The 177,636-nt window shown below is 61.8% G+C and carries 176 protein-coding genes, 2 tRNA genes, 1 pseudogene and 1 riboswitch (1 of these 180 cut by a window edge); of the genes and pseudogenes, 79 read left to right on the top strand and 100 right to left on the bottom strand.

From position 1 onward, the window contains the following. Both CHEJ32_RS0110230 and CHEJ32_RS0110225 read left to right on the top strand, forming a co-directional pair. Positions 1–385 (top strand): FAD-dependent oxidoreductase (locus CHEJ32_RS0110230; protein ID WP_028033798.1); only part of this gene is annotated, 385 nt, incomplete at its 5' end. Between the two features lie 60 nt (positions 386–445). Next, positions 446–1,762 (top strand): D-serine ammonia-lyase, encoded by a 1,317-nt coding sequence (locus tag CHEJ32_RS0110225; protein WP_028033797.1) that lies wholly within the window; start codon positions 446–448, stop codon positions 1,760–1,762. 47 nt (positions 1,763–1,809) lie between these two features. On the opposite strand, the gene CHEJ32_RS0110220 is transcribed toward CHEJ32_RS0110225, so the two are convergent. From CHEJ32_RS0110220 to CHEJ32_RS0110210, 3 genes are all read right to left on the bottom strand, one after another. Then, positions 1,810–2,904 carry a 5-(carboxyamino)imidazole ribonucleotide synthase gene (locus CHEJ32_RS0110220; RefSeq protein ID WP_028033796.1) on the bottom strand — a complete coding sequence of 365 codons (1,095 nt, stop codon included), beginning with the start codon at positions 2,902–2,904 and terminating at the stop codon, positions 1,810–1,812. After that, a complete protein-coding gene (purE, locus tag CHEJ32_RS0110215; RefSeq protein WP_028033795.1) occupies positions 2,901–3,398 on the bottom strand; it encodes a 5-(carboxyamino)imidazole ribonucleotide mutase in 498 nt (165 codons plus the stop codon). Before purE ends, CHEJ32_RS0110220 begins: the two co-directional genes overlap by 4 nt. 64 nt (positions 3,399–3,462) lie before the next feature. Continuing rightward, positions 3,463–3,666 carry a YdcH family protein gene (locus tag CHEJ32_RS0110210; RefSeq protein WP_028033794.1) on the bottom strand — a complete coding sequence of 68 codons (204 nt, stop codon included), beginning with the start codon at positions 3,664–3,666 and terminating at the stop codon, positions 3,463–3,465. A 226-nt stretch (positions 3,667–3,892) separates the two neighbouring features. Between CHEJ32_RS0110210 and CHEJ32_RS0110205 the strand changes: the two genes are divergently transcribed. After that, positions 3,893–4,072, top strand: coding sequence for a YdcH family protein (locus CHEJ32_RS0110205; RefSeq protein ID WP_028033793.1), 180 nt, complete (start codon positions 3,893–3,895; stop codon positions 4,070–4,072). 108 nt (positions 4,073–4,180) lie between these two features. Here the strand turns inward: CHEJ32_RS0110205 and CHEJ32_RS24360 are convergent, their stop codons facing one another. Together CHEJ32_RS24360 and CHEJ32_RS0110195 are read right to left on the bottom strand one after the other, a co-directional pair. Continuing rightward, entirely contained in the window at positions 4,181–5,470 is a 1,290-nt protein-coding gene (locus tag CHEJ32_RS24360) for an MFS transporter (protein ID WP_034658167.1), read from the bottom strand. Positions 5,471–5,530: 60 nt separating this feature from the next. Beyond that, entirely contained in the window at positions 5,531–5,716 is a 186-nt protein-coding gene (locus CHEJ32_RS0110195) for a DUF1192 domain-containing protein (protein ID WP_156936667.1), read from the bottom strand. A 144-nt stretch (positions 5,717–5,860) separates the two neighbouring features. On the opposite strand from CHEJ32_RS0110195, the gene CHEJ32_RS0110190 reads away from it, so the two are divergent. From CHEJ32_RS0110190 to CHEJ32_RS26200, 7 genes are all read left to right on the top strand, one after another. Continuing rightward, positions 5,861–6,841 (top strand): NAD(P)H-quinone oxidoreductase, encoded by a 981-nt coding sequence (locus CHEJ32_RS0110190; RefSeq protein ID WP_028033791.1) that lies wholly within the window; start codon positions 5,861–5,863, stop codon positions 6,839–6,841. Positions 6,842–6,885: 44 nt separating this feature from the next. Beyond that, positions 6,886–7,536, top strand: coding sequence for a thiamine diphosphokinase (locus CHEJ32_RS0110185; RefSeq protein WP_028033790.1), 651 nt, complete (start codon positions 6,886–6,888; stop codon positions 7,534–7,536). 2 nt (positions 7,537–7,538) lie between these two features. Then, positions 7,539–9,353, top strand: a complete 1,815-nt coding sequence (locus tag CHEJ32_RS0110180; RefSeq protein ID WP_028033789.1) for an ABC-F family ATP-binding cassette domain-containing protein — start codon at positions 7,539–7,541, stop codon at positions 9,351–9,353. A gap of 87 nt (positions 9,354–9,440) precedes the next feature. Next, positions 9,441–10,262 carry a DUF2066 domain-containing protein gene (locus tag CHEJ32_RS24355; RefSeq protein ID WP_051469577.1) on the top strand — a complete coding sequence of 274 codons (822 nt, stop codon included), beginning with the start codon at positions 9,441–9,443 and terminating at the stop codon, positions 10,260–10,262. A gap of 74 nt (positions 10,263–10,336) precedes the next feature. Next, entirely contained in the window at positions 10,337–11,278 is a 942-nt protein-coding gene (locus tag CHEJ32_RS0110170) for a tyrosine recombinase XerC (protein ID WP_028033788.1), read from the top strand. Then, entirely contained in the window at positions 11,253–12,371 is a 1,119-nt protein-coding gene (locus CHEJ32_RS0110165; protein WP_245261055.1) for a TraB/GumN family protein, read from the top strand. The genes CHEJ32_RS0110170 and CHEJ32_RS0110165 overlap by 26 nt, the downstream gene beginning before the upstream one ends. Before the next feature lie 78 nt (positions 12,372–12,449). Further along, positions 12,450–12,896 carry a hypothetical protein gene (locus CHEJ32_RS26200; RefSeq protein ID WP_051469576.1) on the top strand — a complete coding sequence of 149 codons (447 nt, stop codon included), beginning with the start codon at positions 12,450–12,452 and terminating at the stop codon, positions 12,894–12,896. 122 nt (positions 12,897–13,018) lie between these two features. Here the strand turns inward: CHEJ32_RS26200 and lpdA are convergent, their stop codons facing one another. The 8 genes from lpdA to CHEJ32_RS0110115 form a co-directional block, all read right to left on the bottom strand. Further along, complete coding sequence (gene lpdA / locus CHEJ32_RS0110150) at positions 13,019–14,431, bottom strand: dihydrolipoyl dehydrogenase (protein WP_028033786.1); 1,413 nt, start codon at positions 14,429–14,431, stop codon at positions 13,019–13,021. 38 nt (positions 14,432–14,469) lie between these two features. After that, positions 14,470–15,750, bottom strand: coding sequence for a 2-oxoglutarate dehydrogenase complex dihydrolipoyllysine-residue succinyltransferase (gene odhB, locus CHEJ32_RS0110145; protein WP_028033785.1), 1,281 nt, complete (start codon positions 15,748–15,750; stop codon positions 14,470–14,472). Between the two features lie 35 nt (positions 15,751–15,785). Then, on the bottom strand, positions 15,786–18,773 hold the full coding sequence (locus CHEJ32_RS0110140; RefSeq protein WP_028033784.1) for a 2-oxoglutarate dehydrogenase E1 component: 2,988 nt from the start codon (positions 18,771–18,773) through the stop codon (positions 15,786–15,788). A gap of 115 nt (positions 18,774–18,888) precedes the next feature. After that, positions 18,889–19,797 (bottom strand): succinate--CoA ligase subunit alpha, encoded by a 909-nt coding sequence (sucD, locus tag CHEJ32_RS0110135; protein WP_028033783.1) that lies wholly within the window; start codon positions 19,795–19,797, stop codon positions 18,889–18,891. A gap of 103 nt (positions 19,798–19,900) precedes the next feature. Further along, positions 19,901–21,091 carry an ADP-forming succinate--CoA ligase subunit beta gene (gene sucC, locus CHEJ32_RS0110130; protein ID WP_028033782.1) on the bottom strand — a complete coding sequence of 397 codons (1,191 nt, stop codon included), beginning with the start codon at positions 21,089–21,091 and terminating at the stop codon, positions 19,901–19,903. Between the two features lie 13 nt (positions 21,092–21,104). After that, positions 21,105–22,070 carry a malate dehydrogenase gene (gene mdh, locus CHEJ32_RS0110125; RefSeq protein ID WP_028033781.1) on the bottom strand — a complete coding sequence of 322 codons (966 nt, stop codon included), beginning with the start codon at positions 22,068–22,070 and terminating at the stop codon, positions 21,105–21,107. Between the two features lie 192 nt (positions 22,071–22,262). After that, complete coding sequence (zapE, locus tag CHEJ32_RS0110120; RefSeq protein ID WP_028033780.1) at positions 22,263–23,432, bottom strand: cell division protein ZapE; 1,170 nt, start codon at positions 23,430–23,432, stop codon at positions 22,263–22,265. 56 nt (positions 23,433–23,488) lie between these two features. Continuing rightward, positions 23,489–24,025 (bottom strand): protease inhibitor Inh/omp19 family protein, encoded by a 537-nt coding sequence (locus CHEJ32_RS0110115; protein WP_028033779.1) that lies wholly within the window; start codon positions 24,023–24,025, stop codon positions 23,489–23,491. A gap of 178 nt (positions 24,026–24,203) precedes the next feature. Here CHEJ32_RS0110115 and CHEJ32_RS26705 point away from each other — a divergent pair, with 178 nt between their 5' ends. From CHEJ32_RS26705 to CHEJ32_RS0110090, 5 genes are all read left to right on the top strand, one after another. After that, entirely contained in the window at positions 24,204–24,365 is a 162-nt protein-coding gene (locus tag CHEJ32_RS26705) for a DUF1328 domain-containing protein (RefSeq protein ID WP_028033778.1), read from the top strand. Between the two features lie 78 nt (positions 24,366–24,443). Next, a complete protein-coding gene (dapF, locus tag CHEJ32_RS0110105) occupies positions 24,444–25,325 on the top strand; it encodes a diaminopimelate epimerase (protein ID WP_028033777.1) in 882 nt (293 codons plus the stop codon). Beyond that, positions 25,325–26,605, top strand: coding sequence for a tRNA (N(6)-L-threonylcarbamoyladenosine(37)-C(2))-methylthiotransferase MtaB (mtaB, locus tag CHEJ32_RS0110100; protein ID WP_028033776.1), 1,281 nt, complete (start codon positions 25,325–25,327; stop codon positions 26,603–26,605). The genes dapF and mtaB overlap by 1 nt, the downstream gene beginning before the upstream one ends. A 15-nt stretch (positions 26,606–26,620) precedes the next feature. Continuing rightward, positions 26,621–28,150 carry a signal recognition particle-docking protein FtsY gene (gene ftsY, locus CHEJ32_RS0110095; RefSeq protein WP_028033775.1) on the top strand — a complete coding sequence of 510 codons (1,530 nt, stop codon included), beginning with the start codon at positions 26,621–26,623 and terminating at the stop codon, positions 28,148–28,150. A gap of 57 nt (positions 28,151–28,207) precedes the next feature. Next, entirely contained in the window at positions 28,208–28,804 is a 597-nt protein-coding gene (locus tag CHEJ32_RS0110090) for a septation protein A (protein WP_051469582.1), read from the top strand. A 41-nt stretch (positions 28,805–28,845) separates the two neighbouring features. On the opposite strand, the gene CHEJ32_RS0110085 is transcribed toward CHEJ32_RS0110090, so the two are convergent. The 5 genes from CHEJ32_RS0110085 to CHEJ32_RS27110 all read right to left on the bottom strand — a co-directional run bounded on the left by CHEJ32_RS0110085 (position 28,846) and on the right by CHEJ32_RS27110 (position 32,945). After that, the gene (locus tag CHEJ32_RS0110085) at positions 28,846–30,555 is read right to left on the bottom strand and encodes a SulP family inorganic anion transporter (protein ID WP_028033773.1); all 1,710 of its coding nucleotides are present in this window, start codon (positions 30,553–30,555) and stop codon (positions 28,846–28,848) included. Positions 30,556–30,701: 146 nt separating this feature from the next. Next, positions 30,702–30,968, bottom strand: a complete 267-nt coding sequence (locus CHEJ32_RS0110080) for a helix-turn-helix domain-containing protein (protein WP_028033772.1) — start codon at positions 30,966–30,968, stop codon at positions 30,702–30,704. 99 nt (positions 30,969–31,067) lie between these two features. After that, complete coding sequence (locus CHEJ32_RS0110075; RefSeq protein WP_028033771.1) at positions 31,068–31,475, bottom strand: DUF1761 domain-containing protein; 408 nt, start codon at positions 31,473–31,475, stop codon at positions 31,068–31,070. Positions 31,476–31,606: 131 nt separating this feature from the next. Then, the gene (locus CHEJ32_RS0110070) at positions 31,607–32,641 is read right to left on the bottom strand and encodes an aspartate-semialdehyde dehydrogenase (RefSeq protein WP_028033770.1); all 1,035 of its coding nucleotides are present in this window, start codon (positions 32,639–32,641) and stop codon (positions 31,607–31,609) included. Between the two features lie 109 nt (positions 32,642–32,750). Then, a complete protein-coding gene (locus CHEJ32_RS27110) occupies positions 32,751–32,945 on the bottom strand; it encodes a hypothetical protein (protein ID WP_156936664.1) in 195 nt (64 codons plus the stop codon). A gap of 77 nt (positions 32,946–33,022) precedes the next feature. Between CHEJ32_RS27110 and CHEJ32_RS0110060 the strand changes: the two genes are divergently transcribed. Continuing rightward, positions 33,023–33,412: a DUF6152 family protein gene (locus CHEJ32_RS0110060; protein WP_028033769.1), complete on the top strand. Its 390-nt coding sequence runs from the start codon at positions 33,023–33,025 to the stop codon at positions 33,410–33,412. A gap of 22 nt (positions 33,413–33,434) precedes the next feature. After that, the gene (locus CHEJ32_RS0110055) at positions 33,435–33,896 is read left to right on the top strand and encodes a hypothetical protein (protein WP_028033768.1); all 462 of its coding nucleotides are present in this window, start codon (positions 33,435–33,437) and stop codon (positions 33,894–33,896) included. 230 nt (positions 33,897–34,126) lie between these two features. On the opposite strand, the gene leuB is transcribed toward CHEJ32_RS0110055, so the two are convergent. The 8 genes and pseudogenes from leuB to CHEJ32_RS0110015 all read right to left on the bottom strand — a co-directional run bounded on the left by leuB (position 34,127) and on the right by CHEJ32_RS0110015 (position 43,889). Beyond that, positions 34,127–35,239, bottom strand: coding sequence for a 3-isopropylmalate dehydrogenase (leuB, locus tag CHEJ32_RS0110050; RefSeq protein ID WP_028033767.1), 1,113 nt, complete (start codon positions 35,237–35,239; stop codon positions 34,127–34,129). Between the two features lie 115 nt (positions 35,240–35,354). Continuing rightward, the gene (locus tag CHEJ32_RS0110045) at positions 35,355–36,209 is read right to left on the bottom strand and encodes an RNA polymerase factor sigma-32 (protein WP_028033766.1); all 855 of its coding nucleotides are present in this window, start codon (positions 36,207–36,209) and stop codon (positions 35,355–35,357) included. A 212-nt stretch (positions 36,210–36,421) separates the two neighbouring features. After that, positions 36,422–36,994 (bottom strand): CarD family transcriptional regulator, encoded by a 573-nt coding sequence (locus CHEJ32_RS0110040; RefSeq protein ID WP_028033765.1) that lies wholly within the window; start codon positions 36,992–36,994, stop codon positions 36,422–36,424. Between the two features lie 345 nt (positions 36,995–37,339). Continuing rightward, positions 37,340–37,678, bottom strand: a complete 339-nt coding sequence (gene fdxA / locus CHEJ32_RS0110035; protein WP_028033764.1) for a ferredoxin FdxA — start codon at positions 37,676–37,678, stop codon at positions 37,340–37,342. A 204-nt stretch (positions 37,679–37,882) separates the two neighbouring features. Next, positions 37,883–38,146: pseudogene (locus tag CHEJ32_RS24345) on the bottom strand (RNA-binding S4 domain-containing protein); the annotation flags it as partial. Between the two features lie 6 nt (positions 38,147–38,152). Further along, positions 38,153–41,245: a helicase-related protein gene (locus CHEJ32_RS0110025; RefSeq protein ID WP_028033763.1), complete on the bottom strand. Its 3,093-nt coding sequence runs from the start codon at positions 41,243–41,245 to the stop codon at positions 38,153–38,155. A gap of 578 nt (positions 41,246–41,823) precedes the next feature. Further along, complete coding sequence (gene phbB / locus CHEJ32_RS0110020) at positions 41,824–42,546, bottom strand: acetoacetyl-CoA reductase (protein ID WP_028033762.1); 723 nt, start codon at positions 42,544–42,546, stop codon at positions 41,824–41,826. A 161-nt stretch (positions 42,547–42,707) separates the two neighbouring features. Continuing rightward, on the bottom strand, positions 42,708–43,889 hold the full coding sequence (locus tag CHEJ32_RS0110015; RefSeq protein WP_028033761.1) for an acetyl-CoA C-acetyltransferase: 1,182 nt from the start codon (positions 43,887–43,889) through the stop codon (positions 42,708–42,710). 297 nt (positions 43,890–44,186) lie between these two features. Between CHEJ32_RS0110015 and phaR the strand changes: the two genes are divergently transcribed. Beyond that, entirely contained in the window at positions 44,187–44,801 is a 615-nt protein-coding gene (gene phaR / locus CHEJ32_RS0110010) for a polyhydroxyalkanoate synthesis repressor PhaR (RefSeq protein ID WP_028033760.1), read from the top strand. Positions 44,802–44,804: 3 nt separating this feature from the next. Here the strand turns inward: phaR and CHEJ32_RS0110005 are convergent, their stop codons facing one another. Then, the gene (locus tag CHEJ32_RS0110005) at positions 44,805–45,095 is read right to left on the bottom strand and encodes a YggT family protein (protein ID WP_028033759.1); all 291 of its coding nucleotides are present in this window, start codon (positions 45,093–45,095) and stop codon (positions 44,805–44,807) included. A 118-nt stretch (positions 45,096–45,213) separates the two neighbouring features. Between CHEJ32_RS0110005 and CHEJ32_RS0110000 the strand changes: the two genes are divergently transcribed. After that, a tRNA-Ala gene (locus CHEJ32_RS0110000) sits at positions 45,214–45,289 on the top strand. Between the two features lie 151 nt (positions 45,290–45,440). Here the strand turns inward: CHEJ32_RS0110000 and CHEJ32_RS0109995 are convergent. Next, positions 45,441–45,683 (bottom strand): DUF2188 domain-containing protein, encoded by a 243-nt coding sequence (locus tag CHEJ32_RS0109995; protein WP_028033758.1) that lies wholly within the window; start codon positions 45,681–45,683, stop codon positions 45,441–45,443. A 217-nt stretch (positions 45,684–45,900) separates the two neighbouring features. Between CHEJ32_RS0109995 and CHEJ32_RS0109985 the strand changes: the two genes are divergently transcribed. Both CHEJ32_RS0109985 and CHEJ32_RS24340 read left to right on the top strand, forming a co-directional pair. Next, complete coding sequence (locus tag CHEJ32_RS0109985) at positions 45,901–47,142, top strand: MFS transporter (protein ID WP_028033757.1); 1,242 nt, start codon at positions 45,901–45,903, stop codon at positions 47,140–47,142. 769 nt (positions 47,143–47,911) lie between these two features. Beyond that, positions 47,912–50,758 (top strand): autotransporter outer membrane beta-barrel domain-containing protein, encoded by a 2,847-nt coding sequence (locus CHEJ32_RS24340; RefSeq protein ID WP_051469575.1) that lies wholly within the window; start codon positions 47,912–47,914, stop codon positions 50,756–50,758. A 75-nt stretch (positions 50,759–50,833) separates the two neighbouring features. Here CHEJ32_RS24340 and CHEJ32_RS0109975 read toward each other — a convergent pair whose 3' ends face one another. Next, a complete protein-coding gene (locus CHEJ32_RS0109975) occupies positions 50,834–51,097 on the bottom strand; it encodes a DUF2312 domain-containing protein (protein ID WP_028033756.1) in 264 nt (87 codons plus the stop codon). Between the two features lie 228 nt (positions 51,098–51,325). Between CHEJ32_RS0109975 and CHEJ32_RS0109970 the strand changes: the two genes are divergently transcribed. Together CHEJ32_RS0109970 and typA are read left to right on the top strand one after the other, a co-directional pair. Continuing rightward, positions 51,326–52,210 carry an MBL fold metallo-hydrolase gene (locus CHEJ32_RS0109970; RefSeq protein WP_028033755.1) on the top strand — a complete coding sequence of 295 codons (885 nt, stop codon included), beginning with the start codon at positions 51,326–51,328 and terminating at the stop codon, positions 52,208–52,210. A 147-nt stretch (positions 52,211–52,357) separates the two neighbouring features. Beyond that, positions 52,358–54,181 (top strand): translational GTPase TypA, encoded by a 1,824-nt coding sequence (gene typA / locus CHEJ32_RS0109965; RefSeq protein ID WP_028033754.1) that lies wholly within the window; start codon positions 52,358–52,360, stop codon positions 54,179–54,181. Between the two features lie 92 nt (positions 54,182–54,273). Here typA and CHEJ32_RS0109960 read toward each other — a convergent pair whose 3' ends face one another. The 5 genes from CHEJ32_RS0109960 to ccmA all read right to left on the bottom strand — a co-directional run bounded on the left by CHEJ32_RS0109960 (position 54,274) and on the right by ccmA (position 57,154). Further along, the gene (locus CHEJ32_RS0109960) at positions 54,274–54,852 is read right to left on the bottom strand and encodes a DsbE family thiol:disulfide interchange protein (protein WP_028033753.1); all 579 of its coding nucleotides are present in this window, start codon (positions 54,850–54,852) and stop codon (positions 54,274–54,276) included. Continuing rightward, a complete protein-coding gene (gene ccmD, locus CHEJ32_RS0109955) occupies positions 54,849–55,010 on the bottom strand; it encodes a heme exporter protein CcmD (RefSeq protein ID WP_028033752.1) in 162 nt (53 codons plus the stop codon). Before ccmD ends, CHEJ32_RS0109960 begins: the two co-directional genes overlap by 4 nt. Then, positions 55,007–55,777 carry a heme ABC transporter permease gene (locus CHEJ32_RS0109950; RefSeq protein WP_028033751.1) on the bottom strand — a complete coding sequence of 257 codons (771 nt, stop codon included), beginning with the start codon at positions 55,775–55,777 and terminating at the stop codon, positions 55,007–55,009. The genes ccmD and CHEJ32_RS0109950 overlap by 4 nt, the downstream gene beginning before the upstream one ends. Positions 55,778–55,883: 106 nt before the next feature. Next, positions 55,884–56,549 (bottom strand): heme exporter protein CcmB, encoded by a 666-nt coding sequence (gene ccmB, locus CHEJ32_RS0109945; RefSeq protein WP_028033750.1) that lies wholly within the window; start codon positions 56,547–56,549, stop codon positions 55,884–55,886. Further along, entirely contained in the window at positions 56,549–57,154 is a 606-nt protein-coding gene (gene ccmA, locus CHEJ32_RS0109940) for a heme ABC exporter ATP-binding protein CcmA (protein WP_028033749.1), read from the bottom strand. Before ccmA ends, ccmB begins: the two co-directional genes overlap by 1 nt. Positions 57,155–57,428: 274 nt before the next feature. Between ccmA and acnA the strand changes: the two genes are divergently transcribed. From acnA to CHEJ32_RS0109925, 3 genes are all read left to right on the top strand, one after another. Beyond that, positions 57,429–60,119, top strand: coding sequence for an aconitate hydratase AcnA (gene acnA, locus CHEJ32_RS0109935; protein WP_028033748.1), 2,691 nt, complete (start codon positions 57,429–57,431; stop codon positions 60,117–60,119). A 195-nt stretch (positions 60,120–60,314) separates the two neighbouring features. Further along, positions 60,315–61,070, top strand: a complete 756-nt coding sequence (locus CHEJ32_RS0109930; protein WP_028033747.1) for a thioredoxin family protein — start codon at positions 60,315–60,317, stop codon at positions 61,068–61,070. Positions 61,071–61,430: 360 nt separating this feature from the next. After that, the gene (locus tag CHEJ32_RS0109925) at positions 61,431–61,817 is read left to right on the top strand and encodes a DUF2794 domain-containing protein (protein WP_028033746.1); all 387 of its coding nucleotides are present in this window, start codon (positions 61,431–61,433) and stop codon (positions 61,815–61,817) included. Between the two features lie 49 nt (positions 61,818–61,866). Here the strand turns inward: CHEJ32_RS0109925 and CHEJ32_RS0109920 are convergent, their stop codons facing one another. The 4 genes from CHEJ32_RS0109920 to CHEJ32_RS0109905 all read right to left on the bottom strand — a co-directional run bounded on the left by CHEJ32_RS0109920 (position 61,867) and on the right by CHEJ32_RS0109905 (position 66,779). Beyond that, entirely contained in the window at positions 61,867–62,436 is a 570-nt protein-coding gene (locus tag CHEJ32_RS0109920) for a GNAT family N-acetyltransferase (protein WP_028033745.1), read from the bottom strand. A gap of 105 nt (positions 62,437–62,541) precedes the next feature. After that, on the bottom strand, positions 62,542–63,321 hold the full coding sequence (locus CHEJ32_RS0109915) for a Bax inhibitor-1/YccA family protein (RefSeq protein ID WP_028033744.1): 780 nt from the start codon (positions 63,319–63,321) through the stop codon (positions 62,542–62,544). A gap of 156 nt (positions 63,322–63,477) precedes the next feature. Then, positions 63,478–65,976 (bottom strand): ABC transporter permease, encoded by a 2,499-nt coding sequence (locus CHEJ32_RS0109910; protein ID WP_051469581.1) that lies wholly within the window; start codon positions 65,974–65,976, stop codon positions 63,478–63,480. A gap of 107 nt (positions 65,977–66,083) precedes the next feature. Continuing rightward, positions 66,084–66,779: an ABC transporter ATP-binding protein gene (locus CHEJ32_RS0109905; RefSeq protein WP_028033742.1), complete on the bottom strand. Its 696-nt coding sequence runs from the start codon at positions 66,777–66,779 to the stop codon at positions 66,084–66,086. A 63-nt stretch (positions 66,780–66,842) separates the two neighbouring features. Between CHEJ32_RS0109905 and CHEJ32_RS0109900 the strand changes: the two genes are divergently transcribed. Further along, positions 66,843–67,523 (top strand): arylesterase, encoded by a 681-nt coding sequence (locus tag CHEJ32_RS0109900; RefSeq protein ID WP_084032749.1) that lies wholly within the window; start codon positions 66,843–66,845, stop codon positions 67,521–67,523. Positions 67,524–67,604: 81 nt separating this feature from the next. Then, the gene (gene thpR / locus CHEJ32_RS0109895) at positions 67,605–68,204 is read left to right on the top strand and encodes an RNA 2',3'-cyclic phosphodiesterase (RefSeq protein ID WP_028033740.1); all 600 of its coding nucleotides are present in this window, start codon (positions 67,605–67,607) and stop codon (positions 68,202–68,204) included. Here thpR and CHEJ32_RS26700 read toward each other — a convergent pair. Next, positions 68,105–68,626: a low molecular weight protein-tyrosine-phosphatase gene (locus tag CHEJ32_RS26700; RefSeq protein ID WP_084032748.1), complete on the bottom strand. Its 522-nt coding sequence runs from the start codon at positions 68,624–68,626 to the stop codon at positions 68,105–68,107. The genes thpR and CHEJ32_RS26700 overlap by 100 nt on opposite strands. 47 nt (positions 68,627–68,673) lie before the next feature. Between CHEJ32_RS26700 and CHEJ32_RS0109885 the strand changes: the two genes are divergently transcribed. From CHEJ32_RS0109885 to CHEJ32_RS0109870, 4 genes are all read left to right on the top strand, one after another. After that, the gene (locus CHEJ32_RS0109885) at positions 68,674–68,970 is read left to right on the top strand and encodes a 4a-hydroxytetrahydrobiopterin dehydratase (protein ID WP_028033738.1); all 297 of its coding nucleotides are present in this window, start codon (positions 68,674–68,676) and stop codon (positions 68,968–68,970) included. 66 nt (positions 68,971–69,036) lie between these two features. Further along, positions 69,037–69,411, top strand: coding sequence for a YkvA family protein (locus CHEJ32_RS0109880; protein WP_028033737.1), 375 nt, complete (start codon positions 69,037–69,039; stop codon positions 69,409–69,411). Between the two features lie 226 nt (positions 69,412–69,637). Continuing rightward, entirely contained in the window at positions 69,638–70,138 is a 501-nt protein-coding gene (locus tag CHEJ32_RS0109875; RefSeq protein ID WP_028033736.1) for an invasion associated locus B family protein, read from the top strand. Between the two features lie 143 nt (positions 70,139–70,281). Then, complete coding sequence (locus tag CHEJ32_RS0109870) at positions 70,282–71,508, top strand: argininosuccinate synthase (protein WP_028033735.1); 1,227 nt, start codon at positions 70,282–70,284, stop codon at positions 71,506–71,508. 65 nt (positions 71,509–71,573) lie between these two features. Here the strand turns inward: CHEJ32_RS0109870 and CHEJ32_RS0109865 are convergent, their stop codons facing one another. Then, positions 71,574–72,389 (bottom strand): lytic transglycosylase domain-containing protein, encoded by an 816-nt coding sequence (locus CHEJ32_RS0109865; protein WP_028033734.1) that lies wholly within the window; start codon positions 72,387–72,389, stop codon positions 71,574–71,576. A 147-nt stretch (positions 72,390–72,536) separates the two neighbouring features. Here CHEJ32_RS0109865 and CHEJ32_RS0109860 point away from each other — a divergent pair, with 147 nt between their 5' ends. The 5 genes from CHEJ32_RS0109860 to CHEJ32_RS0109840 all read left to right on the top strand — a co-directional run bounded on the left by CHEJ32_RS0109860 (position 72,537) and on the right by CHEJ32_RS0109840 (position 77,052). Next, complete coding sequence (locus CHEJ32_RS0109860) at positions 72,537–73,214, top strand: DUF1236 domain-containing protein (protein ID WP_028033733.1); 678 nt, start codon at positions 72,537–72,539, stop codon at positions 73,212–73,214. 277 nt (positions 73,215–73,491) lie between these two features. Beyond that, the gene (gene ffh, locus CHEJ32_RS0109855) at positions 73,492–75,045 is read left to right on the top strand and encodes a signal recognition particle protein (protein ID WP_028033732.1); all 1,554 of its coding nucleotides are present in this window, start codon (positions 73,492–73,494) and stop codon (positions 75,043–75,045) included. 13 nt (positions 75,046–75,058) lie between these two features. Beyond that, positions 75,059–75,388 carry a chorismate mutase gene (locus tag CHEJ32_RS0109850; RefSeq protein WP_028033731.1) on the top strand — a complete coding sequence of 110 codons (330 nt, stop codon included), beginning with the start codon at positions 75,059–75,061 and terminating at the stop codon, positions 75,386–75,388. Between the two features lie 142 nt (positions 75,389–75,530). Beyond that, positions 75,531–75,923, top strand: coding sequence for a 30S ribosomal protein S16 (gene rpsP, locus CHEJ32_RS0109845; protein ID WP_028033730.1), 393 nt, complete (start codon positions 75,531–75,533; stop codon positions 75,921–75,923). 133 nt (positions 75,924–76,056) lie between these two features. After that, positions 76,057–77,052, top strand: coding sequence for a glycerophosphodiester phosphodiesterase family protein (locus CHEJ32_RS0109840; protein ID WP_028033729.1), 996 nt, complete (start codon positions 76,057–76,059; stop codon positions 77,050–77,052). Here the strand turns inward: CHEJ32_RS0109840 and ispG are convergent. Then, the gene (gene ispG, locus CHEJ32_RS0109835) at positions 77,028–78,293 is read right to left on the bottom strand and encodes a flavodoxin-dependent (E)-4-hydroxy-3-methylbut-2-enyl-diphosphate synthase (protein WP_028033728.1); all 1,266 of its coding nucleotides are present in this window, start codon (positions 78,291–78,293) and stop codon (positions 77,028–77,030) included. The two genes, CHEJ32_RS0109840 and ispG, sit on opposite strands and share 25 nt — an antisense overlap. A gap of 216 nt (positions 78,294–78,509) precedes the next feature. Here ispG and CHEJ32_RS0109830 point away from each other — a divergent pair, with 216 nt between their 5' ends. Next, positions 78,510–78,818: a hypothetical protein gene (locus tag CHEJ32_RS0109830; RefSeq protein WP_034658162.1), complete on the top strand. Its 309-nt coding sequence runs from the start codon at positions 78,510–78,512 to the stop codon at positions 78,816–78,818. Between the two features lie 64 nt (positions 78,819–78,882). Further along, on the top strand, positions 78,883–79,662 hold the full coding sequence (locus CHEJ32_RS0109825) for a 3-hydroxybutyrate dehydrogenase (protein WP_028033726.1): 780 nt from the start codon (positions 78,883–78,885) through the stop codon (positions 79,660–79,662). A gap of 12 nt (positions 79,663–79,674) precedes the next feature. Here CHEJ32_RS0109825 and CHEJ32_RS0109820 read toward each other — a convergent pair whose 3' ends face one another. Beyond that, complete coding sequence (locus CHEJ32_RS0109820) at positions 79,675–80,283, bottom strand: TetR/AcrR family transcriptional regulator (protein ID WP_051469574.1); 609 nt, start codon at positions 80,281–80,283, stop codon at positions 79,675–79,677. 289 nt (positions 80,284–80,572) lie between these two features. On the opposite strand from CHEJ32_RS0109820, the gene CHEJ32_RS0109815 reads away from it, so the two are divergent. The 3 genes from CHEJ32_RS0109815 to CHEJ32_RS26695 all read left to right on the top strand — a co-directional run bounded on the left by CHEJ32_RS0109815 (position 80,573) and on the right by CHEJ32_RS26695 (position 85,124). Further along, the gene (locus tag CHEJ32_RS0109815) at positions 80,573–81,706 is read left to right on the top strand and encodes an efflux RND transporter periplasmic adaptor subunit (protein ID WP_028033724.1); all 1,134 of its coding nucleotides are present in this window, start codon (positions 80,573–80,575) and stop codon (positions 81,704–81,706) included. Positions 81,707–81,710: 4 nt separating this feature from the next. Then, positions 81,711–84,884, top strand: coding sequence for an efflux RND transporter permease subunit (locus tag CHEJ32_RS0109810; RefSeq protein ID WP_028033723.1), 3,174 nt, complete (start codon positions 81,711–81,713; stop codon positions 84,882–84,884). An 81-nt stretch (positions 84,885–84,965) separates the two neighbouring features. Further along, positions 84,966–85,124: a DUF3309 domain-containing protein gene (locus tag CHEJ32_RS26695; protein WP_034658160.1), complete on the top strand. Its 159-nt coding sequence runs from the start codon at positions 84,966–84,968 to the stop codon at positions 85,122–85,124. 49 nt (positions 85,125–85,173) lie between these two features. Here the strand turns inward: CHEJ32_RS26695 and CHEJ32_RS0109800 are convergent, their stop codons facing one another. The 9 genes from CHEJ32_RS0109800 to CHEJ32_RS0109760 all read right to left on the bottom strand — a co-directional run bounded on the left by CHEJ32_RS0109800 (position 85,174) and on the right by CHEJ32_RS0109760 (position 97,496). Further along, positions 85,174–86,349: an MFS transporter gene (locus CHEJ32_RS0109800; RefSeq protein WP_028033722.1), complete on the bottom strand. Its 1,176-nt coding sequence runs from the start codon at positions 86,347–86,349 to the stop codon at positions 85,174–85,176. A gap of 67 nt (positions 86,350–86,416) precedes the next feature. After that, positions 86,417–89,893 carry a pyruvate carboxylase gene (pyc, locus tag CHEJ32_RS0109795; RefSeq protein ID WP_028033721.1) on the bottom strand — a complete coding sequence of 1,159 codons (3,477 nt, stop codon included), beginning with the start codon at positions 89,891–89,893 and terminating at the stop codon, positions 86,417–86,419. Positions 89,894–90,083: 190 nt separating this feature from the next. Further along, complete coding sequence (locus tag CHEJ32_RS0109790; protein WP_028033720.1) at positions 90,084–91,184, bottom strand: branched-chain amino acid ABC transporter substrate-binding protein; 1,101 nt, start codon at positions 91,182–91,184, stop codon at positions 90,084–90,086. 155 nt (positions 91,185–91,339) lie between these two features. Beyond that, positions 91,340–91,693 (bottom strand): DUF6867 family protein, encoded by a 354-nt coding sequence (locus CHEJ32_RS0109785; protein ID WP_028033719.1) that lies wholly within the window; start codon positions 91,691–91,693, stop codon positions 91,340–91,342. Continuing rightward, on the bottom strand, positions 91,693–92,427 hold the full coding sequence (locus CHEJ32_RS0109780) for an ABC transporter ATP-binding protein (protein ID WP_028033718.1): 735 nt from the start codon (positions 92,425–92,427) through the stop codon (positions 91,693–91,695). The genes CHEJ32_RS0109785 and CHEJ32_RS0109780 overlap by 1 nt, the downstream gene beginning before the upstream one ends. Continuing rightward, complete coding sequence (locus CHEJ32_RS0109775) at positions 92,424–93,491, bottom strand: ABC transporter ATP-binding protein (protein ID WP_028033717.1); 1,068 nt, start codon at positions 93,489–93,491, stop codon at positions 92,424–92,426. Before CHEJ32_RS0109775 ends, CHEJ32_RS0109780 begins: the two co-directional genes overlap by 4 nt. After that, on the bottom strand, positions 93,491–94,942 hold the full coding sequence (gene livM / locus CHEJ32_RS0109770; RefSeq protein ID WP_028033716.1) for a high-affinity branched-chain amino acid ABC transporter permease LivM: 1,452 nt from the start codon (positions 94,940–94,942) through the stop codon (positions 93,491–93,493). Before livM ends, CHEJ32_RS0109775 begins: the two co-directional genes overlap by 1 nt. Next, positions 94,942–95,871: a branched-chain amino acid ABC transporter permease gene (locus tag CHEJ32_RS0109765; RefSeq protein WP_028033715.1), complete on the bottom strand. Its 930-nt coding sequence runs from the start codon at positions 95,869–95,871 to the stop codon at positions 94,942–94,944. The genes livM and CHEJ32_RS0109765 overlap by 1 nt, the downstream gene beginning before the upstream one ends. Positions 95,872–96,227: 356 nt before the next feature. After that, positions 96,228–97,496: an FAD-binding oxidoreductase gene (locus CHEJ32_RS0109760; RefSeq protein WP_034658159.1), complete on the bottom strand. Its 1,269-nt coding sequence runs from the start codon at positions 97,494–97,496 to the stop codon at positions 96,228–96,230. A gap of 289 nt (positions 97,497–97,785) precedes the next feature. Here CHEJ32_RS0109760 and CHEJ32_RS0109755 point away from each other — a divergent pair, with 289 nt between their 5' ends. Beyond that, the gene (locus CHEJ32_RS0109755; RefSeq protein ID WP_028033713.1) at positions 97,786–98,445 is read left to right on the top strand and encodes a GntR family transcriptional regulator; all 660 of its coding nucleotides are present in this window, start codon (positions 97,786–97,788) and stop codon (positions 98,443–98,445) included. Between the two features lie 5 nt (positions 98,446–98,450). On the opposite strand, the gene CHEJ32_RS24330 is transcribed toward CHEJ32_RS0109755, so the two are convergent. Beyond that, positions 98,451–98,771: a hypothetical protein gene (locus CHEJ32_RS24330; RefSeq protein ID WP_034658158.1), complete on the bottom strand. Its 321-nt coding sequence runs from the start codon at positions 98,769–98,771 to the stop codon at positions 98,451–98,453. Between the two features lie 365 nt (positions 98,772–99,136). Then, positions 99,137–100,633 (bottom strand): CoA-acylating methylmalonate-semialdehyde dehydrogenase, encoded by a 1,497-nt coding sequence (locus CHEJ32_RS0109745; protein ID WP_028033712.1) that lies wholly within the window; start codon positions 100,631–100,633, stop codon positions 99,137–99,139. A 141-nt stretch (positions 100,634–100,774) separates the two neighbouring features. Here CHEJ32_RS0109745 and CHEJ32_RS0109740 point away from each other — a divergent pair, with 141 nt between their 5' ends. After that, complete coding sequence (locus tag CHEJ32_RS0109740; RefSeq protein WP_028033711.1) at positions 100,775–101,656, top strand: LysR family transcriptional regulator; 882 nt, start codon at positions 100,775–100,777, stop codon at positions 101,654–101,656. On the opposite strand, the gene holA is transcribed toward CHEJ32_RS0109740, so the two are convergent. Genes holA through CHEJ32_RS0109715 form a run of 5 tightly spaced genes read right to left on the bottom strand, consistent with a single transcriptional unit; the run spans position 101,657 to position 106,638 of the window. Next, positions 101,657–102,694, bottom strand: a complete 1,038-nt coding sequence (gene holA / locus CHEJ32_RS0109735) for a DNA polymerase III subunit delta (protein ID WP_028033710.1) — start codon at positions 102,692–102,694, stop codon at positions 101,657–101,659. Positions 102,695–102,703: 9 nt separating this feature from the next. Then, positions 102,704–103,675 (bottom strand): NAD(+) diphosphatase, encoded by a 972-nt coding sequence (nudC, locus tag CHEJ32_RS0109730; protein ID WP_028033709.1) that lies wholly within the window; start codon positions 103,673–103,675, stop codon positions 102,704–102,706. A 2-nt stretch (positions 103,676–103,677) separates the two neighbouring features. Beyond that, the gene (locus tag CHEJ32_RS0109725) at positions 103,678–105,195 is read right to left on the bottom strand and encodes a tripartite tricarboxylate transporter permease (protein WP_028033708.1); all 1,518 of its coding nucleotides are present in this window, start codon (positions 105,193–105,195) and stop codon (positions 103,678–103,680) included. Positions 105,196–105,211: 16 nt separating this feature from the next. Continuing rightward, a complete protein-coding gene (locus CHEJ32_RS0109720) occupies positions 105,212–105,697 on the bottom strand; it encodes a tripartite tricarboxylate transporter TctB family protein (RefSeq protein WP_028033707.1) in 486 nt (161 codons plus the stop codon). Further along, positions 105,694–106,638, bottom strand: a complete 945-nt coding sequence (locus CHEJ32_RS0109715) for a tripartite tricarboxylate transporter substrate binding protein (RefSeq protein ID WP_028033706.1) — start codon at positions 106,636–106,638, stop codon at positions 105,694–105,696. Before CHEJ32_RS0109715 ends, CHEJ32_RS0109720 begins: the two co-directional genes overlap by 4 nt. Positions 106,639–106,880: 242 nt before the next feature. Here CHEJ32_RS0109715 and CHEJ32_RS26690 point away from each other — a divergent pair, with 242 nt between their 5' ends. Beyond that, entirely contained in the window at positions 106,881–107,282 is a 402-nt protein-coding gene (locus tag CHEJ32_RS26690; protein WP_084032747.1) for a four-helix bundle copper-binding protein, read from the top strand. A 36-nt stretch (positions 107,283–107,318) separates the two neighbouring features. On the opposite strand, the gene CHEJ32_RS24325 is transcribed toward CHEJ32_RS26690, so the two are convergent. Beyond that, entirely contained in the window at positions 107,319–107,888 is a 570-nt protein-coding gene (locus CHEJ32_RS24325; protein ID WP_051469573.1) for a hypothetical protein, read from the bottom strand. A 275-nt stretch (positions 107,889–108,163) separates the two neighbouring features. On the opposite strand from CHEJ32_RS24325, the gene CHEJ32_RS0109700 reads away from it, so the two are divergent. The 3 genes from CHEJ32_RS0109700 to CHEJ32_RS24320 all read left to right on the top strand — a co-directional run bounded on the left by CHEJ32_RS0109700 (position 108,164) and on the right by CHEJ32_RS24320 (position 110,296). Beyond that, positions 108,164–108,355, top strand: coding sequence for a hypothetical protein (locus CHEJ32_RS0109700; protein ID WP_028033703.1), 192 nt, complete (start codon positions 108,164–108,166; stop codon positions 108,353–108,355). A 267-nt stretch (positions 108,356–108,622) separates the two neighbouring features. Further along, positions 108,623–109,045, top strand: coding sequence for a DUF983 domain-containing protein (locus tag CHEJ32_RS0109695; RefSeq protein WP_028033702.1), 423 nt, complete (start codon positions 108,623–108,625; stop codon positions 109,043–109,045). 108 nt (positions 109,046–109,153) lie between these two features. Further along, positions 109,154–110,296, top strand: coding sequence for an AI-2E family transporter (locus CHEJ32_RS24320; RefSeq protein ID WP_034658157.1), 1,143 nt, complete (start codon positions 109,154–109,156; stop codon positions 110,294–110,296). Here CHEJ32_RS24320 and ngg read toward each other — a convergent pair. Both ngg and CHEJ32_RS0109680 read right to left on the bottom strand, forming a co-directional pair. Then, complete coding sequence (gene ngg / locus CHEJ32_RS0109685) at positions 110,293–112,077, bottom strand: N-acetylglutaminylglutamine synthetase (RefSeq protein WP_028033701.1); 1,785 nt, start codon at positions 112,075–112,077, stop codon at positions 110,293–110,295. The genes CHEJ32_RS24320 and ngg overlap by 4 nt on opposite strands. Positions 112,078–112,080: 3 nt before the next feature. Then, on the bottom strand, positions 112,081–113,856 hold the full coding sequence (locus tag CHEJ32_RS0109680) for an N-acetylglutaminylglutamine amidotransferase (RefSeq protein ID WP_028033700.1): 1,776 nt from the start codon (positions 113,854–113,856) through the stop codon (positions 112,081–112,083). Positions 113,857–113,955: 99 nt separating this feature from the next. Here CHEJ32_RS0109680 and CHEJ32_RS0109675 point away from each other — a divergent pair, with 99 nt between their 5' ends. Next, positions 113,956–114,468: a MarR family winged helix-turn-helix transcriptional regulator gene (locus tag CHEJ32_RS0109675; protein ID WP_051469572.1), complete on the top strand. Its 513-nt coding sequence runs from the start codon at positions 113,956–113,958 to the stop codon at positions 114,466–114,468. Here the strand turns inward: CHEJ32_RS0109675 and CHEJ32_RS0109670 are convergent. Continuing rightward, positions 114,462–114,668: a DUF1737 domain-containing protein gene (locus tag CHEJ32_RS0109670; protein WP_028033698.1), complete on the bottom strand. Its 207-nt coding sequence runs from the start codon at positions 114,666–114,668 to the stop codon at positions 114,462–114,464. The genes CHEJ32_RS0109675 and CHEJ32_RS0109670 overlap by 7 nt on opposite strands. After that, a complete protein-coding gene (locus CHEJ32_RS0109665) occupies positions 114,665–115,546 on the bottom strand; it encodes a CoA ester lyase (RefSeq protein WP_028033697.1) in 882 nt (293 codons plus the stop codon). The genes CHEJ32_RS0109670 and CHEJ32_RS0109665 overlap by 4 nt, the downstream gene beginning before the upstream one ends. A 104-nt stretch (positions 115,547–115,650) precedes the next feature. Here CHEJ32_RS0109665 and leuD point away from each other — a divergent pair, with 104 nt between their 5' ends. Together leuD and CHEJ32_RS0109655 are read left to right on the top strand one after the other, a co-directional pair. Continuing rightward, positions 115,651–116,256, top strand: coding sequence for a 3-isopropylmalate dehydratase small subunit (leuD, locus tag CHEJ32_RS0109660; RefSeq protein WP_028033696.1), 606 nt, complete (start codon positions 115,651–115,653; stop codon positions 116,254–116,256). Between the two features lie 11 nt (positions 116,257–116,267). Further along, positions 116,268–116,651, top strand: coding sequence for a RidA family protein (locus CHEJ32_RS0109655; RefSeq protein WP_028033695.1), 384 nt, complete (start codon positions 116,268–116,270; stop codon positions 116,649–116,651). Positions 116,652–116,673: 22 nt separating this feature from the next. On the opposite strand, the gene CHEJ32_RS0109650 is transcribed toward CHEJ32_RS0109655, so the two are convergent. From CHEJ32_RS0109650 to CHEJ32_RS0109635, 4 genes are all read right to left on the bottom strand, one after another. Continuing rightward, entirely contained in the window at positions 116,674–116,883 is a 210-nt protein-coding gene (locus CHEJ32_RS0109650; RefSeq protein ID WP_028033694.1) for a Trm112 family protein, read from the bottom strand. Positions 116,884–116,914: 31 nt separating this feature from the next. Next, positions 116,915–117,586 (bottom strand): LON peptidase substrate-binding domain-containing protein, encoded by a 672-nt coding sequence (locus tag CHEJ32_RS0109645; RefSeq protein ID WP_028033693.1) that lies wholly within the window; start codon positions 117,584–117,586, stop codon positions 116,915–116,917. A gap of 61 nt (positions 117,587–117,647) precedes the next feature. After that, positions 117,648–118,637 carry a thioredoxin gene (gene trxA / locus CHEJ32_RS0109640; protein WP_028033692.1) on the bottom strand — a complete coding sequence of 330 codons (990 nt, stop codon included), beginning with the start codon at positions 118,635–118,637 and terminating at the stop codon, positions 117,648–117,650. Positions 118,638–118,718: 81 nt separating this feature from the next. After that, positions 118,719–119,216 carry a prolyl-tRNA synthetase associated domain-containing protein gene (locus CHEJ32_RS0109635; RefSeq protein ID WP_028033691.1) on the bottom strand — a complete coding sequence of 166 codons (498 nt, stop codon included), beginning with the start codon at positions 119,214–119,216 and terminating at the stop codon, positions 118,719–118,721. Positions 119,217–119,402: 186 nt separating this feature from the next. On the opposite strand from CHEJ32_RS0109635, the gene CHEJ32_RS0109630 reads away from it, so the two are divergent. Both CHEJ32_RS0109630 and CHEJ32_RS0109625 read left to right on the top strand, forming a co-directional pair. Beyond that, positions 119,403–119,477: transfer RNA gene (locus CHEJ32_RS0109630), tRNA-Gly, on the top strand. Positions 119,478–119,754: 277 nt separating this feature from the next. Further along, entirely contained in the window at positions 119,755–120,171 is a 417-nt protein-coding gene (locus CHEJ32_RS0109625) for a DUF6481 family protein (RefSeq protein ID WP_028033690.1), read from the top strand. A 269-nt stretch (positions 120,172–120,440) separates the two neighbouring features. Here the strand turns inward: CHEJ32_RS0109625 and CHEJ32_RS0109620 are convergent, their stop codons facing one another. From CHEJ32_RS0109620 to ykgO, 3 genes are all read right to left on the bottom strand, one after another. Further along, positions 120,441–120,887 carry a metallopeptidase family protein gene (locus CHEJ32_RS0109620; protein ID WP_028033689.1) on the bottom strand — a complete coding sequence of 149 codons (447 nt, stop codon included), beginning with the start codon at positions 120,885–120,887 and terminating at the stop codon, positions 120,441–120,443. 194 nt (positions 120,888–121,081) lie between these two features. Further along, positions 121,082–121,669, bottom strand: a complete 588-nt coding sequence (locus tag CHEJ32_RS0109615) for a tetratricopeptide repeat protein (RefSeq protein ID WP_028033688.1) — start codon at positions 121,667–121,669, stop codon at positions 121,082–121,084. A 71-nt stretch (positions 121,670–121,740) separates the two neighbouring features. Next, positions 121,741–121,866: a type B 50S ribosomal protein L36 gene (gene ykgO, locus CHEJ32_RS0109610; RefSeq protein WP_028033687.1), complete on the bottom strand. Its 126-nt coding sequence runs from the start codon at positions 121,864–121,866 to the stop codon at positions 121,741–121,743. 217 nt (positions 121,867–122,083) lie between these two features. After that, positions 122,084–122,185: riboswitch (TPP riboswitch) on the top strand. A gap of 32 nt (positions 122,186–122,217) precedes the next feature. On the opposite strand from ykgO, the gene thiB reads away from it, so the two are divergent. The 4 genes from thiB (at position 122,218) to CHEJ32_RS0109590 (ending at position 127,234) form a co-directional block, all read left to right on the top strand. Beyond that, on the top strand, positions 122,218–123,216 hold the full coding sequence (gene thiB, locus CHEJ32_RS0109605; RefSeq protein ID WP_028033686.1) for a thiamine ABC transporter substrate binding subunit: 999 nt from the start codon (positions 122,218–122,220) through the stop codon (positions 123,214–123,216). Next, the gene (gene thiP, locus CHEJ32_RS0109600; RefSeq protein ID WP_028033685.1) at positions 123,192–124,844 is read left to right on the top strand and encodes a thiamine/thiamine pyrophosphate ABC transporter permease; all 1,653 of its coding nucleotides are present in this window, start codon (positions 123,192–123,194) and stop codon (positions 124,842–124,844) included. Before thiB ends, thiP begins: the two co-directional genes overlap by 25 nt. Continuing rightward, the gene (gene thiQ, locus CHEJ32_RS0109595; protein WP_028033684.1) at positions 124,828–125,568 is read left to right on the top strand and encodes a thiamine ABC transporter ATP-binding protein; all 741 of its coding nucleotides are present in this window, start codon (positions 124,828–124,830) and stop codon (positions 125,566–125,568) included. The genes thiP and thiQ overlap by 17 nt, the downstream gene beginning before the upstream one ends. 223 nt (positions 125,569–125,791) lie before the next feature. Then, positions 125,792–127,234 (top strand): M48 family metalloprotease, encoded by a 1,443-nt coding sequence (locus CHEJ32_RS0109590; RefSeq protein ID WP_028033683.1) that lies wholly within the window; start codon positions 125,792–125,794, stop codon positions 127,232–127,234. Between the two features lie 379 nt (positions 127,235–127,613). Here CHEJ32_RS0109590 and CHEJ32_RS24315 read toward each other — a convergent pair whose 3' ends face one another. From CHEJ32_RS24315 to CHEJ32_RS0109565, 5 genes are all read right to left on the bottom strand, one after another. Then, entirely contained in the window at positions 127,614–130,994 is a 3,381-nt protein-coding gene (locus tag CHEJ32_RS24315; protein WP_034658155.1) for an error-prone DNA polymerase, read from the bottom strand. Continuing rightward, positions 130,991–132,472, bottom strand: coding sequence for a DNA polymerase Y family protein (locus CHEJ32_RS0109580; protein ID WP_245261052.1), 1,482 nt, complete (start codon positions 132,470–132,472; stop codon positions 130,991–130,993). The genes CHEJ32_RS24315 and CHEJ32_RS0109580 overlap by 4 nt, the downstream gene beginning before the upstream one ends. Then, the gene (locus CHEJ32_RS24310) at positions 132,444–133,427 is read right to left on the bottom strand and encodes an ImuA family protein (protein WP_245261050.1); all 984 of its coding nucleotides are present in this window, start codon (positions 133,425–133,427) and stop codon (positions 132,444–132,446) included. The genes CHEJ32_RS0109580 and CHEJ32_RS24310 overlap by 29 nt, the downstream gene beginning before the upstream one ends. A 258-nt stretch (positions 133,428–133,685) precedes the next feature. Beyond that, positions 133,686–135,122: a pyruvate kinase gene (gene pyk / locus CHEJ32_RS0109570; RefSeq protein WP_028033681.1), complete on the bottom strand. Its 1,437-nt coding sequence runs from the start codon at positions 135,120–135,122 to the stop codon at positions 133,686–133,688. Next, positions 135,119–135,595 carry a DUF1036 domain-containing protein gene (locus CHEJ32_RS0109565; RefSeq protein WP_084032751.1) on the bottom strand — a complete coding sequence of 159 codons (477 nt, stop codon included), beginning with the start codon at positions 135,593–135,595 and terminating at the stop codon, positions 135,119–135,121. Before CHEJ32_RS0109565 ends, pyk begins: the two co-directional genes overlap by 4 nt. Positions 135,596–135,750: 155 nt before the next feature. Between CHEJ32_RS0109565 and CHEJ32_RS0109560 the strand changes: the two genes are divergently transcribed. Together CHEJ32_RS0109560 and CHEJ32_RS0109555 are read left to right on the top strand one after the other, a co-directional pair. After that, a complete protein-coding gene (locus CHEJ32_RS0109560) occupies positions 135,751–136,548 on the top strand; it encodes an N-formylglutamate amidohydrolase (protein ID WP_028033679.1) in 798 nt (265 codons plus the stop codon). An 8-nt stretch (positions 136,549–136,556) separates the two neighbouring features. Continuing rightward, positions 136,557–136,841 carry a DUF1244 domain-containing protein gene (locus tag CHEJ32_RS0109555; RefSeq protein WP_028033678.1) on the top strand — a complete coding sequence of 95 codons (285 nt, stop codon included), beginning with the start codon at positions 136,557–136,559 and terminating at the stop codon, positions 136,839–136,841. 23 nt (positions 136,842–136,864) lie between these two features. Here the strand turns inward: CHEJ32_RS0109555 and CHEJ32_RS0109550 are convergent, their stop codons facing one another. The 4 genes from CHEJ32_RS0109550 to CHEJ32_RS0109535 form a co-directional block, all read right to left on the bottom strand. Continuing rightward, positions 136,865–137,164, bottom strand: a complete 300-nt coding sequence (locus CHEJ32_RS0109550) for a hypothetical protein (protein ID WP_028033677.1) — start codon at positions 137,162–137,164, stop codon at positions 136,865–136,867. 65 nt (positions 137,165–137,229) lie between these two features. Continuing rightward, on the bottom strand, positions 137,230–138,069 hold the full coding sequence (locus CHEJ32_RS0109545) for a hypothetical protein (RefSeq protein ID WP_051469571.1): 840 nt from the start codon (positions 138,067–138,069) through the stop codon (positions 137,230–137,232). After that, entirely contained in the window at positions 138,066–139,361 is a 1,296-nt protein-coding gene (locus CHEJ32_RS0109540; RefSeq protein ID WP_028033675.1) for a hypothetical protein, read from the bottom strand. Before CHEJ32_RS0109540 ends, CHEJ32_RS0109545 begins: the two co-directional genes overlap by 4 nt. Before the next feature lie 48 nt (positions 139,362–139,409). Then, positions 139,410–139,730 (bottom strand): hypothetical protein, encoded by a 321-nt coding sequence (locus tag CHEJ32_RS0109535; RefSeq protein ID WP_245261049.1) that lies wholly within the window; start codon positions 139,728–139,730, stop codon positions 139,410–139,412. Between the two features lie 180 nt (positions 139,731–139,910). Here CHEJ32_RS0109535 and CHEJ32_RS0109530 point away from each other — a divergent pair, with 180 nt between their 5' ends. The 7 genes from CHEJ32_RS0109530 to msrA all read left to right on the top strand — a co-directional run bounded on the left by CHEJ32_RS0109530 (position 139,911) and on the right by msrA (position 145,199). Further along, positions 139,911–140,372: a GNAT family N-acetyltransferase gene (locus CHEJ32_RS0109530; RefSeq protein WP_028033673.1), complete on the top strand. Its 462-nt coding sequence runs from the start codon at positions 139,911–139,913 to the stop codon at positions 140,370–140,372. An 85-nt stretch (positions 140,373–140,457) separates the two neighbouring features. Further along, the gene (locus CHEJ32_RS0109525; RefSeq protein WP_028033672.1) at positions 140,458–140,862 is read left to right on the top strand and encodes a DoxX family protein; all 405 of its coding nucleotides are present in this window, start codon (positions 140,458–140,460) and stop codon (positions 140,860–140,862) included. 171 nt (positions 140,863–141,033) lie between these two features. Continuing rightward, positions 141,034–141,438: a succinate dehydrogenase, cytochrome b556 subunit gene (sdhC, locus tag CHEJ32_RS0109520; RefSeq protein ID WP_028033671.1), complete on the top strand. Its 405-nt coding sequence runs from the start codon at positions 141,034–141,036 to the stop codon at positions 141,436–141,438. Position 141,439: 1 nt separating this feature from the next. Further along, positions 141,440–141,823: a succinate dehydrogenase, hydrophobic membrane anchor protein gene (gene sdhD, locus CHEJ32_RS0109515; protein WP_028033670.1), complete on the top strand. Its 384-nt coding sequence runs from the start codon at positions 141,440–141,442 to the stop codon at positions 141,821–141,823. Positions 141,824–141,830: 7 nt separating this feature from the next. After that, a complete protein-coding gene (gene sdhA / locus CHEJ32_RS0109510) occupies positions 141,831–143,666 on the top strand; it encodes a succinate dehydrogenase flavoprotein subunit (RefSeq protein WP_028033669.1) in 1,836 nt (611 codons plus the stop codon). 12 nt (positions 143,667–143,678) lie between these two features. After that, positions 143,679–144,458, top strand: coding sequence for a succinate dehydrogenase iron-sulfur subunit (locus tag CHEJ32_RS0109505; RefSeq protein WP_028033668.1), 780 nt, complete (start codon positions 143,679–143,681; stop codon positions 144,456–144,458). 99 nt (positions 144,459–144,557) lie between these two features. Continuing rightward, positions 144,558–145,199 (top strand): peptide-methionine (S)-S-oxide reductase MsrA, encoded by a 642-nt coding sequence (gene msrA, locus CHEJ32_RS0109500; protein WP_028033667.1) that lies wholly within the window; start codon positions 144,558–144,560, stop codon positions 145,197–145,199. 4 nt (positions 145,200–145,203) lie between these two features. On the opposite strand, the gene CHEJ32_RS0109495 is transcribed toward msrA, so the two are convergent. The 3 genes from CHEJ32_RS0109495 to CHEJ32_RS24305 all read right to left on the bottom strand — a co-directional run bounded on the left by CHEJ32_RS0109495 (position 145,204) and on the right by CHEJ32_RS24305 (position 148,168). Further along, positions 145,204–146,316: an amino acid dehydrogenase gene (locus tag CHEJ32_RS0109495; protein WP_028033666.1), complete on the bottom strand. Its 1,113-nt coding sequence runs from the start codon at positions 146,314–146,316 to the stop codon at positions 145,204–145,206. 136 nt (positions 146,317–146,452) lie between these two features. Continuing rightward, positions 146,453–146,893 (bottom strand): OsmC family protein, encoded by a 441-nt coding sequence (locus CHEJ32_RS0109490; protein WP_028033665.1) that lies wholly within the window; start codon positions 146,891–146,893, stop codon positions 146,453–146,455. A gap of 27 nt (positions 146,894–146,920) precedes the next feature. Further along, a complete protein-coding gene (locus CHEJ32_RS24305) occupies positions 146,921–148,168 on the bottom strand; it encodes a ubiquinone biosynthesis hydroxylase (protein ID WP_034658153.1) in 1,248 nt (415 codons plus the stop codon). 86 nt (positions 148,169–148,254) lie between these two features. On the opposite strand from CHEJ32_RS24305, the gene tesB reads away from it, so the two are divergent. From tesB to CHEJ32_RS0109430, 8 genes are all read left to right on the top strand, one after another. Then, positions 148,255–149,121 carry an acyl-CoA thioesterase II gene (tesB, locus tag CHEJ32_RS0109465; protein WP_028033662.1) on the top strand — a complete coding sequence of 289 codons (867 nt, stop codon included), beginning with the start codon at positions 148,255–148,257 and terminating at the stop codon, positions 149,119–149,121. 209 nt (positions 149,122–149,330) lie between these two features. Continuing rightward, positions 149,331–149,669: a P-II family nitrogen regulator gene (locus CHEJ32_RS0109460; RefSeq protein WP_028033661.1), complete on the top strand. Its 339-nt coding sequence runs from the start codon at positions 149,331–149,333 to the stop codon at positions 149,667–149,669. 30 nt (positions 149,670–149,699) lie between these two features. Next, on the top strand, positions 149,700–151,064 hold the full coding sequence (locus tag CHEJ32_RS0109455) for an ammonium transporter (protein ID WP_051469570.1): 1,365 nt from the start codon (positions 149,700–149,702) through the stop codon (positions 151,062–151,064). A 271-nt stretch (positions 151,065–151,335) separates the two neighbouring features. Beyond that, complete coding sequence (locus CHEJ32_RS0109450; RefSeq protein ID WP_028033659.1) at positions 151,336–153,849, top strand: DNA translocase FtsK; 2,514 nt, start codon at positions 151,336–151,338, stop codon at positions 153,847–153,849. A gap of 88 nt (positions 153,850–153,937) precedes the next feature. Further along, a complete protein-coding gene (locus CHEJ32_RS0109445; RefSeq protein ID WP_028033658.1) occupies positions 153,938–154,588 on the top strand; it encodes an outer membrane lipoprotein carrier protein LolA in 651 nt (216 codons plus the stop codon). 108 nt (positions 154,589–154,696) lie between these two features. Then, positions 154,697–155,494 carry an exodeoxyribonuclease III gene (locus CHEJ32_RS0109440; protein ID WP_034658151.1) on the top strand — a complete coding sequence of 266 codons (798 nt, stop codon included), beginning with the start codon at positions 154,697–154,699 and terminating at the stop codon, positions 155,492–155,494. Next, positions 155,478–155,816: a DUF167 family protein gene (locus tag CHEJ32_RS0109435; protein WP_051469569.1), complete on the top strand. Its 339-nt coding sequence runs from the start codon at positions 155,478–155,480 to the stop codon at positions 155,814–155,816. The genes CHEJ32_RS0109440 and CHEJ32_RS0109435 overlap by 17 nt, the downstream gene beginning before the upstream one ends. A gap of 124 nt (positions 155,817–155,940) precedes the next feature. Next, positions 155,941–156,537: a hypothetical protein gene (locus CHEJ32_RS0109430; RefSeq protein ID WP_028033655.1), complete on the top strand. Its 597-nt coding sequence runs from the start codon at positions 155,941–155,943 to the stop codon at positions 156,535–156,537. Between the two features lie 8 nt (positions 156,538–156,545). Here CHEJ32_RS0109430 and ppa read toward each other — a convergent pair whose 3' ends face one another. The 5 genes from ppa to CHEJ32_RS0109405 all read right to left on the bottom strand — a co-directional run bounded on the left by ppa (position 156,546) and on the right by CHEJ32_RS0109405 (position 159,879). Continuing rightward, complete coding sequence (gene ppa, locus CHEJ32_RS0109425; RefSeq protein WP_028033654.1) at positions 156,546–157,082, bottom strand: inorganic diphosphatase; 537 nt, start codon at positions 157,080–157,082, stop codon at positions 156,546–156,548. Between the two features lie 115 nt (positions 157,083–157,197). Continuing rightward, the gene (locus CHEJ32_RS0109420; protein WP_028033653.1) at positions 157,198–157,704 is read right to left on the bottom strand and encodes a GNAT family N-acetyltransferase; all 507 of its coding nucleotides are present in this window, start codon (positions 157,702–157,704) and stop codon (positions 157,198–157,200) included. Between the two features lie 75 nt (positions 157,705–157,779). Further along, positions 157,780–158,421 (bottom strand): TPM domain-containing protein, encoded by a 642-nt coding sequence (locus CHEJ32_RS0109415; protein WP_028033652.1) that lies wholly within the window; start codon positions 158,419–158,421, stop codon positions 157,780–157,782. Then, positions 158,421–159,242, bottom strand: a complete 822-nt coding sequence (locus CHEJ32_RS0109410; RefSeq protein WP_028033651.1) for a YgcG family protein — start codon at positions 159,240–159,242, stop codon at positions 158,421–158,423. Before CHEJ32_RS0109410 ends, CHEJ32_RS0109415 begins: the two co-directional genes overlap by 1 nt. Positions 159,243–159,255: 13 nt before the next feature. Further along, complete coding sequence (locus CHEJ32_RS0109405) at positions 159,256–159,879, bottom strand: LemA family protein (RefSeq protein WP_028033650.1); 624 nt, start codon at positions 159,877–159,879, stop codon at positions 159,256–159,258. An 87-nt stretch (positions 159,880–159,966) separates the two neighbouring features. On the opposite strand from CHEJ32_RS0109405, the gene CHEJ32_RS0109400 reads away from it, so the two are divergent. The 3 genes from CHEJ32_RS0109400 to CHEJ32_RS0109390 are packed head-to-tail and all read left to right on the top strand — an operon-like array spanning position 159,967 to position 161,808. Beyond that, positions 159,967–160,218, top strand: coding sequence for a hypothetical protein (locus CHEJ32_RS0109400; protein ID WP_028033649.1), 252 nt, complete (start codon positions 159,967–159,969; stop codon positions 160,216–160,218). Further along, a complete protein-coding gene (gene pdxY / locus CHEJ32_RS0109395; protein ID WP_051469568.1) occupies positions 160,215–161,108 on the top strand; it encodes a pyridoxal kinase PdxY in 894 nt (297 codons plus the stop codon). The genes CHEJ32_RS0109400 and pdxY overlap by 4 nt, the downstream gene beginning before the upstream one ends. 55 nt (positions 161,109–161,163) lie before the next feature. Continuing rightward, the gene (locus tag CHEJ32_RS0109390) at positions 161,164–161,808 is read left to right on the top strand and encodes a carbonic anhydrase (RefSeq protein ID WP_028033647.1); all 645 of its coding nucleotides are present in this window, start codon (positions 161,164–161,166) and stop codon (positions 161,806–161,808) included. On the opposite strand, the gene CHEJ32_RS0109385 is transcribed toward CHEJ32_RS0109390, so the two are convergent. The 10 genes from CHEJ32_RS0109385 to CHEJ32_RS0109340 all read right to left on the bottom strand — a co-directional run bounded on the left by CHEJ32_RS0109385 (position 161,800) and on the right by CHEJ32_RS0109340 (position 172,294). Further along, a complete protein-coding gene (locus tag CHEJ32_RS0109385) occupies positions 161,800–163,053 on the bottom strand; it encodes a multidrug effflux MFS transporter (RefSeq protein ID WP_028033646.1) in 1,254 nt (417 codons plus the stop codon). The genes CHEJ32_RS0109390 and CHEJ32_RS0109385 overlap by 9 nt on opposite strands. Positions 163,054–163,057: 4 nt before the next feature. Continuing rightward, the gene (locus CHEJ32_RS0109380) at positions 163,058–163,516 is read right to left on the bottom strand and encodes a MarR family winged helix-turn-helix transcriptional regulator (protein ID WP_028033645.1); all 459 of its coding nucleotides are present in this window, start codon (positions 163,514–163,516) and stop codon (positions 163,058–163,060) included. Between the two features lie 132 nt (positions 163,517–163,648). Beyond that, the gene (locus tag CHEJ32_RS0109375) at positions 163,649–164,167 is read right to left on the bottom strand and encodes a superoxide dismutase family protein (RefSeq protein WP_028033644.1); all 519 of its coding nucleotides are present in this window, start codon (positions 164,165–164,167) and stop codon (positions 163,649–163,651) included. Positions 164,168–164,385: 218 nt separating this feature from the next. Continuing rightward, the gene (locus CHEJ32_RS0109370) at positions 164,386–164,793 is read right to left on the bottom strand and encodes a F0F1 ATP synthase subunit epsilon (protein WP_028033643.1); all 408 of its coding nucleotides are present in this window, start codon (positions 164,791–164,793) and stop codon (positions 164,386–164,388) included. Positions 164,794–164,859: 66 nt separating this feature from the next. Continuing rightward, positions 164,860–166,419 carry a F0F1 ATP synthase subunit beta gene (gene atpD, locus CHEJ32_RS0109365; protein ID WP_028033642.1) on the bottom strand — a complete coding sequence of 520 codons (1,560 nt, stop codon included), beginning with the start codon at positions 166,417–166,419 and terminating at the stop codon, positions 164,860–164,862. Between the two features lie 20 nt (positions 166,420–166,439). After that, complete coding sequence (locus tag CHEJ32_RS0109360; RefSeq protein ID WP_028033641.1) at positions 166,440–167,312, bottom strand: F0F1 ATP synthase subunit gamma; 873 nt, start codon at positions 167,310–167,312, stop codon at positions 166,440–166,442. Between the two features lie 14 nt (positions 167,313–167,326). Continuing rightward, positions 167,327–168,856: a F0F1 ATP synthase subunit alpha gene (gene atpA / locus CHEJ32_RS0109355; RefSeq protein ID WP_028033640.1), complete on the bottom strand. Its 1,530-nt coding sequence runs from the start codon at positions 168,854–168,856 to the stop codon at positions 167,327–167,329. Beyond that, entirely contained in the window at positions 168,856–169,398 is a 543-nt protein-coding gene (locus CHEJ32_RS0109350) for a F0F1 ATP synthase subunit delta (RefSeq protein WP_371179797.1), read from the bottom strand. The genes atpA and CHEJ32_RS0109350 overlap by 1 nt, the downstream gene beginning before the upstream one ends. A gap of 268 nt (positions 169,399–169,666) precedes the next feature. Further along, complete coding sequence (locus CHEJ32_RS24300) at positions 169,667–170,035, bottom strand: hypothetical protein (RefSeq protein ID WP_034658149.1); 369 nt, start codon at positions 170,033–170,035, stop codon at positions 169,667–169,669. Positions 170,036–170,110: 75 nt separating this feature from the next. Continuing rightward, positions 170,111–172,294: a primosomal protein N' gene (locus tag CHEJ32_RS0109340; RefSeq protein WP_028033638.1), complete on the bottom strand. Its 2,184-nt coding sequence runs from the start codon at positions 172,292–172,294 to the stop codon at positions 170,111–170,113. Positions 172,295–172,388: 94 nt separating this feature from the next. On the opposite strand from CHEJ32_RS0109340, the gene fsa reads away from it, so the two are divergent. Beyond that, entirely contained in the window at positions 172,389–173,042 is a 654-nt protein-coding gene (gene fsa / locus CHEJ32_RS0109335; RefSeq protein WP_028033637.1) for a fructose-6-phosphate aldolase, read from the top strand. Positions 173,043–173,081: 39 nt separating this feature from the next. Here fsa and CHEJ32_RS0109330 read toward each other — a convergent pair whose 3' ends face one another. The 3 genes from CHEJ32_RS0109330 to leuS form a co-directional block, all read right to left on the bottom strand. Continuing rightward, complete coding sequence (locus CHEJ32_RS0109330; protein WP_028033636.1) at positions 173,082–173,996, bottom strand: GNAT family N-acetyltransferase; 915 nt, start codon at positions 173,994–173,996, stop codon at positions 173,082–173,084. Positions 173,997–174,131: 135 nt separating this feature from the next. Continuing rightward, the gene (lptE, locus tag CHEJ32_RS0109325) at positions 174,132–174,668 is read right to left on the bottom strand and encodes an LPS assembly lipoprotein LptE (protein ID WP_245261047.1); all 537 of its coding nucleotides are present in this window, start codon (positions 174,666–174,668) and stop codon (positions 174,132–174,134) included. A gap of 16 nt (positions 174,669–174,684) precedes the next feature. Beyond that, positions 174,685–177,300: a leucine--tRNA ligase gene (gene leuS, locus CHEJ32_RS0109320; RefSeq protein ID WP_028033634.1), complete on the bottom strand. Its 2,616-nt coding sequence runs from the start codon at positions 177,298–177,300 to the stop codon at positions 174,685–174,687. A gap of 130 nt (positions 177,301–177,430) precedes the next feature. Between leuS and CHEJ32_RS0109315 the strand changes: the two genes are divergently transcribed. Then, positions 177,431–177,636 carry the 5' end (the start) of a YggS family pyridoxal phosphate-dependent enzyme gene (locus CHEJ32_RS0109315; protein ID WP_028033633.1) on the top strand. The gene runs 472 nt beyond the window's last position, so only the first 206 of its 678 coding nucleotides appear in the window; the start codon lies at positions 177,431–177,433; the stop codon falls past the right edge of the window.

Genomic DNA, 177,636 nt, shown 5'->3' with positions numbered 1-177,636 from the left:
GGAATCGACCGTCATGGACGAAACCTACAAGATCGCGATCACCCGGCTCGGCGACCGCATCCGCGTCGGCGGCATGGCGGAGATTTCCGGCTACACCAACGATCTGGGCCTGGCGCGGCGGCGCACGCTGGAGCATTCCGTCATGGATCTCTTTCCCGGCGGNGATGCCGCAAAGGCCTCCTTCTGGTCGGGGCTGAGACCGATGACGCCGGACGGGACGCCGGTCATCGGCCCGACGAAAATCGAAGGCCTCTTCCTCAACACCGGCCATGGCACGCTCGGATGGACGATGAGCGCCGGCTCGGCGCGCCTCATCAGCGATCTCGTCAGCGGCCGCAAACCCGACATCGATGCGACGGATCTCGCCATCGCAAGATATGTTTGAAGGGAGAAGCCGCATGATTCGGTTATTTTCGAAGGAGGGCGCTGACGGCGTGTTGTCCACATGACCATTCAGTTGCCAGACATTCCGGCCCGCGCCGATGTGCTCGCTGCCCGTCCTACGCTTTGGACGAACCCCGCCTATCGTCCGGGCGCAGTCGAGGATCCCGCGCTGCCGGTGCGTGCGGCTCAAGTTCTCGAGGCGCAGCAGAATTGGGAAAGGTTCGCCCCGCTCCTCGAAATTTGCTTTCCCGAGTTGAAGGCCAGCGGCGGCCGGATCCGCTCCGAACTGATCGAATTGCAAGGCCTGTCCGCAGCTCTCGGTTATGGCGGAGAAGAGTTCGGCCGTCAGTTCATCAAGGCTGACGGGGACCTCCCGGTCGCAGGATCGATCAAGGCACGTGGCGGTGTGTATGAGGTCTTCGTCTTCGCCGAGCAATTGGCAAGAAAGGAAGGTCTTCTCAAGCAAGGCGATGACATAAGACGTTTGGCGGAAGATGATGCACGTGCCCTGTTCTCGCGTCACACGATCGCGGTGGGAAGCACCGGCAATCTTGGCTTAAGCGTCGGCGTGGCAGCCCGCGCCCTGGGCTTTAAGGCGACGGTGCATATGTCATCGGATGCGAAGACCTGGAAGGTCGACCGCCTGACGCGGCTGGGAGTAGACGTCGTCAAGCACCAGGCCGATTACACGACCGCCGTCGAGAATGCGCGGCTTGCCGCCGAGCAGGACCCGTCGATCTATTTCGTCGACGACGAACAATCGCAGCACCTGTTTTTCGGCTATAGCGCCGCCGCCCTGGAACTAAAGGAACAGCTGCGCGCTCGCGGGGTCCAGGTCGATGCAGAGCACCCCCTGTTCCTCTATCTGCCCTGCGGAATAGGTGGCGCTCCGGGCGGCGTCACTTTTGGCGCCAAGACCGTGTTCGGCGACAATGTTCATTGCTTCTTTGTCGAACCTGTCCAATCCCCTTGTGCGCTCGTGCATATGATGAGCGGTTCGGAAGAACTGGTTTCCGTGTACGATGTCGGTCTTACCAACAAGACGGAGGCCGACGGCATGGCTGTCGCGCGCATGTCCGCCTTCGTGGCAACCGTTATGCGCAACATGCTCGCTGGCGTTTTCACCGTTTCGGACGAGGATCTGTTCCGCTGGCTGCAACTTGCCCACTCCATCCTGGGCCTGCGGCTCGAGCCCTCCGCGACCGCCGCATTCGCCGGACCCGGCTTTATCGTCAGCCATGCCGAGGGCAGGGCGTTTTGCAAAGAAATGGGCCTGGGGGAGAATCTCGCCAACGCGACGCACATTCTCTGGACGACGGGTGGCTCCTTTGTTCCGGACGACCAGTTTGCCGCCTTTCTTAATAAGGCGGGCTCATAAATACGGGCGCTTCGCTGGCCAGGCACGCTTCTGGCGCCGAGTGCGTCTTAGCCGATTTGGTCGCCGCGTGGCCGGATACGCGTGAAATGGCCCATCTTGCGACCCGGTCTCGCTTCCGCCTTTCCGTAGAGCTGAAGCATGAGATCGGCCTCGGCGAGTAAAGCGGGCGCGCGATCCTGGTCGGAGCCGATGAGGTTTTCCATCGTGCAATCGGAATGGCGTGCCGTGCTGCCCAGCGGGAGTCCGGCAATGGCTCGGATATGCTGCTCGAACTGGGAAATCGCGCAGGCGGCCTCCGTCCAGTGGCCCGAATTATGCACGCGCGGAGCGATCTCGTTGACGAGCAAGGAGCCGTCCGGGAGTACGAAGAATTCGACCCCGATCACGCCGATATAGTCCAGCGCTGAAAGGATGGCGTAAGCCGCCTCCCTAGCCGCATCAGCCGTTTCGTCCGTGATCGCGGCAGGAACGGTTGATTGAAAGAGAATGCCGTTCCGGTGGATGTTTTCTGCGGGGTCGTATGCGGCCAGCGTCCCATCGAGCCCCCGCGCGGCGATGATGGAAATTTCCCGCTCGAAGGCGACAAGTCCCTCGAGAATGAGAGGCACAGCCCCCATGGCGGCCACCACACCCCCGGCATCCCCCGGGCGGGCCTGTCGGAACACGCGCTGTCCCTTGCCGTCGTAGCCCAGGCGCCTTGTCTTGAGCACGCCGTTGCCGCCGAACCGCACGAGCCCCTGCGCCAAGTCGCCTTCGTTATCGACGGACACAAAGGGAGCGGTTGGGATACCGATCGTGTTGAGGAAGATCTTCTCGGACAAGCGATCCTGTGCGGCCTCCAGCGCTTCGGCGGAAGGATGGAGCGGAACGCGGTCGGCGAGGGATCGCGCGGCCATCACGGGCACATTCTCGAATTCGTAAGTGACCACGTCACTGAGCTTTGCGAGTTGTTCCAAAGCCCTGCCGTCGTCGTAGGACGCAACGATGTGATGGCCGACGACCTCTGCCGCAGGACAGGCCTTATCAGGCTCCAGCACCACCGTGTGGTATCCGAGGCGCGCAGCGGCCATTGCGAGCATCCGCCCGAGCTGGCCGCCGCCGACAATACCGATCGTGGCGCCTGGCGCGAGCGGCTGGTTCATGCGTTGTCCTTCGGGTGCTCGGCAACTTCGGCGGTCTGGCGCGCACGCCAGGCTTCGAGCCGCCCGGCGAGCGCATCATCGGAAAGCGCCAGGACTGCGGCCGCCAGAAGCGCCGCGTTTACCGCGCCAGACCGGCCGATGGCCAAAGTACCTACCGGAATTCCCGCAGGCATCTGGACGATGGAAAGAAGCGAATCCTGGCCCGATAACGCCTTCGATTCCACCGGCACGCCGAAAACAGGCAATGGTGTCAGCGCCGCCGTCATGCCCGGCAGGTGCGCGGCGCCGCCGGCACCGGCGATGATGGCCTTAAAGCCAGCGGCCTTGGCGCCCTTAGCGAATTCGTAGAGGCGCTCGGGTGTGCGGTGCGCGGAAACGATCCGCACGTCCTTGGAGATCTCGAGCGCGTCGAGCGTGTCCGCTGCATGCCGCATCGTTTCCCAGTCCGATTGGCTTCCCATGATGATTGCGACATCAGTCTGCTGCCGATCCATGCAGAATTCCCTTGATTTGAAGTCAGCTCTCTAGCCCCCAGTGCGGCGCCGGGAAAGCGGAACTTCATGCGATGATGTCTGGAATGATCTTGTCTTCGAGCTGTTGAATGCGATCTCTCAGCGCGAGCTTCTTCTTCTTCATGCGCTGGATCTGCAGGGGATCGCAGCCGGAGGCGATCATCGCGTTAATCGCCGCATCGAAATCGGCGTGGTCCTGCTTCAGACGGGCGAATTCAAGGCGAATCTCAGCCTGTTCCTGTTCCGACATTCTCACGATCTGTTTTGACTCCGGCAGGGATACGGCGCAGAGCGCCGGTGCCGTCCCAAACCGGAACAGGCACCCCCTCTCTCTATCACATTTCAGGGAGTGGATAAATGCTACCCTTTAACATTCGACATCCGGCGCCATTGGTGGCAGACTGTCATCGTACCGTCATGGAACAAGGGCGGGAGCATTCCGGGCGGTTCACCAGGAACCAAGGAAGGAGGCACCCATGTCGCTTGAAACCCATCTTGCCGAGCTTCAGCGTAAGCATGTCGACCTGCAGCGTGAAATCGACGATGCGATGACGCATCCCTCCGTCGATCCGCTGGAGATCGCGAAGCTGAAGAGACGCAAGCTGGCCATAAAAGACGAGATGGAAAGACTCAGGGACCTTCAGACCAGGCACTGATTTGCTGAGCCGATATCAAGGTTCGGGATAACTTCTCTTCCTGGCGTTTGACCAACGCGCCAGGAAGCTCGAAGAATCTCTCCAGGATCAACCCGTAGGACTCGCGCCTTACGCGGCAGTTTCCACTTTTTCGTTTTCTGCCTCTTCCGCTTGCTCCTCGCCGGCATCGGCTCTGGGATCGAGCATCACGCTTTGAGGTGTGGCAGCGGGCTGGGCAGCCGGGATCGTCTGGAAGGTTTCCTTCTCCTGCACGGGCACCGGCGCACGCCGCGAAATCCGAACGAGCGCGTAAATCGTGATGCCCAGATGGGCACCCGCGGTGGCGAGGAAGAGGCTTTCCGGACGCAGCCACTGCATGAACAGCCCGGCGAAGATTGGCCCGGCCATGGTGCCGATTCCGTAGAGAAGCAGCAAACCGCTCGAGACTTTCACGAAATCGTTCGCCGAGGCATGGTCGTTCGCATGCGCGACGGAAATCGGATAAAGAACATAGGCAAGCAAGCCGTAGAGACCCGTCATCGTGATGATGACGCCGCCGATGCGCGGAGCGGTCACGAAAATTGCAAGGCCAATTAGAGCCGCACCGAGCGAGCAGCCCGCAAGTACAAACCGGCGGTCCGTATGGTCCGAGATTCGGCCGATCGGCACCTGTGCAACTGCGCCGGCAACCACTGCGACGCTCATCATGACGGCTATCTGGAAGGTGGAGATGCCGACCTCGGCCCCGTAGACAGCTCCCAATGTTCCCCAAGCGCCATTGGAGATGCCGACGAGCAGGCATCCGAAGACGGCCACCGGCGAGTTGGCATAGAGATTTCGGAAGTCGATCTTCACATCTGCCAAGGGCGCCGGCGTCACGGCGGTGGAAATCGCAGTCGGCAGCAGCGCCAGGCAGAAGAGAATACCGGTGAGCATAAAGAGGATCGGGGTCGTCACGTCCCCGAGCGTCACCACCATCTGCCCCGCCATGATGGAGGCGTAGGTGACCATCATGTAGAGGCCGAAGATCCTTCCGCGGGTTTCATTGGTCGAGCGTTCGTTCAGCCAGCTCTCGATCACCATGAACGCGCCGGCCATCGTGAAGCCGGTGAAGGCGCGCAGGATGAACCAGACGATCTCGTTGATCCAGATGCCGTTGACGAGCGATACGATCGCCCCGGTCGCGGCAAAAGCACCGAAGGCGCGTACATGTCCGACGCGGCGGACGAGCCGGGGCCCAAGATAGCATCCGGCAATGAACCCGCCGGCCCAGCAGGTGCCGAGAAAGCCCAGCGCAGTGGTGGAAAAACCTTCGTACTGGCCGCGCAGTGGAATGAGAAGGCCGAAGAGCCCGGAGCCGCTCAAGAGAAATGCGGTTCCCAAGAGCAGGGCAACAATCGATCCGACGGAGGAAAGCATATGTGAGTGCCTTTCTCAGGCCGGCTGCCGCCATGCGGCCCCGGATGAATGAACAGCCGGTCAGCTGCGGCGGAAAAGCGCTTCGGCCGCGGCTTTCGTGGAATCCTTCGAGCTCAGCTCCTGTTCCAACCGCGCGATCTCGTCGCGGAGCAGGCCGATCGTCCGCTTTAGCTCCTCAACTGAAAAGGTCGAAAGATCTTGGCCGATTGTGTATTGGGGTGGCCGTGCCACCGCATCCTCGTCCATAATCCCCATCCGCAATTCTTTGCCGCAAGCGCAAGACGACAATACATAACCGGCTGGGAGCGAGGCAATGCATTCCTGCCGGCGCAGTGAGGAAGATTGCAGAAAGAAGGCTTTGCTATGACGTCGAACGACATCCCTGAAAAGATGATGGCGGTTGCCATCATCGAGCATGGCGGCCCGATGGTGCTGAAACCCGAAGAGCGGCCAGTGCCCAAGCCCGGCAATGGCGAGATCCTGATCCAGGTCAAGGCTGCTGGCGTGAACCGGCCAGATGTGGCGCAACGAAAAGGGACATATCCTCCTCCACCGGGCGCTTCCGATCTGCCCGGCCTGGAAGTCTCCGGTATCGTTGCGGCTATTGGCGAAGGCGTGGAACGCTGGCGCATCGGCGATGAAGTTACCGCGCTAACGCCGGGCGGCGGCTATGCGGAATACTGCCTTGTCCATGGAACCAACGCGCTGCCCATCCCGCATGGGTTCACCTTCACCGAGGCGGCTGCCCTCCCTGAGACGTTCTTTACCGTCTGGCACAATGTTTTTGAGCGGGGTGGCCTCCAATCCGGCGAGACGCTTCTGGTCCATGGCGGGTCGTCCGGCATTGGCACGACCGCGATCCAGTTGGCCAGCCAGTTCGGAGCGACGGTGATCGCAACCGCCGGTTCGGCGGAAAAATGCGAGGCCTGCATCAGATTGGGTGCGGCTCGAGCGGTGAACTACCGCGAGGAGGATTTCGTGTTGGCCGTAAAGGAGGCGACCGAAGGTCGCGGCGCGGATGTCATCCTGGACATGGTGGGCGGCGGCTATGTCGATCGCAACTATGCGGCCGCGGCCATGGACGGGCGCATCGTGCAGATCGCGTTCCTGAGCGGATCGAAGACGGAGGTGGATTTCTCCAAGCTCATGGTAAAGCGCCTTACCCATACCGGATCGACACTTCGCCCGCGCAGCGTCGAGTTCAAGGCGCACATAGCGGCTGAACTCGAAGCGAAAGTGTGGCCTCTGCTTGCGGCGCGGAAGATTGCGCCCGTGATGGATACGATCTTTCCCCTGCGCGAAGCTTGGCGGGCGCATGAGCGAATGGAGGAGAGCAGCCATATCGGCAAGATCGTGCTCGATGTTGCCTGAGAGGTGCTTTCGCTGGAAATGGCGCGCGTGGTAAGGCCCGGCTCATGAGCCGATTTGTCATCCTGTTGGGCGGCGATATTCGTCCCACCCCGCAACTTCGCGACCGTTTGGCCGGGGCGCGTGTGATCGCCGCCGATTCGGGAATGCGCCACGCAAAACCGCTTGGTGTGCGGCCGGAGCTCTGGGTGGGCGACTTCGACTCATCCTCGGTCGAGGAGGATGGCGCGGAGTTCTCCGACGTCGCTCGCGAAGTCTATCCCGCCGACAAGAACAAGACCGACGGCGAACTCGCGATAGAAACAGCCCTTGATCTCGGCGCGACCTCGCTGGTGCTTGTCGGCGCGTTCGGGGGCATGCGGCCGGATCACGCATATCTGCATCTCGCCCTGGCGGTGAAGCTTGCGGAAGAGGGCGTGACTACCCTTCTGACAAGCGGGAGCCAGGAAGGGACACCGCTGCTCAACGCGAAGCGCTACACTTTCGGCTATCCGGACGGCACGCTGTTCAGCATTCTCGCCTTTACCGAACTTTCGGGCCTCACGGTGGAGGGCGCCAAGTGGCCGCTCCATTCGGTTGAAGTTCCCTTCGGATCCTCCCTTATCCTTTCGAACGTCGTGCGCGGCGAGCTTGCCGTGGTGCTCGAACGAGGCCGGGCACTTCTCGTCGCCGACTTCTTTGCAAACGGAAACGCGTGAACGTGGCACCTCCTCTTCTCAAGCTTGACGATATTCGGCTTACCTTCGGCGGTACACCGCTGCTTGCTGGTGCATCCCTGATGATCGGACCAGGGGAGCGCGTAGCGCTTGTCGGCCGCAACGGCTCGGGGAAATCGACGCTGCTCAAGATTGCCGCGGGACTTGTGGACCCTCAGGAAGGCGAGGTTTTTCGTCAACCCACAGCCACTCTGCGCTACCTGCCCCAAGCCCCGGATTGGCAGGGTTTCGAGACCGTGCGTGCCTATGTGGAGGCCGGTCTTGGTCCGGCGGATGACATGAACCGCGTTGCGCTGGTGCTCGACAAGCTGGGGCTGACCGGTGAGGAGGCGCCGGCCTCGCTCTCTGGGGGCGAGGCCCGGCGTGCTGCTCTTGCCAAAGTGCTTGCTCCGCAGCCGGACCTGCTGCTGCTCGACGAGCCCACCAACCATCTCGACTTGAACACGATCGAATGGCTGGAAGACGAGCTGCAGCGCTCCGCCTCGGCGGTGGTGGTCATTTCGCACGACCGCCGGTTCCTGGAGAAGGTGAGCCGCGCAACGGTATGGCTCGATCGCGGGGTGACGCGGCGCCTCGAAAAGGGCTTCGCCCATTTCGAGGATTGGCGGGACAAGCTCCTCGAAGAGGAGGAGCGGGAGCAGGAGAAGCTCGGACGCCAGATTGCGCGCGAGGAGCATTGGTTGCGCTATGGCGTGACCGCGCGGCGCAAACGCAATGTGCGCCGGCTTTCCGAGCTTCATGAACTGCGGGCTCGCCATCGCAATTATCGTGGCGCCGAGGGCGTCGCTACGATGCGTGCGAGCGACGCCGCATTGTCCGGGAAGCTCGTGATCGAGGCAGAAAACCTTACAAAAAGCTTCGGCGACCTCACGGTGGTGAAAGATTTCTCGATCCGGATCCTCCGCGGCGACAGGGTGGGCCTTGTTGGTCCAAACGGGGCGGGTAAGACCACCCTGCTTAAATTGCTCACCGGTGCATTGGAGCCGGATGAGGGCAAGGTGCGGCTGGGGGCGAATCTCGATATCGCAACGCTCGATCAGAACCGCGCTGCGCTCGATCCGAACGAAACGCTCGCGCATTTTCTGACCGACGGCCGGGGCGAGACCGTGGTGGTCAATGGTCAGGAACGCCATGTCGTTTCCTATATGAAGGACTTTCTCTTCAAGCCGGAGCAGGCGCGTACGCCCGTGCGCGAGCTTTCCGGCGGAGAGCGGGCGCGGCTGGTGCTGGCGCGGCTTCTTTCGCGTCCTGCGAACCTGCTGGTTCTCGACGAGCCCACCAACGATCTCGATATGGAAACGCTAGATCTGTTGCAGGAACTCGTGGAAGGCTTTCCAGGCACCGTGATCCTCGTAAGCCATGACCGTGATTTTCTTGATCGCACGGTAACGAGCACCATCGCGCCGGCCGGCAATGGTCGCTGGATCGAGTATGCGGGCGGCTATTCCGACATGATGGCGCAGCGGAAGGGAGAGGAACTCGACCGGCGCAAGATACGCGCCGCACAAGAATCCTCGCGCGGCGTGCAAGGGCAAGCCGAGCCCCAAAGGCAAAGTGCAAAGAAGCTCTCCTACAAGCAGAAATTTGCGCTCGAAACCTTGCCCGACCGGATTGAAGCGATCTGCGCAGAGATTGCGCAGCTGGAGGAAAAGCTTGCGGACCCCATGCTCTACTCGCGCGATGCCGCCGCTTTCGCTAAACTCTCGCAAGAACTCGACCGGAAACGCGCGGAGCGCGAGCAAATGGAAGAAGAATGGCTGGAGCTCGAAATGCTGCGCGAGGAAATCGAGGGCGGATAGCCACCGTATGCATACCTCTTATGAGGTATTCTCGCCCAAACCGTTTCCCCGTGTTATGCAGACATTTTGATTCACGCGGGGGCGGCGATGCGCGATTTTTCTTGGCCAGTTCGAACGCTTCTTACCGCGCTCCTAATACTGTTTTCGCTTCCCCGGGGCGCGTTCGCCTCGGTGGATACACAAACGCTCTACCGCGCCACCGTGGTCATCACCGGTAATTTCGAGCACGAAAAATTGAGGGGGTTTGCCGAGTCCCTGGAAGAGGTCCTCGTCAAGGTTTCCGGCGATCCGGATCTCGCCGGTTCTCCAGAGGTGGTCGCTCTGGCTGTCCGTGCTGCGGAGTTTGTGGAAAGCCACGAGCTGGTCGATCGCATGGCCGGTATTCCCGCGCATGACGAGCAGGGCACGCGCGAGAGGCCGCATCTGCTGACCGTCGTTTTCTCGAAGGAAAAGATCGATGGAGCCTTGCGGGAACTAGGACGCTCGCCCTGGCTCGAGCGGCCCACCATCGGCCTCGCCATCGGCGTGGACAACGGCACAAGGCACTTTTTGCTCACACGGGGAAGCGATCTCGGTTCCGACCATAGGCAGACGCTTGTCGATATTGCTGAAGAACTGGGGCTGCGGATCAGCTTTCCCGGCGAGCAGGAGATTGCGGTCGAAACCGCCGTTTTAGGAAACGCAGTCCCAGAGCAGCTTGACGATCTGCGCAGGGCGTTGAATTCCGAGGCGTTACTGGCGGGCTCTCTCGTCTGGAACGAGCGGGCATTTCGCTGGTCTTCGCAATGGCAGCTTGCAACGGGAGACATGCTCGAAAATTGGGAAGCCGAGAGCATCTCCTTCGATTCGGTGTTCAGGAGAACGCTGGAGAGCGCGATGCGCGTGCTTTCCGGAGCTGGGAAGCCGTAGGGGACCTCGGCATCTTCACGCAACGATAACCCTGTATCCGCTATCACGTCGGCTCCGTCGCAGGAGTGAAGCCGATGAGCGAAGAGTTTCTCATTTCTGCAAAACCCGACCTGCAGAAAGCGCGTGCCGATTGGCTTGCCTCGCTTAAGGAAGAGAGACGGCTGGCACGGCTGACCCTCGAGGCGTATGAGCGCGATACGCGGCAGTTCCTGCAGTTCCTGACCGGCCATTGCGGCGGTGCCCCGGGACTTTCGGATATTGCAGAAATGCGCCCGGCCGATCTGCGTGCGTTTCTTGCGGCGCGACGGGCAGACGGAGCTGGCGCACGCACGCTTGGCAGGGGGCTTGCGGGGATACGCTCGCTTCTTCGCTTTCTGGAAAGAAAAGGGCTCGCCAATGCCGCGGGCGCGGGCGCCCTCAGGGCACCCCGGGCGCCCAAGGGCCTGCCCAAGCCCCTTACGGCCGCCGATGCGAGGCGCGTCGCATCAGGGGAGGGGCAGCTTGCGGAAGAGCCTTGGATCGCGGCCCGCAATGCGGCAGTGCTTGCCCTTCTTTATGGATCCGGCCTCCGCATAGGAGAGGCTCTCGGGCTCAAGGGGGCCGACATTCCCGCGATGCGCTCCGGTTCGCTGCGCGTTACCGGCAAAGGAAGCAAGGTCCGGATCGTTCCGGTCTTGCCCGTGGTAGCGGAAGCCGTCGCCGAATATCAGCGTCTCTGCCCCTATCCGCTTGGCAATGACGCTCCGCTCTTTCGCGGCGCGCGCGGCGGCCAGCTGCAGCCGGCGATAATCCAGCGAGAGATGCGCAAGATGCGCTCCGCGCTCAATCTGCCGGACACCGCGACCCCCCACGCTCTACGTCACTCCTTCGCCACGCATCTGCTCGGGCGCGGCGGTGATCTGCGGGCCATCCAGGAGCTTCTTGGGCATGCGAGCCTCTCGACAACGCAGGTCTATACAGCCGTCGATACGTCGAGACTTCTCGAAATCTATGAAAAAGCCCATCCAAGGGCGTGAACAGACAATTTTGCCGTTTTCGCGCTATATCGCTCTGCGGATGAACCAGTTTCACTTCCGATCCAGTCAGTTGAGGTGGCTCGCCGCCGCCATCTTGGCCAGTTTCCTGTCCTTCTTCTTTTGGGGGCTGTTCTTAGCTGGCAAAGCACGGGCGGAGGAAGCGGTCTGTCAGGGCATCGACCTCGTCGCAGAACTCGCCGAGCAGGACCCGGTCTTGCTGCAAAGGATCAAGGCGGAAGCTGCTTCTATACCCAACGGCGATCGCCTTCTCTGGCGTGTTGAGAAAGGCTCGTCGAAGCCCTCCTATCTCTTCGGCACGATGCACGTGACGGATCCGCGCGTAACGGAACTGCCGCGCTCCGCGAAAGATGCATTCACCGCTGCCGAGACCGTGGTGATCGAAACGACGGATATTCTGGACAAGCAGGCCATGATGGCGGCCATGGCGGCAAAGCCGGAGTTGATGATGTTTCCGGGCAAGGAGACCCTTGCGGACCATCTTTCCGCCGAAGAAAGCCAGATCGTCGAGAAGGCGCTTCAAGAGCGTGGGATGTCATTGCAGAGCGTGGCGAAGATGAAGCCATGGATCCTCATCTCCCTCGTTTCGCTGCCTGAATGCGAGATCAAGCGTCAGCAGCAGGGTACGCCGGTTCTCGATGCCAAGCTCGCCATGGAGGCAAAAGCGGCCGGCAAGCAAATCGCCGGGCTCGAAACGGTCGAAGAGCAGCTTTCGGCCATGGCTTCATTGCCTATGGAGCTCCACATCCAAGGCCTTGTGGGCACGCTCGCACTGGGCGACCGCATGGACGACCTGATCGAGACCATGATCTCGCTCTACCTGGCGGGCGAACCAGGCATGTTCCGCCCGGCGCTCAGCGAACTCCTTGAGCTCGAGGGGCGGGAGGAGGCGGATTACGCCGAGTTCGAAAAGCGGATGGTGGAAATGCGCAACCATGTCATGGCCGAACGCGCTGAGCCTTTGCTGGAAAAAGGTGGCGCCTTCATCGCGGTCGGGGCCATGCATATTCCCGGCGAAACCGGTCTGGTGAGCCTGCTGCGGCAAGCGGGATACCGAGTGACCCCTGCCGATTAGCCGCCTCATAGGCACGAAACGGAACCCTCCGCAGCCAAATGGCGTTAACTGCCCAAAGGATAACGGAGATCGGTTCCGATGAGCAATTATGATCGACCCACGAACGCGCCGGAAAATGATCCGCGTGTAACCCCGGCGGGCGCGGCGCCCACCAGCAATCAGACCGTCGTCCGCTCAGGCGGTAGCGGAAGCACCTTCATCGTGGTGGCCGTTTTGGCTGCGATCGTTGTGATCCTGCTCCTGGCCTTCGGCGGCTCCTCCTTCTTCGGCGGCCGCGATACCGCAGTGGCGCCGGGCGATCAGGACACGGTGGTCGTGCCCGGAGGCGGCGACAACAACACGACGGTCAATCCCGCTCCGGGCGGCACCACCGCAACCCCGCCTGCCGATACGACTCCCGCTGCACCGGATACCGGCGGCAGCACTACTGGTGGTAGCACCACAGGCGGCGGCACGGCTCCTGCAGCCCCGCAAGGTGGTACGACCACTCCTGCTCCGAGCACCCCTGCCCCTGCCGGCCAGTAATATCTCGGCTTGGCTGGATACGAGAATGGCCGCGATGCATTCGCGGCCATTCTTCTTTGAAGGATCTCTGCAGGCCGGCAGCGACCTGCGTGCCGGCACACTTTTTTGAAGGGCCGGGCGGGCTAGCTGTGGATCGGCTTGAAGAAGGTTGCGAGTGCGGCTTCCTTGACGGCTTCCGACATGGTCGGGTGTGCATGGCAAGTGCGCGCAAGATCTTCCGACGAGCCGCCGAATTCCATCAGAACGGCCGCTTCGTGGATCATCTCGCCCGCCCCGAAGCCAAGGATATGAACGCCAAGCACGCGGTCGGTCTTCTTGTCCGCGAGCACCTTAACGAAACCGTCCGTATGAAGCATGGAGCGGGCTCGCCCGTTGGCGCTGAAGGGAAACTTCCCAACATTGTATTCGATGCCGGCCTTCTTCAGCTCTTCCTCGGTCTTGCCCACCGACGCAACTTCGGGGCTCGTATAAACCACCCCGGGAATGACGTCGTAATTCACGTGACCCGCCTGGCCGGCGATAATCTCGGCGACGGCGACACCCTCGTCCTCTGCCTTATGAGCAAGCATCGGGCCCGCGATGACGTCTCCGATCGCATAGATGCCCGGAACATTCGTTCGCAGATGACTGTCCGTCTTCACGCGGCCGCGCTCGTCGAGCTCGACGCCTGCTTCCGCGAGGCCCAGCCCGTCGGTATAGGGTTTGCGCCCGGTGGCAACCAGGACGACATCCGCATCGACCGTTTCCGCCGCGCCGCCCTTGGCCGGCTCGAAGGTTACCGAGGCGCCGTCCTTGGTCTTGGAAACGCCGGTCACCTTTGCGCCCAGCTTGAACTCGAAGCCCTGCTTGCCCAGCATGCGCTGGAACTGTTTTGCCACCTCGCCGTCCATGCCGCCGAGGATGGTGTCGAGATACTCGATCACTGTTACCTTCGCGCCAAGCCGCGACCAAACGGAGCCTAGCTCCAGCCCGATAACGCCGCCGCCGACCACGATCAGGCGGTCCGGGACGTTGTCGAGTTCCAACGCGCCGGTGGAAGAGACGATCACCTTCTCGTCGAACTTGACGTCGACGCCCGGAATGCCCGCTACGTCCGAACCGGTGGCGATGACGATGTTTTTCGTCTCGACCGTCTGGTCCTTGCCGTCGTCGCCGGTTACGACGACCTTACCGTCGCCGGCGATCCGGCCTGTGCCGCGGAAGACGTCAATCTTGTTCTTCTTGAACAGGAAATCGAGGCCTTTGACGTTCTGTTCGACCGTCTTGTCCTTGTGAACCAGCATCTTCTTCAGGTCGAATTTCGGCGTGCCCACCTCGATGCCGAGATCGGCGAAGGAATGCTGCGCCTCGGCCAGCATCTCCGTTGCGTGCAGCAACGCCTTGGACGGGATGCAGCCTACATTGACGCAGGTTCCACCATGGTTCGGCCGCTTCTCCACCACGGCCGTCTTCAGGCCGAGCTGTGCGGCCTTGATGGCGCAGACATAGCCGCCGGGGCCGGTTCCGATCACGACGACGTCATAGGTGTCGGGCATGAAAATCCCTCACTTGCTTTAGGAGAAATCGGCGAGGCTTAGAGATCGAGCACCAGGCGTTCCGGGTCCTCCAGAACCTCTTTGACACGGACCAGGAAGGTGACGGCTTCCTTGCCGTCGACGATGCGATGATCGTAGGAGAGCGCCAGATACATCATCGGGCGGATGACGATCTGTCCGCCGACGACCATGGGGCGCTCCTGGATCTTGTGCATGCCGAGGATGCCGGATTGTGGCGCATTGAGGATCGGCGTCGACATCAGCGAGCCGTAGACGCCGCCATTGGAAATGGTGAAGGTGCCGCCCTGCATGTCGGCCATGGAGAGCTTGCCGTCACGAGCCTCCATACCAAGCCGGCCGATCTCCTTCTCGATCTCGGCGATGTTCATGCGGTCGGCATCGCGCACGACCGGCACCACCAGGCCCCGGTCCGTACCCACGGCGACGCCGATGTGGCAGTAGTTTTTGTAGATGATATCCGCGCCGTCGATCTCGGCATTGACGGCCGGGATCTCCTTGAGCGCGTAGCAAACGGCCTTTGTGAAGAAGCCCATGAAGCCGAGCTTCACGCCGTGCTTCTTCTCGAAGAGATCCTTGTACTTCTTGCGCAGGTCCATGACCGCCGACATGTCCACCTCGTTGAAGGTGGTAAGCATTGCGGCGGTGTTCTGCGCGTCCTTCAGGCGCCGGGCGATGGTCTGGCGCAGACGCGTCATCTTCACGCGTTCCTCGCGCACCTCGTCCTCCGGCGTGGAAGGCGCGCGGGCGATCTTGGGCATTTCCGTCGGCTGGCTGGGAGCGCCGCGGCTGCCGCGCTCGATGGCGGCGAGCACATCGCCCTTGAGGACCTGGCCGTCCTTGCCGGAGCCCGCCACCTCGTCGACGGACATCCTGTTCTCCGCCAGGAGCTTGGCAGCGGAAGGTGCCGGCGGACGATCGCGCTGCTCAATCGGCGGCTCGCCGCCGACCTTGGCCGTCTTCTCGATTGCCTCCGCGGTGCTGGAGGCGCCGGAATTGCCGGCTGCCTGAGAGACCGCGTCCTTCTTTTCCCCTTGCGCGGGGGGCTGCTTGGCCGCGCCGCCGCCTTCTCCGATGGAGCCGAGCAATGCGCCGACCTCGACGGTCTCGCCTTCCTTGACGGCAATCTCCTGCAGCGTGCCCGCGGATGGTGCGGGCACTTCCACCGTCACCTTGTCGGTCTCGAGTTCGACGAGCGGCTCATCGACGGCGATCGGATCGCCGACCTTTTTGAACCAGCGGCCGATGGTGGCCTCGGTGACGGATTCGCCCAGGGTGGGGACGCGGATTTCGGTAGCCATTGTTCTCAATTTCCGTTGGTTCGTTCGCTCGTGCTTCAGCCGCCCAATGCGTCTTCGAGGAAGGCCGCGAGCTGCTCCAGATGCTTCGACATGAGACCGGTCGCGGGCGAAGCGGCAGCTGGCCGGCCGGCGTAGCGCACGCGCTTGTGCTTGGCCTCGATGTGCTGCAGGACCCACTCCAGATAGGGATCGATGAAGGACCAGGCGCCCATATTCTTGGGCTCTTCCTGGCACCACACCATCTCCGCATTGCGGAAGCGCGACAGCTCGGTAAGCAGGGCCTTCGCCGGGAACGGGTAGAGCTGCTCGACGCGCAGCAGGTAGATGTCGTTGATGCCCCGCTTCTCACGCTCTTCATAAAGGTCGTAATAGACCTTGCCGGAGCACATGACGACGCGACGGATCTTCGAATCTTTGACGAGCTTGATCGGCTGGTTCGAAAGATACTGCGCATCGTCCCACAGCAGCCGGTGGAACGTGCTCTCTCCCGACATCTCGGCGAGCGTGGAAACCGCCCGCTTGTGGCGGAGCAGCGACTTCGGCGTCATCAGGATCAGCGGTTTGCGGAAATCGCGCTTCAGCTGACGGCGCAGGATGTGGAAGTAGTTGGCGGGCGTGGTGACGTTCGCCACCTGCATGTTGTCTTCCGCACAGAGCTGCAGGAAGCGCTCCAGGCGCGCCGACGAGTGCTCCGGTCCCTGGCCCTCATAGCCATGCGGCAGAAGGCAGACCAGGCCCGACATGCGCAGCCACTTGCGCTCGCCCGAGGAGATGAACTGGTCGAAGACCACCTGGGCGCCATTGGCGAAGTCGCCGAACTGAGCCTCCCAAAGGGTCAGTGCTCGGGGCTCGGCCAGCGAATATCCGTATTCGAAGCCGAGCACGGCCTCTTCTGAAAGCATCGAATTGATGACTTCATAGAAGGCTTGCTGCGGGCCCAGATGGTTGAGCGGGATATAACGGTTCTCGTCGCGCTGGTCGTAGAGCACCGAGTGACGCTGCGAGAAAGTGCCGCGTTCCGAATCCTGGCCTGAAAGGCGCACCGGATTGCCTTCGAGCAGGATGGAACCGAAGGCGAGCGCCTCGGCAGTGGCCCAATCGAGGCCCTCGCCGGTCTCGATCATCTGCTTGCGGTTGTCGAGGAAGCGACGGATCGTGCGGTGGACCTCGAAATCGGCGGGCACTTCCGTCAGCTTCTTGCCGATTTCCTTGAGGGTCTTCACCGGCACGGCAGTCTTGCCGCGGCGCTGTTCGTCCTCATCGTCCGCCTTCTTCAGGCCAGACCACGCGCCATCCAGCCAGTCGGCCTTGTTGGGCTTGTAGGCCTGACCGGCCTCGAATTCAGCCTCAAGCGTGGCCCGCCACTCGGCTTTCATCTGGTCGACGTCGTCCTTGGTGACGAGACCCTCTTCGATCAGCTTCTTCGAATAGATCTCGACGGTCGTCGGATGCGACCGGATGGTCTGGTACATGATCGGCTGCGTGAATGCCGGCTCGTCGCCCTCGTTATGACCGAAGCGGCGATAGCAGAACATGTCGATGACGACCGGCTTGTGAAAAGCCATGCGAAATTCGGTCGCGACCTTGGCCGCATAGACGACGGCTTCCGGGTCATCGCCGTTCACGTGGAAAATCGGCGCCTCGATCATCTTCGCCACATCTGAAGGATAGGGCGAGGAGCGCGAGAAACGCGGATTGGTCGTGAAGCCGATCTGGTTGTTGATGATGAAGTGCACGGTTCCCGCCACGCGGTGACCGCGCAGGCCGGAAAGCCCGAGGCACTCCGCCACCACGCCCTGCCCGGCGAAAGCCGCGTCGCCGTGGAGCAGAAGCGGCATCACACGCACGCGCTCCGACAGCGGGACGATCTCGTCCCGCGTGCGGCCGAAAAGCTGGTCCTGCTTGGCGCGTGCCTTGCCCATCACGACGGGGTCGACGATTTCCAGATGCGACGGGTTCGCTGTCAAGGACAGGTGCACCTTGTTGCCGTCGAACTCCCGGTCGGAAGAGGCGCCGAGGTGATACTTGACGTCGCCCGAACCCTCCACTTCGTCCGGCGCGAAGGATCCGCCCTTGAACTCGTGGAATATGGCGCGATGCGGCTTGCCCATGACCTGGGAAAGCACATTGAGGCGCCCGCGATGGGCCATGCCGAGCACGATTTCCTTCAGGCCCAGTTGTCCGCCGCGCTTGATGATCTGTTCCAGCGCAGGGATAAGCGATTCGCCACCGTCGAGCCCGAACCGCTTGGTGCCCTTGTACTTGACGTCCAGAAACTGCTCAAAACCTTCCGCCTCGATCAGCTTTTGCAGGATCGCCTTCTTGCCATTGGCGGTGAAGGCGACACCCTTGTCCGGCCCCTCGATGCGCTCCTGGATCCACGCCTTCTCCTCGGGATTGGAGATGTGCATGAACTCCACGCCGAGCGTGGAGCAATAGGTGCGCTTCAGGATCGCCAGCATCTCGCGGATGGTGGCGGTTTCCAGACCCAGGACATTGTCTATGAAAATCGGCCGGTCGAAATCGGCTTCCGTGAAGCCGTAGGCTTCAGGGGAGAGCTCGTTGTAATCGTCGATCGGCTTTGCAAGGCCGAGCGGATCGAGATCGGCATGAAGGTGACCGCGCATGCGATAGGCGCGGATCATCATGATCGCGTGCACGGAATCACGTGTCGCCTGATAGATCTCGGCTTCGGAAAGGGAGACGCCGCCTTCGGCCGCCTTCTTCTTGAGCTTGAGATTGATGTCGCCTTCGAGCGCCGCCCAATTGCCATCGAGCGCGGAAACGAGTTCGCCATTGGCGACGAGCGGCCATCCCTTCTTCTTCCAGGAGGCGCCTTCGGCGCTCTTCTTCACATCGGCAGCATTGTCCTTGAGCTGGCTGAAGAAGGCACGCCAATCCGTGCTGACGGAATTGGGATCGCTCTCATAGGATGCGTAGAGATCCTCGATATAGGCGGCATTGCCGCCATAGAGGAACGAGGTGATGGAAAAATCTTCGTTGGCCTGGTTTTGCCGCGCCATATCATGCCGAAGCTTTTGGCTTCGTCTCCTTTTTACGCGAATGGGAAGTAGCGAATAGCGAGTAGGGGTGTTCTCGCGCTCCCTGGATCTTTCTCTATTCGCTACTCCCTATTCGCTAATCCTTGATTGCCTCGACCAGAGTTTTCCCAAGACGCGCCGGAGAGGGCGATACCTTGATGCCCGCCCGCTCCATCGCCTCGATCTTGTCCTCTGCTCCGCCTTTGCCGCCGGAGATCACTGCGCCTGCATGGCCCATGGTGCGCCCTGCGGGTGCCGTGCGGCCGGCGATGAAGCCCGCCATCGGCTTCTTCCGCCCGCGCTTCGCCTCGTCCAGAAGGAACTGCGCCGCATCCTCTTCTGCGGAGCCGCCGATTTCGCCGATCATGATGATGGATTTGGTTTCGTCATCAGCAAGGAACATTTCGAGGATGTCGATGAATTCCGTACCTTTCACGGGATCGCCACCAATGCCCACTGCAGTCGTCTGGCCGAGGCCTTCATTGGTGGTCTGGAACACCGCCTCATAGGTAAGCGTGCCGGAGCGCGAAACAACACCCACGGAACCCTTCTTGAAGATGTTGCCCGGCATGATGCCGATCTTGCATTCTTCCGGTGTCAGCACGCCGGGGCAGTTCGGGCCGATCAGGCGCGACTTGGACTTTTCCAGCTTGGCCTTCACATGGACCATGTCCATCACCGGAATGCCTTCCGTGATGCAGACGATGAGCGGGATTTCCGCTTCGATCGCCTCGATGATCGCTGCCGCGGCCCCTGCCGGAGGCACGTAGATGACCGTAGCGTCGGCGCCCGTCTTCTCCTTGCCCTCGGCCACGGTGGCGAAAATCGGCAGTTCGGCAGCGCTGTCGAGCCCGCTGCGCCACATCTCGCCACCCTTCTTGGGATGGATGCCGCCGACCATCTTCGTGCCGTAATAGGCGAGCGCCTGCTCGGTATGGAACGTGCCGGTCTTGCCCGTCAGCCCCTGGACGAGGACCTTGGTATTCTTGTCGACGAGAATGGACATTCTATCTCCTACAGCCGCTTCAGCCCGGTGAGGGATTCACCCTCCGGCATTGCATCCAATGTCGCGGGCGGTCCCGGGTCTCTTCCCAGGCCGCCCATATCTTCTACTTCACCGCCGCCACGATCTTCTTGGCGGCATCATCCAGATCGTCTGCCGGGATCACATTGAGGCCGCTATCGGCGATGATCTTCTTGCCGAGTTCGACATTGGTGCCCTCAAGCCGAACGACCAGGGGCACCTTGAGGCCGACTTCCTTCACGGCCGCGATCACGCCTTCCGCGATCACGTCGCAGCGCATGATGCCGCCGAAGATGTTGACCAGGATGCCCTTCACATTGGGGTCGGCGGTGATGATCTTGAAGGCCGCCGTCACCTTCTCCTTGGAGGCGCCGCCGCCCACATCGAGGAAGTTGGCGGGCTCCGCGCCGTAAAGCTTGATGATGTCCATCGTCGCCATGGCGAGGCCCGCGCCGTTCACCATGCAGCCGATATTGCCGTCGAGCGCGACATAGGCGAGGTCGTATTTGGAAGCCTCGATTTCCTTCTCGTTCTCTTCCGAGGTATCGCGCAGCGCGACCACGTCTTCGTGGCGGAAGAGCGCGTTGTTGTCGAAGGAAACCTTCGCATCCAGGACGCGCAGGTGCCCGTTCTCCATCACGATGAGAGGATTGACCTCAAGGAGGCTCATGTCCTTCTCGGTGAACGCCCTGTAAAGCGTCGGGAAGAGCGTCTCGCCGTCCTTCGCCGCCGCGCCTTCGAGCTTCAGCGCCTCGCTCAGCTTTGCCACGTCATCCGCCGTCACGCCCTTTTCCGGGTCGATGGGCAGCGTCAGGATCTTCTCCGGCGTCTCCTCGGCCACAGCTTCGATATCCATGCCGCCTTCGGTGGAGACGACAAAGGCAGGGCGGCCAACGGTGCGATCGATCAGGATTGACAGATAGAGCTCGCGGGCGATATCGGCTCCGTCCTCGATATAGAGGCGGTTCACCTGCTTGCCCTCAGGGCCGGTCTGCTTCGTGACGAGAGTGTTGCCGAGCATCTCACGGGCGTTCGCCACCACATCCTCGACGGATTTGGCGAGCCGCACGCCGCCCTTGGCATCGGGCGAAAGCTCCTTGAACTTGCCCTTGCCGCGTCCGCCGGCGTGGATCTGGCTCTTCACCACATAGAGCGGCCCAGGCAGGTTCTTGGCCGCAGCTTCCGCTTCTTCGGGCGTGAAAACAGCCACGCCCTGGGCGACCGGTGCGCCATATCCCTTCAGGAGTTCCTTGGCCTGATATTCATGGATGTTCATGGAGGGGAACTCCCTAGTTCTTCAGATTCGGGGCGATCTCGCCGCATGCCTTGCACAGGGCTTCGACCGCGGCGACCGAGCTCTCGAACATCTTCTGCTCGGCCTTGTTGAGGTCGATTTCGATGATGCGCTCGACGCCGCCAGCGCCGATCACAACCGGCACACCCACATAGAGATCCTTGATGCCATACTGGCCAGACACGTGCGCTGCACAGGGCAGAACGCGCTTCTTGTCCTTCAGATAAGCCTCGGCCATCGCAATGGCGGCGGAAGCCGGTGCATAATAGGCGGAACCGGTCTTGAGGAGACCGACGATCTCGGCGCCCCCGTCGCGCGTGCGCTGCACGATCTGGTCGATCTTCTCCTGGGTCGTCCAGCCCATCTTCACGAGGTCCGGGATCGGAATGCCGGCGACCGTGGAATAGCGCGTGAGCGGGACCATGGTGTCTCCGTGGCCGCCCAGCACGAAACCCGTCACGTCCTCGACCGACACCTTGAATTCTTCGGCCAGGAAGTAGCGGAAACGGGCTGAGTCGAGCACGCCGGCCATGCCGACCACGTGGCTCTTCGGCAGGCCCGAGAATTTCTGCAGCGCCCACACCATCGCATCAAGGGGATTGGTGATGCAGATGACGAAGGCGTTCGGTGCGTATTTCCTGATGCCGGCGCCGACCTGCTCCATGACCTTGAGGTTGATGCCAAGCAGATCGTCGCGGCTCATGCCGGGCTTGCGCGGCACGCCTGCCGTCACGATGCACACATCCGCTCCTTCGATGGCTGCATAGTCGTTCGCGCCGAGATATTTGGCGTCGAAGCCCTCGACCGGCGACGACTCGGCGATATCCAAGCCCTTGCCCTGCGGGATACCTTCAGCGATGTCGAACAGGACGACATCGCCCAGTTCTTTCAGACCGACGAGATGGGCGAGCGTGCCGCCGATCATGCCCGAGCCGATGAGAGCGATTTTGTGGCGAGCCATGTTTGGAGATCCCCTTTCAAAAACGCCGGCACCTTCAGGAAGAAGTCCGGCAAAAATGCGAGCGCGGTAGCCGATCAGAAATCCCGCATGCCATAATGCCGCAGGCAAAAAAATACAACCGATTCTTTTGACCCAAGTTTTTTCAATCGTTTAGATAGTTCCGGATTTACGTAAACGTAAATCAGTCCAGGCTCAGACCGTCGCTGTCCCGGGTTCCGACGGGTGGGACAACCAATCACCGCTCTGCATTTCGACGAGCCGGGAGGCCGTCCGAGCGAATTCGAACTGCTCGGTGCCCGACACCGCTTGATAGAGCTTGTCCGGTTCTTCCTCCGCCGAAAGGAAAAGCCGTTTGCGGTTATCATAGAGCGTGTCGATGAGGAGGATGAATCTTTTGGCTTCGTTCCGCCTGGAATGATCCATGGCAGGCACGTGATCGATGAAGATCGTATCGAAATGCCCCGCAATGGCCATGTAGTCCCTGGCGCCGAGAGGCTTGCTGCAGAGATCGGCGAATGAGAAGCGCGCCGCGCGGGCCACAGCGCGGGGGATGATCACGCTCCGTCCCTTTACGACCAGCCTCTCCTCGTTTCCTGCCTCACCGTCGGTGGCGGTCAACCATGCCTCGTCCATCATCCGGTCGGCCTTGGGCCCGAGCGGCGTGATATAGACGGGAAGCCGATTAAGCTTTTCCAGGCGGTAATCCGTGCCGTTGTCGAGCCGCATGACCGCGGCGTGGCGCTTCAGGATTTCGATGAACGGTTCGAACAGGCCGCGGTTGAGGCCATCCCGATAGAGCTCATCCGGAGCCACATTGGACGTCGCGACGAGCACCACGCCCTCCGCGAACAAGGCGGAGAAGAGGCGCGAGAGGATCATGGCGTCCGCAATGTCCGTCACGCTGAATTCGTCGAAACAGAGAACCCACGCCTCGCGCGCCAGCGCGGCTGCGACGGGCGGTATAGGATCGGTCCCGCGCGCCTCTCCGGTTTTCAATGCAGCACGATGACGGGCGATGCGGTCATGCACATCGGCCATGAAGGCGTTGAAGTGAACGCGCCTCTTTCCCCTAACCGGGACAAGTTCGAAAAAGAGGTCCATGAGCATGGTTTTGCCGCGCCCGACCCCGCCAAAAACATAAAGCCCGGTAACGGGCTCCCTGTTTCGGCGGCTTTTGGCGAAAAGCCAGCCGAGCGCGCTCGACTTACGGGCGAGGCGGTGTTCAGCGATGCGTTCGATCAGCCCATCGAGGGCAGCAGCCACCTTCTCCTGCTGTGCGTCGCGGGTGACTGCCCCGGTTTCGACCAGATGGACATAGCGTTGGGCAACGGAAAGATGGGTTTTTACGTCACGCAGGGACATAGGCGAAGCGACACCTTGTACGGTCTTCGGCAAGTGGTCGTCGCGCCCGTATCAGCCTAGCGCGAGACCGAAACTGGCGTACCCCCTGCCGTCTGTCCATCGAGCCGGCCGCCTCCGCTGGAATAAAGCCGTGCGATGGTATTCCCGTTTTCGTCATACATGACGACCTGATTGCCCGAAAGATCCCAGGCACGCATGTTGGCGAGCTCGTTCGAGCATCCGCGGGTACCGCCGCGCGAGGAGTTTCCATATTTGGTGAGCGTCAGGAACATCTGGCACGACGATCCGCCGGAATTGACGCTCCAGGAGCCAAGAAGGCTGTTTTTCTCGATCGGCGCGGCCGAGGCAGCAGCGGCCGCCTGTGCGGCTGGATCAACGGCCGCGAGGGTTGTTCCCGCCTGATCCGGGGTTACGGGTTGCATGCCGGGCTGGGCAGGCGGCGGCAACTGGCTGCCCGTGATCGTGCCGGAGGGAGCGGCCGGCAATGGCTGCGGTTGGCGCGCGGGCACGGGATTGATCCTGTCCGACTGGCAGCCCGCCACGGCAAGCGCCAGAAAAGAAATCGCGAAAACTCCGGTTTTCGAGTGCGGCATTCCTCTCTCCGTTGTGGGCTACCCCAATGACGCCCCGGCTCATCCACCCAGGCGAGGACGGAAAACTATCACAAACCTCTATAGTTAAGAACCGGTTATCAACCGGGAAATTCGCGGGCGCGGAACTGGCCCCACAAAAAAACGTTAACGCATCGATTTTCGAAAGCGAGGATTCCCGATGCTGAAGTGGATACTTATTCTTCTAATCGTGGCAGCCGTTGCCGGCCTGCTCGGCATGAACAGCCTGGCGGGAGCGGCAATGACGGGGGCGAAGATCCTGATTGCGATCGTCCTGATCCTGTTCCTGCTCGCGGTGCTCGGAATTGTCGCGATAGCCTGACGCGCTTCCCTCCCAAGTCTGGTAATTTCCCGCGCATTCCGCCATATAGGCCCCAAACCTCAATGGACCGGAGCCTCAATGGCGGAACAGGCAGCTTTCGCGAAGATGAATGGGCTCGGCAACGAAATCATCGTTGCCGACATGCGCGGCCGTACGGATCGCGTAAGTCCTGACGCCGCGCGGCGCCTCGCCAGCGATCCTGCGACGCGTTTCGACCAGATCATGGCGATCTACGACTCGCGCCTGGAAGGCACGGAGTACTACATCGAGATCATCAATTCCGATGGGAGCCTCGCTCAAGCCTGCGGCAACGGCATGCGTTGCGTGGTGCAATCCCTCGCAGCGGAGACGGGGCGGCGAAGCGTCACCTTCGAAACTGTTGCCGGGATTCTGACCGCCGAGGAGCACGAGGACGGGCTAATATCAGTCGATATGGGCAAGCCGCGTTTCGGCTGGCAGGACATCCCGCTCTCGGAGGAATTCCGCGACACCCGGCGGATAGAGCTGCAGGTCGGCCCGATCGACAAACCGGTGCTGCATTCGCCCTCCGTTGCCTCCATGGGCAATCCGCATGCAATCTTCTGGGTCGAGGACGATCCGTATTCCTATGACTTGGAACGCTTCGGCCCGATGCTCGAGAACCACCCGATCTTTCCCGAGCGCGCCAATATCACGATTGCCCGTGTGGAGTCGGCAGAAGGACTCACCATGCGCACCTGGGAACGCGGCGCAGGGCTGACGCTCGCCTGCGGTTCTGCCGCTTGCGCCGCCGCCGTTTCGGCGGCCCGGACCGGGCGCACGGGGCGGCGGGTAAAAGTCAACCTGCCGGGCGGCTCGCTCGAGATCTTCTGGCGCGAGGACGATCACGTCATCATGACCGGGCCTGCCGAGTGGGAGTTTTCCGGCCGTTTCGACCCTGCGACTGGCGCATGGGAACGCGAAGTGGAAGGGGCGGCCTGATGGCGGTCGATGTCCTTACCTTCGGGTGCCGGCTCAACGCCTATGAGTCCGAGGTCATCAAGCGGGAGGCCGAAGCTGCAGGGCTTGGCGGGCTCGAGGGCGGCGCGGTCGTGATTAATACCTGTGCCGTAACGGCCGAGGCCGTGCGCCAGGCACGTCAGGCGATCCGTAAAGCCCGGCGCGAAAACCCGAACGCCCGCATCATCGTCACCGGCTGTGCCGCCCAGACGGAGCCGGAGACATTCGGCGGGATGGAAGAGGTCGACCTCGTGCTCGGCAACGAGGAGAAGCTGAAAGCCCACAGCTATCGCGCCCTGCCGGATTTCGGCGTCAACCAATTCGAGAAGGTGCGCGTCAACGACATCATGGAGGTGCGCGAGACCGCTTCCCACATGGTGGACGCAATCGAGGGTCGCGCCCGCGCCTTCGTACAGGTGCAGAACGGCTGCGATCATCGCTGCACATTCTGCATCATCCCCTATGGGCGCGGCAATTCCCGTTCCGTGCCCATGGGCGCCGTGGTGGACCAGGTACGCCGGCTGGTAGAGAACGGTTACGCGGAAGTGGTTCTGACGGGCGTGGACCTGACCAGCTTCGGAGCCGACCTGCCGGGGAGTCCCCGGCTAGGCACACTGGTGCGCGCCATTCTGCGGCAGGTGCCGGAGTTGAAGCGGCTCCGGCTCTCGTCAATCGATTCCATCGAAGCGGATGCGGATTTATTCGCCGCGCTCGCCGAGGAGGAGCGGCTGATGCCGCATCTCCACCTCTCTCTGCAGGCGGGCGACGATATGCTCCTGAAGCGCATGAAGCGGCGGCATCTACGGGCTGATTCCATCCGCTTCTGCGAGGAGGTGCGGCGGTTACGGCCGGACGTGGTCTTCGGCGCCGACATCATCGCGGGCTTCCCGACCGAGACCGAAGAGATGTTCGAAAACTCGCTGCGGATCGTCGAGGAGTGCGGGCTCACACATCTGCATGTGTTTCCCTTCTCCCCGCGCAAAGGCACGCCAGCCGCCCGCATGCCGCAGGTTGCGCGCGATGTGGTGAAGGAGCGTGCCGGCCGGTTACGCGCAGCAGGTGACGCCGCTTACGGCAGGCATCTCCGCTCTCTTGACGGTACGTGCCAGCGTGTCCTGGTCGAGCGGGAGGGTATCGGCCGCACGGAAGGCTTCACGCTGGCCGCGATCGAGGTGGGCAGGCCCGGCGAGATCGTCGAGGCGCTCATCACCGGCCATGACGGCGAGCGACTGACGGCGACGCCGCTTCGCGAAGCGGCTTAGGGAGCTGGCGCGCCAATGGCATTCGGCTTCATCAAGAAAGTCTTTTCCTTCGGAAAGAAGGAGGTAGAGGAACGGCCTGCGGAAGGCGAACCTGTCGCCGAGGCGCTGACAGTCGAACCTGGCCCCGAGGTCCCCCCGCAAAGCCCGCCTCAGATCGAGCCTGAAAAGCCGGGCGAAGTTCCACCGGCGCACGAGCCGCCTGCGGAGCCGCAGGAGCCGTCCGAGCCTTCGCCCGCACCCGAAATCCCGCAAACGCCTGAGCCGGCTCCTTCTCCCGCGCCGGGCGAGCCGGTTGTTCCTCGGCCCGAAATTCCGGAACCTTCTCCGGAGAGGCCGGTCGAGGTGCCCGAGCCTCGAAGAGAAGTGCCCGAGCCGGTTCCCGAGCAGCCGCCGAGCACAACGCCGGAAATTCCAGAGCCCGCTCAGCCGTCGCAACCTGCCGTGCCGCCTGAGGTGTCTGCATCTCAGGCCTTGGAAGAGCACACAACTGCAGAACCCCTGCCCGAACCGCAGGGCGCAGCCGCGACGTCGGCGTTGGCCGAGGAACTACTTCAGGGGCGGATCACCGTTTCAAGGGTCGTAGAACGAAAAGCCGAAGAAGCACCGGTCTCCGCGGCTGAACAGCCGCGCAAACCATGGTTTCAGCGGCTGCGCGAGGGGTTGCTGCGTTCCTCGCAGGAGCTTCGCGAGAACATTGCCGGCATATTCCTCAAGCGGAAGCTGGACGAGGACACGCTCCAGGATCTGGAGGACGTGCTTCTGCGCGCCGATCTCGGCCTCGAAACCGCGATGCGCATAACCGACGCGCTGGCTGCTGGCCGTTACGGCAAGGATATCTCCGGCGCCGAAGTACAAACGGTGATGGCCGAAGAGATCGAGAAGGTGCTGAAGCCCGTGGCGCTTCCACTTGAGCTCGATCTCTCGCACAAGCCGCACGTGATCCTCGTTGTCGGTGTCAACGGAACCGGGAAGACGACCACCATCGGCAAGCTTGCTGCAAAGCTGACCCAGGGCGGGCTGAAGGTCATGCTCGCGGCTGGCGATACTTTCCGCGCGGCGGCCATCGAGCAGCTCAAAATCTGGGGTGAGCGGACGGGTTCGCCCGTCGTCTCCTCGAAGCTCGGCGCCGATGCGGCCGGCCTTGCCTATGAGGCCTATGAGAAAGCAAAGGCCGCCGGCAGTGACGTGCTCATTATCGACACGGCCGGGCGTCTCCAGAACAAGGCCGAGTTGATGGCGGAGCTGGAGAAGATCGTGCGCGTGCTCGGCAAGCACGATGCCGATGCTCCGCATACGGTCTTGCAGACGCTCGACGCCACCACGGGGCAGAACGCTCTTAATCAGGTCGAAATCTTCCGCAATGTTGCCGGAGTTTCCGGTCTGGTGATGACCAAACTCGACGGGACGGCGCGCGGCGGCATCCTGGTGGCGATCGCCGCCAAGCACAAGCTGCCGGTCTATTTCATCGGCGTCGGCGAAGGTATCGATGACCTGGAACCATTTTCGGCGAGCGATTTCGCCAAGGCAATTGCAGGAGTGACCTGAGTGGCGGACGAGAAGACGATCTTCGAGCGCGATCCCTCCGACCCCAAGCGCAAGGAGATGAGCTCACCTTTGAAGCTAGCGCTTGAGCTTGGCCCGCTGCTCGTCTTCTTTTTTGCCAATACGCGTGGAGGGTGGCTGGCGGAACGCCTCCCTTTTTTGAGCACGTTTGGCGAGCCGCTTTTTATCGCGACGGCACTCTTCATGGCCGCCACGGCCATTTCGCTGGCAGTCTCATGGGCGCTGACGCGCACTTTGCCGATCATGCCGCTCGTCTCAGGCATCGTCGTCTTCGTGTTTGGAGCGCTCACGCTCTATCTGCACAACGAGACCTTCATCAAAATGAAGCCTACCATCGTCAACACGCTGTTCGGCGCGGTGCTCCTTGGCGGACTTCTCGCCGGAAAGCCGCTTCTGGGCTATGTGTTCGACTCGGCCTTCAAACTTGACGCTGAGGGCTGGCGCAAGCTCACGCTGCGCTGGGGGCTCTTCTTCCTCTTTCTTGCCGCCGCCAACGAAGTCGTCTGGCGCAGCTTCTCGACCGATGCCTGGGTGGCCTTCAAGGTATGGGGCATCATGCCGATCACGATCCTGTTCACGATCAGCCAGCTGCCGCTCATAATGCGCCACTCGCAGGAGGAAGGAAGCAAAGGGTAGGCGGGCAAGGAAGCAAAGGGTAGGCGGGCAAGATAAACTTCCTAGCCGTTTTCCTGATCTGCTGTGGTCGCCTTGCGGGCGGCCGAAAGCGCCGCATCCAGGCTGCGGTAAAAGCGCACTTGGGGAGCATGAAGCCCGTGCGTGTGAAGCAGGTGCCGCATCGGCTTTGTCGCGCCGACCAGGTAAATCCGGACGCCCCGACCCACTTTCCGCACGAAGCCTTCGATCGTAGCCGCGGCGGTGGAATCCAAGATCACTGCTTCTGATATATCAAGAATATACGCTTTAGGCTGGCCCCCAATGCGGTCGAGCGCTGCCGAGACGCTCGCGGCTGCGCCGAAAAAGAAGGCGCCCCAGATCTGGTAGACGACAATCTCCTCGTCCGTCCTGAGAGCTACCGGATAGGCTTTTCCATCGGGCGCGTCATCGGGCTGGTCCGCTTCCACGAGAGGATGGGAATGGCTGACTTCGATCGTCTTCGACATCCGATGCAGGAAGAGGAGTGCGCCGAGGGAGAAGCCTGCGACGATCCCCTCGATCAGGTCGCGGAAGATAACGAGCAGGAACGTCACGAGCAGGACGAGGGCGTCTCCCCATGAGCTCCTCAACAATGCCGCGAATTGATGCTTTTCCGCCATGTTCCACGCCACCACCACCAGGATCGCGGCAAGGGCCGAAAGCGGGATGAAGCGCGCAAGCGGCGCGGCCACCACCATGAAGACGAGCAGAAACAGCGCGTGCAGCATGCCGGAAACCGGCCCGCGCGCGCCGGCCCGGATATTTGCAGCGGTGCGAGCGATCGTGCCCGTCACGCAGAAGCCGCCGAACAGGGAGGACGCGATATTGGCTGTTCCCTGCGCCACGAGCTCGGCATTGGAACGATGGCGACCGCCGCTCATCGCATCCGCTACGACGGCAGAGAGAAGACTTTCGATGCTTCCCAGGAGCGCAAAGGAAAGGGCGGCCGGCAGAACCGCAACGATCTTCTCGAGTGACAGATCCGGCAGCTGCGGCAGCGGCAGGCTGTCTGGAATGCCCCCGAAACGAGTACCAATGGTTTCCACGGGAAGAGCAAAAGCCCAGGCCACCACTGTCGAAAGCACGACGGCGATGAGAAAGCCGGGCCAGCGCGGGCGGTAACGGCGCAGCAAAAGGATGACCGCTGCCGCGAAAACGGCGATGCCGCACGCGGATGCATCAAGGGTTGGTAGTGCCGCACTAAGGGCCTGCATCTTCGGAAGGAAGGGGCCGGGTTCCGGGCTTGTAAGGGCAAGGCCGAGAAAGTCCTTCAGCTGACTGGCAAGGATGATGACCGCTATGCCGGAGGTGAAGCCGACAGTCACCGGATAAGGCACGTATTTGATGAATGTCCCGAGCTGGAGGAGGCCAATGGCAAGCATGATCAAGCCGGAAAGGAAGGTCGCGAGGATAAGCCCTTCCACTCCATGAATCTGCATCGTGGCCAGGACAAGCACGATGAATGCCCCTGCGGGCCCGCCGATCTGGAACCGACTGCCGCCAAGCGCCGAAACGACGAAACCACCGACGATCGCGGTGTAAAGCCCGCGCTCCGGCGCCACTCCGGAGGCGATGGCGATCGCCATGGAAAGGGGAAGCGCTATGATCGCGACGGTGAGGCCTGCAATGGCATCCGCCTTGAGTGACGGAAGGCCATAGCCTTCCCTCAGCACCGTGACGAGCTTGGGCGTGAAGAGTTCGAAAAAACCTGGTGCCTGCGTGCGGGCGAGCATTTTTAACCCCTGGCAGCGGGATCGTCGGCCTACCCGGCGGTCGCGTTGCTCAAGCCTCTTTCCGATCCCGAGAACCGAAGCGGCCTCGTTACCTTTTCCGCAATCCCAGCCCGGAACCGCTTCCGGTTTGTGGAATCGCCGCTGCGTCAGGCGTCGCTGCTTCTTGTGCTTTCCTTGAGGCGCACGCCGCGCCCGCTTCCGGTGCTTGGCGCATTCTCGCCGATCAGTTCGACGCCCGCCGCGTCCAATGCCTCGACCACCTTGGTCAAGGTTTCCACCACGCCCCGCACTCGACCCCCGCTTGATTCCATACGTTGGATGGTGGGGAGGGAGACACCGGACATTTCGGCAAGGCGTTTCTGGTCAATGCCGAGCAGGGCGCGTGCGGCGCGCATCTGTTGTGCAGTTATCATCGACGCTCCGTCTGACGACGAGTCATATACAAGAAGGCATTTCTGATGTCTAGTACATCACGACTAAGGTGTGAGATACAGGAGCGCGATCCGGTGACCTTAGACGCCGAGGCCGCCGATGATCGCGCCCATGATCACGGCCACGCCGAGCCAATGCAAAGCATCAATGAAGGTGAGCCCCCAGCCGAAACCCTGATATCTTTGGGTCACGGCCAGGGTGGTCGCTATGAATCCGAGCCAGATGAAGGCGCCGGAAATCACACCGTTCCAGAACGTGACCTGGCCGGTTCCGAGATGGCCGATAACCCCGGCAAGGATCCACGCCATGATCAGTTCCGCCATGAAGGACGTGATGAAGGGGGCCGCACTTTTCTTCATCTCTTCGGGCTTCAGCCGAGCGGCTTTGATCCAGAGCTTGCTAAGGACTGTGTAATACACGCCGCCGAAGGCGAATGCTGCAATGGCTGCCACCAGGATCGCCACATAATTCATCCCGCCAAAGTCCATCGCCTTCATTCCCCGTTATGTCAGGGGCGCGCGGGTTGAGTGTCCGCGCGCCGATCGCGTCAAGAGAACCGGCCGCGATAAACCTGGCGGCCGCTCCCCCTGCGCCTTATGCGCAGGACCATGAGCAGGCGTCAGGCGGCCTGCTTCTTGGGCTGAATGAGGTTGCGGGCAAGCAGGAGTTCTGCGATCTGCACCGTATTGAGAGCGGCGCCCTTCCGGAGATTGTCGGAAACGATCCACATGGCGAGCCCGTTCTCGACAGTCGCGTCCTCACGGATACGGCTGATGTAGGTCGCATCCTCGCCCGCGCTTTCGTAGGGCGTGACATAGCCGCCGTCCTCGCGCTTGTCGACGACCAGGCAACCCGGAGCCTCACGCAGGATCTCGCGCGCCTCCTCCGCGGTGATCGGCTTCTCGAATTCGATGTTCACGGCTTCCGAATGGCCAATGAAGACGGGGACGCGGACGCAGGTGGCGGTGAGCTTGATCTTGGGATCGAGCATCTTCTTCGTCTCCGCCGTCATCTTCCACTCTTCCTTGGTGAAGCCGTCCTCCATGAAGACGTCGATGTGGGGGATCACGTTGAAAGCGATGCGCTTCGTGAACTTCTTGGTCGAGATCGGGTCGGCCACGAAGACGGCACGCGTCTGCTCGAAGAGCTCGTCCATGCCTTCCTTGCCTGCGCCGGAGACCGATTGGTAGGTCGCCACGACGACGCGCTTGATGGTGGCCACGTCATGCAGCGGCTTCAGCGCAACGACGAGCTGGGCGGTCGAGCAATTGGGGTTGGCGATGATGTTCTTCTTGCGGAAGCCCTCGATCGCATCCGGATTGACCTCCGGAACGATCAACGGGACCTCGGCGTCGTAGCGCCAGGCGGAGGAGTTATCGATGACGACGCAACCCTGCTTGCCGATACGCGGCGAGAATTCCTTCGAGACCGTGCCGCCGGCGGACATCAGGCAGATGTCCGTATCCGAAAAATCGTAATTCTCGAGCGCCTTCACCTTCAGCGTCTTGTCGCCGTAGGAAACCTCCGAACCAACGGAGCGGCGCGAGGCGAGCGGCACCACCTCATCGGCGGGAAAGCCGCGTTCCTCGAGAATGTTCAGCATCTCCCGGCCGACATTGCCGGTAGCCCCCGCGACAGCAATCTTGAAACCCATGAATTAAGCTCCTGTCCTCTCCACCTGGCTTCGGATCGAGCCCGCCGGCCTTGCGGGCTTCTCTCCTCCCCGGCCTGTCTCGGGGAGAGAGCGAGCGGGCCAAGGAAGGTCAGACCGTTTTCGCGGTCGTTTTGGCCGTCGTTTTGGTGAAGCGGAAACCCGCGCCGCCGAGATCGGCGACGATAAGCATGCTGGCAATGTCTTGCGCAGAAGAAGTGGCGCGCATGACCAGGGCATCTCCGTTTACGGGCTGCTTTTTACGCTGAATCAGGGCGAAGTCAATCGGGTCAAGGGCTCCTGCCAACCCTGCTCGCCCGAACGTGAATTGACCCGGCGAGACCGCGCATTACCTTACGTCATTGTCAACAGGGAGCCCTAACAATGAGGATGCCGTTCTCTCCGCGCCGCCTGCTCGGCCCCTCGATCGCTCTTGGTCTCGCCATTGCCCATCCGGCCTTCGCGCATCATGGCTGGTCCTGGACGGCGGACGAGACGTCCGAACTGGAAGGGACCATCACCAAGATCTATGTCGGCAACCCGCACGCCACCCTGGATGTCGACGTGAATGGTGAAAGCTGGCGCGTGGAACTGGCGCCTCCCTCTCAAACCATGCGGGCCGGCTTCTCGGAGGATACGGCCAAGCCGGGCGCCCATGTGACGGCAATCGGCAATCGTTCCCTTGACCAGAACGAGCGCCGCATGAAGGCCGTGCGCATCATCATCGACGGAAAGACCTATGACGTCTATCCAAACCGCGTGCCAAGCAATTGAACTCATAGCCATGGTGGCCTGAGTGGAGTTCCTTGGCGCGATCGAGCAGCTTGCGCCAGTCCGCGCTTTGCGCGTTTCCTTTTATATTTACCCGCTCGTCAATGCCGCCCACATCGTGGCCATCGGCTGCCTGCTCACCAGCGTGATCCTCATGGATCTGCGGATTCTGGGCTTCTTGGCATCCCAGGAGCGTCGACCGTTTCTCAAGCTGATGCGGCGGATTGGGGTGAGGGCGTTCTGTGCCGCCCTCATCACCGGTCTTCTGCTGTTTTCCGTCCGTGCCAGCGAATATGTTTTCAACCCGGCCTTCCAATTGAAGCTGCTGCTGATCGCATTGGCCGGGCTCAATTTGCTGGGATTGCGCATTTTTGCTTCGGAGCAGGACGGCATGCCGAAGGAAAGGAGCGCAGGCTTCTTTGCGGCCGCCTCGATGCTTCTATGGCTAGGCGTTCTGGTTTGCGGCCGGTTCATCGGTTTTCTATAGCGGGGGCGGAAACAGGCTCCGCCCCGAAACACATCTACGGCGCCCCGCGTCCATTCGGATGCACAAAGGACGCTGTAATTAGTGACGCATCGTGCTTTCCGAAAAACCGATTCCGGTTTCGAGCCGATGCTTTAGAGCGGAATGCACTCACGGTCGTGCGCGCATCCGCACCATCTCTGCTCGGCCGCATCGCGCGGCAGCAAGTGGTTCCCACTTGCTGCCATATTCTCTTAGGCCGAAAGCTCCCGATACTTGGTCACGATGGCATTGCCCATGGCTGAGGTGCTTACCTCGCGCATTCCCTCCGACATGATGTCCCTCGTACGAAGGCCATCCTCCAGAACGGATGCAATCGCCTTCTCCAGCCGATCGGCTTCCTCGACCATGTTGAACGAGTAGCGCAGGCACATCGCGAAGGATGCGATCATCGCAATCGGATTGGCAATGCCCTTGCCGGCGATATCAGGCGCCGAGCCATGTACCGGCTCATAGAGCGCCTTGCGGCTGCCGGTCTTCGCGTCCGGTGCGCCGAGCGAAGCGGAGGGAAGCATGCCGAGCGAGCCGGTGAGCATGGCCGCGACATCCGACAGCATGTCGCCGAAAAGATTGTCCGTCACGATAACGTCGAATTGCTTCGGCCAACGCACGAGCTGCATGCCGCCGGCATCGGCAAGCATATGGGTGAGCTCGACGTCGGAATATTTCGCCTTGTGGGTGGCCGCAACGACCTCCTTCCAAAGCACGCCCGACTTCATGACATTGTGCTTCTCCATCGAGCAGACTTTGTTGCGGCGCGTGCGCGCCAGCTCAAATGCCACGCCGGAGATGCGCTCGATCTCGAACGTATCGTAAATCTGCGTGTCGATGCCCCGCTTCTGGCCATTGCCGAGATCGATGATCTCCTTAGGCTCGCCGAAATAGACGCCGCCAGTAAGCTCGCGTACGATCAGGATGTCCAGGCCTTCCACCACCTCTTTCTTAAGGGAGGAGGATTCTGCCAGGGCAGGGTAGCAGATCGCCGGACGAAGATTGGCGAAGAGCTCCATATCCTTCCTGAGCCTCAAAAGACCCGCCTCCGGCCGCACGTCATAAGGGACAGAGTCCCATTTTGGGCCGCCGACCGCGCCGAAAAGCACGGCATCCGCAGCCAATGCGCGCTGCATGTCCTCTTCGGAGATAGCCTTGCCGTGTGCGTCATAGGCCGCACCGCCGACCAACCCGGCTTCGGTCTCGAAACCGGTGCCGAATTCGGCGTTCAGAACGGCGATAAGTTTGGAGACCTCGGCCATCGCCTCGGGGCCGATGCCATCGCCAGGAAGAAGGAAAAGCTTGCGGGTTGCCATGGAATGCCTCTTGCGTCTCGAAGACTGGCGCCCTTGCTAAACGCGTGGGCCGCCCTGCGCAAGATGCGGCTGTCATCCATGACTCGTCATCGATCGAGGTTGTTGTCTCCGGAATTTAGGCTGCAAGCTCCGGATGGTGCTTCACCAACGCCGTCCGCAGCTTTTCGAGCGCACGGGATTCGATCTGCCGCACGCGTTCCTTGGAGATGCCGAGCGAGGCTCCGAGGGCTTCCAGAGTCGCGCCGTCTTCGGAGAGTCGCCGCTCGCGTACTATGGTGAGCTCGCGCCCGTTCAATGTCCCGAGAGCTTGATGCAGCCATTGCGCACGGCGTTCGCCGTCGATGGTTTCGCGCACCAATTCGTCGGGCTGGGGCTCGTCGCAAATGAGGAAGTCGATGCGCTCCGAGGTCGGATCGCTATCGCTCCTGAGGGGTGCGTTCAGCGACGTATCGGCATTGGCAAGCCGCGCATCCATCATCGCCACGTCACTTTCGGAAACCCGGAGTGCCTGGGCCACCTCGCGATACACTTCCTCCGTAGGCGTCGTCCCTCCCGCCTTCTGGAGTTTCATGCGGAGGCGCCGCAGATTGAAAAAGAGCGCCTTCTGGGCAGAACTGGTGCCGCCCCGGACGATGGACCAGTTGCGCAGGATGTAATCCTGCATGGAGGCACGGATCCACCAGGTCGCGTAGGTGGAGAACCGCACATCCCGATCGGGGTCGAATCGTGCGGCGGCCTCGAGAAGGCCCACGTGACCTTCCTGGATGAGATCGCTCATCGAGAGGCCGAAATTGCGGAATTTGCCCGCCATGGCGATGACCAGGCGCATATGTGCCATGATCATGCGATGGAGCGCCTGCTGATCCTGGCGCTCCTTCCACTGCAACGCCAGCTGGTGCTCCTCCTCACGCCCGAGATAGGGCGCCTTCATGGCCGCCTTGATCAGCTTCCGCCGGACATCTTCTTGCATTTTGGGCGCTCCTGCTCCGCCACGACAAACCTCCGGCGGCAGACGGCTGGAAGCCGGTCACGCCCACGGCCGGAGCGGCATCGTTCGGTGAAACAAGGCTGGAACCCAAAGGTTCCACTCCCACGCAAAGGTGGAATACATAGCCGGGAAACAAAAAACCCGGCCGCGAAGGGCCGGGTTTTTTGATTTGGAAGCGAGCTGGTAAGAACGCGTTATGCCGCTTCTTCCTTCTCCGCGTCGTCATTCTCCGCCTTGGTGCCGCGGCGCGGGCCCTTGGCGAGGTTCGTTTCGATCAGGCGCACCGCCTCGGTTTCCGACATACGGTTGACGGCGGCAATCTCTCGCGCCATGCGATCTAGGGCGGCTTCGTAAAGCTGGCGCTCGGAATAGGACTGTTCCGGCTGGTTATCGGCGCGATAGAGATCGCGCACCACTTCCGAGATGGAGATGAGGTCGCCGGAATTGATCTTCGCATCATATTCCTGAGCGCGGCGCGACCACATGGTGCGCTTCACGCGCGCGCGACCCTGGACCACCTTGAGCGCCCGGTCGACATAATCCGTCTCCGACAGCTTCCGCATGCCGATGGCGGCTGCCTTTGCCACCGGTACCTTCAGGCGCATCTTGTCCTTCTGGAAATCGATAACGAACAGCTCCAGCTTATGCCCGGCAACTTCCTGTTCCTCGATGTTGACGATCTGGCCGACGCCGTGCGCCGGATACACAATGAACTCGCCCGTCTTGAAACCCTGCCTTTGTGCCGATTTTTTTTGCTGGGTTGCCATACGCCTAACACTCCTGTTCTTGATGGGGCGGCATGAAAGCTCGCTCCGCCCGTGCCGAGTGCCGGTGCGCGGTTTTGAAGTCGCAGGCGATGGTCCGGAAAATGAGGGCGGTAACAAGCTGCTAAAGCCAGCTGCCCCGGTCCGGAAAGAAAACCCACCTTCAGTGATTGAACGTCTGCGCCTTCAAAAGACGTTTGTCTCCGGCATGTCACATATAGGTAACACAAAAAGGTGAAAGAATCAACTATTTGCGCAGGCCTACAACCTTTGCGGGCCCCGTAAAGCACAACCGCAATTCAATGTGACATTGTGACGCTACGCTTTTGAGCGACTCGAGCTAATAACTCAGTCGCCGCTGCCAGGTTCCGGAGAGAAGTATTTTTCAAGCTTTTCGGCCACGCCGTCCCACTCCTTGGCGTCGGCGGGAGGCTCCTTCTTGGCGGTGATGTTCGGCCATCTTTCCGCATACTCGGAGTTCAATTGCAGCCACTTATCCAGCCCCGGTTCCGTATCAGGCTTGATGGCCTCTGCCGGGCACTCGGGCTCGCATACACCACAGTCGATGCACTCGTCCGGATGTATGACGAGCATATTCTCGCCTTCGTAAAAGCAGTCGACCGGACACACCTCGATGCAATCCATGTACTTGCACTTGATGCAATTGTCGGTCACGACATAGGTCATTGCAGGCTCCCGGTTTTCCGGTCGTATGGGTGGACGGTGGGTGAGGTAATCCCTTTGCCGGGCCGTGACAAGGGCCGCGATTGCGCTGCTTAGCGTCGCAGGAGAACAGTTTGCTTTGAGCGAAGCGGATGCGGGGCTCTCCACGCCTTCATCCCCATGTCGCGGCAGAGCGCCCCGCCCTTAGTTTCCGGCTTCCGCGCGCGACGTCAGGTCTTCATAGAGGGTGCGCGCCTCTTCCGCCGGCCCCCGCCGCAGGCCCGGAGAAAGCACCCTATAGACGAGGATCCGCCGGTCGAGCGTAATGGTCAGCACGTCCCCGGGGCGGACGAGCTGCGAAGCTTGATCGATCTTCTCGCGATTGACACGAACGCGGCCTGACTGAGCCAGCTTGGCCGCGAGCGAACGCGATTTGACGACGCGCGCGAAGAACAACCATTTGTCGATCCTCTGGCGTTCGTCGGCAGCCAAACTGAGCTACTTCCGGAGCTGGTCTCGCAGGGCGGCGAGCTTGGCAAAAGGCGAATCGGGATCGATCTTAAGAGCCCGCTCCTCTCGTTTTTGCGGTGGTCGATCGTCCCGGCGGGACCGCTTCTGCTGCCCGTCGCGGCTCTTGGGTCCGGCTTTGCGCTCCCGTCCGTCGTCACCTGCCTGGCGGAACGGCTTGCCCTTTGCAGGCCGCGCGCCATCCTGACGCTCCTGGCGTTGCGGCCGGCGCCGCTCGAAACGTGCCTGGCGCCAGACGAGAACCGGTTTCGGGGCTTCTTCGGCTTCGGGTTCACCTGCGGCCGGCTCAGCCTGAGGAACGGCGGGCTCGTCGATATTCACCGGCTGAGCGGGGCCGAGACCGCTTGCAAGCCCCTCTTCGCCCGTATCGGCTGCCACGGCCGTTTGATCCCGCTCTGCTCCAATCGCCTCGTGTTCGATAAGAGAAGGCGCTTCGCTCACTTCGTGTGGAGCGGAGGTTTCGGCCGCTACGGAATCCGCTTCAACGTCAGCAGCAGGCTCGGTCGTCTCGCTGGTCTCCTCAGCGGATTGTGCCTGATCACCTGCTTCTGCTTCCGTTTCTGCGGTCTGGTCAAAAGCCTCGAGCTTGGCGGTTACTTCGTCAGCGGGCTTTGGCTCGGCGCGATATCCGAGGCCCTTCAATATCGCTTCCATGTCCTCAGCCGTGGCGCCCAAAATGGACATCATGGCAGGCGTTACGACAAACGCGTCGCCGCCAAAGGCGCCGTCCGGACGCTTGCCGCTTCCCGGCCGCCAGGACAAGGCGGGGCGAATCAGGTCCGCAAGCCGCTCCAGAATATCGACGCGCACCGCACGCCGGCCAAGATTGCGGAAACCGGCGAGGCGGTAGAACGCGCGTTCGAAGGAAGGATCCGTGACAATCGAGGTTCGGCCTGCCGCCAGTGCCGCGACGACATCACCATAGCCCGGCTTGTCCCTGGCATCGTTCTTGAGGGCCCAAAGCAATGTGGCAAGTCCTGCCGGGCCGGGCTTTATGAGCGCAGGCACGAAGATGTGGTAGGCGCCGAAGCGAACGCCGAGCCTTCTCAGCGCCGCACGTGCCTCCTGATCGAGCCCACGCACTTCATCGGCCACGTCGCGGCGGTTCAAAAGCCCGAAATTCTCCACGAGCTGGAAGGCGAGGCCGCGTGCAATGCCGCTCAGCATCTCAGCCTGTCGCAGATCGACCAGCGGCTTCAGCAAGCTTTCGACCTGGAAATTGACGAAGCGCTCGGCCCGGGCTGCGACCTTATCGCGGGCCGGGCCGGTCAGCTGCTCATCCGCCAGCAGGACAATGCGGGGCTTCAGGGCATCGTCCGTGGACGTCAGCGTTCCCACAGGAGCGCCGATCCAGCGGAGTATGCCATCCGAGCTCAGCGCCAGATCGCCGTTGGGTGCGGCCGAGAAACGCTCGGCACGCAGCTCGAATTCGGCAGCAAGCGCCTTTTGCGCAGCGGCCCTTACGGCGCGCGCGTCCTCCCCTTCCGCGCTTTTATCCGCGGTGAAGCGAAAGCCTTGCATTTCGCCGACATGGTGCCCTTCAACCAGGACCTCTCCGGTGGGGCTAATTTCTGCTTCAGGCATTGCGTTCTCTCTCAGGCGCCTCATGAGCACGGATGTCCTGCGATCAACAAAGCGTTTCGTCAATCGGTCATGCAGCGCATCGGACAGTCTGTCCTCTATTTCACGCGTTTTTTCCTGCCAATGTGTCGGATCGGACAGCCATCCGGGTCGATGAGAGACGAATGTCCATGTGCGGATCTGTGCTATGCGGGCGGAAAGCGTGTCGATCTCACCTTCGGTCGAGGAGGAGCGTTCCACCTGCTCGGCCATATAATCCTCATCCACATGACCGAGGCGCGCAAGGTCGGTGAAGATTGCACTTACCAGCTCGGCATGCTGGGCAGGTGCGATCTTGCGGTAGTCCGGCAGCGCGCAAGCGTCCCACAGCTGTGCGACCTTGGAGCGACCCACCGCCAGCGCGCGGATGTCCTCGTCCTTGGAGAGGTGCTCGAGAACTCGAAGGTCGGTGGCGGGCAGTGCCCTCGTCAGCCCCTCGGCGGCGGGAGTGGCCTCCAGCGAGGACTTCAGCGCATCGATGCTCGAAATATCGATTTCCGCCGAGCGCCATTGCAGCGTCGTCACAGGCTCGAACTGATGCGTTTCGATGCGCTCCACGAGCGCGTCAGGCAAAGGGTCTACCTGGCCGGTGACCCCAAAGGTGCCATCGCGCACGTGGCGACCCGCGCGGCCCGCGATCTGTCCAAGTTCGGCAGCCGTGAGCTCGCGGTATTGAAAGCCGTCGAACTTCCGGTTCTGGGCGAAGGCGACGTGATCGACATCCAGATTGAGGCCCATGCCGATGGCGTCCGTCGCCACCAGATAATCCACGTCACCCGACTGATATAGCGCCACCTGTGCATTGCGCGTACGGGGGCTCAAGGCGCCAAGAACGATTGCCGCCCCGCCGCGCTGGCGCCGGATCAATTCGCCGATCGCATAGACTTCGTCCGCCGAGAAGGCGACGATCGCCGAGCGACGCGGCAGCCGGGTGATCTTCTTCGATCCTCCATAGGTGAGCACGGACATACGCGGCCGCGTGACCACCGAAATGCCCTTGAGGAGCTTTTCAAGGATGCCGCGCATTGTGCCTGCGCCCAAGAGCAGCGTTTCCTGCCGGCCGCGCAGGTTCAGGAGGCGGTCCGTAAAGATGTGCCCACGTTCCAGGTCAGCGGCGAGTTGCACCTCGTCGATCGCGACGAAAGCCGCATCCGTGGAACGTGGCATGGCTTCCACGGTGCAGACAGAATAACGCGCGCCGGGTGGGACGATCTTTTCCTCGCCCGTTACCAAAGCCACGTTGCGTTCGCCGACGCGGGCAGCCACGCGGTGATAGACCTCGCGTGCGAGGAGGCGGAGCGGCAGGCCGATGATGCCGGATTCATGGGCCACCATGCGCTCGATGGCGAGATGGGTTTTTCCGGTGTTGGTCGGCCCTAGGACCGCTGTGATGCCTCGCCCGTCGAATGCGGCTGGCTCGCTTTTCATTGGATGAACATTCATATGCGGCATCCCGCTTGCAGGGATTTGCAGCAGCGAAAGCGATCCGCCACTGCGGCAGACATATAGGAAGGAAGAGCAAGAGCAAAAGGCAAAATCATGCCGCCCTTAAGGTTTGGAACGACTCTGGAACGAATCAGCGACGAATCACTGACTCATAATGATTCACTTTTTGTTCGACACCAGATCTGGTGCCCGCGCCGCATCGCTCGCGCCACATGATGAATCTCACTGAGAGGATATTCAGGGTTTTTTCTCCTGCCCGTTAACTTTCACCCCGCTCCCGACCGGCCCGCTCAAGCCGACCGGCTCTAAGCTTAAGGTTTTATTACCGAATCTGAAAGGCCGGTTCTCAAACGCTCGCGAAAGGCTTCACGTCGTTAACAATGCGACCAAAGCCGGAACGAATCAGCGACGAATCACCGATTGAGCAATGTTCTTCTGTTGTTCCGCACAAGATGTTGTGTTCTCCCACAACTTAAGCACCAAGTACCCACAGGTTATCCACAGGCCGGGTTTGGCTTCCGGGGCAAATCTTAAGGATGGCGTCCCATTTCGAGCCTGGTTCTGTCCCGCGGTGCTCACGCGATGTATTGCCCGCCGTTTGCAGTCAGCGTCGACCCGGTGATGAATCCCGCTTCATCGGAAGCCAAAAAGAGAACACAGCGGGCGATCTCGCTGGCTTCGCCGAGGCGGCCAACGGGTATTTGCGCTACGATCTTGTCGCGCACCGCGTCGGGAACGCTCATCACCATCTCGGTGGCGATATATCCCGGGCAGATCGCGTTGACGGTGATGTTGCGACGTGCACCTTCTTGGGCGAGCGCCTTGACGAAGCCGATCTCGCCCGCCTTCGACGCAGAGTAATTCGCCTGGCCAATCTGTCCCTTTTGGCCGTTTATCGAGGAGATCACGATGATGCGGCCAAAATGGCGCTCGCGCATGCCGGACCAAAGCGGATGCGTCATGTTGAACACGCCCGAAAGGTTGGTGTCCATCACCTCGCGCCACTGGGTTGGTGTCATCTTGTGGAACATGGCGTCCCGCGTGATACCGGCATTGTTCACCAGGATCTCGATCGGCCCAAGGACGCCCTCCACTTCACGGGCGCCCGCTACGCAGGCGTCATAGTCTGCTACAGACCAGCGGTAGACGGGGATGCCGGTCTCCTTTGAAAAGCGCATCGCCGCTTCCTCATTGCCGGCGTAATTGGCGGCGACCCGGTAGCCCGCCTCCTTCAGCGCAATCGAAATGGCGGCGCCGATTCCACGCGTGCCACCGGTGACGAGTGCCGTTCTAGACATCTGCTTCTCCCATTGCAGGCATCGGGTGATCGCTGATCGCGACGTTTTCCGCTTCGTACGGGATTGCAACCCCCTCAGGTTGCCTGGTGAGCTTCTGCCCACTCTTCTTGGACCCGTCACCCGTCGGATGGTTCTGCGACAGCTCTCCGATGCCGCGCCTGTTATCGTTCCACGCACATAGCCACACCCATGCCGCCACCGATGCACAGGGTGGCCAGCCCCTTCTTTGCACCACGGCGGCGCATTTCATAGAGGAGCGTGTTGAGAATGCGCGCGCCGGAGGCGCCGATCGGATGCCCAATGGCAATGGCACCGCCGTTGACATTGACGATATCCGGGTTCCAGCCCATTTCCCTGTTCACCGCACAGGCTTGAGCGGCAAAGGCTTCATTTGCCTCGACCAGATCCAGATCCGCTGCGCGCCAGCCGGCCTTTTCGAGCGCCTTTTGCGAGGCAGGAATCGGGCCCGTGCCCATGACGGCGGGGTCGACCCCGGCTGTGGCCCAGGAGGCGATGCGGGCCAGCGGTTCGATGCCCCGGCGCGCCGCTTCCTCCTCGCTCATCAATACGAGTGCCGCCGCGCCATCATTGATCCCGGAGGCGTTTCCAGCCGTTACCGTGCCTTCCTTGTCGAAGGCGGGCCTCAGCTTCTGCATCGCGTCGAGTGTTGCACCGTGACGAATATATTCGTCACTTTCGACCACTTCTTCGCCCTTGCGGGTCTTGACGGTCACCGGGGTGATCTCGTCCTTGAAGCGTCCGGCCTTCTGTGCGGCCTCCGCCTTGTTCTGGGAGGCCAGAGCGAATTGATCCTGCTCGTCGCGCGTAATCTGAAAGGCGCGCGCCACATTCTCCGCTGTTATGCCCATATGATAGCCGTTGAAGGCATCCCACAGTCCGTCGCGTATCATCGTATCGATCATGGCGTAGTCGCCCATCTTCACGCCGCCGCGCAGATAGGCGCAATGGGGAGAAAGCGACATGGATTCCTGGCCGCCCGCGACCACGATCCTGGCGTCTCCGCAGGCGATCTGCTGCATTCCCAAGGCAGCCGCACGTAAACCGGAGCCGCATACCTGGTTCAAGACCCAGGCCGTCGCTTCTTTGGGCAGGCCGGCGGCGACGGCAGCCTGGCGCGCCGGATTCTGACCTTGGCCGGCAGTCAGCACCTGGCCAAGGATGACCTCGTCCACGTCCTCCGCCGAAATTCCGGCTCGGTCCAGAGCGGCGCGAATGGCCACGGCCCCGAGCTGATGGGCCGGAAGCTGGGCCAGGGATCCGTTGAAGGAGCCGACCGGCGTACGAGCTGCGCTCGCTATCACGATGGAGTTGGAAGAGGCCATGTCTGTCTCCTTTGACACCCGAAACAAGGTTTGGTCGGCCCGCTCCGCCGTGATGACGAGATCATTCCACGGGAAGCGATTTCGCGCCGCAACAAGAATGGTATCTGCGAGCTTTCCCCAAGGTCAATCCGGCTTTTGAGGGACTGCAAGCTTTTAGGAACCGGCAAAAAATTACTCGAATGCGGCACCGCAGCGAAAACTGCTTTCAATTGCGGCAACCTTTCGCATATCCTGCGTAAAAGGCAGGCAGGGCCCGCCGGGCTTCTGTCACCATTCTCGCGTGTGGGGAGCTTGAGAATGCCCGCGAAAGACGATCCGGTGGTGATCAAGAAATACGCCAACCGCCGCCTATACAACACCGGGACCAGCACTTACGTGACGCTGGAGGATCTTGCGCAGATGGTAAAGCGCAACGAGGACTTCGTGGTCCATGACGCAAAGACGGGCGATGACATCACGCATTCAGTCCTGACGCAGATCATCTTCGAGCTGGAAAACGACAAGAACGGTCAGAACATGCTGCCCATTTCGTTTCTGCGTCAGCTCATCTCATTCTATGGGGACCAGATGCAGATGGTCTTGCCGAGCTTTCTGGAGCAATCGATACTCGCTTTTTCCAAGGAGCAGGAGCGCCTGCGCGAGCAAATGCAGCAGACCTTCGGCGCTTCGCCCATGGATATGCTTTCGATGAACATTCCCATGAAGCTGATCGAGGAGCAGACGCGGCGGAACATGGAGATGTTCCAGAATGCCATGCGGATGTTCACGCCTCCTGCGCCGCGCGCCGCAAATGGCGTTCGCCATGATCATGACGAATCATCCGGCGGCTCTTCCAACTCAGACGATCTGAAGGAATTGCGTGAGCAGATCGCCGCAATGCAGCGGAAACTCGACGCGATGTCGAAAGACTGAGCTTCAGAGAAGCGCCGGCGCGATCGTGGTCCAGAGGAGCTGGCGCAGGAAATAAATGATGAGCAGCAGGATGATGGGCGATATGTCGATGCCGCCCAGATCCGGCAACACGTTGCGTATCGGCCGCAGCGCTGGCTCGGTAACCCGATAGAGGAAATTCCCTATCGAGCCGACAAACTGGTTCCGCGGATTGACGACGTTGAAAGCATAAAGCCAGGAGAAAATGGCTGCCGCGATGATGAACCACCAGTAGATGTTAAGCGCCATGTCTATGGTGCGTAAAAGCGCGAGCATGCCGTTCTCCCACAAAGTTTCGCGACATGTAGCTACTGGCGTGCTGCCGGGCAAGTCCTGCGACGCGGCGCTTGACAGCCCCCATGGCCAGGACATAAATGCGCCATTCCGGCGATACGGGGCTGTAGCTCAGTTGGGAGAGCGCATCGTTCGCAATGATGAGGTCAGGGGTTCGATTCCCCTCAGCTCCACCAGCCGGACCAAAATCCACAGAATGCTGCGTTGGGCCGCCGTTTTTATACTGCGTTGAGCCGCCGCGCTTTGCATGTGCGGCATCGGCCGCGCGTAGGCTTCGGCTCCATTCGCACCGCGGCCAGTTGCGCCTTTCATGCGGCGCCCTTCCGGTTATTCGACGTCGTCGATTTCCGTTTCCGGGCGATCGTCGCCGGATGCGACTTCATGGTGCCATCTGCCATCCGGCGTCTCGTATTCGATGCCGCGTGTCTCTCCCGCGATGCGTTGCTCCCCTGCCGCGCGTCTTGCCGCGGCAAGCGCTCGATCATGCGACGGGAACGTTTCCGAGAAGACATCGCCTACCTTGTAGGCCCACCCGCCATCGTGCTGGACGACGCGATAGATCACTTTCATGGCCGTTCTCCTGGTCCGACTCTGATTCAGTTACGCCACAAGAGCCGTTGGACAAGTCCGCTGCGGTCGAGACATTGCTTACATCCGAAATTGGTCGGAAATCCTGACGTCGAAAAAAATGGCCCCGAGCGTGATTTCATAGGCGCATGTGGCAAATGCCTGGGTTAAAAGCACCGTCATCGCCGCTGGCCAGCGGCCCACACCCCGCAGCAATTTCATGAACAGTGCCGAATCCTCCGCATCCGACGACCGATATTTGGCTTTTCGCCATGGAGCCTTTACCCGGTACTGGTCGGCCCGCCTTTTCGCTTCCTTTGCCACCCAAATCGTTTCGGTTTCGGTGGGCTGGCAAATCTATGACCTGACGCGTAATCCTTTCGACCTCGGCCTTGTGGGAATCGTCCAGTTCACGCCCTCGCTCCTTCTCTTCCTGGTGACGGGAGCTGTCGCTGACCGGTTCGGACGCCGCTTGATCATGGGGCTGTCGATTGCCCTCGAAGCGATTTGTGCTCTGGCACTCCTTTTTCTGACGCTGCAGGGCCTTGGCTCCGTGCTGCCCGTGCTTGCCGTGCTCGCGGTATTCGGAGTGGCCCGGGCCTTCTTAGGGCCGGCTTCCGCATCGCTGATCGCAAATCTCGTGCCTGCGGAGGATTTCGCCAACGCAGTGGCCTGGAACTCCACGGCGTGGCAAGTCGCCACGATTGTCGGGCCCGTCGCGGGCGGGCTGCTTTACGGCCTGTCGGCGGAAACGGCCTATTGCGTGGCAGCAGTGCTCATGCTTGCGGCAGCTGTCCTGGCTTTTTCGATCCCTAAGCCTCCACAGCGGACCGAAGCCGAGAGGCCCACATTGGAAACGCTCTTCGCCGGCTTCCGCTATATCTGGAGCGAGAAGATCGTGCTGGGAGCAATTTCAATGGATCTTTTCGCCGTGCTGCTCGGCGGCGCGGTGGCGCTCCTTCCAGTCTATGCGCGCGATGTTCTCGAACTTGGACCATGGGGACTGGGCCTGCTGCGATCGGCTCCTGGTATCGGCGCGCTTCTGGTGGCCGTGTGGCTCGCGGGCCATCCGATTCGCGATCACGCTGGCATAATTATGCTGTTCTTCGTCGGCCTATTCGGCCTTTTTACCTCCGTCTTCGGCTTTTCCACCATTCCGCTTCTGTCGATTCTGGCCCTTGCAGGACTAGGCGCCGCGGATATGGTCAGCGTCTACATCCGCGAGACACTGATACAGCTCTGGACACCGGATAGGCTGCGAGGGCGCGTCAATGCCGTAAACATGGTTTTCGTCGGCGCGTCGAATGAGCTGGGCGAATTCCGGGCGGGTACGATGGCAGCATTTATCGGTGTGGTACCGGCCGTGGTCTTCGGCGGCGTGGGTGCGGTCGCCATCGCCGGGCTCTGGGCGTGGCTTTTCCCGGAACTTCGCCGTACGCGGCACCTCAATGGCCGCGGCTAGAAAAGGAGCCGCAGCGGAGAAGTCATATGCCTTCTTTGCAGGCCAAACTCAACAAGCATAAAACTATATTCGCGCTGTTATTCCCGATAACGCGGATGATCGCTTCTGTTATTTGAGTATATCATTCAAATGACCCTAACTGCGTCGGTCTGAAAACGCGCCTAGCTGCCGTCGGTACTTATGGCGACAGCTGATTGGTGCGTGCCGAAGCGTAGAAGGTGCGGGAATTTTGATGAGCAAAACTCGCCATCGGCCAGGCTGGTTAGGTGAGTAGGATCCCGGTTGGCCGTGTGGACCGCGCAAGTGATGGCGCGGATCGGCATTCAAGCAAAAACTGATTGGCCCCGATCCGTGTGTGACCGGAGGCTTCGTGCCCAAGGCAACTATTTGGCTTGGTGGGCTTGGCTTTGTTCAACGAGGATTGAGAATGCAGAGATCTACTTCGTGCCTGAAATTCCCCGGCTTGCTTAGCGCGGCTTCCGGAATGCGATTCAGCGGAAGATGTGGCTCTGAGCTCGCCCCTCGGGCCGCTGTTTCTGCAGTCGCCCTTTTGGCCGCCCTTTCCTTAAGCACACCTGCTTTCGCAATGGACTTTTCGGCCTCTACCCCTGCCGAACTGATCAACGCGATCAACGGCGCCAATGGCAGTGGTGTTCCCTCCACAATAACTTTGACGGCGGATATTTCGCTAGGAGCTACTCCCCTCCCACCCACCACCACGCCAATTACCATCATCACGGGCAAGTATACGTTGCACGGAACGACTGGAATGGGAGTCACTGGAAATGGGAGCGGCATCACCATTCCGGGCAGCGGCTCTATTACGATTTTAGGCACGCTAAAGGGCGGGAATGCTGATCAAACAGATAGCCGCGGCATCGGGGGTGCCGGCCTGGGAAAAACCGGCGGCGAGATCAACAATCACGGCGTCATCAAAGGCGGCACCGGCGGCAGCACGAGCAGATCGGGAACGGCAGGGAGTGCCGGCCAAGGCGGTATCGGTGCAGGGCTTAGCAGTGCAACGCTCGTCAACGAGGTCGGTGCCGTCATCTCGGGCGGCGATGGCGGCAACTATGACGCAGAGAGCACCACAGGAGGTGGAAGAACGGGCAATGGCGGGATAGGACTCAACATGAGGGGAGGCTCGCTTGATAACAAAGGTCTCATAGAAGGCGGCTCGGGAGGTATGTTCGGCCATTTGCCTGCTTCACGGGATAATTTCTTCGGCGGGGCAGGCGGATTGGGCGCGTTGCTGAGTGGTGGGACATACACCAATAGCGGCACGATAAGGGGTGGTAGAGGAGGGGAGGGAGCGAACGCGGGAGTAAGCGGCCATGGCGCCGCCGGAGAAGGTGTCCGCTTGACGGGGGGAGCGCTCCACAACACAGGTGTCATCTCGGGCGCGGATGGACGGAACGGCGGCGGTCCCTCGATAGGGGACGGAAATCATGGCGCGATAGGCATCACCGTTGTCAACGGCAAGCTCGCAAATTTCGGCACGATCAATGGCGGCAATGCTGGCCCGCTGATGGGACCTCAGGCGCACGGAGGCACCGCCGTGGTCGGGACAGGCGGTGTGACCGTTGTCAATGGTGGTGTCATCAACGGGGGTCGCAACGGCGACGACAGTTTCGGCACCGCGCTTCAATTCACGGGCGGCGGCAACACGCTCGAGCTGCATGCCGGCTATGGGATCTATGGACGCGTCCTCGCGACCAACACAGACAGATTCGTTCTTGGTGGTGCTGGCGACGGCACCTTCGATGTTTCCAAATTCAACCCGGGTGATCAGTTCGACCCGTTCGGATTCTACGAAAAGCGGGGGACCAGCACCTGGAGGCTGACCGGGACGACGACTGAACACACCCCATGGACCATCTATGAGGGTGTTCTAGAGGTCTCACAAGATGGCAATCTCGGTGCGACGTCAGGTGTGCTCACCCTGGCCGGCGGCACATTGCGCAACACCGCTGCCTTCACCTCGACTCGTAATTTCCTCATCGAGCCTGCGGGCGGCACAATCCAGACGAATGCGGATCTGACGCTGGCCGGCTCGATCCTAGGCACGGGCGCTCTCGTCAAGACCGGCGGTGCCGCTTTGATCCTCACGGGTGACAGCTCCGCCTTCGCAGGCTCCACATCCGTCGATGCAGGCGCTCTTATCGTGAACGGCAGTATCTGCGGCCCGCTCACCATACGCAGCGCCGCACGGCTCCAAGGCACCGGCACTGTTTGCGACACCACAAATGCGGGTGTCATTGCGCCTGGAAACGGAATCGGCACTCTCACAATCAATGGCAATTATGCAGGCAATGGCGGCACGCTCGAACTTGAGACCGTGCTTGGCGGAGACAATTCAAGCACAGATCTCCTGATCATCACGGGTGATACATCCGGCACTACGAATGTGCGCGTGATCAATATCGGCGGTCTTGGTGCGCTGACCACGGAGGGGATCAAAGTCATCGATGTCGGCGGGACCTCAAACGGCGTTTTCTCGCTCCTTGGAAATTACACACTGAATGACAGCCAGGTAATGGTGCAGGGCGCGTATGCATATGGCCTTTACAAGAACGGCATCAGTTCGCCGACGGATGGCGACTGGTATCTCCGTTCCTTCTATCAGCCAGGCGTCCCGGTGTACGAGAGCTATGCAGGCACGCTGCAGTCCTTCAACGGTGTGGGCACCTTGCAGCAGCGGCTTGGCAACCGCTTCTGGGCGACAGAACCGGCGCCGGTCGAAAAGGGCATGCCGTCACATTATGGTCTGATCGAAGGGAATGGCATTTGGGGCCGCGTGGAAGCCTCGAGCAGCCATCTTATCCCGAAGACCTCCTCCACAGGCGTCGAATCCGATGTGGGTACCTGGAAACTGCAAGCTGGTGCTGACCTGCTCCTGGCTGAGGAGCCATACGGCAGTCTTCTTGGAAGCATCACCGCCCATTACGGCACAATCTCTTCCGATATCTTTTCGAAAACCGGCAATGGCTGGATCGAGAGCAGTGGCCGCGGGGTCGGCGGAGCACTTACCTGGTACGGAAGCAATGATTTCTATGTAGACGCACAGGGCCACGCCACTTGGTACAGGAGCGATCTCCACTCCACCACTGCCCGTCTGGACCTTGCCCGGGACCAGGATGCGTTCGGCTACGGTCTGGGCATCGAAGCCGGCAAGAGGTTCTGGTTCGGACAGCACTGGGCTGCAACGCCACAGGGCCAGTTCTCCTATTCCCGCATCAGCTTCGACAATTTCGTCGACGCCTTCGGAGCGCCTGTCTCGTTCCAAAAGAGTGAAAGCCTCTTAGCCCGCCTTGGCATAACAATCGACCGGCAAACTGAATGGCGTGGTGAGGCGGGCGTTAAGAACCGCTCTCACCTCTACGGCATCGCCAATCTCTATTATGATTTCGCGGACAGCTGGCACGTGGACGTGGCGAATGTAGGATTTGAGCATCGCAACCAGCCACTTTGGGGCGGGCTAGGTATCGGTGGTACCTTGAACCTCGCCGACGACAAATATTCGATCTACGGCGAAGCACTGGCAAGAACGAGCTTTGAGAACTTCGGCGACAGCCGCGTCTTGAGCGGCACGATCGGCATCCGTATCGGCTGGTAGCGCAGCAGGCAGATCCTGCCTCCTACAGAGAAGGCCGCTCGAGGCGGCCTTCGTGATCACCGGTGGCGGGTCGCTTCAGACCATTCCGAGTGCAGCTTTATAGAGGTCCAGGATCGCCTCTTCTTCCTGGCGCTCAGCTTGATCCTTCTTGCGCAGGCGAACGATCGTGCGCACCGCTTTCACGTCGAAACCATTGCCCTTCATCTCGGCATAGACATCCTTGATGTCGTCGGAGATGGTCTGCTTCTCCTCCTCGAGGCGCTCGATGCGCTCGATGAAGGCGCGAAGCTGCCCGGCGGCAACGGTCTGCGCAGTCTCGTTCGTGATGTCGTCGGCCATGGTTTTCTCCGCTGAAGGAAGGACGCCCGCGACTCGCAACGCGGGCAAAAGATGGGCTTCGATGCCCCAGCGGTTGTTCAAAATCAAGGCCGTTCCGTAGTTGTTCCCCACTCTCGCGGCAAGCGTTTATCATTTTGGACGGGTGGCTTCTCTCCTCCGGAGTGGAGACAGATCGGAACCGTTCGGATAAAGCTCGATCGTTTCTGGCAATATCGTTGGAAGATGAACATGGCTCCTAAAACGCCCTCGGTGACGGCGTTCTTCGAAGAACGAACGAGCTCGCTGCAATATGTTGCTGCCGATCCGGCCACAGGCAAATGTGCGATCATCGATCCGGTTCTCGATTACGATGAGAAGTCCGGGGCGGTCGCCACGCGAAGCGCCGATGCAATTCTCGAATTCGTAAAACGGGAGGGGCTTGAGGTCGAATGGATACTCGACACCCATCCTCACGCCGACCATTTCTCCGCGGCCGCATATCTCAAGCAGAAGACCGGTGCACCCACGGCGATCGGAGAACGTGTGGTGGATGTCCAGAAGCTCTGGAAGGAAATTTATAACCTGTCGGACTTTTCTGCCGATGGAACGCAGTGGGATCGGTTATTCACCGCGGGCGAGCGCTTTTTCGTCGGGGAAATCCCATCCTATGTTCTTTTTTCTCCCGGTCACACACTGGCCTCCATCACTTATGTGATCGGCGACGCCGCTTTCGTGCATGACACTGTTTTCATGCCGGATGGCGGCACTGCAAGGGCAGATTTTCCGGGAGGGGATGCGACGAGGCTCTGGCGCTCCATCCAGGAAATCCTATCGCTGCCGGATGAAACCAGGATCTTCACCGGCCATGACTACCAGCCGGGGGGGCGGGAACCGCGCTGGGAAAGCACCGTCGCCGAGCAAAAGGCCGAGAATATCCACCTCACGAAGTATCGTACCGAGGATGAGTTCGTAAATTTTCGGGAGGCTCGCGACCGCACACTTCCCATGCCGAAGCTGATCCTCCACGCTCTCCAGGTGAACATGAATGGCGGTCGGCTGCCCGAGCCCGAGGGCAACGGCCGGCGATATCTGAAGATCCCTTTGGATCGGTTTGGAAACGTCGCCTGGGATTGATTTTTGCGGGGCGCCTTTTTGCGGGCGATAACCGCTCCTATATCTGTGAAGTGCGTCGCTCTTTCGCAAAGGCCAAAAAAACTGTAAGAGCACGCCAACGAAACATGGCCGCGCCTTTTGCGCGGCCACGCCATTTAAAGAGCACCAATGAAACTCCGCAATATTGCGATTATCGCCCACGTCGATCATGGGAAGACTACCCTCGTCGATGCGCTCCTGAAGCAGTCGGGCTCCGTGCGCGACAACCAGCGCGTGGATGAGCGCGTCATGGACTCCAATGATATCGAGAAAGAGCGCGGCATTACCATCCTCGCCAAGGCCACGTCGGTGGTTTGGAAAGACGTGCGCATCAACATCGTGGACACGCCCGGGCACGCCGATTTCGGCGGCGAGGTGGAGCGTATCCTGAACATGGTGGACGGCGCCGTTCTTCTGGTGGATGCTGCCGAGGGGCCCATGCCGCAGACGAAATTTGTCGTCGGCAAGGCGCTGAAGGTGGGCTTGAAGCCGATCGTCGCCGTCAACAAGATCGACCGGCCGGATGCCCGCGCGGATGAGGTTATCAACGAGGTCTTCGACCTTTTTGCCGCTCTCGACGCCACTGACGAGCAGCTCGATTTTCCGATCCTTTACGGCTCGGGCCGCGATGGCTGGATGAATTTCGATCCTTCGGGACCGAAGGACGAAGGTCTGGCGCCGCTTTTCGATCTTGTGCTGAAGCACGTGCCGGAGCCGACCGTGGAGGAGGGGCCGTTCCGCATGATCGGCACCATCCTGGAAGCCAATCCCTTCCTCGGCCGCATCATCACCGGCCGTATCGCTTCCGGCAGCATCAAGTCGAACCAGGCGGTAAAGGTTCTCGCGCGGGACGGCAGCCTCTTGGAGCAGGGCCGGATTTCGAAGATCCTGGCGTTCAGGGGATTAGATCGCCAGCCGATCGACGAAGCCCATGCCGGCGACATTATCGCCATTGCCGGCCTGTCGAAGGGCACGGTGGCCGATACTTTCTGCGACCCATCGGTGGCCGAGCCCATGGAAGCTCAGCCGATCGATCCGCCCACCGTTACCATGAGCTTCCTCGTGAATGACTCGCCGCTTGCCGGCACCGAAGGCGACAAGGTGACGAGCCGCGTCATCCGCGATCGTCTTTTGAAGGAGGCGGAGGGCAATGTCGCGCTGAAGGTCGAGGAGTCTGCAGACAAGGACTCGTTCTTCGTCTCGGGTCGAGGCGAGCTGCAATTGTCGGTGCTCATCGAGACGATGCGCCGCGAAGGCTTCGAGCTTGCGGTCTCCCGCCCGCGCGTGGTGATGAAGAAGGACGAGGACGGCCAGTTCCTGGAGCCCATCGAGGAGGTTGTCATCGACGTGGACGAGGAGCACGCCGGCGTCGTCGTGCAGAAGATGTCGGAGCGCAAGGCCGAGATGGTGGAACTCCGCCCCTCCGGCGGCGACCGTCAGCGGCTGGTGTTCCTGGCCCCGACGCGCGGCTTGATAGGCTATCAGTCCGAGCTTTTGACCGATACGCGCGGCACGGCGGTGATGAACCGGCTCTTCCACTCCTATCAGCCGTATAAGGGCGAGATCGCCGGCCGGGTGAACGGCGTGCTGATCGCCAATGAACCGGGCGAAGCCGTGGCTTACGCGCTCTGGAATCTTGAGGACCGGGGTCCGATGGTGATCGATCCGGGCGTGAAGGTCTATCAGGGCATGATCGTGGGCATCCACTCCCGCGACAACGACCTGGAGGTGAATGTCCTCAAAGGCAAGAAGCTCACGAATATCCGCGCTGCCGGCAAGGACGAGGCGGTGAAGCTCACGCCGCCGATCCGCATGACCCTGGAGCGCGCATTGTCCTGGATTCAGGACGATGAGCTGGTGGAGGTGACGCCGAAGTCGATCCGCCTGCGCAAGCTCTACCTCGATCCGCATGAGCGTAAGCGCTTCGAAAAGCAGAAATTAGCCGTCGCCTGAGGCGGCGGCTCGCCCGGTCGGCCCTTCGGCCGGGCAGCGCCTGTTGTGGCTCTTCCTAAATTGCTGACGCTGCGGCGGTGATAACGCGCCGCTCAAGACCCGGCTGAAAGTGCCTTCTCGATTTCAGGCATCATCTCGTTTTTCAGGCTGGCCGGCGTGAACGGACCAACATGTTTATAGCGGATCTTGCCATCCGGGCCGACGAGGAACGTCTCGGGCACGCCATAGACGCCCCACTCGATCGCTGATCGCCCACTCTGATCGACGCCAACAGCGTCGAATGGATTGCCCAATTCGCCAAGGAAGCGCCGAGCGTTTTCAGGCTGATCCTTGTAATTGAAGCCGACAAGGCGAATGCGATCGTCCTTCGCAAGCTCCATGAGCAGCGGATGCTCCTGCCTGCAGGGCATACACCAGGAGCCCCAGACATTCACGACCGATACCTTTCCGGCAAAGTCGCCCGGGTTGAGCCCGGGAAGCGCGAGGCCCTCCAGTGGCGGCAATTCCGTCTGGGGTGCGGGCTGGCCGATAAGTGCCGAAGGAACGACCGAGCTGTCCTTTCCGGAAAGAAGCTCGATAAAGAAAACCGCGGAGAGCGCAAGAAACGCAAATAGGGGTACCAGCAGGATAAGCAGCCGCCTTCTGGGCGGTTGGCCTTCCGCCGCGCTCATTCGGAGCCCCGAGCAGAACGGCGGCGCACGCCGCGCGCCTCAAGCTGCTTGAGCGCTCGCCGCTGGGCCGACTGGTCGAACAAAATCCAGCAAACCAGCCCCATGATCGCCAGCGCTGAAATGACATAGGCTGCCGTGACATAGGCGAGGTGCGTCATCGCGATGCCTCCGCCGGCTTGATCTCCGCGGCGCGGGCGGAGAGCCGGCGCATTGCGATCACCCGCCGGCGCCAGATCTCATTTCGCATGGCCATGAGGTGAAGCGCGAGGAAGAGCAGGGTGAAGCCGATCGCGCACACCAGGAGCGGCCAGAGCATGCTGGGATCGATCGTCGGGCCATCAAGCCTGAAGACCGAAGCCGGTTGATGAAGCGTGTTCCACCAATCGACGGAAAACTTGATGATCGGGATATTGATGAAGCCGACCAGCGTGAGGATCGCGGCGGCTCGGGCCGAACGGCCGGGATCGTCAAGCGCGCGCGTGAGCGCGATGATCCCGAGATACATCAAGAAGAGAACAAAGACCGAGGTCAGCCGCGCGTCCCAGACCCACCAGGTGCCCCACATGGGCTTGCCCCAGATGGAGCCTGTGGCGAGCGCGAGCGCTGTAAAGACGGCGCCAATGGGCGCGGCGGCCTTCAAGGAGACGTCTGCCAGGGGATGGCGCCAGACCAATGTGCCGAGAGCCGAACCCGCCATCATCGTGTAGCAGAGCATGGAAAGCCACGCGAAGGGAACGTGGACATACATGATGCGAACCGTGATGCCCTGCTGGTAATCCTCAGGCGCGGCGAACGCCATGTAGAGCCCGGCCGCCAGCACCAGCACCGCGGCGCTTGAAAGCCATGGCAGCACCGCGCCCGCCAATTCGAGGAAGCGGGTGGGGTTTGCAATTTCGGTCCAGCGGGGAACGGCCTTCTCGTTCATGGGCAGTTAGATAGAACGTCAGGCAGCTGCGCGCAATTGATGATAGGAAAAGCTGCGTGAGGCCTTTTGTCCGCTTCATCGGATTGTCTGCCAGTCGCCGCCAAGATCAATCCGAAGATGAACGCAGGGCGAGCGCTGCGGCGGCGGGTCCGATCACGGCGAAGAAGAGCGTGAGCGCGGACAGGATGAGGAAGGGCGGCAGGAAAGGGTCCGGGTCCGCCACGGCACCGCGGCTTGCCGCAACCCCGAAAATCAGCACCGGCACGGTCAGCGGAAGGATGATGACGGAGACGAGGAGTCCGCCGCGCGGCAGGGCTACTGCGAGCGCTGCTCCAACGGCTCCGATGAAAGTGATCGCCGGCGTGCCTACGAGGAGTGTGGAGCTGGCAGCAAGAAGGCCCAGTGGCGGAACATTCATGAACAGGCCAAGCAAGGGAGACACGAGGACGAGGGGGAGCACCGAAACCGTCCAGTGTGCCAGGCACTTCACGAAGACGGTGAGCGCCAGCATGTGACGGTCCCGGCTGCCAAGCAGAAGATCGAGAGAGCCATCTTCCCGATCGCCCTGGAACAGGCGATCCAACCCCAAAAGGCTGGCGAGCAGCGCTCCGATCCAAAGAATTGCCGGCCCTATTCGTGCGAGCAGGTTGAGATCGGGCCCGACGCCGAAGGGAATGACCGCCACCACGGCCAGGAAGAAGAGAGCACCCGTGAGCGCGCCGCTGCCTGCCCGCAAACCGAGCTTTACGTCTCGCAGATAGAGCGCAAGCATCAGCCCGCCCCCATCCTCAGTTCGCGAGCATGTCCCAGCCCAAGGGGCAGGTGGGTCGCCGCGATGATGATGCCGCCATCCGCCAGATGCGTCCGCATCAGTTCGGAGAAACGGGCCTCCGAGGCATGATCGAGGCCGGAGGTCGGCTCGTCGAGCAGCCAGACCGGGCGGTGGGAGACGAGAAGGCGGGCTATTGCGGTCCGGCGGCGCTGGCCGGTGGAAAGATAGCCGAAGGGCAGATGCCCGATCTCGCTCAGGCCGACCGCCTCGAGCGCATCATCGACGGAAAGGCGGGGGCCGCCCAGAAAGGTGCGCCAGAAGGCAAGATTTTCCTCCACCGTCAGCGCCGTCTTCATCCCGTTCAGATGGCCCAGATAGTGGCAGGCGGCTTGCACGTCCGGGAAAGTCTCTCCGCCTCCCGAGAACTCGACATTGCCGGAGGCCGCGGGAAGAAGCCCGGCCACGGTGCGCAGGAGAGTGGATTTACCCGCCCCGTTGGGGCCCGTTACCAGAAGAGCCTGACCTGGATCGAGAGCGAAGGACAACCCGGAAAAGATCAGTTCCCCACCGCGCTCGCCGCTCAGGTTTTCCACGGCAAGCCGCATGGGTTCTCCTACCTGCCGCAATGGTTGTCCCCGGCTTTTTCCCAAAGTGCCAAAATAGTTTAATCGCTATAGAACTCTTTTTAGAAATTCTCTATATGCGGGGCAACCACGCCAGCGGTCGGCGTGGAGAGCCTTTGTGCCGAACCAGCGCACATGCCGCCTTGACCGGCTGGTACGCGGGGGGCGGACGCGGAAATGACCGTACCCGCATTTGAGCTTGTCGTCTCAGAAAGTCCGTTCCCGTTCGGATGAACAGACCAGGATGGGATCGCACGTGTCTACTTCACTCGACAGCTATAAAAGCCGCCGCACCCTGAAAGTAGGGAACACCGAATATACTTACTTCGACCTCAAGGAGGCGGAGAAGAACGGTCTTGCCGGGGTTTCCAGACTCCCCTTCTCCATGAAGGTTCTGCTCGAAAACCTCCTGCGCAAGGAGGACGGCCGCTCCGTTACCAAGCAGAGCATCGAAGCGGTGGCCGCATGGCTTTCCGACCGCGGCTCCGCCGGTGTGGAGATCGCCTACTCGCCCGCCCGCGTGCTGATGCAGGATTTCACCGGCGTTCCTGCCGTGGTGGACCTTGCCGCAATGCGTGATGCGATGGTCTCGCTCGGCGGCGACCCCCAGAAGATCAACCCGCTGGTTCCGGTGGATCTCGTCATCGACCATTCGGTCATCGTCGATGAATTCGGCACGCCGCTCGCCTTCGCGCGCAATGTGGAGCTGGAATACAAGCGCAACGCGGAGCGCTACCGTTTCCTGAAATGGGGCCAAAAGGCGTTCCAGAACTTCCGCGTGGTGCCTCCGGGCACCGGCATCTGCCATCAGGTCAATCTCGAATATCTCGCGCGCGTCGTCTGGAGCCGCGAGGAGGACGGCACGCTTCTCGCCTATCCCGATACCTGCGTTGGAACCGATTCGCACACCACAATGGTGAACGGCCTCGGCGTTCTCGGCTGGGGCGTGGGCGGCATCGAAGCAGAGGCCGCGATGCTCGGCCAGCCGGTCTCCATGCTGCTGCCGGAAGTGGTCGGCTTCAAGCTGACGGGTAAGCTGCGCGAGGGCGTCACCGCCACGGACCTCGTGCTCACGGTCACGCAGATGCTGCGCAAGAAGGGCGTGGTCGGCAAGTTCGTCGAGTTCTTCGGCCCCGGCCTTGCGAACATGACCGTGGCCGACCGTGCCACGATCGGCAATATGGCGCCGGAATATGGCGCCACCTGCGGCTTCTTCCCGGTGGATGGCGAGACCATAAAGTATCTTACGATGTCCAACCGCTCTGCCGAGCAGATCGCGCTGGTGGAGGCCTATACCAAGGCGCAGGGCCTGTGGCGCGAGGAGGAGATGCAGGATCCGGTCTTCACCGAGATCCTGGAACTCGACCTCGGCACGGTCGTGCCTTCGATGGCCGGTCCGAAGCGTCCCGAGGGCCGTCTGCCGCTCGAGGAGATCGCGCCCAATTTCGAAAAGGCGCTCGAGGCCGAGTACAAGAAGACGGTCGACACCGCCAAGCGCTACGCGGTCGAAGGCGAGGATTTCGATCTCGGCCACGGCGATGTGGTGATCGCCGCCATTACGTCGTGCACGAACACCTCGAACCCGAGCGTCCTCCTCGCCGCCGGCCTGCTTGCCCGCAACGCCAACCGGCGTGGGCTGAAGCGCAAGCCTTGGGTGAAGACCTCGCTCGCCCCCGGCAGCAAGGTGGTTGCCGAATACTACGAGAAATCCGGCCTGCAGACGGAGCTGGACCAGCTCGGCTTCAATCTGGTCGGCTTCGGCTGCACGACATGCATCGGCAATTCCGGCCCGCTGCCGGAACCGATCTCCAAGACCATCAACGACAAGGGTCTGATCGGTGCGGCGGTGCTCTCCGGCAACCGTAACTTCGAAGGCCGCGTGTCTCCCGACGTTCAGGCGAACTATCTAGCCTCGCCGCCGCTGGTGGTGGCCTATGCGCTCGCCGGCACCGTGCGCAAGGACCTGACCAAGGAACCGCTCGGCGAGGATCGGGACGGCAATCCCGTCTATCTGCGCGATATCTGGCCGACTTCGGCCGAGGTGCAGGAGTTCATCGCCAAGCACGTCACGCGTGAGCTGTTTGCCACCAAATATGCGGATGTCTTCAAGGGCGACGAATACTGGCAGGGGCTGGAAGCACCGGCCGGCGAGACCTATGCATGGGATCCGGGCTCGACCTATGTGCAGAACCCGCCCTATTTCGAGGGCATGCAGCCGAAGCCCCAGCCGGGTGGCGACATCAAGGGCGCGCGTGTACTCGGCCTGTTCGGCGACAAGATCACGACCGACCACATTTCACCCGCGGGCTCCATCAAGGCCCAGTCTCCCGCCGGTCAGTACCTTATGGACCATGGCGTGGGCGTTGCGGACTTCAACCAGTATGGCACGCGGCGCGGCAATCATGAGGTGATGATGCGCGGCACCTTTGCCAATATCCGCATCCGCAACCACATGCTGGGCGAGAACGGGCGGGAAGGCGGCTATACGATCCACTATCCCTCGAAGGAGGAGATGTCGATCTATGACGCTGCCATGCGTTACAAGCAGGAAGGCGTGCCGCTCGTCATCTTCGCGGGCGTGGAGTACGGCAACGGCTCCTCGCGCGACTGGGCGGCCAAGGGCACGAACCTGCTCGGCGTCCGGGCGGTCATCGCGCAGAGCTTCGAGCGTATCCACCGTTCGAACCTTGTCGGCATGGGCGTCATCCCGTTCGTCTTCGCCGAGGAGACGAGCTGGAAAGAACTCGGGCTGAAGGGCGACGAGATCGTGACGATCGACGGCCTGGACACCATCAGGCCGCGCGCCACGATGATTGCCAAGATCACTTACGGCGATGGTTCGGTGAAGGAAGTGCCGCTGCTTTGCCGGATCGATACGCTGGATGAGCTCGAATACTTCAAGAATGGCGGCATCCTGCAATATGTGTTGCGGGATCTCGCAGCCTGAGGCAGTCGCCCGAATCTAAGGCTTTTGGAACCGCCGCTAGCCGGCGGTTCTTTTTTTGCGATCTGAAACTCATGCTTTTGGTTAACCAAGCTTTCACCGCAACGTGACTTTCCATAGATCTTCGTTCGCCGCTAGGATCGTTAAAATTGTGCAACAAGAGCCGGCCCGCGAGGTCGCGCCAAAGGAAGAGGAAACATGCGCATTTTGACCGCGCGCAGAACCCTGTTGAAGATGGGCCTTGCCGCGGTGGCTTTGCCTGGATGCCTTAGAATCGCAGGGGCAGCGACAAGGCCAATCGCAGTGGTGGAACTTTTCACGAGTCAGGGCTGTAGCCGATGTCCGCCGGCGGATGCCCTTTTCGTAGAACTCGCCGAACGCAGCAACATCGTCGCGCTGGCGTATCACATAGATTACTGGGATTATCTCGGCTGGGAAGACAGCCTTGCCGTGCCCGAAAACACCGAAAGGCAGCATGCCTATGGTGAGGTGCTTGGCACGGGAGTCTACACGCCCCAGATCGTGGTGAATGGTCAGAAGGATGTTGTGGGAGCGGACCGTAATGCCGTCCTCAATGCCGTGCAGCCGGCGGATGGGGCCGGGGGGCTGGCTGTCGACGTGGCTCTTTCGACGGCAGGCAAGAATATCGCCATCGAGATCGGCGGCGGAGAATCGGCGGAGGCAGGCGCCCACGTCCTCCTGGTTTATTACAGGCCGAGCTATACCGCGGAGATCCGCGCCGGTGAGAACAAGGGCAAGACAGTCGAGTACCGCAACATCGTCACCGGTCATCAGACGGTAGGGGTCTGGCACGGAAAGGAAATGCGGCTGGAGTTCCCCAAGTCGGAGATCAAGAGCAGGGGAGGCTGTTGCGCGGTGCTGGTGCAATCCGCCGATGAGGATGGCAATCCCAAGGCCATTCTGGGTGCGGCGCAGATGAGCGCCGTCAGCTGACAAAAAAGCGCCGGCACGGCTATGCCTGTACCGGCGTTGATCTCAGGAGATCGTTGCCATCTGGTGGGCCCTGGGAGGCCCGGAGTTGGTTCGATCCGATGACAGCCCTGTGGGCGGGGGGGCTTGGGGTACAGAACTGCCCCGGATCGAACCGTCTCAGGCAACAAGGGGATCGTCTTCGCAAAATCGGGCGCAAGCGGGGTAAGAACACGGCGATAATGAGGCGAATGATCACCAAATCCGACCACGGGTAGCGATTTCGTGAGGCCAGATTGCCACGGGTTTGCCTGTAGGGGTTGCATTTCCCACGCACCCACGCCACCTTGATTGTCACAAGACCGTAACAAAAAGGTGCCCTGGATGGCTGATCAGTCAGGCGCAGCGGAGGGTAGGGAAGATTCCGGGAACCTCATCCCGCTCGGCGAAGCCCGCCGGGCGCGGCTGAAGCTTCCGATCACCTTCGACCGTCGGGAACTCGACCAGATCCTGCGTGTGTACGGATTTATGGTCGCAGCTGGTGAATGGCGCGATTATGCGATTGACCATCTGGAAGACAGGGCAATCTTCTCGGTCTATCGGCGTACGAGCGAGGTGCCGCTGTTCCGGATCGTGAAAGACCCGTCTCTTGCAAGAAAGCAGGGCGCCTACAGCGTGGTTGCCGCGACCGGTGCTATTCTGAAGCGCGGACACGATCTCGCCCGGGTGCTGACGGTTTTCGACAAGAAGCTTCGCCTCGTCGGAACGTGAGGAAGGCGGCCAGGCGACACGCCCGCCCCGTCCCGTAACGACTTTCTGCCTATCTTCCGGCTTCCCGCCTGAACAGCCTTTCCGGCAGCGATTCCGGATCCGGCGGCAGAGTATCGCCCCCGTTCAAAGTAAGTTGCATGAACACCGTATCGAGCCAGCGGCCATGTTTGTACCCGCTGCCTTCGAGCACGCCCGCATGCCGGAACCCTAGAGCTTCGTGCAGTTTGACCGAGGCGCTTTCAGGTGAGCCATCACCGATCACGGCGGCGATCTGGCGGAAACCGAGCTTGCTGCATTCCGCGATCAGCGCCTGGAGCAGCAGGCGACCGATCCCTCTGCCCTGAGCGTGAGGGGCGATGTAGATGGAATCCTCCACCATGAAGCGGTAGGCGCGGCGCGGCCTGAATGGTCCGGCATAGGCGTAGCCCAGCACCTGCTCCGCCTCTTCCGCCACCAGATAGGGATAGCCGTTTGAAGTGAGCCCCTCCATCCGCGACGACATCTCTTCAAGACTCGGCGGTTCGAGCTCGTAGCTCGCGGTGCCGGTCTCGACGGCATGTCCATAGATCTTTGTGATAGCGGAAAGGTCTGCGGTTCGGGCGGCGCGGATGGTGGTCACTGTCGAAGCTCTTTGCGGCCTGTCGTCCTATTTTCATGACAGGACACTTGCCAAAAGAAAAGGGCGGTCAGCGACCGCCCTTCAAAATCCTCGTTCCGGCCGCGTCTATTCGCGGTTGTTGCCCATGAACTGAAGCAGGAACATGAAGAGGTTGATGAAGTCGAGGTAGAGCCGCAGCGCGCCCATAATCGCCTTGCGGCCGGCCACGAGCTGGTCGTCGCCCTCGTAGTACATCTCCTTGATCTGCTGGGTGTCGTAGGCCGTAAGGCCGGCGAACACCAGGACGCCAATCACCGAAATGGCGAACTGCAGCGCGGAGGAGCCGAGGAAGATATTCACCAGCGACGCGAGGATGATGCCGATGAGGCCCATGAACAGGAAGGAGCCCATCCCGGACAGATCGCGCTTGGTCGTGTAGCCCCAGAGCGACAGAGCGCCAAAGGAGGCCGCGGTGATGAAGAAGGTGCGTACGATGCTTTCGCCCGTGAAAACGATGAAGATCGACGATAGCGAAAGGCCCACAAGGGCTGCGTAGACCCAGAAGGTCGTCTGCGCCGCGGATACGCTCAGCGTCTGGATGCGGAAGCTCATGAAAAAGACCAGCGCCAGCGGCGCCAACATCACAACCCAGCGCAGGGGTGACAGGTAGATGGCGCTGCCAAAGGCGGTCAGCAGAGTGCCGTTGCCCAACTGCGAGGCAGCGGCGGACGGGTCGGTCGTCGTCGCCAGCGAAGCCACGCCGAATGCAGCCAGGCCTGTGATGGCCAGGCCCAAGGCCATGAGGTTGTAGACCCGGATCATGTAGGCACGCAGGCCCTCGTCGATCGCCGCGTCGACGCGCGCGCCGGGCGCCGCTCGGGTCTGATAGTTGCGAAGGTCAGCCATGTGTTCCTCTTTCTCGCTACTCTCCCGTCCGGTGTCGGCAGACCGCCGAGCGCCGCTGGCAGGAGTCCAGCATGCGTAACCGGAATATGATGATTGTTTGGTCTAAGAGCAAGACCGAACTGGCGCAAAAGAAGGTGTTCGCCGGCGGTGCGCTCCTTACAGGTTCCGCAGGATCGGCGCAGCCTTGTGGCCAAGAACGCGCCAGGTGCCGATGAGTCCGAAGCCGACGGTAAGCACGAGCGCAATCACGATCGTCGAGATCGCGACTTCGGGCAGGAACGACCAGGGCAGGTTCATGATGCGCGACACGACATACCAGGCGGCGGTGCCGCCGGCCACGAGCGCGAAGATGGCGGTTGCGAGCCCGATCAGGAGATATTCGAGCGCGAAAGCATTGATCAGGGTGCGCCGCGTCGCCCCTAAGGTTTTCAAGACCACGGCGTCGTGAATGCGCGCGCGATTGCCGGCAGCCAGCGCACCGGAGAGCACGAGCACGGAGGCTATCAGCGCGACCGCCGCTGCGGCCCGGATTGCGACTGCAAGCTGCCCCACCAGCCGGTTCACCACGTCGAGCGCATCTTTGACGCGCACCGTCGTGATGGTTGGGAAAGTCCTCGTCACCGCGTTGAGAAGGCGAGCGTCTTCCTGGTCCGTTGCGCTTGCATCCGTGAGCGTAGCCAGCCAGGCATGCGGCGCGCCTGCAAAAGTGTTGGGCGAGAACACCATCACGAAATTCATCGATAGCGTCTCCCATTCCACTTGCCGGAAGCTTGCGATGCGGGCGGTGACGCTCCGCCCGAGCACATTCACGGTGATCGTATCCCCAAGCTCGAGGCCAAGCTCCCGGCCCTCCTGGGCTGTGAACGAAACAAGCGGCTCGCCGGAATAATCCTCGGGCCACCATTCGCCCGCCGTCAGTGTCGCATTGACCGGCTTGGTCGCGGAATAGGTGATGCCCCGGTCCCCGCGCAGCACCCAGGCACCTTCCGGTGGCGGCGTGATCTTGCTGGTGTCAACACCGTTTAGCGCCGTTATGCGTCCGCGCAGCATGGGCACGCGGGTCAACTCTCCATTCGGTGCGTATTGTTCGACAAGCCGGGAGAATGCTTCGGCCTCTGCAGGCTGAATGTCGACAAAGAAGAAGTTCGGGGCGATTTCCGGTAGGTTGCTGGAGATTTGGCGCCTGAGATTGCCGTCGATCAAGGCAAGCGAAGCCACGAGCGTGAGACCGAGGCCAAGTGAAAGCACCACCGAGGGTGTCAGCGCGCCCGGTCGGTGAATATTGCCGATCGCCAGCCTGAGAGCTGTCGAACGCACGCGAGGGGCGCACCTGGCGAGCGCTTGCACGCCCCAGCCGACGCCCCTGAGCACCAGGAATGCGGCAATCGCGGCCGCCACGAATATGGCCGCTATGCCCCGTTCCTCTGCATTCAATACGGCGAGCAGCGCAAGTATCGCGGCAATGGCTGCCGCCGCCCCGGCATAGACCGGGCGAGGCCAGCGCCTGGTCTCAATTCCCATCTCGCGAAAGAGCGCGGTCGCCGGCACTTCTCGCGCCCGTCCTAGAGGCAGAAGCGCGAAGACGAGCGTAGTGAGAATGCCGAAGACGGCAGCAAGAGCGAGCGCGTTCGGGTAAAAACCGGGTTGCGCTGCGACAGGCAGGACCGATGAGAGAAGCGAACTCGCTGCAAAAGGCATGAGAGCAGCAAGGACGAGGCCGGCTGCAATACCGAGCAGCGAGATCAGCAGAATCTGAAAAAGATAGATCGTGACGACGAACCGGCCGGAAGCTCCCAAACTCTTGAAGGTCGCAATGACCGATCGCTTCCCGTCGAGATAGGCGCGAACGGCATTGGCTACCCCCACGCCGCCGACCACGAGCGCGGTGAGTCCGACAAGCGTGAGGAATTGGGAGAAACGCTCGATGTTCGAGGAAAGGGCCGGGGCGGCATTGGCGCGCGTGCGTATGCTCCAGCCCGCGTTCGGAAACCGTTCGCCCGCTTCATCTCGAAGTGCCTGCAGCCTATCGTCGTCCGCCCCGTTTTCGAGACGGATTTTATAGGCATGCTCAACCAGGCTTCCCGGTTGAACGAGGCCGGAAGCCTTCAGCCCTTCGAGCGACGCCAACAGACGCGGAGCAAAGCCGAAACTCTCGGAAACCAGGTCCGGCTCGGTGACGAGTTCCGCGCGAATCTGGAAGGCTTGGCCGCCAAGCATCACAGAATCGCCGATCGATAAATGGAGCCGTTCGAGCAGGAGCGAGGGGGCGGCCGCCCCGTATGAGCCATCCTTCGGGCCGAAAAGCGCTTCGTAAGAAAGCGCAGGTTGGGTCACCAGTTCGCCATAAAGGGGATAGGCACCATCGACCGCCTTCGCCTCCACCAGTGCCTGATCGGAGCCGTCGGGTAGCCGCGCCATGGAACGCATGTTCGCGCTGACCGCCACTTGGCCCAGGGAGGAAAGCCAGGCCAGCTCAGAAGCATCCGCCTCGCGCTGGTTGAGCTCGAAACGGATATCCGCTCCCAACAGTTCCTGCCCCTGGCTTTCGACCGCACTGCTGATCGAGCGGGCAACGGAATTGACGCCCCCGATCGCAGCGACTCCGAGTGCTATGCACGCGAGGAAGACGAAGAATCCGGAGAGCCCGCCCCGCATCTCGCGAAGCGCAAAGCGCAAAGCCAGGGCTATCCCTTCCCTCCCGCCCTTTAGACGCTCGGCGGGAAGGCTTCTCTCCTCTATGGCGGCTTCGCTCGTCGGCATGATTAGCCCGCCACCACAGCTTCAGGAGCTGTCTCGATTCGGCCCGAGCGCATCGCTACCTGCCGGTCACACCGCGAAGCGAGTGTGGGATCGTGGGTTACCAGCACGAGCGTCGTCCCCCGTTCGCGTGCGGTGGAAAAGAGAAGGTCCGAGATCTGCCGTCCGGTCGCCTGATCAAGATTTCCCGTTGGCTCGTCCGCGATCATGATGGCAGGCTCCGGCGCGAGCGCACGCGCGATGGCGACGCGCTGCTGCTCGCCGCCGGAAAGTTCGCCCGGATAATGCGTAAGACGTTCTTTGAGGCCGACCGCTTCCAGTTCCTTTTCCGCAACGCCAAAGGGTTCGGGATGGCCCGCCAGCTCCAGCGGCACAGCCACGTTTTCAAGGGCGGTCATGTTGGGGATGAGGTGAAAGGACTGAAAGACGATGCCGATCATGCGGCCGCGGAAAGCGGCAATGGCATCCTCGGTCAGCTGGTCAATTCTTTCTCCGGCGATCCGCACGCTGCCACCATCCACTCTTTCCAAGCCGGCGATGACCATCAGAAGCGTCGACTTGCCCGATCCGGATGGGCCGACAATGGCCGTGGATTTGCCACGTTCCACCGAAAGACTTACGCCCTTGAGCACGTGCACGGAGGATGGCCCCTCACCAAGGCGGAGCGAAACGTCTTTCAGGTCTATCGCAGGTGTGGTCACGTAGAGGCCGTCCTATATGTGTGAGAATACGTGCGCGGTTGTGGCAGATATGGGTTGAGTTTTATGGCTATCAAATTCTTGGACGTGTTTTCCCGCCCTGTCTCGCCCCTCGCGAAAATGTTATCCGCCACGGCGGCTCTCTTCCTCACGGTGGTGATCTCCCTGCCCGCCCGCGCAGAGCCCTTCGGCATTGTTGGCTTCGGCGATAGCCTGATGGCTGGCTACGAGCTTGGGGCCGGAGAAGGATTCACGGACCGGCTTGAGGCCGTGTTGCGCGAGCGAGGGCATAACGTTTCCGTCGCCAATGCCGGTGTTTCGGGTGATACGACGAGCGGCGGCTTGTCGCGACTTGACTGGTCCGTCCCCGAAGGTACCGACCTGGTGATCCTCGAGCTGGGCGCCAATGACATGTTGCGCGGCGTCGACCCCGCTTCCACCGAAAAGAACCTGGAAGAAATCATCACGCGGCTCAAGGCCAGAAAAATCGGAATCCTGCTGGTCGGGATGTATGCGGCGCCAAATCTGGGATCCGATTACCAGAAGGCCTTCAACGCCATCTATCCGCGGCTTGCGGAAAAATACGACCTGCCGCTGGTGCCCTTTTTCCTCGAAGGCGTGGCAGGAAACGCCTCGCTTCAACTTGCCGACGGCATGCACCCCAATGCCGAAGGGATCGATCTGATGGTGAAGAACGTTCTGCCCAAGGTCGAACCCCTCATTCAGGGGGAAAAGCCGAACATGTGAGGGGAGAGCCGGAGAAACCGCTTGCCCCATGACTCAATCGATGATTCGCTGATGGTGACATAGCGAATCGAGGAGGTTGCCATGCCGCGACTTTTCACCGCCCTCGAGATCCCGCGCGATGCGGCTCTGTCGCTCTCGCTCCTGCGCGGCGGATTGCCGGGAGCTCGCTGGATCGATGTCGAGAACTATCACCTGACATTGCGCTTCATCGGGGACGTGGAAGGTCACGTGGCTGACGAGATTGCCAATGCGCTCGACCGGGTGCGCCGTCCTTCCTTCCTCCTCACCCTTTCAGGCGTCGGGGCGTTTGGCCAAAAGAAACCGCATGCGGTTTGGGCGGGCGTCGCTGCCTCGCCTGATCTTCAAGCCTTGCAAGGCGAGATCGAGCGCATCTGTCAGCGTCTCGGCCTGCCTGCGGAGCAGCGGAAATTCACGCCGCACGTTACCCTGGCCAGACTCAAGAACGCATCGCCCCATGCGGTGGCTTCCTACCTGTCGGCCCGAGGAAACTTCGCCGCCGCGCCCTTTCGGGTAGGCCGTTTCGTGCTCATGTCGTCAAGAGAATCGGTGGGCGGCGGCCCCTATGTGGTCGAGGAAGCCTGGCCGCTCCTGCATACCGAGAGCGCCCGTTCGGCCAGCCTTTCGGCAAGCGCCTCGGAAGCTTCGCGGATCATGCGATAGACAGCCTCAAAGCTTTCTTCGTCCTCATAATACGGGTCCGGAACCTCTTCCGGTCTGCCAAGCGCATATTCGAGGAAAAGGTGGACGCGTCCGCGCGTGTCCGGCGGGGCCAGGTGCTGCAGCCTGCGAATATTGCCGCGGTCCATGCCGAATATCAGGTCGAAGTGCCGGAAATCCTCCGGGTTAACCTGGCGGCACTTCTGACCGGAAATGTCGAGCCCGTGGCGCCGGGCGGCAGCGACAGACCGGGGATCAGGCCGCTGGCCCACATGCCAGTCGCCGAGAGCGGCCGAATCAATTTCGAAAAGATGCTCCTGCCCCTTTTCCCGCAGTACTTCGCGAAAGACGCCCTCGGCCAGTGGCGAACGGCAGATATTGCCAAGGCAGACGAAAAGGATGGTGATGCGGGGCTGTTTGCTCATGGCGGAAGCGTTATCCTTTTGCTGATGCGATAGCACGGAGGTTGTTGATGGCAAGGCAGAAACTCGACAGGAAAGAGGCTGAAGAAGCCCTTTCGGAGCTCGAAGGGTGGGAGCTTGCCGATGACGGCACCGCAATCCGCCGCCGCTTCGTCTTTTCCAACTTCAATGAGGCGTTCGGCTTCATGGTACGGGTGGCCCTTGCCGCCGAGAAGCTAGACCACCATCCGGAGTGGTCGAATGTTTATAAAACGGTCGACGTGAAGCTGACGACGCACTCATCCGGCGGGCTTACCGAGCTTGATTTCAAGCTGGCGAAGAAAATGAACGCCTACGCGGCCAAATGAGGCGGGGTTCGCCCGGCATTGCATTCCCTGAAGCGTTTCCCCACATCTCGTGGCGAGGAGTGGCTGATGGACGACGTGAAGATTGGTGAAATCCTGGCTCCGGTCAGGCCTGGTGAAGAAAGCCGCCGCGAAGAAACGGTGAAGCGGCGCTTTTGGCGCACGGTCAAGAGGGCGGCGCGACAAGTGCCCTTCATGGAAGATGTCGTCGCGGCCTATTACTGCGCACTCGACAGCAGCACGCCGACGCGGGTGCGCGGCATTCTTATCGCTGCCCTCTTCTATTTCATCCTGCCTTTCGACACGGTGCCGGATTTTCTCGCGGTGTTCGGCTTCACCGATGATGTTGCCGTGCTCGCCGCAGCTCTTGGGGCCGTGAAGGCGCATATCACGCCCGCGCATCGGCTAGCGGCAAAGAAAGCGCTGGAAAACCTCGACCGCTGAGCGAGAGCGCAGACGGGTCAAATTCTCGCCTTTTTCCTCCGATTCAACCACAAAGTGGGGTTTGGAAGCGGTTCATCGGCCTTGTTTTGCGGATGAAAATGCAGGATTCGCGAGGGAAGCGTGGGCGGAATTATCTTTCGGTAACCCAAATTAAATAAAAATGAAGCAATCAGGTCCGGCACCTGATGGCTCAGGGGTCAATAGCAGGCAAAAGAACGGTAGGACCATGCGTAGATTTTTCACGTCCCTCTTTATGCTTTGCACGCTCGCTGCCGCGGGGCCGGCCTTCGCGCAGGCGACTGCCGTCGGCCAGCATCGCGACTGGGGTACCTACAGCTATCAATCCGATAACGGCAAGGTCTGCTACGTGATGAGCGTCCCGAAGCAGAAGGAACCGGCGACCCTCGATCATGGCGACATCTTCTTCTTCGTGAGCCAGAAACCCGGGCAGAATGTGGCCTTCGAGCCCCAGTTCATCGCGGGATACGATCTTCGCGAAGGCTCCAAGGTGACCGTCACCGTCGGCAACCGTTCGTTCACCATGTTCACCCAGGGCAAGTCGGCCTGGATGGAAAATGCGGCGGAAGAGCCGCAACTCATTGCGGCCATGCGCGCAGGATCGGACATGCGCGTCACCGCCACGTCGCGCCGCGGCAACAACACGAATTACACTTTCTCGCTCCTCGGCCTTTCTGCCGCGCTGCAGTCGATCCAGTCCTGCAGCTGAGACGCATTCAGGGCGGCCGCCAGACCCCAGCGGCCTCCCTGCGCCCTTGCCCGGGCGTCTTTTCCTGATAATAGTTCGGCCGGCACTGGGATCGGCGCTCTGCCCGCGGATCGCCGGGGGCGCGAACTCACTCGGAAAAGACGATGGCGACACACAAAGACGTTAAAAAGGTCGTGCTGGCCTATTCGGGCGGCCTCGACACCTCGATCATCCTGAAATGGCTGCAGACGGAGCTCGGCGCCGAAGTGGTGACCTTCACCGCTGATCTTGGTCAGGGCGAGGAACTGGAGCCGGCGCGCCGCAAGGCAGAGATGCTCGGCATCAAGGAAATCCACATCGAGGATCTGCGCGAGGAATTCGTTCGCGACTTCGTTTTCCCGATGTTCCGCGCGAATGCGCTTTACGAGGGAACCTATCTGCTCGGAACCTCGATCGCGCGGCCGCTGATTGCCAAGCGCCTGGTGGAAATCGCCGCCGAAACGGGCGCGGACGCCGTTGCCCACGGTGCCACCGGCAAGGGCAATGACCAGGTGCGGTTCGAACTCACCGCCTATGCGCTCAATCCCGACATCAAGGTCATCGCGCCCTGGCGTGACTGGTCCTTCAAGTCTCGCACGGATCTGTTGAACTTCGCCCGGGAGCATCAGATTCCCGTGCCGAAGGACAAGCAGGGCGAGGCTCCGTTCTCCGTCGACGCCAATCTTCTCCACTCTTCCTCTGAAGGCAAGGTGCTCGAGGATCCCTGGAGCGAGCCGCCTGAATATGTCCACCAGCGCACCGTCTCCCCCTTCGATGCGCCGGATCGGCCGACCGAAATCACCGTCGGGTTCAAGCGCGGCGATGCGGTTTCGCTGAATGGCGAGGCCATGTCGCCTGCGACGCTGCTTGCGGCCCTTAACGATCTCGGCCGCGACAATGGCATTGGCCGCATCGATCTAGTGGAAAATCGCTTTGTCGGGATGAAGTCGCGCGGCGTGTACGAGACACCGGGCGGTACCATTCTCCTTGCGGCGCACCGGGCCATTGAGTCGATTACGCTGGACCGCGGCGCAGCCCATCTCAAGGATGAGCTGATGCCCCGCTATGCTGAGCTCATCTACAACGGTTTCTGGTACTCGCCCGAACGTGAAATGCTGCAGGCGCTTATCGATAAGAGCCAGGAGGATGTCGAGGGCGAGGTGCGGCTGAAGCTCTACAAGGGCAATGTGATCGTCACAGGCCGCCGCTCGGACAAGTCGCTCTACTCGGATGCCCTGGTTACGTTCGAAGACGACCGCGGCGCTTACGATCAGAAGGACGCCGCCGGCTTCATCCGCCTCAACGCGTTGCGGCTGAGGACGCTTGCTGCGCGCAAGCGTCGGCAAGGCTGACGAAGCATCAAGCGTAATTTGTGCGCCCGACTTGGCGCACAAGGCCGACAATAAGATCGACGGGATTACCCGTCGATCTGCTGAGCCATGATCGCGATGGCCTGCTGATAAACGCTTGCTGCGTTCCAGCCCTGTATCGCCTGGAAATTGGGTTGGCCGGGCTGGTAGCCCGCTCCAGGCCTCCAGCCATGCGCCCGCAGGAAATTGGCGGTGGAGGCAAGCGCGTCGGCCGGCGAACCGATCATGTCGATGCGCCCGTCACCGTCGCCATCCACCGCGTAGCGCAGCGCATTGCCAGGCAGAAACTGCGTCTGCCCGATCTCGCCATGTGCGGCTCCGATCGCTGAGGGGCTCATCATGCCCCGATCGATCAAGGTGAGCGCTGCATACAGATGCTCGGTGAAGAATTCCGAGCGACGGCAGTCATAGGCAAGCGTCGCCACGGCGGAAAGGGTGTGCTGGTTGCCCAGGAAGCCCCCGAAGCCGGTCTCCATGCCCCAGATCGCGATCAGCGGACCGGCAGGCACGCCAAATTGACGCTCGATGCGGTCGAATAGCGCGGCATGCTTCTTCTTCATGTTCTTGCCGCGGGAAACGATGGCATTTGCACCGCGCTTCTGCATGAAGCTGTCGAGAGAGAGCTTGAAGCTCTTCTGTCCGCGGTCGGCGGCGATCGTCTTGCTCGCATAACTGGTGCGTGCCAGCGCATCGAGGGATGTGCGCCCCGCGCCTCGTGCCGCCGCTTCCTGAATGAACGCGGCCTTCCACGCTTCGAAGCCCTTGCCGTCGTTTCCGCATGTTGCGGCCAAAGCAGAACCGCTCAGGAAGAAGAATGAAAACAGAACCGCAGCAAAATCTTTCGCCTTACCACTTCGACTCATACGGAATCTCCTACTCGAAGCCCTCGTCCAGTGTCGCCGAATTTCATCAGCGCTTTGTTACGCCCGAAGGGCAACTATCACACAGTTTGGGAACGAAACAGGCCTCTACTCGTTCGTTTTTGCAAGGGACAATTGAGGAGACTGAAGATGAAATCACTTGCCTTGAAGAGCGTAACCGCGGCTGCCGCTTTGTTCGCGCTTTCCGGCATCGCCTCGGCGCAGACCATGGCGACCGCCACCACTGACCTGAATGTACGCGCCGGCCCGGGTCCGAACTATCCGGTCGTGGGCGTTATTGGCGCCTCGCAGCAGACCACCATCAATGGCTGCATTCAGGGCAGCAAATGGTGCCAGGTCAACCATAATGGTGTGCAGGGATGGGCCTATTCGGACTATCTGACGGCCACTCTGGGCGGCGGTCAGACGGTGGTGCTCACCGAACGCCCGGCTGACGCCGTTCCTACCGTGACCTATGAGACGACGGCCAGCACGGAAGGTGCCGGCGCGCTTACCGGCGCTACCACGGGTGCCGTTGCCGGCGCGATCATCGGTGGCCCGGTCGGCGCTGCCGTGGGTGGCGCGGCGGGTGCCGTGGCCGGCGGAGCGATCGACACGATTACGCCACCCGAGCGGGTCGTGAGCTACGTCCAGCAGCATCAGGTAGAGCCGGTCTATCTGGAAGGTGAAGTCGTCGTCGGCGCGCAGCTTCCCGAAACCGTGGCCGTTCGCGAGATCCCGGACTATGAGTACCGGTATGTCTATGTGAACAATCAGCCGGTTCTTGTTGAGCCGCAGAGCCGCCGTATCGTCTATGTGATGCGCTAATTCAGAACCGGCGCCGCCATGAGGTGGCGCCGCTCTCTTTTCTCAAATCGCCGGCCATTATGCCGGCGGCTTGACTTTTGGCGGCTTTTCAGCTTTTAAGCCACGACTTTCCGCGACGAGTGAAAACTCCGAGCAGCCGACCGGGACTTCGATCCCGGAGGTCAACACCCGGCAGCGCGATGCGCCCCCGGGTGCTTTTCGGCTTTGCGCGAGGTTTCAACCCGGGCGCGGATGCACTACCTCTCGTGTCTGACAACACGGGACAAGAGGAACGCGGATGTTCGAGAACCTGCAGGAACGCCTTGGCGCCATCCTGAACAATCTCACCGGGCGCGGTGCCCTTTCGGAGGCGGATGTTTCCGCCGCCCTTCGCGAGGTACGGCGGGCGTTGATCGAGGCCGATGTGGCGCTCGATGTCGTGCGTTCCTTTACGGACCGGGTGCGCGAGAAGGCTGTGGGCGCAGCGGTGCTCAAATCCGTCAAGCCGGGCCAGATGGTCGTCAAGATCGTTCATGATGAGCTGGTCGAGATGCTCGGCGCAGAGGGCGAAACGGTCGACCTCAACGCGCCGGCTCCGGTGGTCGTCATGATGGTCGGCCTGCAGGGCTCCGGCAAGACGACGACGACGGGAAAGATCGCCAAGCGGATAACGGAGCGCCAGGGCAAGAAGGTGCTCATGGCCTCGCTCGATACGCGCCGGCCCGCAGCTCAGGAGCAGCTGAAGCAGCTGGGCGAACAGACAGGCATCGCCACGCTTCCGATCGTGCCCAACCAGACCCCGGTCGACATTGCCAAGCGAGCGGTCCAGGCCGCCAGGCTCGGCGGCCATGATGTCGTAATCCTCGACACGGCCGGCCGCACGCATATCGACGAGCCGCTGATGGTCGAGATGGCCGACATCAAGCGCGTGTCGAATCCGCACGAGATCCTGCTCGTGGCCGATTCGCTGACCGGCCAGGATGCGGTGAACCTCGCCAAAAATTTCGACGAGCGCGTGGGCATCACCGGCATCGTTCTCACCCGCATGGACGGCGACGGGCGCGGTGGCGCTGCGCTTTCAATGCGCGCCGTAACGGGCAAGCCGATCAAGCTGATCGGCACCGGCGAAAAGATGGATGCGCTGGAGGAATTTCATCCTCGCCGCATTGCCGATCGCATTCTTGGCATGGGCGACATCGTCTCGCTTGTCGAGAAGGCGGCCGAGACCATCGATGCGGAAAAGGCCGCGGCGATGGCGAAGAAGATGCAGGAGGGGAAGTTCGACCTGAACGACCTCGCCGATCAGCTTCGCCAGATGCAGAAGATGGGCGGCATGGGTGGCATCATGGGCCTGATGCCCGGCATGGGGAAGATGAAGGACCAGCTGGCAGCGGCCGGACTGGACGACAAGATGTTCTCGCGTCAGATCGCGATCATCCAGTCGATGACCCCACAGGAGCGCTCCAATCCCGACCTGTTGAAGCACAGCCGAAAGCAGCGCATCGCCCGCGGCTCCGGTACGGATGCCGCGCAGATCAACAAGCTGCTCAAGATGCATCGCCAGATGGCCGACATGATGAAGGCCATGGGCGGCAAAGGCAAGAAGGGCGGCATGATGCGCGGCCTGATGGGCGGAATGGCGCAGAAGATGGGACTCGGCGGGATGGGCGGCATGCCGGACCTCTCGAAAATGGATCCGAAGCAGCTCGAAGCACTGCAAAAGCAGCTGGGCGGGGCGGGCGGTCTGCCGCCCGGCCTGCCGAAGGGACTTCCTGGACTGGGCGCCGGCGGTTTGCCGGGTTTCCCTGGTTTGCCGGGTGGTGGCCTTCCGGGTCTGCCGCGAAAGAAGTGAGGGGAAAAACGTAATGGACATGGATGCTGCAAGAGCGCGCCTTCTGGAGCTTCGCTCTTCGATCGACAATCTGGACGCGGCGCTGATCCACATTCTCGCGGAGCGCTTCCGCTGCACGAAATCGGTCGGACAGCTCAAGGCCGAGAACAATATGCCGCCCGCGGATCCGGCGCGCGAGCAGCAGCAGATCGCGCGCCTGCGCCGCCTTGCCGACGAGGCCAATCTGGATCCCGACTTCGCCGAAAAGCTGCTCACATTCATCGCCCGCGAGGTCATTCGCCATCACGAGGCGATCGCCCAGGAGCATGCGGTCGTACCAGCCGGCGGCGAGGCAAAGCTGTGAGCGGAATCTCAGAATCTGCCGTCACAGGCGGTAGTCACAATGCCGGGAAGGTTCTTCCCGGCACACTCACCCGAGCGTGCGAACGCTCTTTTCGTTCCCGGCACAATCTGCCGGCCTGATCGCCATATCGAAAGGAAGACCAATGGCACTGAAAATCCGACTGGCCCGTGCGGGCTCCAAGAAGCGCCCCTACTACCATATCGTCGTAGCCGACGTGCGCGCGCCGCGCGACGGCCGCTTCATCGAACAGCTGGGCTCCTGGAATCCCATGCTGGCCAAGGACGCCGAACGCGTGAAGCTCAACGAAGAGCGGATCAAGCATTGGCTCGCGAACGGCGCGCTGCCGACCGACCGCGTGCTCCGCTTCCTGGACCAGGCCGGTCTTGCCAAGCGGCCCGAGCGCCAGAACCCGAAGAAGGGCGAGCCGGGCAAGAAGGCGCAGGAGCGTCTCGCCGCTGCCCGTCAGGCCGAGGAAGAGGCCAGGGCAGCCGCTGAAGCTGCAGCTGCCGCTCCCGCCGAGGAAGCCGCAAGCTGAGCCGACGGGCCTTGTCGTCCAGCGCGTATGCCGGCCCTCGGGCCGGCATTTTGCTGTGAGGAGCATTTAGCGGCCCTATTCTGACCTTAGATCGCAGCAAGCTCTCCATCATTCCTTGGCGGGGAGATTCGCAATGCGCAAATTCCTGGCCGGCCTCATTGTTCTCGTGGCCGCCGTCTATCTCTGGAATGCATCCTGGCTGGCGCCCGCGCCTGATGGGCCGCAAGTGAAACTGATCGCGCATCGCGGCGTGCATCAGACCTTCAATCGCGACGGCATAGAAAGCGATACCTGCACGGCAGAGCGCATCTATCAGCCCACGCACGACTTCATCGAGAACACCATCCCGTCCATGCGAGCCGCCTTCGAAGCGGGCGCAGACGTGGTCGAACTCGACGTGCACCCCACGACGGACGGCAGGTTCGCGGTGATCCACGATTGGACACTGGATTGCCGGACGGATGGTTCCGGCGTGACCCGCGAACACGACTTGGCCTATCTCAAGGCGCTTGATCTGGGCTATGGCTACACCGCTGACGATGGTGCGACATTTCCTTTGCGTGGGAAGGGGCAGGGGCTCATGCCCTCGCTGGATGAGGTGTTCGAAGCCTTCCCCGACCGCCCGTTCCTCGTCAACTACAAGAGCCGCGAGGCGCGAGAGGGCGATATGCTTGCGGCCATGCTGCAGGGGCAGCCGGAATGGCGTGAGCGGGTCTGGGCCGTCTATGGCGGTAATGAACCCACCGAGCGTGCCGTTTCGTTGATCCCCGGCCTCAAGGGGATGGGCTCGCGCAGTATGAAGGATTGCCTGCTGCGTTACCTGGCGCTCGGCTGGAGCGGCTATGTGCCGGAAGCTTGCCGCAACACCAATGTGATGGTGCCCATCAATCTCGCCCGCTTCGCATGGGGCTGGCCAAACCGCTTCCAGGCGCGAATGAAGGCTGCCGGCAGCGAGATCATTCTGCTCGGGCCCTATACGAGCGGGGACACCGGCACGTCCGGTATCGACACGGCGGAATTGCTCGCGAACGTGCCGGAGGATTTCGACGGTTACGTCTGGACCAACCGGATCGAAGTGATCGGCCCGGTTGTGAAGCAGAAAGTCTATTCGGCCGCCACTCGGCCCTGACCGAACCTGCGTTCGATGTAATCCGCCACCATCTTCTCGAACTCGGCGGCGATGTTGGGGCCGCGCAGCGTTGCGGCCTTCCTGCCGTCGATGAAGACGGGCGCGGCGGGTGTCTCGCCCGTGCCCGGCAGGGAAATTCCGATATCGGCGTGCTTGGATTCGCCCGGGCCATTGACGATACAGCCCATGACGGCGACCTTCAGCGCCTCGACCCCCGGATATTTCTCACGCCAGATGGGCATATTGCGGGAGATGTCCGACTGGATCTTCTGCGCCAGCTCCTGGAAAACGGTCGAGGTGGTGCGCCCGCAACCGGGACAGGCCGCCACGACCGGCAGGAACTGGCGGAAACCCATCGTCTGCAGGAGCTCTTGCGCCACCTGCACCTCTCGCGTGCGGTCGCCTCCCGGCTCCGGCGTGAGCGAAATGCGGATCGTATCGCCGATACCCTGCTGCAAGAGGATGCCCATTGCGGCAGACGAAGCGACGATGCCCTTCGTGCCCATGCCGGCCTCGGTGAGGCCGAGATGAAGCGCGTGGTCTGAACGCTCCGCCAGCATGGTATAGACAGCGATCAGGTCCTGAACCTGGCTCACCTTCGCGGAAAGGATGATGCGGCTACGGGGCAGGCCGATCTCTTCTGCAAGCTCCGCCGACAGGAGGGCGGATTGGACGATCGCCTCGCGCGTGACCTGCTCGGCTGTGAGCGGCGACCCCTTCGCCTGGTTGTCGTCCATCAGGCGCGTGAGAAGCTCCTGGTCCAGCGAACCCCAATTGACGCCGATGCGCACCGGCTTCTCGTAGCGTATCGCCATCTCGACGATTTCCGCGAACTGCCGGTCCTTCTTCTCCTTGAAGCCGACATTTCCCGGGTTGATGCGATATTTCGCAAGAGCTTCGGCGCAGGCCGGATGCTCGGCGAGAAGCTTGTGGCCGATATAGTGGAAGTCGCCGACAAGCGGGACGAAGACCCCGAGCCTCTCCAGCCTTTCGCGGATGCGCGGAACCGCGGCCGCGGATTCGTCGCGATCCACCGTTATGCGAACGATCTCGGAGCCGGCGCGGTGAAGCGCTGCGACCTGGGCCACGGTGGCGTCAACATCGGCCGTATCCGTGTTGGTCATGGACTGCACCACGACCGGCGCGTCGCAACCCACGAGCACGCCGCCGACATCGACGCCGACGGAGCGTCGGCGCGGGAAAGGAGATGAGAAATAGCCGGATGTCATGTGGCCGGTCATAAATCGGTTCCGTATCAGCCGCGACCTTCAGGAGGTGGCGGAGCGGGGGAAGAATGTCAATGGGCGCGACGCTCAGCCGCGTTAGGATCGGATATAGCCTAACAGCACAATGTTACAAAACCATGCCGCCGCTCACTCTTTAGAGGCTTTGTGGAACCCTCTCGTTCCACGCCCGTTATGCGCTCGGATTTAAAAACGGGATTTCAGGAGGCCATTATGCATCACCGGCATGAGGATTGGGGCGAAGACCTGCGCGACCAGATCGCGAGCCTCAACCACGAAATTGCAGCGATGAGGAAGCAGATGATGCGCCGTGGCCGCGGTGCCTTCCGCGACGGCCGCCACACGAGCGAGGACATTGTTGAAACGGTGCGCGAATATTTGAGCAGCGCTATGCCCGACATCCGCCGCAGCGCCTATCACATCCAGGATCGGGCACGTGAGCACCCGGGAACAACGGCCGCAGTCGCCGCCGCAGGCGTGATCGTGCTCGGCTTGGCGGCAAGCCTTCTCATGCGTCGGTAAGAGCGGATAGCGACTTGGCAAGCATTGCTGCGTTGCAATATCCTCCGCTCAGGAGGCAACGCGCATGCCAAATCGAACCGCCATCATTACAGGATCCACATCTGGCATCGGCCTGGCGATTGCTCGCGCCCTCGCGGCGGAGGGCTGCCGCATCGTCCTCAACTCATTCACCGACCAGGATGAAGACAGGGCTCTCGCGGCTTCGCTGACGGAGGAATTCGGCGTCGAGGCGGTGTACATGAAGGCCGACATGGCGCGGGGCGAGGAGTGCCGTGCGCTTGTCGACCATGCAGTGCGGCAATTCGGCTCCGTGGACATCCTGGTCAACAATGCAGGTATCCAGCATGTCGCCCCGGTGGAGGACTTTCCGCCCGAGAAGTGGGACGCGATCATCGCGGTCAACCTCTCCTCCGCTTTCCATGCGATCGCCGCGGCGATTCCGCATATGAAAGGCGCAGGCAGCGGGCGCATCATCAACATCGCCTCGGCCCATGGCCTCAGAGCCTCTCCCTTCAAATCGGCCTATGTGGCCGCAAAGCATGGCATCGTCGGGCTGACCAAGACGGTGGCGCTGGAGCTTGCCGAGGAGCGCATCACCTGCAACGCGATCTGCCCCGGCTATGTGCTGACGCCCCTGGTGGAGGCTCAAATCCCCGACCAGATGAAGGCGCACGAGATGGACCGCGAGACGGTCGTTCGGGAAGTGATGCTCGCCAAGCAGCCCACACGGCAGTTCGTGAGGGTCGAAGACGTGGCGGCGGCGACGGTGTTCTTGTGCTCGGACGCGGCCGCACAGATTACGGGCGCGACGCTGTCGATCGATGGAGGCTGGACGGCACAATGACTGGCCTGTCGCTCAGTCCTTCTTGAGGGCGAGCTCGATCAGGTTGATGAATTGGCGGCATTGCGGTTCTACCTGAGGGCCGCGCTTTCCGCGGGCTTTGAGGCCTGCGAGCATGTCGAAGAGCATTTCCGCCAGGCACTGGGCGGAGAGGCCGCGGTCTTCCAGCTTCACTCCCCGCCGCTGCGCCTCCTCGCCGATGCACCGTGCAAAGCGCTCCACCATCAGCTGGCGCCACTCCGCAACAAGGTCCGCAGCGATCTGGTTGTTGAAGTCCACGAGTTCGTCGCCATGGGGGGATTCGAAGACCTTGCGGAGAAGCTGGAAAAGCGACTGATCGAGGGCCGCGAGCAGGCGCTGCGACAGTTCGCCTTCGCCGCGTAGTGCCGCACAAGCGTTCACTCGGGATTTTGCGAGCAGTTCCTGCTCGACGGCGCGGAATATATCCGCCTTGTTGCGGAAAAGGAGATAAAGCGCTGGGCGCGAAATATCCACGGCGCGCGCAATGTCGTCCATTGTCGTCCGCGAAAAGCCATAGGCAAGGAATACTTGCAGGGCGCCTTCGAGCACGCGCGCCCGCTTGGCGTCTTCAGGCCTTTCTTCAGTTTCCTTCAGTATGCTCACATCTACTCCTGAAATCAGTCATTGACAAAAATACAGAATTTGTCAATCTGTCGCCGACCTGGAACGCGCTTGGTCGCGAGGGACGCGTTCGGCCGTACTCCGCCAGCTTCGCTATCATGACATAATGTTGTCAGGAGTGACGAGGGGTGTGACTGTTTTGCAGCGTGGATCGCGATAAGGACGTAGGACGAAACGTGCTTTCTAGGCATGGTTGAAATCGCCTGGTGAGCTGCCCATATCGCCGCGATCATCAATTCTGGCCGCTGGCTACAACTCATTGGAAATATTGATGGCTAAGCTGAAGTTCCACAAGATAGCAGCAGTGACGGTGCTCGTTGCGACGGCGGCCTGGATCGCGACCGGCGAATTCTCGTCGGTCGGCAGCGCGAGCCAGGAAGCCAAGCCCGCAGCCGCCCAGGAAGAGCGTCCTGTCGTTCTGAAGACGGTTCAGGTTGCCGTCCCGCCCCGCCTTGAGCACGCGCGTACCATTCACGTATCCGGCCGGACCGAAGCGGACAAGAATGCCGTAATGGCGGCACGCATTGCCGGCATCGTGGAAGATCTGCCCGTCGAGGAAGGTTCCCGCGTGAAGGAGGGAGATCTGATCCTGCGGCTGGAAAACGAGGGCAAGGAGGCCGCGGTGGCGTCCGCGCGCCAGGCGCTTGCCCAGCGAGAGGCCGAAGCGGCCGCCGCCGAGCGGCTTGCCAAGACCGGCAATCTCGCCAGCCTTCAGCTCGACGTGGCCCGCGCCAATCTTGCTGCGGCCCGCTCAGCGCTGGAGCAGGCGCAGGCCGATCTCGACCGCGTCGCCGTACGTGCGCCTTTCGAGGCCGTCGTCGACAAGATCTCAGTGGAGAAGGGCACGGCTGTGATGCAGGGCACCGAGGTCGCCACGCTCCTGAAACTCGATCCCATCGTTGCCGCCGGAGAGGTCAGTGAACGCGATCTCGGCACGATCAAGCCGGGCGACAAGGCGGAAGTGCGCCTGGTCAACGGCAAGACCCTTTCGGGAACCATCCGGCATGTTAGCCGCGCTGCTTCCCCGCAGACCCGCACCTATCGGGTGGAGGTCGTCGCTCCCAATCCGGAGGGATTGATCCCGGCCGGCATGACGGCGGAAATCAGCATCAAGACCGATATGGTGGAAACCGTCGCCCTGCCGCGTTCGGTGGTCACGCTCAGCAACAATGGCGAGCTTGGCATCCGGGCCGTCAACGAAGCCGGCGAGGTCCATTTCTATCCCATCGACATCATCGATGATACGCCGGAGGCTCTCTACCTCGCCGGCATCCCGCAGGATATGCAGGTCATCGTTGCCGGGCAGGATCTCGTGACCGAAGGTGAGAAGGTGAAAGCCGAACAGGCGGACGCTGCCACCATACGCGAACTTGCCAGCGCGGCACAGCCACAGCAAGAGCAATGATCCCATGGACATCGTCCGACTTGCCATACGAAATGCGCGACTGACGCTATCGATCCTTCTTTTCTTCGTTGTCGCCGGCAGCCTGGCCTACATCAATATTCCCAAGGAAGCGGAACCCGACGTTCCGATCCCGATCATCTATGTGAGCCTTGCTTACCACGGCATCTCGCCGGAAGATTCCGAACGGCTTCTGCTGAGGCCGATGGAAACTGCGCTCAAGAGTCTTGAGGGCGTGAAGGAGATGCGGTCCGCCGCCTATCAGGGTGGCGGTTTCGTGCTGGTCGAGTTTCAGGCCGGTTATGACTTTTCCAACGCCATCCAGGACGTGCGCGCCAAGGTGTCGGACGCCAAGGGAGACCTCCCCACGGATGCGGAGGAACCGACCGTCCATGAGGTAAACGTTTCCGAGTTCCCGATCCTCGTCGTCACGCTTTCCGGCAACCTGCCCGAACGGCAGCTTACCAACGCCGCGAAGGAGCTGCGTGACCGCATCGAGGAAGTCCCGGGGGTGCTGGAGGGGGCGCTGCAGGGCTCGCGCGACGAGCTCGTCGAGGTCATTATCGATCCGGTCAAGCTATCCTCTTACGGCATCCAGCTGGACCAGCTCATCAGCGGCGTCAATGCCTCGAACAGTCTCGTTGCCGCCGGCGCGCTGCAGGGGCAGGAAGGCCGTTACGCCGTCAAGGTGCCGGCTCTCATCGAAAACTCGGAGGACATTGCCAATCTGCCGATCGTGGCAACGCCGGATGCGGTCGTCCGGGCGCGCGATATCGCTTCGGTGCGCTCCACCTTCACGGACGCGGAGAGCATCACGCGACTCAACGGTCACAGCGCGATCGCCATCGAGGTGAAGAAGCGCGTCGGCGCCAATCTGGTCGAGACCGTCGACGCTGTGAAGAAGGTGGCTGAGGATTACGTGAAGACGATGCCCGAGGGCGTCTCGGTCACGTTCAGCCAGGACAAGTCGACCATGATCCGGGACATGCTGGACGAGCTCCAGAACCATGTGCTGATCGCGGTCATCCTGGTCTTCATCGTCGTTCTCTACACGCTTTCCGGCCGCGCTTCGTTCCTCATCGGGCTTGCGGTGCCTGCGTCGTTCCTCATGGGCATCTTCGCCCTGGCGATGCTTGGCTACACCGTCAATATGATCGTGCTGTTCAGCCTGATCCTTGCTGTCGGCATGCTGGTGGACGATGCCATCATCGTGACCGAGTTCGCCGAGAGGCGGATGAATGAGGGCATGCCGCGGGCAGAGGCCTTCGAGCTTGCAGCAAAGCGCATGGCAGGCCCGGTGATCGCGGCCACGATGACGCGTATCGCCGCCTTCTCGCCGCTCCTCTTCTGGCCGGGCATTGTCGGCGAGTTCATGAAATATCTACCGATCACACTGATCGTCACGCTTGCCGCCTCCATGGCCTATGCGCTCATCTTCACGCCGACACTGGGCGCCATGTTCGCCAAGGCCCATGTGGAGGAAAAGCGTGAGCGTGACGGCTGGTATATCAACCTGGTCAAATACGCGGTCCACTATCCGAAGACGGTGTTGCTGCTCACCATTGCGCTTTTGGTCGGCGTGCAGATGTCATATTCGCGCTGGGGCGCCGGCGTGGAGTTCTTCCCGAATGTCGAGCCCGAATACGGGCTGATGTATGTGCATGCTCGCGGGAACATGTCGCTCGACGAAATGAACCGCCTGGTGAAACCCGCCGAGCAGAAGCTCCTGACCTGGCCTGGCATCGAATCGGTCTATACGCGCGTGGGTCAAACCCGTGGCGGCGGCCAGGACATCGACGAGGATGTGATCGGCATCATCCAGTACGAATTCGTGGACTGGCGCGAGCGCAAGCCCGCAAGCGAGATCCTGAACGACCTGCGCGCCGAAATGGCGAACATGCCGGGTGTGGAGATCGAGGTCCGCGTGCCGGATGCCGGCCCGCCCACGGGGCAGCCGATCCAGATCCAGCTCTCTGCGACGGATCCCACGCATCTGAACGAGCAAGCCGCCATGGTGGCCCAGCGGATCCGGCAGATCGATGGTGTCATCGATATTTCGGACGGCTTGCCTCCGCCCGGCGTCGATTGGGCGCTCCAGGTGGATCGCGCAAAAGCCGCGCAATATGGCGTCAGCCCTGTTGCCGTCGGAACGGTGGTCCAGCTGGTCACGAACGGTCTGAAACTGTCGGATTATCGTCCGGCGGGAGTGGACGATGCGGTGGATATTCGCCTGCGTCTGCCTGAGGACCGCCGCACGCTTTCCATGCTGGATCAGCTGCGTGTGCAGACCCCGCAAGGGCCGGTGCCGATCTCCAATTTCGTCACCCGCAAGCCCGAGCTGAGCACAGGCATCCTGAACCGCATCGACGCGCAGCGCACGATCACGGTGACGGCGAATGTGGCATCCGGCTATCAGGTCGCCGATGTGCAGGCACAGGTGATCTCCGCACTCCAGGATACGGATCTTGGAGCCACGCGGTGGAAGTTGGCCGGCTCCAGCGAGGAGAGTGACGCGGCTGCCTCCTTCCTCAGCAGCGCGTTCGGGGCGGCGATTTTCCTCATCTTCGTGGTGCTGCTTGCGCAGTTCAACAAGTTCACCAGCGTGTTCCTGGTGCTGATGACGGTGGTGATGGCGACGATCGGCGTGTTCCTCGGCTTGCTGATTACCGGACAGCCGTTCGGCATCGTGATGTCGGGCATCGGCGTCATCGCTCTCGCCGGCGTGGTGGTGAACAACAACATCGTGTTGATCGACACTTACGATCGGCTGCGCGAAGAAGGCATGAACAAATACGACGCCATCATCGAGACCTGCCGCGAGCGTGCGCGCCCGGTGTTGCTCACGGCCTTCTCGGCGGTGCTCGGTGTGCTGCCCATTGCCTTCGGCCTGGGACTGGAGCTGTTCCATCACGAGGTTACCATCGGGGCTCCCTCGACCCAGTGGTGGATTTCGCTTTCCAGCGCGATCGTCTACGGCCTAACCTTCGCGACGGTGCTAACGCTTATCGTTACGCCATCGGCGCTGATGGTCTTTACGCGGGAGAATCGTCCGGCAGGTCAGAGGCGTGGAGGTCTGTTCTCCAGGCTTTTCCGCCGCCGCAAGGCCGGGGACGATGTTGGAGAAACGACTTCGGAGGTCGAAGACGAAGGCCTGACCGCGTATCCGAAGGCCGCCGAGTAGACCGGCGACGCGGCGGGTCGGAACCCGCCGCGTTTTCCGTGCGTTGTCCTGCCGTTACGTCAACATCTGCAGGACAATGCGATGTCTATTGGTACTATTCTCATTATAATCCTGATCCTGGTGCTGATCGGCGCCGTTCCCGCCTGGCCCTATTCGCGTGGCTGGGGATACGGCCCCTCCGGCATTCTCGGGATCATTCTCATTGTGGTGCTCATCCTCGCCTTGATGGGCAGGATATAGGGCCTTTGTTCGTTCAGGCCCAACGTGTCCCAGTCGGCGCTTTCATGGATCAGGTGGAAGGCGCCGGCTGGGGCGCGATATGATCGGCGGCGCGCACAAGATTGGCCATCAAAAGCACGATGATCAGCACAACCGCAAAGCCTATGAAGATCGGCGAGAAGCCGGTGTGCTCAGCGACAAAGCCTATCAGCGACGGCGCGAAGAGGATTCCGGAATAGCCCATCGTGGTCGCCACGCTCATGCCTGCGGCCGATGAAATGCCGGGCTGATTACCCGCAGCCGAAAAGACGATGGGGACCATGTTTGCCACGCCGAGCCCCGCCACCGCGAAGGCCACGGTGGCGAAGAGCGCGTTGGGTGCAAGGCCTGCTCCAAGCATGCCCACGGCAGCGACACCGGCTGAAAGACGCATGGTGTTCACGGCCCCCAGGCGGTTCCGCATGCCGTCTCCAAGAAAACGCATGACGGCCATCACGCCGGCAAAAGCCGTGAAGGGCAAGCTCGCGGTGAAATAGTCGGCGCCCATCTCCTGCTGCAGGTAGAGAGCGGCCCAATCGAGTACCGCGCCCTCTGGAATCATGCAAAACAACGCAATGATCCCGGTGACATAGACCAGTACGCCGCGCGGCAGACCGCGTCTGCCGCCTGCGCCTGGGCTGGCGGGTCTGTTCTCCGCAACGAGAAAGGGCATGGCCAACAAGACAAGCAGAAGGGCGAACACCACCACAATGGATATGTGCGCGACGTGTCCCCACTGCTCCACCATCAAGCCGCCGGCACCTGCACCTGCAAAACCACCAAGACTCCAGAAGCCGTGCGAGGAGGACATAATGGCCCGCTGGAGCCTGCGTTCCACCACCACTGCGTTCGAGTTCATGGCCACGTCCATGCCGCCCAGCATGGCGCCGAAAAGGACCAGTGCTGCGGCTACGAGGGGCACGGTGGGAGCGGCCGCTATGCCAAGGAAGGAAACGCAGCATAATACGCCCGCCACCCTCGACACGACGCGCGAGCCAAATCGGCCGATGAGGTAGCCGCAGATGGGCATGGCCGCCACCGCACCCACGCCGAAGGCGAGGATGAGGAGGCCGAGTGCCGTCTCGCTTAGCGAAAAGCGGGCGACAAGGACAGGAATTTCGGGCGCCCAGCTTCCCGTCACGAAGCCATTCGCGAAAAAGAAAGCCGCGACTGCCCACCGGCCGTAAAGCGCGTCCCGTCCCGACATTGCTGCTGTCCCGCTTCTAGTGCCAGATCGCACGGGGGAAGTGTCTAAATCGGTTTAAGTTCCCGCGTCAATTGCCAGGATCGGCACTTTGCAGGACCAGAAGGAGGTCCTTTGCGTCGATCTGGTCTCCAGCCTTGACCAAGACCTCGGCGACGGTTCCTTCCCGATCGGCATGAAGAGCGGTCTCCATCTTCATGGCTTCGATGGAAAGAAGGACGTCGCCGGCCGAAACTTTCTGGCCCGCGGTGACGGCCACAGACGAGACAACCCCAGGCATCGGCGCGCCCATATGGGCATCGTTCCCCGGCTCCGCTTTCCGGCGCATGGCTGCGGCAGAAGCTCCATGGCGCCTGTCCGGCACCTTGGCGCGGCGCGGCTGCCCATTGAGCTCGAAGAAGACCGTCACCATACCCTTTTCATTAGGCTCACCGATGGCAAGGCAACGGATGACCAGCGTCTTGCCGCGCTCGATCTCGACAAAGATCTCATCCTCCTGCTCCATCCCGTAGAAATAGACCGGCGTGGGGAGGACGCTTACGGGCCCATAGACCTCGCAAGCGGCAGCGAAGTCGGCGAAGACTTTGGGATACATGAGCCAGGAGGCGAATTCGAAATCGTTGACCTCGCGGCCGATCTTCTGTTCCAGCTCCCTGCGATTGGCTTCAAGATCGGCGTTCTTGAGCAGCGAGCCCGGGCGCACAGTAATCGGCTTTTCGCCCTTGAGCGCCTTCTTCTGCAATCCCTCCGGCCATCCTCCCGGCGACTGGCCGAGATCGCCGCGCAGCATGGAGACCACCGAGTCGGGGAAGGCGATGTCCTTCTGCGGGTTCTGCACGTCGGCGACGGTCAGGTCCTGGCTCACCATCATCAAGGCCATGTCGCCCACGACCTTGGAAGAGGGGGTGACCTTGACGATATCGCCAAACATCATGTTCACGTCGTGATAGGCGCGGGCCACCTCATGCCAGCGCGTCTCAAGACCCAAGGAGCGGGCCTGCTCCTTCAGATTGGTGAACTGGCCGCCCGGCATCTCGTGCAGATAGACCTCAGAGGCCGGCCCCTTGAGGTCGCTTTCGAAGGCGGCATACTGGTTGCGCACCGCTTCCCAGTAGAACGAGATGCGGCGGATCCATTCGGTGTCGAGACCGGGGTCGCGCTCGCTGCCCTTGAGCGCTTCAGCGATCGACCCAAGGCAGGGCTGTGAGGTGTTGCCCGACAGCGCATCCATGGCGGCGTCAATCGCATCCACGCCGCTTTCCACTGCGGCCAGAACCGTGGCGGCAGAGATACCGGATGTGTCATGCGTGTGGAAGTGGATGGGCAGCTCGGTCTCTTCACGCAAGGCCTTGAAGAGCACTCGCGCTGCGGCCGGCTTCAGGAGCCCCGCCATATCCTTGATGGCGATGATATGCGCGCCGGCTGCCTCCAGCTCCTTGGCGAGGCCGACATAATATTTCAGATCGTATTTCGCCCGGGCGGGATCGAGGATGTCGCCCGTGTAGCAGATCGCCGCCTCGCAAAGCTTTCCTTCTTCTCGCACCGCGTCCATGGCGATGCGCATGTTCTCGACCCAGTTCAGGCAATCAAAGACGCGGAACAGGTCAATGCCACCGACTGCTGCTTGGCGGACGAAATAACGCACGACATTGTCGGGGTAGTTGGTGTAGCCGACGCCGTTTGCGCCGCGCAGCAGCATCTGCAGAAGCAGGTTCGGCGCGCCCTCGCGGATGAGAGAGAGCCGTTCCCAGGGGTCTTCGGTCAGGAACCGCATGGCGACGTCGAACGTCGCGCCGCCCCAGCACTCCAGCGAAAGAAGCTGTGGCAATGCGCGGGCGTAGACACTGGCCGCGCGGGCAATGTCGAAGGTGCGCATGCGCGTGGCAAGCAGCGACTGATGCGCATCGCGCATCGTCGTGTCGGTGATGAGAACGCGCGTCTCGGCGCGCATCCACTTGGCGAATTCGTCAGGGCCGAGCCGATCGAGAAGCTGCTTCGTGCCTTCCGATACCGGGCCATCGATATAGGGCAGGCGCGGGGGAGCCGCATCGGGGTTCGGGCGCGGACGGTCGCGCGCTTCCGGATGGCCGTTGACGGTGACATCCGCAAGGTAGTTGAGAAGCTTCGTTGCCCGGTCTCGGCGCTTCACCTGATCGAAGAGCTCAGGCGTTTCGTCGATGAAGCGGGTTGTATAAGACGCATCACGGAAGCGAGGATGGCTTATGATCGCTTCGAGGAATGTGAGGTTGGTCGCCACGCCGCGGATGCGAAATTCGCGCAATGCCCGGTGCATGCGCTGGATGGCTTCCTCGGGCGTCGGTGCCCAGGCGGTTACCTTTTCCAGAAGCGGGTCGTAGTAACGGGTGATCACCGCGCCGGAATAGGCCGTGCCGCCGTCGAGCCGGATACCGAAACCGGTTGCACCGCGGTAAGCCGTGATACGGCCGTAGTCGGGAATGAAGTTCTGCTCCGGGTCTTCCGTCGTGATGCGGCACTGCAGCGCGTTGCCGTTGAGCCGGATGCGATCCTGCGCGGGCACGCCCGACCGGGGATCGCCGATGCGCTCGCCTTCCAGGATCCGGATTTGCGCCTTGACGATGTCGATGCCGGTTACCTCTTCGGTCACCGTGTGCTCGACCTGGATACGCGGGTTCACCTCGATGAAATAGAAGGCGCCGGTATCGGCGTCCATAAGGAACTCGACCGTGCCGGCGCCGACATAATCCGTGGCCTCGGCGATCTTCAGCGCGTAATCGCAAAGCTCCTGGCGCTTTGCATCATCGAGGTAGGGAGCCGGGGCGCGCTCGACGACCTTCTGGTTGCGGCGTTGGATGGAGCAATCGCGCTCGAACAGGTGCACGGCATTGCCGTGCTTGTCGCCCAAAACCTGCACCTCGACATGACGGGCGCGCTCGACGAGCTTTTCCAGATAGACCTCGTCCTTTCCGAATGCCGCCTTGGCCTCGCGCTTTGCCTCCATCACCTCGCGCTTCAGGTCCCCCTCCGAGCGGATGACGCGCATGCCGCGCCCGCCACCGCCCCAGGAGGCCTTGAGCATGACCGGGAAGCCGATCTCCGCCGCCATCCTCGCCACTTCGTCCATATCGTCGGGCAGAGGCTCGGTCGCCGGCACGACCGGCACGCCCACTTCGACGGCGAGGTTTCGCGCGGCCACCTTGTTGCCCAGCCGGCGCATGGTCTCGGGGCTCGGGCCGATGAAGACGATCCCGTTTGCCGCACAGGCTTCGGCGAATTCCGGGCTCTCCGAAAGCAGCCCGTAGCCGGGATGAATGGCGTCGGCGCCGGAAAGCTTCGCAACGCGGATCACCTCATCGATCGAGAGATAGCTTTCGATCGGGCCAAGATCGCGTGCCAGGTGCGGACCGCGGCCGACCTGGTAGGATTCGTCCGCTTTGAAGCGGTGGAGCGAATATTTGTCCTCCTCTGCCCAAATGGCGACCGTCCGGATGCCAAGTTCATTGGCGGCGCGGAAGACACGGATTGCGATCTCGGAACGATTGGCGACGAGGAGTTTCTTGATCTGCACTGGCAAGCTCCGGTTACGAACTGGAGGGAGCGGCACGACCTTTCTCGCTGCCATCACCAGTCAGTCTCCGGGACGGTGCGCGGCTCTCCTCCGGAATCATGCTTAGCGTGACCTATGCTGCAGTGCAACAATCCCTGGAACGAAAAACGGCCCGGCAATGCCGGGCCGTCTTCGAACCATCAGATTGAGCTTACTGCTCGAGATAGTCGTATTTGCCGTCCTTCCACTCGTAGAAGACATAGCCGGGCAGGGTAACGTCGCCCTTGTCATCGAATTCCAGTGTGCCGAGAACGGTATCGAACTTGCCTTCGTTCAGCGCGTTCGTGACCTCCTCGAAGTCGGTGGAACCGGCGGTGGTCGCCGCCTGAGCCCAAGCCTGGATGGCGGCATAGGTGTAGAGCGCATAGCCTTCCGCCGTCTTGCCGGCAGCCAGCATCTTGTCGACGACGGGCTTTGCCACTTCGTTCTTGCGCGGATCCGGCGAGAAGGTCATCAGAGTTCCCTCGCCTGCATCGCCGGTGATGGCCCAGTATTCGTCCGCCACCAAGGCGTCGCCCGAGACGAGGATCGTCTGCATGCCCTGCTCGCGCATCTGGCGGGCGATGAGGCCGGCCTCCGTGTAGTAGCCGCCGACATAGAGGACGTCCACGCCTTCCTGCTTCAACTTCGAAACCAGGGCGGTGTAGTCCTTCTCGCCAGCCGTATAGGCTTCGTAGAGCACCGGCTTGCCGCCGGCCTTCTCGTAGACGGCCATGGTGGCGTCCGCGAGGCCCTTGCCATAGGCGGTCTTGTCATGAATGAAGGCGATCTTCTTGCCTGCGAATTCCTCGGCAAGGAACTTGCCGGCCACGTCGCCCTGCTGGTCGTCACGGCCGCAGACGCGGTAGATGCCGGGGCCGGGGCGGTTGTCGGTGAAGGTCGGGTTCGTGGAGCCGGGCGATATCATCACGATCTCCTCGTCCGCATAGACCTGCGAGGCGGGAATCGAGGAGCCCGAGCAAAAGTGCCCGGCGACGAAGACGGCGCCCGATCCGGCAAGCTGGTTGGCGACTGCGACCGCTTGCTTCGGATCGCAGGCATCGTCACCCATTTCAAGCTTCAGCATCTCGCCGTTCACCCCGCCGGCGGCGTTGATGTCGGCCACCGCCTGCTCTGCGCCCGCCCGCATCTGTGCGCCGAACGAGGCGTACTGACCGGTCATCGGACCCACTGTTGCGATCGTGATATCCGCCCAGGCGGAGCCCGTCATCACAAGGCTCAACGCGGCCCCGGCCAAAAGTGTTCTTTTCATGGTTGCTCCCTTTGAAACACCAGAGGTTCCCTCAGCATTCCGGAAATGGTGTTCGGCTTTCCGGTTATGCAGCGCGGGTGCTGCCCGCTTGCCGGCATCAAAGCTCAATTTCATTGCGAAATAAAGATCTCGTTGCCAGTCATTGGTGAAACGCCTCAGCTCTTTGCACGCCAGCCGATCAGTCCATTCGGCTCGTAATCGAAGCAGTACTGCGTCGTCATCTGACGCTTTCGCGTGATGCGCTTGCCTAGGAATGCGATCACCAGGAGAACGACAAGATCGACAAGATAGTAGTGCAGCGAAAGCAGGGTACCTTTGAAGAGCGCGAAGTGAATGAAGCGCGTCGCGGCCGCCAGAAGCACGATATAGACGGCAAGCTGCAGGTCTGCCTGCCATGTCCGGGCCATCGCGCGGCCGGTGAGATAGGCGGCGCTGCCGGCAAGCAGCACCGTAACGAACAGGAACTCCCAGAAAGTGACTTCCCAGAGAAGGGTGTTCTCGTTTTCCATCAATGCCTCCCGCCTTCCAAATAGGCCGCCCGCACTTCTTCCCGCTTGAGAAGCTCCCTGCCTGTACCGCTCATGGTGATGTTGCCGTTCACCATCACATAGCCGCGATGGGCGAGTTTCAGAGCGTGAAAGGCGTTCTGCTCTACGAGAAAGACGGTAAGCCCCTCCTTTTCGTTGAGCTCGCGGATCGCTTCGAAGATCTGCTTCACGATCAGCGGCGCCAAGCCGAGCGACGGCTCGTCCAGCAGCAGCAGTTTCGGCCGGCTCATGAGCGCGCGCGCAATCGCCAGCATCTGCTGCTCGCCACCGGAGAGAGTGCCGCCCCGCTGGGCCATCCGCTCCTTCAATCGGGGGAAGAGGGTGAAGACGCGCTGCAGGTCATCTTCGAAATATTTGGGATCGACGAGCGCCGCTCCCATCTGCAGGTTTTCCATCACCGTCATGCGGGGGAAAATCCGCCGCCCCTCCGGCGACTGCGCGATGCCGAGCCGCATGATCTCGTGGGTCGGCATGTTCGTGATGTCCGTTCCCTCGTAAATTATCCGGCCGCTGCGCGCCTGAGGCGTGCCGCAGATGGTCATCATCAGCGTCGACTTCCCGGCCCCGTTCGCGCCGATCATGGTGACGATCTCTCCGCGTTCCACGGTGAAATCAACGCCTTTGAGGGCAGCGATCTTTCCGTAATAGGTTTCGACGCCCCTCACCTCGAGCAGGGTTTCACCAGCCCCGTTCATGCTTTGCCTCCCTTGCCGGCACGGCTTCTGGACCGTTTCGTTGCGGCAGGCTGTCTGGCCGGAGGCTCAGGCTCGGTATTCGGTGAACCCGGCAGTTCCCCCACCTGTTCGACCACGTCTTCCAACACTTCCGGCACGTCGATTTCCTCTTCCTCCTCGACGCCGAGATAGGCTGCGATCACTCTGGGGTCGGTCTTCACGGCCATTGCGTCGCCGTCGGCGATCTTCACTCCGTAATCAAGCACGACGATGTGGTCCGAAATCTCCATGACGACACCCATGTCGTGTTCGATGAGAAGCACGGAGGTGCCATTGTCGCGGATGAATTTCAGAAGCTCGTTGAGCTCTGCGGATTCGCGTGGGTTAAGGCCCGCAGCAGGTTCGTCGAGACAAAGCAGCTCGGGATCCGTACACATTGCCCGGGCAATTTCCAGCCGGCGCTGTGCGCCGTAAGGAAGATCGGCGGCGGGATCATCGGCGCGGTCGATCAGGTGAGTGCGTTCCAGCCAGTAAACGGCCTTTTCGATCGCCGTCTTCTCCGCCCGCCGATAGGTTGGGAGGCCCAGGATGCCGCCGAAACTGTATCCCGACGCGACGACAAGCCGATTGTGCTGGGCAACGAGGAGGTTTTCCAGAACCGTCATTCCGCCGAAGAGGCGGATGTTCTGGAAGGTGCGCGCCACCTTGGCCCTGGCGGAGATTTCATGGTCGGGCATTCGCTCGAGGAGGAAGATTCCCTGGCCGTCCTCCTTCTTCCAACGCAAGCCGCTGGCCGTGATCTGACGCACGAGTTCGTCCTGCCGCCCCGGTCCATGGCGCATCACGATGCGCCCTTCGGTCGGTTTGTAGAAGCCGGTCACGCAATTGAAGACGGTCGTCTTTCCCGCGCCGTTCGGGCCGATCAGTGCGGTAATGTCACCCCGGCCCACGTCGAAGGACAGGTCGTTGATGGCGACAAGGCCGCCAAAACGCATGGTGAGATGCTGGACTGAGAGAATGGGATCTTCCTCCCAGCGGCGATGCACGGCACTTGCAGATGCGTTCATTTCAATCAGCGAAGCCATCAGTGCCCCTCACCCTGTGCCACCATATCCGCGCCAATGCGCTTCTTTTCCCTGAGCGCTGCCGTCGGCTCGCGCGTGGTGACGAGACCGCGCGGCTTCCAGACCATGATCAGGACCATGGCGAGCCCGAAAATAAGCATGCGATATTGAACCGGATCAAAGCCGGGCCCGAAGATCTCAGTCAGGAAGCCCAGATTGCGCAGCATCTCGATGCCGCCGATCATGACGATCGAGGCAATGACGATGCCGAGCTGCGATCCCAATCCTCCGAGCACGACGATGGCCAGGATCATGGCCGATTCGATGAAGGAAAAGCTTTCCGGCGAGATGAAGCCCTGACGGGTGGCGAAGAAGGAACCCGCAAAACCGCCGAACATCGCGCCGATCGCAAAGGCCGTGAGCTTCGTGTTGCGTGTGTTGATCCCGAGTGAGCGGCAGGCGATCTCGTCTTCCCGCAGAGCCTCCCAAGCCCGCCCGATGGGAAGCTTGCGCAGCCGAAGTGTCACGAGGTTCGTGAGAAGCGCCAGCGCGAAGATGATGTAGTAGAGATACATGAAGCGCTGGATCGGATCGTATTCGATGCCGAAGAAGGCTGCGAAACCGTCATCGCCGCGACTCATTTCCAAGCCGAAGAAGGTCGGCTTCGGAATTCCTGAAATCCCATTCGGGCCGCCCGTGAAGCTGTACCAATTGAGGAGAACCACGCGGATGATCTCACCGAAGGCGAGAGTGACGATCGCAAGATAATCGCCTCGCAATCGCAGCACCGGAAAACCCAGAATCATGCCCCAGAAGGCCGCGAGCAGGCCGGCCAGCGGCAGGGCAGCCCAGAAGCCGATCTCGAAATGTTGGGCGAGCAGCGCGAAGGAATAGGCTCCAACCGCATAGAAGGCGACATAGCCGAGATCGAGGAGGCCGGCGAGGCCCACCACGATGTTCAATCCCCAGCCCAGCATGATGTAAGTCATAATCAGGATGGCGAGGTCGATAAATTGACGGTCGCGACCCGGAAAGAAGGTCGTGAAGAAGAAGGGCAGCACGAGCGCGAACAGGAACAGGGCGCGGGTGAGCCATTTTCCCAGCCCCGGCACAGCCCTGCCCATGCCTGCGACCTTCGCGCCGATGTCCTCGCCCACCGGATGGGCGGCCTTGAAGACGAAGACGTTCAGGGCCAGCCGGCCCACGAACACGACGATAATGGCCGTGATCCAGGCGGCCCAGCGCATACGGATATCGAGCCCGCCTGGGGCCAGGTCCGTCCGAAGGCCGATGAAGAAGAACCCCAGCACACCGGCGAGGAAAGCGGCGACCGCCGCGTCCCGCAGCGATGCTGCGAGGCGGTTTTCCGAGACCGTATCGGTTCTGCCGAGAGAGCGCCGGTCCTCGGCCTGCGCCTGGGCGCCGACCGGTTTCTGTGTGGAAGCGGGGACGTGGGTTCCGGAAGCAGTCATTATACTTTCTCCACTTCGGGACGTCCAAGCAGTCCGGACGGCAGGAATATGAGAACGATCGCGAGGATCGAGAAGGCGGCCACATCCTTGTATTCGACGGAGAAATAGCCGGACCAGAACACCTCGATGAGTCCGATGAGGAGACCGCCCAGCATCGCGCCCGGTAGGGAGCCGATGCCGCCGAGCACGGCAGCCGTGAAGGCCTTAACGCCGGCGAGGAAACCGATATAGAAGTCGATCACGCCGTAGAGCAGCAGGAACATGAAGCCTGCAACGGCAGCCAGCGCAGCGCCCATCACGAAAGTGAGGGAGATCGTCCGGTCCACGTCCACCCCCAGAAGGGCGGCCATCTTGCGGTCTTGCTCGCATGCCCGCTGGGCCCTCCCGAGCGAGGTGCGGTTGATGATGAGCGTGAATGCCGCCATCAGAACGACGGTCGTAACGATGATGATGATCTGCATGTAGGAAAGCTGCACCACGATCGTGCCGGCTTCCGTCGAGCCCTGAAACAAGGTTATGCCGCCGGGAATTTGCGGAGGCAGCGGTTTGACGCGTGCGCCCTGGGTGATTTGCACGAAGTTCTGCAGCACGATCGACATGCCGATGGCCGTGATCAGCGGAGCCAGGCGGAACGAGCCGCGTAGCGGTCTGTAGGCAACACGTTCGACAGCCCACCCCCATGCGGAAGTGAAGAGCATCGCCACGATCAGGACCAGGAGCAGCACCACCGGCAGGAATGCAAAGCCCAGCACTGTGGTCAGCACCAGGAACATCGCAAGAGAGATGAAGGCACCGATCATGAAAATATCGCCATGGGCGAAATTGATCATGCCGATAATGCCGTAGACCATCGTATAGCCGATAGCGATCAGGCCATAGATGGACCCCAGCGTCAGCCCGTTAATAAGCTGCTGAAAGAAATACTCCATTTATGCAGGACTCCCATCGAATGTCACCAAAGGTGCATTCCGTTGTTTTCGTTTTCATCCCCTAGACCCTGGCGGCGCGCGGCTTTGGACGCTGCTTCTTCCGCTGGGTCATTTCTCCGCATCATTGGCGGATGGCGAGTGCGGCGCAAGCTATCATTCGCATTGCGCAATGTCCTCGCTTTCAACGGCAGGTTTTATCTCAACCTTCGAAGAACCTCCTCCCAATGACTACCTCCAGAATATATTCTTGCGCTTAGAGGGCTGCTTTTGCAACCGAGATACTGCAGCGAACGACCGTCCTGGGACCGCTCGCAAAAGGCGCGTGTCAGCAGCGGTCCGGCGCATCGCACGGTCCATCATCTCCGACGAAAACGGCTCGCCGCGAAGGGACTGAGGTCGATGGGAAGAGGGCGCTCCAGAAGAATATCGCGGATGATCCTGCCCGTGGCCGCGGCCTGGGTGAGACCGAAATGGCCGTGGCCGAAGGCATAGAGCACGCACGGTTCTCTCCGTGAGCGGCCGAGCACCGGCAGCGAATCGGGCATGGAGGGCCGGTAACCCATCCACTGCCGGCCACCGCTTGTCTTCAACCCCGGCAGGAAACGGCTCGCCTTGTCCAGCATCGCCCGAGACCGCGCAAAGTTGGGCGGGCGCTTGAGACCGCCCAGTTCCACTGCGCCGCCGATGCGAAGCCCCGTTTCAAGCGGGGTGATCCCGAAGCCGTGGCGCGGAAAGACGAGCTGATGGCGCAGGTCGAACGAATCCGCCGGGAGCGTCGTCGTATAGCCGCGCTCCGTCTCCAAAGGGACCCGGTCGCCGAAAGCCGCCGCGAAGGGCCGGGACCACGCACCGGCTGCAATGATGAGCGTGTTGCAGGAGAATTTCTCGCCGTTGGAGGCGGCGACGGTGATTTTTCCTGCCTCGCATGTCACGTTATCTGCGCTCAACGGCATGAGGCGGGCACCGTGAACCTCGGCATGGGCCCAGATGGCATGCCCTAACCGCTGCGGATCAGAGACGGTTTTCCAGCTCGGCAGGAAGGTGGCCCGGACGAATCTTTTGGAAAGGCCCGGCTGATATCCGGCGATTTCGTCTCCCGTTAGATGCTGAAACGGGATGTGGAAGCGGCGGCGCAGCTTCCAGCTTTCCTCCCCAGCCTGAAACTCCTCCTCGGTTTCATAGAGCTCCAGACATCCGTCCTCGCGCAGCATGTCTTTCAATCCGAGCCGGCCGATCAAACTCATCCACTCGCGTTCTGCCAGGGCCATCATGGATGCTTGGGCAGAGACAGCGGCTTCGAAATACTCCGCGCGACCAGCGTTCAGAAATCGGCGCAGCCAGGGCAGAATCCTCGGCAGATAGCTCGGCGGGATGGAGAGTGGACCAAGCGGGTCCCTGAGCCAATGGGGGATTTCGGAGAGCACATTTTGATGTGTGACCGGGAGGATATCAGAGAAGGCGAGCGCGCCTGCGCTGCCCGCACTGGTCTCCTCGCAGATGCCGGAACGGTCGAGCACGAGGACTCGCTTGCCGCTCTCGGCCAGATAGGCGGCAATACAAATGCCGATGATTCCACCGCCGATGATGACGACCTCGCAGTCCTGCGATGGCCTGCGGCTCTGCATGTCAGTGCATGCTCCAATCTCGGAGCTGGGCCTTCACCACGACGTGTCTGTTCCTTGCCACGGTGCCCGCGAATGACCTCGCTCGCCCGGCCGGGCGCGAAGCTGGTTGTCGCCAAGCGGCCCCTCGCGCCAGCGCGATCCAATGTCGATCACTGATATGGATATGGCCGCCAGTTTTGTACTCCATAAGGGGTGGCTTTGATATATCAGGTGTATATAACAGCCCGTCTCGTGCTTTGTGAAGTATAATCACCGACTGATACATCATTGGAGATTCCGCGGCTTAGCCATGCCGGTTCAACTCAAGAGACAATCCCCGGGGCCGGTTGCTGCCAAGGCTTATGACCAGCTTGAAAGAATGATCGTGACGCTGGAGCTTGCTCCCGGCTCCGTCACGACCGAAGGGGCTTTGATCGACAGTCTTGGCCTCGGCCGCACCCCTGTCCGGGAGGCGATCCAACGGCTGGCATGGGAAGGATTGGTGGAGGTTCGCCCGCGGGCAGGCCTTGCGATCGCGCCGCTCAATCGCACGGACTGGGTCAAGATCATCGATGCCCGCTACAACGTCGAGGTGCTGCTCGCCCGCTCGGCGGCACGCTATGCCACCGGCCCGGCGGTCGCCCACTTCCATGAGGCCGCACTACGCATGGAAAGGGCGGTCGTGTCGGGTGATCCCGTCAATTTCCTGGAAGCGGATAAGCTGGTCGACGAGGTCTTGGCTGAGACTGCCGACAATCCCTACGCAGCGAAGCTCGCAGCGCCGTTGCAGACCCATTGCCGCCGATTCTGGTACCGCTTCCAGACGGGGCCGGACTTGGCCCACGCAGCAGAGCGACACGTGCGGCTGATCCGCGCCATCGTCGATCGCAACGAAGATGATGCCGGAGGCGAGGCGGAGGCCTTGATGAGCCTGCTGCGCAAGCACGCCGAGAGTGTCGCCCGCCTCTGATTCCGTTACACGCCCTCGCCGACGAGTCTCGTGAAGGTATCGTCCCACCCTTCACCGGCCGCCACAATGCAGCTCGTACCGTTGGTATCGGTCGTCAGAATCGTCCATGTGCCCTGATCCGACGCGAAAACTTCCATCACCGCCTGATCGCCGAGCAGGCCGACCGCTTTCTGGCTTTCCCGGTACTGGGCGCCAAGCTGGGCAACGAGATCCTTGCGCGGAGCGCAGACGTCGCCGCTCTGGCTCGTGGCCTGCTGAGCGCCCGTAAAGAGTGCGACCGATGCCACCGCCGCCAAGCCGAATGCGGCTCGAAGCGCCTTCGTCATGTCTCTACCTCCTGCCACCGCCAGGGATCTATTTGGCCCGTAAGGCGGCTATCTTATCTCCGCACTCCGGCGGATTTCTCGATGTCGTTAACGATGGAGATTGGAAGCTGTTCCACCGACCATCATAGAATCGACGCCCGGCGGTAACGTTTTTGCGAGGTGCTCAGGCCCGGGCCGGGGGCCTGGCGCATCATAGGAATGACGAACTTTGCGCCATCCTGGAAATCCGCTGCACGCCCATGGAGGCGGCAAGCCGGCCCCGGGGACGTGCAGAAAAAGCCGCGCCGGGCGTGCCTAGCGCATCGTTCTGGTGACGAACTCTGCCCCGCCGCACGGCAAACAGGCGAGGCACCCTCTTCGGCTGCCTAGCGCATCGTAGGAATGACGAACTCCGCACCATCCTTGATGCCCGAAGGCCAGCGGGAGGTGACCGTTTTCGTCTTGGTATAGAAGCGGAAGGCGTCCGGACCGTGCTGGTTGAGATCGCCGAATGCCGACGCTTTCCACCCGCCAAAGGTATAGTAGGCGATAGGCACCGGGATCGGCACGTTGATGCCGACCATACCGACATCGACCCGTGCGGCGAAATCGCGGGCGGCATCGCCGTCGCGGGTGAAGATCGCGACGCCGTTGCCATATTCGTGATCGTTGGGCAGGCGGAGCGCCTCCTCATAACTGTTGGCGCGCACGACAGAGAGAACAGGGCCGAAGATCTCTTCCTTGTAGATGCGCATGTCCGGCGTCACCTCGTCGAACAGGCAGCCGCCCATATAGAAGCCGTTCTCATAGCCCTGCATCCGGAAATTCCGGCCGTCGACCACGAGCTTGGCGCCTTCCTGGACTCCAAGATCGACATAGCCCTTGACGCGCTCCAGCGCTTCCTTCGTGACCAGCGGGCCGAAATCGGCAGTGGCGTCCGTGGACGGTCCGACCTTCAGGCTCTCAACACGGGGGATCAGGCGCTCGACCAGCCGGTCCGCCGTTTCCTTGCCCACCGGCACGGCAACGGAAACTGCCATGCAGCGCTCGCCTGCCGAGCCATATCCTGAGCCGATCAGAGCATCGACAGTCTGATCCATGTCGGCGTCGGGCATGATGATCAGGTGGTTCTTCGCGCCCCCAAAGCATTGCGCGCGCTTACCGCTCGCTGCCGCGCGGCTGTAAATATACTTGGCGATCGGGGTCGAGCCGACGAAGCCCACCGCCTGGATGTCCGGGTCGTCAAGGATGGCATCCACGGCTTCCTTATCCCCGTTGACGACATTGAGGACGCCTTCGGGGAGGCCGGCTTCGACAAAGAGTTCTGCAAGACGCATCGGCACGCTCGGGTCCCGCTCCGAGGGCTTCAGGATGAAGGCGTTGCCGCAGGCGATCGCCGGGGCGATCTTCCACAGCGGAATCATGGCGGGAAAGTTGAAGGGCGTAATCCCGGCCACCACGCCCAGGGGCTGGCGCATGGAATAGGTATCGATGCCCGGCCCCGCACCTTCGGTATATTCACCCTTCATCATATGCGGTGCGCCGATGCACACTTCGACGACTTCGAGGCCGCGCTGGATGTCGCCCTTGGCGTCGAGAATGGTTTTGCCGTGCTCGCGTGCAAGGAGTTCGGCAAGCGAGTCGTATTCCTTGTGCACCAGCTCCAGGAATTTCATGAGAACGCGAACCCGTCGCTGCGGGTTGGTGGCGCCCCAGGCGGGCTGCGCGGCCTTGGCGTTCTCCACTGCCTGCCGCACTTCCGCTGCGGAGGCCAGCGCCACCTTCGCGCGCACCGAGCCGTCCATGGGCTGCATCACGTTTTGCGAGCGGCCGCTCGTACCGGCAACCCGCTTGCCGCCGATGAAATGACCGATCTCCTCCATGAGAGTCTCTCCCTAGATTGGCTGTTGAGGGATTGTCCCGCTTTGGACGGGCGATTGCAACGCGAGGAAAATCGAATCGGTTGTGCGAAAATTGAAGCACTGTTACGAAGATGCGTGCGCAAAATAACTTAGGCGCTGTCCATGAACTGGGACGATATCCGTATTTTTCTCGCCGTTGCGCGCGCCGGACAGATACTTGGCGCAGCCAAGCGGCTTGGCCTCAACCACGCCACCGTCTCCCGGCGCGTTGCTTCTCTTGAACAGGAGGCTGGCGCCAAGCTCTTCCGGAGGCTCACCACCGGCAGCGAATTGACGCTCGCCGGCGAGCGTCTGCTGGCGGTGGCAGAACGCATGGAAGCGGATGTGATTTCCGCGCGTGCCGAGATCGCCGGTGAGGGAGAGGACATTTCGGGGACGGTGCGCGTAGGAGCGCCCGATGGTTTCGGCGTGGCTTTCCTCGCGCCCAGGCTGTGGCGACTGAACGAGCGCCATCCGGGCCTGTCGATCCAACTCGTGCCGGTGCCGCGTTCCCTTTCGCTCTCGCGGCGGGAGGCGGACATCGCCATCACGGTCGACCGGCCGACGGAAGGGCGGCTTGTTGCTGCCAAGCTGATCGACTATTCGCTCGGACTTTTCGCCTCGAGAGCTTACGTCGCCGAGCATGGCCTGCCAGAGGACGCGGCGGCTCTGGGCCGGCATCGACTCGTTGGTTACGTTCCGGATCTCGTCTTCAGCCCGACCCTCGACTATGCGGCAGAAATTTCCGAACACTGGAATGCCGCGTTCGCGGTTTCCTCCGCCATGGGCCAAGTGGAAGCAGTACGCGCCGGTGCGGGAATCGGGATCCTGCACAGCTTCATTGCACGAGGCATGGACGGTCTGGTCGCAGTGCCTTTCGCTCGACCGATCCATCGCAGCTACTGGATCGTCTATCACGAATCCATGAGGTTAACCCGGCAGATTCAGGTGGCCGCTGCCTTCATCGCCGAAATCGTGGCGCAGGAACGCAGGATCTTCGCCTGATCATCGCTTTGCACGCGCGCCCTCGATTGCGAGAGCGAGAAGCGCCTGCCGGCTGATGGACTCGGCCACGGCCGGATGCTGCCGCGATTTGAGAATCGCTCCCTGCAGCCGCTCCGCCGCCCCCTGGAGCATCGTTTGGTTCCAGCGCTGGACCGTTTGCTCGACAGCAGAACGCCGAGCGAAGAAAACGGGAGGGCGGGCGGAAGCCACCGCAGCCGCTGGCGACTTTCCCTGTGCTTCCACCTGCTCACGCATGAGCTGGAGCGCCTGCACGTGCCGCAAGGCTGCGGAAAGTATGAGGAAGGCTGGATTTCCGCCGGCCAGGTGGCGGGAGAACAGATTGTCGAAATCGGCGATCCGGCCCGTCATGACGGCATCGACCGCCTCGTCCGTGCTGATACCGGAGACATCGCCGATAAGCGCTCGTATGTCGTCAGCGGTCACTTCGCCCGAGCCGGCGCAATAAAGCGAAAGCTTTTCGAGCTCGCCACGGGTGGCGAGCCGGTCGCCGCCGAGATTGGACTTGAGCAGATGCCGGGCGTCGAGGGAGATCGTCAGTTTCGCCTTCGAGAGCACGTCATCGATCACGGCATCGATGCTGCGCGCGTCGTCGCTGTAGCATGGAAGGGCAATCGCCCGACCACCACGCTCCACCGTGGTGCGCAAGGCGGCATTTTTCTTCAGGTCGCCCGCTTCGATCAGCACCAGCGAGTCCGTCGGCGGCTCCTCCACCAGCGCCGCAATGTCGGCTGTGATCGCGCTCTGGCTGCCGACGCCGCGAACCCAGACCAGCCGGCGATCCGCAAACATCGGTACAGTGCGCGCCTCGTCCAGCAGACGCCCGGGCTGATCCGCTTCGGCTGCGTCGATCTTGATCACCGAGAAGGGATCATCGAGCGGCAACCCGCTCTTCTGGGCGAAGAGCCGTGCGCGCTCCGATACGAGGCCGCGATCCGGGCCATAAAGGAGCACCACGGCTATATTTGGATCCGGCCGTGCCAGCCAGCCGTCGACTTCATGCGCTTTTTTCTGAGCCATGGCTGAGAACTAAGCGCCGAACGCGTCGCTGTGAAGGCGCTCGCCTGCCCAATCCGAAATAAGGCGGTGCGCGATGCTGCCTTCCGGCGGAACAGACGGGCCTTCCTCCGCGGGGCGTGAAAGCATCTCGCGGATCTCCGAGCGCGAAAACCAGCGGCAATCGTCGAGCTCGGAACTGTCGAACCGGATCTCCTCCGAAAGGGCTTCGCCGTAGCAGCCGATCATCAGGGTATGCGGAAAAGGCCAGGGCTGGCTTGCATGGTAACGCACACGACCAAGCCTGATGCCCGACTCCTCCAAGGTCTCGCGGCGAACCGCATCCTCGATCGTCTCGCCCGGCTCCAGGAAGCCTGCAAGGCAGGAGAACATGCCCGGCCGGAAATGGGGGCTGCGTCCGAGCAGGCACCGGTCGCTCTTTTCGTCTACCGTGAGCATGATGACCACGGGGTCCGTACGCGGGAAGAACTCCTTCGCGCAGTTTGCGCAAGCGCGACGGTACCCGCCGCCCTTGGCATCCGTTTCGCCACCGCAGAAGCCGCAATGAAGAGCGGATCGGTTCCAGGCAAGCAGGCTCGCTCCTTGCGCCACTTCGCCGAGCTCCTCGGGCGGGAGGAGATGCTGCTGGTAGACCGAGCGGTAATCGAGCGCCTTGATCGCGGCCGGCACTGCTTCAACGGTGGCCTTCAGCGGCATCATCAGGCGCGGCTCGCCCGTTCTTCTATAGCCGAGGAGAATGGCCGCTGCGGGTTCTGGTTCGAGCGACTGCAGCTCGCTCAACGTGAAGAGGGGCTGGGCCTTGTCCGCTTCGAACTTGATCAGCAGACGGCCTTCCGCGCTCGCGTAAAAAGCCGCGCGCGGGTCGGCAAGCGCTTCCTCGAGACATCCCTCCGGCCGTTGCTCGGATCGCCGGTCGAGCGTGTTGCCCGCAAAGGCGGTAAGCCTGCTTGCTTCGCCGGCCATCTCCTCGAACAAGGATCTCATCCTCAATCCTCGCTCGCGCCGAGCTGCGCGAGTGCCTGGCCCTTGCCGCGCGCCCGGAGAATAAGCGGGATCACCACGGCTGCGAGCGCGAGGAGGAGCAAAACGATGGCTATCGGCGAGCCGACGAGGATCGAGGGGTCGCCCTGGCTGATCGCGAGCGCCCGGCGCAATTGCTGTTCGGCCAGCGGCCCGAGGATCAGCCCGACCACCACCGGCGCGATCGGATAGCCGAAGCGTCGGAGGACATAGCCAAGCAGCCCGAACACCAGGAGCATGCCAAGCTCGAAGGGCGAGGGGTTGGCCCCGATCGTGCCCAAGGTCGCGAATACGAGAATGCCTGCATAGAGCCAGGGCGCGGGAATGGCGAGAAGCCGCACCCAGAGACCGATCAGCGGCAGGTTCAGGACAAGCAGCATGAAATTCGCGACCAGCAAGCTGGCGATCAATCCCCAGACGAGCTGCGGGTTGTTGGCGAAGAGCAGCGGGCCCGGTTGCAAGCCGAATTGCTGGAATCCCGCAAGCATGATGGCGGCGGTAGCCGTGGTGGGAAGCCCCAGTGTCAGCAGCGGCACCAAGGTTCCGGCAGCGGAGGCATTGTTTGCGGCTTCTGGTCCTGCAACGCCCTCGATCGCTCCATGGCCGAACTCCTCGGGCTTCTTGGCCAGCTGCTTTTCCATCGAATAGGAAAGGAAGGTGCCGATCTCCGCGCCGCCGGCGGGCATGGCTCCAATCGGGAAGCCGACGGCCGTTCCACGCAGCCAGGGTTTCCAGGAGCGCGCCCAATCCTCGCGGTTCATCCACACCGATCCCTTGACCGGCACGATGGTTTGGCCGGCCGCGGTCCGGGATGAGGCGACGGTCAGAGCCTCGCCCACCGCGAAGAGGGCGACGGCAAGGGTCGTCACCTCAATGCCGTCGAGCAGGTCCGGGATGCCGAAGGCAAGACGTGCCTGCCCGGTCTGCAGATCAATGCCGATCAGACCGAGCGTCAGGCCGATGAAGAGAGCGGTCAGTCCCCGTAGCGTCGATTCACCGAAGGCCGCGGAGACCGTCATGAAGGCGAGCACCATCAGGGCAAAATATTCAGCCGGCCCGAAAGAAAGTGCGATGCTCACGATCCATGGCGCCACGAAGGCGAGTCCGATCGTGGCGATCAGGCCGGCGATGAAGGAGCCGATAGCAGCGGTGGCAAGCGCGGGTCCACCGCGCCCGGCCCGCGCCATCTTGTTGCCTTCCAGCGCGGTGACGATGGAAGCGCTTTCGCCAGGCGTGTTGAGCAGGATCGAGGTGGTGGATCCGCCGTACATGCCGCCATAGTAGATGCCGGCGAACATGATTAGCGAGCCGGCGGGGTCGAGCTTATAGGTGACTGGAAGGAGCAGCGCGACGGTAAGCGCCGGGCCGATCCCCGGCAAAACCCCGACCGCCGTGCCGAGCGTCACACCAATAAGGGCATAGAGCAGATTGGTCGGCTCAATGGCGGTCAGTAATCCCTGGGCGAGGAGGGCGAATGTATCCATCGGTTTTTGTCCGAGGTCAGAACAGGCGTTCGAGCGGTCCCGCCGGAAGGGACAGCTGCAGGAGCTTTGCGAAGATGAGCCAGACCACCAAGGCAAGCACGATGCCGACGGGCACCGTCAGCCAGAGCGGGCCGCGACCCAGTCCCCGCGCCGTGGCCGCGAAGAGCAGGCCCGTGGCGATCGAGAACCCGGCGGTCTTCAGAAGAAGCATCTGCGCCACCAAGCCTCCGACAATCCAGGCAAGCGGGCCCAGCTGCTGTGGCTCACGCTCCGGAAAGTCGCCGCGCCAAGCGGCGATCGCCGTCCAGATCGCGAGGACGAAAAGCCCCGTTGCTATGACATAGGGGAAGGTGGTCGGGCCGATGCGCGCGTAACCGCCTCCAATGGCACCGCCACCAGTGCTCCACGCGATCACACCAGCCGCAAAGGCGAGCATCACCGCAATGACGAGCGCCGCCCAATCCGGGCGGCGCCCTGCGCCGGATCCGCGCCCCAGGCTCATTTTACCAGGCCGATCTCTTTCAAGATTGCTTGGGTGGAATCGATGTCTTTCTGCAGTTCCGCCTTGAACGCGTCGCCTGCCAGATAGGTGTTCGCCCAGCCCTTGTCTTGGAGGATTTTCTGCCAGCTGGGCGAGTTCACCATCTTCTCGATATCGGCGGTGATGGCAGCCGTCTGCTCTTGCGTCAGGTCAGGAGCTGCTGCGACCATGCGCCAGTTCTGAATGGCAACGTCCACGCCGGATTCCTTGAAGGTGGGGGCGTCGATGCCTTCCACCCGCTCCTCGCTCGAGACGCCGATCAGGCGCAACTGGCCGGCCTGGATCTGCGATTCGAACTCGCCATAGCCGGAAATTCCTACCGTGACCTGCCCGCCGAGGATGGCGGCCAAGGCCTCGCCACCGCCGGAGAAGGCAATGTAATTGACCTTGGTGGGGTCGACGCCGATCGCCTTCGCGACCAGGCCGGCGGTGATATGATCGGTGCCGCCGGCAGAGCCGCCGCCCCAGGAGACGGCGCCCGGATCCGCCTTCAGCTTCTCCACCAGGCCTGCCATGTCCTGGATGTCCGAATTGGCGGGCACCACGATCACCTCATATTCACCGGTCAGGCGAGCAATGGGCGTGACCTGCTCAAGCGTAACCGGAGAACTGTTTGTCAGGATAGCACCGACCATCACATAGCCGCCGACAATGAGCTGCGAGGGGTCGCCCTTGGCTTGATTTACGAACTGAGCAAGGCCGATGGTGCCGCCAGCGCCAGGCACATTCACCACCTGCACGCTGTTTGAGATTTTTTCGTCCTGCAGCGCCGTCTGCATCGCGCGCGCTGTCTGGTCCCAGCCGCCGCCCGGCGCTGCCGGCGCCATGATCCTGTAGTCTGCGGCATAGGCGGGCAGAGCCAGCACGCCGGCGATAACGGTTCCCAGAACAAACTGTTTCACGGGAAATCCTCCCTTTGTCTCGCTTGGTCTACGAGGCCGGTGCGAATGCTACCCGGTCCTTGTCTCTCTCAATCATCAGGACAATAGCAGGGAATGCCGCCACAGGCGACCGCCCCCGCATCTACTGCGGTAGCCCAGACCTCCGCCGATTGGCAAGCGGTCATTTGGTTGAAGCTTGCCGGGAACAAAGACGTAAGCGCGAGATTGGAAAACGGCGCAGGAAGGACCAAGGAGAAGACCCAATGCATGTTCAGGAAATGATCAGCGCCCATCCGGACGTCCAAGGCGGCATGGCCGACAGGCTGCTGCGTTGCATCGAGGAATGCTATAATTGCGCCCAGACCTGCACGGCATGTGCGGATGCCTGCCTGGCCGAATCGTCGGTCGACATGCTGAAGCAGTGCATCCGGCTCGACCTGGATTGTGCGGATGTCTGCACGGCCACCGGCGCGCTCGCCTCCCGCCGCACGGGCCGGAATGCGGATGTGCTGAGGGCAATGATCCAGGTTTGCGAGCAGGCCTGCCGCACCTGCGCGGACGAGTGCCGCAAGCATGCGGATCATCACGAGCATTGCCGAATCTGTGCCGAGGTCTGCCTCAGTTGCGCGCAGGCCTGCCGTGAAGCGATCGCCGACGTGCACTGACCATCTCGTGCAACGAGCTTTACCAAATGCCGGGCATCAGTCCGGCATGCAGCTTTCCGGTACGCTCTCCTCGAGCTTCTTCGTAGATTTCTTCAGCGAACCGCTGGAGATCGACATTGGGCGGAAAGGAGGCGCCTCCTGATTGAGCGGAGCTGCCATGGAAATCTCGTAGCAGCCACCGAAGACCTCCTTCTTCCCATCATAGGTTTCCGCCTCGATGGCGACCGGCTGGTGCCAATAAAGCACTCCGGCGCCCGGGTCTCCTTCGGCCGGTCCTGTCACCAGCTTGATGGCCTTCGTGTTCTCATAACCGCCAACCCAAGTTCCGAAATCCGGCTGGTTGCCATCGGAATAGTAGCTGAAAGCGCGCGAGAACTCCCCTCTGTTGATCGCATTGTAGAAGGATTCGATCAGCGCCTCTGACGTGCTCCGGTCATCCTTGTAATCGGGGATATTGTTGAGGTCCTTGCGCGCAAGAACGCGGTCGACCGCGTCGAAGGCCTGTTCCGTAGCCTCTCGAGACTGCGCGAATGCGGGAGCTGCACAGAACAGGCCTGTTATGGCCAGAACGAATGGTATCGATGAAGATCGATGACTGTCCGACATAGAACCACTTCCTCGTGCGGATCAAAGAGCCCTGAGCGTAAGCCGCCATTCCTAAGCCGAGCTTACCAGCAGATGCCCCCTTTTTAAGCGCCGTGCGGCACAAAAGGACGCCTGTAAGTTGTTGAATCCACGCATTAGTGGCTTCCGGAAACCGATTCCGGTGTCGGGCCGAAGCTGTAGCTGCCGCATCACATCGAATCCGAGGCTCTCTGGTTTAACTGCCGTCATCCGGAACCGTCGCGATTTCCGGCAGTTTGCCGAAAAAGGAGACGGCTATGGGTGACGACAAAACCTTTACCAGTCCTGAGGAACGCGCGCGGGTATCGGGCGGCGAAAACCCAGATATCCGGCACTTGGCGGAACGTTACGGCATCTCGCTGGAGCAGGCGCGCGATCTGTGGGAACGCTGCGGCGACGATCAGCCCCTTCTCGAACGAGAAATACAGAAGCTGAAGCGCGAGGGTTGATGGCGCTGGCCTCCACGCGTCAAGGCGGAGCAGGCAGGCTTCAAGGATCGTAGGCCATCCGAAAGCCCACATTGCTGGCGGCGGAATCGGCTGTGAGTGCCGAGCGTGGCGCGATGCGGTACCGGTAACAATAGCTGATGTGGCAGAGGAACAGCCTCAAGCAATAGGCGAAATAGCGACTGATCGACACGCGTCAGATCGCCGGGTTGTGCTTTCCAGGTCCTGGAACGAATTGCTGAGCTGGCGGTTCAGCCTGGAGACGATCTCATGAGCACTGGCGAATACAAGGAAACCGAAGTTCCAGCCTTGACGGGCATCATGGGCCGATGCCCGAGATGCCAGAAGGGTCACCTCTTTCGTGGGTATTTGCAACTGGCGCAGCGGTGCGAAGTTTGCGGGCTCGACTATGGCTTTGCCGATCCCGCGGATGGGCCTGCATTTTTCGCGATGACCCTTGCGGCTGTCCCGGCGCTTGCCTTCGGGGTTTGGTTTCAGACCAGCTTCGGACTGCCTTTGTGGGTGCATGTCATCACCACGGTGCCACTGACGATCCTGTGCTGCATGGCGCTGTTGCGTCCGCTGAAAGGCTGGCTCGTGTGTTCGCAATATTTCCACAAGGCGGAAGAAGGTTCTATCGACCGTGAATGGCATGCGGAGCGAGCCAAGGCGCGTCAGCGCGAGCAAAAGTAATCCCGACTGGCGAACCTGGGCCGTTTAGCGGGGCCCGGCCGGAACCGAGCATGAGATTTCGCGTTCCCAGAAATCGGCGCATTGCCTCAGGGTCTGGGAGGAGATCAAATGACGGGCGCTCCGTCGGGAGGACAAAGGCCACGGGAGCAGGACGGCGAGCAACATCCCTATGATGAGTATCGCGGCAACCGTTATCTCCTCATCGGGATTTTCCTGATCCTCTTTGTCCTAGGCCTCTATTTCGCTCGGGACTTCTTCATGCCGGTGATGCTCGCCTTTCTTCTGGCGATGACACTCACCCCGATCGTGCGCTTCCTAGGCAAACGCGGCATACCTGCAGCGGTCTCCGCAACGCTTCTTGTCCTCGCTTCCTGGAGCGTGATCGGCATCATCGTCTATTCGATGAGCGGCCCAGTCATCGACATGATCAACGACGCTCCGCGCATTGGAAACGAGCTGCGCGAGCGTGTGAGCCAGATCCGCCGTCCGCTCGAACAGGTTATGGATGCTTCCGAGGAGATCCAGCAAGCAGCCGACACGGCCCGCGAGCCGGATGTTCAAAGAGTTGTCATCGCCCAGCCCGGAATCATCTCGCGCGCGGCAGGCAATCTGCTATCCGTCGCCACCACCGTCGGCGTAACGCTCGTACTGTCCCTTTTCCTGCTGGCGTCGGGAACGCTGTTGTACGAAAAGATCATCCAGTCCTTCGGCAGGCTAAGCGACAAGAAACGGGCCTTGCGAATCGTGTTCGACGTCGAGCGGGAGGTGTCTCGTTATCTTCTGACGATCGCGCTCATCAACACTGGGCTGGGTGTAGCTGTGGGCGCCGGACTGTGGGGGCTCGGTGTTCCCAACGCCCTGGTATGGGGCGTGGCCGCCGCCTTGCTCAACTTCCTGCCCTATGTGGGCGCGGTGGTCACCTTCTCCCTCGTCGCAGCTATTTCTTTGGTCACGTTCGACAATCTCTACTACGCAATTCTGCCGCCGCTTTACGTCGTGCTCTGCAATATCATCGAGGGCCAGTTCCTGACGCCCGTCGTGCTCGGCAGGCGGCTTGAGCTCAACGCGGTCGCTATCTTTATCGCCGTGGCTTTCTGGTCGTGGCTTTGGGGCCTCGTAGGGGCTCTGCTAGCCGTGCCTCTCCTGGTCGTTATCAAAGTCTTCTGCGATCATTTTGAGGGGCTCCGGCACGTGGCCAATTTCCTTGCTGCGCAGAGTCAGGTCGACATTGCAGAGGACGAACCCCATTAGTGCGCGCCTTGGAGCCGCGACTGCGGAAACAGCAGATCCACGAAACGTTGGGCGGTTGGCTGCGGCTCGTGATTGGCGAGCCCCGGTCGCTCGTTGGCTTCAATGAAGACATAGTCCGGCATGGTCGGCGACTTGACCATGAGATCGATGCCCGTGACCGGGATATCGATGGCGCGCGCGGCTCGGCAGGCAGCGTCGACGAGCGCCGGATGAACGATCTCCGTTACATCATGGATCGACCCGCCGGTGTGCAGGTTGGCAGCCTTGCGCACCAACACCTCCTCGCCCTTTGCCGGAACCGTATCGAGGGTGTGGCCCGTAGAGGCGAGGCAGCGTATGGTCTCCTCATCGATCGGAATGACGCTTTCGCCCCCGGTCGCTGCGGCCCGCCGTCGTGACTGCTGCTCTATCAGTTCCCTCAGTGTCTTTCGTCCATCACCGACCACACAAGGCGGCCGGCGGACCGCGGCGGCCACCACCTCGCCGCCTATGACAACGAGGCGGAGATCTTCGCCGTCGAAGCAGGCCTCGATCAGCACGCGGTCGCTCACCTCGCGTGCCTTTTCCAACGCGCTTCTCACATCCTCCATCGTTGTAAGCCCGACGGAAACGCCTCGACCCTGTTCGCCCCGGGCCGGCTTCACGACAAGCTTCTCATGCTTCGTCAGAAAATCTTCGAGTTCGGCGTCGTCACCTGCCACGATTTGCTCGGGCACTTCGAGCCCCGCCTTCTCGACCACGCGCCGGGTCACCGCTTTGTCGTCACATATGGAGACGGCCACGCCCGATGTAAGCTCTGAAAGGCTCTCCCGGCAGTGGATGGTGCGGCCGCCATGGGATAGGCGAAAGAAGCCGCCGGCGCCGTCCGTTACTTCGATATGCACCCCACGCCGCCGCGCCTCGTCCACGATGATCCGGGCATAGGGATTGAGTTCATCATAGTGTTCGATGGGTGCTGAAAAGAGCTTCTCGTTGATCGGGTTCTTGCGCTTGACCGTGAAGATCGGCACGCGCTGAAAGCCAAGTTTCTCGTATAGGCGGATGGCCTGGTCGTTGTCGTGCAGCACGGAAAGGTCGAGATAAGCCGCTCCGCGCGCCTGGAAGTGTTCGGCAAGGCGCCGCACCAGCATTTCGCCGATCCCGGGATGGCGCGATTGTGGGTCGACGGCAAGGCACCAGAGGGACGAGCCGCGCTCGGGGTCACTGAACAGCCGATGGTGATCCACCCCCGTTACGGTTCCGATGATATCGCCAGTCACCTCCTCCTCCGCAACAAGATAGGTCAGCGAGCGGCTGTCCCGCTTCGACCAGAAGAAATCGGGCGCGACCGGCACCATGCCCCGCGCGGCATAGATGGCATTGACGGCCTTCGCGTCGGCCTCGGAGGCAAGCCGCCGGATGAAGAAGCCCTTCGGCTGACGCCTGCTCGCCCTATACGTGGACAGGTCGAGGCGGTAGGTATGGGACGGATCAAGGAAAGCCTCGCCGGGCGCGAGCCTCAAAAGCACATGCGGATCGCGCACGTAGAAGGCGATGTCGCGCTGGTTATCCGCCTCTTCGCGGAGCGCCTCGATGATCTCCTGGTTGTTCGGATATGTCTGGGCGAAGATCAGCTGGCCCCAACCGCAATCGAGCGCGACGGACCTGCGCATGGGCTCCGCTTCTCCGGCCATTTCGATGGGCGCCTTGGTGTGCGCGCGTAGCCTTCGCAGACGATGGTCGAGGGCCTTGTCGCTCCGGCCGGTGTTTCCTTTCCTGCCCGCGCCAAGAGGTTTTGTCATCTGCTATATCCCATGAGTCTGAAGCCAGAGTTCCAGGAGGCCAACCTGCCACAACTCCGAACCACGCAAGGGCGTGATGTGGTCTGCCGGCGCGGCGAATAGCCGGTTCAGATAGTCTTCGCGGAAAAGGCCACGCTCTCGCGCCGCTTGCGACGTCAGGGCGTCACGCACCATGTCCAGATAAGGGCCGGCGACATATTTGAGCTGTGGAACCGGGAAATAACCCTTCGGCCGATCGATCACCTCATGCGGCACGACCTGGCGGGCCACGTCCTTGAGCACCCCTTTGCCGCCAGCTTTGAGCTTCTCCTCGGGAGGAATGCGAGCGGCAAGTTCCGCGAGTTCATGGTCGAGGAACGGCACGCGCGCTTCCAGTCCCCAGGCCATGGTCATGTTGTCCACCCGCTTGACCGGATCGTCGGCCAACATGACATTGGTGTCGAGCCTGAGCGCCTGGTCGACTGGCGTATCCGCACCCGACCGCACCAGCTCGGAGGCGACCAAGTCGCGGCTGAAATCCTCGCCATCGATCCAATCGGGGCTGAGTTGCGCTTTCAGTTCCTCGTGCGAGCGGTCAAAGAATACGCGGGCATAGTCCTCCGCCACATTCCTGGAACCCGCGAGCGGTGGATACCAGTGATAGCCACCGAACACTTCGTCTGCTCCCTGGCCCGACTGGACGACCTTGATGTGCTTCGAAACCTCCTGCGACAGCAGATAGAAACCGACATTGTCGTAGGAGACCATCGGCTCGGACATGGCCGCAAAGGTGCCCGGCAGGGCGTCCATCAAACGGTCGGATGGGACGAAGATCTTGTGGTGCTCGGTGCCGAATTCCTTCGCGATGAGATCGGAATAGACGAACTCGTCGCCTTTCTCTCCATTTGCTTCCTCGAAGCCGACGGAAAAGCTCATGAGATTCGTCTGCCCCGCTTCCGCCAGAAGGCCGACAATGAGGCTCGAATCGACGCCCCCTGAAAGCAGAACGCCCACAGGCACGTCTGCCACCATGCGCCGCCTTACGGCGATCCGCAGCGCCTCGTGTACCCGGTCGCGCCATTCTTCGCTCGAAACCAACGCATCCGCCGCGTCGCGGCGGTAGGGCGGATCCCAGTATCGCCGCTCGGCCGAACGGCCGTCTGGCTCTATGATGCGGATGGTGGCGGGCGGGAGTTTGCGGACGCCGTTGAGAATCGTGCGTGGTGGCGGGACCACTGCGTGGAATGTCATGTAATGGTGCAGCGCTACACGATCGATCGACGCGTCCACGTCACCGGCCTTCACGAGCGCCGGGAGGGTCGACGCGAAGCGAAGCACACCGTCTTTCTCTGCCAAATAGAGCGGCTTGATGCCGAAACGGTCCCGCGCCATCACGATGCGGCCCGTATCCCGCTCCTGGATGACGAAGGCGAACATGCCGTGGAAACGCTCTACGCAGGCCTCCCCCCACGCGTGCCAGGCTTTGAGAATGACCTCCGTGTCGCCGTGAGAGAAGAAGCCGTAGCCTTTCGCCTGCAGTTCACGCCGCAATTCGGGATAATTGTAGATGCAGCCGTTGAAGGCGATGGTCAGACCCAGCGCCGAATCCACCATGGGCTGCTGCGCTTTTTCCGAAAGGTCGATGATCCTGAGGCGCCGGTGGCCAAATCCGGCATTGCCGTGGGAGACGATGCCGGCGCCATCAGGCCCTCTTGGGGCGAGAGCTTCCATCATTCCGGATATGGCTGATACGGACGGCGCCTGGCCGTCAAATCTCACTTCACCGCAAATGCCGCACATCGGCGGGCGTTTACCTCCGTTTTCTTCAGTGTCTGTCTCTTGTTGGCTGGCTGTGTCGGCCCTATAGTTAGGGTTCGAATGATTTGAAGTCAAACAATCATGGCAAAAAAAATCCACATGTCGCCGCAAGAAGCGGTTTCGCCAGAGCAAACGCGGCTTCTCCTGAAATCGATCCGCAGAATCGTACGTGCCAATGATCTTCAGTCCCGCGCGCTGGCGCGCTCAATCGGATTCACCGGACCGCAGCTCGTCATTCTGATGGCGGTGGCCGAATTGGGCGAGGTGACGACAAGGGCACTCGCCGACCATGCGGATCTGAGCCCAGCGACGGTCGTGACGGTCCTGGACAATCTCGAAGAGCGCGGCATGGTGCAACGTTACAGGTCCGGAACCGACCGGCGCGTGGTGTTCACACGCCTTACACCCAAGGGGCAGGAGCTGATCTCCCATACGCCGGGCGTGTTCGGCGCAGAATTCGCCCAACGCTTTGCTGCACTCTCGCCCGGGAAACGCTTGGCTCTTCTGTCCAGTCTCGTGGAACTCGCGGACCTGATGACGGCGCGTTCAGAAGCGCCGTCGGGAAAGCAGACCGAGAAGAATGCGGCTCAATAGTCCCCGAGCTTCATCTCCGGAGAATAGTCCAATCCGTCGACTTCCTTGTAGACGGCTTGGCCGCACCGCATAATTTTGGTTTCGGGATCATAGGCATAGGTTGGCGAGCCGTGCAGAAGCCAGCCCTTGTTCAGCGCTGACGTGACCTTATGGCAGAAGCTGGAATCATCAGGACCGGTCAGAAAACGGTAGAGCCTCATTCGCCTCTCTTCCTGATTGTGCGCGCCTTCTTCAGCAGCGCCTCCGACTGCTCGAGATGGAGTCTTTCCACCATCCGGCCTTTGATGGAGACGACGCCGCGAAAGCGATTTTCCGGTTTTGCGAATTCCCCGACAACCGCTTCGGCGTCCGCAATCTCCTCGGCCGTTGGCGAGAAGGTCTCATTGGCAGGTTCGATCTGTGCGGGATGGATAACGGTTTTGCCGTCGAAACCCATGGCGCGGCCTTCCGTGCATTCCCGTGCGAAAGCCTCCATATCGCGAAAATCGTTCGATACGCCGTCAAGCGCCGTCAGATTGCCGGCGCGGGCAGCAAGCACAATCTGCATCAGCCACGGGCGCAGATATGCCCGTTCGCTGACACGCGTCTCCTTTGCTATGTCATTGGTGCCGGCGACGAGGCATGAAAGCCGTGCCGCAGGATCGCGCCCAAGCTCCGCGATCGCTCCGATATTGAGCACGGCCCGGGCCGTCTCCACCATCGCCCAGATACGGATCGAGCGCGGCGCGTCGGTCTCGTCGAGCGCTGCTACGGCATCAAGGATGTCGCGCGGGCCATCCACCTTGGGCAACAGGATGGCATCGGGCCTGCAGGCGCGGGCCGCCAGGAGGTCCTCGGTTCCCCACTCGCTGGAAAGCGGATTGATACGGATGACGGCTTCGCATCCAGGCCGGTCCGGTCCGGCGAGAAAGCCGCGCAGGCGCTCGCGCGCTTCTGCCTTCTCCTCCGGCCCCACCGCGTCCTCCAGATCAAAGACGACGGCATCGCAGGCAAGGACAGCACTTTTCTTCAGTGCCTTTTCGTTGCTGGCGGGCACGTAGAGGACGGAACGGCGAAGGCGGGGCAGTGGCTCGTGCATGGCCACTTCATGACGCAGCCCGCGGGATGGCGCAAGGGCTTTGCGTATCCGCCGGGGTATTGTAAAGGATGAAACAAAACTGGTTGCAGACAGGCACAAAGCCCATGGAAAAGTTCACCACGCTCACCGGCGTCGCCGCCCCACTGCCGATCGTCAATGTCGACACAGACATGATCATCCCGAAGGATTATCTGAAGACGATCAAGCGCACTGGCCTTGGCACCGGCCTTTTCGCCGAGATGCGCTATAACGAGGACGGCTCGGAAAATCCCGATTTCGTGCTGAACAAGCCCGCCTATCGCAACTCCAAAATCCTTGTCGCCGGCGACAATTTCGGCTGCGGGTCGAGCCGCGAGCACGCCCCTTGGGCTCTGCTCGACTTCGGCATCCGCTGCGTGATTTCCACGAGCTTTGCGGACATTTTCTACAACAACTGCTTCAAGAACGGCATCCTGCCCATCACGGTATCCCCCGAGGAGCTGGACAAATTGATGGAGGATGCCGAGCGCGGCGCCAATGCCACGCTGACCGTGGACCTTGAGGCGCAGGAGATCCACGGGCCTGACGGTGGTGTGATCAAGTTCGAGATCGACGCTTTCAAGCGCCATTGCCTCCTGAACGGCCTCGATGATATCGGGCTCACCATGGAGAAGGCGCCCGCAATCCAGTCCTTCGAGCAAAACTACGCCGAAAGCCGCCCCTGGGCCTGAGGGGCGCCTCCATGCGCCGCCTGATTTCCACCGGCTCGCCATTCGAGAAGACAGCCGGCTATAGCCGCGCTGTCGTCGATGGCGACTGGTGTTTCGTTTCCGGAACGACCGGTTACGATTATGAAACCATGAAAATGCCGGATACGGTGGAAGAGCAGACCCGCAACTGTCTCTCGACGATCCAAGCCGCTCTTCAGGAAGGCGGCTTCGAAATGGCAGACGTGGTGAGAGCGCATTATTACATCACCGACGAGGCCTATGTGGATAGCGTGTTCCCGATCCTCGGCGAAGTCTTTGGCGATATCCGCCCTGCGGCGACCATGATCGTCTGCGGCTTGAACAAGCCGGAAATGAAGATCGAGATCGAGGTGACGGCGCTGAGGCGCAATCGCTAGTTCCGGGCCGGGGAAGAGCGGTCTAGCGATTATCCGGGTCGAGCGGCCGAGCTTCCGAAGGCAGCATTACGGGAACGCCGTCACGTACCGGAAATGCAAGCCCTGCCTTGGCCGAAATGAGCTCGTTTTTCGCCGGGTCCCATTTCAGCGGACCCTTGGTGATAGGGCATGCGAGAAGCTCCAGGAGCTTGGGGTCTATCGGGCTCCTCTCCGTTCGCCGCCCATCACTCATCTTTATTCCTTTCAACGGCCCGCCTGGCGTCTTATTGCAGAGTCCGGCCGGCATCACCTTCCTTGTGGGCGAGGATGCGCTCGGTAATGGCGATCAGCGTTTCGGCTCTCATCCTCAGGTCGGGAGCCTCGAGAAGCGCCTGCTTCTCCGCAGGCCCGAAGGGCGCCATCATGGCAAGACCGTTCACGAGAACGCCATTCTCGGCGCGGAGAAAGCTTTGCCAGTCGGCTTCCAATTCGTTCGCCTCCAAATAAGCGCGAAGTGTCCGCAGGAATTTCACACGGTCGACCTCGCCAGCCGAGCGATCCTCCTGAAGATCCTCCGGGAACGGGCGGATCTGGCATTGCCGGAACGGCGTCTCGACGGAGATTTCCTCGCGCAACCGAAATCGGCAGACTCCCTGCAGGTTGATGAGATAACGCCCGTCTCCGGTCTCGGTCATGGAAACAAGCCTGCCAAGGCAGCCGATTTCGCACAGGAGCGGTTCTGCTCCTTCTTCTGGCTGCCGGTCGAAACGAGGCTGGACCATGCCGATGAGGCGGTCGCCGCAAAGCGCATGATCGACCATCGCGAGATAACGCGGTTCGAAGATGTTGAGCGGAAGCCGCGCGCCGGGGAGAAGGAGAGCACCGGAAAGGGGAAAGACCGGAACTGCCCCCGGCAGGTCGGTAGGATCGCGGTAAAAAGCGTTTCCGGCTTTCACATCGTATCTCCGGACCGAAGCAAGGCTTCGGCAGCCTGCCGCTTTGCCCCGGCTGCAGGAGCTATGAGAACAGGAGCGAGGAGAGCTTGCGCCGAGCGGCGAGGGTTGCCGGATCGGTCATTCCCCACGCATCGAACAGCTCAAGCAGCTTGCTTCGAGCCGCGTCATCATTCCAGCTGCGATCGGCCTTTATAATGGCAAGAAGATTGTCGGCCGCCTCTGCGCGCTTGCCTTGAGCATTGAGAATCAGCGCCAGGTCGAAACGCGCCTGGTGATCGTCAGGGTCCGACGCGAGCCGCCGCTGCATCTCGGCTGGATCGCCCAACCCGGCGACCTGCTCGGCAAGCGCCATTTTGGCGCGCACCGCCGCAACGGAAGCGGCATCTTTCTTGGCCTCCGGCACACGATCAAGCAGGGATCGCGCCTCGTCCGTCTGCCCGGCTTCGAACAGGAGGTCGGCAAGGGCTGCGAGAGCTTCGACATGCTCGGGTTCCTGCTGCAGCACCGCGGAATAGATCTGTGCCGCCATCTGCGGGTCACCGGTTTCCCGCGCCTCCGCTGCTGCCGCGAGCGCATCCTCTACCTGCTTGCCTCCGCCCGCAGAGACCCGCTTGATGAACTCGCGAATCTGGCTCTCGGGAACGGCGCCCATGAAGCCGTCCACCGGCTGCCCGTCCTTGAAGGCGATGATGGCTGGAATAGACTGGATGCCGAGCTGGCCCGGAATAGCCGGATGATCGTCGATATTGAGCTTCACCAGCTTCACCCGGCCGCCCGACTCCCGGACGACTTTTTCCAGAACCGGCGTCAACTGCTTGCATGGCCCGCACCAGGGTGCCCAGAAATCCACCAGAACCGGCTGCTTGCGCGATTCCTGGATGACATCCGCCGTGAAGGCCGCCGTGGTCGTGTCCTTGATGAGATCGCCTCCGGAAGACGCAGCTGAGAGCCCCGCCGCCGCGCCGGCGCCTGTGTCCCCCCGGGGGGCATTCCCGAAGGTGACATTGCCGGTCATTCCGCCGCCCGCATAGGGATTTTCACGGTCGTTCATCTCTGCCTCGACTTTTGTCACTCAAGCTTTGCGAATAGCAGCCGATCGGCCAAACGCAAAGTGGCTTCCGAGATGTGGCGATCATTGCGATACTTTCAAGATGAGCGGCTCGTGTCCGGTGGAGCGGAGAAACCGCAGCAAATCCGCGCTTGGGATGGAAACGGTCGCTTCGTTGTGGAGTGGATGGGCGTTGATCACTTCGCTTTCCACCAGCGCCTCATCGAGAACGATGGTGACTTGACCTTCGGTATCGTTGATTGCGCCGAAAGGCGTGACCGAGCCCGGCGTCACACCCAGGAGTGCCAGGAGCTTTTCTCCGCTGCCGAAGGACACGCGTCCCGAAGCGCCGATGGCGTGATGGATCGTCTTGAGATCGATGCGCGCATCCTCTTCCGCGGTCACGAGGAAAAAACGGTCCTTTTTGTCTTTCAGGAACAGGTTTTTCGTGTGCGCTCCTGGAATCTCGCCACGCAGGCTGCGTGATTCTTCCACCGTGTAAAGCGGAGGATGATTGTGCGTCTGGACCTCGATGCCGAGTTCGGCAAGGTGGCGCATCAGGTCTTCGGGCGCTGCCGGCATATCGCTCTCCAAAACCCCAGATCGGACCTGTTTAGGCGCTTTGCGCCGGAACGTGCAAGTTGGGAACCGCACTCCGCGGCCATATGGCCGGCTCTTGCGATCATCGTGAGAGAAACGCGAATTCCCTGTTGCAATCGCCGATGAGTTCGGCCATATAAGCGCCGCTTGCGGTGTTTCACCGCGCGAGCGGGTGTAGCTCAGGGGTAGAGCACAACCTTGCCAAGGTTGGGGTCGAGGGTTCGAATCCCTTCGCCCGCTCCAGTTTCTCTTAAAGCCGCGGAACGCCGCGGCTTTTGTGTTTTCAAGGCGGTTGAAATCCTAGTTCGAAATCTCACCTTGAGAAGCCAGGGTTACCGCGTGGTCAGCAGATCGCGGATTCGACGTAGCCTGACATCGTGGTGTTCGTCCGCTCTCAGCCGTTCGACTGCCGGCGCCAGAGCCCAAGCTCCAACCCGAACATTATCCCTCGGGTCCTTATCCCGTAGCCAATGCCTCATTCCTCTAGCCAATACTCCAATGAAGGACAGTGACTGAACTGATGAGAAAGAACGCGATCCCGGATTTCAACGATCGCCGCAAGCACGCGGCACAGGCACGCCAGGCCATGCTGGAAAAGTTCCGTTCGGCGCCGGGGCCAGACGATCCGCGCATGATCGAAAAGCGCCGCGAGCGCGAGGCGATCGCTGCAGCCCGGGCGGAGCGGCAAGCCGAGCGCGAGCGCGTTCGGCTGGAGCAGGAAGCTGAGCTTGCCCGCCAGGCCGAGATTGCGGCAGCCGCCGCCGCGGAAGCCGAGCGCCTCGCAGCCGAAGAAGCTGCGCGCCTTGCCGCCGAGGAGGCAGAGCTCGACAGGCTTCTCAAGGCTGAGCAGAAGGCTGCGCGTGACGCGCGCTACGCAGCCCGCAAGGCTGCAAAGAAAGACCGCCGCAAGGGTGGCAGTTACGACAGGGGTTACTAAGCGTAGCGGGCGCTCTACAGCATCGGCCCGAAAACCGGAATCGGCTTTCGGAAAGCAGGATGCGCCGTTTCAACAACTTCCAGCGCCCTTTGTGCGCCCGAATGGACGTACGGCGTATCTTTTCGCTGCTCCAGCTGCTCCAACCAGCAAAGTCGCGGAACGTCCGCGGCTTTGCGTATCGAAGGTGAAATTCACCGAGCCGCGGCTGCTGTTCAGCTGTGGCCATCAGGCGGTGGGGTGAAGCCTTATTGCTGTGCTTTGTAGCCGGATCATCGCGAACCGGGATCAGGCAATTCGTCGACCGTTTCTTCGATGCGCGCCATGTCGTCGTCCGACAGCCCGAAATGGTGGCCGATCTCGTGGATCAGCACATGCGCCACGATATCGCCCAAGGTCTCCTCGTTCTCGGCCCAGTAATCGAGGATCGCGCGGCGGTAGAGTGTGATGCGGTTGGGCCCCTCTCCGGTGGCGGGGTTCCAGCGTTCCGCGATGCCCCGTCCCTCGAATAGGCCGAGCAGATCGAACGGTGTCTCCAACGCCAGGTCGTCCATGATCTCTTCGCTGGGAAACTCCGCGACCTGGATGATGATATCGCCGGTGAGCTTACGGAATTCCTCCGGCAGGCTGGCATAAGTCTCCATCGCCAGGAGTTCGAATTCCGCTAGGGATGGTGAAAGCTGGTCGTGCCAGGCGCGTGTCTGGTAGAGGTGGGCCATTTTATATCCTTTGCCGCGCATATAGCGCGTTCCCGCTCGCGATTCGAGAGGCCATGGAACGCGGTGATGCGGGGATGTTTGGCGTGGGATGCCGGCAGAAGAAACGCCTCAGCATCATTATTATCGTGTGGGGCAGTCGCCCGAAGCCATTTCAATTCCTGCCGACTGCTTGTTGCAAATCCGTCCCGCTGATCTCAAAGCCGCTCGTCCGTCTTCTTGTCGGTGAGATCCAGCAATGCGCGTTGAGCACTGCGCTGCATCGGATAGACTTCGAGCATACGGCGATAGATCTCAAGCGCGCCCTCGTCGTTCCCCGTCACCCGCAACACCCCTGCCAGGCCGCTCATCGCACCAAAGTGTCGCGGCTCGATTGCAAGAACCTGGGAAAGGTCCGACATTGCGCGGTCGAAGTCGTTCATCATGAGATAGACGAGCGCGCGGTTGTTCCAGCTTTCCACATAGTTCGGATAAAGCGTGACGGCCTGGTCGAGCAGGTCGAGAGCGACATGGAATTTCTTCTCGCCCGCGGCCTTGTGGGCCCATTGGATGAGCACATCGGCCGTCGCGCCGCCTGAGCGTTGCCATTCCTCCCGGATACGGCCGGCGATGCGGCGCGCTGCCGCCTCGTTGCGCTCCTGTTTCAGTTCCGCGAAAAGCTCATCGAGCCGGCTCCGGTGGGCCGACTGTTCGGTCTGAGATTGCGGTGAGGTTTGCCTCTCCGCCTGTGCCGGCGAAAACAGAAGCGCAGCGGCGACGGGTACTAAGAAAATGAAACGGCGCATGAGGCAAGATTACCTGCCTTTGCGCCGGGATAAAAGCAAAAACCGCGTGAGGCCATGTGGCCTCGATTTGGTCAGCCCTGGCGAGCCTTGAAGCGCGGATTTGACTTGTTGATGATGTAGATGCGGCCCTTGCGGCGAACCATGCGGTTCGCACGGTGACGGCCTTTCAACGCTTTCAGCGAATTTCTGATCTTCATTGTCTTGCCCGTTTGCGGCCCAACGGCCGGAAAAGTTGTGGCCCGCTGGCCGAAACGAAAGACGCGCCGCCCGGGCGCGCCAAAATTCGATGGGCGCACATAGACGATGAAAAGCTCGAATGTCAAGCTTCAGCATGCGGATTCTGCAAATGGGGCCCGTTTCCATCCAGCGGGGTTCCGGTCCCTTGCACCCGTTCCCGCTCTGCCCTATTTTCGCCCCGCTCTAACGGGGTGCCGGCGAGACCGGCTGAGAGGCATGCGCCAACCCGCGGAACCTGATCCGGATCGTACCGGCGGAGGGATTAGACGCTGAGACAAAGCGCCTTCCCCGCAGAACAATTGGAGGCGCCGATGCGCAGAACAGCTTTATTTGCGGCCCTGGCTCTGGGTATAGCGGGTGTCCCGGCTTCAGCTCAGGAAAAACTGACCGTCTACACCTATGAAAGCTTCACCTCCGAATGGGGCCCCGGACCGGTGGTGGAAAAGGCCTTCGAGGCCGAATGCGGCTGCGATCTCGAGTTCGTGTCGGTTGCCGATGGCGTCGCTCTGCTCAACCGGCTGCGCCTTGAGGGCGAAGGCACTGAGGCGGATATCGTGCTGGGGCTGGACACGAACCTCACCTACGAGGCGAAGGAGACCGGCCTCTTTGCGCCGCACGGCATCGATCCCGGCAATATCAATGTTCCCGGGGGTTTCGAAGACGATATTTTCGTGCCCTATGACTATGGTTACTTCGCCTTTGTCTATGACACGGAAGCTTTGAAGAACCCGCCGGAAAGCCTGCACGATCTGGTGGAGGCGGGGGATGACCTGAAGATCGCGATCCAGGATCCGCGCACCTCCACGCCCGGTCTCGGCCTGCTTCTTTGGATGAAAGCGGTCTATGGTGACCAAGCCGCGGAAGCCTGGGGCAAGCTCAAGGACAATGTGCTGACGGTGACACCTGGATGGAGCGAATCCTACGGGCTTTTCACCAATGGGGAAGTCCCGATGGTGCTCTCCTATACGACTTCGCCAGCTTATCACGAGATCGCCGATGGGACCGAACGCTACAAGGCGGCAAGCTTCTCCGAAGGTCATTATCTACAGGTCGAGGTGGCGGCACGCACCGTGAAAGCGAAGGACAAGGCGCTTGCAGAGCGGTTCCTTTCCTTCATGACCGGGCCCGGTTTCCAGGATGCCATCCCCGAGACCAATTGGATGTTCCCTGCCGGGAAGACCTCGGCTCCGCTCGATCCTGCGTTCGACAAGCTCGTCCAGCCCGCCAGGACACTCATGTTTTCCTCGCAGGAAGTGGCGGAGAACCGCAAGGCCTGGGTTGACGAGTGGCTGTCCGTGATGAGCCGGTGAGGGAGGTTTATTCCCGGCGCGGGCGCATTTATGCCGGCATGCTTGCCCTGCTGGCTTTGGGCGTCCTCGTTCTCGGCGCTTTCGTCGGGCTCGGGCAGGAAGCACTGCAGTCGTGGCACGGAGCGGTTTCAGCCTTCGACGGCTATTTGCTCCGCGTCGCCCGGTTCACCCTGCTTCAGGCCGGGCTTTCCACATTGCTTTCCGTCCTTCCGGCAATCCTGGTCGCCCGCGCGCTCGCGCGCCATCCCCGCTTCTTCGGGCGGGGCTTCATCCTCCAGCTTTTCGCCGTTCCGCTGGCTCTGCCGGGAATCGTCGCTGCGCTCGGGATCCTGGCCCTATATGGAAGGGCCGGATTCCTGGCCCCGTTTTTATCCTCACTGTCCGGCGAAAGATGGCAGGGGATTTACGGTCTCTCGGGAATCCTGGTAGCCCATGTCTTCTTCAATCTGCCGCTTGCGGCACGGCTGTTGCTTGCCGCGCTCGAAACCGTTCCGGCCGACCAATGGAAGCTCTCCGCGCAGCTAGGCATGGGGGCAGGCGCAACCTTCAGGCTCGTCGAATGGCCTGTCCTGAGGGCTGCGTTGCCAGGCGTCGCCACGCTGGTCTTCATGGTCTGCGCGGTCTCCTTCACGGTTGTGCTCACCCTCGGCGGCGGCCCGCGCGCGACCACGCTTGAAGTCGCCATTTACCAGGCCCTCCGCTTCGATTTCGATCCCGCGCGTGCCATCGCGCTGACATTGGTGCAGGTCGCGCTTACGGCATTGATCGTGTTTGTTCTCTTCCAGTTGGGCGCCACGATGACCGCCGATGCCAGTCTGCCGGCGGCACCGCGGCGCTCCGTCTTCCCGCGGCCGGCGGAAACATCCTTCAATTTCGGAGTGCTCCTGCTTGCACTGGTCTTCGTTGCTGGTCCAATGGCTGCCACGGTGATCGCCGGGCTTGGTGCGGACCTCCCACGGCTTGCGGGCGAGAGGGCCGTTCTCGATGCCACAGCCACGAGTCTCATCCTCGCCGGCCTTGCGGCATTCCTCTGTCTCCTGCTCTCGATCGCGCTGGTGATGGCAAGGCGGTCGCTCGAGATGTCGCGCGGAGGCAGAAGAGCGCGGCTGCTCGAGCGCCTGACCGACACAGGGGCAAGCATGGTGCTCATCGTGCCCCCGATCGTGATCGGCGCAGGCTGGTTCATCCTTCTTCGCCACTTCGGTGACGTTTTTGCCTTCGCTCCGTTGATGGTGGTGGCAGTCAATGCCGCAATGGCGCTGCCTTTCACCATGAGGGCCATCCGCCCTGCCTATGATGCAGCGAGCGCGCGCCATGAAAAGCTCTGCCTGGCCCTCGGCATCAGGGGCTGGAGCCGCTTTCGCCTTGTCGACTGGCCGGCGCTCAGGCGGCCTGCCGCAACGGGCCTCGCCTTTGCCATGGCGCTTTCCCTCGGGGATCTCGGCGTGATCGCCCTTTTCGGCAGCGATCGCGTGAAGACCTTGCCTTATCTGCTCTTCGAGCGCATGGGCAGCTACCGTACCGCCGATGCAGCCGGGCTTGCTCTTTTTCTCGGCATCCTCTGCCTCGGCTTGATGTTCATCGCCACCTATTGGGGAAAGAGAACTCCTGATGGTTCCGCCACATAAGGGCGCTTCCGTGAAGCTCGACGAGGTTCGTTTCGCTTATCCTGGCGGGCAGGCGATGCGTTTCGATCTTTTGGTGCCGGCATCTGAGATCGTCGCGCTGATGGGGCCGAGCGGCTCGGGAAAGTCGACGCTGCTCAACCTGATCGCGGGCTTCGAGCGCCCCGGCTCGGGAGAGGTGCTGATCGGAAAGGCTGACGTCACGCGTCTTCCGCCCTTCCAGCGGCCGGTCTCGATGGTGTTCCAGGAAAACAACCTCTTCAGCCATCTGACGGTGGAGCAGAATGTCGGGCTCGGCCGCTCCCCGTCGCTAAGGCTCTCCCAGGCTGATCGGGCAGCGGTGAACGAGGCCATCGTAAAGACCGGCCTGGCCGGAAAGGAGAAGCGATTGCCGCAGGCCCTTTCGGGAGGAGAGCGCCAGCGGGTGGCCCTCGCACGTGTTCTGGTGCGCCAACGGCCGGTTCTTCTTCTGGACGAGCCGTTCGCCTCTCTTGGACCCGCTCTCAGGGACGAGATGCTCGACCTGGTCGCCGAACTGCATCGCGAGCAGGCAATGACCATCCTCATGGCGACGCACGACCCGCACGACGCGGAGCGCCTGTCGAACAGGCTTGTTTTCGTCGAAAATGGGACTATAGCGGCTTCCGGCGCCACTTCGGAGTTCCTTGCCGGGAAGGGGCCTGCCGCTTTCGCGCGCTACCTTGGCGAGAGGAGGCTATCCCGATAACGGCCCGGTCTATTGTTCGGCCAGATTCGGTCATTATTTATCGTCACAAGGCCGGTTGTTTGAAACGGTCCGGCAACTGTGGCGCGTAGATCATTGTCTTGAATCACAGACTATGGCTAGGTCGTCGTCAAACCCAGCGGGACGGAAACCCGTCGAAAGGATGTCTGCTCTGCCTCGTTTCAGTGCCACAGGATTTATGGGTGCCGTCCGGAACCGCCACTGCATGGCTCTGCTCATCGGTGCGCTCGCGCTTTCCGGCTGCCAGTCACTCGACGTCTCGTCGGACGCGGATTTCAAACCGTCGTCCAATCCCATGACGGTGGATACCGTGATGCGGAGCGATTCGCTCGCCAATCTCGCGCGCCGCCAGCATCCGAAGATCGTCCAGACCTATGGGGGGGAGTATTCGGACCCGAAGCTTGAGCGTATGCTCGCGCGCGTCGTCGGAAAGCTGTCGCAGGATCCGGAGAACCCCTCCCAGACCTATCGCATCACGATCCTCGATTCGCCAAACATCAACGCCTTCGCATTGCCCGGCGGTTATCTCTATGTCACGCGGGGCATTCTGGCGCTCGCGAACGATTCTGCCGAAATCGCTGCCGTGCTGGCTCACGAGATGGCGCATGTGACCGCGAATCACGGCCTGGAACGCCAGCGGCGAGAGGCCGAAGCGACGCTTGCGTCACGCGTTGTCGATGAGGTGTTGAGTTCCGACAAAAGAGCTCAGGCGGCGGTCTGGCGCGGAAAGCTGCAACTCGCCCAGTTCTCTCGTAACCAGGAACTGGCGGCAGATGCGATCGGCATCGCGACCATCGGACGTGTGGGCTATGATCCTTATGCCGCGGCGCGCTTTCTCCAGTCGATGGATGCGTATCAGAAATTCTATTCCGTAAAGGGCGAGAACGACGCAAGCCTGGACTTCCTGGCAAGCCACCCCAATGCGCCCCGACGCATTGAACTTGCGCAGCGTCACGCCCGTCAATTTGGCATGCCCGGCACCGGTGAACGTGATCGCACCCCGTTTCTGGAAGGCATCGACGGACTGCTTTACGGCGACAAGCCCGACCAGGGCTATGTGCGAGGGCGTGACTTTTTGCATCCCACATTGGGGGTGGCTTTCTCCGTGCCGGAAGGTTTCGTGATCGACAATTCGGCCGGCGAGGTTGTCGCGGCCGGCCCGGGCGAACTGGCGTTCCGCTTTGATGGTGCGACGGTTCCGCGCTCGCTTTCTCTGACAGATTATCTTCAGGACGGGTGGCTGGCCGGTCTCGATACCGGCACGGTGCAGGCCACAACGATCAACGGCCATGAAGCGGCGAGCGCGCGGGCCTATGCCGGCGAATGGCAATTCGACGTGATGGTGGTGCGTGTCGGTGACCAGGTCTACCGGTTGCTAACCGGTGCGCCGCGCGGAAGCAATCAACTCGAGCCCGTCGCAAGGGCGATCAGCAACAGCTTCCGCGTGCTGAACCCGGCAGAACGCGCGGCATTGAAGCCGCTGCGCATTCGCGTCCTGACGGTGCGGCCCGGCGACACGGTCGCGACATTTGCGAATCAGATGGTGGGCGTCGACCGCAAGATGGACCTCTTCCGCCTCCTCAACGGGCTTGGACCCGGCGCAAATCTCTCGGCTGGCGACAGGGTCAAGATCGTTACCGATCGTTAGAACGGTCACCTGGATGGAAGCGGCAGCGCGCCTGAAGCTTCCATCAAAACGGGGTGGCCGGGCTAGTGCTCGGTAGATTGGTGGACGTGACGAGGCCTGGGGCCGGATTGAGGTCGGCCTTGGGGCGCGTTATAGCGTAATTACTCCCCCATCAGTGCAGGGGATCTCCGCGTGCTGAAGCAAATCACCGTCATCCTGCCGAGGTCACGGATTGCACGGAACTTGATGCATCGATCCAGGTGATGCCGGCGTGCTGGCTAAAGTCACACAATCTGCAAGATAATATGATCGAGGCGCTGGCGGCAAAACGCAGGCTCGGAGCAGCCAAGCCGGATACAGCATTAGAGCCACGGCTCTAGTCTAAGGGCCAGGCTCTAGTCTAATGGAAATTGCGTCCCTTTGGCATGACCCGAGCCACGGCGGCCGATTGCGCAGCCCCTGCTTCTTCTGGCTGTACCGCTTCGCGTCCCGGTGACGTTCCGCTGCTGGAAATACACGTCGTTCCTTCGATCCCGGCTATCTCCTTCCTCCGCGCAAGCTGGTCCTGCTCCTGCCGTTCCTTCATCAGGGTGCCGAGTCTTGCGCTCAGATCGGTGATCCGCTCGGCAACCACGTGGATGACACCGGATGCGCTTTGCAGCTTCCCGTCGACCCGCACGAACCGGGCGCCCATCACCTGCGGGCGGAAGCGTTTAAACATCCTGTCCCATACGACGATATTGGCGACACCCGTCTCGTCCTCGATGGTCATGAAGATGACATTCTTTGCCGTGCCCGGCCTTTGACGGATGAGCACAAGGCCCGCAACGGAGACGCGCCTCCCATTGCTCACATTCTGCAAGCGAGCATTGGGAGTAATCTTCTCCGCAGCAAGCTGGTCGCGCAGGAAGGAAACGGGATGCGCCTTGAGAGACAGGCTGAGCGATTGATAATCATGCACCACATGCATGCTGAGCGGCATGGAGGGCAGCTTCATTTCCGGCTCATGCTCGGTAAGACCGATCTCCGGCCTGTCGAGGAGAGGCAGGCGCTCCGTCGCGCATGTTCCGTCCAGAGCCTGCACGGCCCAGAGTGCCGTCCGTCTATCGAGCCCTAAGGATCGGAAAGCATCCGCATCCGCAAGACGGGCGAGCACGCTCCTGCTCAATCCCGAACGGAGCCACAAATCGCGAACCGAACGGTATCCGGCGCCACGATTTAACACGAGCTGCTTCATGTCCGCTTCCGCAAGGCCTTTCACCTGGCGGAAGCCGAGGCGCACGGCATGTTTTGTCTCGATGATAGAACGCATGTCGGCATGTTGCGCCGCCACGCGAGCGGGATCGAAGGGCGCTTCTTCAAGAATGCAGTCCCATTCCGAAGAGTTGATATCCACCTCGCGGATTTCCACACCATGCTCGCGCGCGTCACGCACGATCTGGGCCGGCGCGTAAAAGCCCATGGGTTGGGAGTTCAGGATCGCTGCGCAGAAAACGTCGGGGTAATACGTCTTGAACCAGGCCGATGCATAAACAAGAAGGGCGAAGGAGGCGGCATGGCTTTCGGGAAAGCCATATTCGCCGAAGCCTTCGATCTGCCTGAAGCAACGTTCGGCGAACTCGCGCGGATATCCGTTTTCCTCCATACCTTTGATCAGCTTTTGCCTGTAGTCCGTTACCGAGCCAGTTCGTTTGAAGGTCGCCATAGCGCGGCGCAACCGGTCCGCTTCCGCTGGCTTGAAGCCGCCAGCTACAATTGCGATTTTCATCGCCTGTTCCTGAAAAAGCGGAACGCCGAGCGTCTTTTTCAGAATGGCTTTGAGTTCCGGCCGCACATATTCGGGTTTTTCCTTTTCCTCCCGCCGCTTTAGATAAGGATGCACCATATCGCCCTGGATGGGACCAGGCCGGACGATCGCCACCTCAATCACGAGATCATAAAATTCTTTCGGTTTCAGGCGCGGCAGCATCGACATCTGCGCCCGCGATTCCACCTGGAAGACGCCGATCGTGTCGGCGCGGCTGATCATGTCGTAGACAGGTTTTTGCTCCGGGGGGATCGTCGCCAATTCGAGAGGACGACCGTAATCGTCCCTGACATCGTATTTCTCTTCTAGAAGACCGAAGGCGCGCTGCAGGCAGGACAGCATGCCGAGCGCGAGCACATCGACCTTGAGAAGGCCGACATTGTCGAGATCGTCCTTGTCCCATTCGACCATTTTGCGCTCTTCCATCGCCGTCTTGACGATGGGGACGATCTCGTCGAGCCGGTCCTTGGTGATGACGAAGCCCCCTACATGCTGGGAAAGATGGCGCGGAAAGCCCATGATCCCGTTGACCAGTTCGACCAGCTGCTTCGTCTTGGGATCGGTCTTGTCGAGGCCCGCGGCCTTGGTTGCCGTTTCGCCCACCTCCTCGCTTGACCACCCCCAGACAGAGCCGGAGAGCGCCGAAGTGACATCTTCGGAAAGACCGAGCACCTTGGCCACTTCGCGAAGCGCCAGACGTCCGCGATAGGAGATGACGGAAGCGGCCAGCGCGGTGCGCTTGTGCCCGTATTTCTTGTAAATATAGGCAATGACCTCCTCACGACGTTGATGTTCGAAATCGACGTCGATATCCGGCGGCTCCCCACGCTCCTCGGAAATGAAGCGCTCGAGCAGATGATCCATAATGTCGGGTCCGACATCCGTGATGCGCAGGCAATAGCAGATGAGGGAATTGGCCGCCGAGCCCCGGCCCTGGCATAGAATGCCCTGTGAGCGTGCAAACCTCATAATGTCGTAGACGGTGAGGAAATAGCGCGCGTAATTTTGCCGCTCGATAAGAGCGAGTTCCTTATGAATAAGCTCCCTTTGCGCCTCGGGGACGCCGTCTGGGAAACGCTCCCTTGCACCTTCCCAGGCCAGGCGCGCCAGTTCCTCCTGCGCCGGAAGCCCGGACTCGGATACCTCGTCGGGATAGTTATGCTTCAGTTCGCCGAGCGAGAAAGTGAGGCTTTCGGCGAAGCGAAGCGTTTCGGTCAACGCTTCCGGATAATGGCGAAAGAGGCGCGCCATTTCCTCCCGGGGCTTCATGTGGCGTTCGGCATTGGCCTCCAATGCAAAGCCTGCTTCGGAGATCGTCGTGTTAAGGCGGATGGCGGTGAGGATATCCTGGAGAGGACGTTGCTCCGCCGCATGGTAGAGCACGTCATTGGTGGCCATCAGCGAAAGGCCGGCGGCCGCTGCCATGCCGGCAGCCTGGGCCAGCCGCCAGTGGTCATCGCCTCCATAGGAAGGAGAGACGGCGAGGCGCAGATTGCGCCCAAACCGGTTTTTCAGCGAGCGCAGGAGAGCAAGGGTATCTTCCGCGGACTTCCGGAAATCTGGCAGGATTGCGAGAGACATATGGTCCCCCCATTCCAGAAAATCCTCGATATGCAGATCGGGATTGCCCTTTTCCCCTCGCTCATTGGCAGCGGTCAGCATCCGGCAGAGATGCGCCCAGCCCTGCCGGTCCTGCGGATAGGCGAGAACGTCCGGTGTCCCGTCGGAGAAAACGAGCCGGCAGCCGGGATGATAGGGAATGCGGGTTGGCTCGGAATCCTCTGTCAATTTGATGTGTTTGGATTGAACCCAGGCGCGCACCACGCCCGCCACCGAGTTGCGGTCGGCCAGACCCACGGCGGAGAAATCGAACAATCTTGCTGTGATGACGAGCGCCTCCGGCCGCGAAGCGCCGCGCAAGAAGGAAAAATTCGATTGGACGCCGAATTCGGCATAGGCGGGAACGGCTGTCATGGGAAAAACCCGTGCAGGAACCAACGCGGCGCGGTCTGCTCGCCATAAAGTCCCTCCCGATAGAGCCAATAGCGGCGGCCATCCATGTCCTCGACACGGAAATAATCGCGCGTTTGCCCTGGCTTTTCCTCACGCCACCATTCGGGCGCGATGCGCTCCGGGCCCTCGGCGCGGGCCACCCGGTAGAGCGCCCGCCGCCAGCGGAACGAAAGAGGAGGGCCCTCCGGCACCTCTGCCGAAGCTTCCACCGGTTCGGGTTTTTCCAGGAGGCGGATGGGCCTGCCTCCCGCCATAGGCTGAGACGTTCTCGTCGGGCGGGCGATTTCCTTGCCGGAAGAGACGAAACGAGCCCTGCGTTCAGGCAAATGGCTTTCGGCCAGAGCGGGAACGAGGACGGCCTCTTCCCCCAGACGGGCGCGAATGCGGTCGGCAAGAAGCGAAAATTCCTCCTCCGCTATGGATGTGCCTTCCGCAAGGTCCGTTTGCTCCATCTCAAAAGGCGCGGCGACGGCAATGGAAAGCCGCACCATGTCGAATCCGTAACCGGGGTCGAGACTGCCTTCGAGAGCCGCAAGCCTTTCATAGAGCAATTTGGCAATCGTGGTGGGTTCCCGCAGCGGCCGCGAGGTGCCCACAACAATGCGCGCCACCACGCCATCGACCCGGAACAGGGAAAGCAATAAACGTCTTGCGCCTTCGCCGCGCCGCTCCAGATCGGGCTTCAAGGTGCGGGCAAGGATGAGGATCAACCGCTCGATCTCCTCCGTCGTCCCGATCGGTTCGGCGAGCTGGCGCTCGGCCGAAAGGGGGGAAACGGGTAGGCGTGGAGAAATGGCTTCCTCGACCACGCCAAGCGCCTGATCCAGGCGTGTAACAAGCATGCGGCCGAAACGACGGGCGAGCGGCGCCCGCGGCGCGTCGATGAGAGCGCCGACATAACGGAGTCCCACCCTTTCCAGGCCGGTCCGGGTTTTCTCTTCCAGGCGCAGGGCAGCAAGCGGCATAGGAGCCAGAGTCTGTTCCTCCTGCCCGGCAGGCACATTTCGGTCGCGGCTATGGGAGTGTCGCGCGGAAGCCCAGGCCATGCCCGGCGTCGATGCCAGTGCGGCGCGAATATCGAAGCCCTGTTGGGTCAGCCGGCGGATGATTTCGGCAAGCATTGCATCCTCACCGCCAAAGAGATGGGAGCAGCCGCTGATGTCCAGAAATAGGCCGTCTCGGCCGTCGAGCGCTACCAAGGGTGTGAACCGATCGCACCAATCGGCCAAGCTTTCCAGCAATTGCCGATCGGCATCGGGATCGGCCTCCATGACTTCTATGCCGGGATACATGGCGCGCGCGTCCGCGATGCCCATGCCGGGTTTCAAGCCAAGGAGCTCAGCCTGCTCATTCAGGGCAGCGATGCGCAACGCATTGTTCTCCCGCTGGCTTATCACCAGCGGCGGGAAATCAGCTGGCGCGCTTTCGTTCCTGCCCATGCGCCAGCCCGCCCCATGGCGCCGGCGCAGAATCCGATCCGTTGAAAGATGCGGCAACCAGATCGCCAGAATCCTGCGCTCGGCCGTTCTTGCGAACAAGTTGCCGTTCTCGGGAGGGCCATCTTTCCTGAAAAGCAAAGTCATGGGGATTCCAGTCCAGTACGAATGATCCGTTCCTCCCGGTCCTGCTTTTGGACAAGGTCACGGCAAAGGCCGGTGGTCCGATCGAGCGGGGGAGAGGGCCGGCAAGGGTTTCCCGCAAGGGAGAAGCTGCGGGCGAGACAAGTAGCCGTGTGGGGGCTGCGGTCGGCACCGGCTCGGCCGAGTGGCGGACGAGCAGGAGCGCTCGTCCTGCTTCCCTTGCGCGAAGGTGAAGGCGGCGGGTGGCGGTCAGGTCAAGCTTGGCTGGATTGCCACGCAATTCCAGGATGGTGGCAGAAAAACTGCCCAGGCGGGCAGCTTCTTCGGCAGCCCAAAGCCCATCCTCCAGCCGGTTTGCACGCACCAGAAGCAGTTTTTCCGGCGCTAGGCCAAAAAACTGCTCCAGGCCAGGCGCGTAGGGAAAGCCGCCTTCGGAGAGCATATCCGCCAGGCCGATCCAAAGAACCGGCCTGGCGGTTTCTCTGCCCTCGCCGCTACGCGAGACAAGTGCGGCAAGAGCAAGGGCAAAACCGGACACGGCTCCGCTGTCGCGGGTTTCCCGTCCTGTTATTTCCGTCAGAGCCGTTTGCAAAATGCCATTCCCGAGCGCGGCATCGAGATGTGGCGCACCCGTTTCTGATAGAGGAACTCCAGCCGCCGGAGCCTTTTCAGGGCGGCCGTAGCGACGCAGGGCAGCCTCGCAGCCAGAAGCTGCTTCCGGTACGGCAAAACGCTCGGGCAAGCTGCCCTCGATCTTCGCGATTTGCCGACGCAGGGCAAAAATCTGTTCTTTCGCCATGGCCATGCGTGCCATGCCGTTCACTCCGGCAGATAGATTGTTCCTGTTATGTTCCTATGGATTCCAGAGCCGACCCCAGGAGTCAAGAAGGATTTTATTCCTTGGCTTGAACCTGCGGCGTGTGCGTTCTTCAGAACGCACAATGAACGTTGTAAGCCATTGATTTAAATCATTGCGCTTTCCGAAAAACGATTCCGGTCTTGAGCGCGGCTGGCACCGCACCTTTTGCTGGCTCGCTTATAGGGGAATAGGGCGGCGCTGCCGCCCCATTCGTTAAAGGCCGCCGAGCCCGTCCGAGCCGATATAGGCGATGCGCAGCATGTTTGTGGCGCCGGGCGTCCTGAGCGGCACGCCTGCCGTGATGATCACCCGGTCGCCAGGCTTTGCGAACTGTTCCTCATAGGCAATGCGGCAGGCACGATCCACCATGTCGTCGAGATCGGTCGCGTCTTCGGAAACGACGCAATGCGTGCCCCAGACGAGGCTGAGGCGCCGCGTCGTTTCGACCACCGGCGAGAGTGCAATGATCGGCACCCGCGGCCGTTCGCGCGCGGCGCGCAAACCCGTGGTGCCGGAGGAGGTATAGGTGATGATGGCGGCGAGGTTCAGGGTTTCCGCGATCTCGCGTGAGGCAAGCGAAATGGCGTCGGCCCCCGTCGCCTCCGGTTCGCTGCGCTGCGCATTGATGACGTCATGGAAAACGGAGTCCCGCTCAACCTGGGTGGCAATCGCATTCATCATCGCGACTGCCTCGACGGGATACTGGCCGGCTGCCGATTCGGCGGAGAGCATCACCGCATCCGCGCCCTCGAACACCGCCGTTGCCACGTCCGACACCTCGGCGCGGGTCGGGACCGGGGCCGAGATCATGGATTCCAGCATCTGGGTGGCCACCACCACCGGCTTGCCGGCGCGGCGGCAGGCCCGGGTAATCTGCTTCTGGATTCCGGGCACCGCCTCAAGAGGCATCTCCACGCCGAGATCGCCGCGCGCCACCATCAGCCCATCCGAAAGCTCGATGATCTCCGGCAGGCGTTTCACAGCCTGAGGCTTCTCGATCTTCGCCATCAGGGCGGCACGGCCGCGCGCCACCTTGCGTACTTCCGCAAGATCCTGCGGCCTCTGGATGAAGGAAAGCGCGATCCAGTCGACACCCGTGGCGAGCACGGCGTCCAAGTCGCGCCGGTCTTTTTGCGTCAGAGCTCCGAGCGGCAGTTCCGTATCGGGCAGGCTGACGCCTTTGCGGTCGGAAATCTTGTTTCCGGCGATGACACGGCAGACGATCGAGCGCCCGTCGGCTTTCAGCGCCACGAGTTGCAGGCGTCCATCATCGACCAGGAGGCGATGGCCCGGCTCGATGGCCTGCAGGATTTCCGGGTGCGGCAGATGCACACGCGTGTTGTCGCCCGGTGCCGGATCGTCGTCCAGCGTGAATTCCTGGCCGACCGTCAGCGTCGCGCTCTTGTCGGCGAAAGTGCCGACACGCAGCTTGGGGCCTTGCAAATCCGCTAGAATGCCGATCGGGCGTCCCACCTGCGTTTCCACATTGCGGATCCGGGCCACCAACTCACGCATGGTCGGGTGGTCCGTATGGCTCATATTGATCCGGAATGCGTCGGCACCGGCCTCGTGAAGGCGGGCAATCGTCTCTTCATCAGAAGATGCAGGCCCGAGCGTGGCCAGGATCTTTACCTTGCGGCTCCGCTTCATGGGTTGGCGGCCCCCGTCACAGCCGGATTTCCGGGCACGGGACCATCGGTAAGCTGAACCATCCAATTCTCCTGGTCGCCAGTGTCATATTCCTGAAAACCCGCGCGCTGGAAGCCGCGCGCGAAGCAATCACTGACACCGGCGATCTTGAACTCCGTATCCGACACGCACATCTGGACCTGGCCTTCCCAGCGGCCGCCGCGCGTCGCATCTTCCGCATAAAGATAGTAGTAGCGAGATTCCAGCGGAGCATCGATGAGCGTTTCGCAGCTCGACGGCTTGATATGCCACCAGCCTTCGCTCACCCAACCCGCACGGGCGCGATAACCAATCGCCACGCCGACCAGGTTTTGGGTTGCGTTGCAGACGCGGAAATCGGCCGAAGCAGGCACTTCCCCCGCGAGCAGAAAGCCCGCGGTGGCGGCAAGCGCAAGAACGCTCCTTTGCAGCGTCGGATAGCCCACGAATCGCATGATCACGCTCAGTGAAGGACTGTCGCAACCCTTTTCCGCAAACTGCATGGCCCTGTCAACGCGCCGGGCGCCTTGAACACGGTCAAATCGCGGCATTGCATGTGCCGCCTCTTCATGGGAAGACGGGGCAGCCCCTAAAATCCTCCGATTTCCAGATGACACGAAGTTCCCTTTTCTCTCCATTCGAGCTCATCGGCGGGGACCGCTCCAAGGGGCTGGTGCTCGTCGCCGATCATGCTTTCAATGACCTGCCCGACGAATATGGCGATCTCGGGTTGCCGTCCGGCGAGTTCCAGCGGCACATCGCCTACGACATCGGCGTTGAAACGGTCATGCGGAAGCTTTCGGAGATCACCGGCGCTCCGGGCGTGATGGCGCGGTTCTCCCGCCTGCTGATCGATCCCAATCGCGGGCCGGACGATCCCACTCTCATCAGGCAGCTTTACGACGGCACGGTCATTCCCGGAAATTATCCCATTAGCCCAAGCGAGCGGCGCAAGCGGGTAGAGCGTTTTTACGAGCCTTATCACGATGCGGTTGCCGCCATGGTCGCCTCCGTGGCCGCGGCTTCGCGCATAGCTCCCCTTGTGATCTCGATCCACTCCTTCACGCCCTTCATGCAGGGGCGGGAAAGACCCTGGCATGCAGGCATCCTGTGGGACCGCGATCCGCGGGCGGCAAAACCCCTCATCGCTGCGCTTTCGGCTTTGCCCGGGCTGGTGGTGGGAGACAACGAGCCCTATGACGGCGCTTTGCGCGGCGATACGATGTTCCGTCATTGCACATCCAATGGCTTCGCGCATGCCTTGATCGAAATCCGGCAGGATCTCGTCGTGGCTGAATCGGGAGCAGTGGAATGGGCGGAGCGGCTTGCGCCGATTCTTGAAGATCTTAACAGGCGGCCCGATATGCACGAGGTGAAATTCTTCGGCTCGCGGACCGGACCGATTTAGAGGCTGACATGGTTGAACTTTCCGAGGAACAGAAGCGTGATCTCGAGGCGGCTGCATTCCGCCGCCTATTAGAGCATCTGCGCGAACGGACCGATGTGCAGAACATCGACCTCATGAATCTTGCCGGCTTTTGCCGCAATTGCCTGTCCAATTGGTATCTCGAAGCGGCTGAGAAGGCCGGTATCCCGCTTTCCAAGGATGAATCCCGCGAGATCGTCTACGGCATGCCCTACGGGGAGTGGCGGGAGAAATATCAGACCGGTCCTACGGTGAAGATCGCCCCTGATCACTGAAGCGCCGCTTCCGGCGTTCCTACTCAGGGCCGGCGGATGAACTCGTGAAATTCTTCCCGTTGGCCGGGAACGTCTTCAGCCACCACCAGCGCCAGCTCGCGTTCATCGAAGAGGCGGAACCAGTCGTCCCATTCGATGATCTCGACATTGCCGATTTCGTCCCAGCCTTGATCCGTGTCCTGATAAGCCTGTTGACCGAAAGAAAAACCCAGCACCGGTTCGTCCTGTGACGTGCCGAGGGTTCTCAGCACCGGCTGGCCGGCGCGTGCCGCGGCCCAGTCGCGGATTTCCTCGTGATCGGTCAGCACTATTGTATCGGCCATGGGATGCTCCTCTCAGGTGCCTCCTCAACGCTCGACGGGGTGCGGGGTTCCGGCGTCGCCCGGCCCTAATGCTGGGCGATCCCGCTTCCTTCCGTGACCAGCTTGTAGTGCGTCATCTCCTCGGCGGTAAGATAATAGAGCGAGCGGGGCGGAGTATCGAGCGCGTGTAGCCACATGGCTGGATCAACGCCCATTTCCTGCAGATGGCGGGATATGCGGGCAGTCGTCATCTGCGCGTCAGCCAGCGCCTGGGCGGGTTTTATCGCGGCATCGAAAGCCGTGTAGAATTGATGCAGCCCGACGGCCGCCTGCTCTCCTACCTCCCGCGCCGTGCCTCCGGCCAGAAGCAGGGGACAGGACGAGGCACAGATCGCCCCGTCTTCCACCCTCGTCGTAACGCCGCGCTCCCGCAGCATCTGTGCCATAGCGATGGCGTCGTCCAGAGCCCCGCCAGGGGAGTTGAGACTGACATGTTTCACATATTCGCCGCGGGCATCGAGTTCGACCTTGAGTCTGGCGGCTGAACCGGGATCGATGCTGCCGGTCACCCGAAGCACGCCGCCCGCATCCAGCGAGAAGGAGATGGGCTGGCGCAGTGCGCCCTCATCGGCGGTGATGAAGGGGCGCGGGTCGTTCGCCTGCTTGCGCTCCGGGTTCGCGTCAACCGCCGGAGGCAGAATGGGAAGTGTGTGCTGCAAGGTCTCGGGCTCGACAGTCGGGAAGAGGCCAGCTTCGGCTTCCACGAGGTCCCGCAGGTCGAGCCCCACCAGCGTCGCCGCGCCCAACAGCACGCCGATGAAGGCACCGCGCATCAGCGCTCCGTCATCGAGCCGGGCAAAATAGCCGACGATCCCGGAGCGCTCCGGGGGCGGGCCGGCAGATGCGGGACCGTCCGGCTCGCTCATGGCTCAACCCGTTTGCGTTCCGAAATGGGCGTGACGTTCTCCGGATGCTCGGCCGGAAACTCGGAATCCGCCGTCTCGGCCGGTGTGGCAGGCTCGCGGGCGGCGCGCCGGGAGAGTTCGTCGCGAAGATCGAGCGCGCGCAGCAGTTCTGCAGCCGTCATGCGATCGGCGTCGGTCAGCGCCGCCTCGTTGCGCCGGATCGAGGAATAGACCACGGCAAGCACGCCGACGAGAACGGCGGGAAGAAGGTCGATGGAAATGGCTCCGGCCCAGCTTGGCAGGAAATCCGTCGCGTAGAGCAGAACAGCCTCGGCCGAGGAAAGCGGCACGAAGCGCCGCTCCGGCACCTTCGGCTGCGCCATGATTTCAGCGGCGGCTTCGGACAGCGCCTTGGATTGCGCTGCAACGGATTCGCGGACGGTGGCCATCACCTGGTCCTGTCGGCCAGCGAGGTCTGCCGAAGTCCCGTCGGCAACCGGGGCGATGAAGCCGGCGGAAAGGTCTGCCGCCGCGCGGGCGACGGAGGGCGCGATGGATGTCTGCTCGAGCGCGGCGACCACGCCGGCGAGCGCAACGGCCTCCTCCGCGAACCGGTCCGCGCGCGGCTGAACCGAGCCCGAGCCGGACACAAGCGCGCGCATGGCGGCAAGCCGCTCCTGGCCTTGGCTGAAAAGGCCGGCCACGGTCTCGCGCGAACCTTGGATCGTCTGCTCCAGCTCGCGCATCTGCGCCGACATCTGCGAAAGCAGTTGCACGACGCTGCCCGACCCGGACGTGCCCGTCAGGGCGCCGGAGTTGCGTTCGTCTTCGGCAAGCCGCGCGAAGCGCCCGGAGGCCCGCTGAATGTCCGGCAGGAGCGAGAGCGCGCCCAAGGCGTTGGAATGTGCCTGGTCGAGATCGGCCGTGTACTCTTCCAAGGTGGTGGCGAGGTGTTGCTCCACGGCGGCCGATCCGGCAAGGGCCGCCGCATTGAGCCAGGAGGACATGGCGATGATCATCAGCGAGCCGATTGCCATCACCCCCAAAAGGGCCATCCGGGATGTGGCATCACGCATTTCCGGCAGGAACCGCATGAGATAGGTCCAGAAGCCGTAGATGCCGACCGAGACGGCCGCCGAATAGATGACGGCGGCGAAGAAGACGACCGTTGGCGACCCGTCGAGCAGGTCTCGAACGCCGAGATAGGTGTAGACGCCGCTCGCAAGCGCAAGCGTGGCGAGCACGAACCGCGTCATGGTCTGCAGCGACTCGACATGGTCGCGCAATTGCCTGGCCGCACGGGATTCGCTCATGGAAGACTCCCCTCGCTCTTCGATCTCACCCCGCCCGGCTGGAGCGCGTTACCGGCAGGTCACGGTCGGCACCGGAACGACATTGTCCGGCAGACCGTACATATAGCTGCGTCCGCGCAGCAGCGCGCCGTAGCGGCATTTGCCCCGCTCGCGCAGGTAGAGCCTCCCGCGATCCTCCTCCAGATAGACCACCTTGGGCCCTTCGCGGCGGGCATGTCCCCCGGCGAAACGTCCCTTGCCGACCAGGATGCGCTTGAAGCCGGCCGGATCATGGATCACCAGATTGCCGAAACTGTCGGCATAGGAGCGCATGCCTGGGGCATCACCGGCAAGGACCGGCAGCGAGGAAGCGATAAGGACAGCGGCCACCGCGATTATCCTTTCTGTTCGGTAAAAATGTCTGCAAAAAGGCATCGGGAGCCCTCCTTGCCACGTCCCTTCCGCAGATTAACTCTTTCTCAATCTTTGTCACGCGCCCCTGCGGGAGCGGCCTCATTGACAGACGCAGTCGATTTGGCCGATTGCTTTTTCGCCAGAAGGAGGACCGAGATGGGCGAGAACCATATGATCGACATTGCGCCTTTGAGGCTCAAGGACGCTCATGCGCTGGCGCCGCTCCTGGCCGACTATACGCAATCGCTGAAGCGGGGCGCGCCCCGCAGGCCTGACGATTTCTATGCCGAAACGCTGTTGCAGGACCGGGTTGTGGAGGTGGTGGGCGCCCGGCTCGACGGTGATCTTGTGGGCTTTGCCATTTTCTACGATCTGCCGGATCCCATTTCCGGGCTTCGCTACGGACTGGTGGAACACGTCTATGTCCATCACGATCATCGCGGCAAGGGCATCGCGCGCGCATTGATCGACGTCATTGGAGACCAGGCGGAGGAGCGCGGTTGGACGCGGCTCGTTCTGCAGGCGCCCCGCCAGCCCACGGACGGTCGAAAGCTCTACGAGCAGATCGCGGCCCCGGCGGACTGGACCGCCCATGTGATCCGTTTCGATACGCGGTGACACGCCGGAACATTTGCCCGGGCCTGTCGGAATGGCCGCCTCTGCTTCGTCCTTTGCGCAGAAATCAATCGGAAGGATGACGGAAATGGCCAAGACCGCTGCAATTCTTCTGGCCAGGCTGATCTTTGCCGGCGTGTTTGCGATGGCGGCAGCGTTCAAGTTCGCGGGAATGGAGACGACCGCCGCCTATATCGCTTCGGCCGGATTCCCGTTTCCGCTGCTCCTTGCCTGGCTGGCCGCTTTCTTTGAAGTCGCGCTGATGATCGCCTTTCTTACCGGCGCGTTCTTTTCCGAAGCTGCGCTTTTGGCGGCGGTATACGTCATTTTTCTCGCCTTCGCCTTCCATGGCCCCTCGCGCTGGAGCGGGAATGAGGCCGAGTTCGGCTTCTTTGTCGATCACTTCACCTTCATGGCCGGTCTTCTATTTGCCGCCGTCCATGGACCTGGCGAGAGGCTGGCTTTGCGCAGCGGTTTTATTCGTCACGCCTAGCGCATCGGCCCGAGGCTCAAACTTCAATCGATTCAGTGACTCGGAACTTCGCCCGTGGGCTTTGACGCACCGCAAAATCCGCATTAGAAAGCCCCTGCCGGTGGCAGGGGGTAGGCAGCAGATCAGAACGCAAGCCTGCACTTGCCTGGCGGCGGTTGAATTGGGGAAGCCATGAGCAAGTCCACCACCCAGGCGAGGCCCCTCTCGCCTCATCTGCAAATTTATCGCATCACGCCGACAATGGCGATGTCAGTAGCCCACAGAATAACGGGCGCTGCACTCTATTTCGGCATTCTTCTCTTCGCGCTCTGGCTGTTTGCCGCCGCCGGATCGAAGGAGCAGTTCGATTTCGTGAACGCTCTTTTTGGCTCGATTCTCGGACGGATCGTCATCTTTGGTTATTCTTGGGTGCTCATCCACCACATGCTGGGCGGCATCCGTCACCTGATCTGGGACACGACACACGGGCTTGAGAAGCACACGTCGCGGCAGATGGCCATCGCCACCCTGGTCGGTTCCATCGTGCTGACGCTGGTCATCTGGATCGCCGCATGGGTCATCAGGGGAGGGCTCTGAGATGGCGGACATGCGCACACCCCTGAACAAGGTCCGGGGCTTGGGCTCGGCGCGTGGCGGCACGGAACATTTCTGGCGCCAGCGGCTGACCGCCGTCTCCAACATCCCGCTCATCATCTTTTTCATCGGCTTCGTGGCGGTTTATGCCGGCGCCTCTTATGAAGAGATCCGAGCCGCGCTTGCCCAGCCGGTCGTCGCGCTTCTGATCGGTTTCGCCTTCGTCTCGGTGCTCTACCACATGCGGCTGGGGATGCAGATCATCATCGAAGATTACGTGCATGAGGAGGGCTGGAAGATCTTCCTTGTCATCCTCAACACGTTCTTTCCCATCGTGGTGGGCGCCACCGCGCTCTACTCCCTCCTCAGAATTGCCTTCGGAGGCTGAATTCTAAATGGCTGACGCAGTTCAGAAAAAGGCCGGCGCGGCCTACAATTATGTCGACCATGCCTTTGATGTGGTGGTGGTCGGAGCCGGCGGCGCAGGCCTGCGTGCCACGCTGGGCATGGCCGAGCAGGGGCTCAAGACGGCCTGCATCACGAAAGTCTTCCCGACCCGCTCCCATACCGTGGCGGCGCAGGGCGGCATCGCCGCATCCCTGAAGAATATGGGGCCGGATCATTGGCAGTGGCATCTTTATGACACCGTAAAGGGGTCCGACTGGCTGGGCGACGTCGACGCGATGGAATATCTGGCGCGCGAGGCCCCGGCTGCCGTCTACGAGCTCGAACATTATGGCGTGCCCTTCTCCCGTACCGAGGAGGGCAAAATCTACCAGAGGCCCTTCGGCGGCCATATGCAGAATTTCGGTGACGGACCGCCGGTGCAGCGCACCTGTGCGGCGGCAGACCGGACGGGCCATGCCATTCTTCACACGCTCTACGGCCAGTCGGTGAAGAACCACGCGCAGTTCTTCGTGGAATATTTCGCACTCGACCTCATCATGTCCGACGATGGCGTGTGCACCGGCGTCGTGGCCTGGAACCTGGAGGACGGCACGATCCACCGTTTCGCCGCGAAGATGGTGGTGCTTGCCACCGGCGGCTATGGCCGGGCCTATTTCTCCTGCACCTCCGCCCACACCTGCACGGGCGACGGCAACGGCATGGTGGCCCGCGCGGGCCTGCCGCTACAGGATATGGAGTTCGTTCAGTTCCATCCGACCGGCATCTATGGCGCCGGCTGCCTCATCACCGAAGGCGTGCGCGGTGAGGGCGGCTATCTCGTCAATTCCGAAGGCGAGCGCTTCATGGAGCGTTATGCCCCGTCCGCCAAGGATCTCGCCTCACGCGACGTGGTCTCTCGCTGCATGATGCTGGAGATCCGCGAGGGACGCGGCGTCGGCAAGAACAAGGACCACATCTATCTGCACCTCGATCATCTGGATCCGGCCGTGATCCATGAGCGGTTGCCGGGCATTGCCGAATCGGCGCGCATCTTCGCCGGTGTGGACGTGACGCGCGAGCCGATTCCGGTCCTGCCGACGGTGCACTACAACATGGGCGGTATCCCCACCAATTACTGGGGCGAGGTGCTGAACCCGACGCCCGGCAATCCGGACGCCGTTGCTCCCGGCCTCATGGCGGTGGGCGAGGCGGGCTGCGCCTCGGTGCATGGCGCAAACCGGCTCGGCTCGAATTCCTTGATCGATCTCGTGGTCTTTGGACGCGCCGCGGCCATCCGTGCCGGCCAGATCGTCGATCGCAGCTCGAAGGTGCCGGCCATCAACGAGGCCTCCTGCGAGAAGATCATGGACCGCTTCGACCGTCTTCGTCATGCGAATGGCAGCACGCCCACGGCCGCGCTGCGCGAGAAGATGCAGCGCGCCATGCAGGAGGATGCGGCAGTGTTCCGCACCCAGGAATCCCTGGAGCAGGGCTGCCAGCGCATCTCCGCAATCTGGAAGGAACTGCCCGAGATCAAGGTCTATGACCGTTCGATGATCTGGAATTCCGACCTGGTCGAGACCCTCGAGCTGGAAAACCTGATGGTCAATGCCATCACCACGGTTTATGCCGCCGAGGCGCGCAAGGAGAGCCGCGGTGCGCATGCGCGGGAAGATTTCACCGAGCGTGACGACGTGAATTGGCGCAAGCACACGCTATCCTGGGTGGATGCGGACGGAAACGTGCGCCTCGCCTACCGCCCCGTTCACACCGAGCCGATGCTCAAACCTGAAGACGGCGGCATCGACCCGGCAAAGATCGCGCCCAAGGCGCGCGTATACTGATCAGAGGACGACATGGTCCAACTCACCCTCCCCAAGAATTCCAAGGTCAAGCAGGGCAAGGTCTGGCCGAGGCCCGAAGGCGCCACGAACCTGCGCGAATACCGCGTCTATCGCTGGTCGCCGGACGATACGGAAAACCCGCGCGTCGATACCTATTATGTCGATCTCGACGATTGCGGGCCGATGGTGCTCGACGGGCTGATCTGGATCAAGAACAAGATCGACCCCACGCTCACCTTCCGCCGCTCCTGCCGCGAGGGCATTTGCGGCTCCTGCGCCATGAATATCGACGGCGCGAACACGCTCGCCTGCACGAAGGCGATGGACGATGTGGGTGGCGCGGTCAGGATCTATCCTCTGCCGCATATGCCGGTGGTGAAGGACCTCGTGCCGGACCTCTCGATCCCCTATGCTCAGCTCTCTTCCATCGAGCCGTGGCTTCAGACGGTCACGCCTGAGCCCGCGACCGAGTGGAAGCAGAGCCATGAGGACCGGGCGAAGCTCGATGGCCTTTACGAGTGCATCCTGTGCTTCTGCTGCCAAACCTCGTGCCCCAGCTACTGGTGGAACGGCGAGCGCTATCTGGGCCCGGCCGTGCTGCTCCAGGCCTATCGCTGGCTTATCGATTCGCGCGACGAGGCCACGGGCGAACGGCTCGACAAGCTGGAAGACCCGTTCCGGCTCTATCGCTGCCACACGATCATGAACTGCACCCAGACCTGCCCGAAGGGTTTGAACCCGGCCAAGGCGATCGCGGAAATCAAGAAGATGATGGTGGAGCGGCGCGTCTGACCGCCGCCGCGCCATCTCCTCATGGCTGATCACGCAGGCGTGTAGGCGCGAGCGCTCCGATCCGTGTTACCCATGCGGAACTTGGCATGGGAGGATCGCATGCTTCACCGTTTCGCAGGCTTCGCCATTCTGCTAGCTGCCGCCTCGATAGGTGCTCAGCCAGCCGTCGCGGAAATTCGCACCGCGATCTTCGCCGGCGGCTGCTTCTGGTGCGTCGAGTCCGATTTCGATCATGTGCCTGGCGTCGTGTCGACCGTCTCCGGCTATACCGGCGGGGACACGCAGAACCCGACCTATGACGACTACTCTCAGGGCGGGCACCGGGAAGCGGTGGAGATCAAATATGACGACACCCGCGTCACCTATGATCACCTCCTCGACGTGTTCTTCCATTCGGTAGACCCAACAGACGGTGGCGGCCAGTTCTGCGATCGCGGGCACGCCTACACGACAGCGATCTACGTGCTGGACAATGCACAGCAGGAGGCTGCGGAAAAGGCGAAGAAGGCGGCGGAAGCCGAATTGGGCCGGGCGCTGGTCACGCCCATCGTGAAGGCCACCACCTTCTGGCCGGCCGAGGACTATCACCAGAACTATTATCGGAGCCAGGACCGCATCCTCTCGCGCTTCGGCTATGTTACCAAGGCGGACGCTTATAAAGGCTATCGCGAGGGCTGCGGCCGCGACGCAAGGCTCGTCCAGGTCTGGGGCGAGAATGCATTACGCGGGATCGTGAAATAAGGCCCTAACGGTTTATGCGTTCCATCGCGATTTCGGCTGCAATGTCGTTGGTAGGCCGCTTCTGCTGCTCCGATCGCCGGAATATTTCCGTAAGCGTCGCGGGGATCTTGGCAAGTTTCTTCATGACTGCCTCGGGATCGTAGCCCTCGGGTGAGAGTTCCGCCGCGACATTGATGAGGCCGCCGGCATTGATGACGTAATCCGGCGCGTAGAGTATCCCGCGTTCCATCAGGAGCTTCGCATCCCCGTGCTCCGCGAGCTGATTGTTCGCCGATCCTGCAATGATCCCGAACCGAAGCAGAGGGATTGTTTCCTTCGAAATCACGCCGCCCAAGGCGCAGGGCGCAAAGATATCGGCTTCGACGGTGACGATATCCTCGGGGTCTGCCGTCTCCGCCTCGAAGGCTCGCTGTGCCTTGGCAGTTCGCGCTGCGTCGAGGTCTGTCACGGTCAGTTCGGCGCCCTCCCTGTAGAGCTTCTCGCATAGGGACCAGCCGACAGAGCCCAGGCCTTGCACGGCGACGCGAAGCCCGGAGAGCCGGCTCGTTCCGTTGCGGTGCCTGAGAGCCGCCTTGATGCCCAGGAAGACGCCCTCGGCGGTGAACGGGGAGGGATTGCCGCTGCCGCCTGCACTGGTGCCTACGACATTGGGTGCCCGCCCTCGCAGGAAGTCGGCATCCTGCACCGTCATCCCTACGTCTTCGGCCGTGATGAACTGGCCCTCAAGCCTCCTCAACATCTCGGCATAGGATGTGAGCAGGGCCGGCGTCTTCCCGTGCTTCGGATCGGCGATGATGACGGCCTTGCCACCGCCCAGGGCCAAGCCGGCCACGGCCGATTTATACGTCATCCCGCGGGAAAGCCTGAGGGCATCCGTAAGCGCCGCCTCGAAGCTCTCATGCGGCCAGATCCGGGTGCCGCCAAGCGCCGGCCCGAGTTTGGTGTTGTGGATCGCCACGATGGCGGTCAGTCCGCTGTCTTCGTCGCGCCCGCACCAGACACGCTCATGCCCGTCAAAGGCCGGAAGGCGAGCGGCCTCCGCGGTAATGTCGGAGATGGAGAGACTGTGCTCGTCAGCTGCTCTCTTCAGGTTTCGCGGTTCCCAAGCGTGCAACATGACATCCTCCCAAACGTCCCGTTTTCAAAGGAATCTAGGTGGCAGCACAGACTTTTGGTTGCGAAAACATCAGGCCCCGCGAATGCACGTTGCGTTCGCGAGGCCTTTTCGGAGCGAAACTTTCGCGGAGCGGGTTTCAGGCGAATCTTGCGTCGAGCGTGATGTTGATCGCCCCAAGCGCGCGGGAAACCGGGCAGTTCTCTTTCGCGCCCTTCGCAATCTCCTGGAATCTCTCTTCGTCGAGCCCAGGCACCTTACCGACAACGGTCAGAGCGCTGCCGCGAATTTCGAAGCCACCGCCTTCCTTGGGCTGCAGTTCGATCTCCGCCTTGGCATCCAGCGATTCGGCCGGCGTGCCGTTCTGGGCCAGCGCATGTGCCAGCGCCATGGAGAAGCAGGAGGCATGCGCCGCCGCTATCAGCTCTTCCGGGTTGGTGCCTGCCCGGCCCGTTTCATCTTCGAAGCGGGCCTTGAAGGAAAGCGGCAATTCGCCGAGCGCCCCACTCTGGGTGCTTTCGATGCGGCCGGAACCACTGGTAAGAGGGCCTTTCCAGTTCACATTGGCGTAGCGTTTCATGCTGGTCTCCCTGTTTGCGAACTGATGTTAAATCGCCTCACCCTGCAGAAGGCGCGGTGTCCCGCCTGTGAGGCCTGAAGCTTGGCGGACGAAAAAGCCCTTCATTCCGGGCATCCGGTCTACCAGTCCGAGGCCGAAATCGCGGATTGCCCGGACTGGAGCGAAGTCGTTCGAGAAGAGGCGATTGAGCACGTCGGTGGTGACGCCCATCTGCACCGTGTCGAAACGCCGCCAGCGCTCATAACGTTGCAGCACGTCGAGGGCGCCGATGTCCTCGCCGAGCCGGTCGGCCTCGACCACCACCTGGGCGAGGGCCGCGGCGTCCTTGAAACCGAGATTGAGGCCCTGGCCGGCAATCGGGTGGATGCCGTGCGCAGCATCTCCCGCCAGCGCGAAGCGCGGCTTCACGAAGTCGCGTGCGAGCGTCAGGCCGAGAGGCCAGGCCCGGCGCGGACCTTCGACGCGGATTTCGCCGAGCTTGAGGCCAAAACGCGTTTCCAGTTCCTGCTCGAACACGAACTCATCCTCGGCGACCAGCCGTTCGGCGTCCTCGGTGCGCTCGGTCCAGACGATGGAAGAGCGGTTGCCCTTGAGCGGCAGCGTGGCAAAGGGACCGGCCGGCAGGAAATGCTCCTCCGCACGGCCATGATGCGGCCGCTCATGGGCGACCGTGCAAACAATGCCGGATTGGCCATATTCCCAATGCAGGACGCGGATGCCGGCCATGTTCCGCAGGCGTGACCGAACGCCGTCGGCTGCAACCAGTAGCCGGGTGCGGCAGGAACCTTCCTGCCCCAAATGGACCGTGACCCCCGCCGTCTCGACGTCGAAATCTTCAACTGCGACGCCCTGGACGATGTCGATCCCGAGTTCGGCGGCCCTGCGTCTGAGCGCACCGGTCAGATCGCGATTCAGCACCATGTGCGCGAAGGGCTCCCCGGGAGCCGCTTCGCCGCCGAAGGTGAGGAAAACGGGACGGACAGGATCCGACGTCCGCGAATCGGTGATGACCATTTCCGTGATCGGCTGGGCTTCAGCCACGATATCGTCCCAACAGCCGAGCCGGCGAAGCATGCGTGTCGCTGCAGCCGCGACAGCCGAGGCGCGGCCATCCCGCTGCCACACATTTTCGGGCGCCGCGTCGACCACGACGATCTTCATGCCTGGCCGGGCATGCCGGAGCGAAACGGCCACTGCCAGGCCGACATAACCGGCACCAGCGATCATCACATCGAAGGGGCCGGTCAGCCGCTTGTCTCCGGTTTTGTCGCCCATGGCCGGTTTTCTCCTTTCCCGCTGCCTTGACTTGCTGCGTACCCTCCGGTTTCTCGTAGGAACACAATGTTGCCGAGGAAAGCCGAATGTCGTCCGCAATGCAGGAGCTATTGGACATACTTAACCTCGAAAAGCTCGAACACAACCTCTATCGCGGCCGCAGCCCCCAGGTGGGATGGCAGCGGGTCTTCGGCGGACAGGTGATCGGGCAGGCGCTCGTAGCGGCCCAGAGGACGGTGGCGGCGGACAGATACGTGCATTCGCTTCATTGCTATTTCATGCGGCCGGGAGATCCTGCCGTCCCGATCATCTACGAAGTCGACCGCATACGTGACGGCGGGAGTTTCACGACCAGGCGCGTGATCGCTATCCAGCATGGCCACGCCATCTTCTCTCTTTCTGCTTCTTTCCAGGTCGATGAACATGGGCTGGAACACCAGCTTCCGATGCCGGAGGGTATTCCCGGACCCGAGACATTGAGGTCACAGAGCGAATTTCTCGCCGCCCTTGGCGACGACGTGCCGGAAAACATTCGCAGGTATTGGCAGCGTGAACGTCCGGTCGAGATCCGGCCGGTGAATGTCGAGCATTATACGACCAATGACAAACTGCCGCCCTTCCAGCATGTGTGGATGCGGGCGACCGGTCCTGTACCGGAAGATCGCGCGCTGCAGGCTGCGGTGCTCGCCTATTTCTCCGACATGACGCTGGTGGACACTGCAACCTATCCCCATGGGCGTTCCGTGTTCGATCAGACCCTTCAGATGGCAAGTCTCGATCACGCGATGTGGTTTCACAAGCCGAACACGCTGAGCGACTGGCTCCTCTACACTCAGGACAGCCCATCCTCCGGCGGCTCGCGCGGGCTGGCACGCGGCAGCATCTATTCGCGCGGCGGGGTGCTGATCGCTTCGGTGGCGCAGGAGGGGCTTCTGCGGATGCGCACGAAATAGGCAAAATCGAACTTTTGCATAATTTTTAATCTTATGCGGGCCGCGCAAACCAAATAAGCGCGCGCAACGTTATCTTTTTCCCTAACGATAACAGAGATTTGCGAGATGGCCGGCCATTTGGCACGGCTCTTGATTCACCCTAGCTGTCGCTTGGGCGGGCACCGGCGGCACGCAACGCGGCATGTCCGCAAGAGCAAGGGTGAGACCGGATGAAACTCGTGATGGCAATCATAAAGCCTTTCAAGCTCGAGGCGGTGCGTGAAGCGCTGACTGAGCTAGGCATTCAGGGCCTGACCGTCACCGAAGTGAAGGGATACGGGCGGCAAAAGGGGCACACGGAAATCTATCGCGGCGCCGAATATGCGGTGAACTTCCTGCCCAAGGTCAAGATCGAGGTCGTCGTGGATGCGGACATCGCCGACAAAGCGGTGGAAGCGATCGCAGCGGCAGCCAAAACCGGCCAGATCGGGGACGGCAAGATCTTCGTCTACAGCATCGAAAAGGCAGTGCGCATCCGCACCGGCGAAACCGACGCCGATGCGCTCTGAGCGCCATGCGGATTGTCCAAGGAGAATAAGATGAGAACTTCGAGTATCGATTTCGCAAGGCGTGCGTCCGGGGTGGGTGCGCTTGCGTTGGCGGCTTTCACGGCTGCCCCGGCCTTTGCACAGGAAGCGGCTGAAGCGGCGGCCGAGGCCGCGGCACCGGTTATGGATAAGGGCGATGTGGCCTGGATGATGACGGCAAGCCTTCTGGTGCTCTTCATGACCATGCCCGGGCTGGCACTCTTCTATGGCGGCCTGGTGCGCGCCAAGAACGCGCTTTCCATCCTCATGCAGTGCACCATGATTGCTGCCGTAGTGATGGTGGTGTGGGTGCTCTGGGGCTACTCATTCGCCTTCGGCGGCAGCACCAGCCCTTTCTGGGGCGGATTCGGCAAGCTGTTCCTCTCGGGCGTGACCGTCGATTCGACCGCCGCAACCTTTACCGACGGCGTGGTCATTCCTGAATTTGTCTTCATCTGCTTCCAGATGACCTTTGCCGTTATCACGCCGGCGTTGATCGTCGGGGCCTTTGCAGAGCGGATCAAATTCTCCGCTGTCATGCTCTTCACGGTACTTTGGGTGACCTTCGTTTACTTTCCCATTGCCCACATGGTCTGGGATGGCAGCGGCTATCTGTTCAATCTCGGCGCTCTCGACTTCGCCGGCGGAACGGTGGTCCATATCAACGCGGGCATTGCAGCGCTGGTAGGCTGCATCATGGTCGGCAAGCGCAGCGGGTACGGCAAGGAAATCCTAGCGCCGCACTCCATGACCCTTACCATGGTCGGCGGCTCCATCCTGTGGGTCGGCTGGTTCGGCTTCAACGCCGGCTCGAACCTTGAGGCGACCGGCGGGGCGGCACTTGCAATGATCAACACTTTCACGGCGACGGCAGGCGGTATCATCGGCTGGAGCGTCGTCGAGGCGCTGCATCGGGGCAAGGCCTCCATGCTGGGTGCGGTTTCGGGCTTGGTCGCCGGTCTTGTGGCGGTGACACCGGCCTGCGGTACGGTTGGCCCCGTCGGCGCGATCGTACTGGGCGCAATCGCCAGCGCCGTCTGCTACTTCTTTGTCGCCGTCGTGAAGAACAAGTTCGGTTATGACGACACGCTCGACGTCTTTGGCATCCATGGCGTGGGCGGCATCGTCGGCGCGCTTGGCACGGGTATCTTCACCGCGCCCTGGCTGGGCGGTACCGGAGACGCCGATTTCTCCATCGCCTCGCAACTGTGGGTCCAGTTTGTGGCCGTGCTGCTCACCATCGTCTGGTGTGGCGTGGGTTCGGCGATTCTCTTCAAGATCGTCGACGCCATCGTCGGCCTGCGTCCCACGCCGGAAGCCGAGACCCAAGGTCTCGATCTCACTTCGCACGGCGAGGCGGCCTATCACTACTCCTGAACCGCGGCATCTCATTCCTTCCCGAGATGCGCAACTTGGGCCCGGCGAAAGCTGGGCCCTTTTTTATCGGAGTAGGGGGACAGGACAGGAAGGCAGTGGCGAGCGCATAGGGCTCTGTGAGGCCTTGGCTTCTTCCGTTTTCCACCGCCTGCCCTGTTCCCTTATCCCCCTTTTCCAGCCCTTCCATGGTTAATGCCGCCTTAACCATCCCGGCCTAATGTGTACCCACCGGGGCGCGTGAGTGTCAGTACGAGTGGACGGGGAAATGCGTATGAGTTCGGGTTCTTCTGCAGCATTCGCCATGCACGGTGGTGGCTTCGGACTGCAGAACTTCCTTCGCAGACAGGCCGCGCGCGGAATGGGCCTTGCGGTCTTGGCGCTGGTGGCCTTCTGTCTGGCGAGCCTGGCGACATGGAATGTCGCCGATCCAAGCTTCAGCTATGCGACGGACAACCCCGTGACCAACGCCATGGGCTATCCGGGCGCGGTTTTTTCCGATATCGCGATGCAGTTTTTCGGCCTCGCATCGGTGGCCGGGCTGGTGCCGGCGGTGTTCTGGGGCGTGTTCCTTCTGGCAGGCCGCGGCATCGGACGCTTATGGCGCCGGTCGGGAGCCTGGTTCTGTGGCGCGATTCTGTGCGCCGGCGTCGTTGGTTGCCTTACCCCTCCCGCAACCTGGCCGCTCCCCATGGGGCTGGGCGGCGTGCTGGGCGATATGGTTCTTTCCGCGCCGGCTTACTTCACCGGCGATTATCCGACCGGTTTCGTGGGGATGGTCGTAGCCGCAGTGTTGGCTGGTCCTGCCGCATTCCTCATCCTGTTCGGCGCGGGTGTCTTCGGCCGCGGCGCGTTGCCGGTCTCCGAAGCTGACGAAGAGGTCGGAGAAGAAGACTTCGATCTCGATGAAACGGAAGAGGAGGGCGGCTCCGTCGTCTTTGGTGTTCTCGCCCATTGGTGGCTGACCTTCGTATCCTTCGTGCGCCGGCGCTTCACAGTCCATGGCGCGGACCTGCCCGAAGAATATGATGTGCCCGGACCCGCACCGGTCCTGATGGCCGCACGCGCAGCCGACGAAGGCATGCGGATCGAACCTGGGTTCGATGAGGGAAGCCTCGACATATCGCCATTTGACGATGTTCCATCCGCCCGCCTCAAGCCGGCACCGCAGCGCACGCAGGCACAGGACCGGGTGGGCACACCTGCGCCGCGCCCCGTTCCGGCCCGTGGCCGCCGCGAGGCCCAGGGCATGGTTGTGGATTCGGGCGAGTTCAAGCTTCCGTCTCTTCATTTGCTCGCCGAACCCAAGGCGGCCAGCAAGGACCCAAGCCTTTCCAAGGATGCGCTGGAGCAGAACGCGCGTCTTCTCGAAGGGGTGCTCGACGATTTCGGCGTGAAGGGCGAGATCATCCATGTGCGCCCCGGCCCGGTGGTCACGCTCTACGAGCTGGAGCCCGCGCCCGGGATCAAGTCCTCGCGCGTCATAGGGCTTGCCGACGACATTGCCCGCTCCATGAGTGCGATCGCAGCACGTGTGGCAGTCGTCCCCGGTCGCAACGCGATCGGCATCGAACTGCCCAATGCAACCCGCGAGACCGTCTATCTCCGCGAGCTCCTCGCCAGCCGGGAATTCGACGCGACCAAGGCCCGGCTTGCGCTGGCGCTCGGCAAAACCATCAATGGCGAGGCCGTCATCGCGGATCTGGCGAAGATGCCTCACCTGCTCGTCGCAGGCACCACCGGCTCGGGCAAATCCGTTGCCATCAATACCATGATCCTGTCGCTCCTCTACCGCATGACGCCTGAGGAGTGCCGCCTCATCATGATCGATCCGAAGATGCTCGAGCTTTCCGTCTATGACGGCATCCCGCATCTGCTCACCCCGGTCGTGACCGATCCTAAGAAGGCCGTGGTGGCGCTCAAATGGACGGTGCGCGAGATGGAAGAGCGCTACCGCAAGATGTCCAAGGTGGGGGTGCGCAACATCGAGGGCTTCAACCAGCGCGTTCTCGCCGCCAAGAAGAAGGGCGAGACCATCACCCGCACGGTTCAGACCGGGTTCGACCGCCAGACCGGCGAAGCAATTTACGAGACGGAGGATCTGGATCTCGAGCCGATGCCCTGCATCGTGGTCATCATCGACGAGATGGCCGACCTGATGATGGTGGCCGGCAAGGACATCGAGGGTGCGGTGCAGAGGCTCGCACAGATGGCACGTGCCGCCGGCATTCACGTGATCATGGCCACCCAGCGTCCGTCGGTTGACGTTATCACCGGCACGATCAAGGCTAACTTCCCGACGCGGATTTCCTTCCAGGTGACGTCGAAGATCGACAGCCGCACGATCCTCGGCGAGCAGGGTGCCGAGCAGCTTCTCGGCATGGGCGACATGCTTTACATGGCCGGTGGCGGACGCATCCAGCGCGTTCACGGGCCGTTCGTCTCCGATCAGGAGGTGGAGCAGATCGTCGCGCATCTGAAGTCGCAGGGCGCGCCCGATTATCTGGAGGCGGTCACCGAGGATGACGGCGAGGACGATGGCACAGGCGCCATGGGTGGCGGCTCGACCGGCAATCTTGCCGACTCGGACGATCCCTATGATCAGGCCGTGGCTGTGGTGCTGCGCGATGGCAAGGCTTCAACGAGCTATATCCAGCGCCGGCTCGGCATCGGCTACAACCGTGCTGCTTCCATCATCGAGCGTATGGAGAAGGAAGGCATTGTCGGGCCTGCAAACCATGCAGGAAAACGCGAAATCCTCGTTCCGACGGAACAGGAAGAGGTTTGAGGGCCGCGGCCAAGTGGCGCGGCCTAACTTCGGCCCGTTTGCAGCCCTATCTATGTAGCGACAGGAATCCTTTCGGAGAGCAGGAAACATGAGAATCCCTTCCGAGCGCAGCCGCCTGGTTCTCCGCCTTGCGCGTCGCTCGCTCCTTGCAATCGCGATGCTTGCGGTCGGGCTGGCCGCCGGCAATGCCAATGCCGCGTCCCAGGCAGCGCAACGTATTGCCCAGCATTTCACGAATGTGCGCACCATGACCGGTGAGTTCGTCCAGTTCGGCCCGCGCGGCGAGCAGACGGGCGGAAAGTTCTATATCGAGCGGCCCGGAAAGATCCGCTTCGATTACGAGCCGCCGGCGCAGTTCCGTGTCATGTCCGACGGCTCCACGGTCGTGCTCGAGAACAAGAAGATGAACACGGTCGATATCTACCGCCTCTCGGATACGCCGCTGCGGCTCTTGCTTGGCGAGCGGATCGATCTTTCGGCGGATACCGTCAGGCAGGTTAAGGAAGACCCGGACCTGACGACCGTGACGCTGGTGGATCGAAAGCTGGGCAACAACTCCACGATCACCATGATGTTCGATTCGAAGACTTATGACCTGCGCCAATGGACGGTTACCGACGCCCAGGGACGGGACACCACGGTCATGATCTTCAATGTGCAGCAGGGTGTCACTTTCGACCCGAGCGTCTTTCACATCGATTATCGCCGCGTGAATTCACTGGCTCGCGGCGGCAGGTAGAAACCGCGGCCGAAGCGTCCTCCGTTCTTCGCGGACAAATCTTTCCGTGAGCGCTTGTCACAAGCGCTCGCGAAGGTTTATTCCGGAATTGAAAAACCGGAATTCTCAATGTTCAAAGTTGCCACCTGGAACATAAACTCCGTCCGCCTACGCCTGCCGCTTGTCCTGCGTTTCCTCGAGGAATACCAGCCCGACGTGCTGTGTCTGCAGGAGACCAAGTGCCCGGATGATCAGTTTCCGACAGCCGCGTTCCGCAAGATCGGCTATGGTCATATCGCGCTGCATGGCCAGAAGGGCTACCACGGCGTAGCGACCATCTCGCGTCTTCCGCTGGAGCTCGCCGAACGCCGCAGTTTCTGCGGTCTGAACGATTGTCGCCATCTCTCGACGCTGGTCGACGTGGACGGACGTCAGGTCCTGCTTCACAATTTCTATGTGCCGGCAGGCGGTGACGAGCCTGATCCGGACATCAATCCTAAGTTCCGCCACAAGCTGGATTTTCTGCAGGAGATGCGGGAAGTGCGGCCGGTTTTGAATGCGAATACGGGCACGATTCTCGTCGGCGATCTCAATGTCGCTCCGCTCGAAAGCGATGTCTGGTCACACAAGCAGATGCTGAATGTGGTGAGCCACACGCCCGTGGAAACCGAGGGGTTGGAGACAATACGCAAGGGTGGCGGATGGGTCGATCTGATGCGCCGCCACATCCCTCCGGAGGAGAAGCTCTTCACCTGGTGGAGCTATCGCGCGAAGGACTGGAGCCTTTCCAACCGCGGCCGCCGGCTTGACCATATCTGGTCATCCGACGATCTTGCTCCGGCGCTTACTCGTGTGGATGTGCTGCGCGACGCGCGTGGGTGGGACCGCCCCTCCGATCACGTTCCCGTCATTGCCGCATTCGGCTGACCCCACGCCACCCTCTTGCTTCCGCAAGAGTGGCAGCGGCATCGAGCTTTTCGTGCGACTCACGCCCAAATCCGCCTCCGATTCGATCGAGGGGCTGGCGGAGGGTTTAGACGGGAAGGTGTATCTGAAGGCACGGGTACGCGCGGTTCCTGAGGGCGGAAAAGCGAATGCGGCCCTGGAAAAGCTGCTTGCAAAGGCATTCGGCGTTCCCCGGCGGGACGTCGCGGTGGTCTCAGGGACGACATCGCGGCTCAAGACCGTCGCTATCGCTGGAAACGCCAGCTCATTGATTGCAACGCTGACTGTTATGCTTGAGGCTTGAGCATCGGGTTGAAACCCGGTTTTTGAAAAGCACCACGCGCGGATTAATAACTTGCTGCATGTTTGTGCCTATGAATGGAGGCGCGTGCTATAAATTGGGCGGGGCGCGAACGCGGAGACTTGTGATGCGCTATCCGATCGCCCTTACGTCCTTCCTATTGCTTGCTGCCGCCAGCCACGCCCAGGAAATTTCAAGCGCTTATACCAAGCTCGAACCGGATCAGACCTGTGCCGTCATCGACAAGGCCGGGGAGGGGGATGGCGACTGGGCCGATCTGGCCTGTTCCGGTTACAAAGGCTACCCGGTCTTGGTGCGCTATGGCGATGCCCGCGAGTCGCTCTTTTACGGGTTCCCACCCCAGGCTGGTCTGCCCTGGGAATCATTTGCGGCCTTCAACAGCAGCGGTCCGACTGTCGAATGGCGCATCGAGAAAGAGGATGGATGGGAACGTGCGCTTGCCACGATCCACCGCCGCTTCGTTGCGGCAAATCCGGAGAAGCCCGAAGCACAGATCGAGGTCCTCGTCGTGAGCAAAGTGGGACAACTCGATGCGCGGCAGGGCTGCGTGGTGGGCTATGTCGTTGCCACCGGCAATCCGGGCGCCAATGAGAAGGCGCGTCATATTGCAGACGAGAAGGCGCGCACGTTCAACTGTGGCAAGGACAAACCTTCTGTGGTTTCCGGCAGCACCCCGCTGCCGGAATTATCACGCAGCGATTAGACCGCTGTTTAGTCGGCGGAGCTTTTCGCTCTGTCGATTGCTTCCGTAATGAGGCGGCGAGCGGCGGTGGCATCCATCCAATCGCCGATCTTCACCCATTTTCCGGGCTCCAGATCCTTGTAGTGCTCGAAGAAGTGCTGGATCTGCTGCAGTGTGATCTCGGGGAGATCCGTGTAGTTCGAGACGTTCTCGTAGCGCCTTGTGAGATGCGGAGAGGGCACTGCGATGACTTTCTCGTCCTGGCCCTTGTTATCCTCCATGATGAGGACGCCGATCGGCCGCACATTGATGACGCAGCCCGGAATGAGCTGGCGCGTGTTGCAGACCAACACGTCGATCGGGTCGCCATCATCCGAGAGCGTATGCGGTACGAAACCATAATTACCCGGATAGGTCATCGGCGTGTAAAGGAAGCGGTCCACGAAGAGCGTGCCAGCTTTCTTGTCCATCTCGTATTTGATCGGCTGCCCGCCCACCGGAACTTCGATGATGACGTTCACGTCCTCAGGTGGATTATCGCCGATGGGGATGGCCTCAATACGCATGGTCACTCCGATTTGGATTGATTTCGGCCGGGTGCCTAGCGGCTTTTCGGCGCAGGGGCAATGCGGCGGATCGGCTCACGATCCTCCGGCGTTCCCTCACCGCGAGGCGCAGGTCTCAATCCCAGACGAAGGCAATCTTGCGAAGCGCCTTGCTGTCGAACACCTCGACGCCTTCGGCCATGTCACGGCCGCCAGCGCCGCGATAGAAGTTGACCGCGCCGATATTTTCTTCCAGCGCCCAGATGACCAGGCCCTTGAAGCCGTGGGCGGTAAGCATTTCGCGCGCAGCCTGGAAAAGACGCCTGCCAAGGCCGATGCCCTGATATTCGGGGCTCAGGTAAAGCTCGTAGATTTCGCCCGCCTGCTTCAGCTCGCGAGCGCGGTTGCGGCCAAGCGTGGCGTAGCCCGCGATCTCTCCGCCGATTTCCAGCACCAGCACCGTGGCCGAGCGGCGTATGGCATTCGCCCACCAGCGCGGCCCACGCCGATTGATCATGGCACTCAGGGCCCGGTGCGGGATGATGCCTGTATAGGCGCCGCGCCAAGACCGGTCGTGCACGGCAGCGATCGCCTCCGCATCCTGCGGATCCGCTCGTCTGATGTCGATCGAAAGCGTCTTCATAGTGGATTAACCATAACTGTGTCGCCCTGCCTCTGGCAAGCAGGCTCGCCCACTTCCGGCAACCCTATTCCGATTTCAGATTTCCGCCAGATGGTTGTCGATCTCATCCGGATTTGCTGCATCCGGAGGAAAGTGGGTCGCAAGCTCAACGCCGACAAGTCGGACGGCCTCAATGAATCCCGTCGCAAGATCGCCTGCCGCCGCGTGATGCGTGAGCATTTCCACGGCGGCATTCCAGCGTTCCTGCGGGACATGCGCGTTGATGCCGGCATCGGCCACCACCTCTGCGTAGTGCTCTGCAAGCGATACGAAGATCAGTATGCCCGTCCGCTGACGGGTGAGATGAATGTTACGTCCGAGGAACTGCCGTAGGGCATGGTCGTGGGCGCGGCGATATCGCAGCCCTCTTGGCACAAAGTGGATGCGAAGTTCCGGTAGGAATTTGAGCACAAGGAGCGCTCCGGCAAGTGCGGCTAGCTGTGCGGCCACGAACCAAGCCGGCGGTACCGAAATCCACCAGTGATGCAACAGAAATGCTGCCGGGAGGCTGACCAGGAGGATCGACAGCGTCACGAAGAATGCGGCGGGGAAGAAGTAGCTGTCGCTGGCCCGCGCGAGCACGCAGTAGATCTCGCCGGCAGTCTTTTCCTCCGCGGCCCGGATCGCCTCCGCGACACGCCCCCGCTCTTCCTCGGTCAGAATATTGCCACTGGCCATCACCATGATCCCGATGCGCCGCCGCCCCCCGATGATCCTCCTCCGCCGGAAAATCCTCCTCCGCCCGAAGACCATCCACCCGACGACCATCCTCCGGGAGACCAGCCGGTATTGCCGCGCCTGCTTCTCCCCTTCTTGCCGTAGTCGATGTTCATTCCGAGCCAGCGATAGCGGTTGGGACCGATTTTGCGTCCGAAGATCGGCGGCAGGATCGCCAGTGCGAAGCCTCCGATGAAGAGCGATGCCCAGATCGCGACGAAGAGGAGGCCGAACCAGTCCACCCCGGCGCTTTGCTCCTGGGTTCTGCGCGCGCGGGCTTCCAACTCGGCAGCATTTCCCTCCAGCACCATGATGATGTCGTCCACGGCGCGGCTGATACCGCCGGCGAAATCGCCGTCGCGAAAGGCGGGCACCATCGTGTTCTCGATGATGAGCTTGGAATGGAGGTCGGTCAGCGTGCCTTCGAGGCCGTAACCCACCTCTATGCGCATCTTCCGGTCATCGAGCGCGACCAGAAGTAGGACGCCATTGTCCTCACCGGCCTGCCCGAGGCCCCATGCACGGAAGAGCCTGTTTGCGTAAGGTTCGATCGCCTCCCCATCAAGGCTTCTGATCGTGGCGACGACGACCTGGTCGGAGGATTTCCTTTCGAACGCAGCGAGCTTGTCGATGAGCTGGCTTTCTGCCGCGGCGTCGAGCAAACCGGCATTGTCCACCACTCGCCCTGTAAGCGCCGGAAGCTCGGCTGCCGACGCGGAGACGGCAAAAAGCAGGACGGCGCACAGCCAGGCAAGCAGGCCGCGTTTGAAAGCCGGTTTCATTGGCCGGCCTTGCTCAGCCGCCGTTGCCGAAATTCACCTGCGGCGCCTGCATGTTTTCTTCCGCGATGGTGAAGGTCTGCATCGGCTGCGCATCCGTATACCAGAACTTGGCCCAGAGGATCGTCGGAAAGGTTCGCAGCGACGTATTATACTGGCGCACCGCCTCGATATAATCGCGTCGCGCGACGGCGATGCGGTTCTCCGTGCCCTCCAGCTGTGCCTGCAAGGCCAGGAAATTCTGGTTCGCCTTCAGGTCCGGGTAATTCTCCACCACCGCCAGAAGGCGGGAGAGCGCTCCTGTCAGCTGCGCCTGGTTCTCCTGGAAGGCGCGGAAGGCTTCCGGATTGGTGAGCATCTCAGGCGAGATCTGCACCTGCGTCGCCTTGGCGCGGGCTTCGACGACGCCTTCCAGCACTTCACGCTCGTGCGAAGCGTAGCCCTTCACCGTTTCCACCAGGTTGGGGATCAGGTCGGAACGGCGCTGATACTGGTTCAGAACCTCGCTCCAGGCGGCCTTTGCCTGCTCTTCCTGCGTGGGAATGGTGTTGAATCCGCAGCCGGCAAGAAGGGGTAAAGCGAGAAGGATAACGAGAAAGGCGCGGACGCGGGCTGGAGAAAAAGGCAATGAGAGGAGCATGAAATCATCCCGGATGTTCGACCGGCCGGAAGAATAGTGCTATTCGCCTGATAATGAAATGACCAGCCAGAACGGGCGCCTTGCGGCATGAGCGGAAAGCAGAGCGATGATGAGCGGCAAGCCGAATCCCGCCGCATCCTTGAGCGCGTGGAGCGCGACAGCGAATCTCTGCTCTTCCGCTCGGGTTCCCGCATGCGGGATCATTTCACCGCCCGCGACGCCGCTGGCGAGGACTGGACCGAGGTCTGGGGCCGGCGCATCGCGCGTATCCTTGCTCTCATTGCCGCCGTGTTCCTGATCGGTTGGCTCATCCTCCATCTCTCAGGCAGCGGATCATGATCGACGAGACTGAAACAAACGCGGGCGGCGCACGCGCCGTGATCGTGGTGTCGAGCCATGTCGTGCGGGGCACCGTAGGCAACCGCGCTGCGGTCTTCGCGCTGGAAACGCTTGGGCATCCGGTCTGGGCCGTGCCGACCATCATCCTGCCCTGGCATCCCGGCCACGGGCGGGCAACGCGCATCGTTCCGCCGGCCGCGGATTTCGCGGCTTTGATGCGGGACCTGGAAAATGCGCCGTGGCTGGGTGAGGTCTCGGCCGTGCTTTCCGGCTATCTGGGTGGAGCCGAGCAGGCCGAGGCTGTCGCTTCGCTCGTCAATGCGGTGAAGCGGAACAATCCGAAGGCTCTCTATGTCTGCGATCCCATAATGGGGGACAAAGGCGGACTGTACGTGCCGGAAGCGACGGCAGTCGCCCTGCGCGACGTCTTGTTGCCGATCGCGGATGTGGCCACGCCGAACCTTTACGAGCTTGCTTGGATCGCCGGGCGCGACGTCGACCACATAGATGATGCCATGGCGGCCGCAGCCGAGGCTTCTCCCAAGACGATGCTGGTCACGTCCTCGCCCGGCTCGGTTCCGGGCAACATCGCGAATCTGCTCCTGACGCCCTATGGCGCCTATCTCGCGGAGCATCGCGCCGTGGAAAACCCGACCAAGGGCCCGGGAGATCTCACTGCGGCGCTTTACACGGCATGGATACTCAAGGGATTGGCGCCGGGCGAGGCATTGCGGCGCGCCACCGCGTCGGTTTTCGAGGCGCTCGCGCGAGCCGCAAAGCGGGGCGCAGATGAGCTGATGCTGGAGACGGACGCTCAAAGCCTCTCCTCTCCAATGGCCATGGTGAAGCTTCACGAAGTGCCGATTCCGGGACGAAATCTTACGGCGTAAAACCCGCTTCAAGAAGCACTTGCAGGGCTCGCGAATCCCGTTTATTCGCAGAACCATGGTGCATTTACCCGAACGGCTTCTAGCCGGATACCGCAACTTCATGGCGGGGCGTTATGCCGCCGAGAGTTCCCGTTATCGTTCCCTGGCGCGTGAGGGGCAGTCACCCGAAACAATGGTGATTGCCTGCTGCGACTCGCGATCTGCTCCGGAGACGATCTTCGACGCAGGCCCGGGCGAGCTTTTCGTCGTCCGCAACGTTGCCAATCTGGTCCCGCCCTATGCGCCGGATCAGCATCATCACGGTACATCGGCGGCGCTCGAATTCGCGGTCCAGAGCCTCAAGGTGAAAAACATCGTCGTGATGGGCCACGGGCGCTGCGGCGGCATCGGAGCAGCGCTGCATCCTTCGGCTCAGCCGCTTTCGCCCGGCGATTTCATCGGCCGGTGGATGAGCCTCGTGGCGCCGGCGGCGGAGGCCATAGCCGGAAACGATCTCCTCACTCCAGCGGAGCGGCAGACGGCCCTCGAGCGGATTTCCATCCGTTTCCAGATCGAAAATCTGCGGACGTTTCCTTGCGTGCGGATTCTCGAACAGAAGGGCAAGCTCACCCTGCATGGCGCCTGGTTCGATATTTCGACCGGCGAGCTCTGGGTCATGGACCCGCAGTCAGGGGATTTCGTGCGGCCGGAACTAAGCTGAAAGATCGCTGGTAACGGTTGTCACGGCTGCGATCGAGGGTTCCGGCAAACGCCGCCAGACGAGCCAGGCCAGAATGGACGTCGCCCCCATTGTCGGGATGACGATGCTCATCGCCAGCACCGGATCAGCGATCAGGGCGGCAACCGAGCCGCCGACGAGACCTGCACCCATCTGCATGAAGCCGGCCAGGGATGAAGCCGCTCCGGCGATCCGCGGGAAAGGGGCGAGCGAAGCCGTCATCATGGCTGGCATGACAAAGGCGATGCCATAGGAAAAGAAGGCCACCGGCCCCATCACGCGCATGAAAGAGGGCGGCGCGGTGTTGAGCGAAACCGCAAGCAGCAGGCTTCCGGCCGCTATGAAGCATAGGCCTGCTGGCACGAGCTGGAAGGCGCTGAACCGGCGCATGAGGAACCGCATCGAAAGCGAGCCCAGAAAGAACATCCCGGATTGCATCAACATGCCAACGCCGAATTGCGAGGGCGTGAGGCCGACCCGGTTCATCAGGATGAACGGCAGGATCGTGGCCTGCGCATACATCGCGCCAGAAGTGCCGGCGATGATTAGGCTTGAGGAGAGAAAATAGGGGCTCTTCAACAAGGTTGCATAGGCGTCCAACAGACCGCGCGGGCTGATGCGGGAAAGGTCGCGCGTTACGGTTTCCTGCATGGAGAACTGCACAACCACGACAAGCGCCACGCCGAATGCAAGCATTGCCAGGAATATCGCTTGCCAGCCGAAAAACTCCATGATCAGGCCGCCCGCGGTCGGTGCCATCGCCGGAGCCGCAGCGATGATGATCCCCATTAGATTCATGATCCGTGCAGATTGTTCGTGCGTGAAAAGGTCCCGCACCACCGCGCGTGAGATGGCGATCCCAACGGCAGCCCCAATGCCCTGCAGGAAGCGCGCGACGATCAGCATCTCCACGGTCGGCGCGACCAGCGCCAACAGGCTTGCCACCGCATAGATTGCCATGAAGGAGAAAGTGACCGGCTTGCGTCCCAAGCCGTCGGAGAGGGGACCGCAAAAGAGCTGAGCGAGCGCGAAGCCGGCGAAGTAAAGCGACAGCGTCATCTTTACGGCCGCTTCTGTCGTGCCGAAGGCAGCTACGATCTCCGGCATTGCAGGTGTGTAGAGCGCCAGCGAGATCGGCCCGATCGCCACCAACATGGCGCCAATCAGGCTTACGCGCCGCTCGCTCATGACGGGAGCGGGCTCGATGCTTTCCAAGCGCTTCTGCATTAATTCACGACTGCTCCTCGTCAGTCGCCGAAGAGAAATTCAGACGGACCTTTCTCAGGAGCTCTTTCAGGACCGCCCATTCCTGGTCGTTCAGTCCCTCCCGCGCCCGCTGGCGAACCGCGGCCGTCGCCCTCATGATCGCGTCAAGCGCATCGCTGGCTGCGGGAGTAAGCCGGACAAGCTTGGCACGACGGTCCGAGGGGTCTGGCAATCTCTGCACCAGCCCCCTTTCTTCAAGCCGATCCACATAGGTGCTGAGCGTCATCGCCTCCAGCCCCATGCGGTCCGCAAGCACGTTCTGCCGCACCTCACCAGCACGGGCGGCATGCAGAAGAACACGGGCCTCGCCTGGAGTGACGCCTATCCCTTCGTCAAGAATGCGCTGGTCAAGGTCGACCCGGATCAGCCGCGCCAGATCGGTCAGCAGAAACCCAAATGTTTCGGGATCAATTTTAACGCTCACAAAGCTACCATAATAATAAGTATATCTTATTATTAGCGTTTAACGATCATGTCGTTGGAGTCAAGTGCGGCTGGCCTGTGCCTCCGCCGTATTTTTCACTCTACCGTATGATGGCTTCCGCTTCCAGCCCGGTCAGTTGGATTTGATAGCGCCGCAGGCGATCCGGTCGCCCGAGTTCCCGCTTGGCTGGCTCTCGTAATCGTCGGCGGATGCGTGCAGGACGATGGCTGAGCCGTCGGCGTCGATAAGCGGGTTTTCCGCGCCATCGGCCAGCGACAGATCGGTCACGAAGAATTCAACCTTGAGCGTGCCGTCCTGGCCGACATGGACATTCGGCAGGTCGCCGGGGTGAGGACCGTTTTCGCTGTGGATACCGTGCTCCTTGCCTTGGGCATAATGCTCCCCGGCAGACTCGAAGCCGCCGGCTGGATCGCAGGCGCCTTTCTCGTGAATGTGAAGTCCATGTGCGCCCGGGGGCAGATCCGTCATTTCGATCAGAACATTGATGACTCCCGACGGCATTTGCGTGAAAGTGACGGTGCCGACCTCGCGTCCTTCCGTATTGATCATGTTGGCGGAAGCCTGCTTGTCCTGCGCGTAGGCTGCTGAAAGTGGAAGGATTGTCGCGAGCACCGCGGCGGTCAATCGCATGGCATTTCTCCTTACCTCTGGCCGTCGTCAGTAGCCCGCCCTACGCAGCTTTGCGTGCATGGAGCTCGTTCATGACCTGAACTCCCCGGGCCGACCGGTGCGGGCATTTGGGTGTCAACCCAAAACCCGGCTTTTGGTTTCAAGAAAGCAAGGTGGAGTGAGCGGCAATAAAAAAGCCGGCGTCGCCGCCGGCTTAGGATTTCCAGATTTTTTGGCCGTTATGCAGGCAACAATGCGCCCTGCAATGTGGTGAGCTGCCCGAGGAACTCCTCCGCCTTGGTGCGGGTCTCGTGATCCCTGGCACCCTCCATTTCCGCCCGTGCTTCCTCTATGCGACGGGCAAGATCCGTCGGATCGAGGTCGGCGATCCGGGTGGCGGATTCGGCAAGCAGACGGCAGCCGTCCGGCGTGATATCGGCGAAACCGCCGAAGACCACAAACTGCTCACGCCCGCCTCCAGCCTGTACAACCGTGATAACGCCAGGCTTGATGCTCGTCATGGTCGGAGCATGGTCCGCCATGACCGTCATTTCGCCTTCCGTCCCGGGGATGACGACCTGCTCGACTTCCTCGGAAAGGAGAAGCCTCTCGGGCGAGACCAGTTCGAAGGTGAAGCTCTTTGCCATGAAGTCCTACCGAATGAGGTTCGTCCGAGGCAGCACCGCTGCCCCGGTCGACTTTGCTGTGTGCGATCAGGCCGCTTCTGCTGCGAGCCGCTCGGCCTTCTCGATCGCGTCCTCGATGGTTCCCACCATGTAGAACGCTGCTTCAGGCAGGTGGTCATACTCACCATTGACCAGGCCCTTGAAGCCCTTGATCGTGTCCTGAAGATCGACCAGCTTGCCCGGCGAACCGGTGAAGACCTCGGCCACGAAGAAGGGCTGGGACAGGAAGCGTTCGATCTTGCGGGCACGCGCCACTGTGAGCTTGTCCTCTTCGGACAGCTCGTCCATGCCCAGGATGGCGATGATGTCCTGGAGCGACTTGTAGCGCTGCAGCGTCTGCTGCACGGCACGCGCAACCTCGTAGTGCTCCTCGCCGACGATCTGCGGATCGAGCATGCGCGAGGTGGAGTCGAGCGGGTCCACAGCCGGGTAGATGCCCTTCTCGGAAATGGCGCGCGACAACACGGTCGTGGCGTCCAGGTGGGCAAAGGAGGTGGCCGGGGCGGGGTCGGTCAGGTCGTCGGCGGGCACGTAGATGGCCTGCACCGAAGTGATCGATCCCTTGGTGGTCGTCGTAATGCGCTCCTGCAAGGCGCCCATGTCGGTGGCGAGCGTCGGCTGGTAACCCACGGCCGAAGGAATACGGCCGAGAAGCGCCGACACCTCGGAGCCCGCCTGGGTGAAGCGGAAAATGTTGTCGACGAAGAACAGCACGTCCTGACCCTGGTCGCGGAAGTATTCAGCGACCGTCAGGCCCGTGAGGCCGACGCGTGCGCGGGCACCCGGGGGCTCGTTCATCTGGCCGTAGACGAGCGCGGCCTTGGAACCTTCGCCGCCACCCTTCTTGTTCACGCCCGATTCGATGAACTCGTGATAGAGATCGTTGCCCTCGCGGGTGCGCTCGCCGACGCCGGCGAACACGGAGTAGCCGCCATGGGCCTTCGCGACGTTGTTGATCAGCTCCTGGATCAGCACGGTCTTGCCCACGCCGGCGCCGCCAAACAGGCCGATCTTGCCGCCTCGTGCATAGGGGGCCAGCAGGTCGAGAACCTTGATGCCCGTCACCAGGATCTGGGACTCGGTCGACTGGTCGACATATTCAGGTGCGGGCTGGTGGATGGCGCGGGTCTCGGTGGCCTGGATCGGGCCTGCCTCGTCGACCGGCTCGCCGATGACGTTGATGATGCGGCCGAGCATCTGCGGACCGACGGGCACGGAGATCGGAGCGCCGGTATCGCGCACTTCCTGGCCCCGGACGAGACCGTCGGTCGTGTCCATGGCGATGCAGCGCACGGTGTTCTCGCCCAGGTGCTGCGCAACTTCCAGCACGAGCCGGTTGCCCTGGTTGTCGGTTTCGAGAGCGTTCAGAATCGCCGGCAGATGGTCCTGAAACTGCACGTCGACAACGGCGCCGATCACCTGCCGGACCGTGCCGACGGCACCCATCGCGGGGGCGACGGCGGTCGGGGCCTTCGCGGCGGCCGAACGGGTGGGGGCCCGCCGCGCGGGCTTTATGGCCGGCTCGACGGCCGCCGGGGTGGCGGCTGCACGTGCCGGGGCCCTCTTAGGGGTCGCTGCTTTAGCCATTGTTATACCTCTTCGGTCCGTTAGAGCGCTTCCGCGCCCGAAATGATTTCAATCAGTTCCTTGGTGATCTGCGCCTGGCGCTGGCGGTTGTAGGTGATCGTCAGCTTGTTGATCATCTCGCCCGCGTTGCGCGTCGCGTTGTCCATGGCCGTCATCTTGGCGCCCATCTCCCCAGCCGCGTTTTCGAGCAGCGCGCGGAAGATCTGCACCGCGATGTTGCGGGGAATGAGGTCGGCAAGAATGGCGCCGGCATTCGGCTCATACTCGTAGATGGCGCCTTCACCCGCGCTTTCCGCCTGCGGCACCGCTGCAGGAATGATCTGCTGTGCCGTCGGGATCTGGCTGATGACAGATTTAAACCGCGAATAGATCAGCGTGCAGACGTCGAACTGGCCTTCTTCGAACAGACCGATCACCTTCTTGGCGATAGCGTCCGCATTGGCGAACCCGATCTGCTTCACCTCGCGCAGTTCGATCCGGTCGATGATGAGCGGACCGAAATCCCGCCGCAGCTGGTCGTAGCCTTTCCTGCCGACGGTGATGATCTTCACCTGCTTGCCGTCGGCCTGAAGCTTGCGGATATGCTCACGCGCAAGCCTTGCGATCTGGCTGTTGAAGCTGCCGGCAAGGCCACGATCCGCCGTGCAGACGACGACCAGGTGCACATCGTCCTGGCCGGTGCCCGCCATCAGCGGCGGCGCGTCGGCTCCGGAAATCGAGCCTGCCACATTGGCGAGCACCGCGCCCATGCGTTCCGCATAGGGCCGCGCGGCTTCCGCCGCCTCCTGCGCGCGACGCAGCTTCGCCGCGGCGACCATCTGCATCGCCTTGGTGATCTTCTGCGTCGCCTTAACGGAGGCGATCCGGTTGCGGAGGTCTTTCAGCGAGGCCATGAGCAGTTCGACCCTTAGCTGAAGTTCTTGGCGAAGGCGTCGATCTCAGCCTTGAGCTTGGCGCGCAGATCGTCCGACAGGGCCTTTTCCTTGCGGATGGCGTCAAGGATCTCCTTGCCTTCGCTGCGCATGTGGGTGAGCAGCGCTTCCTCGAAGCGTCCCACATCCTTCAGTGCGAGCCGATCGAGATAGCCGTTCACGCCGGCGAATATCACCACAACCTGCTCCTCCGTCTTGAGCGGAGAGAACTGCGGCTGCTTGAGCAGCTCCGTCAGGCGTGCGCCGCGGTTGAGCAGGCGCTGGGTGGCGGCATCGAGATCAGAGCCAAACTGGGCGAAAGCCGCCATCTCGCGGTACTGCGCAAGCTCACCCTTGATCGAACCGGCCACCTGCTTCATGGCCTTGATCTGCGCGGCGGAACCCACGCGGGACACCGAGAGGCCGACGTTCACGGCCGGGCGGATGCCCTGGAAGAACAGGTTCGTCTCGAGGAAGATCTGGCCGTCGGTGATCGAGATCACATTGGTCGGGATGTAGGCCGACACGTCGTTCGCCTGCGTCTCGATGACGGGGAGAGCGGTCAGCGAGCCGGAGCCGTTCTCGTCGTTCATCTTCGCCGCACGCTCGAGAAGGCGAGAATGCAGGTAGAACACGTCGCCCGGATAGGCTTCGCGTCCGGGCGGACGGCGGAGCAGCAGCGACATCTGACGGTACGCAACCGCCTGCTTGGAGAGGTCGTCATAGGCGATCACGGCATGCTTGCCGTTGTCGCGGAAATATTCGCCCATGGCGCAGCCGGCAAACGGAGCCAGGAACTGCATCGGCGCCGGGTCGGAAGCGGTGGCGGCGACGACGATCGAATATTCAAGCGCACCGCGCTCCTCAAGCACCTTCACCAGCTGTGCGACGGTGGAACGCTTCTGGCCGACGGCGACATAGATGCAGTAGAGCTTCTGGCTCTCGTCATCGCCGTCATTGAGCGGCTTCTGGTTCAGGAAGGTATCGAGAATGATCGCGGTCTTGCCGGTCTGGCGGTCGCCGATGATGAGCTCGCGCTGGCCACGGCCGATCGGGATCAGCGCGTCGATGGCCTTGAGGCCCGTGGACATCGGCTCATGCACCGACTTGCGGGGAATGATGCCGGGGGCCTTCACGTCGACGCGGCGGCGCTCGGTCGCCTGGATCGGGCCCTTGCCGTCGATCGGATTGCCCAGCGCGTCGACCACGCGGCCGAGCAGGCCGGGGCCAACCGGCACTTCCACGATAGCGCCCGTACGCTTTACCGTGTCGCCTTCCTTGATGTCGCGGTCGTTACCGAAAATCACGACGCCGACATTGTCGACCTCGAGGTTCAGGGCCATTCCGCGGATGCCACCGGGGAACTCCACCATCTCACCGGCCTGGACATTGTCCAGGCCGTAGACGCGGGCGATACCGTCACCGACCGAAAGCACCTGGCCGACTTCGGAAACTTCGGCTTCCTTGCCGAAATTCTTGATCTGGTCCTTTAGAATTGCGGAAATTTCCGCAGCGCGGATGTCCATCAGCCGACCTCTTTCAGTGCAAGCTTGAGCGAATTGAGTTTAGTCTTGAGCGATGTGTCGATCTGGCGCGAGCCGACCTTGACGATCAAACCACCGAGAAGGGACGGATCGACCGTGACCTTCACCGCGACATCCTTGCCCAGGACCGATTTCAGCGTGGACTGGAGCTGGCGCTCCTGTTCCATCGTGAGCGCGTGGGCGGCCGTGACGTCAGCAGCCATTTCGCCGCGCGCCTCCGCGGCGATCTCGCGAAAAGCACGGATCATCTGCGGCACAGCGAAAAGTCGCCTATTGCGCGCCACGACACGCAGGAAATTGCCGACCAGGCCGCTGATCCGCGCCCTGTCGAGCACCGCGCCGAGCGCCTTGAGCTGCTCGTCGGCGGAAAAAACGGGGCTCTTGATCAGGCGCTGAAGATCCTCGCTGCCCCGGAGTAGGTCTTCGAAGCGAGCGAGGTCTCCCTCCACGAGGGCCACGGCGCCCGCCTCTTGCGCCAATTCGAACAGCGAGCGTGCATAACGCCCTGCTACCCCGGAGATCATCGAGCCAGATTGTGCCACAGGATCAGGTCTCTTCTCACAGCTTTTGGTCTAGGATTTCCCAAAGCCTGCGACTCGGGGCTAAATCTTTGACCTTGTTGATAATTCAACGCGGGGGTGAAGAGCGCAGCCGTCCCCCCGGCCGAAAGCCGCTTGCCGTCTAGCACAGGCTTACCGGACTCGCAACACGCGGAAGGCCAAGGATTTGCGCCTCTTTTGTCGCACGTGTACCGGCGGGCTTTGCAGGAAGCGCGGGCCAATCAGCGCTTTCTCAGGAAACATAACCCCAAAGGAAGAGAAACGGCAGGGCGGCCATGAATAGGGCGCCGACCAGCATCGGCAGCTTGGCACTAGCGCTGCCTTTGTCGAAAAGAATGGAGAAAACCTGACCCAATGCTGCAAGCGCCCATCCAAGACACAGCGCCGCATAGGTAAAGGGCTGGGCAAACAATATGGCGGAGAGCCCGATTCCCGCGTAAAAGCCTCCAAGGAGGGAACGGGAGCCTCCACGGGAGGAAGGAGCGGTCCCGAACACCTGCGGGACGAGCAGGTGCAGGATACCGAAAAGCATCGTGAGCGCGGCACCGATCCATGCCAGCCACTCACCGGGACTGTACGGCCAAGGAAACGTGAAATTCATATGCACCACTCCTATCCGGCATCCGCCGGGCGAGTGGTATAGCCGATTCGAAGGTCATCTTGCACTTGGCGGCGATTACAGGAAACTCTGCGGATCAATATCGACCTGCACGCGGACGGATCCGCGTGGCCTCTCCCCTGCTTCCAACAGGCGCCGAAGATAGGCCTGGATATCGGCGCGGCGCGTGCCGTGCACCAAGAGGCGGAAGCGATGGCGGCCGGCAACCAGTGCGAGGGGGGCCTCCGCCGGCCCGAGGATCTCGATCTCGTTTGCCGGCGGCGCGGCGCGGCGCAGCGCCCGGGCATGCCCTTCCGCTTCCTGCCTTGTGGCCGCGCTGACGATGATGGAGGCAAGGCGGCCGAAAGGGGGAAGCCCTGCGCGCTCGCGCTCTACGATCTCCCGCTCGTAGAATGTTTCGGCATCACCGGAAATCAGCGCCTGCATCACTGGATGCTGCGGCTGATATGTCTGCAGGAGTCCGGTGCTCTTCTTGCCGGAGCGTCCGGCCCGGCCGGTCACCTGCGAAAGGAGCTGGAACGTGCGCTCGGCCGCCCGAGGATCGCCATTGGCAAGGCCGAGATCGGCATCGACCACGCCGACCAGCGTCATGGACGGAAAATTGTGGCCTTTGGCAACGAGCTGCGTGCCGACGACGATGTCCGCCTCGCCAGCCGCGATCGCCTCAAGCTCCAGTCTGAGCCGCTTCACGCCGCCAAGCAAATCCGAGGAGAGCACGATCGTGCGCGCCTCGGGAAAATGCCGGTCGACCTCCTCGGCGATGCGCTCCACGCCGGGGCCACAGGGCACGAGGTGGTCGAGCGTGCCACATTCCGGGCAGGCTTCCGGCGAGGGCTCGTTATGGCCGCAGTGATGGCACACCAACTGCCGGCGGAAGCGGTGTTCGACAAGCCAGCTCGAGCAATTGTGACATTGAAACCTGTGGCCGCAAACACGGCAGAGCGTCAAAGGCGCATAGCCGCGGCGGTTGAGAAAAAGAAGCGCCTGCTCCCGCCGCTCGATCGTGCGGCCGATCGCTTCGATCAGCACGGGCGACAGGAAACCGCCCCGTTCGGGAGGGGAGCGGCGCATGTCGATCGCCCGCAATTCGGGCAGGGCGGCGTCCGCGAAGCGGGCAGAAAGCACAATGCGCTCGTAGCGGCCCTGGTCTGCATTGACACGGCTCTCGAGCGAAGGGGTCGCGGAGGCGAGCACGACCGGAAAATTGCCGAGCCGCCCGCGCACGACGCTCATGTCGCGCGCGTTGTAGAACACCCGGTCTTCCTGCTTGTAGGCCGGGTCATGCTCCTCATCGACCACGATAAGCCCGAGTTCGCGGAAGGGGAGGAAGAGCGCGGAGCGTGCGCCCGCCACGACGCGCACCTGTCCCTCGGCGACCTGTCGCCAGACCCGCTCGCGCTTTCGCGGCGCGAGGTCCGAATGCCACTCCGCCGGCTTCGCGCCGAAGCGGTCGTGGAAGCGGTCGAGGAACGCCTGCGTGAGCGCGATTTCTGGTAGCAGGATGAGCACCTGCTTGCCCCTGTCGAGCGCGGCGGCGACTGCTTCGAAATAGACCTCCGTCTTGCCGGAGCCTGTCACGCCGTCGAGAAGAGCGACGCTGAAGTGATCCGCGCCGGCTTTCTCGCGCAGGCGCCCGGCTGCGAAACGCTGATCCGGTGTGAGGTCGGGCCGGCCGAATTCGGTGTCCGGCACGGGAACGACCGGCTGAGGAGGAAGTTCGACACGTTCGAAAACGCCTTGTGCGACCAGCCCGTCTATCACGGTGCTCGAAACGCCAGCCGCGTGGGAGAGGCCGGATCGGGTCCAGGCCTGCCCATCGGCTGCGTAGTGCAGCACGCGTTCGCGCGCCGTCGTCATACGGTCGGGACGGTTGGCGGTAAGCCTCAATCCTTCGACAGGTGGTTCGGGATCGAAGGCCGCAGGTGCCCGCAGAGCCATCCGCGCGACCAGGCCCGGCGGGGAAAGCGTATAAGAGGCCACCCACTCGATGAAACGGCGCATTTCGAGTGACAGGGGCGGGCACTCGAATACCTGCGAAATCTCCCTTAGCTTCTTTGCCTCGACAGGCTCCCCGTCGCCGTCCCATGCTACGCCTGCCACTTCCCTGGGCCCGAGCGGAACACGGAGGATCGAGCCCGGCTCCACGCACATCCCTTCCGGCACGGCATAGGAGTAAGGCCGATCCGCCGGCATGGGCACCATGACGGGAATCACACGTTTCATGGTCGAATCTTCTCTCATTGATCGTGACCTTGCCCGTTTCTTGGATTAGAGCAAGGCCGAGCATAGATTGGGGTGGTGAATGGCCGCCATGCCCCCCGCAAAGGAGAAAGCCATGAAGTTTTTCGTCGACACCGCCGATGTGAACGAAATCCGCGAACTGAGCGAAACAGGGCTTTTGGACGGAGTGACGACGAACCCTTCGCTCATCATGAAATCGGGCCGGCCGATCCTCGAGGTCACCAAGGAGATTTGCGAGATCGTCGACGGACCCGTCTCTGCCGAGGTGACGGCCGTCGAGTTCAAGGAGATGATGCGCGAGGCCGATATCCTCTCGAAAATTGCCGACAATATCGCCATCAAGGTTCCCCTCACCATGGATGGGCTGAAGGCCTGCAAAGCTCTGACCGAGAGCGGCCGCATGGTCAATGTCACGCTCTGTTTCTCCGCGAATCAGGCGCTGCTTGCCGCCAAGGCCGGGGCCACCTTCATCTCGCCCTTCATCGGGCGCCTGGACGACATGGGCATCGACGGAATGGAATTGATCGCGGAAATCCGCACGATCTACGACAATTACGGTTACGATACCGAAATTCTGGCGGCGTCCATCCGTTCGGTCAACCACGTGAAGCAAGCGGCCCTGATCGGCGCTGACGTGGCGACCGTTCCGCCGGCCGTGCTGAAAGCGCTCGTCAAGCACCCGCTGACCGATAAGGGCCTGGAAGCCTTTCTCGCCGACTGGGCAAAAACCGGCCAGAAAATCGGCTGAGGGGAGTCGCGCCTCACCCTCCCCCGGCGGGGAGGGTGCCTAGCCGCCAAACTCCGCGTCGGGATTCTCTGCCAAGACAGTCACCGTGTAGTCCTGGAGCTTTGCGGCGACCTCCGTAGGCTCGCCGCCGTTCAGCATTGCCGGAGGAATCGGTTTGCCGATCGTCATCTCGAAGCTGCGGTCCTTCTTGTTCAAAAGCTCGTGGAACAGCGTCATGTCACGCAATTCGGTCGAGTATTTGGACAGAAGATAAAAGAGGCCCGAATTGCGGGCCGTCATGTTGACCGGGACGACCGGAACCTCATACCGCCTTGCAAGCGCCACCACGGAGGGCTGCCATGGTCGCTCCGTCAGCTTTTTCTCATGCCAATAGGCGATGCGGCCCGAGGGGAAGAGGATAATCGCCTTCTGCTGGGCGAAGGCCTTTGCCGTCATCTCCAGCGTGTCGCGACTCTTCGCGTGTGACTTCTCGTGCTGCCGCCACTCGACCGGAATGACGATGTCGCGAAACCGCGGATTGACCCGGAGCGCATCCCGGTTCGCGAAAACGGCCATATCCGGCCGCAGCTCCCTCATGAGGTCGAAGATTGCAATGCCGTCGGCAATGCCTGTCGGATGCGTCGGCGCCAGGATAAAGGCGCCCTTGGCCGGGATATGCTCTTTTCCCCTGGCCGTCACATTCAGCGAAAGCAGCGCGCTGATGTAAGCCATCGAGTCCCAGCCCGAGAGTTCCGCGATCTCGTCCGCCATCGTGACGGCCTGATGATAGTGGAAATAGCGGTAGATCAGCGGGCGGGCGAGCGGCCACAGCGGGTGCTTCGAAAGATGGGTGGTACGTTCGGCGATCAGTTGGTCGACGATATGGGAGGACGCTTCCGTCGCCAGCGCCGGTCGCTTCAGGATGCGACTTCCGACCACTCCGGCAACCGACATCAGCGTCGTATGAAAGGCCATGGGCGAAGCACTCCGTTGTGGCTGTTTCACCGAAATCTATGACGGCGCAATGACAGGCTTACTCAAGACGCGGCGCTGAACTTGGTTCCTCCCGAAATGGCTTGTGGACCGGATGGCATCATATCACATTACCCCTCACCGCAGATTGAGGCGCACCATGTCCTGCGCAACCGCAAGCCGCAGGAGCTCGGCCAATTCGCGGGCGGCCCGGTTTTCCGCGTCGCGCTCAGCACGCAAGACCGCGAATTCCTGCAGCGAGCGGTCGAACGCGGACATCACCTGCCGGTTGCCCTGGGCCAAGGTCTGCCCCGTGGCCGCATCACTGAGACGATAGCTCCCGGTGAGGATCGCGGTGCCCGCGGTGGGCTCGTTATCACGGGCGATCTGGACTTGCGCCGCAGAGGTGATGGCGCGCGTCACGGTGAGATCGAGCTTGTATCTGGGCGCCGCTGGTTCAGCCCCGCCATTGAGCAGGAAGATGAGCTGGTTGCGCACTTCCTGGGCGTAGCGTGTGTTGACCGGATTGACGGAGACCGACGAAAGATTCGCCACCGTCTGTTGCCCCTGGGAGCCCTCCTGGGTCCCAAGCAGCGGCCGCACGGTACAGCCTGAAGCGGCCATAAGCGTCAGAGCTGTAGCCGCCACTGCAACGGCGCGAATCGTCAATTTCACGAACCTGGCCCTCCGCTCAGGCAACCACATTGACGATTCGCTGCGGAACCACGATCACCTTGCGCGGTACGGCGCCGTTCAGCGCCTTCTGCACGAAATCGAGTTCCAGAACCGCCTTTTCGACCGCAGCTTGATCTGCGTCGCGGCTGATTGTCAAATCCCCCCGCTTCTTGCCGTTTATCTGAACGGGCAGCAGGATCGTGTTGTCCACCACCAGTTCCGGATCGTAATCCGGCCAGCGGCTTGACGCGACGAGCCCTTCGCCACCGATGCACGCCCAGCATTCCTCGGCCAGATGCGGCATGAAGGGCGCTATCAGGTGGATGAGGATTTCGACCGCCTCGCGTGCGGCCGCGCGGCTCTCTTCGTCGGCCGTTCCGAGCGCAGAGAAGGCTGGCTGCAGGTCGTTCACCAATTGGTGAATCCGGGCGATGGCACGGTTGAAGGCCAGGCGCTCGATGTCTTCACCGACTATCTTCAGCGCCTTGTGGGCCGGCTTCGAGATCGCTGCCGCATCGCCGTCCCGCCCGGCTTTCGGCGCGATCTCCCGCAGCGCCGGCGCAATCTCGGCAACCAGTCGCCAGACGCGCTGGACAAAGCGGTGCGCGCCGGTGGCGCCATCGTCCGTCCACTCCACGTCGCGTTCGGGCGGCGAATCGGAGAGCATGAACCAGCGAGCGGTGTCGGCGCCGAAGGATTCAGTGATGTCTTCGGGACTCACCGTATTCTTCTTCGACTTCGACATTTTTTCGAGCGAGCCGATCGTGGCCGGCTTTCCGGTCGCGATCTCGAACGCCCTGCGCTCCCCGCCTGTGCTTTCGATCCGCACTTCGTTCGGTGCCAGCCAGCGGCCGTCCTCGGCGCGATAGGTCTCGTGCACCACCATGCCCTGGGTGAAAAGGCCCTTGAAAGGCTCTGCTAGGTCGAGGTGTCCCGTATCGCGCATGGCACGCGTGAAGAAGCGCGAGTAGAGCAGATGCAGGATCGCATGCTCGATGCCGCCGATATACTGGTCCACCGGCAACCAGCGATTCACCACGTCCCGCACCACCGGCTCGTTGGCGTGCGGGGAGGTGAACCGTGCGAAATACCAGGACGAATCGACGAAGGTGTCCATCGTGTCCGTCTCGCGGCGCGCATCCCCACCGCATTTCGGGCATTTGACATGGCGCCAGGTGGGATGGCGGTCGAGCGGATTGCCCGGCTTTTCGAAGTCGACGTCATCCGGCAGCTTGACCGGCAAATCCGCCTTGGGAACCGGTACGACACCGCAGGCTTCGCAATGAATCATGGGGATTGGGCAACCCCAATAACGCTGGCGGGACACGCCCCAGTCGCGCAGACGGAAGTTCACCTTGCGCTCTGCCACCGGCTTCCCGTCCAGCAACGTCTTTTCGAGCCGGCTCGCCACTTCCTCGAAGGCCTGCTTGTTGGAGAGACCGTCGAGAAAGCGCGAATTGATCATCACGCCGTCATCGGAATAAGCCTCGTCGGCGATCTGGAAGGCAGAAGCATCGGCATCTTCCGGCATCACCACCGGGATGACCGGCAAGCCGTATTTGTTTGCGAAGTCGAGGTCGCGCTGGTCGCCTGATGGACATCCGAAGATGGCGCCGGTTCCATATTCCATCAGTACGAAATTGGCCACGTAGACCGGCAGAGTCCACTCGGGATCGAAGGGATGCTTGACGCGGATTCCGGTGTCAAAACCCTTCTTCTCGGCTGTCTCCAGGGCTGCGACCGAGGTGCCCATGTGGCGGCATTCCTCGATAAAGGCGACAAGCCCGGGATTGTTTTCCGCGGCTTTCCTGGCCAGCGGATGGTCGGGCGCGATCGCCATGAAGGACGCGCCGAAAATCGTGTCCGGGCGGGTGGTATAGACTTCAAGTTCCCGCTCGCCGGCAGGCGCCGTCTCGGGCACCAGCTCCCAGCGCACGGACAGGCCTTCCGAGCGGCCGATCCAGTTGCGCTGCATCAGGCGCACCTTCTCCGGCCAGTCCTCCAGCCCGTCGATCGCGCTCAGCAGGTCTTCGGCATAGTCGGTGATCTTGAAGAACCATTGCGCCAGCTCGCGGCTCTCCACCAGGGCGCCGGACCGCCATCCCCGACCGTCGATCACCTGCTCGTTGGCAAGCACCGTCTGGTCCACGGGATCCCAGTTCACCTTGGAGGTTTTGCGTGTCACCAGGCCCTTCTCGTAAAAGTCCAGGAAGAGCATCTGCTGGCGGTGGTAATAGTCCACGTCGCAGGTGGCGAATTCCCGGCTCCAGTCGAGCGACAGCCCCATCATCTTGAGCTGCTCGCGCATCGTGGCGATGTTCTGATAGGTCCACTCCTTGGGATGGACCTTGTTCTGCATGGCAGCGTTCTCGGCCGGCATGCCGAAGGCGTCCCAGCCCATCGGATGCAGCACGTTGAAGCCCTTGGCGCGCTTGTAGCGGGCGACCACGTCGCCCATCGTATAGTTGCGCGTATGGCCGATATGGATGCGCCCCGACGGGTAGGGAAACATCTCGAGCACATAATAGGTCGGGCGCCCGTCATCGTTCTTGGTTTCGAACAGGCGCGCTTCCTCCCAAGCCTTTTGCCAGCGGGGTTCGGATGTGCGCGGATTGTAACGTTCGGTTGCCATGCCGGGTTTTTCACTTAAAAGAACAGATATTTTCCGGCGGACCTTCACCACGGTTTGTGACGAGCGTCAACTCCACGGTCCATGAATCGAGCCGGTCGGGAACGCGTGCCAGAGGATTTCACCCAAAGTCATGAACGATGCCGTACGCAATCTAACCATGGTCAGAGACAGGATTGCCGACGCTGCCCGCGAAGCGGGGCGGAAACCGAAAGACGTGGCACTCGTCGCGGTCTCGAAGACCTTCGGTGCGGACGAGATTCGCCCGGTTGTCGAGGCAGGACAGCGCGTTTTCGGAGAGAACCGCGTACAGGAAGCCCAAGGTAAGTGGCCGGGCCT

The organism is Chelativorans sp. J32 (genome assembly GCF_000518985.1).
Classification (GTDB): Bacteria; Pseudomonadota; Alphaproteobacteria; order Rhizobiales; family Rhizobiaceae; genus Chelativorans.
Note: the sequence above shows the minus strand (reverse complement) of the source record. Positions and strands in the feature narration are given on the sequence as shown.

What these genes read in the sequence shown, in the direction of transcription:
- mtaB (WP_028033776.1), top strand. Translation starts at nt 25,325, where the DNA reads ATGGCGGTCGATGTCCTTACCTTCGGGTGCCGGCTCAACGCCTATGAG.
- CHEJ32_RS0109360 (WP_028033641.1), bottom strand. Translation starts at nt 167,312, where the DNA reads ATGGCCTCGCTGAAAGACCTCCGCAACCGGATCGCCTCCGTTAAGGCG.
- mdh (WP_028033781.1), bottom strand. Translation starts at nt 22,070, where the DNA reads ATGGCTCGCCACAAAATCGCTCTCATCGGCTCGGGCATGATCGGCGGC.
- CHEJ32_RS0109650 (WP_028033694.1), bottom strand. Translation starts at nt 116,883, where the DNA reads ATGAGTGATGGGCGGCGAACGGAGAGGAGCCCGATAGACCCCAAGCTC.
- CHEJ32_RS0109840 (WP_028033729.1), top strand. Translation starts at nt 76,057, where the DNA reads ATGCGCAAATTCCTGGCCGGCCTCATTGTTCTCGTGGCCGCCGTCTAT.
- CHEJ32_RS24310 (WP_245261050.1), bottom strand. Translation starts at nt 133,427, where the DNA reads ATGGCACGCATGGCCATGGCGAAAGAACAGATTTTTGCCCTGCGTCGG.
- CHEJ32_RS0109700 (WP_028033703.1), top strand. Translation starts at nt 108,164, where the DNA reads ATGGGTGACGACAAAACCTTTACCAGTCCTGAGGAACGCGCGCGGGTA.
- CHEJ32_RS0109775 (WP_028033717.1), bottom strand. Translation starts at nt 93,491, where the DNA reads ATGGCTTCGCTGATTGAAATGAACGCATCTGCAAGTGCCGTGCATCGC.
- CHEJ32_RS0109910 (WP_051469581.1), bottom strand. Translation starts at nt 65,976, where the DNA reads ATGCGGGGCGGGCTCTCCGGATTCTTCGTCTTCCTCGCGTGCATAGCA.
- CHEJ32_RS24340 (WP_051469575.1), top strand. Translation starts at nt 47,912, where the DNA reads ATGGGAGTCACTGGAAATGGGAGCGGCATCACCATTCCGGGCAGCGGC.
- CHEJ32_RS0109555 (WP_028033678.1), top strand. Translation starts at nt 136,557, where the DNA reads ATGGTTGAACTTTCCGAGGAACAGAAGCGTGATCTCGAGGCGGCTGCA.
- CHEJ32_RS0109695 (WP_028033702.1), top strand. Translation starts at nt 108,623, where the DNA reads ATGAGCACTGGCGAATACAAGGAAACCGAAGTTCCAGCCTTGACGGGC.
- ccmB (WP_028033750.1), bottom strand. Translation starts at nt 56,549, where the DNA reads ATGCTTGCGCTCTATCTGCGAGACGTAAAGCTCGGTTTGCGGGCAGGC.
- CHEJ32_RS0109800 (WP_028033722.1), bottom strand. Translation starts at nt 86,349, where the DNA reads ATGTCGGGACGGGACGCGCTTTACGGCCGGTGGGCAGTCGCGGCTTTC.
- ccmA (WP_028033749.1), bottom strand. Translation starts at nt 57,154, where the DNA reads ATGCGGCTTGCCGTGGAAAACCTGAGCGGCGAGCGCGGTGGGGAACTG.
- CHEJ32_RS0109655 (WP_028033695.1), top strand. Translation starts at nt 116,268, where the DNA reads ATGCGCCGCCTGATTTCCACCGGCTCGCCATTCGAGAAGACAGCCGGC.
- CHEJ32_RS0109635 (WP_028033691.1), bottom strand. Translation starts at nt 119,216, where the DNA reads ATGCCGGCAGCGCCCGAAGACCTGATGCGCCACCTTGCCGAACTCGGC.
- CHEJ32_RS0109860 (WP_028033733.1), top strand. Translation starts at nt 72,537, where the DNA reads ATGAAATCACTTGCCTTGAAGAGCGTAACCGCGGCTGCCGCTTTGTTC.
- CHEJ32_RS26690 (WP_084032747.1), top strand. Translation starts at nt 106,881, where the DNA reads ATGCATGTTCAGGAAATGATCAGCGCCCATCCGGACGTCCAAGGCGGC.
- CHEJ32_RS0109900 (WP_084032749.1), top strand. Translation starts at nt 66,843, where the DNA reads ATGGCTATCAAATTCTTGGACGTGTTTTCCCGCCCTGTCTCGCCCCTC.
- CHEJ32_RS0109915 (WP_028033744.1), bottom strand. Translation starts at nt 63,321, where the DNA reads ATGGCTGACCTTCGCAACTATCAGACCCGAGCGGCGCCCGGCGCGCGC.
- CHEJ32_RS0110115 (WP_028033779.1), bottom strand. Translation starts at nt 24,025, where the DNA reads ATGCCGCACTCGAAAACCGGAGTTTTCGCGATTTCTTTTCTGGCGCTT.
- CHEJ32_RS0109760 (WP_034658159.1), bottom strand. Translation starts at nt 97,496, where the DNA reads ATGCAGAGCCGCAGGCCATCGCAGGACTGCGAGGTCGTCATCATCGGC.
- CHEJ32_RS0110170 (WP_028033788.1), top strand. Translation starts at nt 10,337, where the DNA reads ATGAGCGAAGAGTTTCTCATTTCTGCAAAACCCGACCTGCAGAAAGCG.
- msrA (WP_028033667.1), top strand. Translation starts at nt 144,558, where the DNA reads ATGCTTCACCGTTTCGCAGGCTTCGCCATTCTGCTAGCTGCCGCCTCG.
- nudC (WP_028033709.1), bottom strand. Translation starts at nt 103,675, where the DNA reads ATGAGATCCTTGTTCGAGGAGATGGCCGGCGAAGCAAGCAGGCTTACC.
- CHEJ32_RS0109950 (WP_028033751.1), bottom strand. Translation starts at nt 55,777, where the DNA reads ATGAACGAGAAGGCCGTTCCCCGCTGGACCGAAATTGCAAACCCCACC.
- thpR (WP_028033740.1), top strand. Translation starts at nt 67,605, where the DNA reads ATGCCGCGACTTTTCACCGCCCTCGAGATCCCGCGCGATGCGGCTCTG.
- CHEJ32_RS0109875 (WP_028033736.1), top strand. Translation starts at nt 69,638, where the DNA reads ATGCGTAGATTTTTCACGTCCCTCTTTATGCTTTGCACGCTCGCTGCC.
- sdhA (WP_028033669.1), top strand. Translation starts at nt 141,831, where the DNA reads ATGGCTGACGCAGTTCAGAAAAAGGCCGGCGCGGCCTACAATTATGTC.
- CHEJ32_RS0109810 (WP_028033723.1), top strand. Translation starts at nt 81,711, where the DNA reads ATGGACATCGTCCGACTTGCCATACGAAATGCGCGACTGACGCTATCG.
- CHEJ32_RS0109970 (WP_028033755.1), top strand. Translation starts at nt 51,326, where the DNA reads ATGGCTCCTAAAACGCCCTCGGTGACGGCGTTCTTCGAAGAACGAACG.
- leuS (WP_028033634.1), bottom strand. Translation starts at nt 177,300, where the DNA reads ATGGCAACCGAACGTTACAATCCGCGCACATCCGAACCCCGCTGGCAA.
- CHEJ32_RS0109825 (WP_028033726.1), top strand. Translation starts at nt 78,883, where the DNA reads ATGCCAAATCGAACCGCCATCATTACAGGATCCACATCTGGCATCGGC.
- holA (WP_028033710.1), bottom strand. Translation starts at nt 102,694, where the DNA reads ATGGCTCAGAAAAAAGCGCATGAAGTCGACGGCTGGCTGGCACGGCCG.
- CHEJ32_RS0110085 (WP_028033773.1), bottom strand. Translation starts at nt 30,555, where the DNA reads ATGCTCGCCCGCACGCAGGCACCAGGTTTTTTCGAACTCTTCACGCCC.
- CHEJ32_RS0109405 (WP_028033650.1), bottom strand. Translation starts at nt 159,879, where the DNA reads ATGCTCCTCTCATTGCCTTTTTCTCCAGCCCGCGTCCGCGCCTTTCTC.
- sucC (WP_028033782.1), bottom strand. Translation starts at nt 21,091, where the DNA reads ATGAACATCCATGAATATCAGGCCAAGGAACTCCTGAAGGGATATGGC.
- CHEJ32_RS0109565 (WP_084032751.1), bottom strand. Translation starts at nt 135,595, where the DNA reads ATGCGATTCGTGGGCTATCCGACGCTGCAAAGGAGCGTTCTTGCGCTT.
- CHEJ32_RS26695 (WP_034658160.1), top strand. Translation starts at nt 84,966, where the DNA reads ATGTCTATTGGTACTATTCTCATTATAATCCTGATCCTGGTGCTGATC.
- CHEJ32_RS0109740 (WP_028033711.1), top strand. Translation starts at nt 100,775, where the DNA reads ATGAACTGGGACGATATCCGTATTTTTCTCGCCGTTGCGCGCGCCGGA.
- CHEJ32_RS0109330 (WP_028033636.1), bottom strand. Translation starts at nt 173,996, where the DNA reads ATGGCCTTTCATACGACGCTGATGTCGGTTGCCGGAGTGGTCGGAAGT.
- CHEJ32_RS26200 (WP_051469576.1), top strand. Translation starts at nt 12,450, where the DNA reads ATGAGCAATTATGATCGACCCACGAACGCGCCGGAAAATGATCCGCGT.
- CHEJ32_RS24360 (WP_034658167.1), bottom strand. Translation starts at nt 5,470, where the DNA reads ATGCTTTCCTCCGTCGGATCGATTGTTGCCCTGCTCTTGGGAACCGCA.
- CHEJ32_RS0110190 (WP_028033791.1), top strand. Translation starts at nt 5,861, where the DNA reads ATGATGGCGGTTGCCATCATCGAGCATGGCGGCCCGATGGTGCTGAAA.
- lpdA (WP_028033786.1), bottom strand. Translation starts at nt 14,431, where the DNA reads ATGCCCGACACCTATGACGTCGTCGTGATCGGAACCGGCCCCGGCGGC.
- leuB (WP_028033767.1), bottom strand. Translation starts at nt 35,239, where the DNA reads ATGGCAACCCGCAAGCTTTTCCTTCTTCCTGGCGATGGCATCGGCCCC.
- CHEJ32_RS0110165 (WP_245261055.1), top strand. Translation starts at nt 11,253, where the DNA reads ATGAAAAAGCCCATCCAAGGGCGTGAACAGACAATTTTGCCGTTTTCG.
- livM (WP_028033716.1), bottom strand. Translation starts at nt 94,942, where the DNA reads ATGACTGCTTCCGGAACCCACGTCCCCGCTTCCACACAGAAACCGGTC.
- CHEJ32_RS0109780 (WP_028033718.1), bottom strand. Translation starts at nt 92,427, where the DNA reads ATGAACGGGGCTGGTGAAACCCTGCTCGAGGTGAGGGGCGTCGAAACC.
- CHEJ32_RS0110205 (WP_028033793.1), top strand. Translation starts at nt 3,893, where the DNA reads ATGTCGCTTGAAACCCATCTTGCCGAGCTTCAGCGTAAGCATGTCGAC.
- CHEJ32_RS0109745 (WP_028033712.1), bottom strand. Translation starts at nt 100,633, where the DNA reads ATGGAGGAGATCGGTCATTTCATCGGCGGCAAGCGGGTTGCCGGTACG.
- CHEJ32_RS0110015 (WP_028033761.1), bottom strand. Translation starts at nt 43,889, where the DNA reads ATGGCCTCTTCCAACTCCATCGTGATAGCGAGCGCAGCTCGTACGCCG.
- leuD (WP_028033696.1), top strand. Translation starts at nt 115,651, where the DNA reads ATGGAAAAGTTCACCACGCTCACCGGCGTCGCCGCCCCACTGCCGATC.
- ispG (WP_028033728.1), bottom strand. Translation starts at nt 78,293, where the DNA reads ATGACCGGCCACATGACATCCGGCTATTTCTCATCTCCTTTCCCGCGC.
- CHEJ32_RS0110225 (WP_028033797.1), top strand. Translation starts at nt 446, where the DNA reads ATGACCATTCAGTTGCCAGACATTCCGGCCCGCGCCGATGTGCTCGCT.
- CHEJ32_RS0110210 (WP_028033794.1), bottom strand. Translation starts at nt 3,666, where the DNA reads ATGTCGGAACAGGAACAGGCTGAGATTCGCCTTGAATTCGCCCGTCTG.
- CHEJ32_RS0110080 (WP_028033772.1), bottom strand. Translation starts at nt 30,968, where the DNA reads ATGATAACTGCACAACAGATGCGCGCCGCACGCGCCCTGCTCGGCATT.
- atpD (WP_028033642.1), bottom strand. Translation starts at nt 166,419, where the DNA reads ATGGCTAAAGCAGCGACCCCTAAGAGGGCCCCGGCACGTGCAGCCGCC.
- CHEJ32_RS24330 (WP_034658158.1), bottom strand. Translation starts at nt 98,771, where the DNA reads ATGACGAAGGCGCTTCGAGCCGCATTCGGCTTGGCGGCGGTGGCATCG.
- dapF (WP_028033777.1), top strand. Translation starts at nt 24,444, where the DNA reads ATGGCGGAACAGGCAGCTTTCGCGAAGATGAATGGGCTCGGCAACGAA.
- CHEJ32_RS0109340 (WP_028033638.1), bottom strand. Translation starts at nt 172,294, where the DNA reads ATGAGAGAAGATTCGACCATGAAACGTGTGATTCCCGTCATGGTGCCC.
- CHEJ32_RS0109670 (WP_028033698.1), bottom strand. Translation starts at nt 114,668, where the DNA reads ATGAGGCTCTACCGTTTTCTGACCGGTCCTGATGATTCCAGCTTCTGC.
- purE (WP_028033795.1), bottom strand. Translation starts at nt 3,398, where the DNA reads ATGGATCGGCAGCAGACTGATGTCGCAATCATCATGGGAAGCCAATCG.
- CHEJ32_RS26705 (WP_028033778.1), top strand. Translation starts at nt 24,204, where the DNA reads ATGCTGAAGTGGATACTTATTCTTCTAATCGTGGCAGCCGTTGCCGGC.
- CHEJ32_RS0109490 (WP_028033665.1), bottom strand. Translation starts at nt 146,893, where the DNA reads ATGAAACGCTACGCCAATGTGAACTGGAAAGGCCCTCTTACCAGTGGT.
- trxA (WP_028033692.1), bottom strand. Translation starts at nt 118,637, where the DNA reads ATGAACGACCGTGAAAATCCCTATGCGGGCGGCGGAATGACCGGCAAT.
- CHEJ32_RS0110195 (WP_156936667.1), bottom strand. Translation starts at nt 5,716, where the DNA reads ATGGACGAGGATGCGGTGGCACGGCCACCCCAATACACAATCGGCCAA.
- phbB (WP_028033762.1), bottom strand. Translation starts at nt 42,546, where the DNA reads ATGTCTAGAACGGCACTCGTCACCGGTGGCACGCGTGGAATCGGCGCC.
- CHEJ32_RS0109865 (WP_028033734.1), bottom strand. Translation starts at nt 72,389, where the DNA reads ATGAGTCGAAGTGGTAAGGCGAAAGATTTTGCTGCGGTTCTGTTTTCA.
- CHEJ32_RS0109975 (WP_028033756.1), bottom strand. Translation starts at nt 51,097, where the DNA reads ATGGCCGACGACATCACGAACGAGACTGCGCAGACCGTTGCCGCCGGG.
- thiB (WP_028033686.1), top strand. Translation starts at nt 122,218, where the DNA reads ATGCGCAGAACAGCTTTATTTGCGGCCCTGGCTCTGGGTATAGCGGGT.
- CHEJ32_RS0109495 (WP_028033666.1), bottom strand. Translation starts at nt 146,316, where the DNA reads ATGTTGCACGCTTGGGAACCGCGAAACCTGAAGAGAGCAGCTGACGAG.
- CHEJ32_RS0109505 (WP_028033668.1), top strand. Translation starts at nt 143,679, where the DNA reads ATGGTCCAACTCACCCTCCCCAAGAATTCCAAGGTCAAGCAGGGCAAG.
- CHEJ32_RS0109375 (WP_028033644.1), bottom strand. Translation starts at nt 164,167, where the DNA reads ATGCGATTGACCGCCGCGGTGCTCGCGACAATCCTTCCACTTTCAGCA.
- CHEJ32_RS0109870 (WP_028033735.1), top strand. Translation starts at nt 70,282, where the DNA reads ATGGCGACACACAAAGACGTTAAAAAGGTCGTGCTGGCCTATTCGGGC.
- thiQ (WP_028033684.1), top strand. Translation starts at nt 124,828, where the DNA reads ATGGTTCCGCCACATAAGGGCGCTTCCGTGAAGCTCGACGAGGTTCGT.
- CHEJ32_RS0109370 (WP_028033643.1), bottom strand. Translation starts at nt 164,793, where the DNA reads ATGGCAAAGAGCTTCACCTTCGAACTGGTCTCGCCCGAGAGGCTTCTC.
- CHEJ32_RS0109960 (WP_028033753.1), bottom strand. Translation starts at nt 54,852, where the DNA reads ATGAGCGCGGCGGAAGGCCAACCGCCCAGAAGGCGGCTGCTTATCCTG.
- CHEJ32_RS0109540 (WP_028033675.1), bottom strand. Translation starts at nt 139,361, where the DNA reads ATGAGCGAATCCCGTGCGGCCAGGCAATTGCGCGACCATGTCGAGTCG.
- pyk (WP_028033681.1), bottom strand. Translation starts at nt 135,122, where the DNA reads ATGAAGCGGAGCCGCAAGGTAAAGATCCTGGCCACGCTCGGGCCTGCA.
- CHEJ32_RS0109390 (WP_028033647.1), top strand. Translation starts at nt 161,164, where the DNA reads ATGGTGCATTTACCCGAACGGCTTCTAGCCGGATACCGCAACTTCATG.
- atpA (WP_028033640.1), bottom strand. Translation starts at nt 168,856, where the DNA reads ATGGACATCCGCGCTGCGGAAATTTCCGCAATTCTAAAGGACCAGATC.
- CHEJ32_RS0109550 (WP_028033677.1), bottom strand. Translation starts at nt 137,164, where the DNA reads ATGGCCGATACAATAGTGCTGACCGATCACGAGGAAATCCGCGACTGG.
- ftsY (WP_028033775.1), top strand. Translation starts at nt 26,621, where the DNA reads ATGGCATTCGGCTTCATCAAGAAAGTCTTTTCCTTCGGAAAGAAGGAG.
- CHEJ32_RS0109885 (WP_028033738.1), top strand. Translation starts at nt 68,674, where the DNA reads ATGGCAAGGCAGAAACTCGACAGGAAAGAGGCTGAAGAAGCCCTTTCG.
- sucD (WP_028033783.1), bottom strand. Translation starts at nt 19,797, where the DNA reads ATGTCCATTCTCGTCGACAAGAATACCAAGGTCCTCGTCCAGGGGCTG.
- CHEJ32_RS0109880 (WP_028033737.1), top strand. Translation starts at nt 69,037, where the DNA reads ATGGACGACGTGAAGATTGGTGAAATCCTGGCTCCGGTCAGGCCTGGT.
- CHEJ32_RS0109560 (WP_028033679.1), top strand. Translation starts at nt 135,751, where the DNA reads ATGACACGAAGTTCCCTTTTCTCTCCATTCGAGCTCATCGGCGGGGAC.
- ppa (WP_028033654.1), bottom strand. Translation starts at nt 157,082, where the DNA reads ATGCGTATTGAGGCCATCCCCATCGGCGATAATCCACCTGAGGACGTG.
- sdhC (WP_028033671.1), top strand. Translation starts at nt 141,034, where the DNA reads ATGAGCAAGTCCACCACCCAGGCGAGGCCCCTCTCGCCTCATCTGCAA.
- CHEJ32_RS0109460 (WP_028033661.1), top strand. Translation starts at nt 149,331, where the DNA reads ATGAAACTCGTGATGGCAATCATAAAGCCTTTCAAGCTCGAGGCGGTG.
- CHEJ32_RS0109675 (WP_051469572.1), top strand. Translation starts at nt 113,956, where the DNA reads ATGGCAAAAAAAATCCACATGTCGCCGCAAGAAGCGGTTTCGCCAGAG.
- CHEJ32_RS0109590 (WP_028033683.1), top strand. Translation starts at nt 125,792, where the DNA reads ATGGCTCTGCTCATCGGTGCGCTCGCGCTTTCCGGCTGCCAGTCACTC.
- CHEJ32_RS0109430 (WP_028033655.1), top strand. Translation starts at nt 155,941, where the DNA reads ATGCGCTATCCGATCGCCCTTACGTCCTTCCTATTGCTTGCTGCCGCC.
- CHEJ32_RS24300 (WP_034658149.1), bottom strand. Translation starts at nt 170,035, where the DNA reads ATGAATTTCACGTTTCCTTGGCCGTACAGTCCCGGTGAGTGGCTGGCA.
- pdxY (WP_051469568.1), top strand. Translation starts at nt 160,215, where the DNA reads ATGATCGACGAGACTGAAACAAACGCGGGCGGCGCACGCGCCGTGATC.
- sdhD (WP_028033670.1), top strand. Translation starts at nt 141,440, where the DNA reads ATGGCGGACATGCGCACACCCCTGAACAAGGTCCGGGGCTTGGGCTCG.
- CHEJ32_RS0109720 (WP_028033707.1), bottom strand. Translation starts at nt 105,697, where the DNA reads ATGAGCCTGGGGCGCGGATCCGGCGCAGGGCGCCGCCCGGATTGGGCG.
- CHEJ32_RS0109385 (WP_028033646.1), bottom strand. Translation starts at nt 163,053, where the DNA reads ATGCAGAAGCGCTTGGAAAGCATCGAGCCCGCTCCCGTCATGAGCGAG.
- CHEJ32_RS0109415 (WP_028033652.1), bottom strand. Translation starts at nt 158,421, where the DNA reads ATGGCCAGTGGCAATATTCTGACCGAGGAAGAGCGGGGGCGTGTCGCG.
- phaR (WP_028033760.1), top strand. Translation starts at nt 44,187, where the DNA reads ATGCCCGCGAAAGACGATCCGGTGGTGATCAAGAAATACGCCAACCGC.
- CHEJ32_RS0109625 (WP_028033690.1), top strand. Translation starts at nt 119,755, where the DNA reads ATGAGAAAGAACGCGATCCCGGATTTCAACGATCGCCGCAAGCACGCG.
- CHEJ32_RS24305 (WP_034658153.1), bottom strand. Translation starts at nt 148,168, where the DNA reads ATGGGCGACAAAACCGGAGACAAGCGGCTGACCGGCCCCTTCGATGTG.
- CHEJ32_RS0110220 (WP_028033796.1), bottom strand. Translation starts at nt 2,904, where the DNA reads ATGAACCAGCCGCTCGCGCCAGGCGCCACGATCGGTATTGTCGGCGGC.
- tesB (WP_028033662.1), top strand. Translation starts at nt 148,255, where the DNA reads ATGTCGTCCGCAATGCAGGAGCTATTGGACATACTTAACCTCGAAAAG.
- CHEJ32_RS0110185 (WP_028033790.1), top strand. Translation starts at nt 6,886, where the DNA reads ATGAGCCGATTTGTCATCCTGTTGGGCGGCGATATTCGTCCCACCCCG.
- CHEJ32_RS0109350 (WP_371179797.1), bottom strand. Translation starts at nt 169,398, where the DNA reads ATGATCTCCGGGGTAGCAGGGCGTTATGCACGCTCGCTGTTCGAATTG.
- CHEJ32_RS0110040 (WP_028033765.1), bottom strand. Translation starts at nt 36,994, where the DNA reads ATGGCAACCCAGCAAAAAAAATCGGCACAAAGGCAGGGTTTCAAGACG.
- CHEJ32_RS0109580 (WP_245261052.1), bottom strand. Translation starts at nt 132,472, where the DNA reads ATGGGCAGGAACGAAAGCGCGCCAGCTGATTTCCCGCCGCTGGTGATA.
- CHEJ32_RS0109765 (WP_028033715.1), bottom strand. Translation starts at nt 95,871, where the DNA reads ATGGAGTATTTCTTTCAGCAGCTTATTAACGGGCTGACGCTGGGGTCC.
- CHEJ32_RS0109525 (WP_028033672.1), top strand. Translation starts at nt 140,458, where the DNA reads ATGGCCAAGACCGCTGCAATTCTTCTGGCCAGGCTGATCTTTGCCGGC.
- ngg (WP_028033701.1), bottom strand. Translation starts at nt 112,077, where the DNA reads ATGACAAAACCTCTTGGCGCGGGCAGGAAAGGAAACACCGGCCGGAGC.
- CHEJ32_RS0110045 (WP_028033766.1), bottom strand. Translation starts at nt 36,209, where the DNA reads ATGCAAGAAGATGTCCGGCGGAAGCTGATCAAGGCGGCCATGAAGGCG.
- CHEJ32_RS0109455 (WP_051469570.1), top strand. Translation starts at nt 149,700, where the DNA reads ATGAGAACTTCGAGTATCGATTTCGCAAGGCGTGCGTCCGGGGTGGGT.
- CHEJ32_RS0110075 (WP_028033771.1), bottom strand. Translation starts at nt 31,475, where the DNA reads ATGGACTTTGGCGGGATGAATTATGTGGCGATCCTGGTGGCAGCCATT.
- CHEJ32_RS0109400 (WP_028033649.1), top strand. Translation starts at nt 159,967, where the DNA reads ATGAGCGGAAAGCAGAGCGATGATGAGCGGCAAGCCGAATCCCGCCGC.
- ykgO (WP_028033687.1), bottom strand. Translation starts at nt 121,866, where the DNA reads ATGAAGATCAGAAATTCGCTGAAAGCGTTGAAAGGCCGTCACCGTGCG.
- fsa (WP_028033637.1), top strand. Translation starts at nt 172,389, where the DNA reads ATGAAGTTTTTCGTCGACACCGCCGATGTGAACGAAATCCGCGAACTG.
- CHEJ32_RS0109850 (WP_028033731.1), top strand. Translation starts at nt 75,059, where the DNA reads ATGGACATGGATGCTGCAAGAGCGCGCCTTCTGGAGCTTCGCTCTTCG.
- CHEJ32_RS0109815 (WP_028033724.1), top strand. Translation starts at nt 80,573, where the DNA reads ATGGCTAAGCTGAAGTTCCACAAGATAGCAGCAGTGACGGTGCTCGTT.
- CHEJ32_RS0109680 (WP_028033700.1), bottom strand. Translation starts at nt 113,856, where the DNA reads ATGTGCGGCATTTGCGGTGAAGTGAGATTTGACGGCCAGGCGCCGTCC.
- CHEJ32_RS0109440 (WP_034658151.1), top strand. Translation starts at nt 154,697, where the DNA reads ATGTTCAAAGTTGCCACCTGGAACATAAACTCCGTCCGCCTACGCCTG.
- ccmD (WP_028033752.1), bottom strand. Translation starts at nt 55,010, where the DNA reads ATGACGCACCTCGCCTATGTCACGGCAGCCTATGTCATTTCAGCGCTG.
- CHEJ32_RS0109995 (WP_028033758.1), bottom strand. Translation starts at nt 45,683, where the DNA reads ATGAAAGTGATCTATCGCGTCGTCCAGCACGATGGCGGGTGGGCCTAC.
- CHEJ32_RS0109420 (WP_028033653.1), bottom strand. Translation starts at nt 157,704, where the DNA reads ATGAAGACGCTTTCGATCGACATCAGACGAGCGGATCCGCAGGATGCG.
- CHEJ32_RS0109725 (WP_028033708.1), bottom strand. Translation starts at nt 105,195, where the DNA reads ATGGATACATTCGCCCTCCTCGCCCAGGGATTACTGACCGCCATTGAG.
- CHEJ32_RS0110070 (WP_028033770.1), bottom strand. Translation starts at nt 32,641, where the DNA reads ATGGGTTTCAAGATTGCTGTCGCGGGGGCTACCGGCAATGTCGGCCGG.
- CHEJ32_RS0109545 (WP_051469571.1), bottom strand. Translation starts at nt 138,069, where the DNA reads ATGAGCGAGCCGGACGGTCCCGCATCTGCCGGCCCGCCCCCGGAGCGC.
- CHEJ32_RS24320 (WP_034658157.1), top strand. Translation starts at nt 109,154, where the DNA reads ATGACGGGCGCTCCGTCGGGAGGACAAAGGCCACGGGAGCAGGACGGC.
- CHEJ32_RS0110090 (WP_051469582.1), top strand. Translation starts at nt 28,208, where the DNA reads ATGAGCTCACCTTTGAAGCTAGCGCTTGAGCTTGGCCCGCTGCTCGTC.
- odhB (WP_028033785.1), bottom strand. Translation starts at nt 15,750, where the DNA reads ATGGCTACCGAAATCCGCGTCCCCACCCTGGGCGAATCCGTCACCGAG.
- CHEJ32_RS0110140 (WP_028033784.1), bottom strand. Translation starts at nt 18,773, where the DNA reads ATGGCGCGGCAAAACCAGGCCAACGAAGATTTTTCCATCACCTCGTTC.
- ffh (WP_028033732.1), top strand. Translation starts at nt 73,492, where the DNA reads ATGTTCGAGAACCTGCAGGAACGCCTTGGCGCCATCCTGAACAATCTC.
- CHEJ32_RS0109930 (WP_028033747.1), top strand. Translation starts at nt 60,315, where the DNA reads ATGCGCATTTTGACCGCGCGCAGAACCCTGTTGAAGATGGGCCTTGCC.
- CHEJ32_RS0109985 (WP_028033757.1), top strand. Translation starts at nt 45,901, where the DNA reads ATGAACAGTGCCGAATCCTCCGCATCCGACGACCGATATTTGGCTTTT.
- fdxA (WP_028033764.1), bottom strand. Translation starts at nt 37,678, where the DNA reads ATGACCTATGTCGTGACCGACAATTGCATCAAGTGCAAGTACATGGAT.
- rpsP (WP_028033730.1), top strand. Translation starts at nt 75,531, where the DNA reads ATGGCACTGAAAATCCGACTGGCCCGTGCGGGCTCCAAGAAGCGCCCC.
- CHEJ32_RS26700 (WP_084032748.1), bottom strand. Translation starts at nt 68,626, where the DNA reads ATGAGCAAACAGCCCCGCATCACCATCCTTTTCGTCTGCCTTGGCAAT.
- CHEJ32_RS0109530 (WP_028033673.1), top strand. Translation starts at nt 139,911, where the DNA reads ATGGGCGAGAACCATATGATCGACATTGCGCCTTTGAGGCTCAAGGAC.
- CHEJ32_RS0109790 (WP_028033720.1), bottom strand. Translation starts at nt 91,184, where the DNA reads ATGAAAAGAACACTTTTGGCCGGGGCCGCGTTGAGCCTTGTGATGACG.
- CHEJ32_RS0109615 (WP_028033688.1), bottom strand. Translation starts at nt 121,669, where the DNA reads ATGCGCCGTTTCATTTTCTTAGTACCCGTCGCCGCTGCGCTTCTGTTT.
- CHEJ32_RS0109450 (WP_028033659.1), top strand. Translation starts at nt 151,336, where the DNA reads ATGAGTTCGGGTTCTTCTGCAGCATTCGCCATGCACGGTGGTGGCTTC.
- CHEJ32_RS0110060 (WP_028033769.1), top strand. Translation starts at nt 33,023, where the DNA reads ATGAGGATGCCGTTCTCTCCGCGCCGCCTGCTCGGCCCCTCGATCGCT.
- CHEJ32_RS0110025 (WP_028033763.1), bottom strand. Translation starts at nt 41,245, where the DNA reads ATGAATGTTCATCCAATGAAAAGCGAGCCAGCCGCATTCGACGGGCGA.
- CHEJ32_RS0109785 (WP_028033719.1), bottom strand. Translation starts at nt 91,693, where the DNA reads ATGGAAAACGAGAACACCCTTCTCTGGGAAGTCACTTTCTGGGAGTTC.
- CHEJ32_RS24355 (WP_051469577.1), top strand. Translation starts at nt 9,441, where the DNA reads ATGCGCGATTTTTCTTGGCCAGTTCGAACGCTTCTTACCGCGCTCCTA.
- typA (WP_028033754.1), top strand. Translation starts at nt 52,358, where the DNA reads ATGAAACTCCGCAATATTGCGATTATCGCCCACGTCGATCATGGGAAG.
- CHEJ32_RS24315 (WP_034658155.1), bottom strand. Translation starts at nt 130,994, where the DNA reads ATGACAGCCGTTCCCGCCTATGCCGAATTCGGCGTCCAATCGAATTTT.
- CHEJ32_RS0109755 (WP_028033713.1), top strand. Translation starts at nt 97,786, where the DNA reads ATGCCGGTTCAACTCAAGAGACAATCCCCGGGGCCGGTTGCTGCCAAG.
- CHEJ32_RS0110005 (WP_028033759.1), bottom strand. Translation starts at nt 45,095, where the DNA reads ATGCTCGCGCTTTTACGCACCATAGACATGGCGCTTAACATCTACTGG.
- zapE (WP_028033780.1), bottom strand. Translation starts at nt 23,432, where the DNA reads ATGTCCCTGCGTGACGTAAAAACCCATCTTTCCGTTGCCCAACGCTAT.
- CHEJ32_RS0109445 (WP_028033658.1), top strand. Translation starts at nt 153,938, where the DNA reads ATGAGAATCCCTTCCGAGCGCAGCCGCCTGGTTCTCCGCCTTGCGCGT.
- CHEJ32_RS24325 (WP_051469573.1), bottom strand. Translation starts at nt 107,888, where the DNA reads ATGTCGGACAGTCATCGATCTTCATCGATACCATTCGTTCTGGCCATA.
- CHEJ32_RS0109830 (WP_034658162.1), top strand. Translation starts at nt 78,510, where the DNA reads ATGCATCACCGGCATGAGGATTGGGGCGAAGACCTGCGCGACCAGATC.
- CHEJ32_RS0109925 (WP_028033746.1), top strand. Translation starts at nt 61,431, where the DNA reads ATGGCTGATCAGTCAGGCGCAGCGGAGGGTAGGGAAGATTCCGGGAAC.
- CHEJ32_RS0109620 (WP_028033689.1), bottom strand. Translation starts at nt 120,887, where the DNA reads ATGGCCCACCTCTACCAGACACGCGCCTGGCACGACCAGCTTTCACCA.
- CHEJ32_RS0109665 (WP_028033697.1), bottom strand. Translation starts at nt 115,546, where the DNA reads ATGCACGAGCCACTGCCCCGCCTTCGCCGTTCCGTCCTCTACGTGCCC.
- CHEJ32_RS0109410 (WP_028033651.1), bottom strand. Translation starts at nt 159,242, where the DNA reads ATGAAACCGGCTTTCAAACGCGGCCTGCTTGCCTGGCTGTGCGCCGTC.